Source organism: Streptomyces sp. NPDC003393, from assembly GCF_053589015.1.
Map to the genome: position 1 here is coordinate 1 of NZ_JBSFRB010000003.1, position 223,919 is coordinate 223,919.

The 223,919-nt window shown below is 72.8% G+C and carries 199 protein-coding genes and 5 pseudogenes (1 of these 204 running past the window's edge); 109 read left to right on the forward strand and 95 right to left on the reverse strand.

Going from position 1 to position 223,919, the window contains the following annotated elements; all coding sequences use genetic code 11:
• The 4 genes from ACWDUZ_RS03950 to ACWDUZ_RS03965 all read left to right on the forward strand — a co-directional run.
• Positions 1-239: alpha-glucosidase C-terminal domain-containing protein (locus ACWDUZ_RS03950; RefSeq protein WP_451630187.1), on the forward strand; the 239-nt coding region annotated here is incomplete at its 5' end.
• Between the two features lie 31 nt (positions 240-270).
• Positions 271-1,659, forward strand: coding sequence for a maltokinase N-terminal cap-like domain-containing protein (locus tag ACWDUZ_RS03955; protein WP_451630188.1), 1,389 nt, complete (start codon positions 271-273; stop codon positions 1,657-1,659).
• A gap of 4 nt (positions 1,660-1,663) precedes the next feature.
• The gene (gene glgB, locus ACWDUZ_RS03960; protein ID WP_451630189.1) at positions 1,664-3,928 is read left to right on the forward strand and encodes a 1,4-alpha-glucan branching enzyme; all 2,265 of its coding nucleotides are present in this window, start codon (positions 1,664-1,666) and stop codon (positions 3,926-3,928) included.
• Positions 3,929-4,064: 136 nt separating this feature from the next.
• Positions 4,065-5,153, forward strand: coding sequence for a glutamate--cysteine ligase 2 (locus ACWDUZ_RS03965; protein ID WP_451630190.1), 1,089 nt, complete (start codon positions 4,065-4,067; stop codon positions 5,151-5,153).
• Position 5,154: 1 nt separating this feature from the next.
• Here ACWDUZ_RS03965 and ACWDUZ_RS03970 read toward each other — a convergent pair whose 3' ends face one another.
• Positions 5,155-5,391: a DUF6480 family protein gene (locus tag ACWDUZ_RS03970; protein ID WP_451630191.1), complete on the reverse strand. Its 237-nt coding sequence runs from the start codon at positions 5,389-5,391 to the stop codon at positions 5,155-5,157.
• A gap of 149 nt (positions 5,392-5,540) precedes the next feature.
• Between ACWDUZ_RS03970 and ACWDUZ_RS03975 the strand changes: the two genes are divergently transcribed.
• The 6 genes from ACWDUZ_RS03975 to ACWDUZ_RS04000 all read left to right on the forward strand — a co-directional run bounded on the left by ACWDUZ_RS03975 (position 5,541) and on the right by ACWDUZ_RS04000 (position 12,874).
• A complete protein-coding gene (locus tag ACWDUZ_RS03975; protein ID WP_451630192.1) occupies positions 5,541-7,448 on the forward strand; it encodes an AMP-dependent synthetase/ligase in 1,908 nt (635 codons plus the stop codon).
• Between the two features lie 140 nt (positions 7,449-7,588).
• Positions 7,589-8,023, forward strand: a complete 435-nt coding sequence (locus tag ACWDUZ_RS03980) for an ATP-binding protein (protein ID WP_451630193.1) — start codon at positions 7,589-7,591, stop codon at positions 8,021-8,023.
• Positions 8,024-8,139: 116 nt separating this feature from the next.
• Positions 8,140-8,559: an STAS domain-containing protein gene (locus tag ACWDUZ_RS03985; protein WP_451630194.1), complete on the forward strand. Its 420-nt coding sequence runs from the start codon at positions 8,140-8,142 to the stop codon at positions 8,557-8,559.
• 79 nt (positions 8,560-8,638) lie between these two features.
• Positions 8,639-10,012, forward strand: a complete 1,374-nt coding sequence (locus tag ACWDUZ_RS03990; protein ID WP_451630195.1) for an NAD(P)/FAD-dependent oxidoreductase — start codon at positions 8,639-8,641, stop codon at positions 10,010-10,012.
• A gap of 146 nt (positions 10,013-10,158) precedes the next feature.
• Positions 10,159-12,384 carry an FUSC family protein gene (locus ACWDUZ_RS03995; protein WP_451630469.1) on the forward strand — a complete coding sequence of 742 codons (2,226 nt, stop codon included), beginning with the start codon at positions 10,159-10,161 and terminating at the stop codon, positions 12,382-12,384.
• A 49-nt stretch (positions 12,385-12,433) separates the two neighbouring features.
• Positions 12,434-12,874 (forward strand): hypothetical protein, encoded by a 441-nt coding sequence (locus ACWDUZ_RS04000; RefSeq protein ID WP_451630196.1) that lies wholly within the window; start codon positions 12,434-12,436, stop codon positions 12,872-12,874.
• A gap of 4 nt (positions 12,875-12,878) precedes the next feature.
• On the opposite strand, the gene ACWDUZ_RS04005 is transcribed toward ACWDUZ_RS04000, so the two are convergent.
• Positions 12,879-13,742, reverse strand: a complete 864-nt coding sequence (locus ACWDUZ_RS04005; protein WP_451630197.1) for a SigB/SigF/SigG family RNA polymerase sigma factor — start codon at positions 13,740-13,742, stop codon at positions 12,879-12,881.
• Positions 13,743-14,028: 286 nt separating this feature from the next.
• A complete protein-coding gene (locus tag ACWDUZ_RS04010) occupies positions 14,029-14,475 on the reverse strand; it encodes an ATP-binding protein (RefSeq protein ID WP_451630198.1) in 447 nt (148 codons plus the stop codon).
• A 215-nt stretch (positions 14,476-14,690) separates the two neighbouring features.
• Here ACWDUZ_RS04010 and ACWDUZ_RS04015 point away from each other — a divergent pair, with 215 nt between their 5' ends.
• Positions 14,691-14,909, forward strand: a complete 219-nt coding sequence (locus ACWDUZ_RS04015) for a 3-deoxy-D-manno-octulosonic acid transferase (RefSeq protein WP_451630199.1) — start codon at positions 14,691-14,693, stop codon at positions 14,907-14,909.
• A 410-nt stretch (positions 14,910-15,319) separates the two neighbouring features.
• Positions 15,320-15,772 carry a cyclic nucleotide-binding domain-containing protein gene (locus ACWDUZ_RS04020; RefSeq protein ID WP_451630200.1) on the forward strand — a complete coding sequence of 151 codons (453 nt, stop codon included), beginning with the start codon at positions 15,320-15,322 and terminating at the stop codon, positions 15,770-15,772.
• Positions 15,773-15,919: 147 nt separating this feature from the next.
• Here ACWDUZ_RS04020 and ACWDUZ_RS04025 read toward each other — a convergent pair whose 3' ends face one another.
• Positions 15,920-17,347 carry an MFS transporter gene (locus tag ACWDUZ_RS04025; RefSeq protein ID WP_451630201.1) on the reverse strand — a complete coding sequence of 476 codons (1,428 nt, stop codon included), beginning with the start codon at positions 17,345-17,347 and terminating at the stop codon, positions 15,920-15,922.
• Between the two features lie 148 nt (positions 17,348-17,495).
• Between ACWDUZ_RS04025 and ACWDUZ_RS04030 the strand changes: the two genes are divergently transcribed.
• Positions 17,496-17,750 carry a WhiB family transcriptional regulator gene (locus ACWDUZ_RS04030; protein ID WP_451630202.1) on the forward strand — a complete coding sequence of 85 codons (255 nt, stop codon included), beginning with the start codon at positions 17,496-17,498 and terminating at the stop codon, positions 17,748-17,750.
• 18 nt (positions 17,751-17,768) lie between these two features.
• Here the strand turns inward: ACWDUZ_RS04030 and ACWDUZ_RS04035 are convergent, their stop codons facing one another.
• The 5 genes from ACWDUZ_RS04035 to ACWDUZ_RS04055 all read right to left on the reverse strand — a co-directional run bounded on the left by ACWDUZ_RS04035 (position 17,769) and on the right by ACWDUZ_RS04055 (position 23,382).
• On the reverse strand, positions 17,769-18,218 hold the full coding sequence (locus ACWDUZ_RS04035) for a DUF6098 family protein (protein ID WP_451630203.1): 450 nt from the start codon (positions 18,216-18,218) through the stop codon (positions 17,769-17,771).
• A gap of 78 nt (positions 18,219-18,296) precedes the next feature.
• Positions 18,297-20,147 (reverse strand): sensor histidine kinase, encoded by a 1,851-nt coding sequence (locus ACWDUZ_RS04040; RefSeq protein WP_451630204.1) that lies wholly within the window; start codon positions 20,145-20,147, stop codon positions 18,297-18,299.
• A 31-nt stretch (positions 20,148-20,178) separates the two neighbouring features.
• Positions 20,179-20,874 carry a response regulator gene (locus ACWDUZ_RS04045; RefSeq protein ID WP_451630205.1) on the reverse strand — a complete coding sequence of 232 codons (696 nt, stop codon included), beginning with the start codon at positions 20,872-20,874 and terminating at the stop codon, positions 20,179-20,181.
• Positions 20,875-20,890: 16 nt separating this feature from the next.
• On the reverse strand, positions 20,891-21,637 hold the full coding sequence (locus ACWDUZ_RS04050) for a L,D-transpeptidase family protein (RefSeq protein ID WP_451630206.1): 747 nt from the start codon (positions 21,635-21,637) through the stop codon (positions 20,891-20,893).
• A 71-nt stretch (positions 21,638-21,708) separates the two neighbouring features.
• Positions 21,709-23,382 carry an FAD-binding dehydrogenase gene (locus ACWDUZ_RS04055; protein ID WP_451630207.1) on the reverse strand — a complete coding sequence of 558 codons (1,674 nt, stop codon included), beginning with the start codon at positions 23,380-23,382 and terminating at the stop codon, positions 21,709-21,711.
• A 151-nt stretch (positions 23,383-23,533) separates the two neighbouring features.
• Here ACWDUZ_RS04055 and ACWDUZ_RS04060 point away from each other — a divergent pair, with 151 nt between their 5' ends.
• From ACWDUZ_RS04060 to ACWDUZ_RS04070, 3 genes are all read left to right on the forward strand, one after another.
• The gene (locus ACWDUZ_RS04060) at positions 23,534-24,163 is read left to right on the forward strand and encodes an alpha-ketoglutarate-dependent dioxygenase AlkB (protein WP_451630208.1); all 630 of its coding nucleotides are present in this window, start codon (positions 23,534-23,536) and stop codon (positions 24,161-24,163) included.
• 193 nt (positions 24,164-24,356) lie between these two features.
• Positions 24,357-25,103: an MBL fold metallo-hydrolase gene (locus tag ACWDUZ_RS04065; RefSeq protein WP_451630209.1), complete on the forward strand. Its 747-nt coding sequence runs from the start codon at positions 24,357-24,359 to the stop codon at positions 25,101-25,103.
• A 10-nt stretch (positions 25,104-25,113) separates the two neighbouring features.
• Positions 25,114-26,349 carry a DUF4032 domain-containing protein gene (locus ACWDUZ_RS04070; RefSeq protein WP_451630210.1) on the forward strand — a complete coding sequence of 412 codons (1,236 nt, stop codon included), beginning with the start codon at positions 25,114-25,116 and terminating at the stop codon, positions 26,347-26,349.
• Between the two features lie 4 nt (positions 26,350-26,353).
• Here ACWDUZ_RS04070 and ACWDUZ_RS04075 read toward each other — a convergent pair whose 3' ends face one another.
• Entirely contained in the window at positions 26,354-27,226 is an 873-nt protein-coding gene (locus ACWDUZ_RS04075; RefSeq protein WP_451630211.1) for a universal stress protein, read from the reverse strand.
• Between the two features lie 216 nt (positions 27,227-27,442).
• Between ACWDUZ_RS04075 and ACWDUZ_RS04080 the strand changes: the two genes are divergently transcribed.
• The 7 genes from ACWDUZ_RS04080 to ACWDUZ_RS04110 all read left to right on the forward strand — a co-directional run bounded on the left by ACWDUZ_RS04080 (position 27,443) and on the right by ACWDUZ_RS04110 (position 35,476).
• Positions 27,443-29,119, forward strand: coding sequence for an FAD-dependent oxidoreductase (locus ACWDUZ_RS04080; protein ID WP_451630212.1), 1,677 nt, complete (start codon positions 27,443-27,445; stop codon positions 29,117-29,119).
• Complete coding sequence (locus ACWDUZ_RS04085; RefSeq protein WP_451630213.1) at positions 29,116-30,588, forward strand: ATP-binding protein; 1,473 nt, start codon at positions 29,116-29,118, stop codon at positions 30,586-30,588. Before ACWDUZ_RS04080 ends, ACWDUZ_RS04085 begins: the two co-directional genes overlap by 4 nt.
• Entirely contained in the window at positions 30,585-30,935 is a 351-nt protein-coding gene (locus ACWDUZ_RS04090) for a UBP-type zinc finger domain-containing protein (protein ID WP_451630214.1), read from the forward strand. Before ACWDUZ_RS04085 ends, ACWDUZ_RS04090 begins: the two co-directional genes overlap by 4 nt.
• A gap of 45 nt (positions 30,936-30,980) precedes the next feature.
• Entirely contained in the window at positions 30,981-31,658 is a 678-nt protein-coding gene (locus tag ACWDUZ_RS04095; RefSeq protein ID WP_451630215.1) for an AIM24 family protein, read from the forward strand.
• An 89-nt stretch (positions 31,659-31,747) separates the two neighbouring features.
• Entirely contained in the window at positions 31,748-32,707 is a 960-nt protein-coding gene (locus ACWDUZ_RS04100; RefSeq protein ID WP_451630216.1) for a threonine/serine dehydratase, read from the forward strand.
• Between the two features lie 126 nt (positions 32,708-32,833).
• A complete protein-coding gene (locus ACWDUZ_RS04105) occupies positions 32,834-34,417 on the forward strand; it encodes a protein kinase domain-containing protein (RefSeq protein WP_451630217.1) in 1,584 nt (527 codons plus the stop codon).
• An 87-nt stretch (positions 34,418-34,504) separates the two neighbouring features.
• Positions 34,505-35,476 carry an LLM class F420-dependent oxidoreductase gene (locus ACWDUZ_RS04110; protein WP_451630218.1) on the forward strand — a complete coding sequence of 324 codons (972 nt, stop codon included), beginning with the start codon at positions 34,505-34,507 and terminating at the stop codon, positions 35,474-35,476.
• A gap of 18 nt (positions 35,477-35,494) precedes the next feature.
• On the opposite strand, the gene ACWDUZ_RS04115 is transcribed toward ACWDUZ_RS04110, so the two are convergent.
• The 5 genes from ACWDUZ_RS04115 to ACWDUZ_RS04135 form a co-directional block, all read right to left on the reverse strand.
• Positions 35,495-35,992, reverse strand: coding sequence for a DUF6328 family protein (locus tag ACWDUZ_RS04115; protein ID WP_451630219.1), 498 nt, complete (start codon positions 35,990-35,992; stop codon positions 35,495-35,497).
• A 105-nt stretch (positions 35,993-36,097) separates the two neighbouring features.
• Positions 36,098-37,081, reverse strand: coding sequence for an aldo/keto reductase (locus ACWDUZ_RS04120; RefSeq protein ID WP_451630220.1), 984 nt, complete (start codon positions 37,079-37,081; stop codon positions 36,098-36,100).
• A 99-nt stretch (positions 37,082-37,180) separates the two neighbouring features.
• The gene (locus tag ACWDUZ_RS04125) at positions 37,181-37,921 is read right to left on the reverse strand and encodes a ribonuclease H family protein (protein ID WP_451630221.1); all 741 of its coding nucleotides are present in this window, start codon (positions 37,919-37,921) and stop codon (positions 37,181-37,183) included.
• 102 nt (positions 37,922-38,023) lie between these two features.
• Positions 38,024-38,821, reverse strand: a complete 798-nt coding sequence (locus ACWDUZ_RS04130) for a VOC family protein (RefSeq protein ID WP_451630222.1) — start codon at positions 38,819-38,821, stop codon at positions 38,024-38,026.
• 234 nt (positions 38,822-39,055) lie between these two features.
• Positions 39,056-39,538 (reverse strand): VOC family protein, encoded by a 483-nt coding sequence (locus ACWDUZ_RS04135; RefSeq protein WP_451630223.1) that lies wholly within the window; start codon positions 39,536-39,538, stop codon positions 39,056-39,058.
• A gap of 270 nt (positions 39,539-39,808) precedes the next feature.
• On the opposite strand from ACWDUZ_RS04135, the gene ACWDUZ_RS04140 reads away from it, so the two are divergent.
• The 3 genes from ACWDUZ_RS04140 to ACWDUZ_RS04150 all read left to right on the forward strand — a co-directional run bounded on the left by ACWDUZ_RS04140 (position 39,809) and on the right by ACWDUZ_RS04150 (position 42,432).
• Positions 39,809-40,453 carry a ClpP family protease gene (locus ACWDUZ_RS04140; protein WP_451630224.1) on the forward strand — a complete coding sequence of 215 codons (645 nt, stop codon included), beginning with the start codon at positions 39,809-39,811 and terminating at the stop codon, positions 40,451-40,453.
• 1 nt (position 40,454) lies between these two features.
• Positions 40,455-41,060 carry a ClpP family protease gene (locus tag ACWDUZ_RS04145; RefSeq protein WP_451630225.1) on the forward strand — a complete coding sequence of 202 codons (606 nt, stop codon included), beginning with the start codon at positions 40,455-40,457 and terminating at the stop codon, positions 41,058-41,060.
• Between the two features lie 172 nt (positions 41,061-41,232).
• Positions 41,233-42,432: a serine/threonine-protein kinase gene (locus ACWDUZ_RS04150; RefSeq protein WP_451630226.1), complete on the forward strand. Its 1,200-nt coding sequence runs from the start codon at positions 41,233-41,235 to the stop codon at positions 42,430-42,432.
• Between the two features lie 110 nt (positions 42,433-42,542).
• On the opposite strand, the gene ACWDUZ_RS04155 is transcribed toward ACWDUZ_RS04150, so the two are convergent.
• On the reverse strand, positions 42,543-42,938 hold the full coding sequence (locus tag ACWDUZ_RS04155; RefSeq protein ID WP_451630227.1) for a helix-turn-helix domain-containing protein: 396 nt from the start codon (positions 42,936-42,938) through the stop codon (positions 42,543-42,545).
• 168 nt (positions 42,939-43,106) lie between these two features.
• On the opposite strand from ACWDUZ_RS04155, the gene ACWDUZ_RS04160 reads away from it, so the two are divergent.
• Complete coding sequence (locus tag ACWDUZ_RS04160) at positions 43,107-43,985, forward strand: RNA polymerase sigma factor SigF (protein ID WP_451630228.1); 879 nt, start codon at positions 43,107-43,109, stop codon at positions 43,983-43,985.
• Positions 43,986-44,058: 73 nt separating this feature from the next.
• On the opposite strand, the gene ACWDUZ_RS04165 is transcribed toward ACWDUZ_RS04160, so the two are convergent.
• On the reverse strand, positions 44,059-44,514 hold the full coding sequence (locus ACWDUZ_RS04165) for an ATP-binding protein (protein WP_451630229.1): 456 nt from the start codon (positions 44,512-44,514) through the stop codon (positions 44,059-44,061).
• A 164-nt stretch (positions 44,515-44,678) separates the two neighbouring features.
• Between ACWDUZ_RS04165 and ACWDUZ_RS04170 the strand changes: the two genes are divergently transcribed.
• Positions 44,679-46,064: a streptophobe family protein gene (locus ACWDUZ_RS04170; protein ID WP_451630230.1), complete on the forward strand. Its 1,386-nt coding sequence runs from the start codon at positions 44,679-44,681 to the stop codon at positions 46,062-46,064.
• On the opposite strand, the gene ACWDUZ_RS04175 is transcribed toward ACWDUZ_RS04170, so the two are convergent.
• Complete coding sequence (locus ACWDUZ_RS04175; RefSeq protein ID WP_451630231.1) at positions 46,065-46,475, reverse strand: hypothetical protein; 411 nt, start codon at positions 46,473-46,475, stop codon at positions 46,065-46,067. It lies immediately after the preceding gene.
• 375 nt (positions 46,476-46,850) lie between these two features.
• On the opposite strand from ACWDUZ_RS04175, the gene ACWDUZ_RS04180 reads away from it, so the two are divergent.
• Positions 46,851-47,237, forward strand: coding sequence for a nuclear transport factor 2 family protein (locus ACWDUZ_RS04180; RefSeq protein WP_451630232.1), 387 nt, complete (start codon positions 46,851-46,853; stop codon positions 47,235-47,237).
• Between the two features lie 103 nt (positions 47,238-47,340).
• Here the strand turns inward: ACWDUZ_RS04180 and mgrA are convergent, their stop codons facing one another.
• The gene (gene mgrA / locus ACWDUZ_RS04185) at positions 47,341-48,333 is read right to left on the reverse strand and encodes an L-glyceraldehyde 3-phosphate reductase (RefSeq protein ID WP_451630233.1); all 993 of its coding nucleotides are present in this window, start codon (positions 48,331-48,333) and stop codon (positions 47,341-47,343) included.
• Positions 48,334-48,488: 155 nt separating this feature from the next.
• Here mgrA and ACWDUZ_RS04190 point away from each other — a divergent pair, with 155 nt between their 5' ends.
• Both ACWDUZ_RS04190 and ACWDUZ_RS04195 read left to right on the forward strand, forming a co-directional pair.
• Entirely contained in the window at positions 48,489-49,433 is a 945-nt protein-coding gene (locus ACWDUZ_RS04190; protein WP_451630234.1) for a LysR family transcriptional regulator, read from the forward strand.
• An 80-nt stretch (positions 49,434-49,513) separates the two neighbouring features.
• Positions 49,514-50,029 carry a mycothiol transferase gene (locus ACWDUZ_RS04195; RefSeq protein WP_451630235.1) on the forward strand — a complete coding sequence of 172 codons (516 nt, stop codon included), beginning with the start codon at positions 49,514-49,516 and terminating at the stop codon, positions 50,027-50,029.
• Here ACWDUZ_RS04195 and ACWDUZ_RS04200 read toward each other — a convergent pair.
• Both ACWDUZ_RS04200 and ACWDUZ_RS04205 read right to left on the reverse strand, forming a co-directional pair.
• A complete protein-coding gene (locus ACWDUZ_RS04200; RefSeq protein ID WP_451630236.1) occupies positions 50,011-51,081 on the reverse strand; it encodes an adenosine deaminase in 1,071 nt (356 codons plus the stop codon). The two genes, ACWDUZ_RS04195 and ACWDUZ_RS04200, sit on opposite strands and share 19 nt — an antisense overlap.
• 46 nt (positions 51,082-51,127) lie before the next feature.
• Positions 51,128-51,520 carry a VOC family protein gene (locus ACWDUZ_RS04205; protein ID WP_451630237.1) on the reverse strand — a complete coding sequence of 131 codons (393 nt, stop codon included), beginning with the start codon at positions 51,518-51,520 and terminating at the stop codon, positions 51,128-51,130.
• A gap of 390 nt (positions 51,521-51,910) precedes the next feature.
• Between ACWDUZ_RS04205 and ACWDUZ_RS04210 the strand changes: the two genes are divergently transcribed.
• Positions 51,911-52,618, forward strand: coding sequence for a dienelactone hydrolase family protein (locus ACWDUZ_RS04210; protein ID WP_451630238.1), 708 nt, complete (start codon positions 51,911-51,913; stop codon positions 52,616-52,618).
• A 120-nt stretch (positions 52,619-52,738) separates the two neighbouring features.
• On the opposite strand, the gene ACWDUZ_RS04215 is transcribed toward ACWDUZ_RS04210, so the two are convergent.
• The 3 genes from ACWDUZ_RS04215 to ACWDUZ_RS04225 form a co-directional block, all read right to left on the reverse strand.
• On the reverse strand, positions 52,739-53,098 hold the full coding sequence (locus ACWDUZ_RS04215) for a YciI family protein (RefSeq protein ID WP_451630239.1): 360 nt from the start codon (positions 53,096-53,098) through the stop codon (positions 52,739-52,741).
• A 101-nt stretch (positions 53,099-53,199) separates the two neighbouring features.
• On the reverse strand, positions 53,200-53,754 hold the full coding sequence (gene ssuE, locus ACWDUZ_RS04220; protein WP_451630240.1) for an NADPH-dependent FMN reductase: 555 nt from the start codon (positions 53,752-53,754) through the stop codon (positions 53,200-53,202).
• Positions 53,755-53,815: 61 nt separating this feature from the next.
• Complete coding sequence (locus ACWDUZ_RS04225; protein ID WP_356947393.1) at positions 53,816-53,899, reverse strand: putative leader peptide; 84 nt, start codon at positions 53,897-53,899, stop codon at positions 53,816-53,818.
• 228 nt (positions 53,900-54,127) lie between these two features.
• Here ACWDUZ_RS04225 and ACWDUZ_RS04230 point away from each other — a divergent pair, with 228 nt between their 5' ends.
• Complete coding sequence (locus ACWDUZ_RS04230; RefSeq protein ID WP_451630241.1) at positions 54,128-54,394, forward strand: GlsB/YeaQ/YmgE family stress response membrane protein; 267 nt, start codon at positions 54,128-54,130, stop codon at positions 54,392-54,394.
• A 75-nt stretch (positions 54,395-54,469) separates the two neighbouring features.
• Here ACWDUZ_RS04230 and ACWDUZ_RS04235 read toward each other — a convergent pair.
• Positions 54,470-55,351: pseudogene (locus tag ACWDUZ_RS04235) on the reverse strand (GNAT family N-acetyltransferase).
• 161 nt (positions 55,352-55,512) lie between these two features.
• Here ACWDUZ_RS04235 and ACWDUZ_RS04240 point away from each other — a divergent pair.
• Positions 55,513-56,031, forward strand: coding sequence for a GNAT family N-acetyltransferase (locus tag ACWDUZ_RS04240; protein WP_451630242.1), 519 nt, complete (start codon positions 55,513-55,515; stop codon positions 56,029-56,031).
• A gap of 99 nt (positions 56,032-56,130) precedes the next feature.
• On the opposite strand, the gene ACWDUZ_RS04245 is transcribed toward ACWDUZ_RS04240, so the two are convergent.
• On the reverse strand, positions 56,131-56,787 hold the full coding sequence (locus ACWDUZ_RS04245; RefSeq protein WP_451630243.1) for a chaplin: 657 nt from the start codon (positions 56,785-56,787) through the stop codon (positions 56,131-56,133).
• A 281-nt stretch (positions 56,788-57,068) separates the two neighbouring features.
• Between ACWDUZ_RS04245 and ACWDUZ_RS04250 the strand changes: the two genes are divergently transcribed.
• Positions 57,069-58,727 carry an alpha/beta hydrolase gene (locus ACWDUZ_RS04250; protein ID WP_451630244.1) on the forward strand — a complete coding sequence of 553 codons (1,659 nt, stop codon included), beginning with the start codon at positions 57,069-57,071 and terminating at the stop codon, positions 58,725-58,727.
• 44 nt (positions 58,728-58,771) lie between these two features.
• On the opposite strand, the gene asnB is transcribed toward ACWDUZ_RS04250, so the two are convergent.
• Positions 58,772-60,613 carry an asparagine synthase (glutamine-hydrolyzing) gene (asnB, locus tag ACWDUZ_RS04255; RefSeq protein ID WP_451630245.1) on the reverse strand — a complete coding sequence of 614 codons (1,842 nt, stop codon included), beginning with the start codon at positions 60,611-60,613 and terminating at the stop codon, positions 58,772-58,774.
• A 357-nt stretch (positions 60,614-60,970) separates the two neighbouring features.
• Here asnB and ACWDUZ_RS04260 point away from each other — a divergent pair, with 357 nt between their 5' ends.
• Together ACWDUZ_RS04260 and ACWDUZ_RS04265 are read left to right on the forward strand one after the other, a co-directional pair.
• On the forward strand, positions 60,971-62,071 hold the full coding sequence (locus ACWDUZ_RS04260; RefSeq protein ID WP_451630246.1) for a baeRF3 domain-containing protein: 1,101 nt from the start codon (positions 60,971-60,973) through the stop codon (positions 62,069-62,071).
• Between the two features lie 114 nt (positions 62,072-62,185).
• Entirely contained in the window at positions 62,186-63,211 is a 1,026-nt protein-coding gene (locus ACWDUZ_RS04265) for a Gfo/Idh/MocA family protein (protein WP_451630247.1), read from the forward strand.
• Between the two features lie 71 nt (positions 63,212-63,282).
• Here ACWDUZ_RS04265 and ACWDUZ_RS04270 read toward each other — a convergent pair whose 3' ends face one another.
• A complete protein-coding gene (locus ACWDUZ_RS04270) occupies positions 63,283-63,696 on the reverse strand; it encodes an SsgA family sporulation/cell division regulator (RefSeq protein ID WP_451630248.1) in 414 nt (137 codons plus the stop codon).
• Positions 63,697-64,136: 440 nt separating this feature from the next.
• On the opposite strand from ACWDUZ_RS04270, the gene ACWDUZ_RS04275 reads away from it, so the two are divergent.
• Positions 64,137-65,564 carry a PP2C family protein-serine/threonine phosphatase gene (locus ACWDUZ_RS04275; protein WP_451630249.1) on the forward strand — a complete coding sequence of 476 codons (1,428 nt, stop codon included), beginning with the start codon at positions 64,137-64,139 and terminating at the stop codon, positions 65,562-65,564.
• A gap of 89 nt (positions 65,565-65,653) precedes the next feature.
• Here ACWDUZ_RS04275 and ACWDUZ_RS04280 read toward each other — a convergent pair whose 3' ends face one another.
• Complete coding sequence (locus ACWDUZ_RS04280) at positions 65,654-67,147, reverse strand: DNA-binding protein NsdB (RefSeq protein ID WP_451630250.1); 1,494 nt, start codon at positions 67,145-67,147, stop codon at positions 65,654-65,656.
• A 243-nt stretch (positions 67,148-67,390) separates the two neighbouring features.
• Between ACWDUZ_RS04280 and ACWDUZ_RS04285 the strand changes: the two genes are divergently transcribed.
• On the forward strand, positions 67,391-68,530 hold the full coding sequence (locus ACWDUZ_RS04285; protein WP_451630251.1) for an aminoglycoside phosphotransferase family protein: 1,140 nt from the start codon (positions 67,391-67,393) through the stop codon (positions 68,528-68,530).
• Between the two features lie 354 nt (positions 68,531-68,884).
• Complete coding sequence (locus ACWDUZ_RS04290; protein ID WP_451630252.1) at positions 68,885-70,885, forward strand: N-acetylmuramoyl-L-alanine amidase; 2,001 nt, start codon at positions 68,885-68,887, stop codon at positions 70,883-70,885.
• Positions 70,886-70,972: 87 nt separating this feature from the next.
• Here the strand turns inward: ACWDUZ_RS04290 and ACWDUZ_RS04295 are convergent, their stop codons facing one another.
• The 3 genes from ACWDUZ_RS04295 to ACWDUZ_RS04305 all read right to left on the reverse strand — a co-directional run bounded on the left by ACWDUZ_RS04295 (position 70,973) and on the right by ACWDUZ_RS04305 (position 72,985).
• Complete coding sequence (locus tag ACWDUZ_RS04295; protein WP_358866612.1) at positions 70,973-71,470, reverse strand: hypothetical protein; 498 nt, start codon at positions 71,468-71,470, stop codon at positions 70,973-70,975.
• A gap of 211 nt (positions 71,471-71,681) precedes the next feature.
• On the reverse strand, positions 71,682-72,593 hold the full coding sequence (locus ACWDUZ_RS04300; RefSeq protein ID WP_451630253.1) for a universal stress protein: 912 nt from the start codon (positions 72,591-72,593) through the stop codon (positions 71,682-71,684).
• A 149-nt stretch (positions 72,594-72,742) separates the two neighbouring features.
• Positions 72,743-72,985: a DUF397 domain-containing protein gene (locus ACWDUZ_RS04305; RefSeq protein ID WP_451630254.1), complete on the reverse strand. Its 243-nt coding sequence runs from the start codon at positions 72,983-72,985 to the stop codon at positions 72,743-72,745.
• Between the two features lie 341 nt (positions 72,986-73,326).
• Between ACWDUZ_RS04305 and paaK the strand changes: the two genes are divergently transcribed.
• Positions 73,327-74,619, forward strand: coding sequence for a phenylacetate--CoA ligase PaaK (gene paaK / locus ACWDUZ_RS04310; protein ID WP_451630255.1), 1,293 nt, complete (start codon positions 73,327-73,329; stop codon positions 74,617-74,619).
• On the opposite strand, the gene ACWDUZ_RS04315 is transcribed toward paaK, so the two are convergent.
• Complete coding sequence (locus ACWDUZ_RS04315) at positions 74,591-76,105, reverse strand: acyl-CoA synthetase (protein ID WP_451630256.1); 1,515 nt, start codon at positions 76,103-76,105, stop codon at positions 74,591-74,593. The two genes, paaK and ACWDUZ_RS04315, sit on opposite strands and share 29 nt — an antisense overlap.
• Before the next feature lie 208 nt (positions 76,106-76,313).
• Here ACWDUZ_RS04315 and ACWDUZ_RS04320 point away from each other — a divergent pair, with 208 nt between their 5' ends.
• On the forward strand, positions 76,314-78,110 hold the full coding sequence (locus ACWDUZ_RS04320; RefSeq protein ID WP_451630257.1) for a serine hydrolase: 1,797 nt from the start codon (positions 76,314-76,316) through the stop codon (positions 78,108-78,110).
• A gap of 91 nt (positions 78,111-78,201) precedes the next feature.
• Here the strand turns inward: ACWDUZ_RS04320 and ACWDUZ_RS04325 are convergent, their stop codons facing one another.
• The 5 genes from ACWDUZ_RS04325 to ACWDUZ_RS04345 all read right to left on the reverse strand — a co-directional run bounded on the left by ACWDUZ_RS04325 (position 78,202) and on the right by ACWDUZ_RS04345 (position 84,658).
• Positions 78,202-78,393, reverse strand: coding sequence for a DUF2795 domain-containing protein (locus ACWDUZ_RS04325; protein ID WP_389836023.1), 192 nt, complete (start codon positions 78,391-78,393; stop codon positions 78,202-78,204).
• Between the two features lie 99 nt (positions 78,394-78,492).
• Positions 78,493-80,070, reverse strand: a complete 1,578-nt coding sequence (locus tag ACWDUZ_RS04330; protein WP_451630258.1) for a phytoene desaturase family protein — start codon at positions 80,068-80,070, stop codon at positions 78,493-78,495.
• A gap of 99 nt (positions 80,071-80,169) precedes the next feature.
• Positions 80,170-82,491 (reverse strand): tetratricopeptide repeat protein, encoded by a 2,322-nt coding sequence (locus ACWDUZ_RS04335; RefSeq protein ID WP_451630259.1) that lies wholly within the window; start codon positions 82,489-82,491, stop codon positions 80,170-80,172.
• A gap of 142 nt (positions 82,492-82,633) precedes the next feature.
• A complete protein-coding gene (locus ACWDUZ_RS04340; RefSeq protein WP_451630470.1) occupies positions 82,634-83,431 on the reverse strand; it encodes an oxygenase MpaB family protein in 798 nt (265 codons plus the stop codon).
• A gap of 228 nt (positions 83,432-83,659) precedes the next feature.
• Positions 83,660-84,658, reverse strand: coding sequence for an aldo/keto reductase family protein (locus ACWDUZ_RS04345; RefSeq protein WP_451630260.1), 999 nt, complete (start codon positions 84,656-84,658; stop codon positions 83,660-83,662).
• Between the two features lie 236 nt (positions 84,659-84,894).
• On the opposite strand from ACWDUZ_RS04345, the gene ACWDUZ_RS04350 reads away from it, so the two are divergent.
• Together ACWDUZ_RS04350 and ACWDUZ_RS04355 are read left to right on the forward strand one after the other, a co-directional pair.
• The gene (locus tag ACWDUZ_RS04350) at positions 84,895-86,562 is read left to right on the forward strand and encodes an alpha/beta hydrolase (protein ID WP_451630261.1); all 1,668 of its coding nucleotides are present in this window, start codon (positions 84,895-84,897) and stop codon (positions 86,560-86,562) included.
• A gap of 51 nt (positions 86,563-86,613) precedes the next feature.
• Positions 86,614-86,784 carry a hypothetical protein gene (locus tag ACWDUZ_RS04355; RefSeq protein WP_451630262.1) on the forward strand — a complete coding sequence of 57 codons (171 nt, stop codon included), beginning with the start codon at positions 86,614-86,616 and terminating at the stop codon, positions 86,782-86,784.
• Positions 86,785-86,927: 143 nt separating this feature from the next.
• Here ACWDUZ_RS04355 and ACWDUZ_RS04360 read toward each other — a convergent pair whose 3' ends face one another.
• Complete coding sequence (locus ACWDUZ_RS04360) at positions 86,928-87,320, reverse strand: ferredoxin (protein WP_451630263.1); 393 nt, start codon at positions 87,318-87,320, stop codon at positions 86,928-86,930.
• A 123-nt stretch (positions 87,321-87,443) separates the two neighbouring features.
• Between ACWDUZ_RS04360 and ACWDUZ_RS04365 the strand changes: the two genes are divergently transcribed.
• Both ACWDUZ_RS04365 and ACWDUZ_RS04370 read left to right on the forward strand, forming a co-directional pair.
• Positions 87,444-87,845, forward strand: a complete 402-nt coding sequence (locus tag ACWDUZ_RS04365) for a ChaB family protein (RefSeq protein WP_451630264.1) — start codon at positions 87,444-87,446, stop codon at positions 87,843-87,845.
• 135 nt (positions 87,846-87,980) lie between these two features.
• Complete coding sequence (locus ACWDUZ_RS04370; RefSeq protein WP_451630265.1) at positions 87,981-88,334, forward strand: hypothetical protein; 354 nt, start codon at positions 87,981-87,983, stop codon at positions 88,332-88,334.
• A 67-nt stretch (positions 88,335-88,401) separates the two neighbouring features.
• Here ACWDUZ_RS04370 and ctaF read toward each other — a convergent pair whose 3' ends face one another.
• Positions 88,402-88,797: an aa3-type cytochrome oxidase subunit IV gene (gene ctaF / locus ACWDUZ_RS04375; protein ID WP_451630266.1), complete on the reverse strand. Its 396-nt coding sequence runs from the start codon at positions 88,795-88,797 to the stop codon at positions 88,402-88,404.
• A gap of 22 nt (positions 88,798-88,819) precedes the next feature.
• On the reverse strand, positions 88,820-90,670 hold the full coding sequence (ctaD, locus tag ACWDUZ_RS04380) for an aa3-type cytochrome oxidase subunit I (RefSeq protein ID WP_451630267.1): 1,851 nt from the start codon (positions 90,668-90,670) through the stop codon (positions 88,820-88,822).
• A 153-nt stretch (positions 90,671-90,823) separates the two neighbouring features.
• On the opposite strand from ctaD, the gene ACWDUZ_RS04385 reads away from it, so the two are divergent.
• The 3 genes from ACWDUZ_RS04385 (at position 90,824) to ACWDUZ_RS04395 (ending at position 92,611) form a co-directional block, all read left to right on the forward strand.
• Positions 90,824-91,741, forward strand: coding sequence for a ribonuclease BN (locus tag ACWDUZ_RS04385; RefSeq protein WP_451630268.1), 918 nt, complete (start codon positions 90,824-90,826; stop codon positions 91,739-91,741).
• A 103-nt stretch (positions 91,742-91,844) separates the two neighbouring features.
• On the forward strand, positions 91,845-92,351 hold the full coding sequence (locus ACWDUZ_RS04390) for an AAA family ATPase (protein ID WP_451630269.1): 507 nt from the start codon (positions 91,845-91,847) through the stop codon (positions 92,349-92,351).
• A gap of 26 nt (positions 92,352-92,377) precedes the next feature.
• A complete protein-coding gene (locus tag ACWDUZ_RS04395) occupies positions 92,378-92,611 on the forward strand; it encodes a hypothetical protein (protein ID WP_451630270.1) in 234 nt (77 codons plus the stop codon).
• A 35-nt stretch (positions 92,612-92,646) separates the two neighbouring features.
• Here the strand turns inward: ACWDUZ_RS04395 and ACWDUZ_RS04400 are convergent, their stop codons facing one another.
• Positions 92,647-93,252 (reverse strand): TetR/AcrR family transcriptional regulator, encoded by a 606-nt coding sequence (locus ACWDUZ_RS04400; protein ID WP_451630271.1) that lies wholly within the window; start codon positions 93,250-93,252, stop codon positions 92,647-92,649.
• Between the two features lie 55 nt (positions 93,253-93,307).
• On the opposite strand from ACWDUZ_RS04400, the gene ACWDUZ_RS04405 reads away from it, so the two are divergent.
• Together ACWDUZ_RS04405 and ACWDUZ_RS04410 are read left to right on the forward strand one after the other, a co-directional pair.
• Positions 93,308-93,928 (forward strand): GNAT family N-acetyltransferase, encoded by a 621-nt coding sequence (locus tag ACWDUZ_RS04405; RefSeq protein ID WP_451630272.1) that lies wholly within the window; start codon positions 93,308-93,310, stop codon positions 93,926-93,928.
• A gap of 30 nt (positions 93,929-93,958) precedes the next feature.
• Positions 93,959-94,447: an inorganic diphosphatase gene (locus ACWDUZ_RS04410; protein WP_451630273.1), complete on the forward strand. Its 489-nt coding sequence runs from the start codon at positions 93,959-93,961 to the stop codon at positions 94,445-94,447.
• A gap of 14 nt (positions 94,448-94,461) precedes the next feature.
• Here ACWDUZ_RS04410 and polX read toward each other — a convergent pair whose 3' ends face one another.
• Positions 94,462-96,231, reverse strand: a complete 1,770-nt coding sequence (gene polX, locus ACWDUZ_RS04415) for a DNA polymerase/3'-5' exonuclease PolX (RefSeq protein WP_451630274.1) — start codon at positions 96,229-96,231, stop codon at positions 94,462-94,464.
• Positions 96,232-96,424: 193 nt separating this feature from the next.
• On the opposite strand from polX, the gene ACWDUZ_RS04420 reads away from it, so the two are divergent.
• The 5 genes from ACWDUZ_RS04420 (at position 96,425) to ACWDUZ_RS04440 (ending at position 101,523) form a co-directional block, all read left to right on the forward strand.
• Entirely contained in the window at positions 96,425-97,204 is a 780-nt protein-coding gene (locus ACWDUZ_RS04420; RefSeq protein WP_451630275.1) for a polysaccharide deacetylase family protein, read from the forward strand.
• A gap of 401 nt (positions 97,205-97,605) precedes the next feature.
• Positions 97,606-98,598: a dihydroxyacetone kinase subunit DhaK gene (gene dhaK / locus ACWDUZ_RS04425; RefSeq protein WP_451630276.1), complete on the forward strand. Its 993-nt coding sequence runs from the start codon at positions 97,606-97,608 to the stop codon at positions 98,596-98,598.
• Between the two features lie 53 nt (positions 98,599-98,651).
• Positions 98,652-99,254 carry a dihydroxyacetone kinase subunit DhaL gene (dhaL, locus tag ACWDUZ_RS04430; protein WP_451630277.1) on the forward strand — a complete coding sequence of 201 codons (603 nt, stop codon included), beginning with the start codon at positions 98,652-98,654 and terminating at the stop codon, positions 99,252-99,254.
• Between the two features lies 1 nt (position 99,255).
• On the forward strand, positions 99,256-99,666 hold the full coding sequence (locus tag ACWDUZ_RS04435) for a PTS-dependent dihydroxyacetone kinase phosphotransferase subunit DhaM (protein ID WP_451630278.1): 411 nt from the start codon (positions 99,256-99,258) through the stop codon (positions 99,664-99,666).
• Between the two features lie 1,311 nt (positions 99,667-100,977).
• Entirely contained in the window at positions 100,978-101,523 is a 546-nt protein-coding gene (locus ACWDUZ_RS04440; RefSeq protein WP_451630279.1) for a hypothetical protein, read from the forward strand.
• A 124-nt stretch (positions 101,524-101,647) separates the two neighbouring features.
• On the opposite strand, the gene ACWDUZ_RS04445 is transcribed toward ACWDUZ_RS04440, so the two are convergent.
• The 3 genes from ACWDUZ_RS04445 to ACWDUZ_RS04455 all read right to left on the reverse strand — a co-directional run bounded on the left by ACWDUZ_RS04445 (position 101,648) and on the right by ACWDUZ_RS04455 (position 104,826).
• A complete protein-coding gene (locus ACWDUZ_RS04445; protein ID WP_451630280.1) occupies positions 101,648-102,199 on the reverse strand; it encodes a PadR family transcriptional regulator in 552 nt (183 codons plus the stop codon).
• Between the two features lie 42 nt (positions 102,200-102,241).
• Positions 102,242-104,257, reverse strand: coding sequence for an FAD-dependent oxidoreductase (locus tag ACWDUZ_RS04450; RefSeq protein ID WP_451630281.1), 2,016 nt, complete (start codon positions 104,255-104,257; stop codon positions 102,242-102,244).
• Positions 104,258-104,457: 200 nt separating this feature from the next.
• On the reverse strand, positions 104,458-104,826 hold the full coding sequence (locus tag ACWDUZ_RS04455) for a hypothetical protein (protein ID WP_451630282.1): 369 nt from the start codon (positions 104,824-104,826) through the stop codon (positions 104,458-104,460).
• A gap of 372 nt (positions 104,827-105,198) precedes the next feature.
• Here ACWDUZ_RS04455 and ACWDUZ_RS04460 point away from each other — a divergent pair, with 372 nt between their 5' ends.
• Positions 105,199-107,298, forward strand: a complete 2,100-nt coding sequence (locus tag ACWDUZ_RS04460) for a SpoIIE family protein phosphatase (RefSeq protein ID WP_451630283.1) — start codon at positions 105,199-105,201, stop codon at positions 107,296-107,298.
• Here the strand turns inward: ACWDUZ_RS04460 and ACWDUZ_RS04465 are convergent.
• Positions 107,270-108,199, reverse strand: coding sequence for a putative protein N(5)-glutamine methyltransferase (locus tag ACWDUZ_RS04465; protein ID WP_451630284.1), 930 nt, complete (start codon positions 108,197-108,199; stop codon positions 107,270-107,272). The genes ACWDUZ_RS04460 and ACWDUZ_RS04465 overlap by 29 nt on opposite strands.
• Before the next feature lie 333 nt (positions 108,200-108,532).
• Here ACWDUZ_RS04465 and ACWDUZ_RS04470 point away from each other — a divergent pair, with 333 nt between their 5' ends.
• The 5 genes from ACWDUZ_RS04470 (at position 108,533) to ACWDUZ_RS04490 (ending at position 112,514) form a co-directional block, all read left to right on the forward strand.
• On the forward strand, positions 108,533-108,997 hold the full coding sequence (locus ACWDUZ_RS04470) for a MarR family winged helix-turn-helix transcriptional regulator (protein WP_451630471.1): 465 nt from the start codon (positions 108,533-108,535) through the stop codon (positions 108,995-108,997).
• On the forward strand, positions 108,994-109,599 hold the full coding sequence (locus ACWDUZ_RS04475) for a sulfite oxidase-like oxidoreductase (protein ID WP_451630285.1): 606 nt from the start codon (positions 108,994-108,996) through the stop codon (positions 109,597-109,599). Before ACWDUZ_RS04470 ends, ACWDUZ_RS04475 begins: the two co-directional genes overlap by 4 nt.
• Positions 109,592-110,347 carry a ferredoxin reductase gene (locus ACWDUZ_RS04480; protein WP_451630286.1) on the forward strand — a complete coding sequence of 252 codons (756 nt, stop codon included), beginning with the start codon at positions 109,592-109,594 and terminating at the stop codon, positions 110,345-110,347. The genes ACWDUZ_RS04475 and ACWDUZ_RS04480 overlap by 8 nt, the downstream gene beginning before the upstream one ends.
• A gap of 269 nt (positions 110,348-110,616) precedes the next feature.
• Entirely contained in the window at positions 110,617-111,585 is a 969-nt protein-coding gene (locus ACWDUZ_RS04485; protein WP_451630287.1) for an acetylxylan esterase, read from the forward strand.
• Between the two features lie 173 nt (positions 111,586-111,758).
• Entirely contained in the window at positions 111,759-112,514 is a 756-nt protein-coding gene (locus ACWDUZ_RS04490; protein WP_451630288.1) for a GntR family transcriptional regulator, read from the forward strand.
• 30 nt (positions 112,515-112,544) lie between these two features.
• On the opposite strand, the gene ACWDUZ_RS04495 is transcribed toward ACWDUZ_RS04490, so the two are convergent.
• Positions 112,545-113,282 carry a class I SAM-dependent methyltransferase gene (locus ACWDUZ_RS04495; RefSeq protein WP_451630289.1) on the reverse strand — a complete coding sequence of 246 codons (738 nt, stop codon included), beginning with the start codon at positions 113,280-113,282 and terminating at the stop codon, positions 112,545-112,547.
• Positions 113,283-113,741: 459 nt separating this feature from the next.
• On the opposite strand from ACWDUZ_RS04495, the pseudogene rho reads away from it, so the two are divergent.
• Positions 113,742-114,916: pseudogene (gene rho / locus ACWDUZ_RS04500) on the forward strand (transcription termination factor Rho).
• 84 nt (positions 114,917-115,000) lie between these two features.
• Positions 115,001-116,188: a D-alanyl-D-alanine carboxypeptidase family protein gene (locus ACWDUZ_RS04505; RefSeq protein WP_451630290.1), complete on the forward strand. Its 1,188-nt coding sequence runs from the start codon at positions 115,001-115,003 to the stop codon at positions 116,186-116,188.
• A gap of 6 nt (positions 116,189-116,194) precedes the next feature.
• On the opposite strand, the gene ACWDUZ_RS04510 is transcribed toward ACWDUZ_RS04505, so the two are convergent.
• The 3 genes from ACWDUZ_RS04510 to ACWDUZ_RS04520 form a co-directional block, all read right to left on the reverse strand.
• The gene (locus tag ACWDUZ_RS04510; RefSeq protein ID WP_451630291.1) at positions 116,195-117,133 is read right to left on the reverse strand and encodes a glutaminase; all 939 of its coding nucleotides are present in this window, start codon (positions 117,131-117,133) and stop codon (positions 116,195-116,197) included.
• A 161-nt stretch (positions 117,134-117,294) separates the two neighbouring features.
• Positions 117,295-118,311 (reverse strand): asparaginase, encoded by a 1,017-nt coding sequence (locus ACWDUZ_RS04515; protein WP_451630292.1) that lies wholly within the window; start codon positions 118,309-118,311, stop codon positions 117,295-117,297.
• A gap of 87 nt (positions 118,312-118,398) precedes the next feature.
• Positions 118,399-119,130, reverse strand: coding sequence for a FadR/GntR family transcriptional regulator (locus ACWDUZ_RS04520; RefSeq protein WP_451630293.1), 732 nt, complete (start codon positions 119,128-119,130; stop codon positions 118,399-118,401).
• Positions 119,131-119,282: 152 nt separating this feature from the next.
• Between ACWDUZ_RS04520 and ACWDUZ_RS04525 the strand changes: the two genes are divergently transcribed.
• Together ACWDUZ_RS04525 and ACWDUZ_RS04530 are read left to right on the forward strand one after the other, a co-directional pair.
• On the forward strand, positions 119,283-119,504 hold the full coding sequence (locus ACWDUZ_RS04525) for a hypothetical protein (RefSeq protein ID WP_451630294.1): 222 nt from the start codon (positions 119,283-119,285) through the stop codon (positions 119,502-119,504).
• Positions 119,501-121,450 carry an aKG-HExxH-type peptide beta-hydroxylase gene (locus ACWDUZ_RS04530; RefSeq protein ID WP_451630295.1) on the forward strand — a complete coding sequence of 650 codons (1,950 nt, stop codon included), beginning with the start codon at positions 119,501-119,503 and terminating at the stop codon, positions 121,448-121,450. The genes ACWDUZ_RS04525 and ACWDUZ_RS04530 overlap by 4 nt, the downstream gene beginning before the upstream one ends.
• Here ACWDUZ_RS04530 and fxsT read toward each other — a convergent pair.
• The 9 genes from fxsT to ACWDUZ_RS04575 all read right to left on the reverse strand — a co-directional run bounded on the left by fxsT (position 121,355) and on the right by ACWDUZ_RS04575 (position 132,218).
• Positions 121,355-125,743: an FxSxx-COOH system tetratricopeptide repeat protein gene (gene fxsT / locus ACWDUZ_RS04535; protein ID WP_451630296.1), complete on the reverse strand. Its 4,389-nt coding sequence runs from the start codon at positions 125,741-125,743 to the stop codon at positions 121,355-121,357. The genes ACWDUZ_RS04530 and fxsT overlap by 96 nt on opposite strands.
• On the reverse strand, positions 125,740-126,873 hold the full coding sequence (locus ACWDUZ_RS04540) for an AAA family ATPase (RefSeq protein WP_451630297.1): 1,134 nt from the start codon (positions 126,871-126,873) through the stop codon (positions 125,740-125,742). Before ACWDUZ_RS04540 ends, fxsT begins: the two co-directional genes overlap by 4 nt.
• Positions 126,870-128,366, reverse strand: coding sequence for a VMAP-C domain-containing protein (locus tag ACWDUZ_RS04545; protein ID WP_451630298.1), 1,497 nt, complete (start codon positions 128,364-128,366; stop codon positions 126,870-126,872). The genes ACWDUZ_RS04540 and ACWDUZ_RS04545 overlap by 4 nt, the downstream gene beginning before the upstream one ends.
• On the reverse strand, positions 128,359-129,384 hold the full coding sequence (locus tag ACWDUZ_RS04550; RefSeq protein ID WP_451630299.1) for a trypsin-like peptidase domain-containing protein: 1,026 nt from the start codon (positions 129,382-129,384) through the stop codon (positions 128,359-128,361). Before ACWDUZ_RS04550 ends, ACWDUZ_RS04545 begins: the two co-directional genes overlap by 8 nt.
• A 122-nt stretch (positions 129,385-129,506) precedes the next feature.
• Positions 129,507-130,343 (reverse strand): undecaprenyl-diphosphate phosphatase, encoded by an 837-nt coding sequence (locus tag ACWDUZ_RS04555; protein ID WP_451630300.1) that lies wholly within the window; start codon positions 130,341-130,343, stop codon positions 129,507-129,509.
• 100 nt (positions 130,344-130,443) lie between these two features.
• Positions 130,444-130,818: a fluoride efflux transporter CrcB gene (gene crcB, locus ACWDUZ_RS04560; RefSeq protein ID WP_451630301.1), complete on the reverse strand. Its 375-nt coding sequence runs from the start codon at positions 130,816-130,818 to the stop codon at positions 130,444-130,446.
• The gene (locus ACWDUZ_RS04565) at positions 130,815-131,237 is read right to left on the reverse strand and encodes a DUF190 domain-containing protein (protein ID WP_451630302.1); all 423 of its coding nucleotides are present in this window, start codon (positions 131,235-131,237) and stop codon (positions 130,815-130,817) included. The genes crcB and ACWDUZ_RS04565 overlap by 4 nt, the downstream gene beginning before the upstream one ends.
• On the reverse strand, positions 131,234-131,698 hold the full coding sequence (locus tag ACWDUZ_RS04570; RefSeq protein WP_451630303.1) for a FluC/FEX family fluoride channel: 465 nt from the start codon (positions 131,696-131,698) through the stop codon (positions 131,234-131,236). The genes ACWDUZ_RS04565 and ACWDUZ_RS04570 overlap by 4 nt, the downstream gene beginning before the upstream one ends.
• A 214-nt stretch (positions 131,699-131,912) precedes the next feature.
• Positions 131,913-132,218 carry an ArsR family transcriptional regulator gene (locus ACWDUZ_RS04575; RefSeq protein WP_451630304.1) on the reverse strand — a complete coding sequence of 102 codons (306 nt, stop codon included), beginning with the start codon at positions 132,216-132,218 and terminating at the stop codon, positions 131,913-131,915.
• A gap of 236 nt (positions 132,219-132,454) precedes the next feature.
• On the opposite strand from ACWDUZ_RS04575, the gene ACWDUZ_RS04580 reads away from it, so the two are divergent.
• Positions 132,455-132,904 (forward strand): MarR family winged helix-turn-helix transcriptional regulator, encoded by a 450-nt coding sequence (locus ACWDUZ_RS04580; RefSeq protein WP_451630305.1) that lies wholly within the window; start codon positions 132,455-132,457, stop codon positions 132,902-132,904.
• Between the two features lie 87 nt (positions 132,905-132,991).
• Here ACWDUZ_RS04580 and ACWDUZ_RS04585 read toward each other — a convergent pair whose 3' ends face one another.
• From ACWDUZ_RS04585 to ACWDUZ_RS04595, 3 genes are all read right to left on the reverse strand, one after another.
• Positions 132,992-133,399, reverse strand: coding sequence for an SseB family protein (locus ACWDUZ_RS04585; protein ID WP_451630306.1), 408 nt, complete (start codon positions 133,397-133,399; stop codon positions 132,992-132,994).
• Between the two features lie 326 nt (positions 133,400-133,725).
• Positions 133,726-135,243, reverse strand: a complete 1,518-nt coding sequence (glpK, locus tag ACWDUZ_RS04590; RefSeq protein ID WP_451630307.1) for a glycerol kinase GlpK — start codon at positions 135,241-135,243, stop codon at positions 133,726-133,728.
• A 76-nt stretch (positions 135,244-135,319) separates the two neighbouring features.
• The gene (locus ACWDUZ_RS04595; RefSeq protein ID WP_451630308.1) at positions 135,320-136,087 is read right to left on the reverse strand and encodes an IclR family transcriptional regulator; all 768 of its coding nucleotides are present in this window, start codon (positions 136,085-136,087) and stop codon (positions 135,320-135,322) included.
• 150 nt (positions 136,088-136,237) lie between these two features.
• Between ACWDUZ_RS04595 and ACWDUZ_RS04600 the strand changes: the two genes are divergently transcribed.
• On the forward strand, positions 136,238-136,663 hold the full coding sequence (locus tag ACWDUZ_RS04600) for an ATP-binding protein (RefSeq protein ID WP_451630309.1): 426 nt from the start codon (positions 136,238-136,240) through the stop codon (positions 136,661-136,663).
• A 154-nt stretch (positions 136,664-136,817) separates the two neighbouring features.
• Here the strand turns inward: ACWDUZ_RS04600 and ACWDUZ_RS04605 are convergent, their stop codons facing one another.
• Positions 136,818-137,825, reverse strand: coding sequence for a LacI family DNA-binding transcriptional regulator (locus ACWDUZ_RS04605; RefSeq protein ID WP_451630310.1), 1,008 nt, complete (start codon positions 137,823-137,825; stop codon positions 136,818-136,820).
• A gap of 171 nt (positions 137,826-137,996) precedes the next feature.
• Between ACWDUZ_RS04605 and ACWDUZ_RS04610 the strand changes: the two genes are divergently transcribed.
• The 3 genes from ACWDUZ_RS04610 (at position 137,997) to ACWDUZ_RS04620 (ending at position 141,451) form a co-directional block, all read left to right on the forward strand.
• Entirely contained in the window at positions 137,997-139,151 is a 1,155-nt protein-coding gene (locus tag ACWDUZ_RS04610; RefSeq protein ID WP_451630311.1) for a Gfo/Idh/MocA family protein, read from the forward strand.
• Positions 139,152-139,290: 139 nt separating this feature from the next.
• Entirely contained in the window at positions 139,291-140,256 is a 966-nt protein-coding gene (locus ACWDUZ_RS04615; RefSeq protein ID WP_451630312.1) for a DUF1731 domain-containing protein, read from the forward strand.
• A gap of 169 nt (positions 140,257-140,425) precedes the next feature.
• On the forward strand, positions 140,426-141,451 hold the full coding sequence (locus tag ACWDUZ_RS04620; RefSeq protein ID WP_451630313.1) for an alcohol dehydrogenase: 1,026 nt from the start codon (positions 140,426-140,428) through the stop codon (positions 141,449-141,451).
• 255 nt (positions 141,452-141,706) lie between these two features.
• Here ACWDUZ_RS04620 and ACWDUZ_RS04625 read toward each other — a convergent pair whose 3' ends face one another.
• Positions 141,707-142,651 (reverse strand): MIP/aquaporin family protein, encoded by a 945-nt coding sequence (locus tag ACWDUZ_RS04625; RefSeq protein ID WP_451630314.1) that lies wholly within the window; start codon positions 142,649-142,651, stop codon positions 141,707-141,709.
• A 504-nt stretch (positions 142,652-143,155) separates the two neighbouring features.
• Between ACWDUZ_RS04625 and ACWDUZ_RS04630 the strand changes: the two genes are divergently transcribed.
• The 9 genes from ACWDUZ_RS04630 (at position 143,156) to ACWDUZ_RS04670 (ending at position 156,276) form a co-directional block, all read left to right on the forward strand.
• Positions 143,156-145,732, forward strand: a complete 2,577-nt coding sequence (locus tag ACWDUZ_RS04630) for a Pls/PosA family non-ribosomal peptide synthetase (RefSeq protein ID WP_451630315.1) — start codon at positions 143,156-143,158, stop codon at positions 145,730-145,732.
• 14 nt (positions 145,733-145,746) lie between these two features.
• Positions 145,747-149,121 carry a non-ribosomal peptide synthetase gene (locus tag ACWDUZ_RS04635; RefSeq protein ID WP_451630316.1) on the forward strand — a complete coding sequence of 1,125 codons (3,375 nt, stop codon included), beginning with the start codon at positions 145,747-145,749 and terminating at the stop codon, positions 149,119-149,121.
• A gap of 28 nt (positions 149,122-149,149) precedes the next feature.
• Positions 149,150-150,154: a TauD/TfdA family dioxygenase gene (locus tag ACWDUZ_RS04640; RefSeq protein ID WP_451630317.1), complete on the forward strand. Its 1,005-nt coding sequence runs from the start codon at positions 149,150-149,152 to the stop codon at positions 150,152-150,154.
• The gene (sbnB, locus tag ACWDUZ_RS04645) at positions 150,151-151,254 is read left to right on the forward strand and encodes a 2,3-diaminopropionate biosynthesis protein SbnB (protein WP_451630318.1); all 1,104 of its coding nucleotides are present in this window, start codon (positions 150,151-150,153) and stop codon (positions 151,252-151,254) included. Before ACWDUZ_RS04640 ends, sbnB begins: the two co-directional genes overlap by 4 nt.
• Before the next feature lie 52 nt (positions 151,255-151,306).
• A complete protein-coding gene (gene sbnA, locus ACWDUZ_RS04650) occupies positions 151,307-152,341 on the forward strand; it encodes a 2,3-diaminopropionate biosynthesis protein SbnA (RefSeq protein WP_451630319.1) in 1,035 nt (344 codons plus the stop codon).
• 289 nt (positions 152,342-152,630) lie between these two features.
• On the forward strand, positions 152,631-153,668 hold the full coding sequence (locus ACWDUZ_RS04655) for a phosphotransferase family protein (protein ID WP_451630320.1): 1,038 nt from the start codon (positions 152,631-152,633) through the stop codon (positions 153,666-153,668).
• Between the two features lie 5 nt (positions 153,669-153,673).
• On the forward strand, positions 153,674-154,888 hold the full coding sequence (locus ACWDUZ_RS04660) for an acyl-CoA dehydrogenase family protein (RefSeq protein ID WP_451630321.1): 1,215 nt from the start codon (positions 153,674-153,676) through the stop codon (positions 154,886-154,888).
• An 87-nt stretch (positions 154,889-154,975) separates the two neighbouring features.
• Positions 154,976-155,428, forward strand: a complete 453-nt coding sequence (locus ACWDUZ_RS04665; protein ID WP_451630322.1) for a YbhB/YbcL family Raf kinase inhibitor-like protein — start codon at positions 154,976-154,978, stop codon at positions 155,426-155,428.
• A gap of 179 nt (positions 155,429-155,607) precedes the next feature.
• Positions 155,608-156,276 carry a dienelactone hydrolase family protein gene (locus ACWDUZ_RS04670; protein WP_451630323.1) on the forward strand — a complete coding sequence of 223 codons (669 nt, stop codon included), beginning with the start codon at positions 155,608-155,610 and terminating at the stop codon, positions 156,274-156,276.
• Between the two features lie 80 nt (positions 156,277-156,356).
• On the opposite strand, the gene ACWDUZ_RS04675 is transcribed toward ACWDUZ_RS04670, so the two are convergent.
• Positions 156,357-156,740, reverse strand: a complete 384-nt coding sequence (locus tag ACWDUZ_RS04675) for a DUF6343 family protein (RefSeq protein WP_451630324.1) — start codon at positions 156,738-156,740, stop codon at positions 156,357-156,359.
• Positions 156,741-156,914: 174 nt separating this feature from the next.
• Here ACWDUZ_RS04675 and ACWDUZ_RS04680 point away from each other — a divergent pair, with 174 nt between their 5' ends.
• Both ACWDUZ_RS04680 and ACWDUZ_RS04685 read left to right on the forward strand, forming a co-directional pair.
• Positions 156,915-158,894 (forward strand): aconitate hydratase, encoded by a 1,980-nt coding sequence (locus tag ACWDUZ_RS04680; RefSeq protein ID WP_451630325.1) that lies wholly within the window; start codon positions 156,915-156,917, stop codon positions 158,892-158,894.
• Between the two features lie 34 nt (positions 158,895-158,928).
• The gene (locus ACWDUZ_RS04685; RefSeq protein ID WP_451630326.1) at positions 158,929-159,801 is read left to right on the forward strand and encodes a universal stress protein; all 873 of its coding nucleotides are present in this window, start codon (positions 158,929-158,931) and stop codon (positions 159,799-159,801) included.
• Positions 159,802-159,912: 111 nt separating this feature from the next.
• Here the strand turns inward: ACWDUZ_RS04685 and ACWDUZ_RS04690 are convergent, their stop codons facing one another.
• From ACWDUZ_RS04690 to ACWDUZ_RS04720, 7 genes and pseudogenes are all read right to left on the reverse strand, one after another.
• The gene (locus tag ACWDUZ_RS04690) at positions 159,913-161,517 is read right to left on the reverse strand and encodes a glycoside hydrolase family 13 protein (RefSeq protein WP_451630327.1); all 1,605 of its coding nucleotides are present in this window, start codon (positions 161,515-161,517) and stop codon (positions 159,913-159,915) included.
• A 115-nt stretch (positions 161,518-161,632) separates the two neighbouring features.
• Positions 161,633-162,508: a carbohydrate ABC transporter permease gene (locus ACWDUZ_RS04695; RefSeq protein WP_451630328.1), complete on the reverse strand. Its 876-nt coding sequence runs from the start codon at positions 162,506-162,508 to the stop codon at positions 161,633-161,635.
• Positions 162,509-162,523: 15 nt separating this feature from the next.
• Positions 162,524-163,483, reverse strand: coding sequence for a carbohydrate ABC transporter permease (locus tag ACWDUZ_RS04700; protein ID WP_451630329.1), 960 nt, complete (start codon positions 163,481-163,483; stop codon positions 162,524-162,526).
• 141 nt (positions 163,484-163,624) lie between these two features.
• The gene (locus tag ACWDUZ_RS04705; protein ID WP_451630330.1) at positions 163,625-165,040 is read right to left on the reverse strand and encodes an extracellular solute-binding protein; all 1,416 of its coding nucleotides are present in this window, start codon (positions 165,038-165,040) and stop codon (positions 163,625-163,627) included.
• Between the two features lie 354 nt (positions 165,041-165,394).
• Positions 165,395-165,853: pseudogene (locus tag ACWDUZ_RS04710) on the reverse strand (discoidin domain-containing protein); the annotation flags it as partial.
• A gap of 133 nt (positions 165,854-165,986) precedes the next feature.
• Positions 165,987-166,415: pseudogene (locus ACWDUZ_RS04715) on the reverse strand (discoidin domain-containing protein); the annotation flags it as partial.
• 213 nt (positions 166,416-166,628) lie between these two features.
• Positions 166,629-167,639: a LacI family DNA-binding transcriptional regulator gene (locus ACWDUZ_RS04720; protein WP_451630331.1), complete on the reverse strand. Its 1,011-nt coding sequence runs from the start codon at positions 167,637-167,639 to the stop codon at positions 166,629-166,631.
• Positions 167,640-168,214: 575 nt separating this feature from the next.
• Between ACWDUZ_RS04720 and ACWDUZ_RS04725 the strand changes: the two genes are divergently transcribed.
• Genes ACWDUZ_RS04725 through ppk2 form a run of 3 tightly spaced genes read left to right on the forward strand, consistent with a single transcriptional unit; the run spans position 168,215 to position 170,229 of the window.
• On the forward strand, positions 168,215-168,670 hold the full coding sequence (locus tag ACWDUZ_RS04725; protein WP_451630332.1) for a cyclic nucleotide-binding domain-containing protein: 456 nt from the start codon (positions 168,215-168,217) through the stop codon (positions 168,668-168,670).
• A 56-nt stretch (positions 168,671-168,726) separates the two neighbouring features.
• Entirely contained in the window at positions 168,727-169,392 is a 666-nt protein-coding gene (locus ACWDUZ_RS04730; protein WP_451630333.1) for a CBS domain-containing protein, read from the forward strand.
• A gap of 33 nt (positions 169,393-169,425) precedes the next feature.
• A complete protein-coding gene (gene ppk2 / locus ACWDUZ_RS04735; protein WP_451630334.1) occupies positions 169,426-170,229 on the forward strand; it encodes a polyphosphate kinase 2 in 804 nt (267 codons plus the stop codon).
• A gap of 264 nt (positions 170,230-170,493) precedes the next feature.
• On the opposite strand, the gene ACWDUZ_RS04740 is transcribed toward ppk2, so the two are convergent.
• Both ACWDUZ_RS04740 and ACWDUZ_RS04745 read right to left on the reverse strand, forming a co-directional pair.
• Positions 170,494-172,236, reverse strand: a complete 1,743-nt coding sequence (locus ACWDUZ_RS04740) for a sensor histidine kinase (RefSeq protein WP_451630335.1) — start codon at positions 172,234-172,236, stop codon at positions 170,494-170,496.
• 157 nt (positions 172,237-172,393) lie between these two features.
• Entirely contained in the window at positions 172,394-174,778 is a 2,385-nt protein-coding gene (locus ACWDUZ_RS04745) for a phosphoketolase family protein (RefSeq protein WP_451630336.1), read from the reverse strand.
• Positions 174,779-175,521: 743 nt separating this feature from the next.
• On the opposite strand from ACWDUZ_RS04745, the gene ACWDUZ_RS04750 reads away from it, so the two are divergent.
• The 4 genes from ACWDUZ_RS04750 (at position 175,522) to ACWDUZ_RS04765 (ending at position 180,708) form a co-directional block, all read left to right on the forward strand.
• Entirely contained in the window at positions 175,522-175,749 is a 228-nt protein-coding gene (locus ACWDUZ_RS04750) for a ferredoxin (RefSeq protein ID WP_451630472.1), read from the forward strand.
• Positions 175,739-177,130: an NAD(P)/FAD-dependent oxidoreductase gene (locus ACWDUZ_RS04755; RefSeq protein WP_451630337.1), complete on the forward strand. Its 1,392-nt coding sequence runs from the start codon at positions 175,739-175,741 to the stop codon at positions 177,128-177,130. Before ACWDUZ_RS04750 ends, ACWDUZ_RS04755 begins: the two co-directional genes overlap by 11 nt.
• Positions 177,131-177,147: 17 nt before the next feature.
• The gene (locus ACWDUZ_RS04760) at positions 177,148-178,389 is read left to right on the forward strand and encodes a cytochrome P450 (protein WP_451630338.1); all 1,242 of its coding nucleotides are present in this window, start codon (positions 177,148-177,150) and stop codon (positions 178,387-178,389) included.
• Positions 178,390-178,539: 150 nt separating this feature from the next.
• Positions 178,540-180,708, forward strand: a complete 2,169-nt coding sequence (locus ACWDUZ_RS04765) for a SpoIIE family protein phosphatase (RefSeq protein WP_451630339.1) — start codon at positions 178,540-178,542, stop codon at positions 180,706-180,708.
• Positions 180,709-180,835: 127 nt separating this feature from the next.
• Here the strand turns inward: ACWDUZ_RS04765 and ACWDUZ_RS04770 are convergent, their stop codons facing one another.
• Entirely contained in the window at positions 180,836-182,020 is a 1,185-nt protein-coding gene (locus ACWDUZ_RS04770) for a type III polyketide synthase (RefSeq protein ID WP_451630340.1), read from the reverse strand.
• A 310-nt stretch (positions 182,021-182,330) separates the two neighbouring features.
• Positions 182,331-182,705: a hypothetical protein gene (locus ACWDUZ_RS04775; protein WP_451630341.1), complete on the reverse strand. Its 375-nt coding sequence runs from the start codon at positions 182,703-182,705 to the stop codon at positions 182,331-182,333.
• A gap of 101 nt (positions 182,706-182,806) precedes the next feature.
• On the opposite strand from ACWDUZ_RS04775, the gene sigJ reads away from it, so the two are divergent.
• The gene (sigJ, locus tag ACWDUZ_RS04780) at positions 182,807-183,724 is read left to right on the forward strand and encodes an RNA polymerase sigma factor SigJ (protein ID WP_451630342.1); all 918 of its coding nucleotides are present in this window, start codon (positions 182,807-182,809) and stop codon (positions 183,722-183,724) included.
• A 201-nt stretch (positions 183,725-183,925) separates the two neighbouring features.
• Here sigJ and ACWDUZ_RS04785 read toward each other — a convergent pair whose 3' ends face one another.
• Positions 183,926-184,738 carry a maleylpyruvate isomerase family mycothiol-dependent enzyme gene (locus tag ACWDUZ_RS04785; RefSeq protein WP_451630343.1) on the reverse strand — a complete coding sequence of 271 codons (813 nt, stop codon included), beginning with the start codon at positions 184,736-184,738 and terminating at the stop codon, positions 183,926-183,928.
• A 1,180-nt stretch (positions 184,739-185,918) separates the two neighbouring features.
• Here ACWDUZ_RS04785 and ACWDUZ_RS04790 point away from each other — a divergent pair.
• On the forward strand, positions 185,919-186,443 hold the full coding sequence (locus tag ACWDUZ_RS04790) for an ATP-binding protein (protein WP_451630344.1): 525 nt from the start codon (positions 185,919-185,921) through the stop codon (positions 186,441-186,443).
• Between the two features lie 137 nt (positions 186,444-186,580).
• Here ACWDUZ_RS04790 and ACWDUZ_RS04795 read toward each other — a convergent pair whose 3' ends face one another.
• Both ACWDUZ_RS04795 and ACWDUZ_RS04800 read right to left on the reverse strand, forming a co-directional pair.
• Positions 186,581-187,591 (reverse strand): GlxA family transcriptional regulator, encoded by a 1,011-nt coding sequence (locus ACWDUZ_RS04795; RefSeq protein WP_451630345.1) that lies wholly within the window; start codon positions 187,589-187,591, stop codon positions 186,581-186,583.
• A gap of 41 nt (positions 187,592-187,632) precedes the next feature.
• The gene (locus ACWDUZ_RS04800; RefSeq protein WP_451630346.1) at positions 187,633-188,751 is read right to left on the reverse strand and encodes a GlxA family transcriptional regulator; all 1,119 of its coding nucleotides are present in this window, start codon (positions 188,749-188,751) and stop codon (positions 187,633-187,635) included.
• Between the two features lie 192 nt (positions 188,752-188,943).
• Here ACWDUZ_RS04800 and ACWDUZ_RS04805 point away from each other — a divergent pair, with 192 nt between their 5' ends.
• The 3 genes from ACWDUZ_RS04805 (at position 188,944) to ACWDUZ_RS04815 (ending at position 190,948) form a co-directional block, all read left to right on the forward strand.
• The gene (locus ACWDUZ_RS04805; protein ID WP_451630347.1) at positions 188,944-189,561 is read left to right on the forward strand and encodes a class I SAM-dependent methyltransferase; all 618 of its coding nucleotides are present in this window, start codon (positions 188,944-188,946) and stop codon (positions 189,559-189,561) included.
• A 113-nt stretch (positions 189,562-189,674) separates the two neighbouring features.
• Positions 189,675-190,364, forward strand: coding sequence for a DUF2218 domain-containing protein (locus ACWDUZ_RS04810; RefSeq protein ID WP_451630348.1), 690 nt, complete (start codon positions 189,675-189,677; stop codon positions 190,362-190,364).
• Between the two features lie 173 nt (positions 190,365-190,537).
• Complete coding sequence (locus tag ACWDUZ_RS04815) at positions 190,538-190,948, forward strand: cupin domain-containing protein (RefSeq protein WP_451630349.1); 411 nt, start codon at positions 190,538-190,540, stop codon at positions 190,946-190,948.
• Positions 190,949-191,096: 148 nt separating this feature from the next.
• On the opposite strand, the gene ACWDUZ_RS04820 is transcribed toward ACWDUZ_RS04815, so the two are convergent.
• The 4 genes from ACWDUZ_RS04820 to lnt form a co-directional block, all read right to left on the reverse strand.
• Positions 191,097-191,795 carry a TetR/AcrR family transcriptional regulator gene (locus ACWDUZ_RS04820; protein WP_451630350.1) on the reverse strand — a complete coding sequence of 233 codons (699 nt, stop codon included), beginning with the start codon at positions 191,793-191,795 and terminating at the stop codon, positions 191,097-191,099.
• Positions 191,796-191,968: 173 nt separating this feature from the next.
• Positions 191,969-193,975 (reverse strand): helix-turn-helix domain-containing protein, encoded by a 2,007-nt coding sequence (locus tag ACWDUZ_RS04825; protein WP_451630351.1) that lies wholly within the window; start codon positions 193,973-193,975, stop codon positions 191,969-191,971.
• A 242-nt stretch (positions 193,976-194,217) separates the two neighbouring features.
• Positions 194,218-194,697 (reverse strand): NUDIX hydrolase, encoded by a 480-nt coding sequence (locus ACWDUZ_RS04830; protein ID WP_451630352.1) that lies wholly within the window; start codon positions 194,695-194,697, stop codon positions 194,218-194,220.
• A gap of 71 nt (positions 194,698-194,768) precedes the next feature.
• Entirely contained in the window at positions 194,769-196,397 is a 1,629-nt protein-coding gene (gene lnt / locus ACWDUZ_RS04835; protein WP_451630353.1) for an apolipoprotein N-acyltransferase, read from the reverse strand.
• Positions 196,398-196,697: 300 nt separating this feature from the next.
• Here lnt and ACWDUZ_RS04840 point away from each other — a divergent pair, with 300 nt between their 5' ends.
• On the forward strand, positions 196,698-197,834 hold the full coding sequence (locus ACWDUZ_RS04840) for an O-antigen ligase family protein (protein ID WP_451630354.1): 1,137 nt from the start codon (positions 196,698-196,700) through the stop codon (positions 197,832-197,834).
• A 69-nt stretch (positions 197,835-197,903) separates the two neighbouring features.
• On the opposite strand, the gene ACWDUZ_RS04845 is transcribed toward ACWDUZ_RS04840, so the two are convergent.
• The gene (locus ACWDUZ_RS04845) at positions 197,904-198,446 is read right to left on the reverse strand and encodes a hypothetical protein (RefSeq protein WP_451630355.1); all 543 of its coding nucleotides are present in this window, start codon (positions 198,444-198,446) and stop codon (positions 197,904-197,906) included.
• Positions 198,447-198,541: 95 nt separating this feature from the next.
• Positions 198,542-199,336, reverse strand: coding sequence for a glutamate racemase (locus ACWDUZ_RS04850; RefSeq protein ID WP_451630356.1), 795 nt, complete (start codon positions 199,334-199,336; stop codon positions 198,542-198,544).
• A 57-nt stretch (positions 199,337-199,393) separates the two neighbouring features.
• On the opposite strand from ACWDUZ_RS04850, the gene ACWDUZ_RS04855 reads away from it, so the two are divergent.
• Positions 199,394-200,575, forward strand: coding sequence for a glycosyltransferase (locus tag ACWDUZ_RS04855; RefSeq protein WP_451630357.1), 1,182 nt, complete (start codon positions 199,394-199,396; stop codon positions 200,573-200,575).
• Between the two features lie 25 nt (positions 200,576-200,600).
• On the opposite strand, the gene ACWDUZ_RS04860 is transcribed toward ACWDUZ_RS04855, so the two are convergent.
• Complete coding sequence (locus ACWDUZ_RS04860) at positions 200,601-201,977, reverse strand: TerD family protein (protein WP_451630358.1); 1,377 nt, start codon at positions 201,975-201,977, stop codon at positions 200,601-200,603.
• 288 nt (positions 201,978-202,265) lie between these two features.
• On the opposite strand from ACWDUZ_RS04860, the gene ACWDUZ_RS04865 reads away from it, so the two are divergent.
• The 4 genes from ACWDUZ_RS04865 (at position 202,266) to ACWDUZ_RS04880 (ending at position 207,070) form a co-directional block, all read left to right on the forward strand.
• Positions 202,266-202,721, forward strand: a complete 456-nt coding sequence (locus ACWDUZ_RS04865) for a DUF6643 family protein (protein WP_451630359.1) — start codon at positions 202,266-202,268, stop codon at positions 202,719-202,721.
• Positions 202,722-202,763: 42 nt separating this feature from the next.
• Positions 202,764-203,579, forward strand: coding sequence for an MOSC domain-containing protein (locus tag ACWDUZ_RS04870; RefSeq protein ID WP_451630360.1), 816 nt, complete (start codon positions 202,764-202,766; stop codon positions 203,577-203,579).
• A gap of 289 nt (positions 203,580-203,868) precedes the next feature.
• Positions 203,869-204,474, forward strand: coding sequence for an Rv1733c family protein (locus ACWDUZ_RS04875; RefSeq protein WP_451630473.1), 606 nt, complete (start codon positions 203,869-203,871; stop codon positions 204,472-204,474).
• Between the two features lie 154 nt (positions 204,475-204,628).
• Positions 204,629-207,070 (forward strand): right-handed parallel beta-helix repeat-containing protein, encoded by a 2,442-nt coding sequence (locus ACWDUZ_RS04880; protein WP_451630361.1) that lies wholly within the window; start codon positions 204,629-204,631, stop codon positions 207,068-207,070.
• Here ACWDUZ_RS04880 and ACWDUZ_RS04885 read toward each other — a convergent pair.
• The gene (locus ACWDUZ_RS04885) at positions 207,040-209,529 is read right to left on the reverse strand and encodes a hypothetical protein (protein ID WP_451630362.1); all 2,490 of its coding nucleotides are present in this window, start codon (positions 209,527-209,529) and stop codon (positions 207,040-207,042) included. The two genes, ACWDUZ_RS04880 and ACWDUZ_RS04885, sit on opposite strands and share 31 nt — an antisense overlap.
• A gap of 320 nt (positions 209,530-209,849) precedes the next feature.
• Between ACWDUZ_RS04885 and ACWDUZ_RS04890 the strand changes: the two genes are divergently transcribed.
• Both ACWDUZ_RS04890 and ACWDUZ_RS04895 read left to right on the forward strand, forming a co-directional pair.
• The gene (locus ACWDUZ_RS04890) at positions 209,850-210,677 is read left to right on the forward strand and encodes a DeoR/GlpR family DNA-binding transcription regulator (RefSeq protein WP_451630363.1); all 828 of its coding nucleotides are present in this window, start codon (positions 209,850-209,852) and stop codon (positions 210,675-210,677) included.
• A gap of 97 nt (positions 210,678-210,774) precedes the next feature.
• Entirely contained in the window at positions 210,775-211,248 is a 474-nt protein-coding gene (locus ACWDUZ_RS04895) for an SRPBCC family protein (protein ID WP_451630364.1), read from the forward strand.
• 29 nt (positions 211,249-211,277) lie between these two features.
• On the opposite strand, the gene ACWDUZ_RS04900 is transcribed toward ACWDUZ_RS04895, so the two are convergent.
• The gene (locus tag ACWDUZ_RS04900; protein ID WP_451630365.1) at positions 211,278-212,402 is read right to left on the reverse strand and encodes a PLP-dependent cysteine synthase family protein; all 1,125 of its coding nucleotides are present in this window, start codon (positions 212,400-212,402) and stop codon (positions 211,278-211,280) included.
• Positions 212,403-212,772: 370 nt separating this feature from the next.
• On the opposite strand from ACWDUZ_RS04900, the gene ACWDUZ_RS04905 reads away from it, so the two are divergent.
• Both ACWDUZ_RS04905 and ACWDUZ_RS04910 read left to right on the forward strand, forming a co-directional pair.
• Positions 212,773-213,096, forward strand: a complete 324-nt coding sequence (locus ACWDUZ_RS04905; RefSeq protein WP_451630366.1) for a hypothetical protein — start codon at positions 212,773-212,775, stop codon at positions 213,094-213,096.
• A 198-nt stretch (positions 213,097-213,294) separates the two neighbouring features.
• Entirely contained in the window at positions 213,295-213,840 is a 546-nt protein-coding gene (locus tag ACWDUZ_RS04910) for an ATP-binding protein (protein ID WP_451630367.1), read from the forward strand.
• A gap of 412 nt (positions 213,841-214,252) precedes the next feature.
• Here ACWDUZ_RS04910 and ACWDUZ_RS04915 read toward each other — a convergent pair whose 3' ends face one another.
• From ACWDUZ_RS04915 to ACWDUZ_RS04925, 3 genes are read right to left on the reverse strand one after another with little or no spacing between them, the layout of a single operon-like run.
• The gene (locus ACWDUZ_RS04915) at positions 214,253-216,814 is read right to left on the reverse strand and encodes an ABC transporter permease (protein ID WP_451630368.1); all 2,562 of its coding nucleotides are present in this window, start codon (positions 216,812-216,814) and stop codon (positions 214,253-214,255) included.
• Positions 216,811-217,536 carry an ABC transporter ATP-binding protein gene (locus ACWDUZ_RS04920; RefSeq protein ID WP_451630474.1) on the reverse strand — a complete coding sequence of 242 codons (726 nt, stop codon included), beginning with the start codon at positions 217,534-217,536 and terminating at the stop codon, positions 216,811-216,813. Before ACWDUZ_RS04920 ends, ACWDUZ_RS04915 begins: the two co-directional genes overlap by 4 nt.
• Positions 217,537-217,589: 53 nt before the next feature.
• Complete coding sequence (locus ACWDUZ_RS04925; protein WP_451630369.1) at positions 217,590-217,901, reverse strand: SHOCT domain-containing protein; 312 nt, start codon at positions 217,899-217,901, stop codon at positions 217,590-217,592.
• Between the two features lie 185 nt (positions 217,902-218,086).
• On the opposite strand from ACWDUZ_RS04925, the gene ACWDUZ_RS04930 reads away from it, so the two are divergent.
• The 4 genes and pseudogenes from ACWDUZ_RS04930 to ACWDUZ_RS04945 all read left to right on the forward strand — a co-directional run bounded on the left by ACWDUZ_RS04930 (position 218,087) and on the right by ACWDUZ_RS04945 (position 220,528).
• Positions 218,087-218,686 (forward strand): TetR/AcrR family transcriptional regulator, encoded by a 600-nt coding sequence (locus ACWDUZ_RS04930; RefSeq protein WP_451630370.1) that lies wholly within the window; start codon positions 218,087-218,089, stop codon positions 218,684-218,686.
• Positions 218,687-218,702: 16 nt separating this feature from the next.
• The gene (locus ACWDUZ_RS04935; protein WP_451630371.1) at positions 218,703-219,302 is read left to right on the forward strand and encodes a DUF4865 family protein; all 600 of its coding nucleotides are present in this window, start codon (positions 218,703-218,705) and stop codon (positions 219,300-219,302) included.
• Positions 219,296-220,206: pseudogene (locus ACWDUZ_RS04940) on the forward strand (phosphotriesterase family protein). The gene ACWDUZ_RS04935 and the pseudogene ACWDUZ_RS04940 overlap by 7 nt, the downstream one beginning before the upstream one ends.
• 148 nt (positions 220,207-220,354) lie before the next feature.
• On the forward strand, positions 220,355-220,528 hold the full coding sequence (locus ACWDUZ_RS04945; protein ID WP_451630372.1) for a DUF1272 domain-containing protein: 174 nt from the start codon (positions 220,355-220,357) through the stop codon (positions 220,526-220,528).
• Between the two features lie 46 nt (positions 220,529-220,574).
• Here ACWDUZ_RS04945 and ACWDUZ_RS04950 read toward each other — a convergent pair whose 3' ends face one another.
• Together ACWDUZ_RS04950 and ACWDUZ_RS04955 are read right to left on the reverse strand one after the other, a co-directional pair.
• Positions 220,575-221,813, reverse strand: a complete 1,239-nt coding sequence (locus ACWDUZ_RS04950; protein WP_451630373.1) for an ROK family protein — start codon at positions 221,811-221,813, stop codon at positions 220,575-220,577.
• Positions 221,814-221,849: 36 nt separating this feature from the next.
• The gene (locus tag ACWDUZ_RS04955) at positions 221,850-222,518 is read right to left on the reverse strand and encodes an alpha-ketoglutarate-dependent dioxygenase AlkB family protein (protein WP_451630374.1); all 669 of its coding nucleotides are present in this window, start codon (positions 222,516-222,518) and stop codon (positions 221,850-221,852) included.
• A 79-nt stretch (positions 222,519-222,597) separates the two neighbouring features.
• Here ACWDUZ_RS04955 and ACWDUZ_RS04960 point away from each other — a divergent pair, with 79 nt between their 5' ends.
• On the forward strand, positions 222,598-223,731 hold the full coding sequence (locus ACWDUZ_RS04960) for a methyltransferase (RefSeq protein ID WP_451630475.1): 1,134 nt from the start codon (positions 222,598-222,600) through the stop codon (positions 223,729-223,731).
• Between the two features lie 62 nt (positions 223,732-223,793).
• Here ACWDUZ_RS04960 and ACWDUZ_RS04965 read toward each other — a convergent pair whose 3' ends face one another.
• A protein-coding gene (locus tag ACWDUZ_RS04965) for a class II fructose-bisphosphate aldolase (RefSeq protein WP_451630375.1) crosses the window boundary here: on the reverse strand, positions 223,794-223,919 show its end. The gene runs 747 nt beyond the window's last position; 126 of the gene's 873 nt are visible here — the last part of the coding sequence; its start codon lies beyond the right edge, outside the window — the gene reads right to left on this strand; the stop codon is at positions 223,794-223,796.

Genomic DNA, 223,919 nt, shown 5'->3' on the forward strand with positions numbered 1-223,919 from the left:
TCGCGTTCCTGCGCGAGCACGAGGACGACCTGGTCCTGTGCGTGCACAACTTCTCCCGCTTCGCCCAGCCCACCGAACTGGACCTGAGCGCCTTCGACGGACGGCACCCGGTGGAGCTCATCGGCGGGGTCCGCTTCCCGGCCATCGGTGAACTCCCCTATCTGCTGACCCTGGCGGGACACGGCTTCTACTGGTTCCGGCTCACCAAGGTGGCATCCCGGATCGGCCGACGAGTTTGAGCCTGCGGCCGAGAGAGGAGGAGGTGTGACCATGCCGAAGACCGCAACCCCGCGACCGAGCACCGCGGGCTTGGCCGGGCCCATGGCCTCGCTCGGGTCGCTGCTGCGCGAATGGCTGCCCTGCCAGCGCTGGTTCGCCGGCAAGGACCGGCCGGTCACCGATCTGCGGCTGCTGTCGATGACCGAGCTGTTCCCCGGCTGTCTGCACCTGCTGGTCCAGGCCGAACACGGCGGCGTCGGCACCGGCCACGGCGGTGTCCCGGCCCCGGCCTGCACGACGGCGCCGCCGCCCGCCGACTGCTACCAGTTGCTGCTCGGCGTGCGGGAACAGCTGGCCCCGCGCCTGCACCGGGCCTTCATCGGCCGTCCGGAGGAAGGGCCGATGGCCGGGCTGGCGGTCTACGACGCGCTGTGCGACCCGCGCTCCGCGCAGCTGCTGCTGGAACGGCTGCGCCACCCCGGCACCTCGGGCCCGCTGCGCTTCGAGGTCGATCCGTCCGTGCTGATCCCCGGGGGCCTGGTGCCGAGGCTGCTGGACGCCGAGCAGTCCAACTCCTCGATCGTGTACGGCGACGAGTTCATCCTGAAGGTCTTCCGCCGCATCCAGCCGGGCGTCAACCCGGACCTGGAGGTGCCGTGGGCGCTGGCCCGGCAGGGGTGCAGCCGGGTTCCCGCCCCGGTGGCCTGGATGCGTACCGGCCAGCCGGAGGAGGCCACCCTGGGCGTGCTCCAACCGTTCCTGCCGGACGCGGCGGACGGCTGGACGCTGGCGCTGCGGGCGCTGGCTACCGGCGACGACTTCACCACCCAGGCGCACCAGTTGGGTCAGGCCACGGCGGAGGTGCACCTGGCACTGGCCGAGGCCTTCCCCACCAGCGGGCACCGGGAGGTCGCCCGGACGGCGACCGCGATGGCCGAGCGGCTGGAGGCGGCGGCGCACAGCGTGGCCGCGCTGCGACCGTACGCGGCGCGGCTGCGGACCGCGTTCGCCGCGCTGGTCAGCTGCGACGCCGGGCCGCCCGCCCAGCGCGTCCACGGCGACCTGCATCTGGGGCAGGTGCTGCGGGCCGGCCGCGAGTGGTTCGTCATCGACTTCGAGGGCGAGCCGTCCCGTCCGCTCGCCGAGCGCCGCCTCCCCGAGTCCCCGGTGCGGGACGTCGCCGGGATGCTGCGCTCCTTCGACTACGCAGCCCGCCAGCGCCGCCCGTGGCGGCCGGAGTGGGCGCGCCGCTGCCGGGAGGCGTACTGCGCCGGCTACGCCTCCCGCGCCGGCTGGGATCCCCGCAAGAAACACGCCCTGCTGCGAGCCTACGAGACGGACCGTGCCGTGTACGAAGTGCTGTACGAGGCCCGGCACCGCCCGGACTGGCTCGCCGTACCGATGGCGGCGATCGAACGTCTCGCCGTGAGAGGAGGCTGAACCGGTGGCACTGCGCGACACGTCACTTCCCGAGCCGTCCGGCCCCGTCCCGCCCGCTGCGGCACGGACCCGGACCCGGACCAAGGCGGCCCGGACGAAGGCGGCCCGGACCAGGACGGCCCCGCCCCTGGACCCCGCCGACCGTGAGCGCCTGCTGTCCGGCGCCCATCACGATCCGCACGCGCTGCTCGGCGCGCATCCGGTGCCGGGCGGGATCGCCGTCCGGGCGCTGCGTCCGTTCGCCGACGCGGTGAGCGCGGTGGTCGACGGCGAGCGCGTCCCGCTCGTCTCCGAGGGCGACGGCCTGTTCTCGGTCGTGCTGCCGTCGGCCGAGATCCCCGCGTACACGCTGGTGGTCACCTACGGGCAGGACGAGTACGAGGTCCACGACCCCTACCGCTTCCTGCCCGCGCTCGGCGAGTTCGACCTGCATCTGATCCGGGAGGGCCGGCACGAGCAGCTGTGGAAGGCGCTGGGCGCGGAGCCGATGGTCCACCAGGGCGTGAGCGGCACGCGGTTCACGGTGTGGGCGCCGAACGCCCGGGGCGTCCGGGTGGCCGCGGACTTCACCTACTGGGACGGGACCACGTTCCCGATGCGCTCCCTGGGCGCGGCGGGCGTGTGGGAGCTGTTCCTGCCGGGTGTCGGCGAGGGCACCCGGTACAAGTTCGAGATCACCTCGCAGTACGGCGGCCGGTTCCTCAAGGCCGACCCGATGGCCCGGCGCACGGAGGTGCCGCCGGACACGGCCTCGATCGTGACCGCCTCGCAGCACGAGTGGGGCGACGCGGAGTGGATGGCCCACCGCGGCGACACGCCGGTGCACGAGGCGCCGTTCTCGGTGTACGAGGTGCATCTGCCGTCCTGGCGGAAGGGGCTGGGCTACCGGGAACTGGCCGAGCAGCTCCCGGCGTACGTGAAGGACCTGGGCTTCACCCACGTGGAGCTGATGCCGGTCGCCGAGCACCCCTTCGGCGGCTCCTGGGGCTACCAGGTGACGTCCTACTACGCCCCGACCTCCCGGCTGGGATCCCCGGACGACTTCCGGTACTTCGTGGACGCCTGCCACCGGGCCGGCATCGGCGTGATCATGGACTGGGTGCCGGCGCACTTCCCCAAGGACGACTGGGCGCTGGCCCGCTTCGACGGGGACCCGCTGTACGAGCCGGGGAACGCCCAGCGCGCCGAGCACCCCGACTGGGGGACGTACGAGTTCGACTACGCCCGTACCGAGGTGCGCAACTTCCTGGTCGCCAACGCCGTGTACTGGTGTGAGGAGTTCCACATCGACGGGCTGCGCGTGGACGCGGTGGCCTCCATGCTCTACCTGGACTACTCGCGCGACTCCGGCCAGTGGACGCCCAACGCCTACGGCGGCCGCGAGGACCTGGACGCGATGGCCTTCCTCCAGGAGATGAACGCCACCGTCTACCGGCGGGCGCCGGGAGTGGTGACCATCGCCGAGGAGTCCACGGCCTGGGGCGGGGTGACCGCGCCGACCGACTGCGGAGGGCTGGGCTTCGGGCTGAAGTGGAACATGGGCTGGATGCACGACTCGCTGCAGTACATGAGCAAGGAGCCGGTGCACCGCAAGTACCACCACCACGAGATGACCTTCGCGATGGTGTACGCCTACAGCGAGAACTACGTGCTGCCGATCTCGCACGACGAGGTGGTGCACGGCAAGCAGGCGCTGGTGTCGAAGATGCCCGGCGACTGGTGGCAGCGCCGTGCCGACCATCGCGCGTACCTCGGCTTCATGTGGGCCCACCCGGGCAAGCAACTGCTGTTCATGGGGCAGGAGTTCGCGCAGGGCGGCGAGTTCTCCGAGGAGCACGGGCCGGAGTGGTGGCTGCTCGACGACGGGTACTGCGCGGCCGGCGACCACCGCGGGGTACGGGACCTGGTGCGTGACCTGAACACGCTCTACCGGGTCACGCCGGCCCTGTGGCAGCTCGACACCCGGCCCGAGGGCTTCCGCTGGGTGGCGGTGGACGCCGCCGACGACAACGTCTACGCCTTCCTGCGCCACGACGCCCAGGGCGCCCCGCTGCTGGCGGTGTCGAACTTCTCGCCGGTCGTACGCCACGACTACCGCCTTCACGTGCCGGGCGACGTCACCGCCTGGTGCGAGGCGCTCAACACCGACGCCGCGCGCTACGGCGGCAGCGACGTCACCAACCCCGACCCGGTCAAACCGGAGGACGGGCACATCCGGCTCACGCTGCCGCCGCTGGCCACGATCTGGCTGACGCCGTATCCCGCCTGAGCGCGCCCGCGCCCCGGGCCGGAACGAACGCGTGTGGCGCGGCCCCATGTGTCCGGTGGCCGTCCCGGGGCAGCCGGGTCCTACGACCCGGCTGCCCGGCCGGTGGTCGGGGCGCGGACGGAAGGGGCGGCGAGAGGTGCGGACCGTCGGAGTGGAGGAGGAGCTCCTCCTGGTCGCCCCGGACAGTGGTGAGCCCAGAGCCCTGTCTGCGGCGGTGCTCGCGCACGCGGAGGCGGCCGACGCGAGCCAGGACGTGTTCGAGAAGGAGCTGTACGGCCAGATGCTGGAGTTCGCCACGCATCCGCAGACGGACATGGCGGAACTCGGCGCGGAGATCGTGCGCTGCCGCAAGGAGGCCGCCCGGCACGCCGGGGAGATCGGCTGCGCGGTCGCCGCACTGGCCACCTCCCCGCTGCCGGTCAGCCCCACCATCAGCGTCAACCGCCGCTACCAGTGGCTGGCCGAGCAGTACGCCATCGCCACCAGGGAACAGCTCGTCTGCGGAATGCACGTGCATGTGGCCGTGGAGTCGGACGAGGAGGGCGTCGCGGTCGTGGACCGGATCCGGCCGTGGCTGCCGGTGCTGCTGGCGATCAGTGCCAACTCCCCGTTCTGGCAGGGCGAGGACACCCGCTACGACAGCTACCGCAGCCGGGTGTGGGACCGCTGGCCGTCGGCCGGGCCGACCGAGCTGTTCGGGTCGGCCGAGCGCTACCACCGGCGGGTGGCGGACATGGTGGCCACCGGGGTCATCCTCGACGAGAAGATGGCCTACTTCGACGCCCGGCTGTCCGAGCGCTATCCGACGGTGGAGATCCGGGTCGCGGACGTGTGTCTGCACGCCGACACCGCCCAGCTCGTGGCGACCCTCGCCCGCGCCCTGGTGGAGACCGCCGCCGGCGAATGGCGGGCGGGCCGCGAGCCGGTGGACCACAGTGTGAGCCTGCTGCGGCTGGCCGCCTGGCAGTCGGCGCGCGCCGGGCTGGCGCGGGAACTGCTGCATCCGCTGACGATGCGGCGGCTGCCCGCGGAGGCGGTGGTGCGGGCGCTGCTGGACCACGTCGGCGACGCGCTCGCCGGCAGCGGGGATCTGGACCGGGCCCGCGAGGCCACCCGGCGGCTGCTGCGGCGCGGCAACGGCGCCCGGGTGCAGCGCGAGGTGCTCGAGCGGACCGGGAGCCTGCGGGACGTCGTCGCCGCGTGCGTGCGCCTGACCCAGGCCTGACTCAGAAGAAGATCAGGCCCAGGGCGTAGGCCAGGAAGCCGAAGGCGAGCACCAGCACGAGGAGGAGGATGACGGCGAGCGGGGCCTTGGCCCACCCTCTGGAGGTGCTGTCCGGCTGGCGGGGCCCCGCCTCGGGCATGCTGCTCTCCGCGGGCGGGGTCTCGCCCGGCGGGACCCCACCCCCCGGTTCCAGGCCGGGAGTCCGTTCGGGATCGGGATCTGGGTTGACGTAACTCATGCCGGACGGGTTTCCCCGAACGGGCCCGGATCACAAAACAGCCACATCGCCGTTCCGGGCCCCCGGCCGCGCTTAGCTGGGCTAGATTCGACGCGCCGACAACGGCACTCACCTGCGGAGTCACTCTCCGTACACACCAGGAGCAGCGCATGCGCGACTTCGCCCTCGCTCCGCCCGCCGTCTCCCTGCTGACCGGCGGGCTCGCCGACAGCGTCTTCGAGACCGCCGAGATGCGTCCCCTCCATCCGGTGCTCGCCCGCCGGGCCTCCCCCGGATCCGCCGAGTGGCAGGAGGTGACCGCCGTGGAGCTGCGGGACCAGGTGTCGGACCTGGCCCGCGGACTGGTCGCGTCCGGGATCGCGCCGGGCCACCGGGTGGCGGTCATGGCGCGCACCCGGTACGAGTGGACGGTCCTCTCCTACGCGCTGTGGGCGGTCGGGGCGGAGGTCGTCCCGATCCATCCGACCTCCTCGCGGGACCAGGTCGAGTGGATCCTGCGGGACGCCGGATGCGTGGCGGTGGCCGTCGAGGACGAGCAGGGTGTGATGACGGTCGGCTCCGTGTGCGCGTCGCTGCCCCTGCTGCGGCATGTGTGGCAGCTGGACGCGGGCGCCCTGGAGGAGCTGGTCGCGCGGGGCGTGCCGGTGCCGCCGACCACGGTCGACTCGATGCGCCGGATCGTGCTGCCGGACGCCACCGCGGTGATCGCCTACACCTCCGGCTCCTCCGGCCGACCCCTGGGCTGCGCGCTGAGCCACCGGGCGCTGGCCAGCCCCTGTGACACGCTGCTGGCGGGCTGGGGGCACACCACTGCCCCTCCGGGCGAGCAGGCCTCCGTCCTCGCGTTCCTGCCGTTCTCCCATGTGTACGGACTGATGATCCAGGGCATCTGCGTCCGCGGCGGCCTCCTGATGGGTCACGAACCCGATCTGGGCGAGGCGGCGCTGGCGTCGGCCCTGCGGTCCTTCCGGCCGACGTACTTCTACGCCGTCCCGTCCGTCTTCGAGAAGCTGTACAAGAACTTCCTGCGCACCTCGCAGCAGGCGGGCCGGGGCGCGCTGTTCGAACGGGCGGCCCAGACGGCGCGGGACTTCGCGGCGGCGCTGGAGCGGCAGCGGCTCGGCCGGGGCCCGGGCCCCGGGTTCGACCTGCGCTTGCAGCACGCCCTGTACGAGCGGACCGTGTACCGCCGGCTGCGCGCCGCGCTCGGCGGCAGGGTCGGCCGCGCGACCTCCGGAGGCTCCCCGCTGAGCCGGGAACTCTCCCTGTTCTACGAGGGCATCGGGATCTACGTGCACGACGGGTACGGGCTCACGGAGACCGCGGGCGGCATCACCATGCAGCCGTTCGGCCGGGAGAAGTCGGGCACCGTCGGCCGGGCCCTGCCGGGCACCGAGATCCAGGTGGCCGGCGACGGGGAGATCCTGGTGCGGGGCCCTTCGCTGTTCCAGGGGTACGTGGGCGACGAGGCCGCCACCCGGGCCGCGGTGCGCGACGGCTGGCTGGCGACCGGTGACATCGGCCACCTGGACTCCGAGGGGTATCTGACGATCACCGGGCGCAAGAAGGACGTCATCATCACCAGCAGCGGCAAGAGCGTGGCTCCGGCCCCGCTGGAGCAGCGCCTGAGGATGCACCCGCTGGTGCACCAGGCGGTCGTCGTGGGTGACAACCGGCCGTGCGTGGGTGCGCTGATCACCCTGGACCCGGAGTTCCTGGCGCACTGGCGCGCCTCGCTCACGGTCCAGGGCGACGCCCCGAACCGTGAGGCACGCGAGGAGAACGCGCTGCGCGAGGAAGTCGGCCGGGCGGTCGCGGCCGCCAACAGTGCGGTGTCCCGTTCGGAGTCCATCCGGGTCTTCCGGGTGCTGCCCGAGCCCTTCGACGTGGCCGGCGGCCTGCTCACGCCGTCGATGAAGCTGCGCCGCGACGCCATCGTGGAGCGCTACGCCTTCGAGATCGACGCCATGTACCAGGCCCGCTCCCCTCGTCGGCGCCACCCGCCGGCCGAGGATCCGACAGCGGACTGGGACGACTCCGACGACGTCTTCCGCTGAGACGAGCCCGGGACGAGGCCGGACGAGCCCCGCGGCAGGCCGACGCGTAGCCTCCCCACCCACGGGAACTAGACAGGTGGACGGACGGGAGGGAAGCGAAGGACGACGAAGCCCCGCTCGCGCGGGGCCGGGAAGGCGAGATGGCAACCGAGCCGCCTGGGGACGACACACTGGCTACCGAGGGGATTCCGAGCCGCACCGCTCACTTCACCGGTGAGCTGCACCATGTGACCGGCGCGCGGCTCGCCGCGGAGGAGTTCCTCGACGACCTCGCGCGCACCTCGCTGCCGGCGGCCCCCGAACACTGGGACGACATCCTGCTGGTCGTGACCGAACTGGCCGCGAACGCCGTGCAGTACGCGCCCGGACCGTTCGTGCTGCGCATGCGCCGGACCTTCGACGGGGTCCATGTCACGCTGACCGATACGAGTAGCACCCCGCCGGCCCCGCGCCCGTTCCGTCCCAGCACCGGCGGCGGAGGGATCGGCTGGCATCTGATCCACACGCTGAGCGACCAGGTGAGCGTCGTGGTCAACGACAACGGGAAGGACGTGCACGTGTTCCTGCCGTGGTGAACACGGCCCTCCCGGGCTTTCCGGCGTCGACTCCCCGGGGGCGGTGAACGTGTGCGCATGACAGGGCGGTCGGGGGGTACACGCGGGTGCGCAGCCAGCACTCGTTGGAGGTATTCGTGCCCATTGCCCAGAACCCGCTGTCCGTTGAGGTCACCGTGCCCCGGGAGGACGTCGCCCTGCTCACGGCCCAGGGCTATCTGGACGTCGACACCGCTACCGAGCTCCAGGCCCACCTGGCCAACCAGCTCCATCACGGCCGCCGGCACTTCCTGCTCGACCTGTCCGGCGTCCCGTTCATGGACTCCTCGGGCATGAACATCATTCTGCGGGTGTACCAGGAGGTGCGCGACCGCCCGGGCAGCGTGCACATCATCGCGCCGACCCCGCCCGTGCGGCGCGTCCTCGACCTGACCGGGGTCAGCATCACGGTGCCCGTCTCGGAGACCGTCGACGAGGCGCTCGCCCTGGTCGACGGGGAGCGGGAAGGACTCACCCCGGCCGGCGGGGACCAGGAGGCAGGAGACGAGGCCGGGTAAGTCGGGTCATGCATCCGGACACGGCCGCTTCTGGTGCGGTTGCGGCCTTCGACGGGCATCGTGGTGCTCGACAGGAAGGATGAACACCGTGACACGACCCAGGATCCTGGTGGTGGGCGCGGGCTTCGCCGGCGTGGGATGCGTGCGCCGCCTGGAGCGCAGGCTCGCCCCCCGGGAGGCCGACGTCACCCTGGTGACGCCGTCCGCCTACCAGCTCTATCTGCCGCTGCTCCCCCAGGTCGCCTCCGGCGTGCTGACGCCCCAGTCGATCGCCGTCTCGCTGCGCCGCAGCGAGAAGTACCGCACCCGGATCATCCCGGGCGGGGCCATCGGCGTGGACCTGAAGGCGAAGGTGTGCGTCGTCCGCACCATCACCGGCCGCATCGTCGACGAGCCGTACGACTACATCGTGCTGGCCCCCGGAAGCATCACCCGCACATTCGACATCCCCGGTCTGACGGACAACGCCTTCGGCATGAAGACGCTCGCCGAGGCCGCCTACATCCGGGACCACGTCATCACACAGCTCGACCTGGCCGACGCCAGCGACGACCCGGCCGAGCGCGCCTCGCGACTGCAGTTCGTGGTCGTCGGCGGCGGGTACGCCGGCACCGAGACCGCCGCCTGCCTCCAGCGCCTGACGCACGCCGCCGTCAAGCGCTACCCGCGCCTGGATCCGGCGCTGATCAAGTGGCATCTGATCGACATCGCGCCCCGGCTGATGCCGGAGCTGGGCGAGAAGCTGGGCCGCAGTGCCCAGGAGGACCTGCGCCGGCGGGGCGTCGAGATCTCCTTGGGTGTGTCCATCGCCAAGGCCGGCCCGGAGGAGGTCACCTTCACCGACGGCCGGGTCGTGCCCACCCACACCCTGATCTGGACCGCGGGGGTGGCGGCGAGCCCGCTCATCGCCACCCTCGGTGCGGAGACGGTCAAGGGACGGCTCGCGGTGACCGCCGAGATGTGTCTGCCCGGCCACGACGGGGTGTTCGCACTCGGCGACTCCGCGGCCGTGCCGGACCTGGCCAAGGGCGACGGTGCGGTGTGCCCGCCCACCGCGCAGCACGCCATGCGGCAGGGCAAGCGCGTCGCCGAGAACCTCATCGCGACGTTGCGGGGCCTGCCGATGCGGCCGTACGAGCACAAGGACCTGGGCCTGGTGGTGGATCTGGGCGGGGCGGACGCGGTCGCCAAGCCGCTGGGTGTCGAGCTGCACGGGGTGCCGGCCCAACTGGTGACCCGCGGCTACCACCTGGGGGCGCTGCGCACCAACGTCGCCAAGGCCCGCGTCGCCACGAACTGGATGCTCAACGCGATCGCCGGCGACGACTTCGTCCGCACCGGCTTCCAGGCCCGCCGGCCCGCCAACCTCAAGGACTTCGAGTACACAGACGCGTACATGTCCAACGAGCAGGTACGCGAGTACGTCGAACGCACCCGTCCCAGGACCGCCTGACCCCGCACGGCCCCGGCGCCCGCGCCCACCCGCACCCGGGCCCACCTGCGGGCATGCGATGCTGTGGCGAGGGGGCATCCGGATCGGCACCGGCAACGGGAGAGTACGGCGGCGTGAGTGCGGTGAAGGGGTCGGTCTGGGTACGGCTGCGCGATCGCGTCACGGCCTCCGACCCGGGGCTGCTGAGGCTGGCCGCGGGCTCGCGGACAGCGGGCTCGATCGCGCTCACGCTCGCCGCGCTCACCGCGCTGCGCGTACCGGTCGCCCATCTGGTGGCGGGCGCGATCGCGTCCATGGCGGCCTCCTTCGCCATCCGCGAGAAGCAGCGCGCCCGCCAGGCGGTCACGCTCGCCGTGGGCCTGCCCGTGGCGCTGGTGTCCGTGTCGCTGGCGGCGCTGCTCAACCGGCAGGTGGTGGCCGGGGACATCTTCTTCGTCGTCCTGATCTTCTGCGCCGTCTACAGCCGGCGGTTCGGTGACCGGGGCAACGCGCTCGGCCTGATCGGCTTCCAGATCTACTTCATGTCCCTGTTCGTCGGCGCCACCGCGGCCACGCTGCCGCGTCTGTACAGCGTCGTCACGATCGCCTTCGCCGCCAGCGCCCTGGTGCGTTTCGTGATCGTCTACGAGACTCCGGCAGGCATCCTGCTACGGCTGCGCGAGGCCTTCCGGGTGCGCCTGGCCCAGTTGCTGTGGGCGCAGCTGGAGCTGCTGGACGCCGGGCCCGACGAGGCGGACAAGGCCCTGGAGGCCGTGCGCGAGGGCACCGCCCGGTTGCACGAGACGGCCCTGATGATCCAGGGCCGGCTGGAGGAGGGCACCTCCGACGCGTCCGTGGCCCGGCTGGTCCAGCGGCGGATCGCGGACGCCGAGATCGCCGCCGAACGGCTGGGTCTGCTCCTGCTGACCGCCCGCAGCCGTCAACGCGCCGACACGCTCACGCTCCACCTGCCGGGCGCCCCCGTCCCGCCGGGCGGGCGGCTGCCGGCGCGGGACGAGGCGACCGGCACGCTGCGTCGCGACCTGGGCGCGCTGGCGATGCTCACGCTGCGGCCCGTCGGGGAGGGCGGCGGGACCGCGATGGTCCATGTGCGCAACCGGCTCCTCGGCTACCGCGAGGAGGAGAACCTGCCGTCCGCCCCGCCCGCCGTGCAGGACGTCTTCCGCGGCATCGGCGAGGCCGCCCGGGCGGTGCTGGGACTGCGGATGGCGCTGGCCGTGGCGCCGGACGACGAGTCCGACGACGCCCCCGCCACCATCCGCTCGCGCGAGGAACTGGAGGCCGAACACGCCTCCATCACCGGCTCCGAGGAAGGCGAGCGGGAACAGGAAGAGCCCATGACCGGGCTGCGCCGGCCCACCACACGGGCGGCCGTGCAGGTCGCGGTGGGCTCGGCACTGGCCATCGCCGGCGGCGAGTTCCTGTCCTTCCAGCGCTGGTACTGGGCGGTGCTGACCTGCTGGATCGTGTTCATCAACACCTCGTCCACGGGCGAGATCGTGGTCAAGGGCTACCGCCGGCTGCTGGGGACGGTGCTCGGGGTGGTGGCCGGTATCGTCCTGGCCGGGCTGGTCGGGCCGCACACCTGGCCGGCGCTGGCGCTGGTGCTGCTCTTCGTGTTCGCGATGTTCTACACGGCCCCGCTGTCGTTCACGCTGTCGTCCTTCTTCGTCACCGCGGCACTGGGCCTGCTGTACACGCTGCTGCACACCTACAGCACCGCGGTGCTGGTGCTGCGCATCGAGGAGACCGCGCTGGGCGCGGCCTGCGGGATCATCGCCGCGGCGGTGGTGCTGCCGGTGGGCACCGACCGCCGTACGGACGAGCTGCTCGTCACCGTGCTGGAGCGGCTCTCGGACATCGCCAGGGCCGCGGTGGACCAGCTCAGCGGCGGACCGGGGGCGGATCTGCTGGACCAGGCGCGCGAGCTGGACAAGGCCCTGGGGGACCTGCGGTCGGCCGTGCAGCCGCTGACGCACCCGATCAGCCCGCTGCGGTCGCGGCGCAACACGGCCCAGTACCTGCTCGCACTCCTGGAGACCTGCGCCTACCACGCCCGCACGCTGGCCGCGACGGCCGAGCTGCTGCCCACCCACCCCTCGATCGCGGCGGATCCGCGGCTGCGCCAGGTGTGCCGCCGCATCAGCGGCAACATCGACACGCTCATCGCCCATCTGTCCGACGAGCGCGCCGCCGCCCCGGTCGAGACCGGTCCGAGCATCGCCTCCCTGCTGGGAGCGGACGGGACGCCCGGCACACCTCGCTACGGCCGTGTCACCGACCGGGTGCTGCGCCATCTGCAACGCCTGGACGAGTCGGTGGTCGGTCTGGCCCGCCCCCTGCGCGTCCCGGTACGGAGCCTGCGGAGCTGAACGGGTCGGTGCCACGTCTGACCGGCGCGGGGCGGGGAACACGGAGCAGATGAACGAAGACGAGCTTCCGCCCGATGACCGGGCCGTGCAGGTGTACCTCGACCTGTTGCGGATCCGGATGCCCGAAGAGGACTACGAACGCCTGCTCGCCGTCGTCGCCCCGGTCCTGCGGGCCATTCACGAACAGGGCGAGCAGGGGGTGCCCACCGCGGACTTCCCGCTGGACGGCCCCCAGACCCAGGGCCTGCCTCAGGAGATCAGGGACGAGGCCGCCCTGGTCATCGCCACCGCCGTCACCGGCCGGCTCGACAACGAGCTGGTCGTCCTGGACATCGAGGAGACCGGCCCGGTCCGGGTCGTCACCGACGCGGCGACCGCCTCGGACCCGGCCCGCCTGACCGAGATAGCCGACTACCTGCGCGATCGTCACCGGGAGACCGAGGAGCTGCGCGGCATCGCCGAGGCGAGCGGCCTGTCCACGGACTTCTGACCACTCACGCGACCGTCGGCCGGGACCCGTTGCCGCGCCGGTTCGCCCGTTCCGCCAGCACCTCGTCACGCACCCGTGCGCAGCTGCGGCTGATGAGCCGGGAGACGTGCATCTGGGAGATGCCCAGCCGGTCGGCGATGCGGCTCTGCGTCATGTCCTCGAAGAAGCGCATGTAGAGGATGGCGCGTTCGCGTTCGGGGAGCCGGCGCAACCCTGCCTTCGCGGACTCCCGGTCGACGACGACGTCGTAGGAGGTGTCCGCGGAGCCGAGCGTGTCGGCGAGGCTGTAGCCGTCGGCACCGGTGGACAGCTCGGCGTCCAGGGAGAGCGTGCTGAAGCTCTCCAGCGCCTCCATCCCGGTGCCGACCTCCTCCTCCGTCAGTCCGGTGTGGGCGGCGATGGCGGCGACCGAGGGTTCGGGGCTGCCGGGGTTCTGGGTGAGTTCGCGGCGGGCCACCCGCACCTTGTTGCGCAGTTCCTGCACGCGGCGGGGCACCCTCAGGGCCCACATCCGGTCCCGGAAGTGCCGCTTGACCTCACCGGTGATGGTGGGCACGGCGTAGCTCTCGAACGCCCCGCGGTCCGGGTCGAACCGGTCGATGGCCTTGACCAGCCCCAGCGCCGCGACCTGCCGCAGGTCCTCGATCGACTCCCCGCGGTCGCGGAAACGGCCCGCGATGCGGTGGGCCATGGGCAGCCACGCGGTCACGAGTGCGTCGCGCACCGCATCGCGTTCGGGACCCTCCTGCAGCTCGGCGAGGCGGTGGAAGAGGGCCGCGGTGTCGGGTGCGTCGTCGTGGAGCCGCCGGGCGGGAGCGGCATGGTCTTCAGGGACGCCATGACGGTTTGTCGACCTATCAATGAGCATGCGGAATCGCTCCTGAACGATTTCAGGGAATGACCGCGGAAGGGGGGACGCTGTCCGGGTGACCTGGAGGCCGTCGGGCGGCAGCCCTACCGCTCCCGCTGGCGCCTCCGGTCCGAAGCACGAGGTTTCGTCTGCCCTGGAGTATCAGGAACAAACGCCGCATTCGGTGCCGCTTCGCAGCGGGTCTGCCGCGGCGCCGTGCCGGACCGGATCGGATCGACTTCTTCGTACGGGTTGGGGGGAGCCACCGGTTCGGACGGGTTCGCGGGAACCGCGTCGGACCGGATCAGACCAGCGGCACCACCACGCTGATGCATTTGCCGCCGGAGGGCAGGTCGGACACCTGCACATCGCGCGAGAGCCGGCACACGATCGGCCAGCCGTGGCCGCCCACCCGGCGCCGGCCGTGGCCGTCCACGGGCGGCCGGACCACCGGTAGCCGGTCACTGCGGTCGCTGACGCAGACGCGCACGTCCCGTCCGACCACGTCCACGTGGAAGTCCGTCACGCCGCCGCCGTGCAGGATCGCGTTGGTCGTGAGTTCGGAGGCGACGAGCTGGGCGTCGGAGACGGCGTGCGCGTCGCACGGCCCGCCCGTCCGGCAGCACTCACTGATCGCGCGTTCCACCGCGCGGCGGACGTCGGCCGGCCTGCACGGCCCGGGCTGCCGTCCGGTCCGGTCCACGGCGGACCGCGCTGCGGCGCCGGGGGTGATCCAGTGCTTGTCGCACATCTCCTCGCTCCCTGGATGGTGAACTCACCGGACGATGAAGAACACGGCCGGACCGGTGGCCGACCCGTCGGCGGGCCGGGGGCCTCGTGCCCTGCGACTGCGCGGGGGCCTCTCCGTTCGGCTAGCCTCTCCGGGCTGCGCCAAACATCCCGGCTCCCGGTGGCGAGCGGCGGGGGCGAGCGATCGCGGCGCTGCTGCGCGGGTATGTGAACGGCATGACTGAAGTCGTGGACTCAGACGAGCTGCTGCGGCGCATGCAGCGCGCCAGGCGCTGTGCGGAGCAGGAGGAGCACCGGTGGCGCGTCCGCCGCGACAGGCTCGGGCCGACCGATCCGGACGGGGCGCGGGAGGCCGCCGTGCGCGTGCTCTCGTACGAGACCGTGCTGAGGGTGCTGGACGAGATCCTCACTCCCGGCAGGCACGAGCAGGCCTGACGGGCGGGCGCGGGCCCGCCTCGCGGAGGGTCCACGGTGTGCCGGCTGTCGCGCCGCACACCGCGGCCCCCCGGGCAGCCGTGTCACGGCCGCGGATACATGTGTCACGACTGCCGGGCGAGTGAATCCGGTCACGTGAGCCGGTTCCGAGTACGTCAACCCCTCCGAGATGGTTTACGGTTCATACATACGCGGTGACGGGGTCGACCCGAAGTGTCCTCCGTACACCGCCGCATACGGCCCTGGCTGGCTTCCCCCGTCCAGCCAGGGCTTTTTCATGCCCGCGCGGCGCCGCACCCGGCGTCCCGCCGGACGAGGCCGTGCCCGCCGAGGTGCCCGGGGCGCCCGTAACGGATGAAATGGGCGTAGGCACATGCGCGGATCCCGACGCCGGCAAGGAGCCTCCGGTCATGACCAAAGCGATAAAACTGCTCACCGCCCTCCCCCACAGGCAGCGCGAACGCCTGATGGAGCTGGCGAAGGAGGTGTCCTTCCCCGAGGACACCAGGATCTTCGAGGCAGGCGGCACGGCAGACCGGTTCTGGGTCATCCGCTCCGGCGCCGTCCACCTCGACCAGCAGGTCACGCCGCTCCGGCGGGTGACCGTGGCGAGTCTGGGCGCGGGCGACCTGCTCGGCTGGTCCTGGCTGTTCCCGCCGTACGAGTGGGACTTCGGGGCCGAGGCCTTCAGTCCCGTGCGGGCCTACGAGTTCGACGGGCCGGCCGTGATGGCGCTGTGTGTGGAGGACCCGCTGCTCGGGCTGTCCCTGGTGCGCACCGTCGCCGAGATCCTCGCCCACCGGCTGGAGACGACCCGGGTGAGGCTCATGGAGCAGTACACGATCCCCCGGCGCGGCCTCTGAGGGCCGATCGCGAGCGTCGTCGACGCCCGTGATCAGCACACCTGGGCCGGCTCCTGTCGTCGAATCCTTTCACCGACAAGGCTCACCTACAGCACCCGTTCGCCTCTCGTCCGGATCATCGCGGGCCCGGCGCGGGGGCCCTCGGGCTCAGACGCGGTAGCGGCGCAGCGCCGGTACGGCGGCCGCCAGGACCAGCATCAGGGCGACGACCAGCAGCCCGCCGCCCGCGACGGCGGCACGCGGGCCGAAGGCCGAACCGGCCGTGCCGTGCAGCACGTCGGCCAGCCGCGGGCCGCCCGCCACCACGACCGTGAAGACGCCCTGCATCCGGCCGCGCATCTCGTCGGTGGCGGCGGAGAGCAGGATCGCGCCCCGGAACACCATGGAGACCATGTCGGCGACACCGGCGGCGGCCAGGAACGCCACCGCGATCCAGAGGTTGCGGCTCAGGCCGGATCCGGTGACGGCCAGGCCCCAGGCCGTCACCGCTCCGACGACCATCCAGCCGTGCCTGCGGGCCCGGGAGAAGGTCCCGGAGAACAGGCCGCCGACCACCGCGCCGATGGGGACGGCCGCGAACAGCAGACCCAGCGCCAGGCCCTCGCCGTAGGGGGCGTAGGTCTCGGCGGCGAGTTGCGGGAAGAGGGCGCGGGGCATGCCGAAGACCATGGCGATGATGTCGGCCACGAAGGACAGCAGCAGCACCTTGTGGCCGGATATGTAGCGGAACCCGGCGGCGATCTCGCGCACCCCGGCGCGGCGGGCCGCGGCACCGGACAGCGGCGGCAGCGACGGCAGCCGGACCACCGCCCACACGGTGACGCACAGGGCCACGGCGTCGACGAGGTAGAGCTCGGGCAGGCCGATGACGGGGATCAGCGCGCCGGCCAGCAACGGCCCGGCCACCAGGCCGGTCTGCATGACCGTCGACCCCAGGGCGTTGGCCGCCGGGAGTTCCTCCTCGGGAACCAGCCGGGCGATGGAGGCGTTGCGAGCCGGGGAGTTCAGCCCGAAGAAGGCCTGCTGCACGGCGAGCAGCACCATCAGCACCACGACCGACCCCATCCGGGTCGCCGCCTGCAACCAGAACAGCAGCGAGGTGACGGCGATGCCGCTGTTGGTGACCAGCAGCAGCTTGCGGCGGTCCACGGTGTCGGCGACCGCGCCGCCCCACAGGGCGAACACGACCATGGGCACCAGCCCGGCGAGGCTGGCGTAACCGACCCAGGCGGAGGAGCCCGTGATGTCGTAGATCTGTTTGGGCACGGCGACGGCGGTGAGCTGGCTGCCGACCGCCGTGACGATGGTCGACGACCACAGCCGGCGGTAGGCGGGCCGCCGCAGCGGGCGGGTGTCCATGGCCCAGCGGCGCCAGCCGCGCCGGACGGTTCCGGCGGCGGGCTCCGGGCCGTCGCCGCCCGCCGACGCCCGGGTCGTGCGGTCGCTCTCGGTCCCCGCCTCGCCCGGCCGTGGGGCCGCCGTGCCGCCGTCGGAGCGGCCCGAGGAGTGGTCTGAGGTGTCGGCGGTGTCAGTGGTGTCGCTGGTGTCCACGGGGTCCCTGGTTGGTCGATACATCTTCCTGTCCGGGTTCACTATCGCAGGACCGGCTGTGCCGGTGCGTTTCACCCACGCGGCGGCAGGTGACCCGAAGCCGGACAGGTATATGTACCTGCACATGTTCAGGCATGGACCACAGACGACTTCCGATCGCAGGTGACTCTTCATGGACCAGTGGCGAGACCACGCCGCCTGCCGCGGGCAGGACCCCGACCTCTTCTTCCCGATCGGCACGACCGGCCCGGCGCTGGCACAGCTGGAGCAGGCCAGGGCGGTGTGCCGGCGCTGCCCCGTCCAGGAGCGGTGTCTGGAGTGGGCGCTCGACACGGACCAGACCATCGGCGTGTGGGGCGGCACCACCGAGAGCGAACGCCGTGCGCTGAAGCGGCGGCGCGCCGTGGCCCGTCGCCGCTTCAGGTGACCTTCGTGTGCGGACCGGTCAGCCGCCGGAGCGGCGCATGGTCCCCCACTCCGACTCCTGCCGCCGCACCGCGGCCCGCGCCTCGTCGATGACGCCGAGGGCGATCCAGCACACGGGGTCCACGTCGACCACCAGCGGCTCGTTGTCGGGCCCCCGGCCCGCCTCCCGGCCCTTGAGGACCCAGGGACGGACCCCGGGACCCTTGTCGTGCGGCAGATGCGCGTAGTCGTACAGCCGGCGCGCCACCCACAGCTCCACGGACCGGTTCCGCCACCACTCCTCCACGTCCAGCGGATTGGCCGACAGGCCCGGCATGGGTACGCCGGTGAGGGCGTCGGTGCTCGACGTGGCGCCCAAGTCGGTTCCGGGGCCGCGTGACCAGCGGACGTACAGCCCCCGGTCCCGCTCGACGACGTCGGCCAGTTCGGCCAGCGAGTGCACGACCCGCAGCTCGTCCGATGCGCTCATGCCGTGATCTCCCTCTCCCTCAGGCGCTCGGGGTACCCGCACCCCGGCCGGGGGAATCAGCGCGGCACGGCTCCACGATCACTCGCTCCGGCCGCTGGGGGTCACCCCCCGGCTCTCCGGTGGTGGCGGGGCGGCGGGCAGCCGCAGGGTGAAGACGCTTCCGGCGCCGGGTTCACTGACCGCCGTGGCGGTGCCTCGGTGGGCGGCGGCCAGGTGGCGGACGATGGCGAGGCCGAGGCCGCTGCCGCCGGTGCGGCGGCTGCGGGACTTCTCCGCGCGCCAGAACCGGTCGAAGACGTGCGGCAGGTCCGCCGGGCCGATGCCGCACCCGGTGTCGGTCACGTCGAGGACGACCTCGTCGCCGTCGAGGCGCGCGGCCACGGTGACCGTGCCCTCGGCGGGTGTGTGGCGCAGGGCGTTGGAGACCAGGTTGCCGAGCGCCTGCCGCATGCGTACCGGGTCCGCGTCCAGCCAGGGTTCGCCGTCCGCCCGGGCGCGCAGGGCGACACCCTCGGCGTCGGCGGCCACGCGGTGGGCGGCGACGACCTGGTCGAGCAGGTCGCGGACGCGCAGCGGTTCACGGTGCAGGCGCAGGGTGCCCGCGTCGGCGGCGGCCAGGTCCTGGAGGTCGTCGATGATCCGCTGGAGCACCAGCGCCTCGTCGTGCAGGGACGCCAGCAGGGCGGGGTCGGGGTCGACGAGGCCGTCCCCGGCGACCTCCAGCCAGCCGCGGATGTTGGTGAGCGGGCTGCGCAGTTCGTGGGCGATGTCGCTGACCATCGCCTTGCGTTGGGCCTCCAGCCGCTCGCGGCGCTCGGTCAGCGCGTTGAACGCCACGGCGAGCAGACCGGTCTCGTCCCGGGTGGTCACCGGGACCCGCACGTGGAGTTCGGGTGGCTGCCGGGCCGCCTCGGTCAGGGCGCGCAGGGGCCGTACGAGCCGGGTGGCGACCACGGCCGTCACGGCGACGGTGACGGCGAGCACCAGGCCGGCCGCGCCGATGATCTTGGCCTTGTTGGCGGGCGACATGACGAAGCGGGACTCGGTGCCGGCCCCGCCGCCGAGGTAGAGCTGGGCGACCGGGGCCACGTAGGGATCGAGTTGTGCGCGGCGGGCGCTGTCGGCGCACTCCTGCGCCTTCTTCGCCTCCGCCGGGTCTCCCGACTTCGCGATCTTGGCCACGACGAGGCGGGTGCCCGCGGTCATGTCGGCGGGGTCGAAGAGGGAGAACAGCGGGGTCTGCGGGTCCAGTCCCTGATGGCTCAGGCAGGTGCGGGCCCGCCGCGCGAGCACGTCGAGCGCCTTCTGCTCGGTGGCGGTGGGGGCGTTGAGGCGACCGTCCGCGCACTCGGTCGCTGTGGAGCCGGGACCGTCCGTCGCGGTGACGACCGGGCGACCGCTCGGTAGGCGCCGGACGGTGGTCTCGACGCCGTGGCGCTGGAAGCAGTTCCTGCGCTTGTCGGCCAGGACGTCCAGCCGGGTCCGTTCCGTGGCAGGCAGCCGGAAGGGGCCGACGGCGCGTGGGTCGATGCCGCTGCGCTGAGCGCCGCGCTGGGTGTAGGTGTCGGTGTGCAGGGGGTCGATGGTCGCGGCGGCGTTCGGGGGCAGCGGGCCGCCGTGCGACGCGGAGTCGGCGATGGGGGTGCGGTCGGTGGTGGTCAGGGCGATCCGGCGGCCGGTCCGCGAGGCGAGGGCCCGTACGGTCGGCTCGACGCCCTTCCAGTCGGGGTGCGTGGCGGCGTAGCCGCTCAGCCGGGCGAGGATGTCCATGTCGTCGGCGAGGTCCTGGCCCTGCTCCTCGCGCAGGGCGCGGGTGGTGGTCTCCACCGCCAGCCAGGCCGTCGCCGCGACCGAGCACAGGGCGATGAGCACGGAGGCGATCAGCAGCCGGACCAGCAGGCGCTTGCGCAGCGGTATGCCGCCGCTCATGCGCCGCCCCCGCGCGGCGCGTGGCGCCCGCTCATGACCTGCCCCCGCTCAGTTTGTAGCCGACGCCGAAGACGGTGAGCAGGCGGGCCGGGCGGCGCGGGTCGGCCTCGAGCTTCTTGCGCAGGTTCATGATGTGCACGTCGACGGCCCGTTCGGTGGAGGCCCGGTCCAGGCCTCTGGTGCACTGGAGCAGCTGACGCCGGGTGAAGACCCGTTCGGGTTCGCCGGCCATGGCCAGCAGGATCTCGAACTCGGCCGGGGTGCACCCCACCGGCCGCCCCTCGCACCGTACCTCGTGCCGCACCGGATCGACGGCTATGTCCCCGGCCCGTACGGCGGGGTCCGCGCGCCGGTCGTCGGCCCGCCCGCTGCGGCGCAGGACGGTGCGGATCCGGGCCATCAGCTCGCGGGGACTGTACGGCTTGGTCATGTAGTCGTCCGCACCGAGTTCGAGGCCGAGCAGCACGTCGTCCTCGGCCGAGCGGGCGGTGAGCATCAGCACCGGGACGTCGTCGTCCCGGCGCAGCACCCGGCACACCCCGAAGCCGTCGATCACCGGCAGCATCAGGTCCAGGACCACCAGGTCGGGGCGGTCGAGCCGGGCCGCGTCCAGGGCGGCCCGGCCGTCGTGGACCACGGTCGCGGTGTGGCCCTCCGCCAGCAGCGACCGGCGTATGAGTTCGGCCTGCATCTCGTCGTCCTCGGCGACCAGCACATGTGCGCACACTCGGTGAATCCTATTTTCAGCGGCGCAGGGACGCCGCGTCGCCCATGACGACGACGGGGTGCCGGGCCGGGTCGAGGGTCAGCAGCAGTTCCTTCATGTGCCGTTCGGCGAGGCTGACGCAGCCGTGGGTGGGGCCGCCGTGGTCGACGTGCAGCCAGATGCCGCCGCCACGGCTCGCGCCCAGCGGGCGGGTCCAGTCGAGCGGCGAGGTGCCCGGCCGGCGGTTGTAGTCGATGGCGACGACGTAGTCGAACGACCCGGCCAGCGACTCCCCTTCGAAACCGGTGCCGGGCGAGGTGAACCCGGCGGAGTGGTGGTACGGCAGCCGGGTCCCGGGGTCGCGCTTCAGGCCGCCCGCGTCGCTGAGGGTGTAGACACCGACGGGCGAGCGCAGGTCGCCGGCGAGGTGGTGGTCGGTCCAGCCCTTGAGGGCGTTGTGCGCGGGCCGGCTCTCCCCGGCCCGCCAGCCGGTGCCGTCGCGCTGGTACAGCACGACCGTGGAGTCCGGGGAGTCGTGGCCGCGTCCGGTGACCACGACGACCTGCCGGGAGCGGGAGGGTATCGCCGCCAGGGTCCGGGGGCCCAGGCCGGGTATGTGCTGCGGGGCCGCGTCGACCGAGATCTCGGGGCGGGGTGCGGGAGCGCCGGTCGGTGCGGTGACGGGGGCGGACGGAGTGCCGGACACCGCCACCGCACCGCCGCCGCATCCGGTGAGCAGCAGGCACACGGCGACCAGGGTGACACGGGGACTGCGAGTGATCATGTGTCGACCATGGCCGACACGTGTGAGGAACTCGTCAGGTTCCCGGTGCCATCGCCCCGTGGGCGCGCCGTTCAGGCCGTCTGGTCGGCCGCCGCGCGTCCCGCCGCGCGCCCGGAGAACAGGCAACCGCCGAGGAACGTGCCCTCCAGGGCGTTGTAGCCGTGGACGCCGCCGCCGCCGAAGCCGGCGACCTCGCCGGCCGCGTACAGGCCCTCGACGGGCGTGCCGTCCGCGCCGAGGGCGCGGGAGTCGAGGTCGGTCTGGATGCCGCCGAGGGTCTTGCGGGTCAGGATGTGCAGCTTGACGCCGATGAGGGGGCCGGCCGCGGGGTCCAGGACGCGGTGCGGGGCAGCGACCCGGCCGAGGCGGTCGCCGAGGTAGCGGCGGGCGTTGCGGATGCCCTGGACCTGGGCGTCCTTGCTGTACGGGTTGGCCATCTGCAGGTCGCGGGCCTCCACCTGGCGGCGCACCTCGGCGGCGTCCAGGAGCGGCTGGTCGGTGAGCTTGTTCATCTTCTCGACGAGTTGGTCGAGGGTGTCGGCGACCACGAAGTCCGCGCCGTGCCGCAGGAAGTCCTGCACGGGCCCGGGCGCGCCCTTGCCGAGCAGCCGGTCGCGCAGCACGGCCCGGCGGTCCTTGGCGGTGATGTCGGGGTTCTGTTCGGAGCCCGACAGGGCGAACTCCTTCTCGACGATCTTCCGGGTGAGCACGAACCAGGAGTGGTCGTGACCGGCGATGTCCTCCGTGGTGCGCAGGTGCCGGAGGGTGCTCAGGGTGTCGTAGCCGGGCAGGCACGGGTCGGGCAGGCGGCGGCCGAGGGCGTCGAGCCAGATGGAGGACGGTCCGGGCAGGATGCGGATGCCGTGGCCGGGCCAGATCGGGTTCCAGTTCCGCACGCCCTCGGTGTAGTGCCACATGCGGTCGCGGTTGACCAGCCGGGCGCCGGCCGCCGCGCTGATGTCGAGCATCCGGCCGTCGACGTACGCCGGGACGCCCGTGACCATGTCGGCCGGGGGCGTGCCGAGCCGCTCGGGCCAGTAGCGGCGGACGATGTCGTGGTCGGCACCGATGCCGCCGGAGGTGACGATCACGGCCTGCGCGGTGAGTTCGAACGCGCCCACCGCGTCCCGGTTGGAGGCCACGCCCCGCGGCGCGTCGTCCTCGGCGAGCACCGTGCCGCGCACTCCGCGCGCCGCGCCGCCCTCGACGACGAGTTCGTCCACCCGGTGCCGGTGGTGGAAGGTGAGCAGGCCGTCCCGCGCGGCCTGCCGGGAATGGTCGGCGAACGGCTCGACGACGCCCGTGCCGGTGCCCCAGGCGATGTGGAAACGGGGTACGGAGTTGCCGTGGCCGTCGGCCCTGAGGTCACCGCGCTCGGCCCACCCCACGGTGGGCAGCAGGCTGATGCCGTGTCCGGCGAGCCAGGACCGCTTCTCCCCCGCCGCGAACTCGACGTAGGCGCGCGCCCAGCGCACCGCCCAGGAGTCCTCGTCGTCGAGCCGGTCGAACTGCGCGCTGCCCTGCCAGTCGTTCCAGGCCAGTTCGAAGGAGTCCTTGATGCCGAGGCGCCGCTGCTCGGGCGAGTCGACGAGGAACAACCCTCCGAAGGACCAGTACGCCTGCCCACCGAGGTTGGCGGCGTTCTCCTGGTCGACGAGGGCGACCCTGCGGCCCCGGCTGGTCAGTTCATGCGCGGCGACCAGCCCCGCGAGGCCGGCTCCGACGACGATGACGTCCGCGTCCATGGCGTCCGATCCCTTTCTCCGGTCCACGTGTCCGACCCGTTTTCGATACGCGAATGTATCCGATACACCGTTGTATCGGACAGGGGTCGGGCACTCGTCTTCGGAACCAGTTGATAGGAACACATTTTCGATTCGGTTGTACGCTGGAGCCATGACCGCGCACCACCTCCAGGGCTCCCTCTTCGACCAGGCCGACGAGCTCCGGCTCGGCCCGCTGGACGGACTGCGCCGCACGGTGCTCGGCCGCGGCGCCTGGATCGACCTGCTGCCCGGGTGGCTCGAGGGCGCCGACGACCTCTTCGAACGGCTGGCCGCCGAGGTGCCCTGGCGCGCGGAGCGCCGCACGATGTACGACAACGTCGTGGCCGTACCCCGTCTGCTCGCCTTCTACGGGGCGGACGACCCGCTCCCCCATCCGGTGCTCACCGAGGCTCGTGACGCCCTGACCGCGCACTACGGCCGTGAGCTGGGCGAGCCGTTCACCACGGCCGGGCTGTGCTACTACCGCGACGGCCGGGACAGCGTCGCCTGGCACGGCGACCGGATCGGGCGCGGCGCACGCGAGGACACGATGGTCGCGATCCTCTCCGTGGGGGCGCCCCGGGACCTGCTGCTGCGTCCGGCGGGAGGCGGCCCCACCATCCGCCGGCCGCTGGGACACGGCGACCTGATCGTCATGGGCGGATCCTGCCAGCGCACCTGGGAACACTGCGTGCCCAAGAGCACCCGGGCCACGGAACCGCGCATCAGCATCCAGTTCCGCCCGTCCGGGGTGCGCTGAGCGGCCGGTCCGACCGCCGGCGCCCGCACCACCACCGTCCTCGTCGTCGCCGGCTCCCGCACGCGGAGCCGGCCGGCACCGGGGTTCCCGTCACCACCGACCGCCGCCGGGCACCCCCCTCCGTGCCACGTCCGGGCCCCGTCTGATTTGCTGTCCCCGTCGGGCAGCGGGCCCGAGGATGTCGAGGAGATCGATGCGGGCGGACGTGCAACAGGTCGCCGACGGCACCTATCTGGTGCACGGCAGCAACACCAACTGGGTGATCCTGACCGAGGGCGACGCGGTCACACTGATCGACACCGGCTACCCCGGCGACCGGCGGCACCTGCTCGACTCGCTGGCCGCCGTGGGCAGCTCGCCGCAGGCCGTGGCCGCCGTGCTGATCACCCACGCCCACAACGACCACCTGGGCTCCGCCGAGTACCTGCGCGCCACCTACGACACCCCCGTGCAACTGCACGAGGCGGAAGTACCGCATGCCCGGCGGGACTTCCTGCACCAGGTGACCGTCGGCACGGTGCTGCGCAACGGCTGGCGGCCGGGCGTGCTGCCGTGGGCGGTGCACTCGCTGCGCGTCGGCGGCACCGCGCATCTGCCGGTGGCCGCACCGGAGCCGTTCCCGGCGGTGGGTCCGCTGGATCTGCCGGGGCGTCCCGTGCCCGTGCACACACCGGGCCACACCCGCGGCCACGTCGCCTTCCACCTGCCGGACGCGGGCGTGCTGATCTCCGGCGACGCCCTGGTCAGCGCCCACCCCACCTCGCGGATCCGGGGCCCCCAGCTGCTGCCCGACATGTTCCACCATGAACGCGCCCGGGCCCTGACCTCGCTGGACATCCTCGAAGGCCTGCCCGCGGACGTGCTGCTGCCCGGCCACGGGCCCGTGCACCGGGGCCCGGTCGGGCAGGCCGTGCGGCGGGCACGGGAACACGCGCTCTAAGCTCTGCGCCATGGCCTTGCAGATCAGCGCCACCAACCCGGAGCATCCCGCACTCCTGCTCGAACTGCCGTGGGACACACCGCTCGAGGAGTGGCCCGAGGAGTACCTCGTGCCGCTGCCGCGCGGCATCTCCCGGCACGTGGTGCGCTACGCCCGGGCCGGTGACGAGGTGATCGCCGTCAAGGAGCTGGCCGAACGGCCCGCGCTGCGCGAGTACGAGCTGCTGCGCGACCTGGACCGGCTCGCCATCCCAGCGGTGGACCCGCTCGCCGTGGTCACCGGCCGCACCGACCGCTCGGGCGCCCCGCTGGAGCCGGTGCTGGTCACCCGGCACCTGGGCGGCTCGATGCCGTACCGGTCGATGTTCGAGACGACGCTGCGCCCGGCCACCATGCACCGGCTGATGGACGCCCTGGCCGTGCTGCTGGTGCGGCTGCACCTGACCGGTTTCGCCTGGGGCGACTGCTCGCTGTCCAACACGCTCTTCCGGCGCGACGCGGGCGCCTACGCCGCCTACCTCGTCGACGCCGAGACCGGCGAACTGCACCCGCGGCTGAGCACGGGGCAGCGGGACTACGACCTGGATCTGGCCCGGGTGAACATCAGCGGCGAACTGCTCGACCTGGAGGCCTCCGGTGCGCTGCACCCGGCGGTGGACCCGGTGGAGTTCGGCACCGAGATCTGCGACCGCTACCGCGGACTGTGGGAGGAGCTGACCCGCACCTCGGTCTACCCGGCGGGCAAGTACCACTACATCGAGCGCCGGATACGACGGCTCAACGACCTCGGTTTCGACGTCGCCGAGATGCAGATCGAGCACGCCTCGAACGGCTCCACGGTCACCTTCGTGCCCAAGGTCGTCGACGCCGGCCACCACCAGCGGCAGCTGCTGCGCCTGACCGGCCTGGACACCGAGGAGAACCAGGCACGGCGGCTGCTGACCGACCTGGAGAGCTGGATGGCCACCCAGGACGACTACGCCCCGGGCGACCCCCTGGCGGCCCGCCCGGAGGTGCTCGCGCACCGCTGGGTGCGGGAGGTGTTCCGGCCCACCGTGCGGGCCGTTCCCCGCGAGCTGCGCGCCGCCATGGACCCGGCCGAGCTCTACCACCAGCTCCTCGAGCACCGCTGGTACCTGTCCGAGCGCGCCCAGCACGACATCGGCCTGGACACGGCCGTCGCCGACTACGTCAAGAACATCCTGCCCAAGGCGCGCGCGGCGCTGGATCCGGCGTCGTCCGAGTGAGGGCTCAGGCCGGCGGGACGACCGCGACCGGGCAGCCGGCGTGGTGCAGCACCCCGTACGCGACGGAACCGATCCGGGCGCCGATCGCGGTCCGGCGGGCGCGGCGGCCCACGACCACCAGCTGGGCGCGTCCGGCCGCGGACAGCAGCACCTGCCCCGCACTGCCCATCTCGACCTGCTCGACGACGGGGACGTCCGGGAAGCGCTCCCGCCACGGCCGCAGCGCGGCGGCCAGCTCGTCGGCCTCGTACGGCTCCAGGCCTCCGGCCTCGTCGAGCAGCTTCAGCGAGCCGGGGCTGTAGGCGAACACCGGCGGCAGGGTCCAGGCGCGCACGGCGCGGACGGTGGCGCCCCGCGCGGCGGCCGTCTCGAAGGCGAACCGCAGGACCTCGGCGCTGTCCTCGGGGGTACCCTGCTGGCCGACCACGACCTCCCGTCCGGCGGCCTCGGCCGCGGGTTCGTCCCCGGCCCGCACCAGGACGACGGGCCGTACGGCCTCGGCGATCACCTGCCGGCTCACGGAGCCGAGGAGGAAGCCGACCAGGGCGCCGCGCCCGCGCGAGCCGAGCACCAGCATCCCGGCGTCCGCCGCGGCGGCGGCCAGCTCACGGGCGGCGCCGCCCTCCACGACGTCCGTGGTCACGTCCAGGTCCGGGTGGCGCCCGGCGATGGCGCGGAGCGTCTCGGCCATGGCGTCACGCACCGACTGCTGCTGCGCCTCCCGGTCCCCCAGGTGGAAGACGTCGTGCACCTCGAAACTCCAGACGCTCACCACCCGCAGCGACAGCCGGCGGCGCTCGGCCTCCCGGCCCGCCCAGGCCAGCGCGGCGAGGCTCTCCTCCGAACCGTCCACCCCTGCCGTGATCGGCCGCGTCATGCCGTCCGCCTCCCTGTGTCGGGGTCTGTTCCGTGCGCCCAGTCTTCCCCACCGCGACCGCCCCGCCGCGGAAGGGGTCCGCGCGGTCCGGCGCCCGCCTTCCCGGTACCCGAGCGAAGCGGGGCGATCGAACATACGATGGGCGAAAGTCGGCGCGGTGACGCGTCCGGAGCCGCACACCGTGCCGCCGATCCGACCGCTCGGGGTGGGAGACACATGACTCAGGCCGCGGAGGCCGCGCGGACCGTCATCATGACCGTGGACGACGATCCGGGAGTGTCCCGTGCCGTCGCCCGTGACCTGAGGCGGCGCTACGGCGAGTCGTACCGGATCGTGCGCGCGGAGTCCGGCGAGTCCGCGCTGGACGCGCTGCGCGAGCTCAAGCTGCGCGGCGACCTCGTCGCGGTGATCCTGGCCGACTTCCGCATGCCGCGGATGAACGGCATCGAATTCCTGGAACAGGCCCTGGACGTGTACCCGGGAGCGCGCCGGGTGCTGCTGACCGCGTACGCCGACACCAACGCGGCGATCGACGCGATCAACGTGGTGGATCTGGATCACTACCTGCTCAAGCCGTGGGACCCGCCCGAGGAGAAGCTGTACCCGGTCCTGGACGACCTCCTCCGGGCGTGGCGCACGAGCGACCACCGGCCGGTGCCCAGCACCAAGGTGGTCGGGCACCGCTGGTCGGCGCGGTCGTCGGAGGTCAGGGAGTTCCTGGCGCGCAACCAGGTGCCCTACCGCTGGTACTCCTCCGACGAGCCCGAGGGGCAGCGGCTGCTGAAGGCGGCCGGCCAGGACGGGCGGCGGCTGCCGCTGGTGGTCACGCCGGACGGCACGCCGCTGGTGGAGCCGGAGGCACCCGAGCTCGCGGCCCACGTGGGGCTGGCCACGACACCGGCGGCCGACTTCTACGACCTCGTCGTGATCGGTGGCGGCCCCGCCGGGCTCGGCGCGGCGGTGTACGGCGCCTCGGAGGGGCTGCGCACGGTGCTGGTGGAACGGTCGGCGACGGGCGGGCAGGCCGGGCAGAGCTCCCGGATCGAGAACTACCTGGGTTTCCCCGACGGCGTGTCCGGCGCCCAGCTCACCGACCGGGCGCGGCGGCAGGCCGCCCGCTTCGGCGCCGAGATCCTGACCGCGCGGGAGGTGACGGGCCTCGAGGCCAACGGTGCCGCCCGGATCGTCCGCTTCGCCGACGGGTCGGCGATCGCCGCGCACAGCGTGATCCTGGCGACCGGGGTGCAGTACCGGCAGCTGGACGCCGAGGGCTGCACCGATCTCACCGGCTGCGGGGTGTTCTACGGCTCGGCGCTGACGGAGGCGGCCGCCTGCCAGGGGCAGGACGTGTACATCGTCGGTGGCGCCAACTCGGCGGGCCAGGCCGCGATGTACCTGTCCCGGAGCGCGAAGTCGGTGACGCTGCTGGTGCGCGGTACCGACCTGACGGCGTCGATGTCGTACTACCTCGTCCAGCAGATCGACGAGGCGCCGAACATCTCCGTGCGCAGCCACACCGTCGTGGACGCGGCCCATGGCTCCGAGCACCTGGAGCGGCTGACGCTGCGGCACACGGTGACCGGGGAGACCCAGCAGGTCGACGCCCAGTGGATGTTCGTGTTCATCGGCGCCGCCCCGCTGACCGACTGGCTCGGCGACACCGTGCTGCGCGACGAGCGCGGGTTCATCCTGGCCGGGCCGGACCTGACCCCCGACGGGCGGCCGCCGGCGGGCTGGGCGTTGGACCGGCCGCCGTACCACCTGGAGACCAACGTGCCCGGTGTGTTCGTGGCGGGCGACGCGCGCGCGGAGTCCGCCAAGCGTGTCGCGTCCGCCGTCGGAGAGGGAGCCATGGCCGTGATGCTGGTCCACCGCTACCTGGAGCAGTCATGACCGGGCAGTCGATGCCGTGCAGCCCCAGGGAGATCGGTTCGCTGTTCCTGTTCGAGAAGCTCTCGCCGGAGCAGCTGGGCCGGCTGTGCGCCGCGGGGCGGGTGGAGCGGTTCGAGCCCGGCCCGGTGTACACCGAGGGCGAGCCGGCCACCTGCTTCTTCGTGATGATCGAGGGCACGGTGGTGCTCTCCCGCCGGATCGGCGGCGACGACGTGGAGGTCACCCGGACCTCGCAGCCGGGGGTGTACGCGGGCGCCACGCAGGCGTACGTCGGCGACCGGTTGCGCCAGGTGTACAACAACTCGATGCGCGTCACGGAGCCGACGCGGTTCTTCATGGTGCCCGCGGACACGTTCGCCGGCGTCATGCGGGAGTGGTTCCCGATGGCGGTTCACCTGCTGGAGGGGCTGTTCTTCGGGGCCAAGAGCAGCCAGGCGGTGACCCAGCAGCACGAGCGGCTGCTGGCGCTCGGCTCCCTGTCCGCCGGTCTCACGCACGAACTCAACAACCCCGCGGCGGCGGCCGTGCGAGCCACGGAGACGCTGCGGGAACGGGTGGCCAAGATGCGGCACAAGCTCGCCGTGATCACGGAAGGCCACTTCTCCCGCGAGCAGTTGGCCGATCTCATCGACATCCAGGATCGCACCGCCGAACGGGTCGCCAAGGCGCCGTCGCTCAGTCCGCTGGAGGCCTCCGACCGGGAGGACGCCCTCACCGACTGGCTGGAGGACCACGGCATCGAGCAGGCCTGGCAGCTCGCGCCCACCTTCGTGCAGGCCGGGCTCGACGTCGACTGGCTCGAGGAGGTCGCGGTGGCGGTCGGCGAGGAGATCCTGCCGGGGGCCGTGGGGTGGCTCAACTACACGGTGGAGACCGAGCTGCTGATGGACGAGATCGCGGACTCCACCACCCGCATCTCACACCTGGTGGACGCCGCCAAGCAGTACTCCCAGCTGGACCGCGCCCCCTACCAGGTCGCCGACGTGCACGAACTCCTCGACAGCACCCTGCTGATGCTGTCCGCGAAGATCGGCCCGCACATCAAGGTGGTCAAGGACTACGACCGTACGCTGCCGAGGATCCCCGCCTATCCGGCCGAGCTCAACCAGGTGTGGACCAACCTGATCGACAACGCCGTCTCCGCCGTCAACAGCGCCGGCGGCGAAGGCATTCTGACGGTGCGGACGGCGCGCACCGGCGACCGCCTCCTGGTCGAGTTCCGGGACACCGGGCCAGGCGTCCCACCGGAGATCCGCGGGCGCATCTTCGATCCGTTCTTCACCACGAAGCCGGTCGGCGAGGGCACCGGGCTGGGGCTGGACATCTCCTGGCGGATCGTGGTCAACAAGCACCACGGCACCCTCCGGGTGGAGTCGGTGCCGGGCGACACGCGCTTCCAGGTGCTGCTGCCGCTGACCGCCGCCGACGACGACACATCACCGAGCCCGACCCTCGAGGAGCCGGCATGAGCAGTGACAACGGAATCGACCCGGATGCCCTGCCGAGCGGCAGCGGCTGTGCGGAGTGCGACGCGGCCGGCGGCTGGTGGTTCCACCTGCGGCGCTGCGCCGCCTGCGGCCACATCGGCTGCTGCGACGACTCGCCGGCCCAGCACGCCACCGCCCACTACCGGGCCACCGGGCATCCGGTGATCCGGAGCTACGAGCCGGGCGAGGGCTGGTTCTGGAACTACGCCACGCAGGAGCTGTACGACTCCGGGCCCGAACTCGCTCCCCCGCAGGCCCATCCGGCCGACCAGCCGGTGCCGGGCCCGGCGGGACGCGTCCCGGCGAACTGGGCGGACACCTTGCGCTGAGTGGTGATCTTGGCGGAACCTTCCCCTCCGGGGCAGGATGCCCGGATGAAGGGTGATCTCTTTTCCAGTGAGCACATGGTGGGCCCCGCGGCCGCGCCGGGCATGTCAGTCGAGAACTCCAAGTGCATCCGGTACACGGTGAACGGCGAGATGCTCGCCCGGCAGGGCTCGATGGTGGCCTATCGGGGCAGTCTCCAGTTCGAACGCAAGGGGCAGGGCGTGGGCGGCATGCTCAAGCGCGCGGTCACCGGAGAGGGGCTGCCGCTGATGGCGGTGCGCGGGCAGGGCGAGGCCTGGTTCGCGCACGAGGCCCAGAACTGCTTCATCGTCGAGGTCGACCCGGGTGACGAGTTCACCGTCAACGGCCGCAACGTGCTCTGCTTCGACGCCTCGCTGTCGTACCGGATCCAGACGGTGAAGGGGTCCGGCATCGCGGGCGGCGGGCTGTTCAACAGCGTGTTCAGCGGGCAGGGCAGGCTGGGCCTGGTGTGCGAGGGCAGTCCGCTCGTCATACCCGTCACGCCCGAGCAGCCGGTGTACGTCGACACGGACGCCGTCGTCGGCTGGACCGCCCACCTCCAGACGTCCCTGCACCGCTCGCAGTCCATCGGCTCGATGCTGCGCGGCGGCTCCGGCGAGGCCGTCCAGCTGATGCTCCAGGGCCAGGGGTACGTCGTCGTCCGCCCGAGCGAGGCCACGCCGCAGAAACCGCAGCAGCACTGAGCCGCCGCAACGTGTTGACCTGCGGCACCCGACCGGGCGAGGGTCGAGACGGTGCGGACCGTCACCCCGCGCCGGAAGGGTGAACTGCCTTGATCGGCATCTCGCAGATCGACACCGCGGCCGAGCGGATCGCCGGACACGTCGTGCGTACCCCCACCGTGCCGAGCCCCGGCCTTTCCGGGCTGCTCGGTGTCCCGGTGACCGCGAAGCTGGAGCTGCTGCAACGCACCGGCTCGTTCAAGGCGCGTGGTGCGACGGCGAAGCTGCTGGCGCTCGGCGAGGCGGAACGGGCCGCGGGCGTGGTCGCGGTCAGCGGCGGCAACCACGGCATCGCGCTGGCGGTGATGGCCGCCGCCCTCGATGTGAAGGCCACCGTGGTCATGCCCAGGACGGCTCCGGCCCGGTCGGTCGAGATCGCGGAGGCGGCCGGGGCGTCGGTGCGGCTGACCGACGGCATGGCCGAGGCGTTCGCGACGGCCACGCGGATGCGCGACGAGGGACTCACCCTCGTCCACCCCTTCGACGACCCGGTGGTGGTCGCCGGGCAGGGCACCGTGGGTCTGGAGCTGGCCCAGGACGCCGACGACCTCACCGATGTGCTCGTCAGTGTCGGAGGCGGCGGGCTGATCGCGGGCGTCGCCGTCGCGCTGCGCGCGCTGCGCCCCGGGGTGCGGGTCTGGGGCGTGGAGACCGAGGGGGCCGAGGCCATGTCGGCGGCGCTGCGGGCCGGCGGTCCCGTGCCGGTGCCGGTGTCCTCGATCAGCACCACGCTGAGCGCCCCGGCGGTGTCGCAGCTGACGTACGAGCATGTCTCCGCCCTGGTGGAGGAGGTGCTCGTGGTCCCGGACCGGGACGCCGTCCAGGGATGTCTGGACCTGGCCGAGCACGCCAAGGTGTGGACCGAGCCCGCCGCGGGCTGTCTGCTGCCGGCGGCCCGGCTGGTGCGGGAGCGGGTCGGCGACGGCGCCCGGTTCGGCCTGGTGGTCTGCGGGGGCAACGCGGCCACGGCCGACATGGTGTCCTGGGCGAGCCGGTTCGAGCTGCTGTGAACTCCCGCCGGGCCGGGAGAATCTGACCGAAAGACAGGAATCGTGTGGGGTCGTGGTCCTTTTGAACGGACCGGGTGCCGGCCCCCGTACCACTGGGAAAGGTGAGAGCCGGGGGTTCGACGAGGGATGACCATGGCCGATGCGCAACCGTCCGCACACGAGTTGGTCGCCGGACGGTACCGGCTCCTTCAGGTCGTCCACCGCGGAACCAATCACGTCTGCTGGTACGGCGAGGACGTCACCGCGGAGCGCCCCCGGCTGCTGACGCGGACCGGGCTGCCGGAGGGCACCGACGCGGAGACCGCCCGCCGTGTCACGGCGCGCGTGATGCGCGTCTCCGAGCGGATGGCGCTGCTGCGGCCGGGCCGGGTCCCCGCAGTCGTCGACGCGGTCGCGCGGTCGGGCGCGCTGTGGACGGTGACCGAGTGGATCGACGGTACGGTCCTGGGTGAACTGCTCGCGGAGCAGGGCCCGTTCACCTACGTGCGGGCGGCCCGCATCGGCCTGGAGGTACTCGACGTACTGGAGGTCGCCCACGCGGAAGGCTTCACCCACGGGGAACTCGGCCCGGGGCAGGTGTTCGTGCGGGACCGGGGCGGGGTCGTGGTGACCGGTTTCGGTCTCGCGGGCGCCACCCTGGCCCCGCGGATCACCGCACCGTCGTACGCGTCCCCGGAGCAGGCGCGTGACGAGCGTGTCGGTCCGGCCGCGGACCTGTGGGCGCTCGGCGCGCTGCTGTACAGCATGGTCGAGGGGCGCCCGCCGTACCGGGACCGGGGCCGGCCCGAGGCCACGCTGAGGGGCGTGGACCGGCTGCCGCTGCGTACCCCACTGCGGGCCGGGCCGCTCACCCGGGCGGTGCAGGGGCTGCTGCGCAAGGACTCCCGGGAACGGCTGACCCCTCCCGTGGTCCGCGAGGCGCTCACCCGGGTCCTGAACGAGGACCCCGACACGATCGCAGCGCAGGTCCCACGGCCACGGCTGCGCGGCGCGTGCACGGTGGCCCGGCAGGCGGGACGGGCCTGGGGCAGCCGGGCCCTGGTCACCGGCACCGGCCTCGCCGTCGTCACCGTCGCCGTCGCCGTGCTGGCCGTCACGCACCTCCTCCCCGGCACCGGAGGCTCAGGCCCGACCGCCGCGTCCGGGGCCTCCGGTCCACCGCCCGCCACCGCGTCCGGCGGCCCGGCCGAGCAGACCACTCCGTCGCCCGCCACCACGTCCCCGTCGGCCACGGCGGCCGGCCCGCCGTCCGGCTTCCACGTCTACCGCGCCGCCGAGGGCTTCTCGGTCGCCCTGCCCACCGGATGGCGGCGACTGAAGACCTCCCGCGCATCCGGCCGTGCGTACCGCGTGGTCTTCGGAGCGGCCGACGACACGCGGACCCTCGCGGTCACCCACAGTGAGGACGTCGGTTCCGACCCGGTCGCGGTGTGGCGGGACGACGTCGAGCCCGGCCTGGAGCGACAGGAGGGCTACCGGCGGATCGGCGGCATCCGGCCGACCACCTACCAGGGGCGCAGGGCCGCCGACATGGAATGGGAGTCCGGGGCTGCCGACCGACGCACGCACACCTTCGGCCGCGGTGTCCTCCTGGGTGGCCGGCGCGGCTTCTCGCTGCGCTTCACGGCCCCCGCCGACGCCTACGGCACGGCGGCGAACCGGCGGGCACTGGAGGTGTTCCTCAGCAGCTTCCGGCCCACCACCCACTGACGCCTCCGGGCCGGCGCCGGCCGACGATTTCCCGCCCCTGGGGCTGATCCCCCGTTTTCAAGCGGATGCGCCGGGGACTCGGCCGTCATGCTGCACATCGGATACACGATGATGACCGAGCAGGCCGGTCCGCGGGAGCTGGTCGGCCATGTGGTGCGTGCGGAGGAGGTGGGCTTCGACTTCTCCGTCACCTCGGACCACTACTTCCCGTGGCTGCGCGCGCAGGGTCACGCACCGTACGCGTGGAGCGTCCTCGGGGCCGCCGCGCAGGCCACCTCGCGCATCCCGCTGATGACGTACGTGACGTGTCCGACCTTCCGCTACCACCCGGCGATCGTGGCGCAGAAGGCGGCGACGGTGCAGTTGCTGTCGCAGGGCAGGTTCCGGCTGGGCCTCGGTTCGGGCGAGAACCTCAACGAGCATGTGGTGGGCGGCGGCTGGCCGTCCGTCGACGTCCGTCACGAACGGCTGGAGGAGGCCGTCGGGATCATCCGCGCGCTGTTCGCGGGCGGCCATGTCACCCGGCACGGCGCGCACTTCGACGTGGAGTCGGCCCGGCTGTGGGACGTGCCGGACACCCCGCCGCCCATCGGCATCGCCGTCTCCGGCGAGCAGTCCTGCCGGGTCGCCGGCCACCTCGCCGACCTGGTCATCGCGGCCGAGCCGAAGGCCGGTCTGCTCCAGGCCTTCGACCGGCACGGCGGCGAGGGCAAGCCCCGGGTGGGCCAGCTCCCGGTGTGCTACGACACCGACCGGGACGCGGCGGTCAAGCGCGCGCACGCGCAGTTCCGGTGGTTCGGCAGCGGCTGGAAAGTCAACTCCGAGCTGCCGCATCCGGACTCGTTCGAATCGGCCACCCAGTTCGTCACCCCGGACGACGTCGCCGGGTCGATCCCGTGCGGCGAGAACCCGGAGGCGTTCGTCGCGGCCGTACGCCCGTACGTCGACGCCGGATTCACGGAGGTGGCGCTGGTGCAGATCGGCGGCGAGGAGCAGGAGCCGTTCCTGGACTGGTCGGCGAAGACCCTGCTGCCCGCGCTGCGCGACGCCTTCGGCTGAGCGCACCGCGAGCGCCCCTCACCGGGAGGTGTACCGGCGCCGGGCCCACAAGGGAAGCACGAACCAGCACAGCAGGTACCAGGCGACCACGAGAACGACCAGCCAGGACACCAGCCCGCCGTGCGTCGCGACTCTGAGGATCAGCAGCAGCGCGGCCGTCATCGTGACGAGCAGCAGGACCAGTCCGACGAACGTCATCCGGGACGCCCACCGCACCGCCTGGGGTTTCACCCGGCGTCCGGAGACGAGGCGGTGCAGGGAGACCGGCCCGATGAGCGCGCCGGTCGCGGAGGCGCCGAGGAAGACCGTGACGATGTAGATGACCTGGTTGGTGTGGGTCAGCGAGTCGTACTTGGGCTGGAACACCACGGTGAGCAGGAAGCCGAAGAGGATCTGCACACCGGTCTGGGCCACCCGCACCTCCTGGATGAGCTCCACCCACATGCGGTCGGCCCGCTCGTCCTCGGTCTCGTCGCGCCCCCGGCGTTTCGCCGCACCGCCACCTGTCGCCGTCACGTCGCCTCCCGCCTCCCGCGGCCCCGCTTCCCGGACGATCCCGGAATTCCTGTCCTCACGGGTGCCCCGGGAAGCGGGAATCCAGCCCCTACGCGCGGGCGGGGCTCACCAGCGAGCCTCCACCTGGTCCTTGATCCGGCGCTCGTAGAGGTCCCGGACCGCCGCCAGGGTCTCGTCGGTCAGTGGGGGCAGCTTGCCCGCCGCCGCGTTGGCGTGGGCCTGCTCCGGGGAACGGGCACCGGGGATGACGGTGGTGACGCCGGGCTGCTGGGCGATCCAGCGCAGCGCCAGCTGGGCGGGGGTGTAACCCTCGGGGGCGAGGGCGGTGAACTCGGCGGCGGCCTGAACGCCCGTCGCGTAGTCGACGCCGGAGAAGGTCTCGCCCTGGTCGAAGGCCTCGCCGTGCCGGTTGTAGGTGCGGTGGTCGTTGGCGGGGAACACCGTGTCCTTGGTGTACTTGCCCGACAGCAGCCCGGAGGCGAGCGGCACGCGGGCGATGATGCCGACACCCGCCTCGCGTGCGGCCGGCAGCACCTCGCGCAGGGGCTTCATGCGGAACGGGTTGAGGATGATCTGCACACTCGCCACGTTCGGCCGGGCGATCGCGGTCAGCGCCTCCGCGCAGGTCTCGACGCTGACGCCGTACGCGGCGATCCGTTCCTCCTCGACGAGGGTGTCCAGCGCGTCGAACACCGCGTCGGTGGAGTACACGGGGGTCGGCGGGCAGTGCAGCTGCACCAGGTCGATGCGGTCGACGCCCAGGTTGCGGCGGGAACGGTCGTTCCATGCGCGGAAGTTGTCCAGGACGTAGTTCTCCGGGATCTGCTCGACGCGCCGGCCCATCTTGGTGGCGACCAGCACGTGCAGGTCCGGCCGGGAGCCGAGGAAGGCGGCGATGGTCGATTCACTGCGCCCGTCGCCGTAGACGTCGGCCGTGTCGAAGAAGGTCACACCCGACTCGGCCGCGGCCTCCAGCACGGCGAGCGCTTCCTTGTCGTCGACGTCGCCCCAGTCGGCGCCCAGTTGCCAGGTGCCGAGTCCGATGACCGACGCGTGCTGCTGCGACCTGCCGAATTCACGTTCTTCCATGCGATCAGTCTGGCACCCGTCGCGGGCGCCCGCGGCACCGGCCACCCTGCCGTCCCGGTCGTCTCACCCGGGCAGGGGGCAGGGTCGTTCGTGGCGGTGTCAGGCGCCCTGCCCGGCTGCCGCCGTGCGGCACTCCGGATGGCCCCAGCCCTGGTCGTTCCTGGCGATGGACTCGCCGGCCGCGTAGGACCTGCCGCATACGCACCGGCCGGGGAACTTCGCCTTGATCGTGCGGGAGGAGGAACTGCCGGCGGCGCCGCCGCGCGCTCGCGCCGGCCTGGTTCCGTTCTTGGTGCCGTTCGTGCGCCGACGCGGCCCGGCGGATGCCGGGGCGGTGGGCGTGGCCGGCGGCTCGGGGGAACCGAGCGCGCTGCCGGCGGGCTGCTGCGCGGTCGCGGCCTGGCTGGCGGCACGGTCGGCGAAGTCGTTCAGCGGGTCGCCGTCGACCTGGTGGGCGGGTACGTAGCGGAAGTCGACGGCACGGCCGTCGAGCAGCTCGTCGATCCGCACGACCAGCTCCTGGTTGGCGACCGGTTTTCCGGCGGCGGTCTTCCAGCCGTTGCGCTTCCAGCCAGGCAGCCAGGTGGTGACGGCCTTCATGGCGTACTGCGAGTCCATCCGGACCTCGAGCGGCACGGCCGGGTCGGTCGCCGTGAGCAGCCGCTCCAGCGCGGTCAGCTCGGCGACGTTGTTGGTCGCGGTGCCGAGGGGGCCCGCCTCCCAGCGGGCCGCGGTCTCGGCGTCCTCGGAGATCACCCACGCCCAGCCCGCGGGTCCCGGATTCCCCTTCGAGGCCCCGTCGCACGCGGCCACCACTCGTTCACGCATGCCCCAGATCATGCCACGCCGGCCCGCGGCCCCAGGCGACGCCCGGGACCCGCCCGGCACGGCACCCAAGCTCCGTCCCCTGTGGCAGGAGCGGTCCACGGACGGGGCGCTCGCCTACGCGATCTCCTCGGACCCGGGCTTCTCTCCCCGGGTCGTGGTGGCGTCGATCACGCTGAGGTGCGCGCCCTGGGGGTCGGTGAGGGACGCGACCCGGCCGAAGGGGCTGTCCATCGGGCCGAAGCGGAGGACGGCGCCGTGCTCGGTGGCGGCGGCGACCGCGGTGTCGCAGTCGGCGACCATGAAGTACACATTGACGTACGAGGGCGCCTCGGGCGGGAAGTCGTCCGTCATCCTCATGCGGCCGAGCATCGCTTCGCCGCCGACGTGGAACACACGGAAGTCGATCGCGTCGTCCTCGAGCTGCTTCGCCGTGTACCCGAAGACCGAGGTGAGGAAGGGGTCCGTCCGCTCGGGCTCGCGGGTGACGAGTTCGGCCCAGCAGTAGGCGCCCGGCACCCCGGTCGCCTCGAAGCCCTCGTGGGCGCCGGCCTGCCACACGCCGAACACGGCGCCGCCGGGCTCGCGGGCCAGGCACATGGTGCCCAGGTCGCCGACCCGCATCGGCTCCATCAGCACGTCGCCGCCCTGCTCGACGATCCTGCGGGCGGTGGCGGCCGCGTCGGGCGAGGCCAGGTACAGGCACCACTGGGACTGGCCCTCCTGCCCCGGCATCGGCGGCACCACGGCTGCCACGGCCCTGCCGTCCGCGTAGGCCTGGGTGTAGTGGCCGTACGCCGAGGACGACTCGCCGAAGGTCCAGCCGAGAACCTCGCCGTAGAAGCTCTTGGCCGCCTCGACGTCGCTGAACATCGCGTCGGCCCAGCAGGGGGCTCCCTCAGGTCGTACCGCCATGGCCGGGATCCTCTCCCGTTCGCTGACTCGGTGATGGCCCGCTTCACACGCTAGCCACCCGCCGGCCGGGTCGCTCGCCGGACGTCGCGGGCCGGACAGGAGGCGCCGCACGCGTGGCGGTCGTCGCGGGCGTCCGCGGCGGGCGTCCGCCACCGGGCGTCCGCCATCGGGCGCCGCGGCCGGGTGGCCGGCCCACTCCCCCGGTCGGGTGGGCCGGCCGCGCGGCCGGCCCGCCTACTCGCCCGCGTGGGCCTTCCGCAGGGCGGCGATGTCGAGCTTGCCCATCGAGAGCATCGCCCGGGTGGCGCGGGCCGCCTTCTCCGGGTCGGGGTCCGAGACCAGCTCGACGAACCCGTCCGGGATGATCTGCCAGGACACGCCGTACTTGTCCTTGAGCCAGCCGCAGGAGCCGGGCTCTCCGCCGTTCTCGGTGAGCCGGGCCCAGTAGTGGTCGACCTCCTCCTGGTCCGCGCAGAAGACCTGGAAGGAGACGGCCTCGCTGAACCGGAACTGCGGGCCGCCGTTCAGCGCCACGAACTTCTGGCCGTTGGCCGTGAACTCGACGACGACCACGGCGCCGGCCGGCCCGGGCCCCGCCTCGGTGTAGCGGGCGATCCGGCCGATGCTGGAGTTCTTGAAGACCGAGACGTAGTACTCGGCCGCCTCCTCGGCCTGGCCGTCGAACCAGAGACAGGTGGTGAATCCTTCGGTGGCCACGGGTTCCTCCTTGGGGTGGGACACGGTCACCTGTATCGACCGGTCCGGGCGGCAGAACTCATCGCTCGCCCGGAAATCGACGCGAAAGAAGAGCGAAGGAGGCCGGACGGCCCTGGTCCGGCGCGAACCCGTGTACCGGCCGGGGCCGCCCGGGGGGTCTCGGAGCGCTCTGCCGGTGGCGAATCTGCCGCGGGCAGAGAAACGGCATCGGACGCCTCTTCGCGGCCGACAGTGGAGTCGACGGCATTCACGCCACGACGAGGAGACCCGATGACTCCACTGACCACCACCGCGTCCCAGCCACGCGCGGAGGAGGGCGACACACCGCCCAGCCGCTTCGACGACCATCTGGCGGCCCAGCTGCTCGCCCAGCGGATCGTGTTCCTGGGCACTCAGGTCGACGAGGTGTCGGCCAACCGGGTGTGCGCGCAGTTGCTGCTGCTGTCGGCCGAGGACCCGCGCACCGACATCAGCCTGTACATCAACAGCCCCGGCGGTTCCGTCACCGCGGGACTGGCCATCTACGACACGATGCGGCTCATCCCGAACGACGTCTCGACGCTGGCGATGGGATTCGCGGCGAGCATGGGCCAGTTCCTGCTGACGGTGGGCGCCCGGGGCAAGCGCTTCGCGCTGCCGCACGCGCGGATCATGATGCACCAGCCGTCGGCCGGGATCGGCGGCACCACCGCCGACATCGAGATCCAGGCGGAGAACCTGGAGCACACCAAACGGACCATCGAGCGGCTCACCGCAGAGCACACCGGTCAGAGCGAGGAGACGATCGCACGGGACGGCGACCGGGACCGCTGGTTCACCGCCGAGCAGGCCAGGGAGTACGGGATGGTGGACCGGGTGGTGGAGTCGCTGGTCGACGTCCGCCCGGCCACGTCGCGCCGACGGATGGGGTTGTGACATGGGGTCGTACACGGTTCCGTACGTGATCGAGCGGACCGCGCAGGGCGAGCGGTCCTACGACGTGTTCAGCCGGCTGCTGAACGAACGGATCATCTTTCTCGGCACGGAGATCGACGACGGCGTCGCCAACGTCGTCATCGCGCAACTCCTCCATCTGGAGTCCGCGAACCCGGAGCACGAGATCTCGCTCTATCTCAACTCGCCGGGCGGCTCGTTCACTTCGCTCATGGCCATCTACGACGCGATGACGTTCGTGCAGTCGCCGATCTCCACGTTCTGCGTGGGGCAGGCGGCCTCCACGGCGGCGGTGCTGCTGGCCGGCGGGGACCCCGGACGGCGGTTCGTGCTGGAGCACGCGCGGGTGCTGCTGGGCCAGCCGGCCAGCGGTGGCCGGCAGGGCACCGTCTCCGATCTCACGCTCCAGGCGAAGGAGATGGTCCGGATCCGCTCCCAGGTCGAGGAGGTGCTGTCCCGGCACACCGGACACGCCCCCGAGGACCTGCGCGCCGACATGGACCGCGACAAGGTCTTCACCGCCCAGGAGGCGGTGGCCTACGGCTTGGCCGACGAGGTGCTGAGCCGGCGCCTGGCCCCGGTGTTCTGAAAGACGGCCGGCCGGCCACCGGATGTGCCCGGCCCCGCCCTCGCCGTGTGATCATCAGCGACGCCGTCGTCCTGCGCCGGCCGTACACGGCGTCCGGGGCCTTGGCGCCGCCGACGGCGGTGATCGGGGACGGGCGGTGCGACCGGCGCGACGGCACCGTCATACTTGGCGCATGGATCACATCGGGGGGTACGCCGTCGAGCGCAGGCTCGGCGAGGGCGGGATGGGAACGGTCTTCCTGGCGCGCACGCGCGGCGGTCGCGCGGTCGCGCTGAAGGTCGCCAAACCGGAACTGGCCGGGGACCCCGTCTTCCGTGAGCGCTTCCGCGCGGAGGTGGCGGCGGCACGCACGGTGGGCGGGTTCCACACCGCGCCCGTGGTCGACGCCGACGTCGAGGGCGACCCGCCGTGGCTGGCGACGGCGTACATCCCGGGCCCGACCCTCGCCGAGCGGCTGGCCGCGAACGGACCCATGAACGAGCCGGAGCTGCGTGCGCTCGCCGCGGCACTCGCAGAGGCCCTGGCGTCGATCCACGCCTGCGGGCTCGTCCACCGCGATCTCAAGCCGGGCAACATCATCATGGCCGCCGACGGCCCTCGCGTGCTCGACTTCGGCATCGCCCGAGCGCTGGAGTCGTCCCGATTGACCGCGACCGGCACGGCCTTCGGCACGCCGGGCTACCTCTCCCCCGAGCAAGCCCTGGGCCAGGACGTGACCGGCGCGAGCGACGTGTTCGCGCTCGGCGCCGTGCTGGTGGCCGCCGCCGGGGGCAGCGCCTGGGGGGAGGGCACCTCCATGGCCTTGATGTACCGGTCGGTCCACGAACCTCCGAACCTGGCCGCCGTGCCCGCCGGTCTGCGCACGGTGGTGGCGGCCTGCCTGCACAAGGATCCGGCCGCCCGGCCGGCACCCGGCGCCCTGCTGGACCTGGTGACAGGACCCGCGCACAGCACACCCGCCGGTTACACACCGACGCTCGCGGTCCCGCCACCCGCGTTCCCCCCGCCGGCCTCGGCACCGACGCAGCCGGCGACCCCGCCACCGTTCCCGCCCCCGGCCGTCTTCCCGCCCCCGGCCGGGTTCGCGCCCCCGGCACACCCGCAGCCCCTCGTCATCGGGGACCGGTCGGCGAGCATCACCGTGGACACCACCGGGGTCACCCTTCAAGTGGACACGGTCGAGGCGGACTTCGACTGGCCGGAGATCGCCGCGGTCATCTGCACGCCGACTCGCCGAGGGCGCTTCACGGTCACCGTCCGGCTGCACGACGGCATGTCGTATCCCTGCGAGCTCGACGCCCGACGCGCGGACCGGCGGGACGCGTGGATCAGCCAACTGAATGCCCTGGTGGGTCGGCACCTCGGACGCTGACCTGCCCGGGACCGCACCACGGAGACGCGCGTGCCCGTCGACGGCCGAACCCTTCCGGCCGACGGTGCGTCAGCCGGCCGGGGGTCCACGGACTTCCGGTGATCAGGGCGTCAGGCGGCCAGGCACAGGCCGTCGACGCGGGAGGCGGACGTGCGGCGGCTGTGCGTCGCGGTGCGGCTGGTGAGGCGGACCAGTTCGCCCTGCGCCAGGGACAGCAGGTCGGCCAGGCCGAGCCCGAGTGCCTGGGCCGCGGCCGCGAGCACCTCCGAGGACGCCTCCTTGCGGCCGCGCTCGATCTCCGAGAGGTACGGCATGGAGATGCGCGCCGCGTCGGCGACGTCCTTGAGCGTGCGCTCCTGGGTGAGCCGCTCACGGCGGAGCACGTCGCCGACGAGGTCGCGCCACAGCGGTTCGCGAGGAATTGTGGCCTGACGGGTGTTCGCCGGGCGCACGGCCGGCGGGCGCAGCGGGACGACGCGGGCGGGGTTCGGCGCTTGGTTGCTCATCGCTTCAGACTATGAGTCAGGTACGCCCGGGGAAGAGGACGGCATTTCGCCCTGGGTGAAGCACCGGCACGGAAGGTACGGAAGCGGACGAAAAGGCGGCGTGCGCATGGGTCGCGCCGACCTGGGTACCCGGCCTTCACCGAACCGTGACTTTTCGTGGGAGGGGCAATGGACACCGCCGTGATCCGGTCCGAGGCAGCGGTCGAGGCGACCCGGGAGAACCGGACGGGCGGCACACCGCTCCCGGCGGTCGACGATCCCCGGTCCGTGGCACCCCGCGACGCACGCGAGCTGTCCCGCCTCTTCTTCCGCCGCCTGACCGAGCTCGAAGAGGGCACGCCGGAACACCAGTACGCGCGGAACGCCCTCATCGAGATGAACATGTCGCTGGTGCGCTTCGCGGCCGGCCGGTTCCGGGGCCGCGGCGACGAGATGGAGGACGTGGTCCAGACCGGGATGATCGGTCTGATCAAGGCGATCGACCGGTTCGAGCTGTCGCGCGAGGTGGAGTTCACGTCGTTCGCGCTGCCCTACATCGTCGGCGAGATCAAACGGTTCTTCCGGGACACGACCTGGTCGGTGCATGTGCCGCGGCGGCTGCAGGAGCTGCGTGTGGAGCTGGCCAAGGCGCGCGAGGAGCTGTGCAGCCGCCTGGACCGCGAGCCCACCGTCGCCGAGCTCGCGACGCTGATGAACATCACCGAGAAGGAGGTGGTCGAGGGCCAGATCGCGTCCAACGGCTATCACTCCGCCTCACTGGACGCCGCGCTCACCGGTGACGGTTCCGAAGAGGGTGAAGCGGTGCTCGCCGACTTCCTCGGCGTGGAGGAGGACGGGATCAGGCTCGTCGAGGACTTCCACTCGCTGGCCCCGCTGGTGGCCGAACTCGGCGAGCGGGACCGGCAGATCATCCACCTGCGGTTCGTGGAGGAGGCCACCCAGGCGGAGATCGGCGAACGGCTCGGCTGCTCGCAGATGCACGTCTCCCGGCTGATCAAGCGGATCCTCACCCAACTGCGGGAGGGCATGCTGGGCGAGTCCGGGTGAAACCCGGGAGGGCGTCCGCTCCGGGGCTTCCGGCAGGCCGGGAAGGCTGGGACTGCGAAGACCGGCCGCCGTCTCAGTCGGGCCCGAGGCGGACCAGGGCGCGTACCCGCTTGCCCACCGGGACGCGTTCCGCGGTCACCTCGGCGGCCAGGGCGTTCACGATCTCCAGGCCGTGCCGGCCGATACGCTCCGGGTCCCGGGGGAAGCGGAGCGGCAGCGCGGCGCTGCTGTCGTAGACGCTCACCCGGACCGCGGCGTCCGTCCCCTCCAGTTCCAGGATGTAGGGCCCGTCGCTGTGCCGGTCCGCGTTGGTGACCAGCTCGCTCACCACCAGGAGCAGGGCCTCGCCGGAGCGGCGGCCGATCACGGCGTACCAGTCGGTCCTGAGTTGGTCGAGGAAGTGCGCGGCGAACGAACGCGCGTCGGCGATGCATCCGGGTTCACCGGTGTAGTGCGTGGCCCGCCGAAGCGGTTCCACGGGTACGTCGAATCCAGTGGGTATCACTGCCCCGTCCGACTGCTCGATCATGCGTTTCTCTCTCGGAGGCCGGTACGACCGGACGCTGCTGCTCTGTCCTGATACCCACGGCGCCGCCGGGCAGTCCCCGGCGGGCGGCACCCGCGCGCGGGCAGCGCGGTCGCGGACGGACCTTCCGACGGGCGTACCGCCCCGGTGCTGCTTAGCGTGACAGCGTGAGCCCACCGAGCCCCCACGCTCCACCGGCCGCCCGCCACGGACGGTCCCGCCACGGCTGGCCGCAGGCCATCGCCACAGTACTGGCCGCGATGCTCGCCATGTGCGCGGTCGCCGCGCTGGGCCTGTGGGCGGCCGGGGCCGCGGACCTGCCCGACAACGCCTTTCCCCGGGTCGTCGCGGCGACCGTGGTGACGGCGGTCGGGGGCAGCATGGAACTCTCGGGCAACGCCGGCACGCTGGCCACGACGCACGCCGGGGTGACGGTGATGCCGCTGTCGGTCACCCTCGTCGGCGCGCTCGTCGTCGGCACCGGCTTCCTCCGCCCGCTGCGGCGGCCGGGGAGAACGACGGGGACACGGGACACGCCGGAGGAGCCGGACGGGACCGACGCGCCAGGCCCGGTGCGGGCACCGGAGGTGGGCTGGTGGGCCGCCCGGATCGGCGTTCTGTGGCTGTCGGCGCTGGTCGCCCTGGCGTTCGCCGCCCGCCAGACCTTCGCCGTCGACCTCGGCAACGGAGTGCTCGCCGCCATCGGCGAACTCTTCGGCGCGCAGCCCGAGGTGGGTTTCACCACCCACGTGCCGCCGACGGTCGGCTTCGGACTGCTGTGGCTGCTGGGCGTGCTGGCGCTCGCGCTGCTCGTCGCCGGCGAGGTCCCGCTGCCGGCGCGGGCGGCACGGCTTCGCGCGTCGGCCCGTCCGGTGGCGTACGCCATGGTCGCCCTGCTGCTCGCATGGGTGGCCGTCGGACTGGTCGACGCGCTGGTGTCGGCGGGGACGCGCGGGCGCCCTGCGCAGACCTTCGCGCTGGTCCTGCTCGGGCTGCCGAACCTGACCTGGCTCGCCTTCACCATCGGACTGGGTGCCGCCTGGGACGGCCGGGTGGACGGCCCCTTCGGGCTGCCGGTGCCGCATCTGCTCGACAAGGCGCTGCGCACCCCGGAAGTGTCCACGCTCGACCTGGGTTCGCTGGCCGAGCACGACGGCCGGGTGTGGTGGCTGGTGGTCGTCGACGCGGTGCTGGTGCTCGGCGCCGCCTACCTCGCGGCCGTCCGTACCCCGACCCCGGTGCTGCCATGGCGGCACGCGCTGCGGATGGCGGCCGGCCTGGTGCTGACGGTTCTGACGGTCTGCCTCGCGGGCCGCGTCTCCGCCCACTACGGGCTGTCGCTGCTCGGCATCGGGGACGTGGGCGGCGGTCTGTCCGGGGAGCTGCTGCTGCGGCCCCGGCTGTGGGGTGCCCTCGGTCTGGCCGTGTTGTGGGGGCTGGTCACCGGCTTCCTGGGTGCTCTGCCGACCCGCCCCGTGCCCCGTCCCGTCGAGGGACGGCCCGCCCCACCGCGCCCCGGCCCCGCCGACCACAGCGGCGCGCCGCACGTGTAGTCAGACCACGGGCAGCACCAGTGCCGGGACGGTCCGCTGCATGCGAAGGGCGTCCACGGACTCCGCGAGGAGTTCATACTCGGTGGTGTCGTCGCCCGCGGCGACCCGCACCAGCCGTCCGCCGGCCAGCTCGTCGGCCACCCGTTCCTGGCGGAACGGGTCGGCGCACCAGGCCCGCAGGACGCCGGGCACGTCGGGCACCTCCTCCGGCACCGTGACGAGCGCGCCCGAGGGCACGTACTCGGTCTCCGGGCCGGGGTCGAGGCGCTCGGCGATCCAGACGGCGCGGTCGCGCAGCCACCACAGGGCCAGGGCCAGGGTGGGCGCCCGGTAGGTGCCGAGCGGTACTCCGATGCGCCGGCCGTCGCACACGCCGTACGCGGTGACATGGCACAGGAATTCGTCGTGCACAGCTCCTCCCCCGTGGCGGCGTCCGCCTGCTGGTGGTGCGTCGTTCCCCGATGCGGCTCCTGTGCGGTGTTGGGTCCCTGGCCTTCGAGTATGTTGACTCCTGAAACACTGTCACCACGACTTTCCGGCCAGTCTCCTGGCATATTCCGCGCGCGCTGCGGCCGAGACGGCACGGACCGTCACGTCGGCGGTCAGCGGATCGTGACGTGGAGGCACGCGGGTCGTCACCCCGGCCGGTACGCGGGCCATTACCCCGGCGGTAATCGCGCCCTCCCCCGGGCCCCGGGCATGGTTGTCGCATCGGGTCGCCGACCTCGGAGATCCCGGTTCCGACCAGCACCCCGTACCGACACCCTCGATGGAGGCTGATTCCCCATGTCCGCACGGACCGACCGTTACGAGAACGCCGCCGCCCGCTACCTGGAGGCCTGGAACGCCAAGGGCGCCGAGGCCCTCGCCAAGGCGGTGGCGGCCGCCTGGGCCCCCGACGGCACCTACACCGACCCCCTCGCCGACGTCAGCGGCCACGAGCAGATCACGGGTCTGATCACCGCGGCGCAGCAGCAGTTCCCCGGGTTCGTCTTCCGGCTCACCGGCACCGTGGACGGTCACCACGACACCGCCCGCTTCGCCTGGGAACTGGTGAGCGAGTCCGAGGCGGGCTCCGTCCCGGTCGCCGGTTTCGACGTCATCACCCTGGACGCCGAGGACCGTATCCGTACCGTGCTCGGCTTCCTGGACCGGGTGCCGGCCGGCGCCTGAGGACGTGCCGCCCGCACGAGGGGACGGGCGAGACGGCGAGGCGGCCGCCCACCGGTCGAACGGTGGGCGGCCGCCTCACGAGTGCGCCTACGACCTCACGCGGTCAGGGCCTGACGACCGCGTCGATACGGGCCAGTTCCTCCGCGTCGAAGTCCAGGTTCCGGATCGCGGCGACGCTGTCCTCCAGCTGCTGCGGACTGCTCGCGCCGACGAGGGCGGAGGTCACCCGTCCGCCGCGCAGCACCCAGGCCAGGGCCAGCTGGGCCAGCGACCGGCCCCGGGACTTGGCGATCTCGTCCAGGGCGCGCAGCCTGCCGACCAGTTCCCCGGTCACCGCCTCGGAGGTGAGGAAGGGGCTGTCGCTCGCCGCCCGGGAGCCCTCGGGGATGCCGTCGAGGTAGCGGGCGGTGAGCAGGCCCTGCTCCAGCGGGGAGTAGGCGATGGAGCCGACCTGGAGTTCGTCGAGCGCGTCGAGGAGGCCCTCCTCCTCGGGGCGGCGGTCGAGCATCGAGTAGCGCGGCTGGTGGATCAGCAGCGGGGTACCGAGCTCGCCCAGGATCCGCGCGGCCTCACGGGTCTGCTCCGCGGAGTAGTTGGAGACGCCGACGTACAGGGCCTTGCCCTGCTGGACCGCCGAGTGCAACGCGCCCATCGTCTCCTCCAGCGGAGTCTCCGGGTCGGGGCGGTGCGAGTAGAAGATGTCGACGTACTCCAGGCCCATCCGCTTCAGGCTCTGGTCCAGCGACGAGAGCAGGTACTTGCGCGATCCCCATTCGCCGTACGGACCGGGCCACATGAGGTAGCCGGCCTTGGTGGAGATCACCAGCTCGTCGCGGTACGGCGCGAAGTCCTCGCGCAGCGCCTCACCGAGGGCGGACTCGGCGGCACCGGGCGGCGGGCCGTAGTTGTTGGCCAGGTCGAAGTGGGTGACGCCGAGGTCGAAGGCGCGGCGCAGGATGGCCCGCTGGGTCTCCACCGGTCGGTCCGGGCCGAAGTTGTGCCACAGGCCGAGTGACAGCGCGGGCAGCTTCAGACCGCTGCGTCCGGTGCGCCGGTAGGGCATGTCGGCGTAGCGGTCGGGGTGGGCGGTGTACAACGCGACTCCATGAGGGGTTGGTACGGCGAGCGGTGTCCTGCTCGGGTGTCTTCTGTTTCCTGCTCGGATGTCTTCGGTGTCCTACTCTCGCCCCGCCTGCGGGCAGCGGTCCAACAGGAGAATCCGATGGGATTGAGCGGCTAGGCTTCTCAATCATGGAACTGCGCCATCTGAAGCACTTCGTGGCCGTCGCCGAGGACCAGCACTTCACCCGGGCGGCGGAGCGGCTGATGGTGTCCCAGTCGGGCCTGTCGGCCTCCATCCGGGCGCTGGAGCGGGAGCTGCGGGCACCGCTGTTCGTGCGCAGCACGCGCCGGGTCACGCTCACCGAGGCCGGGCGTGCGCTGTACGGCGAGGCGGAGCGGATCCTGGCGCAGGTCAGGGCGGCGCACGAGGCGGTGGCCGCGGTGCAGGGCGTGCTGCGCGGCACGCTGACGCTGGGCACCGAGCAGTGCATCGCCGGCGTGGACGCGGCGGGACTGCTCGCCGCCTTCCGTCGGCGCCATCCGGACGTGGAGATCCGGCTGCGGCAGACGGGCTCGGGAGCGCTCGCGGAGGGGGTCGCCGCGGGCCGCCTCGATCTGGCGTTCGCCTACCGGACTCAGGAGGACACCGACCAGCTGCGGTCGGTGACCCTGGCCGACGAGCCGATGACGGTGCTGTGCCATCCCGGCCACCGGTTCGCGGCGACGGGCGCGCCGCTCACCCCCGAGGAGGTGAGCGGTGAGGTCTTCGTCGACTTCCACCCGGACTGGGGTCCGCGCCGGGTCACCGACGCGGCCTTCTCGGCCGCGGGCGTGGACCGTACGGTGGCCCTGGAGGTCAACGACGTGCACGGGCTGCTCGATCTGGTCGACGAGAACCTCGGCATCGCGGTGGTTCCCCGGCATTTCCGGCACAAGCGTCCGTCGCTCACCGCACTGCCGTTCAAGGGCACCGGTGAGCGGCCCTACGAGACCGTCGTCCTGCTGCCGCCAGAGCAGGGCACGAGCCCGGCGGCCCGCGCCCTGGTCACCCTCCTGGAGTCGTGGGCCGGCAAGGCCGCTGAGGCCGACGGAGGCGAAACCGGCGCAGCCGGGGCCGACAGCGCCGGGTCCTGACGGACCGACAGGTCCGGCACCCCGCGGCGACCCGCCGGATTCCGGGCGCGCCAGGGCAGGCGATGCGCGATGGTGGACGCATGCATGCGAAGGACATCCTCATAGACGGCTACGGCCGCATCCGGGAAGAAGTCCATGCCGTTGTCGACGGCCTCGGGCCGGAGGAACTGCACGCCCGTCCGGCTTCTGAAGCCAACTCCCCCGCCTGGCTCGTCTGGCATCTCACCCGGGTCCAGGACGACCATGTCGCCGACGCCTTCGGCCTCGACCAGGTGTGGCTGTCCCAGGGCTGGGAGAAGCGCTTCGGGCTGGACCTGCCGCGCCACGACACCGGGTACGGGCACACGGCGGCGCAGGTCGCGAAGGTGCGCGTCGAGTCCGCGGATCTGCTCACCGGGTACTACGACGCCGTCCACGAGCAGACCCTCCAGGCCCTGCGCGGCCTGACCGCCAAGGACCTGGGACGGGTCGTGGACGAGGGCTGGGATCCCCCGGTCACCCTGGGCGTGCGCCTGGTCAGCGTCCTGTCCGACGATCTCCAGCACGTCGGACAGGCCGCCTATGTGCGCGGGCTGCTTCAGAGCACGGCCGGGTAACCGGGCAGCACGACGTCCTCGATGAGGGCCTTGCGCTCGTCGAACGGGAGGAACGCGCTCTTGGCCGCGTTCAGCGTGACGGTGCGCAGGTCCTCGACGGTCCAGCCCGCCTCCTGGACCAGCAGCGACATCTCGCGGGTCATGGTGGTGCCCGAGACCAGACGGTTGTCGGTGTTGAGCGTGACGCGGAAGCCGAGGTCCTTCAGGGCCGTGATCGGGTGCTCCGCGATCGAGGTGGCGCACCCGGTCTGGAGATTGGACGTCGGGCACATCTCCAGGGCGATACGGCGGTCGCGCACCCAGCCCGCGAGGCGGCCGAGCTTGCCGTCCACGATGTCCTCGGTGAGGCGCACACCGTGACCGATGCGCTGGGCGCCGCACACCTGGAGGGCCTGGTGGATGCTGGGCAGGCCGTGCGCCTCGCCGGCGTGGATGGTGAACGGCACGCTCGCGCGGCGCAGGTGCTCGAAGGCGGCCAGATGGTCGGCGGGCGGGAAGCCGTCCTCGGCGCCGGCGATGTCGAAGCCGACGACGCCGGCGTCCCGGTAGGCGACGGCCAGGTCGGCGGCCTCCCGGACGCGGTCGAACATCCGCATGCCGCAGAGCAGGGTGCCGACGCGCACCGGGGTGCCGGCGGCGGCCGCCTTGGCCATACCGGTGGCCAGACCCTCCTGCACGGTCTCCACGACCTCCCGCATGGTCAGGCCGCCCCTGGTGTTCAGTTCGGGGGCGTAGCGCACCTCGGCGTGGACGACGCCGTCGGCGGCGAGGTCGAGGACGTACTCCTCGGCGGTGCGCAGCAGGCCCTCGCGGGACTGCATGACGGCCAGGGTGTGCTCGAAGGTCGCTATGTAGCGGACCAGGTCACCGGAGTTCGCGGCTTCGTAGTACCAGGCGGCGAGCTCGTCGGGGTCGGTGGTGGGGAGGGGGTGGCCGACCGCGGCGGCGAGTTCGACGACGGTGGCGGGGCGCAGCCCGCCGTCGAGGTGGTCGTGCAGCACGACCTTGGGAAGGCGGCGGATCACATCGGTGTCTACGCGCGTAGCAGTCATGGTCGGATCTTTTCTGGGGCAGGCGGTCGAAGCAGTGGCGGATGAGTCAGCCGGCGGGCTGGAGCAGGTCCCAGCGGTTGCCGTAGAGGTCCTGGAAGACGGCGACGGTGCCGTACGGTTCGTGCCGCGGCTCCTCCAGGAAGGTCACGCCCGCGGCGGTCATCCGCGCGTGGTCGCGGGCGAAGTCGTCGGTGTGCAGGAAGAACCCGACGCGTCCGCCGGTCTGGTCGCCGACGCGGGCCCGCTGGGCCTCGCCCTTGGCGCGGGCCAGGAGCAGACCGGTGCCGGCGCCCTCGCTCCCGGGCGCCACGACGACCCAGCGCGAGCCGTCCGGCCGCGGGGTGTCCTCCACGAGGCGGAAGCCGAGGGCCTCGGTGTAGAAGCGGACCGCCTCGTCGTAGTCGTCGACGACGAGGGTGACCAGGGCGATGCGTCTCATCGGGGCCTTTCGGGAACGTGCGATCGACGGGTGAGGTTATACGTAAAACCTCACGCGCGCCAGTCCGCTCCGGGCGACGAAGCGGGCGAGACGGTCTCGCGCTCGGTGTCGCGGTCCAGTCCGGAGCGCATGCGGCGGAACGGACGGTCCGTGCGCGTCCTGGACGGGGCAGCACACCCGTCTTCGCCGCGTGGTCCGGTGGGCGTCCGACCACTGCGGCCGGCGCAGCGGTCGGCGCGGTGCCGGTCATCTGCTCGCGGCGGCCCCTCGCGCACGGTATGCGGGGACTCGGTGACACGGTAGAGATCCGGAAGGAGGGCCTCCAGCCTTCCCCGTGACGCCGCGCCGCCCCGGCCCGGCACCCGAAGCGTGAGCCAGGAGTTGAGCACCGTGCCCGAGCAGACCGAGCCCGCCGAGGTCCCCGCCCGCCAGAACGTCAGTTTCCCCAGTGCGGGCGCCACCGCCCACGGCTATCTCGCACTTCCCCCGTCCGGTCGGGGGCCGGGAATCATCGTCATCCAGGAGTGGTGGGGGCTGACCGACCACATCGCCGAACTCACCGACCGGTTCGCCGCCGAGGGTTTCGTCGCCCTCGCCCCCGACCTGTACGGCGGAAGCGTGGCCCACGACCCCGAGGAGGCGCAGCGGCTGATGAAGGCCCTGCCGGTCTCCCGGGGTGTCGAACTGCTCTCCGGCGCGGTCGACCATCTGCTGTCGCTGCCCGAGGTCACCTCGGACACGGTCGGCGCGGTCGGCTTCTGCATGGGCGGCGGCTTCGTGCTGTACCTCGCGGCGGTCGAACCGCGGGTGAGCGCGGCGGTGCCGTTCTACGGCGTGATCCGTGGCGAGTCGCCCGACTTCTCCGGACTGCGGGCCCGCGTCCTGGGGCACTACGGGGAACGGGACCGGAGCATCCCGCCGGAGCGGGTCGACGAGCTGCGCGAGACGCTGCGGCGGCAGTCGGGCATCACTCCGGACCTGCGTCTGTACCCGGCGGGCCACGCCTTCCTCAACGACCGCCGTCCCAGTCACGACCCCGACTCGGCCGACCGCGCCTGGCGGAGCACGGTCGCGTTCCTGCACGAGCAGTTGGGCTGAGGCCCGGCGCCGACGCGGGGGCCCGGCGCGCGCGTCCAGGACGCGGACGGCCGCGGCGGCGACCCGGTCACGGTCGCCGCCGCGGGGTTCGTCCGACGGGACGTCACCTGCCCGTGCCGGTCATCGCTCGTCGGCCGGGTGCAGGAAGGGACGCACCTCGATCGGCAGGGTGGTGGCGCGGCTCGCCTTCCGGCCCCAGTCCAGCGCGGCGTCCAGATCCGGTGCCTTGATCACACACACGCCGCCCAGGTGCTCCTGGCCCTCGGTGAAGGGTCCGTCGGTGGCCAGCACCTCCTCGCCCTTGGGGCGCAGCACGGTGGCGGACTCCGGGCCGTGCAGCCCGCCCGCGAACACCCAGGCGCCGGCCTCGCGCAACTCCTGGTGGAAGAGTTCCAGGCTGCCCACGATGTCCGCCAGAGCCTCGGCCGAGGGCGGCGCACCCTCGCTCGGCTGGATCACGCTGAGCAGGTAGTACTTCATGACGTCCTCCTTGGCGTCGTGCCGTTGTCCCCCTCCTACACGAACGGCACACACCCGGATCGGCACCTCGCCCGAGGACGCCCGAAGAACCTCTTCCCGGCTCAACTCGCCGCGGCCGGCACGGGCGTGCCGCCGTGGACCGCCGAGAACCGGTCGACGACCCGGGCCAGCGCCTCGGTGGCGGCCGGCGCGACCGACAGCGAGCCGTCCTCGCGCACGGTGATGTCCTTGTCGAGGGTGAACCAGCCCTGCACGATGTGCGCCGCGCCCATGGAGTTGAGCACGGGACGCAGGGCGTAGTCGATGGCGAGGACGTGCGCGGTGGAGCCGCCGGTGGCGAGCGGCAGCACCGTCTTGCCGGTGAGCGCGTACTGCGGCAGCAGGTCGAGCAGTGCCTTGAGGACACCGGAGTAGGACGCCTTGTGGACGGGGGTGCCGACGACGATCCCGTCGGCGCGGGCGAACGCTTCGCCTGCCTCGACGATCGCCGGGTGCCGGGGGTCCGCGCCGAGCAGGGCCTCGGCGGGGAGCGTGCGGACGTCGAACGGTGTCACCTCGTGGCCCTGCGTGAGAAGACGCTGATCGAGGTGGCGCAGCAGGCGGTTGGTGCGTGAGGAGACGGACGGACTGCCGAAGACGGACAGGACCATGGCCATGCGGGACTCCTGTTGCGGAATGCGTGCGGGCAGACGAAAGGCGGCGGATCGGGAGGACGGATCAGGCCGCGGGGCAACAGGAGGCGCTGGAGACACGGGCGAGGTCGACATGGCGTCGCCGCGTGAGGTCCAGTCGCATCGTCATGCCGTTGATCGTGTCAGCCGCCGCGGACGGCCGTCAAGGAACGTCCGGCCGTTCTCGTATCGCGAGAACGGCGCAGCGCACCGGGCCTGCCCGGCCCTGCTCCATGACCGGACGGTGGACGGAAGGTCCGGGCGACAACCGTATGGAGTGCATCCGGTTACCGGGGGCATTCGATGGACGCGGGGAGCACGACGGGGGACGACAGAGGAACGACGAAGAGGGGCGAAGATGGAGATCAGCGGCATCATCAGTGCCATCGTCATCGGCATCGTCATCGGCGTCCTGGGACGGCTCGTCGTCCCCGGCCGTCAGCGCATCGGGATCATCTGGACGATCCTCATCGGCATCGTGGCCGCACTGATCGGCGCCGCGATCGCGGGCGCGATCGGGGTGGCGGACACCAAGGGGGTCGACTGGATCGAGTGGCTCATCCAGATCGCGCTCGCCGCGGTGGGTGTCGTCGCACTGGACCGGGCGAAGACGACGCACCGCTGAGGCGGGCCGGCCCACCGGCGCGGTGTCGGTCGTGCCGGCCGGCAAACCCTGGGCCGTTGCCCGGTGGGCCGTCGATCAGCCCAGTTCCAGGGTGGTGACCCCGTAGACCCGCGCGCGTGCGTACGGCCGTACCGGACCCGTGTACATGCGGGCGGTCTCGAAGGACGGGGCCAGACCGGACTCCTCGGCCAGGGCGATGCCCGCGGCGTTGGCCTCGGGCACGTCCAGGGCCACTCCGTTGCCCTCGGCGTCGGCGGTCAGCGCCGCGAACAGGGCCCGTGCGTCCTCGGGAGTGTCAGCGAACAGCGGTCCGACACGCAGGCCGTCGTGGCCGGGCTCAGCACGCCGTAGCCGGTGACCCGGTCACCGGCGCGGCGCACCAGAGCACGGTGTCCCGGCGTGGTCAGCCAGTGGGCGACGAACCGCGGGCGCCCCGCCGGATGGCAGGCGGCGTCGTAGGCGGTGACCTCCGCCAGATCGGCCGGGCCGACCGGCCGGAGGCCGGGCGGCAGGCGGAGGCCGGGCGGCAGGCGGCGGGCGGCGGGCGGCGGGCGGCGGGCCGGTGAACCTGATGGTGCGGTGAGCGGCCTCGAAGCCCGACTGCCGGTAGTTGTCCGGCTGGGCGACGACGCCGTCCAGGCCGATCGTTCGGTTCCCCGCGTGAGCGAGGGCGGTCTTCCAGGTGGTCAGGCCGTGGCCGCGGCCGCGCAGGTCCGGGTGGACCAGGTGGCAGCCGAGGAACGCGTAGTCGGGGCCGTGGTCGACCACCGAGATCGGGGAGACGGGCTCACCGTCGATCCGGCCCAGGAAGAAGCCGTCCGGGTCCCGGGCGAAGAAGGCCGGCCCGTCGGACAGTCCCGGGTTCCAGCCCTCGTCCGCCGCCCATCCTCTGATCACCGGCCAGTCCTCCGGGGTGGCCCGGGTGACGACGAGGCCTTCGTGGACGGCGAAGGGCATGGATGTGCTCCGTGTGTTCGGGGGAGTTCGCGTGTCTGCGTGAGGCGTGCGCGCAGCATCCTTCCGGCTCGCGGGTGGGCGCGCCACAGCGGGATCAAGCCGTACGCCGATGGCCGACCGGTCGCTTCCCCGCGCCGCTCTCGCCCTTTATGGTGCCGGTCATGAACCCGGCCGACATAAGCCTCCGCCCGGTGGAAGAGGCGGACCTGCCCGTCATGGAGCGCTTCTTCCACGATCCCGAGGCCGCCTCGCCCTTTCAGTGGTGGGGCTGGCGCGACCGGGGCCACTGGCGCCGGCTGTGGGCGGAGAACGGTCTGCTCGCCGAGGACAAGGGGCACCTGATGGTGGTGCGCGGACCGCAGCGGCTGGGGATGGTCGCCTGGCGCAGGATCGTCTCGGGGCCGGCCTCGTACTACTGGAACATGGGCATCATGCTGCTGCCGGAGGCCCGCGGGAAGGGCGCCGGGACCGAGGCACAGCGGCAGCTGGTGCGGTACCTCTTCGCGCACACCACCGTGATGCGGATCGAGGCGGACACCGAGGCCGACAACCTCGCGGAGCAGCGCGCCCTGGAGAAGGCGGGCTTCACCAGGGAGGGCGTCCTGCGCAGCGTCTCCTTCCGGGACGGCCGCTGGCGGGACGGACTGCGGTACAGCATCCTGCGCGGCGACGTGGACTGAGGGCTCCGCACGGCGACCGGGCCGAGGCCCCGCCGCTCCGGTGGGCAAGGACCCCACCGGCGCGTGGCGCGCGGTGGGGCCTTCCGGGGGGCGGATGCCTCAGCGGAGCGTCCGGGGGCGGTTGCGCCGGTAGAGGACGGCTCCGCCGAGCAGCAGTGCCGCGCTCGCGGCGACGGCGGGCAGGGTCTGGTCGGCGCCGGTGTGGGCGAGCGACGCCTGCGTCGACGGGGTGGTCACGGGAAGCGGCTTCGGCGCCGGGTGCGTGGCGGGCGCGGGCGGTGTGACCGGCCTCGGTGCGGGCTCGTCGGGGCGTTCGCCGTTCGTGGACGTGTTGCCGACCGACGGGTTGCCGACGCCGGCCACGTTCACGGAGTTGCCGCTGACGTTCACCGGGACGTGCACGGGAAGCTGAATGTTGTTGCCGGAGACCACGCCCGGCGAATCCTTTCCGCCGACCCGTGCCGTCGCTCCGTCGCCGGAGGGCGTCCGATCCCTCCCGGCGGACGCGTTGGCGCAGCGGTTGCCCGCCGCGGGGTTGAGGAGCCCCACCACGCTCACGGTGTTGCCGCACACGTTCACCGGAATGTGCACCGGGAGCTGAATGGTGTTGCCTGAGATCAACCCGGGCGAGCCGACCGCGGCGCCGTCCGCCGTGGCTCCGCCGTCGGCGGCGAACGCGGCGGACACCGGCACTGTCATCGCCATGGCGCCGGACGCGGCGACGGCGATCACACCGTTTCGGGTAACCCGTTTCATAGGTCCTGTGCCTTCCAGACATAGTCTGCGAGCTCTTGCTCGCACGGGGTAAAACGCCGGTGAACGATCCGAGTTATGGCTTATCGGCCTTTCACCCCTTCGAGCGGCCCGCTTTTCGAACGGCACCCGGAGACTCGCACGGGCTCCCACGGTCTCCCGAGCGGCCGCGGCGGGTGCCGGATCACGCCCGTCACGGCGCCGGGAGGCGAGGCCCAGGGGGGCCGCTTATGGTGTTCGAGGGCGTTGTCCCGGTCCGCGGCGGAGCGCCCCTGGAGGCATCGATGCTGGCCAAGCTGTCGACGCGGTCCGCGGCCCGGCGCTCCGCGGGCGTCGGGGCCGTGGCGCTGGCCCTGCTCGGCGCGGGGCTGCCGGCGGCGGTGGCGGACGACGGGTCGTCCGGCCTGAGCCGGTTCTACCACCAGAAGGTGAAGTGGGTGGCCTGCGAGGCGGGCTCCCCCAGTGACATGCAGTGCGGCAAGGTCACCGTCCCCCTGGACTACGCCCGTCCGGGCGGGGGGACCCTCGACCTGGCACTGGCTCGCTACCGGGCCACCGGCACGTCGCGGGGCTCGGTGGTGCTGAACTTCGGCGGCCCCGGCGGCGCGGGCGTCCCGACGCTCGCCGCGGACGGCGGCAAGGAGTTCATGGACCTGACCAACGGCTACGACGTGGTCACCTTCGACCCTCGGGGCGTGGGCCGGTCCTCCCCGGTCAGCTGCGGGATCGGCACCGACGCGGACTCCTCGGACGCGGGCGGCGGCTCGGCCGACGCGAACCCGGACCTCGGCAACGCGGCGGCGGCACGCAAGGTACTGGAGGACTGGAAGAAGGTAGCGGCCCAGTGCGGAGCGCACTCCGGCCCGGTCCTGCCGCACATAGGCACCGTCGACGCGGCCCGGGACCTCGACGTGATCCGTCAGGCCCTCGGTGACCGCAAACTCAACTACCTGGGCTTCTCCTACGGCACCCGGCTCGGCGCGGTGTACGCGGCCGAGTTCCCGCACAAGGTGGGGCGGATGGCCCTCGACGGGGTGGACACGCTGACCGAGCCCCTGTCGGAACAGGGCCGGGTGGCCGCCGAGGGGCAGCAGACGGCTCTGGAGGACTTCCTCGACTGGTGCGTGCAGGACATCGCCTGCCCGTTCGGACAGGACCGGCGCGCGGCCGGCGACCAGGTGCTCCAGCTCATCGGCTCGCTGGACGAGAGTCCGGTTCCGAACGGTTTCGGCGGCAAACTCTCCGGTCAGGATGTGGTGGGTGCGATCGGGCAGGCGCTGTACAGCCGGGCGATGTGGCCCTCCCTGGAGCGTGCGATCGCCTCTCTGGTCCAGGACGGTGACTCCCGCGGTGTCGAGGCGTTCGCGACCGGTGGCATGACCGCGCCGCCGGGCCACGGGCAGGCCCGTCGGGACACACCGGAGCGGGCCGGCGCGGCGAAGCCACCGGGCAGCGGCGGCGGACTGGTGGGCACGGCGGACGTGCCGCCGGACAACGCGCCGGCCGCGATGATGGCGATCAACTGCGCGGACGATCCGGACCGGCCCGGCGCCGGGCAGCTCACCAAGGACCTGGGCCGGCTCAGCGCCGACTACGAGGCGGCCTCACCGGTCTTCGGCCGGTACCGGCTCAGCGAGCTGCTGATGTGCTACGGCCGCCCCAAGGGCAGCGACTACATCCGGGAGAAGGTCGAGAACGTCGACACACCCAAGATGCTGCTGGTCGGCACCCGCGGCGACCCGGCGACCCCGTACCGCTGGACCGTGGAGACCGCGCGCCGGCTGGGCAAGTCGGCCGTGGTGCTCGACAACCGGGGTGAGGGCCACACGGGATACGCGTCCTCCCGGTGCGTGCACCGGAAGGTCAACGACTTCCTCCTCTACGGTTCCCTGCCGCCGAGCGGCAGCTCCTGCCCGCCGGACGAGCCGAACTCCGGCGGGTGAGGGGCCGGGGGTGGGAGACGGACGACCGCGCGGTCCGGTCCGGCTCAGCCGAGGACGATCTCCGGCTGGTAGAGATCCAGCCACAGGGCCAGGTCCAGGGTCTTCTCCAGCCCGCGCCGGGACGCCTGGGTGATCACGGGCGTTTCGCGGTCCGCGGCCTCGCGCACCCGCTCGCGGTCGACGAGATCGAACACCGGATGGCCGGGCCGGGCGAGCAGGTCCTTGGCGTGGTCCTGGAGAGCGAGCGCGTACTTGGGGTCCTGGGTGGACGGGTAGGGGCTCTTGACCCTGTCGTACACGGACCTGGGCAGCAGGTCCGCGGTGGCCTCCCTGAGCAGGCTCTTCTCCCGTCCGTCGAAGGACTTCAGGGACCAGGGCGTGTTGTAGACGTACTCCACGAGCCGGTGGTCGCAGAAGGGGACCCGGACCTCCAGTCCGACGGCCATGCTCATCCGGTCCTTGCGGTCGAGCAGGACGCGTACGAAACGGGTCAGGTGCAGATGGCAGATCTGCCGCATCCGGTACTCGACGTCGCTCTCGCCGTCGAGGCGGTGGATGCCGGAGACGGCGGTGCGGTAGCTCTCGGCGACGTAGGACGGCAGGTCCAGTGTCCGGGCGAGGTCGGACCGCATGACGTCGCCGTCGTCGCCGAAGTCGCGGGCGAAGCGCACCAGCCAGGGGAAGGTGTCGGCGCGGCGGGCCTCCTCGTCGAAGAACTGCTGGTAGCCGCCGAAGACCTCGTCGGCGGACTCGCCGGACAGGGCGACGGTGGAGTGGTCGCGGATGCTGCGGAACAGCAGGTACAGCGAGGCGTCCAGGTCGCCGAAGCCCATGGGCAGGTCGCGGGCCCTGAGCACCCGCGCCCGCACGTCGGGGTCGGCGAGGGTGTGGGCGTCGAGCACGATGTCCTGGTGGTCGGTGTCGGCGGCGCGGGCCAGGTCGTGCACGAACGGCGTGTCGGGGGTGGCGCGCAGGTCGTCGGCGACGAAGTTGTCGGCCTGGCCGACGAAGTCGACGGCGAAGCTGCGTACCCTCTCGCCGCGTTCGGCGAGCTGACGGGCGGCCAGCGCGGTCATGGCGGAGGAGTCCAGGCCGCCGGAGAGCAGGGTGCAGCGGGGCACGTCGGCGACGAGCTGGCGGCGCACGATGTCGTCCAGGAGGGTGCGGACGGTGGTGATGGTGGTGTCGCGGTCGTCCGGGTGGGGCCGGGTGTCCAGGCGCCAGTAGACGCGGGTGTGCGGGCCGGCGCGGTCGACGGTGACGACCGTGCCGGGTTCGACCTCGCGCATGCCGTCCCACACGGCGTGTCCCGGGGTCTTGACGATCGTGAACAGCTCGCGCAGCCCGTCGAGGGTGACCCGGCGGCGGACGAGGGGGTTGGCGAGGATCGCCTTGGGCTCGGAGCCGAAGAGGACGCCGTCGGGGGTGGGGTGGTAGTAGAACGGCTTGATGCCCATGCGGTCGCGGATCATGACCAGCTTGTCCTGGCGGCCGTCCCACACGGCGAAGGCGTACATGCCGTTGAGCCGCTCCGCGACGGTGTCGCCCCACTCGAGATAGCCGCGCAGGACGACCTCGGTGTCGGAGTCGGTGGTGAAGCGGTGCCCGCGCGCGAGGAGGTCGGCGCGCAGTTCGGTGAAGTTGTACGTCTCGCCCGAGTAGACGAGAGCGACAGGGCCGTTCGGGGTGTCGGCGGTCATGGGCTGGCGTCCGCCGGGCAGGTCGATGATGGCGAGCCGGCGGTGGCCGAGGGCGGCGGGGCCGTCGGTCCACGTGCCGCGGGCGTCGGGGCCGCGGCAGGCCATCGTCTCCGTCATCGCGTCCAGGGTCGCGGCCTCGGCGCGCAGGTCGCGGTCGTAGGAGACCCAGCCGGTGATGCCGCACATGTCGTACCTCCTGGCGCACCAGTTGTATCGAGCACCTATATGACGAGCCTCTGCCTCCCGCCCCGGCGGGTCAACGCGGCCGTGACCCGAACGACCGTCCCACCCTCATACTTCCGGCCGCACTTTGCACCAGCGACACCTACGAGCGAGCTGCCCACCAGGCACGACCTGCCGAGAATCGGCCACGCGTAAAAAGTTCGCAAATAAGGGCAAATACCTCCCGTTCCACCCTCAGGCCCGGCCCGAAAGAGGGCCCGTCCAGCGGTGACGGCCGCCGGAGACGCGGGAGCGCCGCCGCAACCCAGGGCCCTGATTACTCCAAATGCCCGGTATGGGAAATCGCCCTATGGTGCTGTCATGGAGCACGATCTGAGTCCCGCGACCCTTGCCGAGCTGCGGCGCCCCCGCAGCTACCCCGCGGTGTCCGTGCTGACGCCGACGCACCGCCGTGAACCCGACAACTTCCAGGATCCGGTCCGGCTGCGCAATGCCGTGGCCGAGGCCAAGAAGCAGCTGGAGACCGACCCGGCCGTCACCCGTGACCGGCGCGCCGACGTCGTGCGGCAGCTCGACGAGGCCCTCGCCGAGGTGGACCTGACCCACGCCGAGGACGGGCTGCTGATCCTCGCGGCCCCCGGCGAGCACCAGGTCTGGTCGCTCGGCCGCAGGGTTCCGGAGCGCGTGGTCCTCTCGGACACGTTCCTCACCCGCAACCTGGTCTCCGCGCACGCCGCCGAGCGCCCCTTCTGGGTCCTGTCGCTCTCCGCGGACCGCGTGACCCTGTGGAACGGCGGGGGCGGGCGGGTCACCGAGGAACGCACCGGCGGTTTCCCCCTGACCCGCGACCTCGGCGAGAACTTCGACGCCGAGCGCCAGGAGCAGATCGGCGACGCGCCGAGCACGTTCCGCGACGAGCGCACCCGCCACTTCCTGCGGGAGGCCGACACCGCGATGAGCGCGATCCTGCGCGATCACCCGCGTCCGCTGTACGTCACCGGCGTGCCGGCCGCGCTGTCCACGCTCGACGAGTTCGGCTCGGTCGCCAAGTGCGCCGTCCAGGTGCCGCACGGCGGGCTGGCGCACGGCACGGCCGAGGCCGTCTGGCGCGCGATACGGCCGGTGCAGGAGGCCCAGGCGCGCGAGAAGACCGAGGCCGTCGTCCGCGAGCTCAACGCGGCCCGCGGGCGCAAGGAGTTCGCGGCGGGCGTGGACGAGCTGTGGCGCACCGCCCGAGAGGGCCGGGTCCGGCTGCTGGCCGTCGAGGAGAACTACCGGGTGACGGTGCGCGACGCCTTCGGCGATCATCTGATGCCCGCCGAGGGCGGCGACCTCGACGCCCGCGAGGACATCGTGGACGAGATCGTCGAGCAGTGCCTGGAGACCGGGGCCGAGGTCCGCTTCGTCCCGGACGGCACCCTGGGCGAGGAACAGGGCATAGCCGGGGTGCTGCGCTACTGAGCGTCGGAACGCTCCGGCCGCACGGGCGCCGAAAGCGCTTCCGGGCCCCTCACGCTCCCTCCTCACCGGCGTCTACGCTACGGCGGGACGTGTCGGCGAGGAGGGAGCGCGTACGTGGGTGAGCTGCTGGGCGTGGCGGTGCTGGGTGCCGGACACATGGGGGCCGATCACATACGACGGCTCCACCAGGTGGTGAGCGGAGCCCGGGTGGCCGCGGTGGCCGATCCGGACACGGCACGGGCGAAGGAGGCCGTGGGCGGGATCGCGGACGTCTCGGTGCACGAGGACGCGGTGGCCGCGCTCGACGCGCCCGGGGTCGAGGCGGTCCTGATCGCCTCGCCCGGGCCCGCGCACGAGGAGGCGCTGCTCGCGGCCTTCGCGCGGGGGCTGCCGGTGCTGTGCGAGAAGCCGATGGTCCCGGACTCGGACGGGGCGCTGCGGGTGGTGGAGGCGGAGGCACGGCTCGGGCGGCGGCTGGCGCAGATCGGCTTCATGCGGCGCTACGACGCCGAGTACCGGCGGCTGAAGTCGCTGCTCGACGGCGGTGCCCTGGGACGGCCGCTGATGCTGCACTGCACCCACCGCAACGTCTCCTCCCCGCCGCACTTCACCAGCGCGATGCTGATCAACAGCTCGGTGTCGCACGAGATCGACGCGGCCCGCTGGCTGCTCGGCCAGGAGCTGACCGCGGTGACCGTGCTGCGTCCGTCGCCGTCCTCGGGGGCGCCGCAGGGACTGCTGGATCCGCAGTTCGTGCTCTTCGAGACGGAACGGGGGGCGCTGGTGGACGTGGAGGTGTTCGTCAACTGCGGGTTCGGTTACCAGGTGCGCTGCGAGGCCGTGGGCGAGACGGGCAGCGCCCGCATCGGCGAGGAACACGGGACGGCCGTCACCTCGGCCGGCGGCGTCCGCCAGGAGGTGCCCCAGGACTACCTCGTACGTTTCGCCGACGCCTACGACCGTGAGGTCCAGGCCTGGGTGGACGCCACCCGGCGCGGACGCGTCACCGGCCCCGGCGCATGGGACGGCTACGCCGCCTCCGCCGTCGCCGAGGCCGGGGTCCGCTCGCTCGAGGAGGGCGGGCGCGTACAGATCACCCTCGCCCCGCGCCCGGACCTGTACGCGCGAACCGGCCGCTGAGCCGCACGCGCGTGACCGGGGGCCGACCCGCGGCGGTGTCCCTGGAGCGGCGCGCCTGGTGTCCGGTGCGCTCAGACCGTGCCGAACAGGGCGTTCAGGCCCCGGTCGACGGCCTCCGACACATCCTCCTGACCGGCCGCGACGACGGCGTAGGTCCGCAGCAGGAAACGGCGCAGCGCCGGGGTGTCGAGCTGGAGGAGCGCCATGCCGGACCGCGAGTGCAGTTCGAGCGCCGTCCGGGTCTCGCCGCAGGGCCACAGGTGCACGTCCCCCGCCCCGGCGGGCTGTCCGAGGCCCTCCTCCAGCAGGGAACGGGAGAAGGTCCAGGAGACCTCCTTGCCGTCGAGGGAGGCCTCGGGCGGGAAGTCCATGTGCACGGCCAGCGGGTCGCCGGAGGCGTAGCGGAGGGTGGCGGGCACGGCGAGTTCCTGCTCGTCCCCGGTGATCAGGCGGGCTCGGACGGGCTGCTCGAGGGTGATGTCCATGGATCGGTCTCTCCTGCGGGTCGGAGGTCGGCCGGTTCTGCCGTGTCGGTCTGCCGTGTGTTGTTAGGAGCCCGCAGGGGCCGTCTGCATTACGCCCGACCGACCCCCAATTCATGTGACCTACGTCACTACCATAGCGGCGGCGGCGCCCGAGGCGCGGAGGAATGGAACGGACACTCGGAGAACGTCCTTCCGAACGACGACCCGGATCGGTGACGGTCCACCAAGTCACGTAGTGTGCCTACGACTTGCCTGCCCTGACGCGTACGCCACGGCGGCAGCCGAGCCGCTGGGGGAAGACTGTGGCATATGCCAGGTGCACCACCCTGTCGTGTGCCGCCGAATCCCTTACGGGCGGTCGCCCGCTGTGCAACAGTCGTAGCGGTCCCCCACACCGCCTTGGCCGTACCGCTCGTCGTCCCCCCCTTCCGGAGTGCGCCATGCCGCCCCCTCTCTCCGCGAACCGCCCGGCCGCCCAGCCGCCGGGACGCGGCGCCGTCGACGCGCTGATATCGCAGGCGCGCAGGCTTCGGGGCGAGGTGGACGCCGTGCGGCAGGAGACGCGGTGCGACACCGCGGACCCGCGGGGCCGGTGGGAGCGCGCGCTGTGCGACCTGGCCCTGCACCAACTCCGTGATCTGGGTGAGCACCTGGCCCAGCTCCGGGACGGCCCGCCCCCCGTCCCGGCCGTGCCCGGCACGGCGACCAACGTCACCGAACGGGCCGACGCGCACCGGGGCCCGCTGCTCAGCCGGGTCGGCAGCGCGGAGTGGAACCTGCTGACGGACGAGGCCGGCTGGTCCGCCGAGTTCTACCGGATCCTCGGCCGCGACCCCGCCACCCCCGCGCTCACCCTCGACGAACTGCCCTGCCTGGCGCTCGACGAGGACCGGTGCCGGCTCACCGCGATGATCACCGACTGTCTGGTCGATGCCCGGCTGATCGACGGGGAGTTCCGCGTCGTGCGGCCGGACGGAACGGTCCGTACCGTCCACATGATGGGCGAACCCGTCGTCGGCACCGACGGCGCCACCGCCTCGATGTGGGCCGTGCTGCGCGACGTCAGCGAGCTGCGCCGCAGCCAGTCGACGGTGCGCGAGACCCGTGACGTCCTCCAGCACCACCGAGACCTGGCGCGGACCGAGCACCGGCTCGCGGCCGAACTGAAGGAGGCCGTACTGCCGTCGTGGCAGGGCGGCCTCCTGCTGCCGCGCGGGGGCCGCCCTGCCCTCGACCTGGCCGCCTCCCACCTGCCCGCCTCCGCCGGCGCGCCCGTGGGAGGCGACTGGTACGACGCACAGGAGCTGTCCGACGGCGAGTTGCTCCTCGGCGTCGGCCGCCTCGCCGGCCATGGGCCCGGCGCGGCCTCCGGCACGGCGATGCTGCTGGGCGCCCTGCGCGGCCTGGCTATGGCGGGCACCGCGCCCGGCCCGCTGTTGACGGCACTGAACCGGTTACCGCGGGCCACCGCCGAGCCCGCCCTGGGCGGCGCCGTGTGCTGTCGCTACCGGCCCGCGACCCGCACCCTGGTGTGGGCGCGGGCGGGCCATCCCGCCCCGCTGCTGTTCCGCGACGGAACGGGGCGGACCCTGGACGCACCGGAGGGCGTCCCGCTCGGCGCCACCCCGGGCGCCGCCTACGGGCAGGCCAAAACGACCCTCTGTGCGGGCGATCTGCTGGTGCTGCACACCGACGCACTGGTGCCCGGGCACGGCGGAACGGCCGCCGTCGACCGCCTGCTCGCCCTCGCCCCGAGGCTCGGCGCGGCGCGCAGCGCGCGGGACTGCGTGCGGACGCTCGTGGCGGAGTTCACCGCGAACGGGCGCACGGACGACGCCTGTGTGCTCGTCGCCAGAGTGACGACGTGACCGATGCGACGACGACGCCGCGGTGACGGCAGAGCCGTGCCGACGACCCAGCCGTGGTGACGACGAAGCCGCAGGGAGCCGATCGGCCCCTACGCCAGTGCGCTGCCGGGGCTCTTGCCCTTCCCCTTCGGCATGGCCAGCCGGATCTCCTCACGCAGCTCGTGGATCTTCGGATAGCTCGCGAACTGGGCGGTGAGCCGGTACATCTGGCGCAGCCGGTCCCAGGTACGGCGGGAGGAGTTCGACCCCATCGCCATCAGAGCCAGCCGGGCGTAACGCGCCGCCTGTTCGGGATCGTCCGCGATGAAGCAGGCCGAGGCCATGGAGAGATGGTCGAAGATCTTCGACCGCTCGCGCCCGTCGACGCGCAGGGCCAGGGCCTTCTCCGCGTAGTGCTGGGCGTGCACGGCCGCGCCCGGGTCGAACTCGGCCAGCGTCCGGTACGCCAGCGCGTGCATGCCGTACAGGTCCTCGTCCTTGAAGGTCTGCATCCAGTCCAGCGGCTCCGGGTCGCCCTTCTCGGAGACGAAGAGATCCTCCGCGTGCCCGAGGGTGCGGCGCATCGCCTGGCCCTTGCCCATCGACGCCTGCGCCCAGGCCTCGATGGTGTGGAACATGGCCTTGGTGCGCGGCTGGAGGCGCTCGCCCGAGCCGGACTGGGCGAGTTTCATCAGGTCCAGCGCCTCGTCGGGCCGGCCCAGATGCACCATCTGGCGTGCCGCGCGCGAGAGCGCCTCGCCCGCGCGGGGGCGGTCGCCGCCCTCGCGTGCCGCGTGCGCGGCGATGACGAAGTACTTCTGCGCGGTCGGCTCCAGGCCGACGTCGTGCGACATCCAGCCCGCCAGGACGGCGAGGTTGGCGGCGACGCCCCACAGGCGCCGCTGGAGGTGGGGTGGGTGGCGGTAGGCGAGCATGCCGCCCACCTCGTTGAGCTGGCCGACCACCGCCTTGCGCTGAAGCCCGCCGCCGCGGGCCGCGTCCCAGGCGCGGAACACCTCCACGGAGCGTTCCAGTTCCTCGATCTCCTGCGACCCGACGGGAGCGGCGTCGTAGCGGTCGTACCCGGCGGGGTCGGCGTGCAGGGGCTGGTCGAGTCGGGGGGCATCGGCGTTGAGCGTGGGGTCGGTGTGCAGCCAGTCGTGCATGGCGCCGCTGAGTGCGGATCCCGCGGTGAGCGCGGCACCCGCGCCCACCAAGCCGCGTCGGTTGAGCATGAGGTCCATTCCCGTGAATTCGGTGAGGACCGCGGCGGTCTGCTCGGGCGCCCACGGCACTTCGTCGGGAAGGTCGACGCTCCCGTCGCCCTGCCGTTTCCCCGTGCGCCCGTGCCGTACCAGACCGAGGTCCTCGATGGTCACGACACGGCCGAGACGCTCGGTGAACAGGGCCGCCAGCACCCGCGGTACGGGATCGCGCGGGATCTCTCCCATGTCGATCCACCGCCGCACCCGGGAGGTGTCGGTCGCCAACTGGGGGTGGCCCATGGCCGCCGCCTGCCGGTTGACCAGCCTCGCGAGTTCCCCTTTGGACCAGCCGGCCAGGCCGAACAGGTCCGCGAGACGGGTGTTGGGTTGTCCTGTCACGTCAAGCCCCCAGGTACTCGGCTGAGTTGACAGTAGACCCGCCGAGACTTGCCGGGCGACTATTCGCCAGGGTTCGCCAGGGTGCGCCAGATGGTGTGCCAGGGGACGACGGGTGTCAGGTAGGAACGCGCCACCCCGACCCGGTCGCCCGTCGATATGACAGGCGCATTCCCCAGGGTGCGTCAGGGCGACCGGGGCGGGCAGCGCGTCAGCAGAAGGCACACGAAGGGATCTGTCTCGGTCATGTACGCAGCATCGTCCTCCGTGTCCGCCCCGCCCCGGTCGCTGCGCCCCCGTCCGGGCGCCGGCGGCCCCTACCTCGACCCCGCGCGTCCGGCGACCCCCGTGCTCGGTGCGGGCCGACCGCGGCGCGCCGCGGGGATCGGCACACAACCGCTCAGCGGGAGACTCGACTTGTCCGGCCCCCAGGGCGCGCAGCTGCGCACGGCGCTGGCCTCGGTGCACCGGATCTGCCCGGAGTTCGCCCCGGTTCAGGTGCTGCGGCGCAGCGGCCGGTCCGTGCTGCTGGTCGGCACGACCGGGCGCAGCACGGCCGTGGCCAAGTGCTTATTGGACCACTCGCCCGCGTGGGCCGAACGGTACCGGCACGAGATAGCGGCATACCGCTCGTTCGTCCGGCACCGGCCGCCGGTCCGTGTGCCCCGGCTGATCGCGGCGGATCCGGACAACTGCACACTGGTGATCGAGCGCATGCCGGGCCGGGTGGCCGCTCTCCAGCGGCACCCGGTGGAGACCCCGCCGCGGGCGGACATCAGGACCGCCCTCGGAGCGATCTGCCGGCTGAACTCCTGGCGCCCGCCGGCGGGCACGTTCGACGCCCCGCTGGACTACGCCGCCCGTATCTCCCGCTACCACGAGCTGGGACTGCTCACCGACCGCGACATGGGCGACCTGCAGAAGCTGCTGCACGGCATCGCCCACGCCGCGGGCCGGCAGGGCATGGGCCAGTTCTGCCACGGCGACGCGCTGCTCGCGAACATCCTGCTCTCACCGGCCGGTCCAGTGCTGGTGGACTGGGAGCACGCGGGCTGGTACCTGCCGGGCTACGACCTGGCGACGCTGTGGTCGGTGCTCGGGGACGCTCCGGTCGCGCGGCGGCAGATCAGCCAGCTCGCCCAGGCGGCGGGCCCGGCGGCGCGGGACGCCTTCCTGGTGAACCTGATGCTCGTGCTGACCCGGGAGATCCGTACGTACGAGACGGCCGTGCAGCGCTCGATGCACGACCCGGTCCCGCCCGCACCGGGCTCGGCCCATCCGGGTGCCGCACCGGCCGGGGAGGAACAGCGACTGCTGCTGCGGCGGCTGCACGACGACTGCCAACTGGCCCGCCGGGCCGTGCGCGCGGCGGTCGGTACCCGCTGACGGGGACGAGGTCCCGTGGCGCGTCAGCCGCACGGCGGCACCGCACCACGGGACCGAGTCGTGTGCCGCTTCGCGTCCGATCCCCCTCCCGCCGCGTGCCCCCTTCCGCAGCAGCCGGGCAGAGGCCATTGGTGTACGCCACTGACGCCCCGCAGGCCCCGGTCCCGCCGTCTCGAAACTCGCCAGGCCCTCGCTTGACATGGGAACTCGCTTGCCCGTGCGCCTGATTGACGGATCGTCGGACAGCCGGTACCACTGATCACGCCTGAGCCCGCGGGGGGCTGTCGCAGCCCCGGGATCTCAGTGGTACCAGCCCCGCACGCCCCGCCACGCCGAGCGCCCCAGGAGGCTGCATTGCGAGGATCCGCCACCCACCCCAGACCCGCACCGGCCGGTGGGCGCACGCCGAGAGCGGGGGGAGGCGCGCGGGCGGCGGCCGGCGCCGTCGCCGCCGCCGCGCTGCTGCTGCCGCTGCTGGGCGCCGCCCCGTCCGCGGGCGCCGCCGCGGACGACACCGGCCGGCTGCAACGCGCGTTCACCTCCGCCTCCGCCGAGTACCACGTGCCGCTCAGCGTCCTGCTGGGTGTGTCGTACCTGCAGTCCCGCTGGGACGGGCACGGCGGCGCGCCGAGTGTGACGGGCGGATACGGCCCGATGCACCTCACCGACGCGCGCAGCGCGCTGACCCACGCCCCGCACCACAGCGAAGGCACCGAGGACGCCCGCGGCGACAGCGCCCGCCCTGCCCTGCACCCTCGGACGGCGGTGCCGACGGACTCCGAACTCCCCGCCCGGCTGAAGACCCTGACCAAGGCTGCCGAGCTGACCGGCATCCCCGCCGAGCGGCTGCGCGGCGACCCGGCGGCGAACGTCGAGGGCGGTGCGGCGCTGCTGGCCGCCGCCCAGAAGAAGCTCGGCGAGCCGCTGGGCGCGGACCCGGCCGACTGGTACGGGGCGGTGGCCGAGTTCTCCGGCGCGGACGACAGCGCGACGGCGGCTGCGTACGCCAACGACGTGTACGACGTGATCCGCTCCGGCGAGCAGCGCACCACGGACGCCGGACAGCAGGTCGTGCTGGCCGCCCGGCCGCGGCTCGCCCCGGACCGGACGCAGCTGGAACTGACCGGGCTGCGGAACGTCTCGGCGGCCGGCACCGAGTGCCCGGCCTCGGTCTCCTGCGAGTGGATCCCGGCGCCGTACGAGCAGTTCGGCACCGACGACTACGGCAACCACGACGTGGCCGACCGGCCGGCGTCGCAGCGCATCCGCTACATCGTCATCCACGACACGGAGGGCCGCTGGGACGGGGTCCTCGATCTGATCAAGGACCCGACCTATGTGTCGTGGAACTACACCCTGCGCTCCACCGACGGGCACATCGCCCAGCACGTGAAGGCCAAGGACGTGGCCTGGCACGCGGGGAACTGGTACGTCAACGCGGGCTCGATCGGCCTGGAGCACGAGGGATTCCTGACGGACCCGGACGCCTGGTACACGGAGGCGATGTACCGCTCCTCGGCGCGGCTGGTGAGGTACCTCGCCGGCAGGTACGGCATCCCGCTGGACCGCCAGCACATCCTCGGCCACGACACGGTGCCGGGTCCCACCACCGGGAACATCCCCGGCATGCACACCGACCCGGGGCCGTACTGGGACTGGCGGCACTACTTCCAGCTGCTGGCCCACCCGTTCACGCCCACCGCGGGCAAGAACGGCGGGCTGGTGACCATCCGCCCCGACTACGCGGCCAACCAGCCGGAGTACACGGGCTGTGAGACGGCCGGACAGCTGTGCGCGGCCCACGGCTCCAGCGAGGTGCGGCTGTACTCGCAGCCGGACACCTCCTCGCCCCTGATCAAGGACATCGGGCTGAGGCCGGACGGCGGCGACTCGACGATCGACGTCAACGACGTGGCCTCGCGGGTGGAGACCGGCCAGCAGTACGCGGTCGCCGAACGGCGCGGTGACTGGACGGCGATCTGGTACCTGGGGCAGAAGGCCTGGTTCCACAATCCGGCGCAGCGGCCCACCGCGGTGCACGCGGCCGGGCTGGTGGTGACGCCGAAGGCCGGGCTGGACAGCGTGCCGGTGTACGGGCGGGCGTACCCGGAGAAGGAGGCCTATCCGGCGGGCGTGCCCGTGCAGTCGGTGTCGCCGCTGCCGTACAAGCTGCTCGCGGGCCAGAAGTACGTCGTCGGCGACCTGGTGCCGGGCGAGTACCTGTACGCGGTCACCTTCACCACGGACTCGCACCGGGTGGTGAGGGGCAAGGACCTGTACTACGAGATCCAGTTCGGCCACCGGGTGGAGTTCGTACGGGCGGCGGACGTGCGACTCATGTCGTCGGCCCGCTAGGACCTGCGGTTCGGAAGAACAGGGCAAAAGGGCCGGCCCCTCGCTTCACGAGGGGCCGGCCCTTCGCTCGTCGCCTGACGCGGGCCGTCAGCCCTGCTGGAACAGCTCGGCGGGCAGCGGCTTGAGGAGGGCGTACAGGTCGTCGGTGATCGGCCGGTCCCAGGCGGCGATGGTGACCAGCACGCCGTCGCTGCGGTCGAACTGCACGCAGGAGATCCGGCTCTCGGAGAGCTTCAGCCGACGCACGATCAGGAGGTTGTCGCCCTGGAGCACCGGCATGTCCTCGGTGCCGACGACGGTGACCTCTTCGTCGTTCTCCAGTGCGAGGAGGAGTTGGGCCACCTCGAAGGGCACCTCGCCCTCGGCCACGTCCCGGGCCGGAGAGCCCTCGGGGAGGTTGCCGATGATCATCGCGGTGCCGCGGCCGCCGAACAGGTCGTAGCGCAGGAACACGCCCTGGCAGGTGCCGTCGGGCGCGGGCAGCAGGCCGGCGCCGAGGTTGCCGGGCCAGTCGCCCGGGTCCATGGCCAGCACGTCGAAGTCGGGTCCGGCGGGGGTGGCGCTGCGGCGACGGAGGAACGACATGCGGCCATGGTACGTGCCCCGCCCCCCTCCGCGTCCTCCGGGCAGCCTCCGCCCCGGCCCGAAATCACCCCGACCCGTTCGGCGCACCGCCGGGCGCCGACGGTGCCTTGTCCCCTGGCCGGGAGCGGGACAACCCGGCAGCGGCAGATGTCGCCCCTGCCCCCTTGGGTCGCGGAGGGGCCGAGCGGGCACTGTGCCGGGTGCGGGGTGTTCACTCCGCGGGGGGTGACGGGGGCACCACCGCGACCGGGCTCGCCGCGTGCAGCAGGACCGCGTGGGTGACGGAGCCGATCATGCGGGCCGGGGCGAGCAGGCGCCGGCGGTGGCGGCCCACCACGACCAGTTCGGCGCCGCCGGAGGCGGCGACCAGGTGGCCGGCGGCGTCGCCGGGCGCCACGTGCAGGTCGGCGGGTACGTCGGTGTGCCGGGCGCGGTGCGGGCCGAGGAGACCCTCGGCCAGCGTCCGGACCTCGTTCTCCACCTCGCCCTGGTCGATCAGCGGCGAGATGTACTCGTCGGGAGCGAGCCAGGTCCGGCCCGGCCAGACGTAGGCGGCCACCACCCGGACCCGCGCTCCACGCCGGGCGGCCTCCGCGAAGGCGAACTCCGTCACCGCCTCGTCGGGGCTGTCGACGTTCAGGCCGACGACCACCCGGGGCCCCGCCGCGGACGGTGCCTCGGCCGCCTCGTCGGGGACCTTCCGGCCGGGCCGGGGCACCACGACGACCGGGCACTCGGCGTCGCGGGCCACGGCCATGCTGATGGAGCCCAGCAACAGGCCGGCGAAGCCGCCCCGGCCCCGGGAGCCGAGTACCAACAGTTGCGCTTCGGCACCCAGTTCGGGCAGCAACGCGCCCGGCAGTCCGTCCAGGGCCACGTACTCGACCGGCGTACCCTCGTCGGCGCGCCCGGCCAGGTGGACGCGGGCATGGTCCAGCACCGGGTCGTCCTCGCCGTTCGGCGGGCCGGCGACCAGGACGTCGGGGAACCAGATGGCGTACTGCCGCACATGCACCACCCGCAGGGGCGCACCTCGCCGCCGGGCCGCGTCCAGGGCCCACTCCAGGGCGCGCAGGCTGTCGTCCGAGCCGTCGACGGCGGCGACGACCGGGGGGCTGCTCATGGTTCCTCACCTCCGGGAGACGGCCCTGCCTGCTGCCGGGCTCGAGCCGGGTCCGGCCCGAAGGCGGTGCCGGCCCGGCGGGCCCTCACAGCTCGCGTGTCCCCGAAAGCGTCCGGGCACACCCCGGCACGCCCCCGGATCCGCGCCCGTCAGGTGAGGTCGAACTCTCCCTCCCGCGCACCCGACACGAACGCGCCCCATTCCGCCGGGGTGAAGATCAGGGAGGGACTCTCCGGACGTCCGCTGTTGCGCATCGCGATGAATCCCTCGACAAAGGCGATCTGGACATCTCCCAGGCCACGGCTGCTGGACTGCCACTCGGCGTTGCTGAGGTCCAGGTCCGGCTTGTCCCATCCCGCGAGCGGGTGCTCCTGGACAGTGCTCTCGGCCACGTCCGTGCTCCTCCCGATTCGTCGTCCGCGGGCCAGCCTAGCGATCGCACCCGGGTGCCGACAGGCCACGTGGAAAGGACCTTTGAGGAGTCGGTCGCTCCGCTCCCGCGAGCCGCGCGGTGGGGACGGACGGCCCGTGGCGCCCTTCGCCGCCGGGCGCCGGAACGGACCCGGACCGGCGACCGGCATACCGACGTTCCCGGCCGCCGGGAACGTCGCGGCCAGGGGAATTTCCCTTGGGGGCTTGCCTGGGGCCGGGACGGCCTGGATTACTGATCCCCAGCACATCGACCGAATGATCGGTCGACCGTATTGTCGTGGTAGGTGAGGGAGAGTTCCGGATGGCGCAGGCGACGGAGCTGCTGGATGCGGGGGAACGGCTGGACGTGGCGGAGCTGCGGGCGTTGCAGCTGGAGCGGCTGCGGGCCTCACTGCGGCACGCGTACGAGAACGTGCCGTTCTACCGGGAGTCCTTCGACAAGGCAGGTATACGCCCGGAGGACTGCCGTTCACTCGCCGACCTGGCCCGTTTCCCCTTCACTTCCAAGGCGGACCTGCGCGAGAACTACCCGTACGGGATGTTCGCGGTGCCCCGCGAGCGCATCCGCCGCATCCATGCCTCCAGCGGCACCACCGGGCGCCCCACGGTGGTCGGCTACACCGACGACGACCTGTCGATGTGGGCGGACATGGTGGCCCGGTCGCTGCGCGCGGCGGGCGCCCGGCCCGGTGACACCGTGCACGTGGCGTACGGCTACGGACTGTTCACCGGCGGCCTCGGCGCCCACTACGGCGCCGAGCGGCTCGGTTGCACGGTCGTCCCGGCCTCCGGCGGCATGACCGCCCGGCAGGTGCAGCTGATCCAGGACCTGAAGCCGCGGATCATCATGGTGACCCCGTCGTACATGCTGACCCTGCTCGACGAGTTCGAACGCCAGGGCGTCGATCCGCGCTCCACCTCGCTGCGGGTCGGGGTCTTCGGGGCCGAGCCGTGGACCGAGGAGATGCGCGGGGAGATCGAGGAGCGGTTCGGGATCGACGCGGTCGACATCTACGGGCTGTCGGAGGTGATCGGGCCGGGCGTCGCGCAGGAGTGCGTGGAGACCAAGGACGGCCTGCACATCTGGGAGGACCACTTCTACCCCGAGATCGTCGACCCGATCACCGGCGAGGTGCTGCCGGAGGGCCAGGAGGGGGAGCTGGTGTTCACCTCGCTCACCAAGCAGGCGATGCCGGTCGTGCGCTACCGGACCCGGGACCTGACGCGGCTGCTGCCGGGCACGGCGCGCGTCTTCCGGCGTATGGAGAAGGTCACCGGCCGCAGCGACGACATGGTGATCCTGCGTGGGGTGAACCTCTTCCCCACCCAGATCGAGGAGATCGTCCTGCGCACCCCGGGCGTCGCCCCGCACTTCCAGCTCCGCCTGACCCGCGAGGGCCGGCTCGACGCGCTCACGATCCGCGCGGAGGCACGCCCCGGCGCCGGCCCGGACACCCGGGAGGCCGCGGCCCGCTCCATCACGGCCGCGGTCAAGGACGGCATCGGGGTGTCGGTCGCGGTGGAGATCGTGGAGCCGGAGTCCCTGGAGCGTTCGGTGGGCAAGATCAGGAGGATCGTGGACCTGCGTCCGTGACCCGCGAGCGCAGTCGCCGCTTGAGGATCTTGCCGCTGGCGTTGCGCGGCAGGTCGGGCACGAAGACCACCTGCTTCGGGGCCTTGAAGTGGGCGAGCCGTTCCCGGGCGTGGGCGATCAGCTCGGCCTCGGTGACCTCGCCGCGCGGCACGACGAACGCCGTGACGGCCTCGATCCACCGGTCGTCGGGGAGGCCGACCACGGCCACCTCGGCGACCCGCGGGTGCGTGTACAGGGCGTCCTCGACCTGGCGGGAGGCCACCAGCACACCACCGGAGTTGATGACGTCCTTCACCCGGTCCACCACCGTGTAGTAGCCGTGCGCGTCGCGCACCACGAGGTCACCGGAGTGGAACCAGCCGTCCCGGAACGCCTCGGCGGTCTCCTCGGGCTTGTCCCAGTAGCCCTCGCACAACTGCGGCGAACGGTAGACGACTTCGCCCGGGGTGCCGTCGGGCACGTCCTTGCCGTCCTCGTCGACCACCCGGGCGTCGACGAACAGCACCGGCCGCCCGCAGGAGTCCATCCTGCCCTGGTGCTCGTCGGGGCCCAGCACCATGGCCAGGGGCCCGATCTCGCTCTGGCCGAAGCAGTTGTAGAAGGCCAGCTCGGGAAGGCGCTCCCGCAGCCGCTCCAGGACGGGCACCGGCATGATCGAGGCGCCGTAGTACGCCTTGCGCAGTCCGCCGAGGTCACGGTCGGCGAAGTCGGGGCGGCCCGCCAGCCCGATCCACACGGTGGGCGGCGCGAACAGGCTGTCCGCGCGTCCGGCCTCCACCAGGTCGAGGATCCGGTCGCCGTCGGGTGCGTCGAGGACGATGTTCGTCGCGCCGACGGCCAGATACGGCAGCAGGAACACGTGCATCTGCGCCGAGTGGTAGAGCGGCAGGGCGTGCACCGGCCGGTCGCCCGCGCCGAGGTCGAGGGCGGTGATCGCGCTCAGGTACTCGTGGACCAGCGCCCGGTGGGTCATCATCGCGCCCTTGGGCAGGGCGGTGGTGCCCGAGGTGTAGAGCAGCTGCACCAGGTCCTCGCCGCGCGGCTCGGGGCCGTCGTAGGGCGGTGCCGACGGCAGCGCGGCCAGCAGCGAGTCGTCGGCGTCGCGCAGCGGCAACGACCGTACGGACGCCGGGAGCCGCCCGGCGAGATCGGGGTCGGCGAGGACGAGCCCGCTGCCGGACTGGCGGACGATGTAGGCGAGTTCGTCGCCCGTGAGGTTCTGGTTGACCGGCACGTGCACCAGGCCCGCGCGGGCGCAGGCGAGGAAGCCGATGAGATAGGCGTCGGAGTTGTGGCCGTAGGCGCCGACCCGGTCGCCGGGGGCGAGCCCCTGGCCGAGCAGGACACTGGCCGCCCGGGAGACGGCGTCGTCGAGTGCGCCGTACGTCCAGGTGCGCTCGCCGTACTCGACGGCGACCCGCTCCGGGGCGCGCCGGGCGCTGCGCCGCAGGATTCCGTCGACCGTGCTCCCGTGTCCAGGCGTCATGACAGATGATCCTCGGCCCGTCACGGAGTGAGGTCAAGCGCCGGGACGACGCGGGTGAGCGACCGCGATGGGCAGCCGGTCGCGCTCCGATCCGTCCCTGCCGGTCTCCGCATGCCCCGTTGACAAGTGCACGCTCTGACAGGAAAGTTTCACCCCGCACGGCAAGACCCGAAAGATTCTTTCAGTCAGTACGACGGGAGGCCTCACGATGACCGACGGCGCGGTGGGCAGGGACGGACGCGGATTGACCCGGCGTCAACTGGGCCGAGTCTCCCTGCTTCTGGGCGGTGCGCTGGGCCTGGCCGCCCTGCCCGCGGGTCCGGCCGCAGCGGTCGGTGGGCCCGCCTCCCCGGCCGGCCGGCCCACCTTGCGCCACGGCTCCCCCGAGCGGGCCGGACTGCTCGCCGCACCCTTGCGCCAACTCGTCACGGACGCCGAAGCGTTCCTCGGCCCCTCCCCGCAACACCCCTGGTACGCGGGTGCCGTGCTGCTCGCGGGCCGCGGCGGCACCGTGGCGCTGCACGAGCCGATCGGCATGGCGGTGCGCTACGCCTCGTACGACGAGAAGACCGACACCGGCGTGGAGTTCCCGCCCGAGCAGCAGCGCCCGGCGACCCGGGACACCGTCTACGACCTGGCGTCCGTCTCCAAGCTGTTCACCTCGATCCTGGCCGTGCAGCAGATCGAGCGGGGCACGCTGGAGCTGGAGGGCAAGGTCGCCTCCTACCTCCCGGACTTCGGGCGCGCGGACAAGCAGGAGGTGACGATCCGCCAGCTCCTGACGCACACCTCGGGGTTCCGCGCCTGGATCCCGCTGTACAGCGCGCCGACGTACGAGCAGAAGCTGGAGCTGATCTGGAACGAGGCGCCGCTGAACCCGCCCGGCACCGCGTACCTGTACTCCGACCTGAACATGATCTCCCTGCAACTGGTCCTGGAGAAGATCACGGGTCGCACCCTGGACGTGCTGCTGGCCGAGGAGATCACCGGCCCGCTCGGCCTGCACCGCACCCGGTACAACCCGCCCGCGTCCTGGAAGCCCGACATCGCGGCCACCGAGGACGCCCGCCTGCCGTGGTCCGGTCTCGACCGCGGACTGGTGTGGGGCGAGGTGCACGACGAGAACGCGTTCAGCCTGGGCGGCGTGGCCGGGCACGCGGGGGTGTTCTCCCGTGCCTGGGACCTGGCGGTGCTCGGCCGTACGCTGCTCAACGGCGGCGCCTACGGGCACGCGCGCATCCTGGAGCCGGAGTCGGTCCAGCTGCTGTTCACCGACTTCAACACCGCCTTCCCCGGTGACAACCACGGCCTCGGCTTCGAGCTGTACCAGCACTGGTACATGGGCGCGATGGCCACCCCGCGCACGGCCGGACACACCGGCTTCACCGGCACCTGCCTGGTCCTGGACCCGACGACCGACTCCTTCCTGGTGGTCCTCGGCAACTCCGTGCACCCGGTGCGCACCTGGCGCTCCGGCTCGGCTCCCCGGGTCGCGGCCGGCAACAATCTGGCGCGGGCCGTGGCCGTCCGCCCGGACCGGGGCCGCCGGGCCTGGTTCTCCGGCATGGCGAGCGCGACCACGGCGACCCTCGCGCTGCCCGCGCTGGACACCTCCGCCGGCGGTGGCAGGCTGCGCTGCTCCCTGTGGTGGGACACCGAGCCGGAGTCGGACGTGCTCGTCCTGGAGTCCACGGCCGACGGCGGCGCCACCTGGCAGCCGGTCCCGTTCACGACGACGCGCCCGGGCGAACAGCCGCGGCAGCACCCGGCGGGCTCGGCCACCGGCTTCTCCGGCCGGGTCTGGCACCGGCTCGGCGCCGACCTCCCGGCCGCCCGGCAGCTCACGCTGCGCTGGCGGTACGCGACGGACCGTCTGTACGTGGGGCGCGGCGCGTACGTCGACGCCCAGCGGGTCGAGACGGGCGATCGCGTCCTGTTCGACGAGGCCCGCCCGGCGGACGCGGCGCGGGTGACGGCCACGGGCTGGACGGCTTCGCGGGACTGAGCACGGCAGCCGGCGAACGCGCAGGCGGGGGTGGGGCCGTCCCCCTGGGGGGACGGCCCCACTCACCTGGCCCGGACTGCCGAGGACGGCCTCATTCGTTGAAGACCGCCTTCTGCACCTCGTTGGGTCCGTCGAAGTGGTCCTGCTTGAGACCGCCGAGCCGGCTGACGATCTTCTCGTTCGCCTTGTTCTGCTTGGCCCGCTCGACGAGGTGTTGCTTGTCCGTCGGGTAGTCCATGCCGCTGAGGGCCTTCTGGAGGTCGATGGGGCTGAGGTCGGCCATGGGAGCCTCCCGTGGGGGGTGGTACGGCCGCCGCCGGGGCGGCCCGGCCGTGCTGTGGGAACTTCGCTCTCTCGGAGTGCCCCGGCACGGCGCGGGCATTCAGCCGTCCTGTCCCGGCCGCCCCTCCAGTACCGCCATGGCCGCGTTGTGCCCCGGCACCCCGCTCACCCCGCCGCCGCGCACCGCGCCCGCGCCGCACAGCAGCACGTTGGCGTGGCGCGTCTCCACGCCCCAGCGGCCGGTCCCCTCCTGCGCGTACGGCCAGCTCAGCGCCCGGTGGAAGATGTTGCCGCCGGGCAGGCGCAGATCCCGCTCCAGGTCCAGCGGGGTCTTCGCCTCGATGCAGGGCCGGCCCTCGGCGTCCGTGGCCAGGCAGTCGGCGAGCGGTTCGGCGAGGTGGGCGTCGAGCTGGGCCAGGGTCGACTTCAGCAGTTCGTCGCGTACGGCGTCGTGGTCGTGGGCGAAGAGCCGCGCGGGCGTGTGCAGGCCGAACAGGGTGAGTGTCTGGTAACCCCGTGCGACGAGGTCGGGGCCGAGGATGGTGGGGTCGGTCAGCGAGTGGCAGTAGATCTCCGAGGGCGGCGCCGCGGGCAGTTCGCCTGCGGCGGCCTGGGCGTGCGCGGTGGCCAGCTGGCGGTAGCCCTCGGCGATGTGGAAGGTGCCGGCGAACGCCTCGCGCGGGTCGACGGAGGTGTCGCGCAGCCGCGGCAGCCGCTTGAGCAGCATGTTCACCTTCAGCTGGGCGCCTTCGGCGGGCTGCGGCGGCTCGTCGCCGGTGAGCACGGCCAGGGCCTGCGGGGAGGCGTTCACCAGCACGTGCCGGGCCCCGACCGTGCCCTCCCCGTCCGCGGTCCGGTAGGTGACCTCGGCGTCGCGGCCGTCGGAAGCCACCCGGATCACCTCGTGGCCGGTGGCGATGCGGGCGCCCGCCGCCCGGGCGGTGTCCGCGAGGGCGTCGGTCAGCGCGCCCATGCCGCCGACCGGCACGTCCCAGGCGCCGGTGCCGCCGCCGATCACGTGGTACAGGAAACAGCGGTTCTGCGCCAGGGACGGGTCGTGGGCGTCGGCGAAGGTGCCGATGAGAGCGTCGGTGAGGACCACGCCGCGGACCAGGTCGTCGGCGAAGCGGTCCTCCACGGCGGCGCCGATCGGCTCCTCGAACAGCATCCGCCAGGCGTCCTCGTCGTCGACGCGACGGCGCAGTTCCTCACGGCTGGGCAGGGGCTCGGTGAGCGTGGGGAAGACCCGTCGGGCGACGCGGCCGGTCACGCCGTAGAAGGACTGCCAGGACTCGTACTCCCGGTCGGAGCCGGTGAGCCGGGCGAAGGCCGCCCGGGTGCGCTCCGCGCCGCCGCCGACGAGCAGCCCGGTGGGCCGCCCGTTCCGCTCGGCAGGTGTGTACGAGGAGACGGTGCGGGGGCGCAGCCGCACGTCGAGGCCCAGGTCGTCGAGGATCTTCCTGGGCAGCAGGCTGACCAGGTAGGAGTAGCGGGACAGCCGCGCGTCGACCCCGGCGAACGGCCGGGTGGAGACGGCCGCCCCGCCGGTGTGGTCCAGCCGTTCCAGCACCAGCACCGACCGGCCGGCCCGGGCCAGATAGGCGGCGGCGACCAGCCCGTTGTGCCCGCCGCCGACGATCACGGCGTCGTAGATGCCCTGTGCCTCGTGTGCGCTCATGGTTCTTGGTAACACGGGTGATCCACTTCGGCCAGGGGTGGGCGCTCCGGCCGGCCGGACGGTCTCCGCTCGGTTCCCCCGGTCCGGCGGCCTCGCCGGTCACCGGCCGTCCGCCGCCCGCTGCTGGCGCAGCACGGCCACCCTCCGGTACAGCTCGCCCGCCTCGGCGACGCGGCCCAGCTGTTCCAGGCAGTGCGCCTCGTCGTTGCGGCTGGCGAGGGTGTCGGGATGGTCGGCGCCCAGCACCTGCTCGCGGGCGGCGGCCACTCGGCGGTACTCGGTGAGCGCGTCGGCCCAGCGGCCCAGCCAGCCCAGCCCGACGGCGACCTCGCGGCGGCTGACGAGGGTGTCCGGGTGGCCGGCACCGAGGATCCGCTCGCGCAGGGCGCACACGTCGCGGGACTCGGCGAGGGCCTCCTCCCAGCGGCCGAGCCGTCCGAGATTGACCCCGAGTCCGTGGCGGGCGCGCAGCGTCTCGGGGTGGTGGGGGCCGTGCACGCGGCTGCGGTCCTCGATCAGGGCGCGGTAGAGCCGGAGTGCCTCGGCGCTGCGGCCGAGGCGGCCCAGGCTGATGCCGATCTCGTAGCGGGCCGCGAGGGTGTCGGGGTGGTCGGCGCCCAGCACCCGGGCGCGGGCCTCGGCCACCTCCCGGTAGGTCTCCAGTGCCTCCGCCCAGCGGCCCAGCTGCCCGAGCGCGTAGGCCACCTCGTACCGCGTGACCAGGGTGTCGGGGTGGTCCGGGCCGAGCACCCGGGTCCGGGCGGCGGCCACCTGGCAGGCCATGCGGTAGGAGTCCTCCAGGCGGCCCAGCCGGCTGAGGTTGAAGGCGAGGTTGTGCCGGCAGCGCAGGCTGTCGGGATGGTCGGCACCCATGGTGCGCTCGCGTGCCGCGAGCACGGCCGTGTACACCTGGTGGGCGTCGAAGTGGCGGCCCAGCCGCCCGAGGACGTACGCCATCTCCTGCCGGGCGGCGAGCGTGTCCGGGTGGTCGGGGCCGAGCGCGCGGATGCGGGCCTCGGCCACGTGCGTGTACTCGCGCAGCGCGTCGGCGGGGTGTCCGGTACGGCTGAGCGTGAAGGCGACCTCGTAGCGGCTGGCGAGGGTGTCGGGGTGGTCGGCGCCGAGGAGCCGGGCGCGGGCGGCGGCGACCTCCCGGTGTATGTCGCCCGCCTCCGTCCAGCGGCCGAGCCGCCCCAGGGCGAGGGCCTCGTGGTGCCGGCCGACGAGGGCCTCGACAGCCGCCGGGGGCGGGGTGCGCCGCTGGTCGGGCCCGTCGGCGGACGTCGCGCCGGGCCCGCGCACGGACAGGGCGTCCGGTTCGGAGACCGGCAGGGCACCCGTGGCGGGGCGCTCGGGACGGCGCCCGCCCTGTGCGGCGGGGCTCCCGGTCCACGCGTCGGTCAGGCCCGCCGCCGCGTCCGGGGGTGTGCTGTGCGGTCCCGGGCCGGCCGCCTTGTGGCCGGTGGACATGTCGCGCGTCCAGGACGGCAGCCGGCCGGCCCCGCGGCCCGCCGGCTCGGGCGGGCCCGGCCGCGGGTGCGCGGTGACCGCCGTGGGCCTGTACGGCGGCGCCGCCCGTCCGGCGAGGAGACGGCGCGTCAGCTCCTCGGCGTCCTGGGGTCGTTGCTCGGGCTGCTTGGCGAGCAGGTCGAGGATGATCCGCTCCAGGTACTCCGGGAGGTCGGCGCGGTGGCGGCGGGGCGGCGCGGGCGGGGTGTCGCGGTGGCCCACGAGCACCGCCCAGGCGTCCTCGAGGTCGAACGGCGGGGCGCCGGTGGCGATCTCGTACAGCACGCAGCCCAGCGAGTACAGGTCGCTGCGCCGGTCGACCTCGCTGCCGCCGATCTGCTCCGGTGACATGTAGTGCGGGGTGCCCATGGCGGTGCCGGTGCCGGTCAGCCGGGCGGTGAAGCCGACGTCGTGGCCGAGGCGGGCGATGCCGAAGTCGCAGATCTTCACGGTGCCGTCGGCGAGGCGCACGATGTTCGCCGGTTTCAGGTCCCGGTGCACGATGCCCCGCTGGTGGGTGTAGGCGAGGGCGGCGGCCACCTGTTCGGCGATCTCGACCACGTCGGTGACGGCCAGCGGCCGGTGCTCGTTGTCCTGGAGGAGCCGGCTGAGGTCGCGCCCGTCCAGCAACTCCATCACCAGGTAGAGCACGCCGTCCGACTCCCCGAAGTCGTGCACCACGGTCACCCCGCGGTGCTGGAGCGCGGCGGCCACTCTCGCCTCGCGCCGGAACCGCTCGCGCAGCACGCGGGTGAAGGACTGGTCGTGGTGCGGGCCGAGCGGTCTGAGGCACTTGACGGCGACCTGCCGGCCCAGCGACTCGTCCCGCGCCCGCCACACCTCGCCCATGCCGCCCCGCCCGATCGGGACGAGCAGCCGGTACCGGCCCTGGATCAGCCTGGTGTCCGCCATCTCGCGCCGCCGCCCCCGTCGCCGTGTGCCACCGCGTGTCCTGCCGACCTCCCGGCCGGGCCCGCCACGTGGATCGCGCGCCGGGGGCCGGATCCCGGCGTCGGTCCGGTCCACGTGCAGGACCCTCGCCCAGTATGGCGCGCTACCGTCCGGCTTTGTACGGTGCCGGACGGGCCTCGGGACCGAGTCTGGCCATGGCGCGCAGGATGTGTCTGGGCGGGAGCTGCCAGCGCAGACGTGCCGGAACGCGGCGCAGCAGGGTGCCGGTGACCCGCAGCCGGCGGGTCACGACGTGGGGCGCGGGGGCCGCTCTGCCGTACAGTTCGTGGGCGTACGGTGGCAGGGCGGCGTACGCCAGATGCGCCACGCGCCGCCACAGCACCTCCCGCGCCGGAACGAGCAGTGGATGAGTGGGCGGGCGGAGCAGGAAGTCGTCCACGGCTCGGGCGTCGGCTCCCGCCACGAGCTCGGGACGCACCCTCTCGAAATACTCCGTCAGATCCGCCCGGCTCGCGGGCACTCCGTCCGGGTCGAGCCCGACCAGGCGGCCGCTGACACGGTGTTCGGCGATGTAGCGGTCGGCCTGGGCGTCGGTGAGCGGGAACCCCGAGCGGCGCAGCACGTTCAGATAGGAGTCGATCTCCGCGCAGTGCACCCACAGCAGCAGGTCGGGAGCGTCGAGGCGGTACCGCTCCCCCGTCGCGGGATCCGTCGCCGACAGCATGCGGTGGATCCGGCGCACCCGCGCGCCCGCCCGTTCGGCGGCCTCGGCCGTGCCGTACGTCGTCGTTCCGACGAAGTTCGCGGTGCGCCTCAGCCGCCCCCACGCGTCCCGCCGGAAGTCGGAGTTCTCCATCACCCCGCGCACGGCACGGGGGTGCAGGGCCTGCAGGTACAGGGCCCTGATTCCGGCGACCCACATCATCGGATCACCGTGCATCTGCCACGTCACCGACCGCGGCCCGAACAACCCGGGATCACCCACGCTCTCCCGCGCGCCCGCGCCCGTGCGTATGGTCTCCACCTCGGCAGGCTATCCCTCTTGGGCCCGTGGGCCCCTGCTGCGTCCGCCCGTGGGCTCCTGCTGCGCGACGATCGGGCCGGACGCCGCGGCCCTCGGCGTCGGGCGGCGGACGCCGAAGCCGGGATCCGCGTCCGCTCGCCGCGGTCAGCGGTGCCGAACGCCCGGTCGGGCGCCGGGGGCCAGGGTCGGTTCGGTGACCGGGGCGTCGCCGAGGGCCTGGGTCACGGCGCTCAGCAGGTCGTCCGGCAGTTCCACGCCGGAGGCGGCGGCATTGGCGTGAACCTGTTCGGGACGGGAGGCACCGGTGATCGCGGAGGCGACCTCGCCGCGGCGCAGGACCCAGGCGAGTGCGAGGGCGGGCAGGCTGATCCCGGCCTCCTCGGCGATCGGGACGAGGCGCTGGACCGCCTGGAGGGTGGCGTCGTTGTAGACGAGGTCCTTGGACACCGCCATGTCCGCGGAGGCGAACCGACTGCCCTCCGGCGCCGGGCGGCCCGGCTGGTACTTGCCGGTCAGGACGCCCTGGGCGAGCGGGGACCAGACGATCTGGGAGATGCCGTTCGCGGCGCACAGACCGAACACCTCGGCCTCGGGGGCCTGCCACAGCATGGAGTACTGCGGCTGGGAGGAGACGAACAGGTCGGGTCCGGCGATGTCGATCGCGGCCCGGATCTGCTCGGGGGTCCATTCGCTGAAGCCGAGGTAGCGGGCCTTGCCCTGCTCAACCACCTTCTGGAACGCCTCGACGGTCTCCTCGATCGGCACCGTGGGATCGAAGCGGTGCGCCTGGTAGAGGTCGACGTGGTCGGTCTTCAGACGGGTGAGGGAGGCGTCGATCTGCTGGGCGATCTGTGCCGCGGACAGTCCCTGGTCGGCCGGGTCGTCCGACATCGGGAAGTAGACCTTGGTGGCCAGGATGTAGGAGTCGCGGGGGCGGGAGGAGAGGATCTCGCCCCATGCCGTCTCGGCGGCGCCTCGGCCGTAGACGTTGGCGGTGTCGAAGAAGTTGACGCCCGCCTCGAAGGCCGCCTCGGTGCAGGCACGGGTCGCGTCCGCCTCGATGCCGCCGGAGTAGGTGAGCCAGGACCCGAGCGAGATCTCCGAGACCTCCAGGTCCGAGCTGCCGAGCTTGCGGTACCGCATGGGTGCTCCTTCGGGTCGGTGAGGCGTGTGCGCCTGGTGATGGATGTCCGAACAGCTTCGGCGTGCCGCCGACGGCCGGCCCGGACGGGGCGTACCGGGGACGTGTACCCCGGGCGGGGCGGGGCGGCACGGCTTGATCGATGGCAGTCGATCATCGAGGATCAGAGGGTCGGTGCCGGCGGAGTTCGAGCGAGCGGCACGTGGTTCGTGGTGTCAGGGGCAGGGGGGACTCTCGGATGCGTACCCGTAGCTGGAACTCACGGCGGTCGGCCTCGGCACTTCGTCAGGGGGCGGACCGGTTCGGTGGTCGCTCGCGGCGTGCCGGGGTGTCCGCCGCGGTGCGCCGCCAGGCCGCCCCGGCCCTGCTGATCCTCGCCGTCGCGGTGGCCGCGGGGGCCGGGTGCTCCGCCATCGGGGGCTCGGGTCCGGGAACCTCCCCGTCGGGCGAGGGCGGTGGGGCGACCCGCCGGGCCGAGGCCAGGGCGACGAATCCGCCGGCCGGACTGCCCGCCGTGTTCACCACCGGCCAGCGGCTCCGCTGGGCGGCCTGCCCGGCACCGTCCGCGGCGCAGGGCGGCGGCGACGCTCCGGGCGCCGGATGGGAGTGCGCCACGATGAAGGCGCCGCTGGACTACCGGCATCCCGGCCGCGACACCATCGACGTCGCCCTGATCCGGAAACGGGCCACCGGACCGGAACGCGAGCGGATCGGCTCCCTCCTGTTCAACTTCGGAGGCCCTGGCGAGTCCGGCGTCACGGGGCTCCCCGAGTTCGCGGACTACTACACCTCGCTGAGCGAACGCTACGACCTGGTCAGCTTCGATCCGCGAGGTGTCGGCGGGACCGCCCCTGTCGACTGCGGGGAGAAGGAGTTCGAGGGCGGCGACGCCTGCGAGAAGCACTCCGGCCGGCTCCTGCCGTACGTCGGCACCTCCCACACGGCGCGCGACCTGGACCTGATGCGCTACCTCCTCGGTGACGAGAAGTTGAACTACTTCGGCGTCTCCTACGGCACCGGACTGGGTGGCGTCTACGCCCACCTGTTCCCGAAGAACGTGGGCAGACTGGTGCTCGAAGCCCCCGCCGACCCGACCCTGGACCTGTCGCAGGACAACATCAGCCAGGTCAAGGCCGTCCAGCTCGCCTTCGACCGCTTCGCCCGGCACTGTGCGAAGACCTACGACGACTGCCCCACCGGCCACGACCCCGAGCAGGCCGACCGGCGCGTCATCGCACTGCTGGACCGGCTCGAGAAGAAGCCCGCGCCCGCCGCCGGCGGCGGCGAGAAACTCGACGCGGATCTCGCCGCGCACGCCATCGCGAACTTCCTGGACCTCGGCGAGGCGGGCCGGCCGAGACTGGTCGAGGCGCTCCGCGAGGTGATGGAGCGGGGCACCGGCGGCAAGCTGCTGGCGAAGGCGTACGACCACGCCCCGGGTGCCCGGGCGCGTACCGGCGGCAGCGCCGCCCGTGCGGCCTCCGGTGACAACAGCGTGTCCGCCTACGTCGCGATAACCTGCGCCGACTCCGACCGGCGCCCCGGATTCACCGAGGCGGAGGAGATTGTCGCGCGGACCGAGGCGGCCTCGCCGGTCTTCGGGAAGGCCTGGTCCTCCTTCGTCTACCTCTGCTACGACTGGCCGTTCAAGGGCGAGCGCGCCCACCCCGACGTGAGCGCGGACGGCGCTCCCCCGATCCTCGTCGTCGCCAACACCGGCGATGCGACGACGCCGTACGAGGGCGCCCAGCACATGGTGCGCGAGCTGGGCGAAGGGGTCGGCGTCCTGCTGACGGTGCGCGCCGAGGGCCACGGGTCCTACCCCTACAGCCGCTGCGCGGCCAGGGCCGTCGACGCCTACCTCCTCGACGGCACGCTGCCTGACCGCGGCACGACGTGCTCGTGACACCGTCCAGCGCCGGCGCCCTGCGGCGGAGTCGCGCTGCTCGTCGCGGCAGTGCCGGGACGGGACGAGAGGGCCGGCGTGCTGCTGCGGGCGCTCGCCGCCGGTGATCCCGGGGTCGAGGCCGCAGTGGCGCCGGCGCTGGGCGATGCCTCCGCCGTGGACACACTGGTCTCGGCCGGCTGGGAGCGAGCCGAGCTGAACTCGTTGCCGCGGGGAGAGTGAGCGCCCACCCGGGTCGGCAAGGCCGCCCGGTGAGAGGACCGGGCGCACGGCGTCCCGTTCCGGTACCGCACGGCGACAGGGGCGGACACCCCCTCTCCCTCGGCGCACCGACGCTCCGTCGATGACCTTCGGCCGGCTCCGGTTCAGTTCAGGATCTTGATGAACTCCACGCAGGCCTTGGCGCAGCTCCGGCAGGCGCCCGCGGCGTGCTCGGCGCCCGGGTGCCGGTCGAAGACGTGAGCGGTCTCCAGACAGACGCTGACACACCACTCCAGCTGGATACGGAGGGCGGTCTCGTCCTGGCTGTTCTGCTCGGACAGCACCCGGCAGGTGGTGTCGCAGACCTCCGCGCACATGATCCCCATGCGTCGCAGGAGTTCCTGCTCCTCGCTCCCGCCCGGGTCCACCAGGCTCGCCCGCAGGGCGCTGGCCCGCGCACACTCCGTGCACGCCTGCGCACAGGCGAACCGGTCCTCGAGGAACCGTACGAGTTCCTGTTGCGAAGCCGTCGAAGGTGTCGTAGATGGCGTAGTCACACTCGTCGGGTAGCCGGTGCCCTACCCGCCAAACCCTGTGTTCGCAAGGCCTCCGCCCGTTTTCCCTACCCCGCCCGGGGCACCCGACCGGCCCGGAGAGCAACGAGGACGAAGGAGGAACCCGTGCCCGGACGACAGGAACTGCCGTCGACGCTGGAGCGCTCCCCCGAGGACGCCCAGCACACCTGGATCAAGGCCCACGACTCGGCGGTGGAGGAGTACGGCGAGGGCGAGCGGGCGCACCGCGTCGCGTACGGGGCGCTCAAGCACAAGTACGAGAAGGTCGGCGACCACTGGGAGCGCAAGGAGGGCGGTCGCAAGGGTCCCTCCGACCCCCAGTCGGCCCGGCCCCGCGGCCAGGGCGGACGCAGTGGCGAGGGCGTCGACGAGAGCGCGTCCAAGGAGCACCTGTACGACATCGCGAAGGAGCTGCGGATCGAGGGACGCTCGCACATGTCCAAGGGCGAGCTGCTGAAGGCGATCCGCAAGGAGAACCGTTCCCGCACCCGTCAGGCCCGCTCGTGAGCCGGTTCGTGGTGGCGGGCACGGGTACCCGCGCGGCATGAGTTCGACGCCGTACCGGCTGGGCCCCGGTGACCGCCGACCCCGCCGACCGTCTCGTCTCCATGGGAGGCCGTCGCACAGAGGGAAGTGAGACCCATGGCCGACGACGCCGGCCGCAGTACCCTGCCCCTGCCCGACTACGACCATCTTCCGCTCGGCGCCCTGGAGAGCCGTGTGCGCTCGCTGTCCGCCGAGGAGGTCGAGGAGCTGCTCGCCCACGAGCGCACTCACGCCGACCGCGTGCCGGTGACCGAGGTGCTGACCGCCCGGCTCGAGCAGCTGCGCTCGGGCGCCCAGCCCACCCCGGGCGACCCCACGGCACTGCGCCCCGAGCGGACCGAGGGGCAGGAGGGTTCCCAGGTGACCCCCGCGACCTCCCCGGAGCCGTTCAGTCCGCCGCCGCACGGCACCCCGGACCAGCGCGGCAAACCCAAGGGCGACCGTACATGAGGGCCGGGTCACAGCTGGTCCCCGGCGGCGGCGCACCGGCATCCGTGCGCCGCCGCCGTTGCGGAGGTCAAGGGCCCGCGTCCGCGTCCCGGTACTGGAACACCATGCCCAGCACCCCGCATCCGAGCACGCCGAAGCCGAGCAGCGCGAGCCACAGGCCGTAGACGACGCCCAGGGCGAGGACGGCCGAGCCGAGCGCGACGACGAACGGCCAGGGGCTGTGCGGGGAGAAGAAGCCCACCGGTCCGGCACCGTCGACCACCTCGGCGTCGGGCCGGTCCTCGGCACGCGGGCCGTCCCCGCGGTGCCGCACCCGCAGGAAGAACGCGACCAGAGCGGCCATCACGGCGGCGACGGCCAGGGCGGCGCTGCCCGCCGGCTCGGCGGACCACCAGCCGTAGCCCGCGGCGGTCACGGTGAAGAAGAGCGCCACACCGGCGAAGAGCCGGGCCTCGGTCCTCACGACACATTCCTCCTCCGGTCCGTCAGTTCGTGTCCCGCCCCTCGCCGTTCGCCCGGGTGCCCGCCTCGCCGTTCGCCCGGAGGTCCGCCTCGCTCGTCGTCGCTCGGGAAACCTCCTCGTTCGTCGTCGCTCGGGAGTCCGCCTTGCTCGTCGCTCCGCTGCTCGCCACGCTGTTCGCCGCTTGCCGCTCCCGCCGGACGATGTCCGGGTGGTGCAGGTCGAACGCCGGGGACTCCGACCGGATGCGGGGCAGTGCGGTGAAGTTGTGGCGCGGCGGCGGGCAGGAGGTGGCCCACTCCAGGGAGCGGCCGTAGCCCCAGGGGTCGTCGGTCCCGGCCGTGCGGCCGTGCCGGGCGGACGTCCAGACGTTGTAGAGGAACGGCAGCGTGGACAGGCCCAGCAGAAAGGCGCCGATCGTGCTGACCGTGTTGAGCAGCGTGAACCCGTCCGCGGCCAGATAGTCGGCGTAGCGGCGCGGCATGCCCAGCTCACCGAGCCAGTGCTGGACGAGGAACGTGGTCTGGAAGCCGGTGAACAGCGTCCAGAAGTGGATTTTGCCGAGCCGTTCGTCGAGGAACCGGCCGGTGAACTTCGGCCACCAGAAGTAGAAGCCCGCGAACATCGCGAAGACCACGGTGCCGAAGAGCACGTAGTGCAGGTGCGCCACGATGAAGTAGCTGTCGGTGAGGTGGAGGTCCAGCGGCGGGGAGGCGATCAGCACCCCGCTCATCCCGCCCAGCAGGAACGTCACCAGGAAGCCCAGCGCCCACAGCATGGGCGTCTCGAACGACAGCGAGCCGCGGTGCATGGTGCCGATCCAGTTGAAGAACTTCACCCCTGTGGGCACCGCGATCAGGAACGACATCAGAGAGAAGAACGGCAGCAGCACCGCCCCGGTGGCGAACATGTGGTGGGCCCACACCACCGCCGACAGCATGGTGATCGCGATGGTGGCGCCCACCAGGGTGACGTAGCCGAAGACCGGCTTGCGGCTGAACACCGGGATGATCTCGGACACGATGCCGAAGAACGGCAGGGCGACGATGTACACCTCGGGGTGCCCGAAGAACCAGAACAGGTGCTGCCACAGCAGGGCGCCGCCGTCACCGGCCGCGAAGATCCGCGCGCCGAACCTGCGGTCCGCCTCCAGCGCCAGCAGGGCCGCCGTGAGGACGGGAAAGGCGGGCAGCACCAGGATCGAGGTGAACAGCGCGTTCCAGGTGAAGACGGGCATCCGGAACATGGTCATGCCGGGGGCGCGCAGACACAGGATGGTGGTGATGAAGTTGACCGCGCCCAGCGTCGTTGACACTCCGGTCACCACCAGCCCCATCACCCACAGGTCGCCTCCCGTGCCGGGGCTGCGGACCGCGCTGTTGAGCGGCGCGTAGGCGAACCAGCCGAAGCCGGCCGCCCCGCCGGGCACCAGGAACCCGGAGACCACCATCAGCCCGCCGAACAGATACATCCAGTACGACAGCGCGTTGAGCCGGGGGAAGGCGACATCGGGCGCGCCGATCTGCAACGGCATGACGGCGTTGGTGAACCCGGCGAACATCGGGGTCGCGAACAGCAGCATCATCACCGTGCCGTGGATGGTGAACAGCTGGTTGTACTGCTCGTTCCCGAACAACTGAAGTCCGGGGCGGGCGAGTTCGGCCCGCATCAGCAGGGCGAGCACCCCGCCGAGGAGGAAGAAGGAGAACGCCGTCGTCATGTACAGGTTGCCGATCACCTTGTGATCGGTGGTGGTGATCCACCGCAGCAGGGCCTGTCCCGGTCGTGGACGACCCGGACGGCCAGGTGAGCCCGGGCGCGTCCGACGCGCCGACGCCGCGCGCCGCGGCCGTGCGCTCCTCCCGTCCACTGTCATGGGCCGCGGGTACCCTGCGAGGTCTCGCTCAAGCCCCCGCACCTGACGGCCCGTCGGGCGACGTCCGGCCGGTCGGGTCGCGATGATGGAGGCGGGCCGGTCTCACGCGCCCGCGCTCGGTCACCCGCGGCACCGGAAGGAGGCGCCGTCACCATGTCACGCCGAAGGACGCGCCCGTCCTGGGCCGCTGAACTCTACCGGCGGGGCAAGCGGCTGGAACTCATGCACCGGGCCCTGGGGTTCGCCACTCTCGCCCTGATCACCCTGGCTCCGCTGCTGATCGTGGTCGCGGCGGCGGACCCGCTGCGCCACAGCGGGTTCGCGCTCTGGCTGGTGGACGGCATGGATCTGTCCGGCCGGTCGGCCGAGGTGCTCTCGGACGTCTTCGGCCCGCCGCGCGAGGTGACCGGCACCACCAGCGTGTGGGGCGCGGTCCTGCTGGCCGTGTTCGGTCTGTCCTTCGCCGCCGGCGTGCAGAACGCCTACGAGCGGGTGTGGCGGCTGCCCGCCGGTCCGTGGCACCGGATCTGGCGGCAGGCCGTCTGGCTGGGCGCCCTGATGGTCTACCTGTACGTCCAGGTGCAGACCCGATCCGTGCTCGCCGGCAACTACCGCATGCTGCTGAGCGTGGCGATCGGCGTGCTGTTCTTCTGGTGGGGGCCGCACTTCCTCCTCGGTCACCAGGTGCGATGGCGGCTGCTGCTGCCCGGTGCCGTCGCCACCATGGCCGGCCTGGTGGGCCTGCGGGCCTTCTCCTACCTGGTGTTCACCCCGCTCATCGTCACCAACGCGGTCAGCTACGGCCCCATCGGGACCATCCTGGTGGTGGAGTCCTGGCTCATCGGTGCCGGGTTCGTGGTCTACGGCGGCGCGCTGGTCGGCCATGTGTTCTGCGACCGGACGGGACATCTGCTGAAGCACGAGGAGCCTCCCGAGCAGCCCGGAGAACCCGAAGACTCCGGAGAACCCGGTGCGGTCGGGGAGCCCCACCGACCCGCCGGGCCCGAGGAACTCGAGGAGCCGGAGGAACCCGAGGACCCGGAGGCACCCCCGCAGCGGACGCGTGGATGAAGGGTGTGCGGGCACTCGAGCCAGGACACGTGAGACGGATTCCGCCCCGCCGGGCGTCACCGGCCCCGGCCGCACGCCACCGCGGAGGAGCGCTGAGCAGGGCGTGGCGGCCGGGGCCGAGCGGGGCGCGGGCGCGGGGGAGCTGAGCACGGTGACCGAGCTGGCGGTGCTGGTGGGGCTGCAGGCGTCGGGCAAGTCCACGTTCTACCGCTCCCGGCTCGCGGACCGGTTCGAGCTGGTGAGCAAGGACCTGTTCCCCCGGGGCGCGCGCCGCAAGCAGGCCCGGCAGATGCGACTGGTCGAAGAGGCCCTGGCGGCCGGCCGCTCGGTGGCCGTCGACAACAACAACCCCTCGCCGGGCGAGTGGCGCCCCCTCGTGGACGCCGGGCGCGCGCACGGCGCCTCGGTCATCGCCTACTGGTTCCCGCCGGACCTGGCGGGTTCGCTGCGCCGCAACGCGCTGCGCACAGGCCGCGAGCGGGTCCCGGACGTGGGCATCCGTGCGACGCACGGACGACTGCGCCGGCCCGGGCCCGACGACGGCTTCGACGCGGTGTACGATGTCCGGTTCGACGGAAGCGGAGGGTTCCGGGTCCGGCGGACCGCCTGACGACGCCCGTCGGTCAGCAGTGGCGGATGATCCCCGGCACCACGGCCGACGGCACTGCCACCGGGACGTACCGGCTGGTCAACCGCTACAGCGGCCTCGTGATCGGGCTGTCCGCCGACCCCCGGCGGCTCGCCGGGACCACACCTGCCCGCTACTGGAGCGACACCGGCGGGAGCCGGGTCGGGGGTTCGCGCACCGCGGCCGAGCAGACGCTGCCCCTCACGCCCACCGGCCGGGCATCCGCCTCACCCCGCGACTGACGCCTGCGTGTTCCCCCGCCCCTCGCCCTGCCGCGTCAGCGGCGCAGCAGGGCGAGCTGGTGCCGTACGGCGGCACTGACCCGGGGTTCGTCGTCGGAGGCGAGAAGGTCGAGCAGGGCGCCGCGCAGCACCGCCAGGGCCAGCGTGCGGCGGACGGCACCGGTCTCGGAGTCCCGCTCCGGCAGCGGCTGGCAGGCGGCCAGGACCGCGAGCCAGTCGTCGACGGTGGCACGGGCGAACCCGGCCCACGCCCCGTCGGGCTCGACGAGTGACCGGGCGTACGCCTCGGCCCACAGCCGGAGCAGCGGGCGGTGCTCCTCGGCGGAGAGCCACTCCCACACCCGCGCGGCCGCCGGAACCAGCCCGATGGCCTGCCCGGTCCCGCCGGGTTGCCCGGCCTGCCCGGGCTGCCGGAGGCGGTCCAGGATCGTCAGCTCGTCGGTGCGGGCACGCGCCAGCAGCGCCCGCACCAGACCGTCCTTGTTGCCGAAGAGGAACATCAGGACCCGGGGGCTGGACCCGATCGCGGAGGCCAGCGGGCGCAGCGACAGATCCGCCAGGCCGTGGTCGAGCACGTACGTGTAGGCGGCCTCGAGCAGCTCGGTCTGCCGGGCCGAAGGGGCTGTCGTTCGCTCGGGCATGGAGCTAGCGTAGCGTTACTGAAACAGTCGTGTCAGTGGGCGGAGGGAAGCGACCATGCCGCAGCAGGACAACCGGCCGCACATCGCCGTGCGCCGCGCCGACCGTCCCGGCGACCTGGGCTGGGTGGTGATGGCGCACGGCGAGGTCTACGACGAGCAGTTCGGCTGGAACACCGACTTCGAGGCCCTGGTGGCCCGGATCGTCGCCGACTACGCCGCCGGGCACGACCCGGCCGCGGAGTCCGGCTGGATCGCCGAGGTCGACGGCGAACGCGCGGGCTGCGTCTTCCTGGTCGCCGGTGACGAGCCGGGCGTGGCCAAGCTGCGCATTCTGCTCGTCACCCCGGCCGCCAGGGGCCTGGGCGTGGGCAGCCGCCTCGTCGGGGAGTGCCTGGCCTTCGCCCGCGAGGCCGGCTACCGGCAGGTGACGCTGTGGACCAACGACGTGCTGGTGTCCGCCCGCAGGATCTACCAGGGCCACGGCTTCACCCTCGTCGACGAGGAGCCCCATCACAGCTTCGGTCACGACCTCGTCGGCCAGAACTGGACCCTCGACCTGCACGCCGGTCCGGCGGGCGACGCGGCCGGCCCGCTCGGTGACGGCGCTCGCGGGAGCACACTGGAGGTGAGCGCCGGGCACGCCGGCGACGGGTCTCACCGCGACGTCAGCCGGTGACGCGGCTCGGCGCGGCGTCAGGAGGACACCGTGGAGTTCGACGTGATCGTGGAGATCCCCCAGGGGTCCCGCAACAAGTACGAGATGGACCACGAACTGCACCGCATCCGGCTGGACCGGCTGCTGTTCACCTCCACCAAGTACCCGGCCGACTACGGCTACATCGACCACACCCTGGGCCGGGACGGCGATCCTCTCGACGCCCTGGTGATCGTGGGCGAGCCGACCTTCCCGGGGTGCACCATCGAGTGCAGGGCCGTGGGCATGTTCTGCATGAGGGACGAGCAGGGCCCGGACGAGAAGATCCTCTGTGTGCCCGCGCACGACCCACGGTTCGCGCGCCTGCAGGACATCGGTGACGTCCCCGACTTCGACCGGCTGGAGATCACCCACTTCTTCGAGGTGTACAAGGACCTGGAACCCGGCAAGAGCGTCGAGGGCTCCCACTGGGAGGGCCGGGAACGGGCGTACGCCGAGATCGAGGCCTCCCGCGCCCGGGCCGGCGGAGTCGACGCGTGATCAGCTGACCGCACTCAGGTCCCGTGCCGCGGGCCGGTGCGGCCCTTGTCCAGGAACCGTCGCAGCCGCGCCTGGGTCCAGGTGTTGATGACGTCGTCCGCGGTGAGCCAGCCGCGCTGGGCCGTGCCCACGCCGTAACGCATGTTCGCCAGGTGCAGGGTGGAGTGGGCGTCACTGTCGACGGCGAACTTCACCCCGTGCCGCCTGGCCCGCAGGATGTCCTCGTCGCGCAGGTCGAGGCGGTCCGGGTGGGCGTTGATCTCCAGTGCCGTGCCGGTGCGCGCGCACGCCGCGAAGACCTCGTCCAGGTCGACGTCGAGGCCCGGCCGCTTGCCGATGATCCGGGTGGTGGGGTGGCCGATGATGTTGACGTACGGGTTCTCGCAGGCCCGCACCAGCCGTCCGGTCAGCTGCTCGCGGCCCTGGTTGAAGTGCGAATGCACCGAGGCGACGCACAGATCGAAGCCGGCCAGGAACTCCTGCGGCCAGTCCACACCCCCCTCGGGGTCGATATTCAGCTCCGCCCCGTGCAGCAGCCGCATGCCGCCGCCCCGGCCGCGCCGGCCCCGCCTGCCGTAGACGCCGTCGAGCTCGCGGACCTGCTCGCGCTGGGCGAGCATCCGTTCGTCGGTCATGCGCTGCATGTACAGGGTGGGCCCGTGGTCGGTCACCGCGTAGTAGGCGTAGCCGCGTTCGGCGGCCGACGCGACCATCTCCTCCAGCGGGGCCAGGCCGTCGGTGAGGTCGGTGTGGGTGTGCAGGTCGCCCCGGATGTCGGACTCCTCGATCAGCTCGGGCAGCTCACCGTGGAGTCCCGCCTCGATCTCCCCGCGGTCCTCGCGCAGCGCCGGATGGATCCACGGCAGGCCGAGCCGCGCGTAGACCTCCTCCTCCGTCTCGGAGACGATCTTCTCGTCGCTCTCGGCGTCGAACAGCCCGTACTCGGACAGCTTCAGCTTCTGGTGCACGGCCAGTTCGCGGGTGCGGATGTTGTGCGCCTTGGAGCCGGTGAAGTACTGCAGCGCCGCGCCCCAGGAGTCCGGTGGTACGACGCGCAGGTCGACGGAGAGGCCCTTGGTGGTGCGGATCGAGGTCTTCTTCTCGCCGTGGGCGATGACCTCCGAGACGTACGGCAGTTCGGTGAGCGCCCGCATCAGCGGCTGGGGGCGGGTCGCGGCGGCGAGCACGTCGATGTCGCCGATCGTCTCGCGGAAGCGGCGCAGTGAGCCGGCGTAGGCGCACCGCAGGCAGCCGGTCACCCGGGACAGCTCGGCGACCACGTCGTCGGCGAGGTCCAGGGCGACGTCGAGCAGCACGCGGTCCCCGGCGGACTGCAACAGCTCGATGCCGTGGAGGATGTTCTCCTCCGTCCTGGGCCCGAAGCCCTTCAGGTCGCGCAGCCGCTCGGCGCGGATGGCGTCGGCCAGCTCGTCGACCGAGGAGATGCCCAGCTCCTCGTACAGGACACAGGCCTTCTTCGGGCCGAGGGTCGGGATCGCCGTCAGCCGCCGCACACCGGCGGGGATCTTGGCCCGCAGTTCCTCCACGGCGGACACCTTGCCGTCGCGGAAGTACTCGGTGATCTTCTCCGCGATCGACCTGCCCACGTTGGGGATCTCCTGCAGGCCCTTGACGTCCAGCGTGGACACGTCGGCGTGGTAGCCGCCCACCGAACGGGCGGCCTTCTCGTAGACACGCGCCTTGTACGGGTCTCCTCCGGTGATCGAGATCAGGTCCGCGTACTCGGCGAACAGCGCGGCGACCTCGTCGTTGGACCGAGCCACACCTCCAGGGTAGGCGGCCGCCGCACCGAGCGCCGGCGCGGCGCTCCGGGCACCGCGACCGTCCCGCGCGGCGGCGCTCGGCATCCCGCATCCGATGTCCGACACGGATCACATGCCGGCGGAGCAACCCAGGGCCCGCAATACCCGTCACTAACGGACGTCGACGATCATCCGGCCCAGGAAGGGTCCCCCCATGCCACTGCGCACCCGAATAAAACGTCCGCGCCTGCTCATCGCCCTCGTGACGGCCGTCGTCCTCACGGCGGCCGTCGCTCTGACCGTGGCCCTGACGGTCACGACGTACGACCACACCTCGCCGCGTGCCGCCCGCGGCAAGGCGTCCGGCTCGGTGGCGGGCGCCGTCGACTGCCGCAAGGCGAAGTGCGTGGCCCTCACCTTCGACGGCGGCCCCAGCCTCACCACCCCCGAGCTGCTGGACATCCTGAAGCAGCAGCATCTGCACGCGACGTTCTTCGTGCAGGGCCGGGGCCACATCGCGAAGTACCCCGAGATCCTGCGCCGTATCGCCGACGAGGGACACGAGATCGGCAACCACACCTGGACGCACCCGGTTCTGACGCAGATCGACGCGGACAACGCCCGGGACGAACTGACCCACACGCAGAACGCCATCGAGAAGGTCACCGGCACCAAGCCCGTCCTGATGCGCCCGCCGCAGGGCCGCACGGACCGGAAGCTGGCGAAGATCTGCAAGGATCTGGGTCTGGCGCAGGTGCTGTGGAGCGTGACGGCCAAGGACTACGAGACGACCGACACGGCCCTGATCACCAAGCGGGTGCTCGAGCAGACCCACCGTGACGGCATCATCCTGCTGCACGACCTGCACAAGGGGACCGTGCCCGCGGTCCCGGGGATCATCAAGGCGCTCGAGGACCGCGGCTACACCATCGTCACGGTGTCCCAGCTGCTGGCCCCGGCCCAGTCCGAGCCGGGGATGGTGTACCGGCCCTGATCCCCCACGACCCGGTTGCCGTCCTCTTCGATCTCCGCAGCGGAACGCGCGGCCGGCCACGGAAACGCCCTGTCCGCGGGACTCATGGCCACGCCGGGGAGGACCGCTCGCTCCCGGTGGCCGAAGGCCGGGCCGCGGCGTCCTGACGCTCCGATCTCGCGCGATCTTGACGGCGTCCCGGCCGGAAGGTCGATACTTGCCGACATCAGCGCAGGAGCCGAGCGAACGTCCACGACGCAGACGCCTGACGTCTCGTCACCGCAGTCCGAGCCGAGTCCGTCCGAGTGCCGCGGGACCCGGCCGGAGCCGCCGCGAACCGCCGAGATCGACAACTGGCCACGGCCCGCCTGGCCTGGGAACATCAGGTCACGGGCCGACCTGCCAGTCCACAGGAGGTACCCATGAGGATGCTCATCAACGTCGCCGAGACCGTCGTCGCGGACGCGCTGCGCGGGATGGCGGCCGCTCATCCCGGGCTGACGGTCGACGTCGAGAACCGGGTGATCGTACGGCGCGACGCCCCCGTCGCGGGGAAGGTCGCCCTGGTGTCCGGTGGCGGGTCGGGGCACGAACCGCTGCACGGCGGGTTCGTGGGTCCCGGGATGCTGTCGGCGGCCTGTCCCGGGGAGGTCTTCACCTCGCCGGTGCCCGACCAGATGCTGCGGGCCGCGGCGGCCGTGGACAGCGGCGCGGGCGTGCTGTTCGTGGTCAAGAACTACACCGGTGACGTGCTCAACTTCGACATGGCGGCCGAACTGGCCGAGGACGAGGGCATCCAGGTCGCCAAGGTGCTGGTCAACGACGACGTCGCGGTGACCGACAGTCTGTACACCGCCGGGCGGCGCGGCACCGGCGCGACCCTGTTCGTGGAGAAGATCGCGGGCGCGGCGGCCGAGGAGGGGCAGCCGCTGGAACGGGTGGAATCGATCGCACGGCGGGTCAACGAGAACTCGCGCAGCTTCGGCGTGGCGCTCAGCGCCTGCACCACCCCGGCCAAGGGCAGCCCCACCTTCGATCTGCCGACCGGTGAGCTGGAGCTGGGCATCGGCATCCACGGTGAGCCGGGCCGGGAGCGGCGGCCGATGATGACCTCGGGCGAGATCGCCGACTTCGCGGTCAACGCGGTCCTGGAGGACCTCGACCCGAGCAATCCGGTGCTGCTGCTGGTCAACGGCATGGGTGCCACGCCGCTGCTGGAGCTGTACGGCTTCAACGCGGAGGTGCACCGGGTCCTCGCCGAGCGCGGGGTGGCGGTCGCCCGCACGCTGGTGGGCAACTACGTGACCTCTCTCGACATGGCCGGTGCCTCCGTCACCCTGTGCCAGATCGACGAGGAGCTGCTGCGGCTGTGGGACGCGCCGGTGAACACGCCGGGTCTGCGCTGGGGCGTGTGACCCGGCCGCGCTCCCCCGACCCCGCCCATCAACAGCCACTCAAGGGAGTTCCAGTGCTCGACGCCGATTTCTTCCGCCGCTGGATGGCGGTGACCGCCGCGTCCGTCGACCGAGAGGCGGAGCGGCTCACCGCTCTCGACTCGCCCATCGGGGACGCCGACCACGGCAGCAACCTGCTGCGCGGGTTCACGGCCGTGCGGGCCACGCTGGAGAAGGACGCGGCGGCCGACACGCCCGGCGCGATCCTGGTCCTGGCCGGGCGGCAGCTGATCTCGACGGTCGGCGGGGCCTCCGGCCCGCTGTACGGGACGCTGCTGCGCCGGACCGGCAAGGCGCTCGGGGACGCCCCGGAGGTCAGCGAGGAGCAGCTCGCCGAGGCGCTGCGGGCGGGTGTGCAGGGAGTCATGACGCTGGGCGGTGCGGCGCCGGGCGACAAGACCATGGTCGACGCGCTGGTGCCGGCGGTGGACGCGCTCGCCGACGGCTTCGCGGCGGCGCGCACGGCCGCCGAGCGGGGGGCCGAGGCGACCACGCCGATGCAGGCCCGCAAGGGCAGGGCGAGCTATCTGGGCGAGCGCAGCATCGGCCACCAGGACCCCGGGGCCACGTCGTCCGCGCTGCTGATCGCGGCGCTGGCCGAGGCGGCGGAGGGCTGACATGGGCGACGACAAGCTGGTCGGGATCGTGCTGGTGTCGCACAGCGCGGAGGTCGCGGCGTCGGTGGCCGCGCTGGCGAAGGAGCTGGCGGGCGGGGCCGAGGCGGTGCCGGTGGCCCCGGCGGGCGGCCGGCAGGGCGGCGGGGTCGGTACGAGCGCCGAGCTGGTCTCCGCCGCGGCCGCCTCCGTGGACCGGGGGGCCGGTGTCGCGGTGCTCACCGATCTCGGCAGTGCGGTGCTCACCGTGAAGGCGCTGCTCGCCGAGGGCGACGAGCTGCCGGACCGCACCCGCCTCGTCGACGCACCGTTCGTCGAGGGTGCCGTCGCCGCGGTCGTCACGGCGGCCACGGGAGCGGATCTGGACGCGGTGGCGGCGGCGGCCGCGGACGCGTACGCCTACCGGAAGGTGTGACGGGCGGCGCAGCGTGGAGAGCGGCCGGGCCAGGCGCGTGCCCGGTCGGACGATGCAGGTGACGCACGAGCGGTGCCACCATCGGCACGCGGGCCGGCCGGGATGCGCAGGCACCGGGCGGCGGCGGAGGAGGCCTCGCCGCTGATGCCGAGGGCCGCTGTCGCCGACGAACGAGTACGGCACCGGCCCGGGGGGCGACGGCCGTGTCCGAACCGCCGCCCAGGCCCCGCCGGCTCCTCGCGAGGGGCCGCGCACGGCGGCCGTGACGGGTGCCGCCGGCCCCTCGGCGGGCGGTCCGGCACGGTGGTCGTCGGAGCCGGCAGGGCGGCGCTCGCCGCGACGAACGTCAGCGACCGCACGCGCGCGATGCCAAACCCCTCCCTCGGGGACTTGGACCGGCATTCAGCCCGGAACGGGTGCATTGATCGTGCGCCCACGGGAGGCGACCGGACAGGGCGTCGCCCGCACCGTCCGCCGGACGGCCGGAGGCCGAAGCCGTGCCGGCCCGGCCCCCGGTCGTCCGCACCGGCGCGGCATCAGCGACGACAGCGGTCCGCGCCCACGGCTTGAACTCCCGCTCTGCTCCGGGCGGTTCGGCCGAGGTGAGGTTTCAGCATACGTAACTCCCCGGGAAGGACGGCACCGGCGTCCCCCTTGCCGCCTTCCGACCGGCACGGCACATTGTCCGGGCCGTTGCACCCGAGTGGTTCCCGGCGTCCGCACCGCGATGGACGGGCGGCAGACCGCGCGCGACGCGTCCCCCGACCCCGTTGCCCGCCGTCGCCGTGTCCCCGGGCGTGCCGTGGCCGTGGGCGGTGCCCTGCTGCTCGCGGCCGGCGGCCGGAGCGACGGGGAGGGCGGAGCACACCGAAGTCGGCCACGGGTGCGCATCCGCACCAGACTCCCCGACGGCACCAAGTGCTGTGGCCGGAAAGGTTTGCCGGAGAGCTCGCGGCGTCCGGTGCGGTACATCGCAAGGCGGAGCATCATCCGTGTACTGGATGTACTCGGGTGATGCGACAACGCGGCGAGGTGCCGTGCCGGGCGTCGCGAGCCGGTGAACCTTTCCGGTCACAGCATTAGGGGCGGCTTCTCGCCCACCCACGCGGTCACCACCGGCCAGGGACCGTCCTGGACACACCTGGCCGGACCCACCGACTCGCTCGGCCGTTCGGCCGTCGGCCGCACGGGTGGGGTATGCGTGCCGCGCGCCGTCACGGGGGATGGGCTGCCTCGGAGGCGACACGGGCCACTCTCCGTCCGCGGCGGTACTCGGGACGATCCGCCGACCGTGCCGCCGAAGGAGCGTCCATGCGCGATCGATCCCTCCTGCGCGACGGCCCGGGGCCGGTCGCCGCGGCCGCCGCCCTCGCGGTCCAGATCGCCGCCGGACCGGCCGTCGCCGGGCCGGGGATCTCCGCGAGCACCAGCGGTTCCACGGTGACGGTGACCACCAGCTCGTGCACCCCGGTCAACGGAGCCTGGGGCACGGCCTCGCTGCTCGGCCCCGGCCGGACCAGCTTCCTCCAGGGGCGCCGGGCGGCACTCACGGGGACGACCGCCGGCCAGTCGGCGGTCTGGCGGAACGTGCGCCCGGGCACGTACACGGTGATCGTGGTGTGCGCCGACGACCTGACGGCGGGCACCCAGTCCGTCGTCGTCACCGGCCCCTCGAAGCCGGCGGCCTCCTCCGCCCTCGCCGACTCCGCACCGCCGCGCGGTCTCCTGGAGCGCCTGGGCAGCCGCGTCAAGGCCGACGGCACCGTCGTGCTCGCGACGGGCGGGGCGCTGGTCGGGGCCGCGATGATCGCCACCGGCCGGCTGCTGCGCCGCCGTTCGAAGCCGTACCCGCTGTGAGCGGCGGGCCGCCAGGGCAGGGCGGGGATGCGGCCGGCGCAGGCCGGGACGGGCGGGCGCAGCCCCGGCCGGGACCGGGCGGGCCGGGTCGGAGTGGGCCAGGTGCGGCGACGCGGGGGCGGACTCAGGCCGAATCCGTGTGCGGCAGCTCGGCGAACTCCTCCAACGCGTGCCTGAGCCACCCGGTCCAGAAGGTCTCCAGGTCGATCCCGGCCCGCAGCACCAGGTGTTGCAACCGGTCCTGGGGGCTGTCCTTCCCGGGCGGGAAGTCTCGCTTCTCGATCTCCCGGTACTCCGTCAACTGCCGCTCGTGCAGCTCCAGGTGGCGCCGGAGATCGTCCTCGACCCCCGCCGTGCCGACCACGGCCGCGGCACGCAGCCGCAGCAGCAGCGCGTCGCGCAGCGGCTTTGGTTCCTGGGACGTCGCCGTCCAGCGGGCCAGTTCGGCCCGGCCCGCCGGCAGTACCTCGTAGCTCTTGCGCTGCCCCCGGGCCGGCTGCTCGGCCGGCAGGGCGCGGATCAGGCCGTCCGCCTCCAGCTTCCCCAGCTCCCGGTAGATCTGCTGATGCGTCGCCGACCAGAAGTAACCGATCGACTTGTCGAAGCGGCGCGTCAGCTCGAGCCCGGACGACGGCTTCTCGAGCAGGGCGGTGAGGATCGCGTGCGGGAGTGACATGGAGTCATCCTAAGGACGGCCCGGACCTGCCCCGGCGCGCCCCTACAGCGTCGCCGCCAGCTCCGTGCCCTGCTTGATCGCGCGCTTGGCGTCCAGTTCGGCGGCCACGTCCGCGCCACCGATGAGGTGGGCGCGGCGCCCCGCGGCGACCAGTTCGTCGTACAGGTCGCGGCGCGGCTCCTGTCCGGTGCACAGCACCACGGTGTCCACCTCCAGGACGCTGCTCGCGCCGTCCACGGTGATGTGCAGCCCGCTGTCGTCGATGCGGTCGTAGCGCACGCCCGGGATCATGGTGACGCCGCGGTGCTTGAGCTCGGTCCGGTGGATCCAGCCGGTCGTCTTGCCGAGGCCCGCACCGACCTTGCTGGTCTTGCGCTGGAGCAGGTGGACGGTGCGCGGCGGGGCGGGCCGCTCGGGCGTGGCGAGGCCGCCGGGGGCGCGGTAGCCGGTGTCGACGCCCCAGGCGCGGAAGTACGCGGCGGGGTCCTCGCTGGTCTTGCCGCCGCCGTCGGTCAGGTATGCGGCGACGTCGAATCCGATGCCGCCCGCACCCAGGATCGCCACCCGGTCGCCGACGGGGGCGCCGTCGCGCAGCACGTCGAGGTAGCCGAGGACGCGCGGATGGTCCACGCCGGGGATCTCGGGGGTGCGCGGGGTGACCCCGGTGGCGACGACCACCTCGTCGTGGTCGGCGAGGTCGTCGGCGCTCACCCGGGTGTCGAGGCGCACGTCCACGCCGTGCGCGTCGAGCTGGTGGCGGAAGTAGCGCAGGGTCTCGTCGAACTCCTGCTTGCCGGGCACCTTGCGGGCGACGTTCAGCTGGCCGCCGATCTCGTTCGCGGCGTCGAAGAGCGTGACCGCGTGGCCGCGTTCGGCGGCGCTCACCGCGCAGGCCAGTCCGGCGGGACCGGCGCCGACGACGGCGACGCGCTTGCGCCCCCGGGTCGGCGCGAGCACCAGCTCCGTCTCGTGGCAGGCGCGCGGGTTGACCAGGCAGGAAGTGATCTTTCCGCTGAAGGTGTGGTCGAGGCACGCCTGGTTGCAGCCGATGCAGGTGTTGATGGCCTCGGGCCGGCCGGCGGCGGCCTTGGCCACGAAGTCGGGGTCGGCGAGCATCGGGCGGGCCATGGAGACCATGTCGGCGCAGCCGTCGGCGAGCAGCCGCTCGGCCAGTTCCGGGGTGTTGATGCGGTTGGTGGTGACGAGCGGGACCGAGACCGTGCCCATGAGCTTCTTCGTCACCCAGGTGTAGGCGCCGCGCGGCACCGAGGTGGCGATGGTGGGGATGCGGGCCTCGTGCCAGCCGATGCCGGTGTTGATGATGGTCGCGCCGGCGGCCTCGACGGCCTTGGCGAGCGTGATCACCTCCTCCAGGGCGGAGCCGCCGGGCACCAGGTCCAGCATGGACAGCCGGTAGACGATGACGAAGTCCTCGCCGACCGCCTCGCGGACCCGGCGGACGATCTCGACCGGGAAGCGCATGCGGTTGTCGTAGGAGCCGCCCCAGCGGTCGGTGCGGTGGTTGGTGCGGGCCGCGATGAACTCGTTGATCAGGTAGCCCTCGGAGCCCATGATCTCGACGCCGTCGTATCCGGCCCGCCGGGCGAGGCGGGCGGTGCGGGCGTAGTCGTCGATGGTCCGCTCGATGTCGGCGTCGGTGAGCTCGCGGGGGACGAAGGGGCTGATGGGCGCCTGGAGCGGGCTCGGTGCGACCAGGTCGCGGTGGTAGGCGTAGCGGCCGAAGTGCAGGATCTGCAGGGCTATGCGGCCGCCCTCGCGGTGCACGGCGTCGGTGACGGCCCGGTGCTGCCCGGCCTCCTCCTCGGTGGTGAGCTTGGCGCCGCCCTCGTAGGGCCGTCCCTCGTCGTTGGGGGCGATGCCGCCCGTGACGATGAGGCCCACCCCCCCGCGCGCCCGGGCCGCGTAGAACTCCGCCATCCGCTCGAAGCCGCGCTCGGCCTCCTCCAGGCCGATGTGCATGGAGCCCATCAGGACGCGGTTGGGCAGGGTGGTGAAGCCCAGGTCGAGCGGGCTCAGCAGGTGCGGGTAACGGCTCATCGGGCCCTCCGTGCGCGGTGTCGTCACCGCATTTGTAGAGGACGCCGAGGCGCTTATGCAACTAGTTGCACAACGGGAGTGCGCACCCGGCCACCGCCGGGCCGTCACTCCGATGGCCGTACGGCCGCCGCCGTCCCGGACACGGAGGAGCCGCCGGCCGCGGACGAACCGTACCGGTTCCGTGCGGCCGGCGGCTCACCTCAGCGGCTCTCCAGGCGTACGTGCAGCTCGCGCTCCTGGTCGCCGGAGGCCGTGCACAGGTCCTGGACGGTGAACAGGGAGTCCAGGGTCGTGCGGAACCGGTCGATCGCCCAGTAACCGCCCTGCGCGTCGGCCGTGACGGACGCCCCGAGGTGCGCGGGACCGCACGTCCCGCGGGGCTCGGCGACGTCGAAGGTGCCGAGCCACACCGTCGGGCGTACCTCGTGGTAGTCGCGGGGCACGTCGTCCGCGCGCCGGTCCGACGAGAAGCAGGCGCACAGGGCGTCGAACACGATCCGGGCGTCTTCCTTGCTGCATCCGCTCAGTTCCACCGAGACGGATTCCGGGTGCTCGGGCTCACTGACCATCGTGATCGCTCCTCTCGTGGCCGCACTGCGACTGCCGCACAAGCTTCCTGCGACCGCCGCACAGGGTTCCCCCGAAACCGCGCCCCACCCCACCCCTCAGCAAAACACCACCTCCCGGCGGAGCACCACCGGCGGAGCACCGATGGCGGCGCTCCCCCTCACTCGCCTCGCCCGGCCGGGGCATACCGGACATCGTGCAGCGTACGGCCCCGGCGGCCCTGACGGCCGACTCGGCCTGACGACCACCCCGGTGGTGAGAGATGGTGGAAAGAGGCGACAGACCCTCGGAGAGGTGAGTGTGGGCGCGGTACAACAGGGGGTGTCGGCGCCGGGGACGGCGGGCCGCGTGGACGGGCGAAGGCGGTGCGTGCGATGACAGCAGCCGGGGCTGCCTCGGCCGAGGGCCAGGAGCCGTTCGGCGGTCCGGTGGGGCCGAGCGGGCTGCTCGACGTGCTGGGCGTGGCCTCGGTGGTCCTGGACGCCCAGGGGCGCATCGTGCTGTGGAGCCCGCAGGCCGAGGAGCTCTTCGGCTACTCGGCGCAGGAGGCGCTGGGGCAGCTCGCCGGCCGGCTGATGGTGCACGAGGAGCACCTGGACCTGGTGATCAAGCTGTTCGCCGACGTCCTGCGGACCGGCCAGGGCTGGGCCGGCGCCTTCCCCGTGCGGCACAAGGACGGCAGCACCCGCCTGGTGGAGTTCCGGAACATGCGGCTGCTGGACGACCGCGGCGCCGTCTACGCGCTCGGGCTGGCCGCCGACCAGACGACCGTGCGCCGCCTGGAGCGGGACGTGGCGCTGTCGGCGCGGATCGTCTCCCAGTCCCCGATCGGGCTCGCGGTCCTGGACACCCAGCTGCGGTACGTCTCGGTCAACCCGGCCCTGGCGCGCATGGTGCACGTCCCGGCCGAGGCACACATCGGACGGACCATCCCCGAGATGCTCCCGCGGGTGGACACCGACGCGCTGCTGGAGGCCGCACAACGGGTGCTGGAGAGCGGCCACCCCCTCGTCGACGTCGTCGCGGTCGGCCGGACCTCGGCCGATCCGGAGGAGGACCACGCCTGGTCGGTCTCGCTGTACCGGCTGGAGGACGCCTTCGGCACGGTCCTGGGCGTGGCCCTGTCGAGCGTGGACATCACCGAGCAGTACCGGGCCGGCATCGAGGCGGAGGCGGCGCGCCGGCGGCTGGCCCTGATCGCCGACGCCTCGGCCCGGATCGGCACCACCCTCGACCTGGAGCGCACCGCCCGGGAGCTGGCCGACGTGGCCGTTCCCGAGCTGGCGGACGTGGTGGCCGTGGACCTGCTGGAGACGGTCGTCGGAGGCCGGCGCTGCAACCTGGGCCCCACCGAGTCGGCGGTGATCCGGGCCCTGGCCGTCCGGGCGGACCATGCCGTCGACGCCCTGGAGGCGGCCGACCCGCCGGGCCAGGTCGCCCGCTACGGCCCCGAGCGGCTGGTCACCCAGTGTGTGCGCACCGGACGCCCGGTGCTGGTCCGGCATGTGAAGGACGAGGACCTGGCGCGCATCGCCCGGTCCCCGGAGGCGGCCGTCCTGCTGGGCCGTGCGGGTGTGCACTCGTACCTCGCCGTGCCACTGACCGCGCGCGGAGAGGTGCTGGGCGCGCTGGACCTCAAACGCACCCGGACCCCCGAGCCGTTCAGCGAGGACGACGTCCTGCTCGCCCGGGAGCTGGCGGCCCGCGCGGCCGTGCAGATCGACAACGCCCGTTGGTACCAGAACGCCCGCGACACCGCCCTCACCCTCCAGCGCAGCCTGTTGCCCCGCCACCCCTCCGTGACGGGCGGGCTGGAGGTGGCCTCCCGCTACCAGCCCGCGGGCGCCACGACCGAGGTGGGCGGTGACTGGTTCGACGTGATCCCGCTGGAGGGAGACAAGACGGCGCTGGTCGTCGGGGACGTCATGGGCAGCGGCATCAGCGCCGCGGCCACGATGGGCCGGCTGCGCACCGCCACCAAGGCCCTGGCCTCGCTGGACCTGGATCCGGCGCGGCTGCTGGAGCACCTGGACCGGATCACCGACGGCCTCGACCAGTCCATCGCCACCTGCCTGTACGCCGTCCACGACCCGCATCTGCGGCAGTGCCGGATCGCCAACGCCGGGCACCTGCCCCCGGCCCGGGTCCGTCCGGGCCGTCCCCCGGAACTGCTCGACCTGCCCACGGGGGTGCCGCTGGGCGTGGGCGGGGTGGCGTTCTCCACCACCACCGTCGGCCTGGAGCCGGGCGACCAGTTGGTGCTGTACACCGACGGCCTTGTGGAGACCCGGCGGCAGGCGCTGGACGAGCGCCTGGAGTCGCTGCTGACGCTGCTCGGCGAACCGGGACGCCCCCTGGAGGACCTCTGCGACATGCTGCTGCGCACGCTGCACCAGCCGGACAACCACGACGACGTGGCCCTGTTGGTGGCCCGCGCGCAGGCGCTCAAGCCGCCGAACGCCCCGACCGCCTGACGTCGGAACCGGGCGTTCGGGACGGCCCCGGGCGGGCCTTGGTGCCGATGACCACGTTCGCGTACAGCTCCCGCGAGACGGCCAGGCGCGGGGTCAGGCCGGCCCTGGTGAAGGCCTCCACGACGGACGGGGCCTGCCGTTCGCTCGTCTCGACGAGGAGGCAACCGCCGGGGGCGAGCCAGGCGGGGGCTTCGGCGGTGACGCGGCGCAGCACGTCGAGGCCGTCGGCGCCGCCGTCCAGCGCGACCGGCGGTTCATGGTCGCGGGCCTCGGGCGGCAGGAGCCCCACCTCGGCGGTGGGGACGTAGGGCACGTTGGCGGCAAGGACGTCCACCCGGCCGCGCAGCCCGGCCGGCAGCGCCTCGAACAGGTCGCCGAGGTGGACCCGGCCCCCGAGCGGGACGAGGTTGCGCCGGGCGCAGCGCACCGCCGCGGGGTCGATGTCGGCGGCGTGCAGTTCGGCCGGGCCGAGCGTCGCGGCCAGCGCCGCTCCGACCGCGCCGGACCCGCAGCACAGGTCCACGACGACGCGGGCGTCCGGGGCCTCGGAGACGGCCTGCTCGACCAGGAACTCGGTACGGCGCCGGGGTACGAAGACACCGGGTTCCACGAGCACGCGCAGTCCGTGGAACTCGGCCCAGCCCAGAACCTGTTCGAGCGGCAGCCCGGACGCGCGCCGGTCCACCAGGGCGGTGAGTTCGCCGGGTGTACGGGCGGCCGCGAGGATCAGCTCCGCCTCCTCCTCGGCGAACACACAGCCGGCCGTGCGCAGCGCGGTGACGACCTCGACACGCGACCTCGGCGGGAAGGAGCCGTCGGTGGAAGGCGAGGACGGTGCTCCGGGTGCGGGAGAAACCGCGGGGAAAAAAGAAGAGCGACGTGGTGTGGGACGTTCGGGCATGAGGAGCCGGGACCTTTCGGGAGCCGAAGGGCGCTCCTGCGGTCACCTATCGGCGGTGACCCGCACGGTCGTGCGGAGAGAGCACCCGAGCTGACACAGCGACGATGGGTCTCACCTCCTCGCCTCCCACGGTCCGGACCGTCCGGGACCGCTGGTCACCCTACCCCAACGCACGGACCCCGACGGTCCCTTCGGTCGGCGTCGGCGACGGCCGGCTGCCGTCGGCCACATGGCCAGTTGTACTATGCAACCAGAGCGAGCGGGAGGTGTTCGGTGACAGCGGCCGAGGGCGGGAGCGAGGGCCGGCGGGCCGTGGAGACGATCCAGCGCGAGATGACGATCTTCGCGCGCCGGGCCCGGGCCTCGGCGGGGCGCATGCACCCCGAGTTGTCGCTGGTGTCCTACACGCTGCTCGGGCACCTGGAGGAGCGGGACGGCTGCCGCGCCACCGACCTGGCGGCGCACTACGCGCTGGACAAGTCCACGGTCAGCCGGCAGGTGAACGCTCTGGAACGCAGTGGCCTCATCGAGCGGCGCCTGGACCCCGAGGACCACCGGGTGCAGGTGCTGCATCTGACGGCACGCGGCCGGGAGATCCTCGCCCAGGTCACGGAGAGCCGCCGGGCGGCCTTCCGGGAGCGGCTCGCGGACTGGCCGGAAGAGGACCTTCAGCGGTTCGCGGCGTATCTGGCCCGCTACAACGCGTGGCAGCCGGCGCCGGCCGCACCGGTCCAGGAGCGCCCTGGTCAGGGCCGGTCCGGGACCGCTCCGGCGGACCCGTACGGTGGAGCACCATGAACGTCACCCGAGGATTCACCGGGCGTCCCCGCGTCGCGAACCCCGGACTGCCGCCCGGGCAGTACGACGCCGGCGACGACTGGCCCGTGCTGTCCGCCGAGGTCACGCCCGCCATCGCGCCGGCGGACTGGACGTTCCGCGTCGACGGCCTGGTCGCCGAGCCCCGCGCCTGGGACTGGGAGCAGGCACGGCGGCTGCCGGTGTCCGCGTACGAGGGCGACATCCACTGTGTGACCGGCTGGTCGAAGTTCGGGGTGCGGTTCGAGGGCGTGTCGCTGGACGTCTTCCTCGACGCGGTGCGGCCCGCCGCCGGCGCCACGCACGCCGTGGCCTACTCGCACACCGGATACACCACCGACCTCCCGCTCGCGGACCTGCGGGGCGGACGCGCCTGGATCGCCTTCGACCACGACGGCGCACCGCTGCCCGCCGAGCACGGCGGCCCGGCCCGGCTGCTGGTGCCGCACCTGTACTTCTGGAAGAGCGCCAAGTGGATCGCGGGTCTGCGCCTCCTCGACCACGACGAGCCGGGTTTCTGGGAGCAGCACGGCTACCACACCCGCGGCAACCCCTGGGAGGAGCAGCGGTACTCCGGTGACTGAGACCTTCGCGCCCCCGACCCGGTTCGCCGTGCCCGCCCGGATCGCCGTGAGCGACCCGGCGGCCGCCCGCTGGCGGACCGCCACCCTCACCGCGATCCGGCGGGAGACCCCGCGCACCGCGACCTTCCGCCTGGCCGTCCCGGCGTGGCCTGGGCACCTGCCCGGGCAGCATCTGATGCTGCGGCTGACCGCACCCGACGGCTACGTGGCCCAGCGCCACTACTCGATCGCCTCGGCACCCGACGACTCCGGGCACATCGAACTGACCCTGGACCATGTGGAGGGCGGCGAGGTCTCCGGCTGGTTCCACACCGTGGCCCGCCCCGGCGACCGGGTGGCGGTGCGCGGCCCGCTGAGCGGCTTCTTCGCCTGGCCCGGCGACCGGCCGGCGCTGCTGCTCGGCGCGGGCTCCGGGGTCGTACCGCTGATGTCGATGGTGCGGTACCACCGGGCGCGGCGGCTGACCGTGCCGCTGCGGCTGCTGGTGTCCGCGCGCACTCCCGAAGAGCTCGTGTACGCCCGGGAGTTCGGCCCGGAGACCACGCCGGTGTTCACGCGCCGCGCGCCCGAGGGCGGGCCGGTGGGCCGGCTCTCGGCCGCGCATCTGGCGCCACTGGTGGCCCAGCCGCCCGCGGACGGCTGGGAGGCGTACGTGTGCGGGTCCAACGGCTTCGCGGAGCACGCCTCACGCCTGCTCGTCGCCGCGGGCGTGCCCGTGGACCGGATCCGGATCGAGCGCTTCGGCTGACGCGGCCGGGCGCCACGGCTCGCGCACCCGGCCCCGGCGCGACGGTCGTGCGCAGGTCGTCCGGCCGCCCGCCCGGGCACCGAGCGCGCCGGGCGTCCGGCCCGGCGCACGACACCGGTCCGCGGGATCGTTCCGACCAGCGACGATCGCCTCGCATACGGCGTCGACCGCGGCTGGTCACCGCGCCGGCGGGGGCTGGCGAGCCGCCCGGCCACCGCCGTACCGTGTGATCACCTATCGGTATCTTCTGCGCGCGAAGGCGGTTGTTGATGGCCCTGTTCGACCTTCCTCTCGACGAACTCCGTGAGTACCGCAGCAAGTCCGTCGAGCCGAAGGACTTCGACGCCTTCTGGTCCAAGACCCTCCAGGAGGCCCGCGAGCACGATCTGGACACGCGCTTCGACCTGGTCGACACCGGACTGACCACGGTCAAGGTGTACGACGTCACCTTCGCCGGCTTCGGCGGCCACCCGGTCAAGGGCTGGCTGACGCTGCCCGCCCAGGTCGACGGGCCGCTGCCGCTCGTCGTGGAGTTCGTCGGTTACGGCGGCGGGCGCGGGCTCCCGCACCAGCACCTGCTGTGGGCGTCGTCGGGCCGGGCGCACTTCGTGATGGACACGCGGGGGCAGGGCAGCACCTGGGGCGGCGGGGGCGACACCGCCGATCCGGTGGGCGGCGCACCGGCGTACCCCGGCTTCATGACGCGCGGCATCGACGCGCCGGAGAACTACTACTACCGCCGGGTGTTCACCGACGCGGTGCGCGCGATCGAGGCGGCGCGCTCGCACCCGCTGACCGACGCGGCCCGGACCGTGGCGATCGGCGGGAGCCAGGGGGGCGGCATCACGATCGCGGTGGGCGGTCTGGTGCCGGATCTGACCGCGATCGCTCCGGACGTGCCGTTCCTGTGCGACTATCCGCGCGCGGCGACGCTGACCGACCGGCACCCGTACCGGGAGATCGGCCTGTACCTCAAGACCCACCGCGGGCGCACCGAGGAGGCGCTGCGCACCCTGTCGTACTTCGACGGCGTCCACTTCGCCGCCCGGGGCCGGGCGCCCGCGCTCTTCTCGGCGGCGCTGGAGGACCAGACCTGCCCGCCGTCGACGGTTTTCGCCGCGTTCAACGCCTGGGCGCACGAGGACAAGGGCATCGAGGTGTACGACTTCAACGACCACGAGGGCGGCGGCCCCTACCAGGAGGCGGCCAAGCTGCGCTGGCTGCGCTCCTACGCCTGAGCCGGGCGCCGGGCCCGGTCGGTGCGGGTCACCGCGGCCCGGTCCGGGGTGGATCACGGACGGATTTCGGCCGAACCGCCCGGCCGTACTTCCGAGCTGGTTTAGACCAGTGGTAGATGTGGTGGCGCAATGAGCCCGAACGGCTACGGTACGTCATCAACAGGAGGCGGGGCATGGCCCGCACCACCCCTCGGAACCATCCGGCGACGGAAGGAGCGACCGAGGAACGGCCGCTGTACTGGAAAGTCGCCGGCGAGCTGCTCGCAGAGCTGCGTGACGGCACCGTCCCGCCCGGTGAACGACTGCCGGGCGAGCGGCAGTTGGCCGCGCATTTCAAGGTCAGCCGGGAGACCGTGCGGCAGGCGCTGGAGGTGCTGCGCCGCGACGGTCTGATCGCCACGGACCGCCGGGGCAGCCATGCCACACTGACCGGACTGCCGGTCGAGGCGCCCTCCTCACTGGCCTTCCCGGTCGGGGTCCGCGCCGCCGACCCCGACGCCTTCGACCGGGCCACCGTCACCTGGGAGGCGCCTCCCACGGAGCACGCCGCGGCGCTCGGTCTCGCCCCGCGGCGGCCGACCCTGGTGCACCGTTACCGGTCCGCGGCGGCCGACGGCACCGGGCTGCGCACGGCCGTGACCTCCTTCTCCGCCGTGGCCCTCGCCGAGGTCGAGGAGCTCGCCCGCTACCGCGACCGCGCCGACGGCGCGTGCGCCGCACAACTGCGGCGGACCTACGACTGGATGCGCCGGGCGGGCCTGACCCTGCATCACCGCGACTCGATCAGCCGGCTCGGGGACGGCCTCTCCGTGCGGGTGACCCGGCGCGTGCACGACCAGTACGACCGCCCGCTGGAGATCACCGACCTGATCGTGGACGCCCGGCAGGACGCCCTCGTCTACGAGTTCACCCTGCCGGCCGCGGTCTGACGCACCGTCCCCCGCCCGGCCGCCCGCCCGTCAGGAGTCCGCCGGGGCCGGCCTGCGGGCCGCGATCAGCCGGGCCCGCGGACTGCCGTCCGCGCGGTGGCCGAACCCGGGCAGCGCGTACAGCTCGACCTGGAAGCCCGTACGCTCCAGCTCCCGCCACACCCGCCCGAACCGCAGAGCGCGGTAGTACATGACGAACCGCGGCCGCCACACGGCGTTGCGCACCCGCATCAGCGCGTCGAAGCCGAGCAGCATCCAGAAGCCGGCCGAGCGCGGCCGGGGCGGGGCCAGGACGGGGAACGCGAACAGGCCGCCGGGCCGCAGTGCGGCGTGGACCCCGCCGAAGAGTCCGGGCAGTTCGGCGGGGAGGAAATGGCCGAACGCGCCGAAGCTCACGACGAGGTCGAAGCCGGAGGCGAAGGGCAGGGCACGGGCGTCCGCGCGGACCAGGCGGGCCCGGGGACCGGCGTCCGGGAGCCGTTGCCGGGCGACGGCGAGCATCCCGGCGCTGAAGTCCGCGCCGGTGACCGACCTCCGGCACACGCGGGCCAGTACGCCGAGACCGGCGCCCGTGCCGCAGCACAGATCGAGTCCGTCGTCGTAGGGCCCGGTCCGGTCCAGTACCGCGCCCACGGCGTCCAGCACCTCGTCCGGGGTCCGGAACGGCGTGCGGTCGAACTTCGGCGCGAGCAGGTCATAGCCCCGCTCGACGGAGGACAGCGCCTGCACGGCGAGCTCACGGAGCGTGGGGCCTTCGGGGCTGAACATCCGCGTCAGCTTAGACCGTCCCGGCCGCCGCACGCTCGGTACGGTGCGCGGACGGAGCCGTGGAGCCACGGAACCTGGCCGTGGTACAGTGCAATGAGCACGCGTGCACGCCCCACTTGAGGGCGCCGGTGCGAGTCTCCTCTCCTCGAGCCCTTCGGCTCTTTCGAACCCTTCGGCCGAACCGAACACCGCTCGAGATCGCCTGTCCAGCGTGTCGGCCTGCTGTCGCCACCCGCGCGGTCGTGAGGGTCCCGGGTTCGCGGGTCCCGCGTACCCGAAGTGGTGTTCTCGCGCCGCCGCGGCCCCTGCCCGGGCAGTCTCCGCCCCGCGGCTTCTCCCCTCCCGGCGCGCCTGATTCCCCCGTTCGTTTTCCCTCGCCTGTTCTCCAGCGCTCGTTCTCCCGCGCTTGTTCTCCCGGACGCCTGACGTGTCGTCCGCCGTGAAAGGACCACACCACCCATGACCCTCACCCTCGAACACTCTCCCGTGGAGCGTCGGCCGTCGCCGGCCGGCCCGTCACCGGTGTCCTGGACATCGACGCGGGCGGGAAGGGCAGGCTGCGCGGGCCGGACTGCCTGTCCTCCCCGGCCGACCCCCAGGTCCCCGCCGCCCTCGTCCGCCGCCACGGACTGCGCAGGGGCGACCTGGTCGACGCCCTGCTCGGTGACCGGCACGCCGTCACCGGCATCGTGTGTGTGGGTGGACGCGCCCCCGACGCAACGGCCGGCCGGCGCCGCTTCGCCGACCTGACTCCGCTGCACCCACGCGAGCGGCTGCGCCTGGAACACCCGGCCTCCGGTCTCACCGGGCGCGTGACGGACCTGGTCGCACCCGTGGGCAAGGGCCAGCGCGGACTCGTCGTGGCGCCGCCCAGGACCGGGAAGACCGTGCTGATCCAGCAGATCGCGGCCGCCGTCGCCGGGAACCATCCCGAGTGCCGGCTCATGGTGGTGCTGCTGGACGAGCGCCCCGAGGAGGTCACCGACATGCGGCGCTCCGTGCGCGGCGAGGTCTACGCCTCCACGTTCGACCGCACGGCCGGGGAGCACATCGCGCTGGCCGAACTCGTCGTGGAGCGGGCGAAACGGCTGGTGGAGGCCGGCGAGGACGTCGTCGTGCTCCTCGACTCCCTGACCCGGCTGTGCCGGGCCCACAACAACGCGGCCGCCGCGGGGGGCCGCACCCTCAGCGGCGGTGTCGACGCCGCCGCGCTGCACGGCCCCAAGCGGCTGTTCGGGGCGGCACGCCTGGCCGAGGAGGGCGGTTCGCTCACCATGCTCGCCACGGCGCTGGTGGAGACCGGCTCCCGCGCCGACGACCTCTTCTTCGAGGAGCTGAAGAGCACCGGCAACATGGAGCTCAGGCTCAGCCGTGAGCTCGCCTCCCGCCGCCTCTTCCCGGCCGTCGACATCCAGTCCTCCGGCTCCCGCCGCGAGGAACTCCTCCTCTCCCCCGCCGAGTTGACGACGACCCGAGGACTGCGCCGGGTGCTGCGCGACCGCGACGGGCGGACCGGTCTGGAGACCCTGCTGGAGCGGCTGCGCGAGACGCCCGACAACGCCGCGTTCCTGCGCCGCGTCCAGCCCACGCTGCCGAGCGACCAGCAGCGCCCGGGGCGACCCGAACGGCCGTGAGTGCTGGGACATCCGGGTGCCGGTGGTCCCCGTTCGGCCCTCGGCAAGGTCTCGTCCTCGCCGGTTCGTTCCTAGCTTTGCGATATGACGATCGGTCTTTCTTCTCGAGCGACCCTGTCGGCCTGCGCACTGTGCGCCACGGGCATGCTGCTGCTGGCCCCCTCGGTGACGGCGGTGGGCGGGTCCGGGGCGGACCCGGGCGCCCAGGGGCAGCCGAAGGTGACGATGCCCCAGCCGGCCCTGCTGGCTCGCCAAGGCACACATGTCCGGCCCCGCGCCGGAGCGCCCGAGACGCCGGACGTCTCCGCGATGTCCTGGCTGGTCGCCGACGCCGGCACCGGTGAGGTGCTCGCCGCGCACAACGCACACGTGAAACTGCCGCCCGCCAGCACCCTCAAGACCCTGTTCGCGCTGACCGTGCTGCCCGCCGTTCCCGGCGACGTCCGGCACACCGTCAGCCACAAGGAACTGATGGGGATCGGCGAGGGCAGCAGCCTGGTAGGCGTCGTCGAGGGCAACAGCTACAAGGTGGCCGACCTGTGGCGCGGGGTGTTCCTCAACTCCGGCAACGACGCCGTGCATGTGCTCGCCGCGCTGAACGGCGGCTGGGAGCACACGGCCCGGCAGATGCAGGCCAACGCCCGCACGCTGGGCGCCCTGGACACCCGGGTCGTCTCCCCCGACGGCTACGACGCCGACGGGCAGGTGTCCTCGGCGTACGACCTGGCGGTGTTCGGGCGGGCCGGGCTGCGCAACCCGGACTTCGCGCGCTACTGCTCCACGGCGGCGGCCGCCTTCCCCGGCACCGACGGCACGACGTACCGGATCGCCAACACCAACCGGCTGCTGACCGGCGCCAGCGGTGTGAAGCCCTACCCCGGTCTGATCGGCATCAAGAACGGCTACACCAGCAACGCCGGAAACACCCTCGTCGCCGCGGCCCACCGCAACGGGCGCACCGTCCTCGTGACCGTGATGCACCCGCAGAAGGGGGGCGGGCTCCAGGTGTACGAGGAGGCGCGCGCGCTGCTCGACTGGGGATTCGACGCCTCCGGGCACGTCGATCCGGTGGGTTCGCTGGACGCGCTGCGCCCGGTGGCCCACACGGCACAGGGGGCACCCCCGGACGGCACGCGGCGCGTGACCGCGTCGGAGCCCGCCGCGACCTTGGACTGGCCCATGACGGGCGTGGTCGCGGGCGGGGCCGGCCTGGCCGCGGCCACGCTGGTGGTCGCCCTGCGGCGCAGAGCCAAGCCGACCGCCCGTGACTGAGCCGGCTCAGAACACCGACAGTCCGGTGAGCGTGGTGAAGCGGTCCAGGGCCGCGACGCCCGCCACCGAGTTGCCCCGCTCGTCGAGACCGGGACTCCACACGCACAGCGCGCACCGGCCCGGTACGACGGCGATGATGCCGCCGCCCACTCCGCTCTTGCCGGGCAGCCCGACCCGGTAGGCGAACTCGCCCGCCGCGTCGTACGTCCCGCAGGTCAGCATGATCGCGTTGACCTGTTTGGCCTGGCTGCTGCTGAGCAGCCGGGTGCCGTCGGCCCGGACGCCGTGCCGGGCCAGGAAGGTGGCCGCCAGGGCCAGGTCGGCGCAGGACGCCGCGATCGAGCACTGCCGGAAGTACTGGTCGAGCAGGACCGGCACGGGATTGTCGATGTTGCCGTAGGACACCATCAAATGGGCGAGGGCGGCGTTGCGGTCGCCGTGCGCGGACTCGGAGGCGGCGACCTCCTCGTCGAAGTCGAGGTCCGGGTTGCCGCTCTCGGCACGCAGCAGAGCGAGCAGTTCGCCGGCCGCGTCCCCGGTGCGGGTCTGGAGGCGGTCGGTGACGACCAGGGCACCCGCGTTGATGAACGGGTTGCGCGGGATGCCGTTCTCGTACTCCAGTTGCACCAGCGAGTTGAACGGGGTGCCCGACGGCTCGCGCCCCACGTGTTCCCACAGCTCGTCACCCTCGCGGGTCAGGTCGAGGGCGAGGGTGAACACCTTCGTGATGGACTGCACGGAGAACGGCTCCCGCCAGTCCCCGACCCCGTACACCGTGCCGTCCAGCTCGGCGACCGCCATGCCGAAGGCGCGCGGGTCGCGAGCCGCGAGCGCCGGGATGTAGTCGGCGGGGCGCCCGCGGCCGGGCGTGCGCCCGACCTCCTCGGCGATGCGCTCCAGGACCGCCAGGAAGGCAGGGGCAGGGAACGACGGAGGAACGGCCATGATCGCTATTGTGCCCGCGGCCCGCTTCCGGCGCGCGGTCACGGGCTCGGAGCAGGGGTGCGCCGCGTCCCGCCAGACCCTCCGGCCGCGTCGGGTCCGCCGGCCGGGCGGCCGGCGACAGGCCGCCCTCCCGGACCGGTTCCGCGGGAGTGCGGGTGTGGTCAGGCGCAGGCCGGCTCCGTCAGCGGCTCCAGGGCGCGGACCGGGCGGACCCGGCCGACCGGGACGCCGCCGCCCAGCAGCGGCTCGCCCGCGAACTCGGTGAGCAGCTCCGCGTCGACGCCGGCCCGGACGAGAGCCGCCGCGGCGACCGGGATCCGGGCCCGGTTCGCCCCGTCGGCGATCTTCACGGCGACGGCCCTGCCGTCCGGCAGCGCGGCGACCTGGACGCCCTCGAAACCGTCCTTGGCGAGCAGTCCGGGCACGGCCCGCATCAGCGCGGCCACGTCCCGGCCCGAGCCGGAGGCCATCTCGGCGTGCTCCCGCATCGCGTCGGCCACGCGGGCCTCGGGAGTGCCGGGGGCCGCGGTGGTGACCCGGGCGAGGGCGCGGGCCAGGCCGTGCAGGGAGACGGCGAACAGGGGCGCGCCGCAGCCGTCGACCGTGACCTGTGCGATCCGCTGGCCGGTGAGGTCCTCCACGGTCGCGGCGACAGCCTGCTGGAGGGGGTGGGCCGGGTCCAGGTAGTCGTGCAGGGACCAGCCGTTGAGCGTGCAGGTGTAGAGCATGGCGGCGTGTTTGCCGGAGCAGTTCTGGGCGAGCCGGGAGGGCTTTCGCCCCTGGCGCACCCACGTGTCCCGTACGGCCGGGTCGAAGGGCAGGTCGGGGACGTTGCGCAGGTCGTCCTCGGACAGCCCGGCCAGTTCGAGGATCCGCCGGGTGCCGGCCAGATGGCGTTCCTCGCCGGAGTGGCTGGCGGCGGCGAGCGAGAGCAGGGCACCCTCCAGCGGGAGGCCGGCCCGCACCATGGCCACGGCCTGGACGGGCTTGATCGCCGAGCGTGGGTAGAAGGCCGCCTCGATGTCGCCGAGCCGGAAGTCGGCCCGGCCGTCGGCACCGAGGACGACGACGGAGCCGTAGTGGACGCCTTCGGTCACGCCGCCGCGGACGAGGTGGGCGACGGGGGCGTGGAGGGGGTCGCGGACGAGGGGTGCCGCCGCGGGCGAAATGCTGTACATCACTGCCTGCATCACTGGTGGGTGGGTGTCGTGGGCCTGCACGGGGTCACGTGCCGGGCCCTGCCGGGGTGGGGTCGGCGGGTCTGCTCACGCCTGGTTCCCGCCGTCGGCGCTCCGGTCTCGGCGCGCGGTGCGCACGATGTCGGTGAGGGTGGTCTCGACGCGGTCGAGGTGGTGGGACATCGCGGCCACCGCGTCCTGTTCGCTGCCGCCGGCGAGGGCCTCGACGATGGCGCGGTGCTCCCGGTTGGACTGCTCGCGCCGGCCGCCGAGCTCGTTCAGGAAGGCCGACTGGCGGGCCAGCGCGTCCCGGATCTCCTCGATGACCCGGCGGAACACCGGGTTCCGGGCGGCCTGCGCGACGGACAGGTGAAAGAGGGTGTCCAGCGCCACCCACGCGGTGGTGTCGGTCTCCTGCTCCATCCGCTCCAGCAGGTGGACCAGGTGGTCGAGGTCCTCGGGAGTGCGGCGCCGCGCCGCGTAGCCGGCGACCGGGATCTCGATGTGCCGGCGCACCTCCAGCAGGTCGCTGGCCGCGTAGTCACCGAAGGTGGGGTCCTCCACCGCGCCGGCGACGACGAAGGTGCCCTTGCCGGTCCTGGAGACGGTCAGACCCATGGTCTGCAGCGCCCGCAGCGCCTCGCGCAGGACCGGCCGGGAGACCGTCAGGGTGCGGCACAGCTCCGCCTCGGAGGGGAGCTTGTCCCCGACGGCGTACTCACCGCGCTCGATGGCGCCCCGCAGATGGGTGAGCACCGCTTCCATGGCGCTGACGCGTCGCGGCACCGGCCCACCTGTCTGGCTGTCTGACAGGTTCACGCGCCGATCGTGCGGGTGCCGGGCGCTTCCTGTCAAGCGAAGCGAAAAGCCCGCGTTCACTCCGCTCTCGTGCCTGAAAGCGAGCATCCGGCCGCTGATTCTGTCTTTTGGCGCTCTTCCCGGCCGCACGCGCTTCCGTCACCATGGACGGCATGGCGGAGACGATGACACCGGCTGAGACCCTGCGGTCGGACCTGATCGACCTGACGGACGTACCCCTGGCCGAATTAGGAAAGGTGCCCTTGCAGCCGGCCGCGCTGGCCGGCCTGCTGGGCGGGCTGGGGGCCTCCCCCGCTCCCCTGTGCGAGGGCAGGATGGCCGCCCTGTGCGGGATCACTCCCTGGCCGTCCACCGGTGCGCCGCATGACAGTTGAGCGCGCCTGAAAGGTTTCGGCTGCCGCTGTCGACCCTCACCGCGGTCGCCACGGGGCGGGTCGGTGACGCCGACCTCGCCCTGCTGCGATCGTCCCAGCGCAGCCGGCTCCTGCTCGCCCTGGCCGCGATCCTCGCCCACCGCGAGGAACCCGCGAAGGCACCGCGGCGCGACGCCGAGGGTCCGACGCGGCCGGCCGCGGCCTGGGACGTGCTCGTCCACGTCCAGCGCCACGACCCCTCGGCCGTCGAGGCCGTCCTGGAGGATCCCTGTGTCGGCTCATGGGCGTTTCCGCTGCTGCGCAGGCTCCGCCACGGCGCGGCGGCGGCCGGCACCCGGGTGCCGCCCTGGGCGGAGGCGTCGCTGTTCGCCGCGCTGGCGGGTGCGGCCGCCGTCCGGGCCGGGGTGCGTGCCACCGTCCGGATCCCGGCCCATCACGGACGGGTGTGGCTTCCGTCGCTGGGTGTGACCGACTCGGTGGGCCGTGGGCCGTGGGCGGTGGCGACGCTCGAACACGGTCCCCATGGCACGGTCGTCTTCGGCGGTCAGGGGTCCGTGCGGCTGCCGGACGATTGGGCACGCCCCGCCGACGGCTGGCATCCGCTGCCCCGCCCCGGCGGCTCCGGTGGACCGTACGGCGAAGGATCCGTCACGCTCGACCATCTCAGTCCGTTCCGCGACTTCCGCTCGCTGACCGACCCGGTCGCGCTGTCGCCGCGGACGCTGGAGCGCTGGCACGAGCTGCTCGCCGGCGGTGAGGCGCTGCTGCGCCGGGACCAGCCCGAGGCGCATCGCCTGGTGGCCGGCGCCCTGCGCACCATCGTGCCCGTGGACGGCCCGAGCACGCTCCAGCCGGTCAGTGCGACGGTCCCCGACGCGCACGGCGCGGTCACGATGTCCCTGCCGCTGGACGCGGCGGCCATGGCGGCGATCCTCGTCCACGAGGCCCGCCACCAGCTCCTGAGCGCCCTCGCCGACCTCACCCCGCTGTTCGCCCCCGTCCACGAGGGCCCCGAACCCACCTACTTCGCTCCCTGGCGGGCCGATGCCCGGCCGCTGCGCGGACTGCTGTTCGGCGCCCACGCCTTCACCGGTGTGATGTCGTTCTGGCTGACACAGCGCACCGCCGACCAGGACCGCGCGGAGTTCGAGTCGGCTCTGCACCACCGGCAGGTGCGGACGGCCCTCGCCCAGTTGCGGAACGCCGCCGGGCAGCTGACGCGCGCGGGCGGGCTCGTCGTCGAGGGGATCGCCGCGTCCTTCCACCGGCACGGCCCGCTGGAGCCCGTCACGACGCCGCCACGCCGGCTGGCCGAACTCGCCTACGACGACGAGCAGGCGGCATGGCGGGTGGCGCACCTCGCGGTGGACCCCGAGGAGGCCACAGCCCTGGCCCGCCGGCTGCTGGCGGGCCGACAGCCGCCCGCGCACCTGCCCCCGGCCCGGATGCGCCCGGCGGCGAGCCATGCCGCGCACCCCTCCGGCGGTCAGGCGCCCCGCACCTGGCTGGCTCGCCTGCGATGCACCGACGGTCGGGCATTCGCCGCCGCGCGGCGGGAACTGGGGCAGCCGCACGCTTCCCCGGCCGCCGTCAAGGACGCAACCCTCGGGGATGCCCTGCTGGTGGCCGACGACACGGACGCGGCCCTGGACTGGTTCCGTCGCCGGCCCGCCTCGGTCCAGGCATGGATCGGGGTGGGTCTGGCCCACCAGGAGGCCTCCTCCCGGCTGCTGCGGCAGCGCCCCGAACTGGTGCTGGCCCTGCACCACGCACTCCGGGACCTGGGCGCGAACCCGCCGGCCGCCGAGGAGCTGGCCGCCTGGCTGGACTCGCGCCCCACGCCCGCGGGCTCAGACGCTCAGGGCGTCGATGTCGCAGTTGGCCCGGATGCCGTTGGCCGCGTCCCGGGTGGCCTGGTGATCGACACCCAGCACGCGGCGGAATGAGGCGAGGGCCTTCTCGTACTGCTCCTTGGCCTCCACGGTCTGGCCCAGACCCTTGAGGTCGTAGGACAGATTGAGCCGGACGGCCAGCGTCGACGGGTGGTCCTCGCCGCGGGACTCGACGCTCTGCCGCAGCAGTTCCACGTCGATGTCGTGGGCCCGGCGCACCTCGCCCAGCGCGAAGTAGTCGCTGGCCAGGTTCGTCCGGGCGAGGATCGTGCGCGGATGCCCTTCGCTCAGCACCCGGCTGAGCCCGCTCACCGCCTCCTCGTCCAGCGCGCATGACTCCTCGATCTGCCCGAGCAGCCGCAGGGTGACCGCCAGGTTCGTGGCGGTGGCGTAGGTGTGCGGGTGTTCCGCGCCCAGCTGTTCGCGGGTGTGCGTCATGGTCTGCCGCCCGAGCGCCGCCGCTCCGGCCAGATCACCGGTCTGTCGCAGGTCGGTGGCATGGTTGAGCGCCGCACGGGCCGTGTCGAGCGACCTCTCGCCCCGGGTGCGCCGCAGCACCTCCAGGACCTTGGACGACAGTTCCAGGGCACCATGGTGGTCCCCGGCCTTGCGACGGGTGACGGACAGCTCACGGGTCACCCACACCGTCAGCGAGTACTCGTCGCCGAACATCTGCACGGCCCGCTCCCGCAGCGCCTCCTGACCCTCCAGAGCCGCCTGGAACCGGCCCAGCTCCTGCATGTCGATGTAGAGCTGGTGGAGGGTGTTGAGGGTCAGCAGATGGTCGTCGCCGAGGACCTCCACCCGCCGCTGGTAGGTGTCCTCGTCCAGGCGCAGCGCCTGTTGCAGGTCCCCTGCCAGGCGCAGGCTCACGCCGTAGTTGTGCGCGACCTCCAGCGTTCCCGGATCGTCGGGGCCGAGTTCCCGCAGTGTCGTCTCGTAGGCCTGCTGGTCCAGTTCGCGAGCCCGGTAGAAGTCCCCGCGGGTGCGCAGCACGAGCGCGAGGAAACTGAGGGCACGCTGGGTGGCCTCATGGCTCTCGCCCAGCACGCGACGGCAGCGTTCGACCAGTTCCGACTGGACCTCGTAGGCCTCCCGGTAGCGGCCGAGCCAGCGCAGGGCCTCGGCACGCACCTGGTCGACGGAGATCACGTGCTCGTGATCGTCGCCCAGCAGGCTCCGCCAGCGCCCGGCCGCTTCCTCCGCGGCTTCCAGCGCCGGCTCGTAGTCGCTGCGGGCGAGCAGGAAGCGGGCCTCGTTGAGCACGAGTTCGCGGACCCAGCCCTCCTGGCACTCGACCATGCCGGAGGCCCGGACGTGCGGCAGCAGGGCGGAGTAGCGGGGCCAGGTGCTGGATCGCTGCGGGTTGCGGGGGTCGGAGTGGGCGAGGATCTCGTGTGCGCAGTGGCGCATCTCGGCCCGCTCGTGGCTGTTCATCTGCTCGATGAGGACGCGCTGCACCAGACGGTGGACCTGGATGGTCGACTTGCGGTGGTCGATGCGGGCCAGAGCGTAGCGCCCGATCTCCCGTACCGCCCTGGCCAGCTTGATCGGGTCGTCCAGGGCGGAGCGCAGCGCCTCGGGGGCCGCGACGCCGCGTACGGCGGAGAAGAAGTCCCAGTCGATCGGCTCGGGTGCGAAGAACGCGCAGACCTGGAGCAGCTGAAGAGCGGCCGGGTGGTCCTCGCGCAGCCGGTCCAGGGAGACGTTCCAGGCGGCGGCGACCGGAAGGTCGTAGTCGGCGGGCGGGTCCACCTGGAGGAGTTCCGCGTACTTGGTCTCGAAGAGATCGAGATACTGGTGGACCGGCATTCCTGTCTCCGCCAGCCACACCGCGGCCTGCTCCACGGCCAGGGGCAGGTCGCCGAGCGAGTCGGCGAGTCTGTCGGCAGCGTCATCAGGAATCTCCGGACTGCGTCGTTTGATGAGCGCGACGCTTTCCTCACGTGCAAACACATCGACCTCTAGGGAATTGGCCAAGCTCGACCACTGGGCATTACGGGACGTCACCAGCACTCGTCCGGGCCCGTCGTTGGGGAAGAACTGCCTGACCTCGTGCGGGTTCTCCGCGTTGTCGAAGACCAGGAGCCAGTTGGAGTAGGGTTCTCCGACCCGCAGGGCCTCCAAGACAGCCGGTACGGCGCTTCGGTCGGCGCCGGCCCGCAGGTCCATCTGTTCCCCGAGTTCGATGAGGGACTGCACGATCAGGTTGGTCTGTTCGGCTGGAATCCACCAGATGAGCCGATAATCGCGACTACGGCGGTACACGTGTTCGATGGCGATCTGGGACTTCCCGACGCCCCCCATACCGTGCAGGGCCTCGGGAAGAACGGCCGTCGTCCCCTCGCTCAGACGCCTGTTCAATTGCTCCAGAAGTTCTTCGCGTCCGGTGAAATTGCGGTTCCGTTGCGGAACACTCCCCCACAATCGCGGCGGCGCATCCGTACGAGCGACGGTCGGGACGGGCTGCGACGCGGTGGACACGGAACCTCCTGGTGCTTCGTGCGACGGGACGGACTCCTGCTCGGGTGAGACAGGAGGCGGCGAGTGCTCGCCAACCGTAGTAGATACCTCACCCTGTGTCACACCGGCTGGTGCGGAGGGGTTCTCGGGTTCGCTCAGCAGACGCCTCAGACGTCCGGCGCGGGCCAGATACGGCCCGGCCAGGGCGGACAGCGCCGAGTGCAGGGGGCGCACGAAAGGGCGGGTGCGCGCGGTGACCGGCGGGTCCGCGGCATTCGGGCGCCATTCGACGAGCCGTTCCCCGCCCGCGATCGTGGTGGCGAGACGCGGCCCGAGATGCGAGGCCACCTGGCGCAGCACGCCCATCGTCTCGGCCCGGGAGCCGAGGCCCAGCAGCTCCTCACGGACGCCTTCGTCGAAGTCGTAGGAGACCTGCCGGTCGTCCTCGGCGTCGACGTGCTGATCGGTTCGGTGCAGCAGGCCGAACAACACGATCTCGGCGAGGTTCCACGCCTCGGCACCCGGCAGAGACCTCTGGATCAGGCGCATGACCGGCAGGTTGAGGGGGGCAGCGGCCAGCCGGCGCGCCAGGGCCACCGCGGTCGGCGATGCCTTGGCCATGAAGTTCCGGACCGTGTCCCGTGCGCGCGTCGCCGGGACCTCCGACCAGGGCAGTGCCTCCTGCCGGAGCACTCCCAGGTCTCCTCGCGGACTGGTGAGGAGCACAGCGGCCTCGTGCCGGCGGCCGGACGCCGCCACCATCCGCGCCCAGCGCCCGAGCGACCCCGGCGACAGCTCCAGCACGGGGACCGGCACGGCCTGCTCGGCGTGGGCCGCCGCTCGCGTGCCGAGGCCCAGGCCCGGGCCAGTGGTGCCCAGGACGCGCAGCAGCCGGTTCGGGGCGGCGACCGCGACCGTGTCCAGTTCCGCCCTCATCGCGGTCGGCAGGGTGAACTCCCAGACCTCCTGCGGCATCAGGCTGAGCACGGCGGTCGGGGACGTGCGGGCGGCCGAGCTCAGGAACGCCGCCGCGTTGCCGTTGCGCCAGGCCTGCGCGAAGCCGTCCGTCACCACCAGCACGACGTCGTCGGGCCCGCTGTCGACAGCGGGCGCCCGGCGCGGATGGCGGCGCACCACGGAGCCGGCGGCAGCCACGTCCACCGAGGTCACGGTGATGTGCCGGAACGCCGCCGTCTGTTCCAGCACTCCGCGCAACTGGCGGATGGTGCTGGTCCACAGCTCCATCGAGGGCGAGCCGTCGATCAGCAGGACGAGGCCCAGCCGGCGCTCCTCGGGCTGCCGGCAGACCGGCAGCCACAGTCCGTCCGCGGCGATCCGGTCCGCGGTTGCCTCCTCGTCCAGCTCCCACGCGTCCGGTTCCGGGCGACGCAGCCGCAGGGGCCGTAACGCACGGGCCAGGGCCAGTCCGCCACGCGGCAGGGGCACGGCAGGGGCGGGCACCGGCTCGAGCGGCCCGTGGTCGCCCGGCTCGGCCTGTCTCGGCGGCGGCCCGTCCCCACCGCCCTCGGTCTCGCCCGTCGGATCGCCGCCACGCAGTCGGAGCGCCCGCTCGACCACCTCGGTGCCCGTACCATTCAGCGCGGCGCCGTCATGTCCGGTTCCGGAGCCCCCCGGGTCCGTCCCGTTCCGCTCGGCGTCCGTCGGCATCGGGTCCGGCCGTTCCGGTTCGGGGGCGGGTGCTGCGGTTCCGGTCCCGTTGACACGCTGCGTCCGGCGACCACCTGGGGAGCGGCGGCCGGTCCGCGGGGGTGACCAGCCACGGTAGGGTGCGGCCGCGTCCTGGCAGGCCGCCAGGTACACCGCGTCCCGGACGTCCAGCCAGGAGACGCCGCTCACCGGTGGTTCGTCGGCCGAGTGGGTCATTCCGGCCTCACCGGCGGTGCCGTCCCGTCGAGCCGGTGCCAGATCGCCTCGGTGAGGCCCAGCAGTCCTTCGTCGTCCCCGGACGGGCGTGAGGCGGCCAGGTAGAAGGAGTTCAGCAGCTGGTCGATGGACAGTCCCCCGCGCTCCCGGCTGCGCCTGAGGAAGTCGGCGATCAGGGTGCCCGCCCGCTCTTCGGCCAGTTCGTCGCCGAAGTGGGCGGCGGCCATGGCCGCGAGGTCCTCGTCGCCCGGCTCGGGCATCTGAAGCAGCAGGCACCGGCGCAGGAACGCGGGAGGGAACTCCCGTTCGCTGTTCGAGGTCATCACGACGATCGGAAAGGCGCGGCACGTGACCACGCCCGAGGCGATGTCCGCCTCCCCGTCCGGATCGTCCGTCTGCACCCGGACGACGGGGCTGCGCCGCCGGGCGCGGCGCAGCTCGGGAATGGTGAACGTGCCGTCCTCGAACACGCTCAACAGGTCGTTCGCCAGATCGAGGTCGCTCTTGTCCAGTTCGTCGATCAACAGGACGCGCGGCTCCGCGTGGGGCAGCAGAGCCGTGCCGAGCGGACCGAGCTGGACGTAGTCGCCGATGTCCGGCGGGGACGTCCGCGCCTCCTCGCCCCCGGACGTGTCACCGGCTGCGGCGCGCAACGCGGCGGTGTCCTGGATCCTGCCGATCGCGTCGTACTCGTACAGCCCGCGCTGGAGGGTGGTCCTGCTGGTGATGTGCCACCGCAGCACCCTCCCCAGCCGTAACTCCCGGCTGATCCGGTAGGCGAGGCTCGACTTGCCGGTGCCCGGCCGCCCGCTGACCAGCAGCGGACGCCGCAACAGCAGGGCGGCGTTGACCAGGTCGGCCTCCGTGCGCGCGGCGCGCGGCGCGTATCCGGCGGGCTGGTGGCCACCCAGTCGGCGGACGTTCTCCTCCTCGTCGTCCGGCGGCGGGCCCACCACGGGACCTCCGTCGAACGCCCGCCAGGGCGGGGGCGGCGGGAGCAGTTCGCCCAGCGTCGTGTCGTGCAGCGGCTCACCGCTGCCGCGGTAGATCCACCAGCGCGGCCGCCCCGAGGCGCCGGCCTGCGGCCGGAACCCCTGATGCGGCAGGGAGGTGTCGTCAGGTGGCGTCACCGGCCCTCCTCCACGACCGTGGGCGCGGCCTCCTGGCTGCTGCGCGCGGGCACGACCGGCAGACGGTCGGGGTCGTCCCACAGCAGAGCCACATGACGGCCGACAACAGCGTTCTCCTCAGGATCGCGGTCCGCGGCGGTAATCCGCAACGCCTTGACCACGCCCGGCAATCCTCGCAGATCATGGCGCGCGAGCAGATCGCGCAACTGAGTGCGAAAGGCGGTGTCCGCGGGCCCCCTGCGATCCCAGAGCACCACGGGTACCCCTGCCCGCAACGCCTCTCCGAGCTCATCCGTGCGTCCATGCGCCCCGGCGGCCCTCCGTGCGCTCCCGGGAGCCGAGCTCAGGACCACCACGGCCGGGGGCGGATCGGACAGCAGGTGGGCTCTGCCGTCCTCCGGGAACCAGTGGACACGTCCGGCGTTGCCCTCGCTGAAGACCCGCCATCTGCTCCCCCAGCGGCCGTGCAGGTCGCGCCGATCGTGACGGTCCAGACTGCGCAGAACGACGTGATGTTCCTCCCCCAACACCCCACCCACTCCTTGGAAAGCCGTCTTGCGCCATCGTTCCACGCGCAGGTCCAGCAAAGCACGCGGAAGGACGAACTCGACCGCGATGTCCGTCTTCAGATATCCCCAGTCGCTCTCTGCGCGATGGATCAGTTCGCGCACGGCGCTCTCGGCATGTCCCAGGGCGATGCGGCGGTCCGTGCCCCGCTGCTGGTGCCCGGGCTGCACCCGCCACCAGTAGGAGAGCAGGACGTCCGTCGGCCGTTCGGCGTCCAGCAGCGGCCGTAATCGGATGACCAGGTAGCTCGTGGGGCTCCACACATCCGTCCGGCGTGACTCGGAAGTCTTCCTGGCCGGCTCGTCACGTATCTCGGGTTCCGGCGGGCCGAAGTCGTGCGCGTCCGCCCAGTCGGCGAGCGCGAGGTGCTGCCCGCCGTCCGCGGCCAGGGCCAGCTGCCGCAGCACCTGGAAGCAGGGAAGGCTCTCCCCCGGGCGGGCGTTGAGCGTCGCGGCGTGCAGAAAGACGGACCAGGGTTCGGTGCAGTGCGCCGGCGGGAGCGAACGCCCCCTGCCGTGCAGGAAGTCCGCGTACCAGCGCCGCAGGTCGGGCACGCGCACGCCGTCGAGCAACAGGAGGACCTCGTTCCACTCCTCGGCGGTGAACAGCTCGACCTCCCAGGCCGCGTACGCCGCCTTCAACCGCTGGATCACCGTCGTGTTGCCCTCGCGCACCTCGAGATGACGCACCAGCGGAGCCAGTCTCTCCGGCCCCTCGCACATCTCCTCCATCAGCTGCACGAGCACCGCTCGGCGGCCGCTCGGCACGGTGCTGTCCACGGCGGCCCGACTGCGCGGGCCGAACCGGCGGATGACCTGGCCCAAGGCCGTGGGGTCCAGCATCGAGCAGGCGTCCTCGACCACGTCCACCAGGTATCTGGGCAGCTCGCGCGGCTCGTCCCCGACCAGCTCCTGCGTTTCAGTCATCCGGGCCCCCCGCGGCCGGCCGTGACGCACAGCAGATCCGGTCCAGCACGGCCGCGGCCTGCTCGGCGGACCGGGAGTCCGCGCCCAGGGCCAGTACGGCGGCCCGCAGTGCGGCACAACCGCCGCGGTGGTCCACACAGCTCTGGACGAGTCCTTGCAGGTTCTGGCGGGGCCAGGGATGGTCCGGGGCCGCGCGCCGGACGGGAGCCGGCAGCTGTGCCCGCAGCAGTCGGCCGCCGTCGTGCCCGATCTGCGGCACGTCCAGCAGGGCGTCGGCAAGTTCGTACTGCTCCTCGACGGAGGGCGGATCGCAGGCCCGGGCGGGGGCGGCGGGGACGGCGGCCGCCAGCGGCGGCCACAGCCTGGTGACCGCCTCCACGGGCAGCATCCAGGCGACCTTCGCCGTGCGGTCGGTGAGGGCCGCGGTGACGATTCCGACCAGACGCCGGTCGGCCGGGTCCCAGACCCCCGCCCCGCTGAAGCCCCTCTCGACCGGTGCGCCGGTCATGTGCAGGCCGTCGAGCTGCACCCAGTCCGGGCAGGCCCCGCCCCGGCCGGCCGGGCGCGCCGTCGCGACGAGTCCGGCCGGCGCGCCCCGGGGATAACCCACGATCGCGACCCGTCGGCCGTCCGCGGGGCTGTGCGCGGCCACCGGCAGCGGGGCCGCGCCCCGCGGAAGCCGGTGCCCGCCCTCGTGGAGCGCGAGAACGGCCAGATCACCCCGGTCGGTCAGTAACGCCCCCGGAGCAGGGCTGTCGAGCGGCGGGGGTGGTGACCAGGCCTCCGTAAGGACGTCCGCACGTGCCGACCATCCGCGACCGGGAAGGTCGACGACCAGGTGCCCGGCGTCCTGCCGCGCTTCCGGACGTGCCCCGTCGTCCAGCCCGAGGGCCGCCGTCACCACATGCGCGCAGGTCAGTACGCACAGCCCGGCACCGGCCGGTGCGACCAGCGCCCCGGCGCCCCAGACGGCGCCGTCCTCGGACAGTATCCGGACTTGCCCTCCCTCTGGCCCCACAGTGATCGTCTCCCCCATACGTCACGCATGTGCCCGAACCCGTTCCCTCAGTGTAAGAGGGCGTTCCTCTTCGGTTTTCGGTTGTGCGCCGGAGGATTCCGGGCCGCCCCGCCCCGCGCCGGTCAGGATTCGAGCATGCCCGTGCCCAGCAGGCCGAACAGCAGGACGCCGACGACGATCCGGTAGAGCACGAAGGCGTTGAAGGAGTGCTTGGCTACGAACTTCAGCAGCCAGGCGATGGAGGCGTAGGCGACGACGAAGGAGACGATCGTGCCGACGGCCAGCGGCGCGGCGCCCACGCCCGCGCCCAGGGCGTCCTTCAGCTCGTACAGGCCGGCGCCCGTGAGGGCCGGGATGCCGAGGAAGAAGGACAGCCGGGTGGCGGCGACACGGTCCAGGTCCAGGATGAGCGCGGTGGACATGGTGGCGCCGGAGCGGGAGAAGCCGGGGAAGAGCAGGGCGAGGATCTGGGAGGAGCCGACCAGCATCGCGTCCTTGAAGGACGTGTCGTCCTCGCCGCGCTTGTGCCGGCCCATCTGGTCCGCGCACCACATCACACCGCTGCCGGCGATCAGCGAACCGGCGACCACCCACAGGGAGGCCAGCGGGCCCTCGATCAGGGGCTTGGCCGCGAGGCCCACCGCGACGATCGGGACGGTCGCGCAGATCACCCACCAGGCGAACTTGTAGTCGTGGTGGTAGCGCTCCTCGCGGTTGGTCAGGCCGCGCAGCCAGGCGGACACGATCCGCACGATGTCCTTGAAGAAGTACACGAACACGGCGGCGATCGCCCCGACCTGGATGACGGCGGAGAATCCGACCACCGAGTCGTCGTCGACCGGGATGTCCATGAGCCCCTCGGCGATCTTGAGGTGGCCGGTGGAGGAGACGGGGAGGAACTCGGTCACCCCCTCGACGACTCCGAGGACGACGGCCTGACCGACGGAGATGGCACTCATGGGATCCAGTTCTGGGAAGAGTGGGTCGACAGTGTTGGAGACGGTCCGTGCGTTGCAGAGACTCTTACCAGGCCGAAGTGAAGTCCCGGTGACCTACGACCTACGCCCACACGGCCTGTGCCATCCAGACTCCGGCGAATGCGGCACCCAGGCCGACAACGACACTCGCGGCGGCGTTGGCGGCGGCGTAGAGCCCGGCGCCGGTCTCGGTCAGCCTCAGGGTCTCGTAGGAGAACGTCGAGTACGTCGACAGGGCCCCGCACAGGCCCGTGCCCAGCAGCAGCTGCACGTGCGGACCGGCGGCGCCGGCCGAGACAGCACCGGTCAGCAGCCCGAGGACCAGGCAGCCGGTGATGTTGACCACGAACGTGCCCCAGGGGAAGACCGAGTCGTGGCGGGACTGCACCGCGCGGTCGGTGAGATAGCGCAGGGGGGCGCCGACCATGGCTCCCACGGCCACCAGCAGCCAGTTCACGACGACCTCTTGCCCTTCCCGCCGGCGTCGCCCGGATCGGCGAGGCCGGATCCCGCCCCGCCGCCGTGGCGCGCGCCGCCGTGTCCGCGGCCGACGTACCGGATGACCTCGCAGTCGTCCAGCATGACGAGCCCCTCGGTGACCAGCTCGTCCAGCTGCGGCAGGAAGGTCCGCACGCGCTCCTCGGTGTCGACGATCACGACCGCCACGGGCAGGTCCTCGCTCATCGACAGCAGCCGTGAGGTGTGGATGAGGGAGGAGGCGCCGAAGCCCTCCACGCCCCGGAAGACGCTCGCGCCGGCCAGGCCGGCGGCGTGCGCCCGGTGCACGATCTCCGAGTAGAGCGGCTTGTGGTGCCAGGTGTCGTTCTCGCCGATGAGGACGGTCACGCGCAGCGCGCTGCCGGTGAGCCTCGTCATGGCTGCCTCCACTTCAGTACCCGGCGGGCCGCCGTCACGGCGAGCCACACCGCCGCGAGTGCCGCGCACAGGGTCGCGGCGAGGTAGGCCAGGCCGGTGCCGGCGTGGCCGGAGTCGGTCAGCTTCTGGATGTCGACGGCGTAGGTGGAGAAGGTGGTGAAACCGCCGAGCACGCCGGTGCCGAAGAAGGGCCGGACCAGGCGATGGGCGGCCCATACGTCGGTGATGACCACCATGAAGACGCCTATCACCGCGCAGCCGACGACATTGGTCCACAAGGTCGCCCAGGGAAAGCCGCCGGGCGGCGTCGGCCACCACAGCGAGGCCGCGTAGCGGCCGAAGGCGCCGAGCACCCCGCCGAGCGCCACCACCGCGACCACCGGCGCCTGGGCGCGCCAGGCGTGCCGCCGCGCCGGGCGCCCGGTGCGCAGGCTCGGGCTCTCGGTCTCGGGGGCTGTCATCGTCGTACGTCTCCTACTCGCCCGGGCCTCGCGGACATGCGGGGCCGCTGCCTTCGCAAGTAGGGACCGTTGGCGGCGACGGCGCCGCGGTTCGGGTACGGCGGGCCCCACCGCCGCGCCGCGTCGGTGACCGCGGCCGGGCAACAGGTTAGCGCCGGGCGGCGGGGCGGGTCACGCCGAGGCGCCCCGTCGAGGTCACCAGCCCTCGTCGAGGTCACCAGCCCTTCTCGAACAGGCGGGCCACCTCGGCGATGCGGAGCTCGTCACGCCGGTAGTAGGTGCGGCGGCGGATCCGGCGGGTGCGCAGCAGGCCGAGGTCGGCGAGCAGGGCGAGATGCGTCTCGGCGACGCGCCGAGGTATGCCGAGGGCGGCGGCGACGGCCGCGGCGGTCGCGCCGTGCTCGGCCGGACGGCTGCGGCGGTCGCGCTGCCGTGACCGCTGCGGGGGGACGTACGTGGCGGGGTCCTTGAGCCACTCCAGGATGACCAGACGTGTCCGGCCGGCGGGAGTCCTCAGCATCTCCGCCTCCTGTCGTCGAGGCCGCCCCGTCCTGAGGTTTTCCCACTGTGGTGCGGACCGACCCGTCGTGTCCGGGACTCGACGGCGCTTGTCCGGTACCTGGCGGAGGCGGCCGCGCCCGGATCGGCGGCCCGGTGCGGACCGGCCGCCCGGCGCGGAACCGGCGGCGGCAGTCCTCGCCCGGACGGCGGTCGCCGGTCCATGCACGCGCATGCACCGGCACTACCATGCGACCTATGGGAGCGAACGCGGCCGGGGCCCGGCTGGAGGAGCAGTGGCGGGGCATCCTGTCGGTGCACGCGCGGACGATGTGCGAGATCGACCGCGTGCTGCATCCGTACGGTCTCGGCGCGAGCGACTTCGAAGTGCTCGACATCCTGGCGTCCGGGTCGGACGGCGCCGCCGGAGCCGCCGGGCCGGAGGGACCCTCCGAAGCGGCCGGGGCGGGCGAGGAACACCGGCATCACCGGGTGCACACCCTCGCCGACCGGGTCCACCTCAGCCAGAGCGCGCTGTCCCGGCTGCTGGGCAGGCTGGAGAAGGACGGGCTGGTGCAGCGGGCGGTGTGCGCCAGGGACCGGCGCGGGGTGTGGGTCTCGCTCACCCGCAAGGGTCGTGACCTGCACGCCGAGGTGCTGCCGCTGCAACGCGCGGTGCTGGCGCGCACGCTGGGCGGCGACCGGTGACGAGGGACGGCGCGCCGAGTTCCGCCCGTCCCGTGTCCGCTCCGCCCTGCGTGTCCGGTCGACCTCGTCGGTCCTGCCGGGTCCGCCTCAGCCCTGCGGCCGGGCGAGCAGGGTGCGGACGCCCTCCGAGGTGAGCGTCAGTCCGTGCGGGGAACTGGCGTCGATGGTCAGCGACAGGTCCTCGGCGGGCCACTGGGAGGCCAGGGCCCCGAGGGGCACCATCCGGTAGCGGGAGACGAACGGCAGCAGTTCCGACATCTCGAGTTCCGAGGTGAACACGGGCACCACCGGCACCCCGCCCGGTTGCTCCAGTACTGGCAGCGCCACCGCAGACGGGTTGGTCGCCTCCTCGTCGCTCACGTCGTCGGGTACGGGGATCAGCACGTCGCTCCCGGCGAGCGCGTCCAGCGCCGCCGTGTCCTCGGCGTTCTCGGCGAGCACGTCCAGCGCCCGCTGGGCGAGCGTGGGGGTGTTGTCGTGCGCGGGTGTGTCCATGGCAGATTCCCTGGTAGCGGTGGTCGTGCGGCCCGCCCGGAGGTGGTCGTGGCGCCGGCCCCCGGTACGGCCCTGGTCGCGTACCCGACCACGCCCGGCGCAATCGTCCCGGCCCCGCGGAATCCTCGGAGCCTCGCGCCGCGCGGACCCGTGGGAGCGGCCCGGCCGGCCCGGCACCGCGCGGGGTTCGGCGGCGGCCCGGCGTGCCGGGCCCGAATCGGCCGGCGGGCAGGTGGTTACTCATACCGCGGGGTTCGGAGATGAGCCCCGGGGCTCTCCGCGCCGGACGTCGCGGAGAGCCCGCCCGTCGCGGGCGCGCCGCGGCGTCAGTGCGGGGGGCCGGGCTCGCGGACCCAGCCCAGGGACCGTTCGACGGCCCGCTGCCAGCTCTCGTACTCCCATGCGCGCCGTTCGGGGTCCATGTCGGGCAGCCACTGGGCGGCCCGGTGCCAGTTGCGGCGCAGGACCTCCAGGTCGGACCAGTATCCGGCGGCGAGCCCGGCGGCGTAGGCGGCGCCGAGGGAGACCGTCTCGGACACCAGCGGCCGCACGACGGGTACGTCGAGGACGTCGGCGAGCAACTGCATGAGCAGGTTGTCCGAGGTCATGCCACCGTCCACCTTGAGCTCCCGCAGCGCGAGCCCGGAGTCGGCGTTGATGGCGTCGACGACCTCCCGGGTCTGCCAGGCGGTGGCCTCCAGCACGGCACGCGCGAGATGGCCCTTGGTGATGTAGGAGGTGAGGCCGACGATGACCCCGCGCGCGTCGCTGCGCCAGTGCGGGGCGAACAGGCCGGAGAAGGCGGGGACGATGTAGCAGCCGCCGTTGTCCTCCACCGTGCGTGCCAGGGTCTCGATCTCGGGCGCGGTGCTGATCATGCCCAGCCGGTCGCGGAACCATTGGACCAGTGAGCCGGTGACCGCCATCGGGCCCTCCAGCGCGTACACCGTGGGCTGGCCGGCGATCTTGTAGGCCACGGTGGTGATCAGGCCGTGCCGGGAGCGCACCAGGTCGGTGCCGGTGTTCATCACCAGGAAGCTGCCGGTGCCGTAGGTGCACTTGGCCTCGCCGGGCGAGAAGCAGGTCTGGCCGAACAGGGCGGCCTGCTGGTCGCCGAGGGCGGCGGTGATGCGGACGCCGGGGAGCAGCGCGCGGGCCTCGCCGTAGCTCTCCGCGGAGGACCTGATCTCGGGCAGCAGGGTGGGCGGCACGCCGAAGAACTCCATGAGTTCCGGGTCCCAGGTCAGGGTCCGGATGTTGACGAGCATGGTGCGGCTGGCGTTGGTGGGGTCGGTGATGTGCAGACCGCCGTCGGTGCCGCCGGTCAGGTTCCAGATCAGCCAGCTCTCGATGGTGCCGAACAGCACATCGCCGTCCCGGGCGCGCTGTTCCAAGCCCTCCACGTGGTCGAACAGCCAGCGGATCCGGGGGGCGGAGAAGTAGGTGGAGGGCGGCAGGCCGCACCGGTCGAGGAAGAACTCGTCGCCGGGCCGGTCCCGGAGCGTGTCGACCAGCGGCGCGGTGCGGGTGTCCTGCCAGACGACGGCCCGGCTCAGCGGGGTGCCGGTGCGCCGGTCCCACAGCACCGTCGTCTCGCGCTGGTTGGCGATCCCGACGGCCGCGATCCGTTGGGCGTCCACACCCGCGCTCGCGAGCGCCTCGGGCACGATGCGCCGGACGTTGCGCCAGATCTCGAGGGCGTCGTGCTCGACCCAGCCGGGCCGGGGGAAGTGCTGCTGGTGCTCCCGCTGGGCGACGGACACCAGGCGCCCGCGATGGTCGAACAGGATGCATCGTGTGGACGTGGTGCCCTGGTCGATGGACATCACATACCGCTCAACCATGTTCGGACCGTCCTTCCGATGCGTCGCGCACGTGGGAGGCCTCGACGGTGAGACCGCCCGGCGGAGGGCTGCGGGACTACCAGCGAACCGCCCCCAGATCCCGGGAGATCGCCCGGGACGCCTCCCGGAGCAGTGCGATCAGCGCGGGCAACGGCCGGCCCCTGGGGTCGCAGATCCGCTCGACGGCACCGGACAGGCCGATGGCGCCCACGACGAGACCGCCGTGGCCGCGGATCGGTGCGGCGATGCCGGCGTCTCCCATGCTCATCTCCTGCACCTCGGCTCCCCAGCCGTTTTCGCGCACCTCGGCCAGCGCCCGGTCCAGGTCCTCCCGTACGACGAGGGTGTGGCGGGTGTAGGCCTCCAGGCCGTCCGGGGGCATCGGGCCGAGGGTGGCGGTGCCGAAGGCCAGCAGGACCTTGCCGAGCGAGGAGGCGTGCAGCGGCAGCAGCGCGCCCACGTCCAGGGTCTGGAGGGTGTCGTCGGGCCGGAAGACGTGGTGGACGATGAGGACCTTGCCCTCCAGGGGCGTGCCCAGGCGGACGGCCTCGCCGCTGCGGGCGGCCAGCGCGTCGGCCCAGTTGATGGAGCGCGAGCGCAGTTCGTTGACGTCGAGGTAGCTGGTGCCCAGGTGCAGTAGCGCGGCCCCCAGTTGGTACTTCCCGGTGGCCTCGTCCTGCTCGACGAAGTCGACGTGCTGGAGGGTGCGCAGAATGCCGTGGGCGGTGCCCTTGGCCAGCCCGAGGGACGACGCCACCTCGCCGAGCCCGAGCCTGCGGGGCCCACCGGCGAGCAGGCGCAGGATCGCCGCCGCTCGTTCGATGGACTGGACGGGTCCGGCCATACGGCGATTTTAGTCCTGTTCGCCCCGGTGGGAGCTGGCGTTCGGCAATGCCGACCGCCGCGCGTTGACCGGGCACGCATCCGTTTCCTAGCGTGCTTTGTCGCGCCCGGCTCCCGGTCGGCAGCGCCGCCCGGAGAAAGAGGGGACACCATGTCCGTAGCGCAGCTCGACGCCGCGCCTCTCAGGGAGGTGGACCACGCCTTCCCGCTGCCGCACACGCCCGGTACCGTGTCGGCCGTCCGCCATCGCGTCAGCGCGCTCCTGGGCGTGTGGGACCTGCCCACCGAAGCCGCCGACGACGTGCTCCTCGTCGTCTCGGAACTCGTCACCAACGCGCTCGTGCACGCCGTGCCGCCCGCCACGCTGCGCCTGTGGCGGCTGCCCGTGGACGGCCGATGGGCCGTCCACGTCGAGGTGACCGACCTGGGGCCCGCGGCGCCGCCCGGGCCGGCGGCCGCGCCGGATCCGGACGAGCACGGCCGGGGCCTGGACATCGTCACCGCGCTGTCGGCCCGGTGCGGGATACGCACGGACCGCGGCCGGACCAGCCGCTGGGCGGAGGTGCTCGCCGACTGAGCCCTCGGCCGGGCCGCCACCGAACCCGAAGACGGAGGATTCGCCGGAGGTGATCCGGCGCCGACCCGGATTCGGCCATGTCGCCGCGCTTGCGCCGCGCGCCGGCCGGACACGCCGTACCGCACCCCGTACCGGGCGCGCGCCGAGCGGCGGCTCAGTCACGGCCGGACGGCGCCGCCGTGGTGCCGCGCACCTCCAGGACGGGCACGGTCAGGTCCACGGTACGCGAGCGGCCCGGGTCCTCGATGCGATCCAGCAACCGCTGCGCCGCGCGCCGGCCCAGGTCGTGGCCGGCGTTGTCCACCGTGGTCAGCCACAGATGCCGCAGCCGGGACAGGTAGGTGTTGTCGTATCCGGCCAGGGAGAGGTCGCGGGGCACTTCAAGACCGCTCTCCTCGGCCGCCGACAGCGCGCCGACGCAGGTCATGTCGTTGACGGCGAAGACGGCGGTGGGCCGTTGCGGGCGGCCGAGCAGGCGCACGGTGGCCCGGTAGCCGCCTTCCTCGGTGAAGTCGCCCTGCTCCACCACCGCCGTGTCGCCCAGACCGCTCTCGCGCATGGCGGTCTCGAAGCCCCGCCGGCGCAGGTCGCCGACCGCGCCCCGCCCCGCGATGTGCGCGATGCGCCGGTGACCGAGGCCGATGAGGTGTTCGGTGGCCAGCCGGGCGCCGTGCTCGTCGTCGCCCGCGACCACGTCCACCCCGGGCAGTTCGGGTTCCCGGGCGCCGGCGACGACGGTGGGCACCCGTTCGGCCGCCGTGCGCAGCGCCGAAGGGTCCTGGAGGGTGCCGACGGCGACCACACCGTCCACGCGCAGGTCGGTGAACGTACGGGTGAGGTCCTGTCCCAGACGCCGGTTGAGCCGTCCGTCCGCGAGCAGCACGTGCAGGCCGCTGTCGTGGAGGCGGGTGTTCAGGCCGTCGAGGAGTTCGACGAACCAGGGGTTGCGCAGGTCGTTCAGCAGGACACCGACGGTCCGGGTGCGCCGTTCGCTGAGGCTGCGGGCGGCGGCGTTGGGCCGGTAGCCGAGTTCCTCGATCGCGGCGAGGACGGCCCGCCGCTTGTCGGGACGCACGCTCTCGGAGCCGCGCAGCACCAGCGAGACCAAGGACTTCGACACACCGGCCCGCGCGGCCACGTCACGGATGGTCGGAGGTCGCACGCGATGGACCGTTCCATAGGCGGGCGGTGCTTGTAAAGGGTGACTGAGACGCCGGGACGGACACCTCACGGCGCCTTGACACCCGACGGGAGCGGCGGTCATGGTGAGCCAGGTTCTTGGATCGGTCCAAACGGGCTCGGTCCACCGAGGGTGCCGCGAAGAAGGGCTGCCATGGTGAACTCGCTGGGCGTCGCCGTCGTCGGATTCGGCTGGATGGGGCGGGTGCACACCCAGGCCTACGTCCGCGTGGCCCACCACTTCCCGGAGCTGACCGTCCGTCCGCACCTGGTCGCGGTCGCCGACGAGGTGCCCGGACGGGCGGACGAGGCGGCCGGGCGGTACGGCTTCGACTCCGCGACCCGCGACTGGCGGGAGATCGCCGCCGACCCCCGGGTGCGGGCGGTCAGCATCACCGCGCCGAACTTCCTGCACCGCGAGATCGGTGTGGCCATGGCCGGGGCCGGCAAGCACATCTGGATCGAGAAGCCCGTCGGCCTCACCGCCGACGACGCCCGCGCGGTCGCCGACGCGGCCGCACTAGCCGGTGTGCACGGCACCGTCGGCTTCAACTACCGCAACGCGCCGGCCGTCGCCACCGCCCGCGAGATGATCGCCGCCGGTGAGATCGGCGCGGTCACCCATGTCCGCATCCGGCTGTTCAGTGACTACGCCGCCCACCCCGAGGGTGCGCTGACCTGGCGGTACGAGCGCCGGCGCGGCGGCAGCGGAGTCCTGGGCGACCTGGCATCCCACGGCGTGGACCTCGCCCGCCACCTCATCGGCGAGATCGACTCGCTGGCCGCCGACACGGCCGTGTTCCTGCCCGAGCGCGCCCGCCCCGCCGGCGCCACCGCCGGTCACGCCCGCGCGAGCGGCGGCGAGCTCGGCCCCGTAGAGAACGACGACTACGTGGGCTGCCTGCTGCGCTTCGCCTCCGGAGCCCGCGGGGTGCTGGAGGCCTGCCGGGTCTCGGTCGGCGAGCAGAACGCCTACGGGTTCGAGATCCACGGCACCACGGGCGCGCTGTTCTGGGACTTCCGCCGCTTGGGCGAGCTCGGCGTCAGCCGCGGCAGCGCGTACCAGGACCAGCCCGTCAGCACCGTCTACGTCGGCCCCGGGCACGGCGCGTACGCCGCTTTCCAGCCCGGGGCGGCCAACGCCATGGGCTACGACGACCTGAAGGTCATCGAGGCCCACCACTTCCTGCGCTCCGTCGCGGAGGGCACCGCCCACGGCGCGACCCTCGCCGACGCCGTCGCCGCCGCGACGGCCCTGGACGCCATGACCGTCTCCGCACGGGAGCGGCGGTGGGTGACGATGGTCTGAGCCGCCGGACGGGGCTGTCACCCCGCGGAGGACACAGCGGGCTTGTCACCCCCTGTCGTGCGGGGCGCGCCGACCACTTTTGAACACGTTCAACTCTCTGGGCTACAGTCGCTCCCACCGACAGAGGGGGTCGACGTCGATGAAGATCGTGCTGCCCGGCGGGACCGGACAGGTGGGGACGGTGCTGGAGCGCGCGCTGGGCGCCGCCGGGCACGAGGTCGTGGTGCTGAGCCGACGCCCCACGCGCCCGGGACAGGTCCTGTGGGACGGGCGGACGCTGGGGCCGTGGGCCAAGGTGATCGACGGCTGCGACCTGGTGGTGAACCTGGCCGGGCGCAGTGTCAGCTGCCGTTACACGCCCGCCAATCTCCAGGCGATGATGGACTCCCGGGTCGACTCGGCACGGGTCGTGGGCGAGGCGATCGCCGCCGCCGCACGGCCGCCGCGCGTGTGGCTGCAGATGAGCACGGCCACCGTGTACGCCCATCGCTTCGACGCGCCCCACGACGAGCGCAGCGGGGTGATCGGCGGGGCAGAACCCGGCGTTCCGGGTTATTGGGCCTACAGCGTCGAGATCGCCAAGGCCTGGGAGCGGGAGCAGGAGCGGGCCGGCACCCCGCACACCCGCAAGGTCGCCCTCCGTTCCGCCATGGTGATGAGCCCCGACCGGGGCGGTGTCTTCGACGTGCTGCTGCGGCTGGCCCGTCTGGGTCTGGGCGGCCCGGTGGCGGGCGGCGGCCAGTACGTGTCCTGGATCCACGAGCAGGACTTCGTCCGCGCGGTGGAGTTCCTGGCCGCCCGCGAGGACATCGCCGGGCCGGTGAATCTGGCGGCGCCGAACCCCCTGCCGCAGCACGCCCTCATGCGCGAGCTGCGCGCCGCGTGGGGTGTCCCGGTGGGGCTGCCCGCGACGGCGTGGATGGCGGAGATCGGCGCCTTCGTGCTGCGCTCGGACACCGAGCTGCTGCTGAAGAGCCGACGTGTCGTGCCCGGCCGTCTGCTCGAGGCGGGGTTCGCCTTCGACCACCCCAGGTGGCCGCAGGCCGCCGCGGACCTCGTCCGACGCGTCCGGGCCCGGCCCGGCGCCCGGCGCCGCGGCCGGTAGCGGACGCGCGCCCGTGGCCCGCCGGCCGCACGTCGGCCGGCACCGGCCGGAGCCCCGCGCCCGCCCGGCGGTCCGAGCGGCGGGATTCGGCGCGCGCGATCCGTTCGGGACTGGTGTGCTGGAGATGGGGGTGCGGGTCGGAAGCCGTATCGGACCGGGAGAGTCGGACATGAGTACCTACAGAGTCGCCCAGGCGACCGCTGCCGGTGGATCGTTGGAGCTCGCCGAGCGCGAGGTGGCGGAGCCGGGTCCCCGGCACGTGCGGATCGCCGTGGAGGCCTGCGGCGTCTGCCACAGCGACGCGTTCTTCGTGGACGCGGCGGTGCCCGGCATCCAATTCCCGGTGGTCCCCGGACACGAGATCGCCGGCCGGATCGACGCGCTCGGCGAGGGCGCGACGGAGTACGGCTGGCAGGAGGGCGACCGGGTGACGGTCGGCTGGTTCGGCGGCAGCTGCCTGCACTGCAAGCCGTGCCGGCAGGGCGACTTCATCGTGTGCGAGAAGCTCAAGGTGCCTGGCTGGACGTACGACGGCGGCTTCGCCGAGCGGGTGATCGCGCCGGTCGACGCCCTGGCCCGGATCCCCGAAGGGGTGGCCGCGAGCGACGCGGGGCCCATGGCGTGCGCCGGCGTGACCGTGTTCAACGGGCTGCGGCGCAGCGCCGCACGGCCGGGCGACCTGGTCGCGGTGCTCGGCATCGGCGGTCTGGGGCACCTGGGAGTGCAGTACGCGGCGGCCATGGGCATGGAGACGGTGGCGATCGCCCGGGGCGCCGACAAGGCCGAGATCGCCAAACAGCTGGGTGCCCACCACTACATCGACAGCACGGCGGGCACTCCCGTCGCCGAGGCGCTGCACTCCCTGGGCGGCGCGAAGGTCGTCCTGGCCACGGCCGGCAGTTCCGAGGCCATCGCGGCGACCGTGGACGGGCTCTCGCACCGCGGCGAACTGGTCGTCATCGGCGCGGTACCCGAGCCGCTGGGGATCAGCCCGTTGCAGCTCATCATGGCCGGCAAGGTGGTCCGCGGTCATCCGTCCGGTACCGCGCAGGACGTGCAGGACACCATGGCTTTCAGCGCGCTGCACGGGATCCGCCCGATCACCGAGACGGTGCCGCTGGAGCAGGCCGACGAGGCGTACCGGAAGATGCTCTCCGGCGCCGCCCGGTTCCGTATGGTGCTCACCACGGCGTGACGCGCCCGGGCCCGCGGGGTCGGGGCCCGCGACGCGGGCCGGCAGGCACGCGTGCCCGGCCGCGGGCTCCCGCGGCACTCGTGATGGCCACGAGCCCGGCCCCGCCCGGCAGTTCGGCGACCCGTTCACCAACTCCCGCGACGGCCGGGGACGGCGACCACTTCACGGACCACGGCTGATCCCGGCGGCCGGTCGCGGCCCCGGGGTTCCAACCCCGCAGCCGGGCCCGCACCCTGGCGTGTTGGCCGCCGGACGCTACTCCTCGTCCTGGGTGCTGCCGCGGGTGCGTCCGGGCTCGGGCGGCACGCCTTCCTTGGCGCGGGCGGTGAGGACATCGCCGACGAACAGGTCGTAGGCGAGCACCCCGACCACACCGCCGACCAGCGGACCGACGATGGGGATCCACCAGTAGTGGCTGAACGAACCGGCCATGGACCCCGGTAGCGCGAGATCGCCCCACCCCGCGGCGAACGTGAACAGCCGGGGGCCGAAGTCACGGGCCGGGTTGATGGCGTATCCCGCGTTCGCGCCGAAGGAGATGCCGATCGCGGCGACGACGAACCCGATCACCAGCGGCCCGAGGTTGGCCTTCACCGCGGTGTTGCGCAGGTCGATGACCGCCGCGATCAGCATCAGCAGCAACGCGGTGCCGACGATCTGGTCCACGAGCGGGCCCCAGACTCCGCCGTGGAAGTAGGGCGCCGGGAAGGTCGCGAAGATGGAGAACGAGGCGACGGTGTGCCCGTTGGTCTTCGGCCCCTTCATCGCCGCGTCGAAGGTGTTGATCGCGTCGTGGTACACGGCGTACACCAGGGCCGCTCCGGCGAAGGCGCCGACCAGCTGCGCGCCCCAGTACGGGAGCACCTTCGCCCACGGGAACCTGCGCCGCACCGCGAACGCCAGCGTGACCGCGGGGTTGATGTGAGCGCCGCTGACGCCGCCGGCCACGTACACGCCGAAGACCACGGCGAACGCCCAGCCCCAGGCGATCAGCAGCCAGTCCCCGGCTCCCAGGAAGAAGGTGGTGGGCCCCTCCGTCCGGCCGGATCCCGGCAGCGCCGCGACGGCCATGGCGACCGAGCCGCAGCCGAGGGCGATGAGGACGAAGGTCCCCAGGAACTCGGCCAGGCATTCACCCCACAGACCCCCACGGCGCCTGAGACGCGACGGCTTGATCAGGGGCGGTATCTCTACAGCCATATAGGCCCCCTCGACGAACGGTCCGGCCCGCGGGCCGGCACAGCCCTGCTTCGGGCGGCCCCGCGATGATGCGCAGTCGCGGCCCCGCGTCACTGCTCAGTGTGCGCGTCCGTACGGGCTGTGGCCACTCGGCTGACAAGGGTTTCCGGCCGGGACGTGCTCCGCGATCACCGCGCGGGCCCGCGACGCGCGTGAAGGGCCGGACGAGTGAACTCCATACGGGTGATCCCGCCGCCCGTCCCGGCAGGCGCGGGGGCCGGGAATCCAGCGGCGTGACGGGCCGTCCCGACCCGGCGGTGATCCGCGGCAGGCCGGCGACACGGATGGCAACGATGCTCCGACGGCACGAGACTGATTCATGCTTTGGTGATCAGCCTTCGTGATCAGGCCACAACGGATCGAGTGACAACGGATTCAGCCACAAGGGACTCGGACGACGACGAACGGCCTCGGGGACCGGTCACGCCAGGCCGGTGGTTTTCGACCTTTCCTCAGGGAGCACGCATGGTGGAGAAGTCTGCCGACATCCTGATGCCCGAGCCGGACGGACCCCCCATCGCCCCAGGCGGAAGCACCGCGCCGACGACGGCGGACACCGAGCGGGAACTCGCCGGCATCCTGGCAGACCTCGTGGACGCCGACGATGTGCCGCCGGACAGCCACTTCTTCACCGATCTCGGCGCGAACTCCCTGGTGATGGCCCAGTTCTGCGCACGGGTGCGGAAGCGGGCGGACCTGCCGTCCGTGTCCATGAAGGACATCTACCGGTGCCCCACGGTCCGCGACCTGGCGGCCGCGCTCTCCCGCCCCGCGTCCGCGCCCGCCGCATCCACCGCCGCACCGGCCCCCACCCCGGAGTCCGCGTCACCCCCCGGACCCCCGGTGCGGCCGGCGCCTTCCGCGTCCTCACCGGCACCGCCGCCCGCCCGGGACGCACCGGCCGGCACGGTGCGCTACCTGCTGTGCGGGACCCTGCAACTGCTGGCCTTCGTCGGCTACTCGTTCGTGGTCGGGATGGCGACCGCCGAGGCCTACGAATGGGTCGCCTCGGCACCGGGTCTCCTGGACATCTACCTGCGGTCGCTCGTGTGCGGTGGCTCCGGCTTCCTCGCCGTGTGTGCCTTCCCGGTGGCGGCCAAGTGGATTCTCGTCGGACGCTGGAAGGCCGGCGAGTTCCCGCTCTGGGGACCGGCCTATCTGCGGTTCTGGATCGTCAAGGCGCTGCTGCACGCCAATCCCATGATCCTGTTCGTCGGCAATCCGCTCTACGTGATGTACCTGCGGGCGCTCGGCGCACGGATCGGCAAGGACGTCACGATCCTCTCCCGCTCCGTTCCGGTCTGCACCGACCTGCTCACCATCGGCGCCGGCACGGTGATCCGCAAGGACGCGTACTTCCTCTGCTACCGCGCGCATGCCGGACGCATCCAGACCGGCCGGATCACCCTCGGGCAGGACACGTTCGTCGGCGAGAAGACGGTGCTCGACATCGACACCGCCATGGGCGACGGGGCCCAGCTCGGACACGCCTCCGCCCTCTACCGGGGCCAGGAGATCCCTTCCGGCGAGCGCCGCCACGGCTCCCCGGCCCAGCCCACGCAGGTCGACCACGTGCGGGTGCCCCCGGCCCGGTGCGGCACCCTGCGGCGGGCCTGCTTCGCGGTGTCCTCCCTGCTCCAACTGCTCCTGATCTATCTGCCGCTCGCCGTCGGCGGCGTGTACATGGTGTTCGCCGAGGTCCCGGCGCTCGGCGAACGGCTGGACGACCGGACGCGGGCCGCCTCGACCGGGGAGTTCGTCACCGACACGCTGATCGTGGCCACGGTGCTGTTCCTCGGGGGCGTCGTCCTGGGCCTGGCCGCCCTGATCACCGTGTCCCTGCTGGTGCGCCTGGTGGTCAGGCCCGACCGGACCTATCCCCTCTACGGCTTCCGCTACGCCGCCCACCGGCTGACGACCGCCCTGACGAACATCCGGTTCTTCACCTGGCTCCTCGGCGACAGCTCCTACGTCGTCCCCTATCTGCGCGGCATCGGATACGACCTGTCGAAGGTCGAGCAGACCGGCTCCAACTTCGGCACCGAGGTGCAGCACGAGACCCCGTTCCTGGTGTCCGTCGGCAGCGGCACGATGGTCGCCGACGGCCTGTCCGTCCTCAACGCGGACTACTCCCGTACGTCCTTCCGGGTGTCCCGGACCTCGATCGGCGCCCACAACTTCCTCGGCAACAACATCGCCTATCCGGCCGGCGGCCGGACGGGCGACAACTGCCTGCTGGCCACCAAGGTGATGGTTCCCCTGGACGGCGAGATCCGCGAGGGGGTCGGCCTGCTCGGCTCGCCCTGCTTCGAGATCCCGCGCACGGTCGAGCGCGACACCCGCTTCGACCACCTGCGCACCGGCGACGAACTGCGCCGCAACCTCGCCGCGAAGAATCGTTACAACGCCCGTTCGATGGCGCTCCATCTGTTCCTGCGCTGGCTGCACACGGTCGCGCTCGCGGCCGTCGCGCTGACCTCGGTCGACCTGTACGGCGCCCTGGGACACCTGGTGATCGCCTTCTCCCTCACGCTCACCGTCGCCTTCAGTGCGGGCTACTACGTGCTGGTGGAGCGGATGCTCACCTCCTTCCGTCCGCTGCGCCCCCGGCTGTGCTCCATCTACGACCCGTATTTCTGGTGGCACGAGCGGCTGTGGAAGGTGCCGGACCGCTATCTCGCGCTGTTCAACGGGACGCCGTTCAAGAGCCTGATGTGGCGGTTGATGGGGGTGCGCATCGGCCGCCGGGTCTTCGACGACGGCTGCCTCATCACGGAGCGGACGCTCACCGCCATCGGGGACGACTGCACGCTGAACGTCGGCAGCAAGATCCAGTGCCATTCGCAGGAGGACGGCACCTTCAAGTCCGACCGCACCACGCTCGGCGCCGGCGTCACCCTCGGGGTCGCCTCGCATGTCCACTACGGCGTGACGGTCGGCGACCTCGCCGTGCTGGCCCCCGACTCCTTCCTGATGAAGGGAGAGGAAGTCTCCGCGCACGCGCACTGGGAAGGCAACCCCGCCGCGCCGACGGCGAACTGAGGAAGGGTCAAGCGATGGGAACGCTCGTGGCAGCGGACCGGGACTTCTGGGCCGACGTGCTGACCGCCGGTGGATTCACCGCCGTTCCACGGTGGGCCGGCGGGCAGCCCGTGCCAGGTGTGGCCCGGCACGAGGTACCGGTGCCTGCCGACGTGGTGAAGGCTGTGCGCGCGCTGGCGGCGGAACTGGGAGTCCCGGTCAGCGCGGTGCTGCTGGCCGCGCACGCCAAGGTGCTCGCCGCACTGTCCGGTGAGCGGGACGTGGTGACGGGATACGCCACGGGTGCCGGGGGCGGGCCGCTGCCCTGCCGGCTCAGCCTCGCGCCACCCACATGGCGCGGGCTGGTGCGCAGTGCCCGCCGGGTCGAGGCGGACCTGCTCGGGCACCGGGACTTCCCCGTCGGCGAACTGCGGCGCGAGCTGGGGCTGACGCAGCCGCCCTACGAGGTGCTGTTCGACCCCGGGGAGACCATGGGCGACGGCGACGGCAACCAGGGCGCCCGGACGGCGGAGGAGGAGACCGAGGTTTCGGGCGCCGCCGGGCTCGCCCCGAGTGCCGGGGCCGCCGAGGGCGCCTTGCCCGGGTACGTGGTGCTGGGCGTGCGCTGGAGCGACGGGGACGGTGACGGGCGGGCGGCGCTGCGGCTGCGGTACCGCACCGACGCGCTCGACGCCGATGCGGCGGCCCGCGTCGGCGGCTATCACCTGGCCGCGCTGCGGCTGATGGCGGCCGACGCCGACGCCGAGCACGTGGGGCAGAGCCTGCTGTCGGCCGAAGAGGTGCGCGAGCAACTCGACGGACTGGCGGGACCGCGCCGCGAGCTGCCCGACGCGCGGGCGCACGAGCTGTTCGAGCGGCAGGTGCGGGAGCGTCCCGACGCGGTGGCCGCCGTGCACGGCGAGCTCTCGTGGACGTACGCGGAGCTCAACGCCCGCGCGAACCGGCTGGCGCGCGCGTTGCTGGCGCGCGGGCTGAGCCGCGAGGACGTGGTGGCGGTGGTCACCGAACGCAACCTGGACTGGCTGGCGGCGGTCCTCGCCGTGTTCAAGGCGGGCGGTGTCTATCTGCCGATCGAGCCGCACTTCCCGCCCGGCCGGATCGCGGCGACGCTGGGGCGGGCCGGGTGCCGGCTGGCCCTGACCGAGCGCGGCAGCACCGACTCCCTGGACCAGGCCCTGGCCACGCAGGCGCCGGACGTCGAGAAGCTGCTGGTGAGCACCGCCTACGCGGAGGATCACGCCGAGGACGACCTCGGCGTGGAGGTGGCACCCGGCCGGCTGGCGTACATCTACTTCACCTCGGGCTCCACGGGTGAGCCGAAGGGTGCGATGTGCGAGCACGCCGGCATGCTCAACCACCTCTTCGCCAAGATCGACGACCTGGGGATCGGTCCCGGCCGGGTGGTGGCGCAGACGGCCCCGCAGTGCTTCGACATCTCGCTGTGGCAGTTGCTGGCCGCCCTGCTGGTGGGCGGGCGGACGCTACTGGTGGAGCAGGACGCGGTCGTGGACGTGGAACGGTTCGTGGACACGCTGGTCCACGGCCGGGTGGGGGTGGCGCAGGTGGTGCCCTCCTACCTGGAGGTGGTGGCCTCGTACCTGGAGCGGCACCCGCGCGAACTGCCCGACCTGACCTGTGTGTCGGTGACCGGGGAGGCGCTGAAACGGGAACTGGTCCAGCGCTGGTTCGCCGTCGCCCCCCGCATCCGGCTGGTCAACGCCTACGGGCTCACCGAGACGTCCGACGACACCAACCACGAGGTCATGGACGCGGTGCCGGAACGAGTGCTGCTGGGCCGGCCGGTCAACAACGTCCGCGTCCTCGTCGTCGACGAGCACCTGTCGCTGGTGCCGCTGGGCACGCCCGGACTGATCGCCTTCTCCGGGGTCTGCGTCGGGCGCGGCTACGTCAACGACCCCGAACGCACCCGTGAGGCCTACCGGGAGGACCCGTACCGGCCGGGTGAGCGGCTGTATCTGGGCGGCGACTGGGGACGCTGGCATCCCGGGGGCAAGCTGGAGTTCCTGGGCCGCCGGGACAGCCAGGTGAAGATCCGCGGGTTCCGCATCGAGATCGGTGAGATCGAGAACACCCTGCTGCGGGTGCCGGGGGTGCGGGACGGCGCCGTGGTCGTCGCCGAACTCGCGGGTGGCAGCACGCATCTGATCGCCTACTACTCGGGCCGGCGCCTCAAGACCGAGGAGCTGCGGCGGGCGCTGGGCGACGCGCTGCCGGCGTACATGGTGCCGACGGCCTTCCACTGGCAGGACGCCCTGCCGCTGACCGCCAACGGCAAGATCGACCGCAAGGCCCTCAGGGCGCTGGCCGAACGGTCCGCACGGGCCGAGCCCGCGGCGCACGCCGACGGGGAGCACGGTGACGCCCCGCGCACGGCGACCGAGCGCAGGCTGGCCGAGACGTGGGCCGACCTGCTGGGGCTGCCCCGGGAGGTGATCGGCCGCGGCGACCACTTCTTCGACCGCGGCGGGACCTCGCTGTCGGCGGTGAAGCTCACCATCGCCCTGAACCGGGCCGTGTCCTTGAAGGACATCACCCGTCATCCGGTCCTGTCCGACCTGGCCGCGCTGCTGGACGGCACGGCCCGGCGGCGCTCCGGGCTGCTTCAGCCGCTCGCGGGAGCGGACGGCCGGCGGGAGTGCGCCCTGGTGTGCTTCCCGTACGCGGGGGGCAACGCGGTCAACTTCCAGCCGATGGCGAGCGCCCTGGCGGGCAGCGCTCTGGCGGTGTACGCCGTCGAGCTGCCCGGCCACGACCTGGCCGCCGCCGGCGAGGCGTTCGCACCGCTGGAGCAGGTGGTCGAGGAGACCGTCACCGAGATCACGGCGCGGGGGATCGGGCGCGTCATGTTGTGGGGCCACTCCTCCGGCGCGGCCCTCGCCGTGGAAGCGGCGCGCCGGCTGCCCGGGCGCGGGGTGGAGGTGGTACGGGTGTTCCTCGGCGCGCAGTTGCCCGGGACGGCCTCCGAGCGGCGCGCCGCCGCAGCCGAGTTGGCGCGGTGCGGCAACGCCGAGATCGCGGCGCGGCTGGCAGCGGACAGCGGCTACACCGAGCTGGGCGAGCTGAACGCGCGGCACGCCGAGCACATCGGTGCCGCCTACCGGCACGACTGCGTGTCGGCGCACCACTACTTCGCCGACGTCCTGGACTCCCCGCCGGCGGTGAGGCTGACCGCACCGGTCACCGTGGTCGTCGCCGCCGACGACCCGCACACCGCCACATTCCGTGAGCACCACCGTGACTGGCGGCTTCTGGCCGACCACGTGGATCTGTGTGAACTCGCCGACGGCGGCCACTACTTCCCGCGCACCCGGCCGGCCGAGGCGGCACGGGCCGTACTCGGCGCCGCCGAGTTGCTCGCCTCCTCCTGAGGCCCCCGTCCAACGAAAGGAAATCGAGATGTCGTTCTCGTCCCCGGCGTCACTGCTGGAGGTGGAGCTGCGACCGGACCGGCCGCCGGTCCTGCACGTCGAGCCCCCGGCCGACGCGACCGGCTGGGCGGCCGAGTACCGCTCGGCGCTGCGCGCGCGGGTCACCGAGCACGGCGCGGTGCTGGCGCGCGGCCTGCGGCTGCGGGAGCCGGAGCAGGTCCGGTCGGTCTTCGCCGGGCTGGGCGGCGAACTCATGGCCGAGCGCGAGGCGTTCGCCCCCCGGACGTCGTACGGCGCGGGGCTGTACTCCTCCACGGCCTGGCCGGACAACCAGCCGATGTGCATGCACCACGAGCTGAGTTACGCGCTGCGCGTGCCGGGCCTGATGCTCTTCGCGTGTCTCACCGCGCCCACGGAGGGCGGGGCGACCGCGGTGGCCGACGGCGAGGAGGTGCTGCGGGCGCTGCCGGCCGAGCTGACCGAGCGTTTCGAACGCGAGGGCTGGATGCTCACCCGCAGCTACAACGACGAGATCGGGGCGTCCCTGGCCGAGTCGTTCGGCTCGGAGGACCGGGAGACCGTGGAGAACTACTGCCGCGCCCACGCCATCGACTTCGCCTGGCAGCCGGACGGGGCACTGCGCACCCGGCAGCGCCGCGCGGCCGTCCTGCGGCATCCGGTCACCGGCCGCCGCTGCTGGTTCAACCAGATCGCCTTCCTCAACCAGTGGACGCTGGCGCCGGAGGTGCGCGAGTACCTGGTGGACGAGTACGGCGAGGACGGGCTGCCGTTCAACACTCGCTACGGGGACGGCACGCCGATCGGCGAGGACGTGGTGCAGCTGCTCAACGCCACCTACGAGGAGCACACCCGGCGCGAGCCCTGGCAGCCCGGCGACCTGCTGCTGGTCGACAACATCCGCACCGCGCACAGCAGGGAGCCCTTCACCGGCGAACGCGAGGTGCTGGTCGGCATGGCCGAGCCCCAGCTGCTCGCCGAGGGCCGCCCGACCCCGGAAGGAGCCCGTCGATGACCCCTGCGACCCCCGGAACGCCTGTGACGTCCTCCGCCCGCGGGACGGGCGCCGCCGGCCCGGCCCGCGTACCGTCCTTCGCGGTGATCTCCGGCGGGCAGGTGCGGCAGGCGCTGCACGGCCGCGAGCGGGAGATCGTGGACCTGGTCGAGGCCACCTACCGGCTGCACGGCGCCGGACGGACGGTGAACCCGCCGTCGTACTTCCTGCGCTTCCCCGACCGGCCCACGTCCCGGATCATCGCGCTGCCGGCCTCCGTCGGCGCGCCGGTGTCCGTGGACGGCCTGAAGTGGATCTCCAGTTTCCCGGAGAACGTCGCGGCCGGAGTGCCGCGGGCCTCGGCGGTGCTGATCCTCAACGACCCCGCCACCGGCTACCCGTTCGCCTGCCTGGAGAGCTCCATCATCAGCGCCACCCGGACGGCGGCCTCCGCCGCGCTGGCCGCGGACCGGCTCAGCCGCAACCGGACCCGGCCCACCCGGGTCGGTTTCTTCGGCACCGGCCTGATCGCCCGCTACATCCACGCCTTCCTCGCCGGCACCGGCTGGAGCTTCGACACCGTCGGCCTGTACGACCTGTCCGCCGACAGCGCCGGCGGTTTCTGCGGCTATCTGAAGCAGGCCGGTACCGGACCGGCCGGCTCCTCGGGGGCGGTCACCGTCCACGACAGCCCCGAGGAGCTGATCCGCTCCAGCGACCTGGTCGTCTTCGCGACCGTCGCGGGCGAACCGCATGTCCATGAACCGTCCTGGTTCGCCCACCACCCGCTGGTCCTGCACGTGTCGCTGCGCGACCTCGACCCGCGGATCCTGCTCGACTCGGCCAACTTCGTCGACGACGTCGAGCACTGTCTGAAGGCCGACACCTCCCCGCACCTGGCCGAACAGCTCACCGGAGGACGGGACTTCCTGGACGGCACCCTCGACGACGTCCTCACCGGCCGGGTGGAGCCGCCGGCCGACCGCACGGTGATCTTCTCCCCCTTCGGCCTCGGCGTCCTCGACCTCGCCGTCGGCAAGTTCGTCCACGACGAGGTGGCCCGCTCCGGGCGGCTCCGCGTCGTCGACGACTTCTTCCACGAGCTGTGCCGGTACGGGTGATAGCCCTCTCCGCTGATCATCCCTCCCCTCGGCCAGGCATCAGGAGGCCAGCGTGCCCGTCATCACCGCCCCCCACGCCTTCAACGAAGGCCAGCTCTACGTCGACCTCCAGCCGATCTTCGGGCGCTCGCTCTACCTGAAGTGCGAGGGCTTCAACTTCGCCGGCTCCATCAAGCTGAAGGCCGCGATCGAGATGGTGGAGTCGGCGGAGCAGGAGGGACTGCTGTCGGAGGACTCGATCCTGATCGAGTCCTCCTCCGGCAACCTGGGGGTCGCGCTCAGCATGATCGCGGCCAGCAAGGGCTACCGGTTCCTGTGCGTGACGGACTCCCGCTGCAACCTGTCGACCCGGCTGCTGATGGAAGCGCTGGGCAGCGAGGTCCAGGTCATCTCGGATCTGGACGCCAACGGCGGCTTCCTGGGCGCCCGCATCGACTACGTCCGCTCGCTGTGCGCCTCCGACGAGCGGTACGTGTGGCTGAGCCAGTACACCAACCCGGGCAACTGGCAGGCGCACCACCGCCGTACGGCGCCGGAGATCGCCCGTCAGTTCCCGCAGTTGGACGTGCTGTTCGTGGGGGTGGGGACCACGGGGACGCTGATGGGGTGTGCGCGCTTCTTCCGCGAGTGGCACCGGCCGGTGCGGATCGTGGCGGTGGACACCGTCGGCTCGGTCGCCTTCGGCGGCGAGCCCGGTCGGCGGATGATCCCCGGCCTCGGCATGAGCATGCGTCCACCGCTGCTGGACGAGTCCTACGTGGACGAGGTCATCCGGGTGGAGGAGGCGGACACCATCCGCGCCTGCCACCGGCTGGCCCGCCGCGGGTTCCTGTTCGGCGGCTCCACCGGGACGGTGGTCAGCGGTGCGATGGACTGGCTGGCCCGGAACGAGGCGCGCGGCCTCACCGCCGTGGCCATCGCCCCGGACCTCGGCGAGCGCTACCTGGACACGATCTACCAGCGGGCCTGGCTGGAGGACCTGTACGGCGACCAGGTCCTCGACGACGATCCGGGTCCCGCCTCGGAGGAGGTGGCCGCCGGCGGCGAGGCGGTCGCCCCGGCGTGCGACCACGGCCGCGAGGCGTAGGACCTGTGCACCGGGTCCCGTTCCGGTGCCCGGAGGGTCTTCCGCCGTGCGGTGCCTGTCACGCGGTGGACCGGGAGGCAGGAGTGCCTCCCGGTCCGGGCTCCGCCCGCTGATGCGGCGCCGGATGGAGCGCGCCCACGCGGGACCGCGGCCTGTGGCGGCGGTCTGCCGTCGAAACGGGCGGTTGCGAGATGCCGCACATGGCACACCCCGGACTGGACGGCATACCGACTAGTCAGGATGATGGTCGGGTCCTGATGTTGCCGTCTCTCGTTCCCAGGAGCGTTCGATGAGCCCTGACCACCCGCCCGGACTCGATCTCGACCGGCTGCGCGGGCTGCTCGACCGCAAGCGGCCCGGCCTGGTGCACGGCCCCCTGACCGGCCGGCTGATCGAGGGTGGTCGGTCGAATCTGACGTACGCGCTCTCGGACGGCGTCTCGAGGTGGGTCGTGCGGCGGCCGCCGCTCGGCCACGTGCTGGCCACCGCGCACGACATGAGGCGCGAGCACCGGGTGATCAGCGCGCTGCACCCGACGAGCGTGCCGGTGCCCCGCGCCGTGCTGCTCTGTGAGGACGAGGAGGTGCTGGGGGCGCCCTTCTACGTCATGGAGTTCGTCGAGGGCACTCCCTACCGCACCGCCGACCAGCTCGCCCCGCTGGGCGAGGAGCGCACCCGGAACGCGGTGCACTCGCTCGTCGACACCCTGGTGGAGCTGCACGCGGTGGACCCGGCCGGCGTGGGCCTCGGCGACTTCGGCCGGCCCGAGGGGTTCCTGGACCGGCAGCTGCGGCGCTGGGGCAAGCAGCTGGACGCCTCCCGCAACCGCGAGCTGCCGGGCATCGACGAACTGCACGCCGCCCTCGGCCGCCGCATGCCGGTCTCCCCCGCGCCCACCGTGGTGCACGGCGACTACCGTCTCGACAACGTCCTGATCGGGACCGTGGACGGCGCCGACAGGATCAAGGCGATCCTCGACTGGGAGATGTCCACGCTCGGCGACCCGCTCACCGACCTGGGCCTGCTGGTGATGTACTCCACCCCGCTGGGCATGCCCGAGTCGCCCGTGTCCACCACCGCCCAGGCCCCCGGGCACCCCTCCCCCGCCGAGCTGATCGAACGGTACGCCGCGCGCTCGGGGCGCGACGTGGGCGCCGTCGACTGGTACACGGCGTTCGCCTGGTTCAAGCTCGCGGTGATCCTGGAGGGCATCCACTACCGGTACACGCTCGGCCAGACGGTCGGCCGCGGCTTCGACCGCATCGGCGACCTCGTTCCCGTCTTCATCCGGCACGGCCTCACCACGCTGGGCCTTCAGGAGGGCTGACCATCATGGACTTCGCGTTCGACGCGCGCACCGAGGAGCTGCGCGCCCGGCTCCTCGCCTTCATGGACGAGTACGTGTATCCCGCCGAGCAGGTCGCGCACGAACAGCGGGCGCGGCTCGCCTCGCCGTGGCAGGACCCGCCGGTGGTGGCGGAGCTGAAGGCCGAGGCACGCCGGCAGGGCCTGTGGAACCTGTTCCTGCCGGACGCCGAGTACGGCGCGGGCCTGACCAACCTCCAGTACGCGCCGCTCGCCGAGATCACCGGACGCTCCCCGCAACTGGCACCCACCGCCACCAACTGCGCGGCCCCGGACACCGGCAACATGGAGGTGCTGGCGCAGTTCGGCGACGAGCGGCAGAAGAAGCAGTGGCTCCAGCCGCTGCTGGCGGGCGACATCCGCTCGGCGTTCGCGATGACCGAACCGGAGGTGGCCTCCTCGGACGCCACCAACATCACCACGCACATCGAGCGGGACGGCGACGAGTACGTCATCACCGGCCGCAAGTGGTACATCTCCGGCGCCATGCACCCCGACTGCCAGATCTTCATCGTGATGGGCAAGACCGACCCGGACGGGCCGGACATCCGCCGCCAGCAGTCGATGGTGCTGGTGCCGCGGGACACCCCCGGTGTCACCGTGGAGCGGGCCATGAAGGTCTTCGGATACGAGGACCACTACCACGGCGGCCACGCCGAGGTGGTCTTCGACCACGCGCGCGTGCCGGTGTCGAACCTGATCGACGAGGAGGGCGGCGGCTTCGCCATCGCCCAGGCCCGCCTCGGTCCGGGCCGTATCCACCACTGCATGCGGCTGATCGGCATGGCCGAACGGGCGATCGAGCTGATGTGCCGGCGCGCGGTGTCGCGTACGGCGTTCGGCAAGGCGCTGGCCCAGCAGGGCGTCGTGGGGAACTGGATCGCGGACGCCCGGGTCCAGGTCGAGCAGTTGCGGCTGCTGGTCCTGAAGACGGCCTGGCTCATGGACACCGTGGGCAACAAGGGCGCCCACACCGAGATCCAGGCCATCAAGATCGCCACGCCTCGCGCGGTGGTCGGCATCCTGGACCGGGCGATCCAGTTGCACGGCGCGGGCGGCGTCAGCCAGGACTTCCCCCTGGCCGAGCTGTACGCGGGCGCGCGCACCCTGATGCTGGCCGACGGCCCGGACGAGGTCCACCAGCGGTCTCTGGCCCGCCGTGAACTGAAGAAGTACCGGTGAGTCCCGGCGGTGAGGGGCCCGTCCGGCCCCTCGCCGCCCGGTGGTGTCCTCGGGTAGGGACAGCCGCCGCGGGGTACCCCGGCAGGCATGGCCGGCATCGAACTCTCCAGCAGCGCTTTCGACGATCACGCCTTCATCGCACGCCGGTACGCGTTCGAGGCGGAGTGCGTCTCGCCACCGCTGAGGTGGAGCGGCGCGCCGCACGACGCGGCCGAGCTCGTGCTGCTGTGCGAGGATCCCGACGCTCCCTCGGGCACGTTCGTGCACTGGGCCGTGGTCGGCATCGATCCCCACAGCGAGGGTGTCGGCACCGGCGAGCGCCCGCCCGGCGGCACCGAACTGGTCAACGGCTACGGCGAACGTGGCTGGGGCGGACCGCATCCCCCGCCGGGGGACGATCCGCACCACTATTTCTTCCGCCTGTACGCGCTGAAGGAGCCCTGCGTCCTCCCGGACGCGCCCAGCGCCGCCCAGGTGCACGAGGAGGTCGAGAAGCGGCAGGTCGCCAGCGGCACCCTGGTCGGACTGTACCGGCGGTGAGGGGCGCCGGCCGGTCCCCTGCCGGATTCACGGGCGGGTGGTCCCCCCGATGCCCCCGGCCGGTCCCCCTTGCCGGATTCCGTCCCGAACCAGGGCAATCCGGTGCGTACTGGGCGGGTACCCGGGCCAGGTGTGGATGTGTCCGCCTACGAAGCCAAGTGGCCGGGGAGTGATGACCCATGATGTCCGAGACGGTGTCGGTGCCCGCCGATCGCGTCAACCTGGAGGGCGACCTGTCCGTCCCGCCGGCGGCCGGGCTGATCGCGGTACTCCCGCACGGTGTCGACAGTTCCCGGCAGAACGCGCACAGCCGGTCGATCGCCGCCCGCCTGAACTCCGCCGGGATCGCGACCCTGCTGGTGGACCTGCTCAGCAAGCGGGAGGAGGAGCGCAGGGCTACGGAGAGCGGTAAGCACCTCTTCGACGTGGCACTGCTGTCCCGCCGCCTGGTGGCCACGGTCGACTGGGTCAAGATCCAGCCCGACACGCGGGCCATGCCGGTCATCCTGTTCGGCGTCGGCACCCAGGCGGGCTCGGTGCTCGAAGCCGCGGCGGACCTGCCGGACCAGGTGCTGACCGTGGTGCTCTGGGGCGGTCTGCCCGATCCGGGGACCGACACGATCAGGCGGGTCCGCGTCCCGGTGCTGTTCGTCGCCGGGGGGCGGGAGCCCGGAGTGCTGAGGCTCACCGAGAGGGCCGCCCACCGGCTGCACGTGCCGCACGACGTGCGCGTGGTGCCCGGGGCCACCCACCTGTTCCAGGAACCGGACGCGCTCGACCAACTCGTCGACATCACCAAGGAGTGGTGCGCGGAGCGCCGGCGGTACGCGGAGACGACCCGTTCGTGACCTGAGAGGACAGGACAACCGCGTAGACCTGGGACGACGGGACGACCCGCCCGTGACGGCCGGTCACGGACGGGTGACGGTCACCTCCCGCGCTCGCGCCGCATCCGGCGCAGCACCACCGTCAGATCGACGGCCGCCGCCACGGCGAGCACCGCGCACACGGCGGCGAGCACGGCGAGGGGGCCGCGGCCGGGGCTGTCGCCCGGGCTCCAGTCGGCCGCCCACAGGGCGAAGAACGCCGCCGCCGCGCAGAACGGCGGCACGAAGACGGTGCTCAGCAGCAGGCGCAGCCCGAGCGGGCTCTGCGCGGTGGCCGGCTCGGTGCCGGTCCGGGGGAAGCGGCGGCCGATCATGCCCGAGCGGGCCCTCGGCACCGGATCCCGCGTCCGGTGCGCGTCGTCCTCCCGTGCCGCCCATCGAGAGGTCCGGCCGTCTCCGGTCCGCCGGGACTTGTCGTCGGTCATGGCGTGCGTCCTCCAGGCGCTCGCACGTGCTGCCACATGACGGGCGCCGGGTACCCGGCCGGATCACGGCCAACCGCGGTACGAGGCGCGGGGACGGGTACGCGGGATACGTCCGGGAATCCCGCGCGCTCCGTCGGGCGAGGCGTGGACCCACATCGGGAAGGGGCTGACGCGATGGTCACCGAGCGGCGTCCGGGCGGGACGGTGGCGCACCGGCTCATCGAGGAGCACCTGGTCGAGGGCCGCATGGTGGCCGGGGAGGAGATCGGCCTGCGGATCGACCAGACCCTCACCCAGGACGCCACCGGGACGCTGGTGATGCAGGAGCTCGACGCGCTGGGCCCTGAGCGGGTACGGACGGAACTGAGCGTGCAGTACGTCGACCACAACCTGCTCCAGGCCGACGAGCGCAACGCCGAGGACCACGCGTTCCTGCGCTCGGCCGCCCGCCGCTACGGCATCTGGTACTCCAAGCCGGGCAACGGCGTCTCGCATCCGACCCACATGCAGCGCTTCGGCGTCCCCGGCAAAAGCCTGGCCGGCTCCGACTCCCACACCTGTGCCGCGGGCTCGCTGGGCATGCTGGCCATCGGCGTCGGCGGCCTGGAGGTGGCGCTGGCCATGACCGGACAGCCCCTGTACGTGCGCATGCCGCGGATCTGGGGCGTACGGCTCACCGGCGCCCTGCCCGAGTGGGCCAGCGCCAAGGACGTGATCCTGGAGATGCTGCGCCGGCACGGCGTCAAGGGCGGCGTGGGCCGCATAGTGGAGTACCACGGTCCCGGGCTGGCCCACCTGACCGCGATGGACCGGCACGTGATCGCCAACATGGGCGCCGAACTGGGCGCCACCACCTCGGTGTTCCCCGCCGACGACGCCGTGCGCGCCTTTCTGCGCTCCGAGGGCCGGGAGCCCGACTTCCGCGAGATCGCCGCCGAACCGGGTGCCCGCTACGACCTGGAGGAGGACATCGACCTGTCCGGCCTGGAGCCGCTGATCGCCCGGCCCACCTCGCCGGGCAACGTGGTCCCGGTGCGCGAGGTGGCGGGCGAACCGATCGGGCAGGCCGTGATCGGGTCCTCCGCCAACCCGGGGCTGCGCGACTTCGCCGTGGCCGCCGCCATGGTGCGCGGCCGGCAGACCTCTCCGGCGGTGAGTTTCGACGTCAACCCGACCTCGCGGGAGATCCTCCAGGACCTCACCCGCGCGGGCGCCACCTTCGACCTGCTGGCGGCCGGCGCACGGCTGCACCAGGCGGGCTGCCTGGGCTGCATCGGCATGGGCCAGGCCCCCGCCGTCGGCCACAACTCGCTGCGCACCTTCCCCCGCAACTTCCCCGGCCGCTCGGGCACCGAAGAGGACGCGGTCTGGCTCTGCTCGCCGGAGACAGCCACGGCCTCCGCGCTGACCGGCACCATCACCGACCCACGCGACTGGGCGGCCGAACACCACGTGCCGTACCCGGAATTGGAACTGCCGGAGCAGGCCACGGTGAACACCGCGATGCTGGAGCCCCCGCCGCCACCCGACGAGGCCGCCCGCGTCCAGCTGCAACGCGGCCCCAACATCTCCGCCCTGCCCGAGCTGGATCCGCTGCCCGACACCATCGACGTCCCAGTCCTGCTGACGGCCGGCGACGACGTCTCGACGGACGAGATCTCACCCGCCGGCGCCAGGGCGCTCCCCTATCGCTCCAACATCCCCAGACTCTCCGAGTTCACCCTCGTCCGGCTCGACACCGACTATCCGCGGCGCGCGGCCGAACTGCGGGACGACGGCGGGCATGTGATCGTCGCGGGCGAGAACTGGGGGCAGGGCTCCTCCCGCGAACACGCCGCGATCACCCTGCGGTACCTGGGGCTGCGTGCGGTGATCGCGAAGTCCTACGCCCGGATCCACTGGCAGAACCTCGCCAACTTCGGTGTCCTGCCCCTGGAGTTCGACGACCCCGCCGACCATGCGCGCATCCGGCCCGGGGACCGGCTGCGCCTCGACGGACTCCACGAGGCGCTGGCGCCCCAGGGTCCCTCGGCGCTCACCGCCCGCAACACCACCCGGGACGAGCTCTACGCCCTCCACCACCGGCTCTCCGACCGGCAGCGCCGGGCCGTCCTGGCCGGCGGCGTCATCCCCGCCCTCGCGCACTCCGCGTGACGCAACGACCCCTACGACCGAGGGACGACATCCGATGACCGACGAACGCCATGGCAGAGTCGTCGTGGGAGTCGACGACTCACCGCACTCCCGGATCGCCCTGACCTGGGCGGCCGACGAAGCCGACGCGAGCAACCGGGCGTTGCGGCTCGTGCACTCCGTCGGCCCCGGCCCCGAGGTCGGCTACGACGAGACCGGGGCGGGCCTCACCGAAGAGGTCTTCGAGGCGGCCACCGGCATGCTGGACGACTGCCGGGCGCTCGTAGCCGCCGGGCATCCGCGGCTCCCGGTGGACACCGCCCTCGTCCACGGCGACCCGGCGGAGGCCGTCCTCGACGCGGCCGAGGACGCGGACGCGGACATGATCGTGCTCGGCACCCGCGGACGGGGCGGCTTCGCCGAACTGCTGCTCGGCTCGGTGAGCCTCAAGGCGGCCGCGCACGCCGACCGTCCGGTGGTCGTGACCCGTGGCGCCCCGGACCCCGCCACGGGCGGCGACATCGTGGCCGGGGTACGCGACGACCGGGACGAGCCGGCCGTACGGTTCGCCCTCGCCGAGGCGGACCGCCGCCGGGCCACCGTCCGCCTGGTCCATGCCTGGACGCCCCTGAGCCATGCCGGCCTCGTGGTGCCGCAGGTGGACGACGTGGACCAGGAGCGGCACGAGCACGCCGAGCTGCTGAGCCGTGCCGCCCGGCCCGGAAAGGAGTTCCCCGGGGCGCACGTGGTCACCGAGCTGGTCGCGGGCTCGCCCGCCTCCGCGCTGATGGAGGCGTCGAAGGAGGCCGGCCTCCTGGTGCTTCCACGTCACCCGGCGGAGGGCCGGCTGGGCCTGCCGCTGGGCTCGGTGACACACGCGGTGCTGCACCACGCGAGCTGCCCTGTCGCCATCGTTCCCGTGCGATAGCCGCGCCTTTCCGCTCTTACGGTCTTCCGGTCTTCACGGCAGGCCGGCCGCCTTCCGGTTCGGCAACGTCCGCACGCCGCGGTCCGGGACCGCTGCGGATCGGCGCGGCGGTCAGGTGCGCAACCACACCGCCGTGTCGGGCGGCAGCAGGCCGCCGGCGTCCAGCGGTCCGCTGGCCAGCAGCAGCGACCGGTGCGGCGGGAGTCCGGTGGGGCGGCCGGAGAGGTTGACCACGCAGACCAGGCCGTGGGTCCGGGCGAAGGCCAGGACACCGTTGCCGGCCGGCAGCCAGGTCAAGGGGCCGTCGCCGAAGCCGGCGGCGGTCCGGCGCAGCCGCAGGGCCTCCTGGTAGAGCCTGAGCATCGACTCCGGCTCGGTGCGCTGCCGGTCCACGGCGTACCGGGCCCAGTCGGCCGGCTGGGGCAGCCAGGGCTCGGCCCCCGTCCCGAAGCCGCACCAGGGCGCGTCCTGGTTCCAGGGCAGCGGGATGCGGCACCCGTCGCGGCCGGGATCGGCGCCTCCGGAGCGGAAGTGCATGGGGTCCTGGATGCGGTCCAGCGGCACCTCGCCCTCGGGCAGCCCCAGCTCCTCGCCCTGGTACAGGTAGACCGAGCCCGGCAGGGCGAGTGTCAGCAGGGCCGCGGCGCGCGCACGCCGGGTGCCCAGCCGCAGGTCGGTGGGGGTGCCGAAGGCCTTCGTCGCGAAGTCGAAGGAGGTGTCGCTGCGGCCGTAGCGGGTCACGGTCCGGGTGACGTCGTGATTGCACAGCACCCAGGTCGCCGGGGCCCCCACGGGTGCGTGCTCGGCGAGGGTGTCGTCGATGGCGCGGCGCAGCCGGCCCGGCTCCCAGGGGCAGGTGAGGAAGTTGAAATTGAAGGCGGTGTGGAGTTCGTCGGGGCGGAGATAGCGCGCGAAGCGCTCGGCGTCCGGCAGCCAGACCTCGCCGACGAACACCGCGCCGTACGCGTCGCCGATCGCCCGCCAGGAACGGTAGATGTCGTGCAGTTCGTCCTGGTCGATGTAGGGGTGCGGATCCACTCCCTCCTCGAAGTCGGCGAGCTCGGGGTCCTTGACGAGCAGCGCGGCGGAGTCGATGCGTACGCCGGCCACTCCGCGCTGGAACCAGAAGCGCAGGATCTCCTCGTGCTCCTGTCGGACGGCCGGGTGTGCCCAGTTGAGGTCGGGCTGTTCGGGGGTGAACAGGTGGAGGTACCACTCGCCGTCGGGGACCCGCGTCCAGGTCGGACCGGAGAACTGCGACGGCCAGCCGTTGGGCGGCAGCTCGCCGCTCTCGCCGCGGCCTGGCCGGAAGTGGAAGAGCTCCCGCTCCGGGCTGCCGGGTCCGGCCGCCAGCGCGGCGCGGAACCACGGGTGCCGGTCGGAGACGTGGTTGGGGACGATGTCGACGATGATCCGGATGCCGAGTTCGGCGGCCTCCTCGATGAGCTTCTCGGCCTCGGCGAGGGTGCCGAAGGCGGGGTCGATCGTGCGGTAGTCCCGGACGTCGTAGCCGCCGTCCACCATCGGGGAGGCGTACCAGGGGGTGAACCAGACGGCGTCCACGCCGAGTTCCGCGAGGTAGGGCAGTCTCGCCCGGACTCCCGCGAGGTCCCCGGTGCCGTCGCCGTCGCCGTCGGCGAAGCTGCGCGGATACACCTGGTAGATGACGGCGTCGCGCCACCAGTCGTCGGTGCGGGGCCAGTGAGGGACTGCCACGTGAGGTCCTTTCGGGCAGGGTGGATCTTCGCCGCCGGCCCGAGCTGCGGGGCGTCGGACGGGCCGGCGGCGAAGGCTGGTGACAGGGGCGGCGGGGGCGGCGCGGGGGGCGCGCTCAGCCCTTGAGTCCGCCGGCGGTGAGGCCGCTCATGATGTTCCGCTGGAACACCAGGAAGACGATCAGCGTCGGCAGCGAGGCGATCGTGAGCGCGGCGATGAGGACGTTGACGGGAACGCCGTTGGAGAGCGAGTAGATGCCCACGTTGAGGGTCTGCTTCGACGAGTCGGGCAGGGTGAGCATCGGCCAGAGGAAGTCCTTCCAGACGCCGACGACCGCGAAGATCGACACCACGCCGAGGATCGGCCGGGAGATGGGCAGCACGATCGACCACAGGACGCGCGTCGGGGAGGCGCCGTCCATCGAGGCGGCGTCCAAAAGTTCCCCCGGCACGGAGTCGAAGAACCGCTTCAGCAGGAAGATGTTGAAGGCGTTGGTGACGGACGGCAGCCAGATCGCCCAGGGCGAGTTCAGCAGGTTGCGGTGCACGATCGGCACGTCCAGGACGGTCAGGTACTGGGGGACGACCAGCACGGTGGCCGGGATCATCAGCGTGGCCAGCATCATGCCGAGGATCGCCTTGCCGAGCACCGGACGCAGTTTGGACAGCGAGTACGCGGCGGCGACGTCCAGGACGAGTTGGAAGGCCAGCGCGCCGAACGCGTAGAAGAGCGTGTTGAACAGCAGGGTGGACAGGTCCATGACGTCCCAGGCGCGGCCGTAGTTGCCCGGGGTGAACGACTCCGGCACCAGCGTCGGCGGCGTCCGGACCACCTCCTGCGCGTCCTTCACACCGCTGGAGGCCATCCAGTACAGGGGGCCGAGGAACACCAGGGTGAAGGCGGCGACGACCACCGCGAAGACGGTCCAGTACAGGACCTTGGCCCGGGGCCGGGCGAGTTGGGCCGGTGAGATGAGTGTGCGTGTGGACATATGGGCCTCCCCCGGCTACTGGTCGTCGGTGCGGCTGAGCTTCACGTACACCGCCGAGAACCCGGCGAGGACGACGAGCAGCAGCAGACCGAGTGCCGCCGCGGCACCGTAGTTGTTGAAGTTGAAGGCGTACTGGTAGATGAGGTAGACGACCGTGGTGGTCGAGCCCTCGGGTCCGGCGCCGCCGGTGAGCAGGAACGGCTCGACGAAGACCTGCATGGTCGCGATGATCTGCATCAGCATCATCAGCGACAGGATCAGCCGGGTCTGCGGGACGGTGACGTGCCAGACCTTGCGGAACAGGCCGGCGCCGTCCAGTTCGGCCGCCTCGTACAGCTCACCGGGGATGCCCTGGAGCGCTGCGAGGTAGATGAGGGTGGCGCCGCCCATGTTCATCCAGGTCGAGGCGATGACCACGGACAGCATCGACAGCGAGGGGTCCTGGAGCCACTGCTGCTCGGGCAGGTGCAGGACCCGGAACACGTCGTTGAGCAGGCCGTACCCGGGGTCGTAGAGGTATTTGAAGAGCAGCACCGAGGCGACCGGCGGCAGCATCACCGGCAGGTAGACGAGCAGCCGGAGGTAGCCCTGGCCGTGGCGGAACTCGTTGATGACGACCGCGGTGACGAAGGGCACCGCGAAGCCGAGCAGCAGCGCGAGCACGGTGAACAGCAGCGTGTTGCGCCAGGCCTGCCAGAAGGCCGGGTCGTGGTAGACGGTGGTGAGGTTGTGCAGGCCGGCCCAGGTGACGTTGCCGTCCTCGGCCTTCTGGAAGGCGAGGAGGAACTCCCTGATCATCGGGTACCAGGAGAACAGCGCGAAGCAGATGACCGCTCCGATGAGGAAGCCGTGGGCGCTGAGGTTGCGTCGCACGCTCATGGCGAGGCGTCCGCCGGGTGGTGCGGAAGCCGTTCCGCGCGGGCGTGAGGGGCGGGTGTGGTCCGCCGTGCTCGGGGTCAGGCTGGGGACCGCCATCGTCTCTCCTCGGTGCTGGGCCTCGGTACCGGGCCGCCGGCCGCCGCCGGGGTCGCGGGTGATCGGTCCCGTACGCCGGGACCGGGTTCGCGGTCTGCCGGGTGGGAGCGGGTCCTCGGGCCCGCCCCCACCGGTGACCGGTCACTGGTTGGCCAGCACCTGGTTGACCTGTGCCTCGGCGGTGGAGAGCAGTTTGTCGATGTCGGAGTTCTTGTCGGTGAGGACGCCGGACATCGCGTTGTCGAGGACCTTGTAGATCTCCTGGGCCTTCGGCGGTTCGGCCTTGCCGGGCACCGGGTTGTCCATGAACGTCTTGAAGTTCTCGACCGGCATGGTGGCGTTGGCGCTGCGTGCGGCGTCGTCCTTCTTCTTGGACTCGCCGAGCCAGAAGTTGGGCTGCGGGACGCCGACCGGGAGCTTGTCGGCCTTGGTGCGGGCCCAGTCGAACTGGCCCTTGCCGACGGTGAGGTTCTTGAAGTTCAGCCAGGCGATCGCGGCCTTGATCTTGTCGGCCGACATCCCGCTCTTGATCATGTAGTTGTTGCCACCGGCCAGGGTGCTCTTCCCGCCCGGGATCGGGCCCATGCCGAAGTTCTCGTACCGGGCCCCGAGTTGCTGCACCATGTACGCGATGTCGTCGGGGGCGGCGAGGAACATGCCGAGCTTGTCGGTGGCGATCTGCTTCTGCAGGTCGCCCCATTTCAGCAGCTGGGTCTTGCCCATGCTGTCGTCCTCCCAGCGCATGGCGTGGAGGTCCTGGAGCACCTGGCGGCCGATGTCGTCGTTGAACGCGGCCTTCTTGCCGGTCGGGTCCACCATCTCGCCGCCGCGGCTGTACACCTGCGCGGTGAAGTGCCAGCCGCCGGTGTTGGCGGCGCTGTACTCGCCGTAGCCGGCGATGCCGTGGCCGAGACCGGCGATCTTCCTGGCGGCGGCGCGGACCTCGTCCCAGGTGCGCGGCGGGTTGTCGGGGTCGAGGCCGGCCTGCTGGAACAGCTTGCGGTTGATGAGCAGGCCCATCGTGTAGTTGCTGGTGGGCAGGCCGTAGAGCTTGCCGTCGTGCTTCAGCGAGCCCAGGACGTTCGGGTCGATGTCCTTGAGCAGCGGGACCGTCGTGTCGTTGACGTAGGCGGTGATGTCCGTGGCGCCGTTGTTGTCGAGCACCTGGGGCAGGTCGGTGAAGTACGTGTAGAAGACGTCGGGCTGGGAGTGCGCCTTCAGCATCGCGGTGAACCGCGGGGGCTCCAGGCACTGGCCCGGAGTGGACCGGCCCTCGATCCGGACGTTCGGGTACTTCTTGTTGAACTCGGCGACGTCCTCCTTCCACTCCTTGAGCTCGGCCGACTTCGCCGCGGGGGGCATGCAGTCGATCGTGAGGGTCACCTTGGTCTTCGGGTCCAGCGGGGCGGCCGGGTCCGAGGAGCCACCCCCTTCGGAACCACCGGAACCGTTGTCGCTCGCGCTGGTGCCGCAGGCGGCGAGCGCGGTCAACGTGAGCGCGGAGACGAGGGCGACCGCACCGGCGCGGCGGGTACGGCGGAACCGGGCACTTCTCATGGGTGGTCCCCTTCGGGCATGAACGGTGAGGTGCCCCACCGTCGGTGCGACTCGGTGCGTTGTGGGGCGCGACACACTCAACCACCGCCAGCAGAAGCACGCAAGATGTCGCGTCGATTCCGCAATTGTTTGACAGCCCAGGTTGATTGCGTGAGCACGGGGCACGGAGCCCACCGAGCGCCCGCCGTGTCGCAGCGGCTCGGGCCAGGCCGGTACCGGGGCCTGCGCCACCTGACCACCAACCGCACGCAAGGCCGGTGCAAAGCTCCGCAAGGAGCTTGCACCGGCCTGCGGGCGTCGGCCTCTCGGCACGACGTCGCGGTCCGCCGGTCGCCCGGCCGTCGCGACGTGCCGCTACGGATTGATGTTGATCTTGAAGGTGGACGTGGTGTTACGGATGTCGACGGCGTTGTCGTTCAGCCTGAGCCCGTTGAACGTCACCTCACCGACGGCCGGGCCCTGGCCCGCCTCCGGCATCTCGTTGGCCCACAGGCCGAAGCCCGACTTGGCGTCGTAGGCGTCCCCGCTCCTGTGGGCGCCGGAGACGGAGACGTCGGTGAAGACCGTGCCCGTGATGGGGTACTGCGGCCCGCCCGAGTAGTTCGTCTGGAACATCACCCCGCTGTAGGTGGGATCGACGATGTCGACATGGCTGACCCGGATGCCCTGGAACACCTTCGACGCGGAGAACAGCCAGATGCCGGGGAAGGTCTGCGCTCCCCAGAAGTGGCCCCCGGCCCGCTCGATGGTCACGTTCTCGAACGTCGTCGGCCCGGTTCCGAAGCCGTTCATCGGATAGCCGAAGTCCAGGGAGGGGGGCGGCGGGCGACACGGTCAGCCCGGTGACCTCCAGGTCGGGGTTGGGCGCCGGAACGCCGATCACCTGGAACTCGGCGACCTGTCCCGCCGTGGCGCCGGAGTTGGCCGTGAACCTCAACCGCACGTCGGCCACCCGGGCGGACACCGGAATGGCGACGCTGTTGCCGTCGGCCGGATCGAAGGTGCAGCTCCTGGCGCCCACCAGGGACTCGAAGCCGTCGGCGCTCTGCTCGCGGCCCAGGACCTCGATGGTCTGCGTGCGCTCGGACCAGACCGGGTCGGGGTTCAGCCGCAGCACGAGACGGTTCAGATCCGCGTTGGCGCCGAGCTCGACGGTGAGCGTGTTCGGGTAACTTCCGGCCGCGCCTTCCCAGTAGGTGGTCACGCTGTTGTCATCGGCGTTCGCCGCCCCGTGGGGATCCACCACGGAGGAGGCGGTGATCGGCTTGCCGACGGCGAGGTCGGAGCCGCCGCCTCCGCTGCCGTTGCGGGTCACGCTGTTGCTGGGGACGGACTTGTTGCCGGCCGCGTCCCGGGCCCGCACGTAGTAGGTCACCGTTCTCGTCGCGGGCCGGGTGTCGGTGTACGTGGTGACGTCACCGGCGACGGCGATGTCGCCAACTTGCGTAGGACGCTCAGAGAGTTCCAGAAGTTTGTCAACTCGTCTACGGCTCAGGAACCGTGAAGTGTGGGTGGCGGACGGCGAAACGGAAGCCGGCCTCGGCCGGCTGCGGGAGATGGGGCGGGTGCGGAGCGGGCGGTGCGGGTCTCAGCCCGCCGGCGGCGGCGCGGTCGAGCCGCGCAGCACCAGTTCCGGTTCGAAGAGCAGCTCACCGGGGTGCGACCGGGTCCCCTGGAGCTGGGCGCACAGCAGCTCGACCGCCGCGCGGCCCATCGCCTCGATGGGCTGCCGGACGGTGGACAGCGGCGGCTCGGTGCAGTTCATGAAGGCGGAGTCGTCGAATCCCACGACCGAGACGTCCGCGGGTACGGAGAGCCCGCGCCTGCGCACCGCCCTGATGGCGCCGAGGGCGAGCGGGTCGCTCGCGCACACGATGCCGGTGACGCCCGCGTCCAGGAGACGGGCGGTTGCGGCCTGTCCCCCTTCGAGCGAGAACATCGAGCGCACGACGGAGTCGTCGGGCAGCTCCGCACCTGTGGCCCGCGCCATCGCCCGCGCGGCCTCCAGCTTGCGGCGCGAGGGAACGTGGTCGCCGGGGCCGAGGACCAGGCCGATCCGCTCGTGCCCCAGCGAGGCCAGGTGCCGCCACGCCTGCTCGACCGCGACGGCGTCGTCGCACGCGACACAGGGGAAGTCGAGGCCCTCGATCGAGGCGTTGATGAGCACCACGGGGATGTCCCGCTCGGCGAGCCGCCGGTAGTGGTCGTGCGGGGCGTCGGCCTGCGCGAACAGGCCACCGGCGAAGACCACGCCGGACACCTGTTGCTGGAGCAGCAGGTCGACGTAGTCGGCCTCGGACACCCCGCCCTTGGTCTGCGTGCACAGCACCGGGGTCAGCCCCTGCTGGGCCAGCGCCCCTCCGATGACCTCCGCGAAGGCCGGGAAGATCGGGTTCTGGAGCTCCGGCAGCACCAGCCCGACGAGCCGGGCACGCTCTCCGCGCAGCTGCGTGGGCCGCTCGTACCCCAGCACGTCGAGGGCCGTGAGGACGGCCTGGCGGGTCGACTCGGAGACCCCGGGCTTGCCATTGAGGACACGACTGACCGTCGCCTCGCTGACCCCCACCTTCTTAGCCACCTGAGCAAGTCGTCGCGTCATGCACGCAAGACTAGCGCAATTCGCGCAAGCGGATTGCGGCCAGGCTGTTGGGATCGACGGATGCCGGGTACAGGGCGGAGGAAGGGTGAGCCGGACAGCGCCAGGGGTTCGGACAGGAAGGGCTGCGCAAAATCCGTGCAGGACTTGCACAGCCGCCGGCACGCGAGAAGCCGCCGGCCGGACGGCGCGCCGCGGGACTGACCCGGTGACGCTGCTGCCGACGCGCAACGGGTGTGACGGGACGCGACGGCGCACCTGAACGGTATTGGCGGCGGGGTGGTCCGTGTGGTGTCCTGAAAGCGGCGGGAAGGATCGCTGGACAGACGCGGGGAAGCGGCTCCAGCCGCGCACCGCGCAATCGGGATCCGCGAGAAGCGGATGGTCCTTCCCGTCGTCAGGGTCGCCCTTACGCCGCGTCCGCCCGCCTCGCCCTTGCGCATCGCGGCTCCCCGTCTCCTGGGCCGAAGGTCCCCGATACGAGTCCGGTCGGCCCTGGCGCCGCGGCCCGCCGGGGGCGGAGCCTGAGACCAGCAGGCTCACGGCCTCGTCCGACGGGAACGAAAGGAGCCGGAGCGATGACCTCCACCCTCACTCTTTCCACGGCACTGCCCGCCCAGCACCGCGAACAGCTCATGGCCACGGGCCACGAGGTGTTCTTCGACGCCGGCAGCCGTCTGTTCGAGGAGGGCCGGCACGCCGACCGGTTCTGGATCATCAAGACCGGGACGGTCGCCCTCGACCTGCACGTCCCCGGGCGCCGCCCCGCCGTCATCGAGTCCGTGGGACACGGGGAGCTGCTCGGCTGGTCCTGGCACTTCCCGCCGTACGTGTGGCATCTGGGCGCCGAGGCCACGAGCCCGGTCCGGGCCTACGAGTTCGACGCCGACACCGTCCGGATGCTGTGCGCCGCGGACGCCGAGTTCGGCCGCGCGGTCGCCGTCTGGGTCGGGAAAGTGGTCGCCCACCGGCTGCACTCGGCCCGGATCCGGCTACTCGACCTGTACGCCCCGTACGGCAGCGGGACCAGGTGACGAGCACGGCCTGAAGGACCGCGCGGCCACCGTACCGGCACTCCGAGGAGGAGATCATGGACGGCAGCCCGCACATCGTGAGTGACGTCATGACACACACCGTCGTGGCGGTGGGGCGCGACGCCCCGTTCAAGGAGATCGTCGGCCTCATGGGGCAGTGGAAGGTCAGCGCGCTGCCCGTGCTGGAGGGCGAGGGCCGGGTGATCGGCGTCGTCTCGGAGGCCGATCTGCTGCCCAAGGAGGAGTTCCGCGACAGCGATCCCGACCGGTTCACACAGCTCGGCCGCCTGCCCGACCTGGCCAAGGCGGGCGCGCTGACCGCCGGGGAGGTGATGAGCAGCCCCGCCGTCACCGTCCACGCGGACGCCACGCTCGCCGAGGCGGCCCGGATCATGGCCCTGCGCAGGGTCAAGCGGCTGCCCGTGGTCGACGACGCGGGCATGCTGGAGGGCGTGGTCAGCCGGGGGGACCTGCTGAAGGTCTTCCTGCGGGCGGACGACGACATCGCGGAGGAAGTCCGGCAGGAAGTCGTCGTACCCCTCTTCCCGTCCTGCGCCGAACGGATCCATGTGCAGGTCCGCGACGGCCGCGTCACCCTCACGGGCCACATACGCGACACCTCGGTCGTGCCGGTGGCCGCCCGGCTGGTGCACGCCGTGGAAGGCGTCGTCGACGTCGAGTGCCGGCTCAGCAGCGACGCGTCGCTCGCCGTGCCCGAGTGACACGGCGATGCGGACCTGATGCGAACCTGAGGCATGAGACACGCAGAGGCGGCGAGGCTGCCGCGCAAGACGTACGAGAAGGAACTGTTGCGTCTTCAGACGGAGTTGGTGCAGCTCCAGGAGTGGGTACGGGCGACCGGTGCCCGGCTGGTGGTGGTGTTCGAGGGGCGGGACGCGGCCGGGAAGGGCGGCACGATCAAGCGGGTGACCGAGCACCTCAATCCGCGCGTCGCCCGGATCGCGGCGCTGCCCAGGCCGACCGAGCGCGAGCGCACCCAGTGGTACTTCCAGCGGTACACCGAGCAGCTGCCGGCCGCCGGGGAGATCGTGCTCTTCGACCGGTCCTGGTACAACCGGGCCGGGGTCGAGCACGTGATGGGCTTCTGTACCGAGGAGGAGTACCAGCGGTTCCTGCGCCAGTGCCCGGTCTTCGAGCGGATGCTCGTGGAGGACGGGATCCTGCTGCGCAAGTACTGGTTCTCGGTGAGCGACGCGGAGCAGGAGGAGCGTTTCCGCCGCCGTCTCACGGACCCGCTGCGACGGTGGAAGCTGTCGCCGATGGACCTGGAGTCGATCACCCGTTGGGAGGCGTACTCACGGGCCAAGGACGAGATGATGGCGCACACCGACATCCCCGAGTCGCCCTGGTACGTCGTGGAGAGCGACGACAAGCGCCGCGCCCGGCTGAACATGATCGCCCACCTGCTGAGCACCCTGCCGCACCACGACGTCTCACCGCCCCTGCCGGCGCTGCCGCGGCGGCCGGAACCGACCGGGTACGAGCGTCCGCCACGCGATCGGCAGACCTACGTCCCCGATCACGCGGCGGACCTGTGAGCGCAGGCGTGACGCCGGCGGCCGGTCCTCCGGCGGGTCCGGTACCGGGCGCCGGCCCGCGGGAGTCGCTCCGCGGCCCGGGTCGGCGGGCAGCCGTACGGACCGCGACGGGTGCGCAGCGCCGGCACCAGGCGGACCGTGGTCGCGGCGACGGCGAGCGAGGCGGGCAGATGTGCCCAGGAGGTGCCCTCGACCGGCGCTCGGGCGGTGAGCAGCACCACCGCGGTCGCGGCCCGGCGGGACGTCGGTCAGTGGCTGAGACCGTCAGGGGCCGAGCGGGGTGCCGACGTCGCTCACCCGCGCCTGCCAGACCAGTCTGGTTCCCCCGCCGTCGGGGGTGGTCAGCTCCAGGTCGCCGCCCAGGGCACGGGCCCTCTCGGCCATGTTGGCCAGGCCGCTGCGGCGGCCCCCGGCGGGAATGCCCACCCCGTTGTCCGTGACGGCGAGCCGCACCGTCCTGCCGTCCGTCTCCAACGCCACCTCGACCCGGTCCGCGTGCGCGTGCCGCGCCACGTTCGTCAACGACTCCGACAGCACCGCCACCACATCGTCCGCCGTCCTGCCGGGCACATGGGTGTCCAGCAGACCCTCCATGCGCACACTCGGCGCGAACCCCATCACCCGCGCGGCCTCCGCGATCACCCGCACCGCACGCGCCCGCAACCCCGGAGCCGCCTCGTCCTCACGCGTCCGCAGGCCGAAGATCGTCGACCTGATGATCTTGATCGTCTCGTCCAGATCGTCCACGGCCCGCAGCACCCGCTCCTTGGCGCCGGCGTGGTCGATGAACCGGCCCGCGCTCTGCAAGGTCATGCCGGTGGCGAACAACCGCTGTATGGCCAGATCGTGCAGGTCCCGCGCGATCCGGTCACGGTCCTCCAGCAGCGTGATCTGCTCCGCGTCCTGACGCCGCTCGGCCAGTTCCATGGCGAGGGCGGCCTGCGCCGCGAACGTCTTGAGCAGTTCCAGTTCGGTGTCGGAGAAGTTGCCGGCCCCCGTCTCGCGGACGAGCAGCACCACTCCGCGCGCCTGCCCGCCGACGCCGACGGGGACGGCGACGGCCGGGCCGAGGCCGGCGAAGCGCGGCGGTCCGACGGTGACGCGCTCGTCGTGCGCAATGTCCGGGCTGCTCACGGGTGCGCCGCCGGCGAACGCCTCTCCCGTGAGGGTGCCGCGCACCGGCAGCACCAGCCCGCGGTGCGCCTCCGCCTGCCGGCCGATGGCCAGTTCCACGGTGAGCGTGTCGGTGTCCTTCACGGGGGTGGACATCGCGGCGAGGGCCGAGCCGGTGATCTCGCGGGCGCGTTCGGCGATCAGTGCGAGCACCGCCGCCTGGGCGGCTCCGGACATCAGACTGTGGGTGATCTCCGCGTTCGCCTCCAGCAAGCGCTCGCGCAGCCGGGACTCCTCGTACAACCGGGCGTTGTCGATCGCCACACCCGCCGCCACCGCCAGCGTGGACAGAACCGACTCGTCCTCCTCGTCGAACTCCGCCCCGCTCCGCTTCTCGGTCAGGTACAGATTGCCGAACACCTGATCCCGCACCCGGATCGGAACACCCAGGAACGTACTCATCGGCGGATGATGCGCCGGAAAACCGTACGACGACGGATGCTCGGACAGCTTCGCCAGCCGCAGCGGCTCGGGATGCCTGATCAGCTCACCCAGGATCCCGTGCCCCTCCGGGAACGGACCGATCCGGGCGATGACGTCCTCGCTCACCCCGACGGTGTGGAAGGCGGACAGCCGCATGCCGTCCGGGCCGATCACGCCCAGCGCGGCGTACTCGGCGTCGACCAGCACCGCCGCGGCCTCGACGATCCGGCGCAGGACCTGTTCCAGGTCCAGCTCCCGGCCGACGGACAGCACCGCCTCCAGCAGGCTGTGCACCCGGTCCCGGGTGCCGCGAGCCGCGTCCAGGCGCGCCTGCAGCTCCTCCAGCAGCTCGTCGAGCCGCAGTTGCGGCAGCCGCACCCGGGCGTCGTCGGCCTCCTCGGAGCCTCCCACCGCAGTCCTCCAAGCCCCTGTGACGTGCCGAAAGCCCTTCCGCTCAGCCGTCACAGTAGTCGCTGCGAGGCGGAGACGGCACGGATACCGCCGCGGTGGCGCGGTGGCGGCGCAACAGGGAACGGGCCGGCCCGAGCGGCCGGCCCGTACGGCCGTCTCAGCCGTCCCAGGTCCAGTCGGCTACCTCGGGCAGGTCCACGCCGTGCTCGCGGGTCCAGGTCCGGTGCCGCAGCCGGGTGTCCTCCATGCGCTGGCGTACCCCGGCGGCTCGGACGGCGAGGCCGGGGACGCGGTCGATGACGTCCATGACCAGGCGGTAGCGGTCGAGGTCGTTGCTCACCACCATGTCGAACGGGGTGGTGGTGGTGCCGATCTCCTTGTAGCCGCGCACGTGCAGGTGGCCGTGGCCGGCGCGACGGTAGGCCAGGCGGTGGATGAGCCACGGATAGCCGTGGTAGGCGAAGATCACCGGCTTGTCGGTGGTGAACAGCCCGTCGTACTCGAAGTCGGTCATGCCGTGCGGGTGCTCCTCGGCCGGCATCAGCCGGGCGATGTCGACGACGTTGACCACGCGCACGGCCAGCGCGGGCAGGTGCCGGCGCAGCAGCTGGGCGGCGGCCAGTACCTCCTGCGTGGGCACGTCGCCCGCGCAGGCCAGCACCACGTCGGGTTCGCGGGTGCCGTCCTCCGTGCCGGCCCATTCCCACACGCCGGCGCCGCGCGCGCAGTGCACCGTCGCCTGGTCCATGGACAGCCAGTCGAAGCAGGGCTGCTTCCCGGCGACGATCACGTTGACGTAGTCCCGGCTGCGCAGCGCGTGGTCGGCCACCGAGAGCAGGGTGTTGGCGTCCGGCGGGAAGTAGACCCGCACGGCCTCGGGGCTCTTGTTGAGGATGTGGTCGACGAAGCCGGGGTCCTGGTGGGAGAAGCCGTTGTGGTCCTGGCGCCACACGTGCGAGGTCAGCAGGTAGTTGAGGGAGGCGATGGGGGCGCGCCAGGTCAGCCGGCGGGTGGTGCGCAGCCACTTGGCGTGCTGGTTGACCATGGAGTCGACGATGTGCACGAAGGCCTCGTAGCAGGAGAACAGCCCGTGCCGGCCGGTGAGGAGGTACCCCTCCAGCCAGCCCTGGCAGGTGTGTTCGGACAGGATCTCCATCACCCGGCCGTGCCGGTCGAGGTTCTCGTCGACGGGCAGGGTCTGGGCCTGCCAGGCCTTGCCGCTGGCGCCGTAGACGGCCTGGAGGCGGTTGGAGGCGGTCTCGTCGGGGCCGACGAGACGGAAGTCGCGCCGGCCGGCGGTGGCCGCCATCACGTCCTGAAGCAGGTCGCCGAGGACGCGCGTGGGTTCGTGCAGGGTGGCACCGGGCTTGTCGACCGCGACGGCGTGCTTCTCCAGCGGCGGCAGCGGCAGCTTTTGCAGCAGCAGTCCGCCGTTGGCGTGCGGGGTGGCGCCGAGCCGGCGGGTGCCCGCGGGGACGCAGGCGAGGACGTCGGGGCGGGGGGCGCCGTGCTCGTCGAACAGTTCCTCGGGCCGGTAGGACCGCAGCCAGGCCTCCAGTTGCCGCAGATGTTCGGGGTTGTCGTGGACGGCGGCGAGCGGGACCTGGTGGGAGCGCCAGGTGCCCTCCACGGGCAGGCCGTCGACCTCGGCGGGGCCGGTCCAGCCCTTCGGGGTGCGCAGCACGATCACCGGCCAGCGGGGCCGGTCGGTGACGCCGTGCTCGCGGGCGGCGTGCTGGATCCCGGCGATGCGGTCGGCGGCGGTGTCGAGGGCGGCGGCCAGAGCGCGGTGGACGGTGGCCGGGTCGTCGCCGGTGACGTGGAGGGGGTCATGGCCGTAGCCCCTCAGCAGATCGTCGAGTTCCGTTTCGGGCAGCCGGGCCAGGATCGTCGGATTGGCGATCTTGTAGCCGTTCAGGTGCAGGATCGGCAGGACCGCTCCGTCGTGGACCGGGTCGAGAAACTTGTCGGAGTGCCAGGACGCGGCAAGCGGGCCGGTCTCCGCCTCGCCGTCGCCGATCACGCACGCGACCAGCAACTCGGGGTTGTCGAACGCGGCGCCGTAGGCGTGGGAGAGCGCGTAGCCGAGCTCGCCGCCCTCGTGGATCGAGCCCGGCGTCTCGGGTGCGACGTGGCTGGGCACCCCACCGGGGAACGAGAACTGCCTGAACAGCCGGGCCATGCCGGCCGCGTCCCGGGTGACGTCCGGGTACGTCTCGGTGTACGAGCCCTCCAGCCAGGAGTTGGCCAGCACCGCGGGGCCGCCGTGGCCGGGGCCCCAGATGCACAGCGTGTCCAGGTCGCGGGTCCTGATGAGCCGGTTGAGGTGGGTGTGGACCAGGTTGAGGCCCGGCGAGGTGCCCCAGTGGCCCAGCAGCCGCGGCTTGACGTGCTCCGGGCGCAGCGGCTCGGTCAGCAGGGGGTTGGCCATGAGGTAGATCTGGCCGACGGAGAGGTAGTTCGCGGCGCGCCAGTGGGCGTCCAGCGTCGCGAGTTCCTCGTCCGTGAGTTCGGCGGGGGCCTGCCGCGTCTCGACGGACATCAGGGATCCTTCCTGGTCGACATGGTCGGGCACAGCGGTGGGGCTGCCGTATCCGTGTGCCGGCGGCACACCGTCTCCACCCTCCGGCCGACGCCCGGGTACCCGACAGGGCCGTTCGGGTCACACCGCGGGGCCGGGCGGCGCCGCGCAGGCTCCCGCCGGTCCAGCCACGTCACCGCGTGCGCCGTGGTCGCGTCGGCGGGGTGGTCCTGTGGTGTGGAGACCACGACCGTACAGTGCCTGCCCCTGTCCAGGGGACGGTCCTGCCGCAGCCCTCGAACTTCCCTGGCGCCGTGGTGTCGTCCGCCAGTCGCTCGAGGTGTACGGCCGGCGGACCCGCGGACCCGTGTACGGAGTCCGCTCCGGCACAAGTGGGGAGGGAGTGCACGCTGCCGTCCTTGCGCACCACCGAGAGCGAGGGCAGCGGAACGCCACCGGCCGGGCCGGAGGCCTTGATGGGTACATGGACCCTCGGTAACCAGGTAGCCGGCTCCCGATGCGGCGCTCTTGTCCGTGGCGGCCGGCACGTTCATTCCCGAGCCTGCCGCGACTCCGGGCTGGAGCACCGCCCGGTGGCGATGACGTGCGGGGTCCGAGCCCGCGTCCCTGTCGCCCGTCGCCCGTTCGGAGCGCGACCGGTCGCCGGTACCCGGGGGGCGGCAGAGGCTGGAGGGACCTGTCCGCCGCCGTTCGCCCCGGCATCACCGTGCCGGCGGCGGCCCCGTCGGGAAGCAGTGATGCTGATGAGGCTTGTCGTCGATCTGAACCGGTGCCAGGGGTTCGCACAGTGCGTTTTCCTCGCCCCCGATGTCTTCACCCTGCACGGCGGTGAGGCGCTGCTGTTCGATCCACAGGTCGATGCGTCGCAGCGGGAGAACGTGCGGCGGGCCGCGGCGGCGTGTCCGGTACAGGCGATCCTGGTCGACTGGTCCGACGAACCGACCGAGGGGGTGGCGTCCCGTGTCGGCTGAGACGGACGCCCAGAGCTTCCGGCAGGACGGCCGCATCGTCGTCGTCGGCGCCTCCCTGGCCGGGCTGCGGGCCGCCGAGGCACTCCGGGAGGGGGGCTTCACGGGGTCGCTGACCATGGTCGGGGACGAACCCTACGAGCCGTACGACCGGCCGCCGCTGTCGAAACAGGTGCTGCTGGGCCGGGTGCCGCCGGAGGGGGCCCTGCCGCGGAGGCGGCAGATCGACGCGGAGTGGCGGCTGGGGGTGGCCGCGACGGGTCTGGACCGGGGCGCGCAGAACGTACACCTCGCGGACGGCACGGAGCTTCCCTACGACCGGCTGCTGATCACCACCGGGGTCCGTGCGCGGCCCTGGATCCACCCGGAGGAGGCGGACCTCAGCGGCGTCTTCGTGCTGCGCACCCGCGACGACTCGGTCCGGCTGATGCGGAAGCTGGCCGCGGGGCCGCGCCGGATCCTTGTCATCGGTGCCGGGTTCACCGGCTCCGAGATCGCCTCCGCGTGCCGGGAACGGGGACTGGAGGTCACGGTCGCCGAACGCGGCCCGGCACCGCTGGTGGGCGCGCTGGGCGGAGTCGTCGGTGCGGTGGCCGCCGATCTTCAGCGGGAACACGGGGTCGATCTGCGCTGCGGGATCACGGTCACCGCGCTGGAGGGCGACGCGGCGGGCCGGCTGCGGTGCGCCCATCTGTCCGACGGCACGGTGATCGAGGTCGATGTGGCCATGGTGTCCCTGGGGGCGATCCGCAACACCGACTGGCTCGCCGGCTCCGGGCTGGCGGCCGGTCCGCGGGGGATCGCCTGCGACGCCGGCTGCCGGGCCTTCGACGTCAACGGCATCGTCACCGACGACATCTACGCGGCCGGCGACGTGGCTCGTTGCCCGCATCCGCTCTTCGGCTACCAGTTCCTGTCGCTGGAGCACTGGGGCAATGCGGTGGAACAGGCCGAGATCGCCGCGCACAACATGATCTGCGCACGCACCGAGCGCCGGCCCCATCTGTGGCTGCCGATGTTCTGGTCCTCCCAGTTCGGCGTCAACATCAAGTCCGTGGGCGTACCCGCACTGGGCGACGAACTGATCGTCGCGCAGGGAGATCTGGCCGAACGGAAGTTCGTCGCGGTCTACGGGCACCAGGGCCGGGTCATCGCCGCGGTCTCCTTCGACGGCGGGAAGTGGCTGGAGTTCTACCGTCACCGGATCGAGGCCGCAGCGCCCTTCCCGCCCGCACACGTCACCGTCGACCAGCGCGCGGCGGCGCTCAAGCCCATCGACCCCGAGTTCCCCGACCCCCGCCTGCCCAGCCACGGCCCGACCGTGACCCTGACCGGCCACTCGCCGAGCGAACGCCGCGTGGGCTTCGTTCCGGCACGTGCCTGACCCCCCGGGAGCGCCCGATGTCCGCCGTCACCACCACCACGACGTCGCAGTTCACCGACTACGCTCACCGGGCCGACCCGTATCCGCTGTACGCCGCGCTCCGCGAAGCGGGGCCGGTCCTGCGCCAGGACGACGGCAGCTACCTCGTCACCACCTACTACGACATCCGCGCCCTCGCCGACGACCCACGCCTCAGCGCCGACCCCCGCAGCCTCACCCCCGGCACGGGAGGAGCGCTGGCGCAGGAGGAGGAGTCGAACCTGCGGCGCAGTTTCATCCGGCTGGACCCGCCGGAGCACGATCGGCTGCGCGACGTGGCCATGGAGCCGTTCGGGCCTCCGCACAGCCCGCGGTTCATCCACGACCTGCGCGGCGACCTGACCCGGATCGTCACCGGGCTGCTCGACGCGTTCCAGGGCAAGGACCAGGTCGACGTCGTCGACGAGTTCGCCTACCGGCTCCCCGTCACCGCCATCTGCAAGATTCTCGGCGTGCCGCGCGAGGACGAGGGCCGCTTCCATGTCTGGGTGGACAAGGTGGTCGACAGCCTGGACGCGGGACCGGACGAGGACGGCGCACAACGCGCCCGCGAAGGTGACCGTGCCCGGCAGGAACTGGCCGTGTACCTGGCCGAACTCATCGAGGACAAGAAGCGCCATCCCGGCGAGGGCATGCTCGGCACGCTGGCTCCCCGAACCGGTCCCGGCGGACGCATGTCACCCTCGGAACTGGTGAGCACCGCCGCTCTGCTGCTGCTGGCGGGCCACGAGACCACCGTCAACCTGATCAGCAACGCAACGCTCACCCTGCTGCGTCATCCGGACATCCTGCAACGGTTTCGCGCCGAGCCCGGCCTGGTCGTGCCCCTGGTCGAGGAAGTACTGCGCTACGAGCCACCGGTTCACTTCCTGCCGTTCTTCGCCGCCCTGGACGACATCGACGTCGCGGACACCGTCATCCCCAAGGGCGCGCCGGTCTGGCTCCTGCTCGCCGCGGGCAACCGCGACCCGCGGCGCTTCGAGGACCCCGACCGCTTCGTCCCCGACCGCACCGACAACCAGCACCTGGGCTTCTACACCGGCATCCACTACTGCTTCGGTGCGGCCCTGGCCCGGTTGGAGGCCCATATCGCGCTCACCGAACTCTTCCGCCGCGTCGACGACCCCCAGCTCGTGGCGGACCCCCCGCCCTACCGCCACAGCCCCGTACTGCGCGGCCCCCGCCACCTTCCCCTGGCCATCCGGGGCATCACGCCCTGAGCGGCTTTCCGGTGCGCCGGTGACCCGAACGTGGAGGGCAAGGCGTCCCCCGGTGTTATTGAATGAGGTGTGCGGCCAGGGATCTCGGGGCCTGCCGCACGGGTTCGAGTACGGCCCCGGCGTCGCGCCGGGGATTGCTGAGAGAGCCGCATGGACTCCACACCCTCACCCTCGTCCTCTTCGGCGTTCGACCTGGTCAGCAGCGCTCTGGGACGCTACATCCCGCGCGGCGGAGCGAGTGCGGCCTCCGGTCCCGCCGACCCGCGGGCGCAGGGCGGGCGCTCCGCCCGCCCACGCCCGCCCGAGGACCCGGAAGCCGGCCGCCAGGATCAGATTCTCGGCGCGGTCAACCTGGACAGGGAGCTGAGGATCACCCGCTGCAACCTGGACGCCCCCGTGTTCGAGGGTCTGGACGCCATGCCCGGCGATCACTTCGTCGATCTCCTGCCCCCGGGGGACGTACCGACGGTCACACGGCGGCTGCGGCAGGTGTTGGAGACCGGTGAGGCGCACGTCGCCCGGATCCAGCGCCTGCGGCGCGGCGACGGGTCGGAGCTGGTGGTCTCGATGAGCATCCTGCCCGCCGCGGTGCCGCAGGAGAGCCTGACGGTTTCCGTGATCGCCATGGCCAAGAGGCTGCACCTGTACGCCGCCGAGACCGCGATCGGCACCTCGCTGGACATCGGCGAGACCGCGCAGTCGCTGGCCCGGCACTTGCTGGCCTGGGGAGAGGTCGCCGCCGTCGATCTCGACTTCGCCGTGTGGACCGGCGAGGGGGTCACCGACCAGCCGCACGGGCGCATCCGGCTGCGCCGGGCGGCGCTGGTGCCGGACCGGGCATGGCCGGAGGGCTACGTGACCCCGGGCGACGATCTTCCCGGCGAGGCGAGTCGCCTGCTGGCGCAGGCGGTGCGGCGGGACGACGCCCCGCAGGCCATCGTCATACCCGACCGGGAGGCGGTCGAGCGGGTGCTGGCCGGCCCGCGAGTGATGCGCGCCCTGGTGCCCGGTGACCGTTCGGCGGGCGTGGCGTGCATACCGCTGGTGCTGGACGGCCCGCCGCCCGTGGTGCTGGGCGTGGCGGAGATCTGGCGGCGGGCGGACCGCCCCTTCCGCGACAGCGAGCTGCTCGACCTCCAGGAACTGGTCGCAAGGACCGCCCATCACGTCGACCTGGCCCGTCAGCATCAGCGCGAGCACACACAGGTGCTGGCGTTGCAACGCCGGCTGCTGCCCCGCTCCGGCGGCGACACCCTCGAGATCGCCAGCATCTACCAGCCCGCCACACCCGACAGCGCGGGCGTCGGCGGCGACTGGGTGAACAGCTTTCCGCTGCCGGACGGCCGTACCGCACTGGTGGTCGGTGACGTCGTCGGGCACGGCCTGGGAGCCGCGGCGACCATGGGCCAGCTCAGCATGGAGGCCCGCGCGCTGCTGTCCGCGGGGCTCGCTCCCAGCGAGGTGCTGGAGCATCTGGACGCGACCGTGTCGCTGCTGGACGACGCGGAGTCCGGGCTGACGGCCGGCTACAGCGCCCTCGGCTCGACGTGCTGCATCGCCCTCTACGACCCGGTCGGCCACCACGTGGCGCTGTCCAGCGCCGGACACCTTCCCCCGGTCCTGGTGTCCCCGGACGGGCGCGTCAGCCCGCTCGCGGTCCGCCCTCACCCGGGTCTGGGCGCCGAGTTCGCGTTGCGCGAACCGTTCGACGTGCAGACGTTCGACGCACCCCCGGGGTCGCTGCTGGCCCTCTACACGGACGGCCTGGTGGAGGATCCGGCCGTGTCGATCGACGACGGCATCGCCAGGCTGGCGGACGCCGTGTCCACCGTGCACCCGTGGGACGCCCTCCAGCAGGCCGCACGGCACGTCGTCTCCGCGCTGGCACCCGTTCCTCAGCGCGACGACGTGACCCTGCTGCTCGCGCGCATGATCGGCTACCGCAAGGAGGACACCTCCACCTGGCGGCTACCCGCCCGCGACGACGCCCCGGCCCGTGCCCGTGCGCAGGTGTCCGCGCTGCTGCGGCAGTGGCGCACCAGGGACGACACCCGGGACACCGCGCTGCTGCTGGTCAGCGAGCTGGTGACGAACGCGGTGCGGTTCGCCACCGGTCCCATCACGGTACGGCTGATCAGGGCCGGTCACGGGCTGCTGTGCGAGGTGGGCGACACCGGCAACGGCAGGCCGCGGGTGAGCCGGGGCGACCTCCTCGCCGACGGCGGTCGTGGCCTGAACGTCGTGCACGGTCTCACCACCCGCTGGGGCGTGCGGTGGACGGACACCGGCAAGGTGGTCTGGGCGGAAGTCGCGCGGTGACGCCTGCCGGGGGGCGGGGGCACGTCCGGCGCACCCGCCGGCCGCATCCGTCACCGGCGGTGCGGACGGCGTCCTGAATGTCACGTCGGGTGACGCGACCGGCGGACGGTCCGTTCCCGAGACACTCCTACAACCACTCGCCTTCCAGGGCGGTCGCGGTGAGGCCCGGCGCCGCCGCGTACAGGACGGCGCGACTGCCCGGCTTCTGCCCGGCGTCGTGCGCCCGCCGCATGATGTCGAACACGGCGGCGCCTCCACGGTTCCCGGTGGTGTAGCTGTCCCGGCTGTGCTCCAGCAGCCCCGACGGCCACGCGTCGGGCATCGTCTGCTCCATGTACTCCAGCACCCGGGTCCCACCGGGGTGGGCGAGCAGCACGTCGGGGTGCCAGGCTTCGGGGTGGTCCTGGTAGCGCAGGCGCAGCCACTCCCACATCGCGGTGACCGTCTGCTGCACGGCGCGCGGCCCGCGCCGGTCCATCACGAAGTGGGTGCCGTCCGCTCGCGTGTCCAGGCGGTGCAGATCCTGTGTGCCGGGCAGGGTGTGGTGCCAGGCGGCGTCCAGCCGCAGCACCGACTCCGGGCGCGGGCGGCCCGTGACCACCGCGGCGACCGCGGTGTCCGCGAACAGCAGCCGGACGATCAGGGACTCGAGGGTGTCGTCCGCGGGCTGGTAGGTCGTGCTCAGCGCCTCCGCGATCACGACCAGGACCACCCGGTCGGGGTCCGCCGCCACCAGATCCGCGGCCAGCGCCAGGGAGCGGGTCCCCGCGATGCAGGCCCACTGCGTGGCGGGCAGCAGCATCACGTCGTCGCGGAGCGGGAGCCTGTTGGCCAGGGCGACGTCCAGGCCCGGCAGCGCCGGGGTGGTGGAGTTGCTCGTGATCAGGCAGTCGATGTCCGCGGCGTCCAGTCCGGCGATCTGCAGGGCGCCCCGCGCCGCATGCTCCCCGTAGGCCTGCACGGCCGCCCAGGCGGGAGCGGTGCGCTCCTGGACGGTCTGCGGCGTGGGTATCGCCTCGAGCGCGGCGATCACACGGTCCACGTCCTGCCGGGTGAAACCGTCGCGTGCCAACGCCTCTTCGGCCGCACCGGGGCCGGCAGCCCGCAGGGCGCCGCCACTGCCGGGCGCTACGGCGGCCTCCAGCGGCAGCATCCACCCGCGGGTCTCGATGCCCGTACTGGCCGCGATGCCGTCGATCCGCGACGCCCACACCGCGTGCGGATGCCGATCTCGCACCTCCGCCACGATCTGGCTGGTCTCCACGGCGTGCTCGCCGTGTATCACGGCAGGAGGACAGAGGTAAGCGGCCATAGTGCGGCACCTTTCCGGGGGAACAGGCGGGAATGTCACGGGTGCTGTGTCTTGGGTCACTCCGGAATGGGGCGCCCAAGACATCGCCGATGGACTCCACTTCAGGAGTCGCCGTCGGTTTCGAGCATGGCCACCAAAAGGACATTTACGCTGTGATGCACACAACTTAGGCGGCACTCGACATGCGTGACACGGCACACACGTCACCGAACAGAACCACTCAGCGCACTCCGTCCGCCCTGCCTGACACCCCGTCAGCCGGGCGGCAGCGGCTCGGCCTGTGCGGTCACCGCCGCACGGCCGCCGGCCCTCAGCGCCGGACCAGCGCCAGCACGCTCAGGCCGAACATCAATACCCCCAGGGGGAGATGGACCGACGGGACGTGCGCGATGCCGAGCACCACCTGGACCGAGGCGAGTACGAGGAAGCCCGAGGCGTGCCGGACGGGTCGGGACGAGCCGCCGCCCGGCTTCCATGCCAGCACCGCCGCGAGCACGTACAGCATCGACGCCGCGTACATCACCCGGGCTCCGACACTGTGCAGCGTCTCGCCGTAGGACGAGGTCAGCAGCAGTCCGGCGGAGACCGCCTGGAGGAAGATGGTCAGGGTCTGCAGAGCGATCGCGCTCCGCAGGAACGAGGAGCCGCGCTGTGCGTCGGACGTCTCCGTCACGTGAGTGGCCATGGCCCAGTCCTCTTTTCCGCCCTCGGGCAGTGGATCGATAAGGTTTCACCGATCCGACGACGCGGGCCTGCGAAAGGTAAGGCGAGGGGGCGGCCGGAAGCATGGGAACTGTCGTGACCGGCACGAACGAGACGGCCGACGAGCGGCGCCAACTGATCAATGTCGCCTACCGGTTGCTCGGTTCGGTGACCGAGGCCGAGGACGCCGTACAGGACGCCTACGCTCGCTGGTACGGGCTGCCGCCGAGCCGGCGGGAGAAGATCGTCTCTCCTGGCGCCTGGCTGACGACGGTGACCAGCCGTATCTGCCTGGACCTGCTCGGTTCGGCGCGGGCCCGCCGCGAGCGCTATGTCGGCGCGTGGCTGCCTGAACCGCTGCCCGACCGCACCGAGTGGGACCACACGGGCGGCGCCGACGCCGGCGGCCCCGCTGACCCCGCCGACCAGATCGTCCTGGACGAGTCGGTGACCATGGCCTTCCTCGTCGTCCTGGAGTCGATGACGGCCGCCGAGCGGGTGGCGTTCGTCCTGCACGACGTCTTCCGGTACCCGTTCGCCGAGATCGCCGGCGTGCTCGGCAGAACGCCCGCGGCCTGCAAACAACTCGCGGCCTCCGCCCGGCGGCGAGTCAGTGCCGCGCGCACTCCGGTGGCCGCGACCGGCCGGGCCGACATGGTGCGGCGCGTCAAAGAGGCATGGGAGACCAAGGACATAGCGGCCCTCGTCGGTCTCCTCGACCCGGCCGCCGTGATGACCGCCGACGGTGGCGGCGTGGTCGGCGCCGTGCTGCGCCCGCTGGAGGGCGGCGCGCGCATCGCCCAGTACATGGTCGCCGTCGCCGACAAGGCACCGGGACTCCAACTGCTCGAGCGCACGGTCAACGGCGTGCCCGGCCTGGTCGCCCGGCGTGCCGGCGTCGTCATGACCGTGGCCTCGTTCGACATCTCGGACGGGCTGGTCACCCGGATCTGGGCGGTACGCAACCCGGAGAAGCTGCGGCCGTGGGCGCGGGAGGGCTGAAGGGCCCGGTTTGCCGAGGGGCCCGCCTCCGCGGGCCTCCCGGTGTCAGAAGGGTCATTCGTGCAGTCCGCATCCGCCGGCGGGACCACGCCCCGGCGACGGGCCGACGCGTTCGGGTGGGTCCGTCGCCGAGCCCGGCAGCGAGTGCGCGTGTCGCGGTCGTGGACGTGTGCTTCCCGGGCGGGACCGGGCGGGCGTCCGTCATGGTGCGCTGAACAATGCGGGGAAACCAGGCGCGAGCCAGGGTTTGCGTCCCCAGGCGAGGACTTTGCCCCGGACGATGGCGCCGATGGCACTGCGTCTGCCCAGTGCGAGGAGGAAGAAGGTGATCGGTTCGATCATGACGACGCAGTCGGGGCGGCGCGAGGGTTCGGTGTGCACAGCCACCGTGCCGTTGGTGAACGTCACCGTGAGCCGAGAAAGGCCACGCACCCTCAGCTCGTAACAGGCACGGTGACCGGCCGCCGCGCGCGCATCGACGACACGGGGCATCGCAGTGATCAGAAACGGCATCGCCAGATCGACTCTGTCACGGTCGATCATGTGTGGCCGGCCCAGTGCCGCCGCGATGTCGTAGCCGTGCCCAAGCATGTGAGTCAGCAGGTAGGAGCCGAGAGTCTGCAAGTCCATGGGCCCCAGCGGTGTCTCCGTCGGCGTATCCGCCGACCGCAGGCGGGCCGCCTCGGTGAAGTCCCGCGCGTACCGGACGATGCCGCCCGCCAGGACGGCTGGGTCACGTTCGGGGAAGGAGCTCAGCGAGGCGGCGTTGGCCGCCGCGAGTCCCCCCGGTGTGCCATCGCCGTATTCCTGCTCATTCCCCGCGGCGAGTGCAGCCATCAACTCGTTGGCCAGGACCAGATGTGCCGCGGACTCTCCGACCGTCCACTCAGCCCCAGGAATGGGCACCGTGGCATCCGTGCACGAGCGGAGCAACCCCGCTGTCTCCTCGGCTACGGCACGGATGGCTTCAGGCAGCCGCGGTCGCGCGGCCGACTCACGACGAGAGGCGGTCATGCATGGGAAGGGTGGACCAGCCCTCTGCATCTGTCCAGGGCCCGCCCTTCGAATCGGCGACGCAGTCGATCTGCAATCCGGGCTTCACCGCGCGTGCACGTGGGTGCCCCGGTCCATCAGTCCTGTGGGGGGACGTCTCGATGATCTCTTCGCTGCGTGTGTGGCACGCTCTCGCCCTTCTGGTCGGCTTTCACCTGAGGGGCGTTCTGCTGCCGGCTGCTACGGGCCCTCTTGGCGGGAAGCGGCCCGACAACTCCTTGAGCCCGCCTCTGCTCTGACGATTCGTCACATCGGACGGCAACTTGTGCGGCGGTCGAGGTCCTCGCTCCACCCGGACGGGCTGGAACTACTCGACCGCTCGCCCTGCGTCAGCAGGCCGAGTGCTCGCCGGGTGGCCGCGTCCGCGAACGCGGGTGCACCCGTCCGGAGCTGACCACCTGCCGCCTGCGTCAGCGGGCGGCCATGCTCCAAGTCGACGTGCCCGCCGGTGGTGTCGAGCCCGTATCCGCACCCGACACGTTCGAGACAGGTGCCGACCACTCGGCGCAGTCGGCTGACGGGGGAGGCAATCGCCTGTGTGGCGGTCGCAGGGGCGCGGTCGGGCCGGAGCGTGTCGATGACGGTGTCCCGGCACACGACACGGCTGCGGCGGACAGCCGGCAGGGCGAACAGCAGTACCGCGCGTCCCCTGGGGATGCCGGGCGGGCTCACGGGTCGGGATCCGATGAGTTGCAACGGGCGATGATCCGCAGGCGGACGGGCTCGCGGAGGATGAGTGCGGTCGTGCAGGACGGCATGCGGGTGGTGCTCTCTCGGTGCGCGGGGCAGGCGACCGGTCCGGTTTCGCTGGGCCACCCACCCGCCCGGCAGGAGCCGGGAGGACGGCGAACCCTCGGTTCGGGGCCTGACCGCGACAACGGTCCTCGTCCTTCCGAGGGGGTCGAGCGTTGTTCCACCCACGTCAGGCCTGGCCGCGCGGCGCGCGAAACACCGTGGTGCGCAGTGTGCGGGCGCCGTCCTGCGCCGCCCCGCCCGTGGGGCACCTCTTGCGGCACGGGTCGGCCCATGGCCCGATGCGTGGGAGATGTGGCCTCGGACGGCGCCATGACCGCGTTCCACTGCTGGTTGTCACGAGAGCGCCGACGGATCCACCGCCAGGCAGGCACCTTCGGAGGTCGCCATGCCCTACGCCGCGAGTCATCGAAACCGTGCCGCCAAGCAGGGTGTACCGGTCGCCGGCAACGCGGGCCGGACGCGGCCTGCGTCCACGCGTTCGGCCCGGGTGGCCGTGATGGCACTGGCGGCCGAAGCGGCCTGCGTGGGCATCACCCGTCGGTGGAGCACCGGCCTGCTCACGCTGTGGGGCCTGGGCGCTGACGACTGCGGCACGGCCGCGCTGGTCCTCAGCGAGCTGGCGACCAACGCCGTCCGCTACGGCCGCTCGGAGATGACCATCCGCCTGCTCCAGGAGACGGACCGGCTGTACCTGTGTGTCGCGGACTCCGGGGATCCTTCGGTGACGGACCGGCTTGTCCTCCCGCAGGAGGCGGCGGAGCACGGCCGCGGGCTGGCGATCGTCGAGGCGGTGGCCGATGCCGTGGAGGTGAGCTGCCGCCCGGAGGGATGGTGCGTGGGCGCGGTGCTGCGGGTGGCGACGCCCGCGCCGACGGCGCGCGGTCCCGGAGCCGCTGGGTGTGACGGGTGAGAAACTCCCATCTCATCGCCCGGTGAGCGACGCTGCCACAGGCAGCAAAGTTCGTCGGACTTCCCCGGTCAGCGCGCCGCGCCATGGTCTGTGTTCGGAGAGCGCGGCCGATGCACGGGGTGGGTCCAGGGTGGTCGTCAGCGGGCTGCCGCCCGGGAGGCCCGGTCGACGAGGGTGCTCCTGAACCGGGCCCGGTAGGTGCCGGGTGTGATGCCGCGTGCCCGCTGAAAGGCTCGGCGCAGGGTTTCCTCGGAGCCGAAGCCCGAGCGGCGGGCGACGACGTCCAGCGGGTCGGTACCGGACTCCAGGAGTCCCTGCGCGGCCTCGATGCGGACCTGTTCCACGAACTGGGTCACGGTCATCCCCACCTCGGCCCGGAACAGCCGGGTGAGCTGGCGCACGCTCATGCCGATCCGCCCCGCCAGTGCCTCCAGACTGTGGTCGGCGGCCGGGTCGGAGGTGACCTCGTCCATCACCTGGCGCACCAGCTGGTGGCGGGGCTGGCGGGCGGCCTGACGGACGCTGAACTGCGACTGCCCGCCTGGCCGGGCCATGAACACCACCAGGTACTTGGCCGCGGCACGCGCCACGGTCGGGCCGTAGTCCTCCTCGACCAGCGACAGCGACAGATCGATGCCGGAGGTGATGCCCGCGGAGCTGATGATCCTGCCGTCGCGCACGAAGATGGAGTCGGCATCGACCTGGACGTGGGGGAATCTCTCGGCCAGCTCACCGGCCAGACACCAGTGGGTGGCCGCCCGGCGCCCGTCCAGCAGCCCGGTGGCCGCCAGCGGGAACGCGCCCGCGCACACCGACGCCACCCGGCCGGACAGTCCTGCCAGGCGGCGGATCCCGGCAATGAGCGGGGCATCGGCGACCGCCGCCCGCCAGTCGGGACGGCCGGGCACGATCAGGGTGCCTATCGGTCCGGTGACCTCGTCCAGTGCCGCGTCCGCCGCCAGCCGGGCGCCCGCAGTCGTCAGGGCCTCCCGCCCGTCGGGCGAGGCGGTCAGCAGCCGGTAACGGGCTCCCTGGTCGTTGGCGGCGGCGAACACCTCCAGCGGCCCGGTCACATCGAGCAACTGCACGCAGTCGAACAGCACCATCACCACCAGGTGCGGCCGACGCCGCCCGCTCGGCCTGTCCATGCACAAATCTTCCGCCCGTCTCCTCGACGGCCGCAAGGCGGTCACGCCCCGGTGGCCTGCCCCCCGCCGCCCGCCACGGCCGCCGCCTGGGCGCCGGCCGGGGAGCCGCCGGCCGGCCCGCACCCCACGCTGCCGAGTCCGGCCGGCGGAGCGGCGCGGCCCTGCTGCGTGCTCCGGAACCGTGCGCGGTAGGTGCCGGGCGAGATCCCGAACTCGCGCTGAAAGGCACGGCGCAGCGTTTCGGCGGATCCGAATCCGCTTCTGCGGGCGACCGTGTCCAGCGGATCAGTGCCCGCTTCCAGCAGGCCCTGCGCCGCCTCGAGACGGATCTGCTCGACGAACCGGGCGGCCGTGATGCCGGTCTCCTGGCGGATCAGCCGGGTCAGGTGGCGCACACTGACGCCCGCACGGGCCGCGAGCGCACCCAGCCGGTGGTCCGCCTGGGGATGGGCCGTCACGGCGTCCAGCACCTCCCGCACCGTGGCGCTGCGGCAGTAGCGGGCGCGCAGCCGGACACTGAACTGCGACTGCCCGCCGGGCCGGGCCATGAACACCACCAGGTACTTGGCCGCGGCACGCGCCACCTCGGGGCCCAGGTCCTCCTCCACCAGGGACAGGGTCAGGTCGATGCCGGCCGTGACACCTGCCGAGGTGATGACCCGGCCTTGCCGGATGAAGATCGCGTCATGGTCCACCTGGACCGCGGGATAGTGGGCGGCCAAGTCCTCGGCCAGCCGCCAGTGGGTGGCGGCGCGGCGCCCGTCCAGCAGGCCCGTGGCCGCCAGCGGGAACGCCCCCGCGCACACCGAGGCCACCCGGCAGGCTGCGCGGCCCAGCCGCCCCAACTGGCCGATGAACGCGGCGTCCTCGGTGGCGACGTGCCAGTCGGGACGGCCCGGGATGAAGAGGGTGCCGATCCGTCCCGCGCAGTCCTCCAGCGCCGCGTCGGCGGCCAGCCGCAGCCCGGAGGTGGTGCTTATGTCCTTTCCCTGCGGAGAGGCCGTGACGACCCGGTAGCGGCCGCCGTGCTCGTTCGCGGCCGCCAGGACGTCCAGCGGTCCGGTCACGTCCAGCGCCTGCACCCCGTCGTACAGGACCATCACGACCGGGTGGGTCAGCGGGCGCCTGTCCGTGCCGCCCTGGCCATTCGAGCTGATCATGCTTCCCAGCCTCCGGCCGGGCTCGCGGCGGTGCAAGGACCGGTAACCCTCGCATCCGGCCATCCGGCCATCCGGGACACCCTCCAGTGATCAATACATCGCGGCTTGACGTAGACACTGTGTATCGATAAAGCTGGGCGCGGCAGGTCCGGACGGTGATCCGGACGCTCACCGGCGATGGAGGACACCCGCATGTCCAGCCCCCAGCCCCACCTCGGCACCGAGAATCCGTGGCACAGGCCCGACGACCTGTACGCCGACCGTCCGGCCTGGGACACCGGCCGGCCCCAGCCGGCCTTCCTCGCACTCGCCGACGCGGGCGCGGTGCGGGGAAGGGTGCTCGACGTCGGCTGCGGGACCGGCGAGCACGTACTCATGTGTGCCGCGCGGGGCATGGACGCGACCGGCCTCGACCTCGCCGCCAAGGCGCTGGACATCGCGCGACGGAAGGCGGACGACCGCGGCCTCGCGGCACGGTTCGTCCACCACGACGCCCGGAAGCTGACCGGCCTCGGGGAGACTTTCGACACCGTCCTGGACTGCGGACTGTTCCATGTCATCGGCGACGACGACCGCGCCGCCTTCGTCGCCGGCCTGCGAGCCGTACTGCGGCCCGGCGGCCGCTACCTCATGCTCTGCTTCAGCGAGCACCAACCAGGCGACCGAGGCCCGAGGCGGGTGACGCGGGGCGAGATCGAAGCGTCGTTCGCCGACGGCTGGCGGGTCGACTCCATCGAAGCGGCCACCATCGACATCACCACCGACCCGGCCGGCATCCCGGCCCGGCTGGCCGCCCTCACCAGGATCTGACCTCCCCGGTCAGGACGCGGGAAGCCGGTGTGCGCACGCGTCGACGCCCACTGGGCCGCAGGCCCGTGCACGACGGCGTCCTCCCTGCGGGATCGGCCCCAGAAAGGAACTCCATGCCGACCGCCGAAGCCCGGATCGCGACAGACCGCGCGAGCCGGTACCTTGCCCAACTCTGCCGCCACACCGACATGATGGGCCGGATGCGCCATCGGCCTGCCACCGTTCATGCCCGCCTGATGCCCGAGGTCCGGGACGCCGAGTGGTCCGAGACCCAGGGAACCGTGCGCTTCGCCGGGGGCCGATGGACCCTTGACGCCACTCCGGACGCACTGACGCTGCGCGTCGAAGCCGACGACGAAGAAACCCTGCAACGGCTCCGGAACAGCATCACCGCACGTCTGGAAAAGATCGGCCGGCGCGACGGTCTGGCCGTGACCTGGCAGCGATCCCCGGCTCCCCCTGCCCCGCCCGGCGGCGAGGCGCCCGGCGCACCGCAGGCGGCCGAGGGCGGCAAGAGCAACCTGCGCGGAGCCGCCGGAGCGACGGGGCTGCTGTCGGTCGGCGCACTGGTCGTCGCTCTGCACATGGGCGTGGCCGGCGCGGCACTGGCCACTTCGGCATGGATCGGGTGGGCCGCCGCCGGCGTCCTGGTCGTGGTCGCGCTGACGGTCGTTCTCCTGGCCGGCCACGTCGTTCTGGGCCGCGCGGGCATCCGCCGAGGTCGCGCGCTGCGCGATCGTCGCGTCCTCCGGTTCCGGTCAAAGGACGTCGAGGAGACTGACCCGGTTCCCCGCACACCCTGAGCCGGACGTGGCCGGGCGGCACTCGGCACCACGGTGGTGAACCCTTGTGGCGGATCGATGCGTCGAGCGCCATCCGGCCGGATGAACCGGTCTTCGGTTCGTCCGCCGGGGCGTGTCACAAAAAGCAGGGCTGTCCTGTCCCTACTTCGGACAACCCCTGTTTGGAGACGTACATGAGCACTGAGCACGCACATCTGCCCCCGGGCGTCGAGGTGATCAAGACCCTGCCGGAGGCGGCGGCCGGGATCCCCGACGGCGCCGAGGCCAGGACCGTCCGGGTCACCCTGCCGCCCGGTGACCCCGGGGCGCCGCCGCACCGGCACCCCGGCCCGCTCTTCGGCTATGTGACCCAGGGCGAGATCCTCTTCGAGCTGGAGGGGGAGGCGCCTCGCGTCCTCAAGGCCGGTGACGCCGTGTTCGAGCCCGGCGGCGACGTGATCCACTACCAGGGCGCGAACAACCTTCCGGACGCGCAGTCGGAGCTGGTGGTGACCATGTTCGCGCCACCGGGGACCCCGGTTCTGACCGTGGTCAGCGCGGAGGAACTGGCTGAACGACGGCACCTGCGGGTCACCCGGCCCTGAGGACCACCAGGAGTCCTGACGCCTGTTCCCGCCCTGGTCGAGCAGCGGTCACCTGACCGCCGCTCGACCGGCGTCGGCCCGCCCGGATGACAGAGGATGGTGCGGGTCCAGCCGTGGGGCATGGCCCGCATGCGCCACGGCAGGACGGTCAGCGACGTCGCGACGCCTGCTCAGAGTTCACCGGCACCACACCCGAATCCGACGGCACGCGCGCTGCTTCGGCTCCGTCTGAGCACCCGGACCCGCCGCTCCCGCCCGTCACGCGTGCTGGCCAGCCCTGGGGCCGCAACCCTGACAGGGTGACGGCGACGAGCCTTTTGACCGCGGCCTTGGACGTCAGCCCGCTTGCGCCGGCAAGGGCGTGCAGGCAGTACCCGGTCAGCTCGTCCGGTGCGACGTCGTCGCGCACCTCGCCCGCCTCCACGCCCTCGACGAGCAGGCCCCGGACGAACTGCCGCAGATGCTGCTCGGCGTGCGCCACGTGCTCACCCCGGTGCAGGAGCGCGGAGAGCTCTCCCCCGTGGCCGTGCCGCTGCTGCTGGATGAACGCGTAGGCCTCCAGCACCGCGGCCAGTCGTTCCCCCGGCGTCCCGGGCCGATCACGGAGCTCGGCCAACTGGTCGAGGTGACCGGCGATCCGGCGCGCATGCCAGGCTGCCATGATCGATTCGACGTCCGGGAAGTACTTGTAGAGCGTGGCCCGGCCGATACCGCTCTCCTCCGCGATCCGCGACATCGTCACGGCCCGCAGCCCCTGCTCGGCCACCAGCTTCGCCGTGGTCTCCAGCACCGCGTCACGCACGGCTCGACGGTGCTCCTCGATGGTCTCGTTCCACAGCTTCGGCACCCGCTCAGTGTACGAGACGACGATTCCGATACGTCATGACCAGAGGGCGTCACCATGTCTCGAAGCAGGCTCATCTCACGTCAACGCCCGCTTCCTCACGGCCCGCAGAGGACTCTCCCGGCGGGGTCCCGCTGAGACGTCCGCTCCTCATGCCCGACATGACCCCGCGACGGTCAGGGCTGGGGCGGCGGCACCGAGAGGCGGTGCAGGCGCAGCGCGAGCTGGATCTCCAGGGCGCGGGCCGGCGTCTGCCAGTCGTCGCCGAGCAGACGGCCGACGCGTTCCAGCCGCTGGGCGACGGTGTTGACGTGCACGTGCAGTTCGTCCTTGGTGCGGGCCGGGCTCATGCCGCAGCTGAAGTACGCCTCCAGGGTGCGTATGAGGTCCGTGCCGCGCCGCTCGTCGTAGGCCGTGACCCGGCCGATGGTGCGGTCGACGAAGCCGGCGATGTCCCGGTCGCCTGCCAGCAGCAGGCCGAGGAAGCCGAAGTCCTCGGCGGCGGAACCGTCGCCGGTACGGCCGAGGAGCCGCAGGGCCTCCAGGCAGCGCCGCGCCTCCGCGTAGGCGGCGGCCGCGGTGTCGGGACGGGCGGCGAGGTCGTCCACGGGGGCGGAGGCGCCGACGGTGACCGCCTCGTGCACGGCGGTGCCGAGGTGGTGGGCGGTGCGGCGGGCCAGGTCCGTCGCGGTGGTGCCGGGCTGGAGGGGCAGCAGCAGGACCGTGCCGCCGTCGCGGGCCGCGGCCAGACCGTGGCGGGTGGCGGCCAGGTGGGAGGCGGCGGACCACAGCCGTCGGCGGGCGGCGGCCTCCTGGTCGGCGTCGGCGGCCGGGGCGTCGAGCCGGGCGGCGAGCACCACGTGCGTGGCGTCCAGGTCGGCGCGCAGCCGGGTGGCTCGGTCGCGCAGCAGGCGCGGGTCGCGGTCCCGGGCGTCGAGGAGGTCGTCGAGGAGTTCGCCGCGGACGCGCTGTTCGGCTTCGGCGGCCGAGCGTCTGGCGAGGAGCAGCAGAGAAGTGACCATGGCGGCGCGCTCCAGGGTGCGCTGGTCGACGGGGTCGAGGGCGGGGTGGCCACGGACCACCAGTGCGCCCAGCAGTTCCCCGCCCGCGGTGACAGCGGCGATCCAGTCGTCACCGTGCCGGACCGCGTGCCCCTCGGCCCGGGAGGCCTCCAGAGGGCCGGCCGGCGTTGCGGCGGCCTCGGTGAAGTCGACGGTGCCGGCGAGAACCTGGGAGACCGCGGCGGCCACGTCATGGACTCCGCCGCCGCGCAGTACGAGCTCGGCGAGCCGGTCGTGAACGTCCGAGGCGCGTTCGATCGCGCCGCTGCGGTCGCGGATGATCTCGTTGGCGCGCTCCAGGCCGGCGAGGGCCGAGCGGGTCTCGGTGAGCAGGTTGGCACTGTCGATGGCGGCCGCGGCGAGGGCGGCGAAGGAGCCGAGCAGGGCGATCTGCTCGCGTTCGAAGACCCGGGCCCGCCGGTCGGCCGCGAACAGTACGCCGATGACCTGCGGGCCGAGCATGAGCGGCACGCCGAGAATGGCGACCAGGCCCTCGTCCTGCACGCCGGCGTCGATGGTGCCGGTGTGCTGGAAACGGGCGTCCTTCATGTAGTCGTCGGTGACGTAGGGCCGTGCGGTCTGGGCGACCAGTCCGCCGAGCCCCTCCCCCATGCCCAGGCGCAGCTGCTGGAAGCGGGCGGCCACGGAGCCCTCGGTGACGCGCATGTAGGTGTCGCCACGGGCCGGGTCGTTGAGGGTGAGGTAGGCGACATCGGTGCCGAGCAGGGAGCGGGCGCGCTGGACGATGGCCGGCAGCACCGAGTCCAGGTCTCGCAGGCCCGCGAGGTCGTGGGCGGTCTCGAAGAGGGCGGACAGCTCCGCCTCCCGGCGCCGGCGTCCTTCCAGTTCGGCGCGGACGCGCAGGGCGAGCAGCTTGGCGTGTTCGAGTGCGGCGACGCAGTCGGCCGGCCGGCCCTCGGTGCGGGCGCGCAGCACGGGCTGCTCGTAGGCGTCCGCGGGCGCGCCGCGGGCCAGCAGCTCGAGGAACGGGGCACCGGCGTGGCCCCAGGCGCCGTCGCCGCACGGGGTCCGGTCGCTGCCGTGCGGCAGGGCGCCGGTGCCGGGCGGGGTCGCCGCGTCGGCGGTGGGGCGGTCGGCGGACCGCACGTGATCGCTGGACATGGCACCAGGATTCACCATTCGCCCGTCGCCCGTTGAGCCCTGTGGAAAACTCGTCGGCGGGCGGGCTCCCGGCTGGTCAGCGGGCGGTCCGGCCGCCGTCGAGAAGGAACCAGGTGCCGGTGACGAGCGGGGTGCGACGGCGGGATCGAGCGAAGGGCATGAGAACCGGGGAGGGCGCCGGACGAGGCCGTGCCCCGGCCGTGGACGGCGCCCACCGGCTCCCCGCGGCGCAAGCCCACGATTCACTCGACGCGCATGGGCTCGAACCATGTGGGTCCGTCGGAGAGTGCCTGCTTGATCCGCACCAGCCCGAACTCGTCGAGCTCGGGCAGGGCGTCCACCGCGAACCAGCCGACGTCCAGGGACTCGTCGTCGTTGACCCGTGCCTCGCCGCCGACGGCGCGGCAGCGGAAGGTGATGTCCATGAACTGGCAGGTGTCGCCGTTGGCGTAGGTGACGGGTTCCAGCGCCTGGACGAGGACCACCCGTTCGGCGACGCAGCGCACCGCGGTCTCCTCGTGGACCTCCCGCACGGCGCACGCGGCCGGCTGCTCGCCGGGGTCGGGGATGCCGCCGATCACCGCCCATCTGCCGGTGTCCGAGCGGCGGCCCAGCAGCACGTTGCCCTCGTCGTCGAAGACGATCGCGGTGACCCCGGGGAGCCACAGCAGCTGGCGGCCGGCGGAGGCCCGGATCGTGCGGATGAAGTCAGGAGTGGCCATGGAGCGACCCTAACGGGCCCGGCCGGGTTCCCGGTTCGTGGCGTTGTCCAGGGGCGTACGCCGGACCGCGGTCACGCGGTCGCGGCCGGTTGCGCGGCCTCGGTGCGGCGCCCGCGGACACCGGCCCCGATCGCCCAGCCCAGGCCGCCCGCCGCAAGGAGGACGAGTGCGATCTCCGGCGCGATGCCCAGCTCGGTCGCGGGCGTCTCGCTGGACCGCAGCGGCACCTTCTGCACCAGGTAGGCGGGGGTGAACATGCCGGTCCTCTGCGTGATCCGCCCGTCGGGCATGATCACCGCGCTGACACCGCTGGTCACCGGGACGGTGACGGTCCGGCTGTGCTCGACGGCGCGGATCCTGGACATCGCGAGCTGCTGATAGGTCATCTCGCTGCGGTCGAAGGTCGCGTTGTTGCTCGGTACGGAGATCATCTGCGCCCCGTGGGTGACGGTGTCGCGCACCGCCCAGTCGAAGGCCGCCTCGTAGCAGGTGGCCAGGCCGACCTTGGCACCGCCGACGGTGAACACACCCGGCTCGGTACCGCGGCTGAAGTCCTGGCGGACCATCGAGGTCCAGTCCTTGTTGATCGCGCCGAGCAGCGAGCGCAGCGGCAGGTACTCGCCGAACGGCTGGATCTGCCGTTTGTCGTAGGTCTGGACGGGGCCCTTGTCCGGGTCCCACAGGATCTGCTCGTTCAGCAGCTTGCCGTCCCGCTCGACGACGCTGCCCACCGAGATCGGCACGCCCATCGCCCTGGCCGCCTGGTCGATGACCATCCGCGCGTCAGGGTAGACGAAGGGGTCGATGTCGGAGGAGTTCTCCGGCCAGAGCACGAAGTCGGGCCGGGCGGCCTTGCCCGCCTTCACGTCGGCCGCCAGGCGCAGCGTCTCGCGCGCGTGGTAGTCGAGGACGGCGCGGCGCTGGGCGTTGAACTCCAGACCGGCGCGCGGCACGTTGCCCTGGATGAGGGCGACCGTCACGGTGCCGTTCTCGGCCTTGTCGCTGACCAGGCCGCGGGCGGCCACCGCGCCCACCACCGGCACGGCCACGCTGAGCAGGGCCGCGGCGGCGGCCGAGCGCCGCACGGCCCGGGTGCGCCGTCCCTCCACCGCCACCCTCACGGCCTCGCACAGGCCGAAGCCGCACAGGACCACCGCGAAGCCGAGTACCGGTGTGCCGCCGACCGCGGCCAGCGGCAGGAACACGCCGTCCGCCTGCCCGAAGGCGATCTTGCCCCAGGGAAAGCCGTGGAACGGCACGCGCGCGCGTACGGCCTCACCGGCGATCCACACGGCCGCCGCCCACACCGGCCAGGCGGGCAGCTTCGACACCGCGGCGATGCCCACCCCGACCAGGGCGACGAAGACCGCCTCGACCGCGACGAGCGCCAGCCACGGACCGGGTCCGACCTCCACGCCGGTCCACACCAGCAGCGGCAGCAGGAACCCGAGGCCGAAGAGGTAGCCGAGACCCAGCGCGGACTTCCAGCTCCGGCCGCGCAGCACCCCGCCCAGGACGGCGAAGGCCGGCAACGCCAGCCACCACAGAGTGCGCGGCGGGAAGCTGACGTAGAGCAGCAGCCCGGACAGCGCCGCGGCAGCGGCGGGCACGAGCCGGACGAGCCTCGCACGCCAGAGCGTGGGGGCGGACTGCGGGCTCAGCCGCTCCGACTCGCCGACGGAAGTTGCGGTGACGGTCATTCCGGGAGTGTACGGCGGTTGACCTGGGCCTCGACAGCTCGGTACGTGGGGCTTCCGCCACGGCCCGGGGCGCGGCGCCTGCCGGAGCGCTCCTCGTTACCGCACGGAACGTCCACAATCCGGTCAGCAGCCGTTACGGTGTGCCGGGGCCCGGTCCGCGGCCGGTCGTGGCCGGGGTGGACCGGCGGGACAGGGAACGGGTCGGGGGCGACCGGGGTTGCGGGGGCGAGGGTGCGGTCCACCGGGATGACGTCCGCGGGCGGGGCGGACGGGAACAGACGCGCGGACGACGGAAGACGCGTGGACGACGGAAGACAGGGGCACGACGGCAGACACGGGCACGACGGTCGGCGAAAGGTTCCGGACGCAGCCGGTGTCGTGGTGCTGGGAGCCTGCGCCACCTGGTCGCTGGTCACCGGCGCGCTGCACGAGGGGCGGCCCGAAGGCGTGCTGCTCGCCGTGCTGGCCGTGGCCGCCGGATACGCGGCCGGCCGTATATGCGGTGCCCTGCTGCCGGTCGCCGCGCCCTGCGCCGCGGCGCTGGCGGGCCTGACACTGGTGGTGGCGGTCCCCGGGCTGGCGCCGGGGCCGCCGTTCGCCGGACCCCTGGGGCACGCGGGCGCCACCGCCGCCGTGCTGGTCCTGTCGGAGGGCGCCGCCTGCTGCGCCGCCTGGGCGGCGTCCGCCCCGGCCGTCCGGCTGGCGCTGCGCGCGCCGGCCGTCGCTATCGCGTCGACGGCGGCCGTGCTCGGCTCGGGCAGCGGTTTCCTCTGCTGCACCGCGGTGCTGCTCTGCTCGTTGGCCGCGGGCCGGATGCGCCGTCGCGGCCCCGGCATCGTGGGCCTCGCCCTCGTCGCGGCCGTGGTGACCGGGACGAGCTGGGCGCTCGCCGCCGGGCGCCTGCCCGACGGGCCGGCCGAGACCCTGGAGGGATGGCTGACACAGCACCGTGTCCTGCTGTGGCGGGACGCGCTGCGCCTCGCCCACCAGCACCCGGGCCTGGGCGCGGGGCCCGGCCGCTTCGGCGACTTCAGTCCGACGGCCGCGCAGGCGCTGCAACCCGACGGCAAGCCGCACTCGGCGCTGTTCCAGCAGGCGGCAGAGGAGGGGGTGATGGGCGTGGCGCTGCTGGCGGTCGCGTACGGCTGGACGCTCTACGCGCTGTGGCGGACCGCACGGCCGACGCCGCTCGCCCTCACGGCGGGCGCGGCACTCACGGCGCTCGCGGTGATCGCCACGGTCGGCGATGCGCTGAGCTTCACCGCCGTGTCGGTCTTCGCGGGTCTGCTGGCGGGCACGGCGACGGCCCGCCCGCTGGCCGACGAGTCGGGCCCGACGCGATCCCGACCCGGCCCGCAGGGGACGGGACGGCGCCGTGACGAGGCCGGCCCGACGGACCTGCGACAGCAGCCCGGACAGAACCAGCCGGCACCCTGACGGGGCCGGCTCGACGAGCGTCCGGCACCGGACCCGGCGCGGGCGGTCGGCGGCGGCCGCCGAGGCCGCTCAGGCCCGGCCGGGTTTCGGCGGGTGCAGGCGGTCCTTGATCACGCGGACCGCGGATTCGGCGTTGTCCACGGTGATCGTGAACGTGTGGCCGTCCCACAGGCGCAGCACGACGCCCTCACCGCGCCGTACGACGACGGCGGTGCCCTTCTCGGGCCGCCAGCGGTAGCCCCAGCCGCCCCAGTGGCGCGGGGTGACGTGGGGGACGAACTCGGCGCCCGCCACATGGGCGAGCGGGATGCGTCGGCGCGGCAGGCCGATGTGGCCGCAGCGCACCTCCAGTGTCTCCTTGTCGACTTTCAGCGCGACATGGACGAAGGCGAGGGTGCCGAAGAGGACCAGCAGCCCTGCGGCGATGCAGCCCACGACGGACATCACCAGCGGGGCGATGCCGGAGCTCCAGGCCGAGTCCACCGCCAGCTCGATGCCGAGCGCCAGACAGGCGGCGCCCACCAGCGCCAGCAACCACTGGAAGCGGTTGGTGGCGCGGCCCGTCCAGACCTCGGGGTGCGGCCCGTGCTCGCTGCGGGAGTGGTCCCTCATGTCAACGAGGTTACTCAGGTTTCGCCCCGCGGGTAGCGCGTCGCACACGGGGAGTGTTCCGCACCGGCACCTACGCGCCGGGTGCGCACGGGACGCTACCGTGCGTCAGCGGGCAGGGTGACGGCGTCGAGGAGGCGGCCCTCCGCGTACGTGAGGGCCGGCGCGGGCAGTGCGCCCTGCCGGCCGTTGAGCAGCACCGTGATGGTGCCCGTGGTCGCGGCGTCGGGCTCGGGCCGGGCGCCGATCCGGCGCAGGGCCTGCGCGGCGACGGCCCCGGCCGAGCCGTGCAGCGCCAGCGGGAGGCGGTCCGGGCGCTGCACGGCGGCCCGGATGCGATCGGCGACCAGTTCGTAGTGCGTGCAGCCCAGGACGACGGTCGTCACGTCGTCGGGGGTCAGGGCGGCGGCGGCGGTCACGGCCTCGTCGATCGCCGCCTGGTCGGCGTGCTCCACGGCTTCCGCCAGCCCCCGGCAGGGCACCTCGGCGACCGGCACGCCGTCGGCGAAATCGCGGATGAGCCCCTGCTGGTAGGGGCTGCCGGTGGTGGCGGGTGTGGCCCAGATGGCGACGGGCCCTCCGCCGGCCGCGGCCGGCTTGATCGCGGGCACCGTGCCGATGACCGGCAGGTCCGGTTCGAGGCGGTTGCGCAGGGTGGTCAGCGCGTGCACGGTGGCGGTGTTGCAGCCGACGATCAGGGCGTCGGGACCGTGGGCGGCGGCCGCCTCGGCGACGGCCACCGCGCGCGCGGTGAGGTCCTCCGGAGTGCGTGGCCCCCACGGCATGCCCGCGGGGTCGAGGGAGAGCACCAGATCCGCGTCGGGGCGCAGGCGCCGCACCGCGGCGGTGGCCGCCAGCAGCCCGATTCCGGAGTCCATGAGCGCGATCTTCACCCGGCCACGATAGACGATCCCGTCGTACCGGCGGCCCGGGTGGGGCAGACTGCGGGGGTGAGCGTGATCGTGTGGACCGCCGTCGCATCACTGGCCGCCTGGCTGTGGCTGCTGCTCTGCCAGGGCTTCTTCTGGCGCACGGACGTCAGACTGCCCCCCGCGGTGGAACCGGTCCCGGAGGACTGGCCGGCGGTCTGTGTCGTGGTGCCCGCGCGGGACGAGGCGGCGGTGCTCGGCGAGAGCCTCCCGACGCTGCTCGCCCAGGACTACCCGGGGCGGGCGGAGGTCTTCCTCGTCGACGACGGCAGCGGTGACGGCACCGGTGAGCTGGCCCGTGAACTGGCGCGGCGCGCCGGCGGGCTGCCGCTGACCGTGAGCTCGCCCGGGGAGCCTCCCGCGGGGTGGACCGGCAAGCTGTGGGCCGTACGGCACGGCATCGGCCTGGCCCGCGCGCGTGGTCCCGAGTACCTGCTGCTGACCGATGCCGACATCGCCCACGCCCCGGACAGCCTGCGCCGTCTGGTGGCAGCGGCCCGGACCGGGGGCTTCGACGTCGTCTCGCAGATGGCCCGGCTGCGCGTTCGATCGTTGTGGGAGCGGCTGGTCGTACCGGCGTTCGTCTACTTCTTCGCGCAGCTGTATCCGTTCCGCCGGATCGGTCGCCGGGGCGGTCGGACGGCGGCGGCCGCCGGCGGTTGCGTGCTGCTGCGCACCGAGGTCGCCGACCGGGCGCGGATCCCGGACGCGATCCGGCACGCGGTGATCGACGACGTGGCCCTCGCCCGGGCGGTCAAGGGCAGCGGCGGGCACATCTGGCTGGGCCTGGCCGATCGGGTGGACAGCGTGCGTCCGTATCCGCGCCTGCACGACCTGTGGCGGATGGTCTCGCGCAGCGCCTACGCACAATTGCGCCACAACCCGCTGCTGCTGCTCGGCACGGTCGCCGGGCTCGTGTTGGTGTACCTGGTGCCTCCGGTGGCGCTGGTCGCGGGCCTGGTGGCGGGCGGCGCGGCGGCGGCAGGGGCCGGTGGTGCGGCGTGGCTGGTGATGACGGCGACGTACGTGCCGATGCTGCGGTACTACCGTCAGCCGCTGTGGCTCGCTCCGCTGCTGCCGTTCACGGCGTTCCTCTATCTGTTGATGACGGTGGACTCGGCGGTGCAGCACTACCGGGGCCGGGGTGCGGCCTGGAAGGGCCGCACCTACGCACGCCCGGACGCCGTGCCCGAGGAGGGCTGAGCGCTCACCGGCGGCGGCCGGCGGCTCACTTGCGGCCGGGTGTCCAGTTCATGCCCCAGCCGTAGGCCTGGTCGACGGTGCGCTGGGGGCTCACCCCGCGCGCGGGTACGAGGTAGCGGGCCTCGCGCTGGACGACCAGGCCGCCCCCGGTGTGGGTGATCAGGGCGAGCGCGCACACCGTGGAGGGCACGGTGCACTCGTCGAGGGAGAAGTCGACGGGGGCGCCGTGCTGGGGCTGGAGTGTGACGGTGGCGTGCAGGTCGGCGAAGGACCGGGCGCCTTCGTAGATCGTCACGAAGACGAGGATGCGCCGGAAGTCGTTCGTGTGGTCGAGGTTGATCGTCAGGTTCTCGCCGTCGGCCACGGCACCGGTGCGGTCGTCTCCGTCGAGGTGGATGTACGGGGGGCGGTGCAGCGAGCCGAAGGCGTTGCCGAGGGCCTGTACGACGCCCTTGCGGCCGTCCGACAATTCGTACAGGGCGCACAGGTCGAGGTCCAGGTCCCGGTGGGTCGCGACCGCCCGGCCACGCTTGCTGCCCCAGCCGGCGAACTGCTTGCGCACCTGCCAGTTCAGGTTCACGCGCATCGTTCCCGAGGTGCCGCCCTGCTTGGCCAACGACACCGACGGAGCGGCCTTGGTCAGCGTCACCTTGGTGAGGCGGACGGGAGACGCGGCGGAGTCGTGCGGCGGGGGCATGGGGGGTGTCGTGGTGGGCGGCGGCACGGTGACCGGCAGGGCGACAGGCGGGGGCAGGGGCACGGGCGGGCCGGCCGGGGGCGGGGCCACGGCCGGGGCGGGCCCGGGGGCCGTGGTCGGTCCCGGGCGCGTCGCCGGTGCCGGGCTCGGCGCCTGGGGCGCGGGGCGGGCCGGGTGCTGCGGCTCGTCGACCGTGATGCCGAAGTCCGTGGCCAGGCCCTCCAGCCCGCTGCTGTAGCCCTGTCCCACGGCCCGGAACTTCCACGCGCCCTGACGGCGGTAGAACTCGCCCAGCACGAATGCGGTCTCGACGCTCGCGCCGGTGCTGTCGAAGCGGGCGACGGCTGCGCCGGCGGCGGCGTCCCGTACCTCGATGTACAGGTCCGGCACCCGGCCGAAGGTGCCGCCGTCCGCCGAGGCGGCGAGCACGACCCGGTCGATCGACGACTCCACGCGCGCGAGGTCGACCAGGAGCGTGTCGGTGACCCGGCCGCCGAGGTCGCGCTTGCCCTCGTGCCGCACCGCGCCCGAGGAATGCGCGGGCTGGTTGTAGAAGACGAAGTCCTCGTCCGAGCGGACCTTCCCGTTCACCAGCAGCAGCGCCGAGGCATCCACGTCGGGAATGCCCGGACCGGACCGCCGGCCCACGTCGACGCGCAGAGCAGTGGCCGGCACCGGCGTGTTCGACCCCTTCAACATGGACATGCTCGCCCCCATCACGTGTGTCGGCACGACCGTGCCCGGCGGTCCGTCATCCCGCTCCTGCCAACCTATGCCCGGGCGGTGCGTACGCCCACGGGCGTGCGCCGGAACAAGCGTGCGCAACCTCCGGTAACCCCCCGGGAACTCGCCCTTTACACGATCCGAGCCCTGAGCGACGTCCCTTTTTCACCAAGTTCGCTCGCATTGGGTATTCCGCGTCACCGCAGACACAGAAAACAACCCTCTTATCGGTCTCCCCAACCAGCACATCGTGGGCTTAACTTATGTGCCATGACCTCCCCCCGCTCCACTTATGGCGGCGGCTACTACTCCGCCTCCTTCCCGGACACCCCGATCTACGACTCGCTCGTCGCCGAGCGGGGCACACCGCAGATCGCCCCGATCCGGGTCCCCGCGCCGTACGACACGGGAAGCCACCTGCCCGCCACGGGAAGCCACCTGCCGGCGCTCCCCTCGGCGCTGCCCGCCCTCCCCGCGGGTCCGTCCCAGCCCTCCTACGGTTACCCGCAGACGCCGCAGCCCACCCCGCTGCAGCAGGCGCCCACGGCGTACATTCCCCAGCAGGCCACCGCCCCGCGCGGATACCCGGGCCCGCAGCAGGCGATGCCGCCGCGCCCGACGGCGGGCGGCACGGGCTACGAGGCGATGCGCCCCGCGGCTCCACGGCCCGCCCCGGCGCCCTACCAGGACCCCTACAACAACCAGCAGCAGTACCGCGGGTACTGATCCCTTCCTCTCCTGTCCGGTGCCGCCTGGCAGGATGAGGTCATGGAACTGCGCTCGATCCACATCCACCCGGTCAAGGCGTTCCAAGCCCTGGGGCTCCGGGAGGCCGTTGTGGAGCCCTGGGGGCTGGCCGGGGACCGTCGCTGGGTGTTGATCGACGACGGGGGAAAGGTCGTCACGCAACGCCAGCAGCCACACCTCGCGTCGGCCGTCGCCGAACTCGTGCCCGGCGGCGGCCTTCGCTTGTCCGCGCCGGGCCGGGAGCCGATCGTCGTGCCCGCCCCTCAGCCGGGTGCCACGGTGACCGTGGACATCTTCGGCGACAAGGTGGAGGCCGTCCCGGCCGACGCCGGCGCGCACGCCTGGTGCAGCGGCCTCGTCGGAGCCGGGGCCCGCCTCGTCCACATGGACGACCCGGCCACACGCCGGTCCCTCGACCCGGCCCACGCGCTGCCGGGCGAGACGGTGAGCTTCGCCGACGGCTATCCGCTGCTGCTCACCTCGCTCGCCTCCCTGGACTCCCTCAACTCGCTGATCGCCGAGGGCGACCACGCCGAGGAGGGCCCGCTGCCCATGAACCGCTTCCGGCCGAGCGTCGTGGTGGGCGGCGCCCCCGCCTGGGCCGAGGACGACTGGCGGCGCATCGCGATCGGCGACATCACCTTCCGCGTCGTCAAGCCCTGCGGCCGGTGCGTGGTGACCACCACGGACCAGGCCACCGCCGCGCGCGGCAAGGAGCCGCTGCACACCCTCGGCCGCCACCGCCGCTTCGGCCGCGCACTGCTCTTCGGGCAGAACCTGGTGCCGGAGTCGACCGGCACCGTCCGCGTCGGCGATCCGGTCACGATCCTCGAATGAGCGCTCCTCGCACGAGCGCGCCGCTGACGAGCCCACCTCGAACGGGCACACCTCCGGCAAGCATGCCTCCTCGGACGAGCACGCGTTGAACGAGCACGCCGTGAACGGGCGGTCCCCGAAAGGGCGGAGACGCCTTCGTCGGGGAACCCGGGCCGGGGGCCGGTCGTTGGATGTCGTGAGAACTTCATGAGAGCTCCGGGCCGGAGGTGATTTCGCTCTCTTCGGCCGGGTTCGCGGGTGAGCGGCTCCGGCGGGGGTTATGAACGGAGCGGGAAGGGGGGTGCCGAAGATGCGAGCGATCGGCGGCCTGTGGCGCTGGCGGCGCAATCCGTTGCGGCGCACGACCGATCTGGCCGAGGCCTGGATGGCGTTGGCGGCCCTGCTGCTGATCCTGGTCGCCGCTCCCGTGCTCGGCGTGCTCGTCGGTTCGACCGCCCAGACCTCCCTCCAGCAGTCGGTGCGGGACCAGCGTCACACCCGGCACATGGTGACGGCCACCGTGGTGAGGAAGGTGCGTGAGGTGGCACCGGTGCCCGACCCGGAGATCTCCTCCGGGCGGGACGTGCGCAGCCGCGTCGACGCCGACTGGACCGCCCCGGACGGCACTCGGCGGCACGGCCGGGTCGCCACGCATCTCAAGTCCCCTCGGCGCGGAGACCACTTCACGCTGTGGACCGACCGGAGCGGACGGGTCGTGACCCGGCCCCTGGATCCCACCACGGCCACCACCCACGCCGTGCTGGCCGGACTCGGCGCGGCCCTGCTGGCCGCCGGACTGGTGGAGTGCATACGCAGACTGATCGTCTGGCGACTGCTCCGCCACCGCTACGCCGGCTGGGACCGGGCGTGGGAGCGCGTGGGCCCGGACTGGGGCCGTACCGGCACCGGCAGCTGACCGCCTGCCGCCTCCGGTCAACCGACCGTCCGCGCGCACGCTACGGTGGACCGGCCGACGCATTCGGCAACGACCCGCGCACGAGCGAGCCGTAGGGGCGCGCCCCGGCGGTGAACGCGCCATCAGTTCGACGAGGTGGGGGCACAGCAACGCCATGGCACAGGGCACGGTCCAGGTGACGCACACCGGCACTTCGCGGTGGCGGCGCCGCACGGGTGAGTACGCGTCGCTCGCCGCCGCCCTGGAGGCCGCGGCGGACGGCGACGTCCTCACCGTGGCCCCGGGCACCTACCGGGAGAACCTCGTCGTCCAGCGGGCGGTGACCCTGCGCGGACCCGAGGGCTCCGCGGGGTCGGTGCGGATCGCCCCGGTGGACGGGGTGCCGCTGACCGTGCGCGCCTCGGCGGTGGTGCAGGACCTGCATGTGGAGGGCCAGGACGCCGCCGCCCCCGCCCTGCTGGTGGAGGAGGGCGCGCCGGAGCTGAGGGACGTGCGGATCGTGACCCGGTCCGCGACGGGCATCGAGGTGCGTGCCGGTGCCCGGCCGACCGTCCGGCGCAGCACCGTCGACAACCCGGCGGGTGTCGGTCTCGCCGTGCTCGACGGCGGCGGTGGGGTGTTCGAGGAGTGCGAGATCGTCGCGGCCGGGCAGTCGGGCATCGCGGTCCGCGGCGGCGCCCATCCGCGGCTGGAGCGCTGCCGCGTCCACCACACCGCGGGCGCGGGCATCACCGTCACGGGCGACAACTCCGCCCTGGAAGCGGTGGGTTGCGAGGTGTACGAAGTGCGGGGCAGCGGTGTGCAGATCACCGGGCGGGCCACCGCGCACCTCACCGACTGCGATGTGCACCGCACCACCGCGGACGGGGTCACCCTCGACACCGACGCCGTCCTCACTCTCGCCGACTGCCGCATCCACGACATCCCGGAGAACGCGGTGGACCTGCGCTCGCGTTCGGTGCTGACCCTGACCCGGACCACGGTGCGCCGGTTCGGGCGCAACGGACTGTCCGTATGGGACCCGGGCACGCGGGTGGACGCCAACCAGTGCGAGATCTTCGACAGCACCGGCGACTATCCGGCGGTGTGGGTCAGCGACGGCGCGACGGTGGTGCTCGACTCCTGCCGGGTGCACGACGTGCCCGACGCCCTGTTCGTCCTGGACCGGGGGTCCCGCGCGGACGTCGTCGACAGCGACCTGTCCCAGGTGCGCAACACCGCGGTGTCGGTGAGCGACGGCGCCACCGCGCAGCTCGACGACTGCCGGATCAAGGAGGCGGCCACCGGTGCCTGGTTCCGTGACCACGGCAGCGGAGGCACGCTCAACAACTGCACCGTGGACGGCACGCAGACCGGCGTGATCGTCACCAAGGGCGCCGACCCCACCATCGAACGCTGCACCGTCTCCTCCCCCGCCGAGGCCGGCTTCTACGTCTCCGCCGGGGGCCGGGGCAGCTTCCTCGGCTGCCGGGTGACGGGCAGCGGCGGCTACGGCTTCCATGTGATCGACGGCTGCCGTACGACGCTGCGGAAGTGCCGTACGGAGCGGTGCGCGCGCGGCGGTTACGAGTTCGCCGACGCCGGGCCGGACGCGGCGGCCGGGTCGGGACCGGTGGTCGAGGACTGCACCAGCGACCAGAGCGGCGGGGTGCGCCCGCCCGAGGCACGGGAGACGGCCGTGCAGCAGACGGCGAACGCGTCACCCGGCCTGCTGGGCGCCATCCCCGGGCAGCGCAGCACCGAGCAGGAGCCGCTGCTGACCGCGCCGGAACCGGACCAGCCCGGGCGCACCGCGAAGGACGTGCTGGGCGAACTGGACGCGCTGGTGGGTCTGGACAGCGTGAAGCGGGAGGTCCGGGCCCTGACCGACATGATCGAGGTGGGCCGGCGGCGGCAGCGGGCCGGCCTGAAGGCCGCGTCGGTCAAGCGCCACCTGGTCTTCACCGGCTCCCCCGGCACCGGCAAGACGACGGTCGCGCGTCTGTACGGCGAGATCCTCGCCTCGCTCGGCGTGCTGGAGAAGGGACATCTCGTCGAGGTGTCCCGGGTCGACCTGGTCGGTGAGCACATCGGTTCCACCGCGATCCGCACCCAGGAGGCCTTCGAACGAGCGCGTGGCGGAGTGCTGTTCATCGACGAGGCGTACGCGCTCTCCCCGGAGGACGCCGGGCGTGACTTCGGCAAGGAGGCCATCGACACGCTGGTGAAGCTGATGGAGGACCACCGGGACGCGGTCGTGGTGATCGTCGCCGGCTACACGGCCGAGATGGAGCGCTTCCTGTCCGTCAACCCGGGGGTGGCCTCGCGGTTCTCCCGCACCATCACCTTCGGCGACTACGGCCCCGACGAACTGCTGCGGATCGTGGAGCAGCAGGCCGAGGAGCACGAGTACCGGCTGGCGTCGGGGACGGCGGAGGCGCTGGTGAAGTACTTCACCGAGATCCCGAAGGGCGCCGCGTTCGGCAACGGCCGTACCGCGCGCCAGACGTTCGAGGCGATGGTGGAACGGCACGCGGGCCGGGTGGCTCAGCTCGACGACCCGAGCACCGACGATCTGACGCTGCTCTACGCGGAGGACCTGCCGGCGCTGTCCTGAGCCTCCTGCCCTTCCTCCCGCGGGGCCGGCAGGCCGGGGCGGAGTCGGGCCAGCAGCCTGCGGCGTTCCTCGGCGAAGGCCGGGTCGGCCTGGTAGTCGGAGTGGCCGAGGATCGGGGCGGGCAGGGGATGCCGTGCGGTGCGGCCGTAGCCGAGCGGGTCCTTCAGCGGGGCGTGGTCCACCTCCGGGCCGCTGCCGCCGGGTAGTCCGACGGGGCCGCCGATGGGGTCCGTGAGCCGGTACAGATTGCGCCAGCAGTCGACGTCGCGGTGCAGGCCGGCGAGGGCTTCCGGCCCGAAGTGGGCCGGGAACCAGCGGCCGTAGAGCCGGGTCAGCGGGGAGCCGTAGGTGAGCAGCGCGACCCTCCCCCGCGCGGACGGTGTGAGCTGCCAGGCGGCCGCGGCGGCCAGCACGCTGCCCTGGGAGTGTCCGGAGAGAACCAGCCGGCCGCCCGTCGCCCGGGTCCAGGTCGCCATCCGCCAGGTGAGGTCGGGCACCGCGCGCTCGGCGTAGCAGGGCGGGGCGAAGGGGTGGGCGGCGCGCGGCCAGAAGGTGCCGACGTCCCAGAGGATGCCGATGGTGCGCCGCGCGGAGGCGTCCTTGTAGGCGCGTCGGCCCCAGGTGACCAGCAGTATGAAACCCAGCCCCATCAGCCAGGAGCCGAGCGCCTGCGCGGTCCCGGCCGCGCCCTGGACGACGGAGGGCGCCCCGTCGGCGGCCCCCACCGGTGTCCGGTCGGTACCGAAAGCGCCCGCCAGGGCCGCGGCCCCCAGCACGAGGGTGGCGGCGGAGGTCACGCCGACGACGAGGGGGCCGTCGTCGGTGAGGGTCGCCACGGCGCGGGTACGGGCGATCCGGCGGGTGCGCTCGAGGTCCTTCGGCTCGTCCGGGTACTCCCGTTCCACCGAGGCGCGTTCGGCGCGGGCCAGTCGCCGGGCCTGCCCGGCCAGCCGGCCGCACAGCACCAGCAGGATCAGCAGCAGCGGCGGGATGGCGGACGCCTGCCAGGTGAGCAGGACCGGGGGCCCGGGGATGGAGGTGCCGGTGCCGTCCAGCCAGTCGGAGACGCGCTGGGCGACGCCGCCGGACATCAGTCCGCCGAGCGCGCAGGCCAGCATGGCCACCGCCGGTCCGCCGAGGCCGCGCAGAGCGGCACGGGGGCCGGTGGTCACGCCGTTCGCGCGACCGGCGTTCCGGGCCGGAGGGCGGGTCCGGTCGGTGGCCGGGTCCGCAGGGTGGGTGCGGTCGGTGCTCGGGGCCGGGGGACGGGTGCGGTGCAGTCGGTGTGCGGTGACGGCGAGGGCGACGACCAGGACGCCCTGGCCCAGGGCGATGCCGCCGAAGGTCGCGTCGCCCGCCAGCCGCCCTGTCGAGTGCCACTGCGGCCGCGCCCACCCGGCGTACAGCGCGGCGAGCACCAGCAGCAGAAGTGCTCCGACGGGCAGCCGGCGAACGAGGTGGTGGTCCAGTCGCCGGTCGAGCCGCCGCTCGCTGCGGCCCCGGCGGCAGACCACTCCCAGCACGACGGCCGCCGTGCCGGCCAGGGCCGCCAGCAGGAGCCAGCCCAGGATGTCCAGTGCCGTGGAGCCGCCGGGGCGCCGGTCGGCGTGCGCGGCCGGAGCGGCGACGGCGGCGGCCACGGTCAGCAGGCCGGCGGCGGTGTGGGCGGCGCGCAGCCGGGCCACCAGGCGGCGCCCGTACCAGAATCCGGGGCGGCCCAGGGCGCCGCTGTCCTCGTCCTCCCCGGATTCGGGTCCGCCCTCGCGGGAGAAGGGCTGCTGGGACTCGTAGGCGTTCCAGGTGCGGTGGGAGAGGTACCACAGCAGGCCGGTGAGCGCGGCGGGGACCAGGGCGGCGAGGGCCAGCCGGCGGCCGGGCGTGCTCCACCAGCCGCCGGTGCCGGGCGAGAGGAAGCCGAGCCAGGAGTGGCGCGCGGCGCACGCGCGGGTGCCCGCGCACTGCCAGACGGCCAGGTCGAGCGCGACCTCGCAGGCGGCGGCGACGAACAGCACGGTCAGGGTCAGACCGGTGAGCCGGACGAGCAGGCCGTACAGACGCACGGTGCGGGGGCGGCCGTGCGCGGTGGGGCGCATCCAGTGGGCGAGGTTGACGACCATGAACGGAAGCAGCAGCAGCCACAGGGCCCGGCTGCCGTCGCCGGAGGTGAGGTTGCACCAGACGTACGCCTCGGGCACCGGTCGGCCGCCGTCGTGGGCTCGCTCCGGCCGGGTCTCGGCGTCGACGTCGCCGGCGCGCCGGTACACCGCTGCCGTGTGGTCGCCGGTGATCCGCACGGTGCGCGGGTCGTCCAGCATCCTCTCGGGCGTGGTGCCGCCGACTCCGTGGACCAGGAGTTCCAGGGCGGCTCCGGCCGGTGCGGGTGGCGGAGCCGTGCCGCGGCCGGTGCCGGACGGGTCGTCCGGGTGGGGCGCCGTTGGATCGAGCCGTGCACGTTCCACTGTTCGCACTTCCCCCGGGATGCGTCGTCGTCGCCTGTGTCCGTGCGGATTCCAGGATCGCCGCCGCCGGCGTGACCGCACACCCCTCGTAACGCAATCTCCACGGTTCGGTGACGGCCGCGGTGGGCACCGCACCGGGGCCGCGCGCCGCACAGCAGGTGCCTGCCCGGGGGGTGTGCGTCCCGGCAGGCGATGGCGCGACGGGGGGCGAGCCGTGAAAAGATGGGACGTCCGCGCACCCGCGGCACGGCGAACCTCCTCGTCGGGGCGGGTACGCCGGGCGTGTCGGACGGTGTGAGGCGAAAGGAACCGGAGCACACGTGAGTGAGAATCAGAACCTCCTCGCGGAGCAGCGGCGCGCCCTGATCCTGGACGAGGTCCGCCGCCGCGGCGGTGTCCGGGTCAACGAGCTGACCCGGAAGCTCGGCGTGTCCGACATGACGATCCGCCGCGACCTGGACGCGCTGGCCCGCCAGGGTGTGCTGGAGAAGGTGCACGGCGGCGCGGTCCCGGTGGTGGAGGCCAGCACGCACGAGCCGGGCTTCGAGGCCAAGTCGGGTCTGGAGCTCACCGCCAAGGAGGACATCGCGCGGGCGGCGGCGCGGCAGGTCGCGCCGGGCACGGCGATCGCGCTGTCGGGCGGTACGACGACGTACGCGCTGGCCCATCAACTGGTGGACGTGCCGGACCTGACGGTGGTCACCAACTCGGTGCGGGTGGCGGACGTCTTCCACAGCGCGCAGCGCGCCTCGGGGCAGCGGCAGGGCGCGGCGACGGTGGTGCTGACCGGCGGGGTGCGCACTCCGTCCGACTCGCTGGTGGGGCCGGTGGCCGACCAGGCGATCGCCGCGCTCCACTTCGACATGCTGTTCCTCGGCGTGCACGGGATATCCGCCGAGGCCGGCCTGTCGACGCCGAACCTCGCGGAGGCCGAGACCAACCGGAGGCTGGTGCAGTCCGCACGGCGGGTGGTGGTGGTCGCCGACCACACCAAGTGGGGTGTCGTGGGCCTGAGTTCCTTCGCCACGCTGGACCGCGTCGACACGCTGGTGACGGACGCCGGGTTGCCTGCCGAGGCGCGCGCGGAGATCGAGGAGCACCTGCGGCTGGTGGTGGCGGGCGAGCCGGGGGACGGGGAAGACGTCTGAGGTGCCCCGCGAGGGGCGGCTGAGAGGACGTCAGCTACGGTGGCCGCGTCGGTGCTCGTCCACCGCCTTGTCGCCGCGCGTGAAGAGGTTCCTGTCCATGGCTCACCGTCTGCGTCCCGTGGAGAGCGACTTCGTGGGGACCGCCCCGGTACGACTGGTCTTCGCACGCGATGTCTCCGCCTCACCCGAGCGGGTCTTCGCCGCGCTCGCCGAGGACGTGCCCGGCTGGGCGCGGTGGTTCCCGGCGGTGACCTCCGCGCGGCCGCTCGGGGGCACCGCCAGGCGTGAGATCCGGCTCTGGGGCGGGACGCGGTTCGAGGAGGGGGTCCTCGTCGCCCGGTCCCCCGAGGTGTACGCCTATCGTGTCGACGTCACCAACGCGCCGGGCGCCCGCGCACTGGCCGAGGAGTGGCGGCTGACGCCGGCCGGGACGGGCACGCGCGTGCGGTGGACCGTCGCCGCGGACGGTACGCCGGTCTTCCGGTTCGCCCTCTCCCTGGGCCGGCCGGGATTCGCACGTGCCTTCCGGGGGGCCGTGACCGCCCTGGACCGGCGCCTGTCCGGGCGCTGACCGGCGCGGGGGCGCACCGGCCGTCCGGCTCAGCCCGGCCACTCCCCCGTGGTGAGGAAGGTGTCGATCGCGGCCGTGTACGGTGCGCTGTCCAAGCCCTGTTCGGCCAGCCAGGCGTCCGAGTAGTACTTGTCGAGGTAGCGGTCGCCCGGGTCGCACAGCAGCGTGACCACGCTGCCCCGGCGTCCCTCGGCCAGCATCTCGGCGACGATCTTCAGGGCGCTCCACAGTCCGGTGCCGGTCGAGCCGCCCGCCTTGCGGCCGATGGCCCCTTCCAGCGCCCGTACGGCGGCTACGGCGGCGGCGTCGGGCACCTTCATCATCCGGTCGATGGCGTGGGGCACGAAGCTCGGTTCCATGCGTGGCCGGCCGATGCCCTCGACACGCGAGCCGCAGTCGCAGGTAACGTCCGGATCGCCGGTCGCCCAGCCCTCGAAGAAGCAGGAGTTGTCCGGGTCGGCGACGCAGACGCGGGTGTCGTACTGCATGTAGTGGACGTAGCGCGCGAGGGTCGCGGAGGTGCCCCCGGTGCCCGCGGTGGCGACGATCCAGGCCGGCTCCGGGAAGCGTTCCAACTCGAGCTGGCGGAAGATGGATTCGGCGATGTTGTTGTTGCCGCGCCAGTCCGTGGCCCGCTCGGCGTAGGTGAACTGGTCCATGTAGTGGCCGCCGGTCTCCACCGCGAGCCGGGCGGAGGCCTCGTACATGGTGCGCGGGTCGTCCACGAAGTGGCACCGCCCGCCGTGGAACTCGATCAGGCGGCACTTCTCGGCGCTCGTCGTGCGGGGCATCACCGCGATGAAGGGCACGCCGATCAGCTTCGCGAAGTACGCCTCGGAGACGGCCGTCGAGCCGCTGGAGGCCTCGATCACCGGGCGGCCCGGCCGGATCCAGCCGTTGCACAGGCCGTAGAGGAACAACGAGCGGGCCAGACGGTGCTTGAGGCTGCCGGTCGGGTGGGTCGACTCGTCCTTCAGATAGAGGTCGATGCCCCACTCCTCGGGCAGCGGGAAGCGCAGCAGGTGGGTGTCGGCCGACCGGTTGGCGTCCGCCTGGACCTTGCGGACAGCCTCTTTGAGCCAGTCCCGGTAGCCGCTGTCGCTGCGGTCGAGATCCAGGGTTTCACCGGTCCGGCGCTGCTCGGTGGTGCTCACGGCGGGACTCCTCACTCTGGGCGCCGACGGCGTGTCGCGCGGCCGGACGTCACCGATGATAGACACCTTTCACACCGTCCTCACCTGCATAAACACCACTTTGGGCAGGTCAAAGACGGGCCTGGGGCAGGGCTCGCCAGAGCGCGTCACCGGCGCATCGCGGGCATCGGTGGGGGCGCATTCGCGCGAATGCTCCGGGCGCCGGTCGCGCGGGGGCCGCGTGCACTGGTGCCGGGTGGCGAAGGGGGGCAGACTGCACCGCGCGGGACGAAGAGCCCGACGGGACGCACACGGGTTCCCGGACGGACCACGCCGGCTCGGGGACTGTACGGAGCCTGGAGCCGGCGGTGCGCACGAGAGGGCGGCAGCGATGGCGGAACCGGAGTTCACGGCCACGGGCGTGCGGATCGCGCGACGGCTGCGCTCGCTCACCCGGGCCGGACGGGTCCGGATCAGCGACGGCAGGCTGGAGTTGCTCACCAGCAACGGCAGCGAGATCGACAGCGCGCCGGTACGGGCGGTGCGGGCGTCCAGGCCCTGGCTGGGCTCCGCCGACCGGGCGCTGGCCGACCTCAACGGCAACCGCTACTCGCTCACCCTGGGAGCGTTGGACCCCGCGCCGGGCGAGCCCGGGCCGCCGGCGGCGCGCAGATTCGTCGAGGCCGTCCGCAGGGCGGCGGGACGCGGCGGCTGACGCCGGTCGCGAAGGTGGCGCGAAGTTGCGGTGCCGAACCCCTTGCGTCACGCTGGTCTCACGTCACTCTGGGTTTACCGGCGATAACGCTGCGAACCAGCCCGCCGGCCACGACAGCAGGCGGCAGTGTCACGCAGGCGTCCTGCTGCATCCGAAACGTCGTGTTCTTCCGGACCTCAACGTCGGGGAGTCGCAGCCGTGATCAGTCACCCAAGCAGGCACTGCACGGTGGAGCTCCAAGCCCTGCCGTCGCGGATCGGCCAGGTCCGCAGAATCGTATCGGCGCACTTGCGCTACTGGCATCTTGACGCTCTGATCGACCGAGCGGCGCTCGGTGTGACGGAGTTGCTGACCAACGTCCACCAGCACGCCCGGCCCGACAAGTTGTGCACGGTCGAGCTCGAGCTGCTGCTCGACCGGCTCACGGTCTCCGTGCGCGACCACGATCCGCGTCTTCCCGTCGTGGAGGAGCTGGGCGAGATCGCGCCGCTGGCCACCGAGGGGCGCGGACTGGCGATGGTGGCCGCGATGAGCGAGAGCTGGGGCGCGCGCCCGGACGGCGAGCAGGGCAAGGTGGTCTGGTTCACCCTGCCGACCTCCGGCGGCCCGGTGACCGTGCCCGCGCGCGTTCCACGGCTGGCGACCCCGGACCAGCCCGTGCGCCGTTTCACGGCGCCCGAGCCCGCGCTCGACGGCGCCGGGCCACCCGCCCACGCTCCCGCCCGGTCCGCCGTTCCCGGCTGACCGGGCGGTGACCGACGCGCACCACGGCGACCGGCGGCACCTCGTACTGCCCTGTACGCGGTGCCGCCGGTCGCCGCGGGCGATGTGCCGGTATGTCGACGTGTCGGTATACCGGTGTGTCGATGTAGCGATGTACCGGTGTACCGATGGGCCGGCGGGCGACCGGGCCCGCGGACGTACCGGCGCGGCAAGCCGCCCCGCACGCCCGTGAACGGTCCGAGGACCACCACACCCGCCGCCGACGGCCGTCCGACGGCCGTGCCCGTCGTGCCTCGCGCCGGCCCGTGACACCTCCGCCGTGCCCCGTCGAGTCGTTCCGTCTGCCATGGCGACCGTTCGACCGCGGCCGGGGCGACTCACCCACCGCGGTCGGCCGCACCGGGCGATGCCGTGTCACCGCCCGGTGCGGCGGTCATTCCGTCGCGATGGCCCGCAGGACGTCCAGGCGGGCCGCGCGCCGGGCCGGGCGCAGACCGGCCAGGGCGCCGGCGGTGACGCCCACCAGGGCCACCACCGCGAGCCGGGCGGGCGGCAGGGAGAAGGCGAACGCCGTGTCGCCGGCGCCGGCGGACGCCTTCACCAGTACCCAGCCGAGGAAGGCGCCGAGGGCCAGCCCTCCGGCCGTGCCGAAGGCGGCGACGAGCACCGACTCCCACCGGACCATCGCGCGCACCTGGGAACGGGTCTGGCCGACGGCCCGCAGCAGGCCGAGTTCGCGGGTCCGTTCGTGGATCGCCAGCGTCAGCGTGTTGGCGATGCCGAACAGCGCGATGAGGACCGCGAGGGCGAGCAGGGCGTACACGAGGGTCAGCATCATGTCGATGCCGCCCGCCGAGGACTGCGCGTACTCGTCGCGGGTCTGCACCTGCGGGTTGCCGTACCGGGCCGCGACTTTCTCCACGGCGGCCTTGCCCGCGTCCGCGCTCACCCCCGGCTCGAGGGAGACGGCGACGAGCCTGTCGGAGTCCTGGGTGCGGTGCGGGGCCCAGGCCTCGCGCGTGATGACGTAGTCACCGGCGAGTTCGGACCGGCCGTAGACCGCGCGGACCGTGAACGTCTGCTTCTTGCCGTCGGTGAAGGTGAGCCGTGCCTTGTCGCCGGTCGTCAGGCCCTGCTCGTCGGCCTCGCTCCGGGTCAGGGCGAGTCCGTCGGCGCCCAGGTCCCGCAGGGAGCCCTGGACCGTGCCCAGGTCGAAGGTGCGGGCGAGCGCGGCGGGGTCGGTGACGGTCAGCGCCCGTCCCTCGCCGTCCACCTCGGCGACGCCCCGGCCCAGGCCGACGGCCGTCTCCACCTCGGGCAGCCGCTGGATCGCCCCGGCGAGCCGGGGGCTCAGCCCGCTGCCGCCCGCGCCGAAGGACGGAGTGCTCACGACGAGGTCGCCCGCGAAGGAGCGCGCGACCGTCTGGTCCATGGTGGCCTTGAGCGAGGCGCCGAAGACCGTGAACAGCGACACCACGGCGACGCCGATCATCAGCGCGCTCGCGGTCGCGGCGGTCCGCTTCGGGCTGCGCAGGGCGTTGCGCCGGGCGAGGGCGCCGGTGACGCCGCGCAGCCGGTCGAGCGGCCCGCCGAGCAGCCGTACGACGGTGGTGGAGGCGACCGGGCCGAGGACGACGAAGGCGACGAGGGCGAGCACGGCGCCGAGGCCGGCCGACCACACGGACGGGGAGACCAGGACGCCCGTCAGGGTCGCCGCGATCGCCAGTGCGGCGAGGCTGGTGCCGACGATCGCGCGGGTGCGGGAGGCGCCGGAGGTGTCGACGGCCGTCTCGCGCAGCGCGGCCAGCGGTGCGGTGCGGCCCGCCCGCACCGCGGGCGCGAGCGCGGACGCCAGGCAGACGACCACGCCCACCAGCGGCGGCAACGCCATCGACAGCGGCTTGACGACCAGGTCGGCGTCCGGGAAGGGGAACCCGATCGCCGGGAACAGCGCCTGGAGCCCGGCGGCGATGCCGATGCCGCCCGCCAGTCCGGCGGCGGACGCGGTGAGCGCGACGGCGCTCGCCTCGGCGAGGGCGGAGGCGGTCACCTGGCGGCGGGACGCGCCGAGGGCGCGCAGCAGCGCGTTCTCGCGAGCGCGCTGGGTGACGACGATCGCGAAGGTGTTGTGGATGGAGAAGGTCGCCACCAGCAGGGCGACGCCGGAGAAGACCAGCAGGAAGGTGGTGAAGACGGTCAGGAACTGACTGGAGATCATGTCGGTGTTCTCCTGCGCGGACTCCTGACCGGTGATGGCCTCGACCCCCTTGGGCAGGACGGGAGTCACCCGGCGGACGAGTTCCGCCTGGCTCACGCCGGACGCGGCGCGCACCTGGATGCTCGCCGCCTCACCGGGCCGCGCGGTCAGGTACTTCTCCGCGTCGGCCAGGGTCATGCCGGTGAAGGTGACCTGCGCCATGCCGTCCTCGCCGCCGAAGGTGGCGAGGCCCACGATCGTCACCCGGACGGGGTCGGGGGTGCGCAGGGTGGTGGTGTCGCCGATCCGCAGGCCGCCCTTCTTCGCGGTGCCGCGGTTGACGACGACCTCGCCGGGCTTCGCGGGGGCGCGGCCCTCGGCGAGCCGGTACGGGTTGAGCGTGGGGTCGGTGATCCAGTTCCCGGCGACGGTGGGCGGGCCCTGGCCGCCGATGGGCTTGCCGTTCCTGCCCATGAGCTGGCCCGCGCCCTGGATGTCGGGGGCGGCGGCCGCGACGCCGGGGACCCGCTCGAGGGTCTGCACCAGGGCGGTGGGCACCGGTTGCCGTGTGCCCTGGCTGTCGCCCGGTGTCGTGATGGTGTCGGCGCTGCGCACGACGGCGTCCGTGCCGCCGGTCGCCTTGCCGAACATCGAGTCGAAGCCGGAGCGCAGCGTGTCCCCCATGACGAGCGTCCCGGCCAGGAAGGAGACGCCGAGGAACACGGCGAGGAAGGTGCCGGCGAAGCGCCGCTTGTGGGCCCGCAGCGAGGAGAGGCTGAGCCGGAGGGACGTGGTCATGTCCTCACCTCGAAGGCCTTCATGCGGTCCAGGACCTTGTCGGCGGTCGGGGACTCCATCCGGTCGACCAGGCGTCCGTCGGCGAGGAAGAGGACCTCGTCGGCGTGGGCGGCGGCGACCGGGTCGTGGGTGACCATGACGACGGTGCGGTCCATCTGCCGTACGGCGCGGCCGAGCAGGCCCAGCACCTCCTGGCCGGAGCGGGAGTCGAGGTTGCCGGTGGGCTCGTCGGCGAAGACCACCTCGGGCCGGCCGGCGAACGCCCGGGCCACGGCGACGCGCTGCTGCTGCCCGCCGGAGAGCTCGGCGGGCCGGTGGCGCAGGCGGTCGCGCAGTCCGACGACGTCGACGAGCGCGTCGATCCACTCCGCGTCGCCCCTGCTGCCCGCCAGGTCCAGGGGCAGCGTGATGTTCTCCGCCACGGTCAGCGTCGGCACCAGGTTGAACTGCTGGAAGACGAAGCCGACACGGTCGCGGCGCAGCAGGGTGAGGCGGCGGTCGTCGAGGGCGCTCAGGTCGGTGTCCCCGATGTGGGCGGTGCCCGAGGTGAGCGTGTCGAGCCCGGCCGCGCAGTGCATCAGGGTGGACTTGCCGGAACCGGAGGGCCCCATGATGGCGGTGAAGCGTCCGGCGGGGAAGCCGACGGTCACCCCGTCCAGGGCCCGTACGGCGGTGTCGCCCGATCCGTGGACCTTGACGGCCTCGGTGACCCGGGCGGCCATGCGGGCGGCCGGTCCGGGTGCCGAGGAGCCGGTGGCGGTGGTGGTCGCGGCGGTCACAGGGCACCGCCCTTGCCCGGACGGCCGAACTGCTCCTCCAGCACCGACAGACGCCGCCAGTACTCGTCCTCGTCGATCTCGCCGGAGGCGAAGCGACGGCCGAGGACGGCGAGCGGGGAGTCGCCGGCCGGGCGGCCGTCGGCGCCGCGCCAGGGGCCGGGGGCCATGCCGCGCCACGGTCCGCCGCGACCGCGCCACGCCGTGCGGCGCAGGACGGTGACGGCGCCGACGACGACGGCCGCCCAGATCAACGGGAAGAGGAGGATCCACGGCCCGGGGTGGCCGTTCCATTCCGCCAGGGTCTGCATCTCGGTTCATCTCCTTGGGAGGGTCGTCCGGTGATGTCTCGAGAGTGGCTCCGGGGCGGGGTCCGGGTCGTCGTACGGCCAGCGGCAGTGTGCGTACCCCGCGGGGAGTACGGGGGCGGGCGGAGGCTGCTTCCCGGGGACGGCGGAAGACGGGTGACGGACCGTCGACTTCTGTACCTACTAGTATGTACAGTAGCTGCGTGAGCACCCCGGAGCGACTGATCGAGTCCACCCGCGAGCTGCTGTGGGAGCGCGGATACGTGGGCACCAGCCCCAAGGCGATCCTGGAGCGCGCGGGCGCCGGGCAGGGCAGCATGTATCACCACTTCAAGGGCAAGCCCGACCTGGCGCTGGCCGCGATCCGGCGCACGGCCCAGGAGATGCGCGCCACTGCGGAGGGAGTACTGGGCGGCGCGGGAACGCCGTACGAGCGCATCGAGGCGTATCTGCGGCGCGAACGCGATGTGCTGCGCGGCTGCCCGATCGGCCGGCTGACCATGGACCCGGACGTCGTCGCCAGCGCCGAGCTGCGCGCACCGGTCGACGAGACGCTCGACTGGATCCGCGAGCGGCTCGCCGGGATCGTCGAGGAGGGCAAGGAGCGGGGCCAGTTCGCGCCCGCGCTCGACGGCGAGGAGATCGCGGCGACGATCCTCGCGACCGTACAGGGCGGCTACGTCCTGGCGCGCGCCTCCGGCTCCCCCGACGCCTTCGACACCGGGGTGCGCGGACTGCTCCGCCTGCTCGCCCCGCACTCCTCGACGGCCGACCGGCCCGGGACCTGACGGAAAGGCTCTCACCATGCACGCGATGCAGTACGAAGTGACCCTGCCCGCCGACCATGACATGGAGGTGATCCGGGGCCGAGTGGCCCGGATCGGGCACCTGCTCGACGACTGGGAGGGGCTCGGCCTCAAGGCGTATCTGATGCGCGAGCGCGGCGTCGACGGCTCACCCGTCAACCAGTACGGCCCGTTCTACCTGTGGAACACCGTGGAGGGCATGAACTCCTTCCTGTGGGCAGGCGCCTTCCAGGGGCTGGCGGACGACTTCGGACGGCCCACGGTGCGGCAGTGGACCGGCCTGGTCCACGAGGAGGGCGCCGCCGCGGACGCGCCCGTTGCCGTCGCCGTACGGCATCGTCGCCCCGTCCCCGAGGGCGTGGTGCTCGCGGACTTCATGGCGGACGAGGTGGACGCGATCCGGCGGCTGGCCGGCCGGGACGGTGCGGTGCTCGCGTCGGCGGCGGTGGACACCGGTCGCTGGGAGCTGGTGCGCTTCTCGCTGTGGGCGGACCGGGAGCGTGCGGCCGAGGCGTCCGCCGGCGCGGGCGAGATGTTCCAGGTCCTGCACGTGTCCCAGCCCGGACGGAAGACGCTGCCGCGGGGGCGCCGGTGGTGAGCGCCGTGCGTACGGTCCTCGGCGACATCGCCCCCGGGGAACTGGGGGTGACCGACGCCCACGACCACCTGTTCTTCCCCAGCCCCCGACTGCCCGGCCGGGAGCTGGCCGACGCGTCGGCGGCACGGGCGGAACTGGACGCGTTCCGCGCGGCGGGCGGCCGGAGCGTGGTGCATGGACGCCCTACGGGCTGGGGCGCCGGGCCGCCGACCTGCCGCTCCTCTCCCGGGCAGCGGGGGTCCACGTGGTGTGCGCGACGGGGCTGCACCAGGCGGTCCACTACGACCAGGAGACTCTCGACGCACTGCGGGACCGGCTCGCGGAGGTCTTCGTCTCCGAACTGACCGAGGGGATCGGCCCCTCAGGGGTCCGTGCCGGGCTCGTCAAGGTGGCCGGCGGTTTCCACGGCCTGGACGCGCACGCCCGCTGGACGATGAGAGCGGCGGCCGAGGCCCACCACGCCACGGGCGCGCCCGTGGCGGTCCATCTGGACATGGGCACGGCCGCGCTGGACGTCCTGGACCTGCTGTGCGACGAGGTTGAGATGCCGCCGCACCGGGTGGTCCTCGGGCACCTCAACCGCTTCCCCGACGCCGTGACACAGCGCGAGGCGGCGCGGAGCGGCTGCTATCTCGCCTTCGACGGCCCGTCCCGCACCCACCACGCCACCGACTGGCGCATGCCCGAAGCGCTACGGGCCCTTGCCGAGGCCGGGTTCGGACACCGGCTGCTGCTCGGCGGCGACACGGTGGTCGCGGGCGCGCGGTCGGTCGACGGCGGCCCCGGCATGCCGCACCTGCTCCGCCGGCTCCGTCAGCGGCTCGCCGCCGAACTCGACGCGGACCTCGTCGACCGCGTCTTCACCGACAACCCGGCCGGGGCCTTCGCCACCGACTGGCGCTGAGCGGCATCCCGCCCGCCGCACCGGGTCGGCCGTCCGGCCCGATCCCGCGCAAGCCTGGCCCGGGCCTGTCTTCCCGGGGCCGCGCCCGGCCCGAGGACGGAAGGGCCCAGCCACCAGGAGGAGAAAGGCGACGACCCCGGCCCTGGAGATGCGTGACCGGTGCGAACGCTGCGAGACCGCCCCCCTGCCGCCGGACGCACCGGCCCGGATCTGCTCCTACGAGTGCACCTTCTGCGTGCCCAGCGCCGAAAGCATGGGCCACAGCTGCCCCGACTGCGGCGGCGAGCTGGTCCCCAGGCCCCGCCGCACCACGGCCGCCTGACACGAACCCCTCGCCCATTCCCCTGGTCCGTGTCTTCCCCGGCGGCTCAGGCCAGTGCCCCCAGCGGGTCGTCCAGGACCGGTTGCCAGGCCATCTCGCCGGCGCCGACCAGGCTGTTGTGGTCCAGGGTGCAGGGCAGGATGGGCACGCCGCCGCTGCGGCCCCACAGGCTGCGGTCGGCGACGACCGCGCGCAACCGGTCCGGATCGGCGTCGAGCAGGGTGCGGTGCAGCCCGCCCAGGATGATCCGGTCCGGGTTGAGGATGTTCACCAGGCCCGCGAGGCCCAGGCCGAGGCGGTCGATCAGGGCCTCGGTGGCCGTGCGGACGGCCGGGTCGTCGTAGTGGTGGCGGATCAGGTCGTTGGCCTGCTGCAGCAGGGACACCACCGGTCCCGGTGCGCGTCCGGCCGCGGTGAGGAAGGCCAGCGGGTCGGCCTCCACGTCGAGGCAGCCGCGGCTGCCGCAGTGGCAGGGGCGGCCCTCCGGATTGACGGTGAGGTGGCCGACTTCGAGCGCCAGTCCCGAACTGCCGGTGTGCAGCCGCCCGTCCAGCACCAGCGCACCGCCCACACCCCGGTGCCCGGTGGCCACGCACAGCAGGTCGCGGGCGCCGCGCCCGGCGCCGTGCCGGTGCTCGGCGAGCGCGGCGAGGTTGACGTCGTTGGCCGCGAACGCGGGGCCCGTGATCCCGGCCGCGCGCACGCACTCGGCGAAGATCTCCCGTACGGGCGCGCCCGGGGGCCAGGCGAGGTGGAGCGGGTTCAGCGCCAGGCCCTCCGGTTCGGCGACCGCGGAGGGCACCGCGAGCCCGGCGCCGACGCAGCGTCGTCCGGTGCCGCGCAGCAGCTCGGCGCCGGCCTCGACGACGGAGCCGAGCACCTTGGCCGGGTCGGCGTCCACGGTCTCGCAGCCCGGCGCGGTCGCCACGATCCGGCCGCCCAGGCCCACCAAGGCCGCGCGGAAGCCGTCGGCGTGCACCTGGGCGGCCAGGGCGACGGGCCCGTCCTCGGCGATCGCGAGCCGGTGCGAGGGCCGTCCCTGCGAACCGGCCGCCGCGCCCGGCCGGGCGTCCACCCGGATCAGGCCGAGCGCCTCCAGCTCGGCGGCGACCGCGCCGGCCGTTGCCCGGGTCACCCCCAGCTCGGCGGTGAGCACGGCACGGGTCGGGGCGCGCCCGGTGTGCACGAGCTCCAGCGCGGGCCCGAGCGCACCGCGCCCCCGGTCCAGCCGCGTCCTGGAGGTGGTTCCTTCCCCCGCCGTCCGGGGTTCCGCCTTGCCGCTCATGAGGGGGAGTCTCCCATGATCCGCAGACGCGGCGGTCTACAGACCACTCACGCGGAGCGTGATGTTCAGCCGGCCGGTCAGCCCCAACTCGGGCGGTGCCGTGCCCGGATGGACCCGGGGCACGCCGTGGTACGCGAGCCGGGGCGGGCCGCCGAAGACGAACAGGTCGCCGCTGCGCAGCTCGACGTCCGTGTACGGCCTGGCACGGGTCCCGGTGTTGCCGAAGCGGAACACGCAGGTGTCGCCGAGGCTGAGCGAGACGACGGGCGCGCCGGACTTCTCGTCGCTGTCGCGGTGCATGCCCATGCGGGAGTCGGCGGCGTAGAAGTTGATCAGCGCGATGTCGTACGCCGCCCCGGTGGCCGCCTCCGGTCCGAGCGCGTCCGTCACCGCGCGCCGGGCCAGCTCGCCCAGCCGGGCGGGGAACGGCTTGACCGGAGCGCCGTCCCCGTCGACGGCCGTGCGGGCGTAGGCGTACGGGTACCAGTGCCACCCCAGGCAGACCTGCCGAGCGGTCATGGTGCCGCCACCGGGCGTGGCACCGTGCGCAGGCCGGCCGGCGGGCGCGCCCTCCCCCGGAGGGGGTACCCCCACCCGGCAGGCGGCCAGCAGCTCGCGCTGGCGCGCCCCGTCCAGCCACTCCGGAACGTGCACCGCGCCCGGCGCGACCTCCGCACGGGTCCGCGGGAACAGCTCGGCGTCCATGCGTCCCATCCTGCCGGACCGGGCGCGGCCCGCGGCATTCCGGTCACAGCACTAACCTGGACGGACGATGAACGACCGTATGACGACCCCCTGGGGCGAGCTCGCGCCGTCCCGGTTCCCCGAGGACCCGCGTGACCGGCTGCGTGCCTGGGACGCCTCCGACGAGTATCTGCTGCGACACCTCGCCCAGGAGGCGACCGACCTGTCCGGAACGGTCGTGGTCGTCGGGGACCGCTGGGGCGCGCTGGTGACGGCGCTGGCCGAGCACACTCCGGTGCAGATCACCGACTCGTTCCTCGGGCAGGAGGCGACGCGCCGCAATCTCGCCCGCAACGGTGTCGAGCCCGGTGCCGTTCGGCTGCTCACCACGCAGGACCCGCCGCCGGCACGGATCGACGTGCTGCTGGTGCGCGTCCCCAAGAGCCTCGCCCTGCTGGAGGACCAGCTGCTGCGGCTGGCGCCCTCGCTGCACGAGAGGACGGTCGTCGTCGGGACCGGCAGGGTGAAGGAGATCCACACCTCCACGCTCGCGCTGTTCGAGCGGATCCTCGGCCCGACGCGGACCTCGCTCGCCGAGCGCAAGGCCCGGCTGATCCTGTGCACCCCCGACCCGTCCCTGAAGCGGCCCGCCAACCCGTGGCCGTACGGCTACGACCTGCCCGACGGCGTCGGCGCCGTCTCCGGCCGCAGGGTCGTCAACCATGCGGGCGTCTTCTGCGCCGACCGGCTCGACATCGGCACCCGCTTCTTCCTCCGGCATCTGCCGGACGGCCGCGGGGCCCGCCGGGTGGTGGATCTGGGCTGTGGCAACGGAGTCGTCGGTACGGCGATGGCGCTGGCGAACCCCGAGGCGGAGGTGCTGTTCACGGACGAGTCGTTCCAGGCGGTGGCCTCGGCGGAGGCGACGTACAAGGCGAACGAGGTGCCGGGGCACGCCGAGTTCCGGGTCGGCGACGGCCTGTCCGGGGTGCCTTCCGGCAGCGTGGACCTGGTGCTGAACAACCCGCCCTTCCACTCGCACCAGGCGACGACGGACGCGACGGCCTGGCGGATGTTCACCGGGGCGCGGCGCGCGCTGCGGCCCGGCGGCGAGCTGTGGGTGATCGGCAACCGTCACCTGGGCTACCACGTCAAGCTGCGCCGGCTGTTCGGCAACAGCCGGCTGGTGGCCAGTGACTCGAAGTTCGTGGTGCTCAAGGCCGTCAAGCGGTAGGCGGCGCGGACCATCGCGCGTCAGGCGACGTGGACCGTCGAGCGGTAGGCCGCGCGGGCCCGTCAGGCGGGAGGTGCCGTGGCGGGTGTGCCGACCACGCCGATGATGCGCTCCGCCTCCCGTGCCATCGCCTCCCGGCCCACGCCGAGGTACGTGCGGGAGTCGACCGCATCGGGGTGGGCGGTGAG

Excerpts from the sequence above, each read along its gene's own strand:
- ACWDUZ_RS04730 (WP_451630333.1), top strand. The coding sequence starts at position 168,727 with ATGGACGGCAGCCCGCACATCGTGAGTGACGTCATGACACACACCGTC.
- ACWDUZ_RS04685 (WP_451630326.1), top strand. The coding sequence starts at position 158,929 with ATGACCGACGAACGCCATGGCAGAGTCGTCGTGGGAGTCGACGACTCA.
- lnt (WP_451630353.1), bottom strand. The coding sequence starts at position 196,397 with ATGACCGTCACCGCAACTTCCGTCGGCGAGTCGGAGCGGCTGAGCCCG.
- ACWDUZ_RS04400 (WP_451630271.1), bottom strand. The coding sequence starts at position 93,252 with ATGCCCGAGCGAACGACAGCCCCTTCGGCCCGGCAGACCGAGCTGCTC.
- ACWDUZ_RS04795 (WP_451630345.1), bottom strand. The coding sequence starts at position 187,591 with ATGGACAGGCCGAGCGGGCGGCGTCGGCCGCACCTGGTGGTGATGGTG.
- ACWDUZ_RS04340 (WP_451630470.1), bottom strand. The coding sequence starts at position 83,431 with ATGCACGGTGATCCGATGATGTGGGTCGCCGGAATCAGGGCCCTGTAC.
- ACWDUZ_RS04490 (WP_451630288.1), top strand. The coding sequence starts at position 111,759 with ATGGCCCGCACCACCCCTCGGAACCATCCGGCGACGGAAGGAGCGACC.
- ACWDUZ_RS04275 (WP_451630249.1), top strand. The coding sequence starts at position 64,137 with ATGCCGCCCCCTCTCTCCGCGAACCGCCCGGCCGCCCAGCCGCCGGGA.
- ACWDUZ_RS04920 (WP_451630474.1), bottom strand. The coding sequence starts at position 217,536 with ATGGCCGCCCGGGTCACCGAGGCCGTCAAGGTCCACGGATCGGGCGAC.
- ACWDUZ_RS04860 (WP_451630358.1), bottom strand. The coding sequence starts at position 201,977 with ATGTCCATGTTGAAGGGGTCGAACACGCCGGTGCCGGCCACTGCTCTG.
- ACWDUZ_RS04270 (WP_451630248.1), bottom strand. The coding sequence starts at position 63,696 with ATGGACATCACCCTCGAGCAGCCCGTCCGAGCCCGCCTGATCACCGGG.
- ACWDUZ_RS04240 (WP_451630242.1), top strand. The coding sequence starts at position 55,513 with ATGAACCCGGCCGACATAAGCCTCCGCCCGGTGGAAGAGGCGGACCTG.
- ACWDUZ_RS04470 (WP_451630471.1), top strand. The coding sequence starts at position 108,533 with ATGACGATCTTCGCGCGCCGGGCCCGGGCCTCGGCGGGGCGCATGCAC.
- ACWDUZ_RS04485 (WP_451630287.1), top strand. The coding sequence starts at position 110,617 with ATGGCCCTGTTCGACCTTCCTCTCGACGAACTCCGTGAGTACCGCAGC.
- ACWDUZ_RS04790 (WP_451630344.1), top strand. The coding sequence starts at position 185,919 with ATGCCCTACGCCGCGAGTCATCGAAACCGTGCCGCCAAGCAGGGTGTA.
- ACWDUZ_RS04930 (WP_451630370.1), top strand. The coding sequence starts at position 218,087 with ATGTACAGTAGCTGCGTGAGCACCCCGGAGCGACTGATCGAGTCCACC.
- ACWDUZ_RS04465 (WP_451630284.1), bottom strand. The coding sequence starts at position 108,199 with ATGCCCGAACGTCCCACACCACGTCGCTCTTCTTTTTTCCCCGCGGTT.
- ACWDUZ_RS04215 (WP_451630239.1), bottom strand. The coding sequence starts at position 53,098 with ATGAAGTACTACCTGCTCAGCGTGATCCAGCCGAGCGAGGGTGCGCCG.
- ACWDUZ_RS04320 (WP_451630257.1), top strand. The coding sequence starts at position 76,314 with ATGACCGACGGCGCGGTGGGCAGGGACGGACGCGGATTGACCCGGCGT.
- ACWDUZ_RS04420 (WP_451630275.1), top strand. The coding sequence starts at position 96,425 with ATGCCACTGCGCACCCGAATAAAACGTCCGCGCCTGCTCATCGCCCTC.
- ACWDUZ_RS04925 (WP_451630369.1), bottom strand. The coding sequence starts at position 217,901 with ATGCAGACCCTGGCGGAATGGAACGGCCACCCCGGGCCGTGGATCCTC.
- ACWDUZ_RS04030 (WP_451630202.1), top strand. The coding sequence starts at position 17,496 with ATGGACCAGTGGCGAGACCACGCCGCCTGCCGCGGGCAGGACCCCGAC.
- ACWDUZ_RS04725 (WP_451630332.1), top strand. The coding sequence starts at position 168,215 with ATGACCTCCACCCTCACTCTTTCCACGGCACTGCCCGCCCAGCACCGC.
- ACWDUZ_RS03970 (WP_451630191.1), bottom strand. The coding sequence starts at position 5,391 with ATGAGTTACGTCAACCCAGATCCCGATCCCGAACGGACTCCCGGCCTG.
- ACWDUZ_RS04880 (WP_451630361.1), top strand. The coding sequence starts at position 204,629 with ATGGCACAGGGCACGGTCCAGGTGACGCACACCGGCACTTCGCGGTGG.
- ACWDUZ_RS04250 (WP_451630244.1), top strand. The coding sequence starts at position 57,069 with ATGCTGGCCAAGCTGTCGACGCGGTCCGCGGCCCGGCGCTCCGCGGGC.
- ACWDUZ_RS04085 (WP_451630213.1), top strand. The coding sequence starts at position 29,116 with ATGACCGGGCAGTCGATGCCGTGCAGCCCCAGGGAGATCGGTTCGCTG.
- ACWDUZ_RS04475 (WP_451630285.1), top strand. The coding sequence starts at position 108,994 with ATGAACGTCACCCGAGGATTCACCGGGCGTCCCCGCGTCGCGAACCCC.
- ACWDUZ_RS04805 (WP_451630347.1), top strand. The coding sequence starts at position 188,944 with ATGTCCAGCCCCCAGCCCCACCTCGGCACCGAGAATCCGTGGCACAGG.
- ACWDUZ_RS04495 (WP_451630289.1), bottom strand. The coding sequence starts at position 113,282 with ATGTTCAGCCCCGAAGGCCCCACGCTCCGTGAGCTCGCCGTGCAGGCG.
- ACWDUZ_RS04345 (WP_451630260.1), bottom strand. The coding sequence starts at position 84,658 with ATGCGGTACCGCAAGCTCGGCAGCTCGGACCTGGAGGTCTCGGAGATC.
- ACWDUZ_RS04955 (WP_451630374.1), bottom strand. The coding sequence starts at position 222,518 with ATGGACGCCGAGCTGTTCCCGCGGACCCGTGCGGAGGTCGCGCCGGGC.
- ACWDUZ_RS04625 (WP_451630314.1), bottom strand. The coding sequence starts at position 142,651 with ATGGCTGTAGAGATACCGCCCCTGATCAAGCCGTCGCGTCTCAGGCGC.
- ACWDUZ_RS04870 (WP_451630360.1), top strand. The coding sequence starts at position 202,764 with ATGGAACTGCGCTCGATCCACATCCACCCGGTCAAGGCGTTCCAAGCC.
- ACWDUZ_RS04895 (WP_451630364.1), top strand. The coding sequence starts at position 210,775 with ATGGCTCACCGTCTGCGTCCCGTGGAGAGCGACTTCGTGGGGACCGCC.
- ACWDUZ_RS04845 (WP_451630355.1), bottom strand. The coding sequence starts at position 198,446 with ATGAGGGACCACTCCCGCAGCGAGCACGGGCCGCACCCCGAGGTCTGG.
- ACWDUZ_RS03990 (WP_451630195.1), top strand. The coding sequence starts at position 8,639 with ATGAACACCGTGACACGACCCAGGATCCTGGTGGTGGGCGCGGGCTTC.
- ACWDUZ_RS04035 (WP_451630203.1), bottom strand. The coding sequence starts at position 18,218 with ATGAGCGCATCGGACGAGCTGCGGGTCGTGCACTCGCTGGCCGAACTG.
- ACWDUZ_RS04460 (WP_451630283.1), top strand. The coding sequence starts at position 105,199 with ATGACAGCAGCCGGGGCTGCCTCGGCCGAGGGCCAGGAGCCGTTCGGC.
- ACWDUZ_RS04510 (WP_451630291.1), bottom strand. The coding sequence starts at position 117,133 with ATGGCCGTTCCTCCGTCGTTCCCTGCCCCTGCCTTCCTGGCGGTCCTG.
- ACWDUZ_RS04145 (WP_451630225.1), top strand. The coding sequence starts at position 40,455 with ATGGGGTCGTACACGGTTCCGTACGTGATCGAGCGGACCGCGCAGGGC.
- ACWDUZ_RS04330 (WP_451630258.1), bottom strand. The coding sequence starts at position 80,070 with ATGAGCGCACACGAGGCACAGGGCATCTACGACGCCGTGATCGTCGGC.
- ACWDUZ_RS04565 (WP_451630302.1), bottom strand. The coding sequence starts at position 131,237 with ATGACGAGGCTCACCGGCAGCGCGCTGCGCGTGACCGTCCTCATCGGC.
- ACWDUZ_RS04750 (WP_451630472.1), top strand. The coding sequence starts at position 175,522 with ATGAGGCTTGTCGTCGATCTGAACCGGTGCCAGGGGTTCGCACAGTGC.
- ACWDUZ_RS04815 (WP_451630349.1), top strand. The coding sequence starts at position 190,538 with ATGAGCACTGAGCACGCACATCTGCCCCCGGGCGTCGAGGTGATCAAG.
- ACWDUZ_RS04440 (WP_451630279.1), top strand. The coding sequence starts at position 100,978 with ATGCGCGATCGATCCCTCCTGCGCGACGGCCCGGGGCCGGTCGCCGCG.
- ACWDUZ_RS04300 (WP_451630253.1), bottom strand. The coding sequence starts at position 72,593 with ATGAGCAGCCCCCCGGTCGTCGCCGCCGTCGACGGCTCGGACGACAGC.
- ACWDUZ_RS04385 (WP_451630268.1), top strand. The coding sequence starts at position 90,824 with ATGTCACGCCGAAGGACGCGCCCGTCCTGGGCCGCTGAACTCTACCGG.
- ACWDUZ_RS04935 (WP_451630371.1), top strand. The coding sequence starts at position 218,703 with ATGCACGCGATGCAGTACGAAGTGACCCTGCCCGCCGACCATGACATG.
- ACWDUZ_RS04350 (WP_451630261.1), top strand. The coding sequence starts at position 84,895 with ATGCGTACCCGTAGCTGGAACTCACGGCGGTCGGCCTCGGCACTTCGT.
- ACWDUZ_RS04760 (WP_451630338.1), top strand. The coding sequence starts at position 177,148 with ATGTCCGCCGTCACCACCACCACGACGTCGCAGTTCACCGACTACGCT.
- ACWDUZ_RS04600 (WP_451630309.1), top strand. The coding sequence starts at position 136,238 with ATGTCCGTAGCGCAGCTCGACGCCGCGCCTCTCAGGGAGGTGGACCAC.
- ACWDUZ_RS04205 (WP_451630237.1), bottom strand. The coding sequence starts at position 51,520 with ATGAGACGCATCGCCCTGGTCACCCTCGTCGTCGACGACTACGACGAG.
- ACWDUZ_RS03955 (WP_451630188.1), top strand. The coding sequence starts at position 271 with ATGCCGAAGACCGCAACCCCGCGACCGAGCACCGCGGGCTTGGCCGGG.
- fxsT (WP_451630296.1), bottom strand. The coding sequence starts at position 125,743 with ATGACCCACTCGGCCGACGAACCACCGGTGAGCGGCGTCTCCTGGCTG.
- ACWDUZ_RS04105 (WP_451630217.1), top strand. The coding sequence starts at position 32,834 with ATGACCATGGCCGATGCGCAACCGTCCGCACACGAGTTGGTCGCCGGA.
- ACWDUZ_RS04020 (WP_451630200.1), top strand. The coding sequence starts at position 15,320 with ATGACCAAAGCGATAAAACTGCTCACCGCCCTCCCCCACAGGCAGCGC.
- ACWDUZ_RS04595 (WP_451630308.1), bottom strand. The coding sequence starts at position 136,087 with ATGGCCGGACCCGTCCAGTCCATCGAACGAGCGGCGGCGATCCTGCGC.
- ACWDUZ_RS04245 (WP_451630243.1), bottom strand. The coding sequence starts at position 56,787 with ATGAAACGGGTTACCCGAAACGGTGTGATCGCCGTCGCCGCGTCCGGC.
- ssuE (WP_451630240.1), bottom strand. The coding sequence starts at position 53,754 with ATGGCCATGGTCCTGTCCGTCTTCGGCAGTCCGTCCGTCTCCTCACGC.
- ACWDUZ_RS04580 (WP_451630305.1), top strand. The coding sequence starts at position 132,455 with ATGGGAGCGAACGCGGCCGGGGCCCGGCTGGAGGAGCAGTGGCGGGGC.
- ACWDUZ_RS04525 (WP_451630294.1), top strand. The coding sequence starts at position 119,283 with ATGGCGGAGACGATGACACCGGCTGAGACCCTGCGGTCGGACCTGATC.
- paaK (WP_451630255.1), top strand. The coding sequence starts at position 73,327 with ATGGCGCAGGCGACGGAGCTGCTGGATGCGGGGGAACGGCTGGACGTG.
- ACWDUZ_RS04200 (WP_451630236.1), bottom strand. The coding sequence starts at position 51,081 with ATGACTGCTACGCGCGTAGACACCGATGTGATCCGCCGCCTTCCCAAG.
- ACWDUZ_RS04140 (WP_451630224.1), top strand. The coding sequence starts at position 39,809 with ATGACTCCACTGACCACCACCGCGTCCCAGCCACGCGCGGAGGAGGGC.
- ACWDUZ_RS04095 (WP_451630215.1), top strand. The coding sequence starts at position 30,981 with ATGAAGGGTGATCTCTTTTCCAGTGAGCACATGGTGGGCCCCGCGGCC.
- ACWDUZ_RS04620 (WP_451630313.1), top strand. The coding sequence starts at position 140,426 with ATGAGTACCTACAGAGTCGCCCAGGCGACCGCTGCCGGTGGATCGTTG.
- ACWDUZ_RS04770 (WP_451630340.1), bottom strand. The coding sequence starts at position 182,020 with ATGGCCGCTTACCTCTGTCCTCCTGCCGTGATACACGGCGAGCACGCC.
- ACWDUZ_RS04195 (WP_451630235.1), top strand. The coding sequence starts at position 49,514 with ATGCATGCGAAGGACATCCTCATAGACGGCTACGGCCGCATCCGGGAA.
- ACWDUZ_RS04285 (WP_451630251.1), top strand. The coding sequence starts at position 67,391 with ATGTACGCAGCATCGTCCTCCGTGTCCGCCCCGCCCCGGTCGCTGCGC.
- ACWDUZ_RS04875 (WP_451630473.1), top strand. The coding sequence starts at position 203,869 with ATGCGAGCGATCGGCGGCCTGTGGCGCTGGCGGCGCAATCCGTTGCGG.
- ACWDUZ_RS04585 (WP_451630306.1), bottom strand. The coding sequence starts at position 133,399 with ATGGACACACCCGCGCACGACAACACCCCCACGCTCGCCCAGCGGGCG.
- ACWDUZ_RS04655 (WP_451630320.1), top strand. The coding sequence starts at position 152,631 with ATGAGCCCTGACCACCCGCCCGGACTCGATCTCGACCGGCTGCGCGGG.
- ACWDUZ_RS04080 (WP_451630212.1), top strand. The coding sequence starts at position 27,443 with ATGACTCAGGCCGCGGAGGCCGCGCGGACCGTCATCATGACCGTGGAC.
- ACWDUZ_RS04455 (WP_451630282.1), bottom strand. The coding sequence starts at position 104,826 with ATGGTCAGTGAGCCCGAGCACCCGGAATCCGTCTCGGTGGAACTGAGC.
- ACWDUZ_RS04825 (WP_451630351.1), bottom strand. The coding sequence starts at position 193,975 with ATGTCCAGCGATCACGTGCGGTCCGCCGACCGCCCCACCGCCGACGCG.
- glpK (WP_451630307.1), bottom strand. The coding sequence starts at position 135,243 with ATGGTTGAGCGGTATGTGATGTCCATCGACCAGGGCACCACGTCCACA.
- ACWDUZ_RS04190 (WP_451630234.1), top strand. The coding sequence starts at position 48,489 with ATGGAACTGCGCCATCTGAAGCACTTCGTGGCCGTCGCCGAGGACCAG.
- ACWDUZ_RS04700 (WP_451630329.1), bottom strand. The coding sequence starts at position 163,483 with ATGGCGGTCCCCAGCCTGACCCCGAGCACGGCGGACCACACCCGCCCC.
- ACWDUZ_RS04505 (WP_451630290.1), top strand. The coding sequence starts at position 115,001 with ATGACGATCGGTCTTTCTTCTCGAGCGACCCTGTCGGCCTGCGCACTG.
- ACWDUZ_RS04005 (WP_451630197.1), bottom strand. The coding sequence starts at position 13,742 with ATGCTCATTGATAGGTCGACAAACCGTCATGGCGTCCCTGAAGACCAT.
- ACWDUZ_RS04065 (WP_451630209.1), top strand. The coding sequence starts at position 24,357 with ATGCGGGCGGACGTGCAACAGGTCGCCGACGGCACCTATCTGGTGCAC.
- ACWDUZ_RS03980 (WP_451630193.1), top strand. The coding sequence starts at position 7,589 with ATGGCAACCGAGCCGCCTGGGGACGACACACTGGCTACCGAGGGGATT.
- ACWDUZ_RS04015 (WP_451630199.1), top strand. The coding sequence starts at position 14,691 with ATGACTGAAGTCGTGGACTCAGACGAGCTGCTGCGGCGCATGCAGCGC.
- ACWDUZ_RS04010 (WP_451630198.1), bottom strand. The coding sequence starts at position 14,475 with ATGTGCGACAAGCACTGGATCACCCCCGGCGCCGCAGCGCGGTCCGCC.
- ctaD (WP_451630267.1), bottom strand. The coding sequence starts at position 90,670 with ATGACAGTGGACGGGAGGAGCGCACGGCCGCGGCGCGCGGCGTCGGCG.
- ACWDUZ_RS04060 (WP_451630208.1), top strand. The coding sequence starts at position 23,534 with ATGACCGCGCACCACCTCCAGGGCTCCCTCTTCGACCAGGCCGACGAG.
- ACWDUZ_RS04555 (WP_451630300.1), bottom strand. The coding sequence starts at position 130,343 with ATGAGTGCCATCTCCGTCGGTCAGGCCGTCGTCCTCGGAGTCGTCGAG.
- ACWDUZ_RS04865 (WP_451630359.1), top strand. The coding sequence starts at position 202,266 with ATGACCTCCCCCCGCTCCACTTATGGCGGCGGCTACTACTCCGCCTCC.
- sbnB (WP_451630318.1), top strand. The coding sequence starts at position 150,151 with ATGACCCCTGCGACCCCCGGAACGCCTGTGACGTCCTCCGCCCGCGGG.
- ACWDUZ_RS04025 (WP_451630201.1), bottom strand. The coding sequence starts at position 17,347 with ATGTATCGACCAACCAGGGACCCCGTGGACACCAGCGACACCACTGAC.
- ACWDUZ_RS04570 (WP_451630303.1), bottom strand. The coding sequence starts at position 131,698 with ATGACAGCCCCCGAGACCGAGAGCCCGAGCCTGCGCACCGGGCGCCCG.
- ACWDUZ_RS04800 (WP_451630346.1), bottom strand. The coding sequence starts at position 188,751 with ATGATCAGCTCGAATGGCCAGGGCGGCACGGACAGGCGCCCGCTGACC.
- ACWDUZ_RS04765 (WP_451630339.1), top strand. The coding sequence starts at position 178,540 with ATGGACTCCACACCCTCACCCTCGTCCTCTTCGGCGTTCGACCTGGTC.
- ACWDUZ_RS04075 (WP_451630211.1), bottom strand. The coding sequence starts at position 27,226 with ATGACGCGGCCGATCACGGCAGGGGTGGACGGTTCGGAGGAGAGCCTC.
- ACWDUZ_RS04575 (WP_451630304.1), bottom strand. The coding sequence starts at position 132,218 with ATGCTGAGGACTCCCGCCGGCCGGACACGTCTGGTCATCCTGGAGTGG.
- ACWDUZ_RS04295 (WP_358866612.1), bottom strand. The coding sequence starts at position 71,470 with ATGTCGTTCCTCCGTCGCCGCAGCGCCACCCCCGCCGGACCCGACTTC.
- ACWDUZ_RS04695 (WP_451630328.1), bottom strand. The coding sequence starts at position 162,508 with ATGTCCACACGCACACTCATCTCACCGGCCCAACTCGCCCGGCCCCGG.
- ACWDUZ_RS04450 (WP_451630281.1), bottom strand. The coding sequence starts at position 104,257 with ATGAGCCGTTACCCGCACCTGCTGAGCCCGCTCGACCTGGGCTTCACC.
- ACWDUZ_RS04640 (WP_451630317.1), top strand. The coding sequence starts at position 149,150 with ATGTCGTTCTCGTCCCCGGCGTCACTGCTGGAGGTGGAGCTGCGACCG.
- ACWDUZ_RS04720 (WP_451630331.1), bottom strand. The coding sequence starts at position 167,639 with ATGACGCGACGACTTGCTCAGGTGGCTAAGAAGGTGGGGGTCAGCGAG.
- ACWDUZ_RS04680 (WP_451630325.1), top strand. The coding sequence starts at position 156,915 with ATGGTCACCGAGCGGCGTCCGGGCGGGACGGTGGCGCACCGGCTCATC.
- ACWDUZ_RS04230 (WP_451630241.1), top strand. The coding sequence starts at position 54,128 with ATGGAGATCAGCGGCATCATCAGTGCCATCGTCATCGGCATCGTCATC.
- ACWDUZ_RS04665 (WP_451630322.1), top strand. The coding sequence starts at position 154,976 with ATGGCCGGCATCGAACTCTCCAGCAGCGCTTTCGACGATCACGCCTTC.
- sigJ (WP_451630342.1), top strand. The coding sequence starts at position 182,807 with ATGGGAACTGTCGTGACCGGCACGAACGAGACGGCCGACGAGCGGCGC.
- ACWDUZ_RS04180 (WP_451630232.1), top strand. The coding sequence starts at position 46,851 with ATGTCCGCACGGACCGACCGTTACGAGAACGCCGCCGCCCGCTACCTG.
- ACWDUZ_RS04775 (WP_451630341.1), bottom strand. The coding sequence starts at position 182,705 with ATGGCCACTCACGTGACGGAGACGTCCGACGCACAGCGCGGCTCCTCG.
- ACWDUZ_RS04225 (WP_356947393.1), bottom strand. The coding sequence starts at position 53,899 with ATGACGATGCGACTGGACCTCACGCGGCGACGCCATGTCGACCTCGCC.
- ACWDUZ_RS03975 (WP_451630192.1), top strand. The coding sequence starts at position 5,541 with ATGCGCGACTTCGCCCTCGCTCCGCCCGCCGTCTCCCTGCTGACCGGC.
- ACWDUZ_RS04055 (WP_451630207.1), bottom strand. The coding sequence starts at position 23,382 with ATGGACGCGGACGTCATCGTCGTCGGAGCCGGCCTCGCGGGGCTGGTC.
- ACWDUZ_RS04125 (WP_451630221.1), bottom strand. The coding sequence starts at position 37,921 with ATGATCTGGGGCATGCGTGAACGAGTGGTGGCCGCGTGCGACGGGGCC.
- ACWDUZ_RS04160 (WP_451630228.1), top strand. The coding sequence starts at position 43,107 with ATGGACACCGCCGTGATCCGGTCCGAGGCAGCGGTCGAGGCGACCCGG.
- asnB (WP_451630245.1), bottom strand. The coding sequence starts at position 60,613 with ATGTGCGGCATCACCGGCTGGGTCTCCTACGACCGCGACCTGCGCGCC.
- ACWDUZ_RS04515 (WP_451630292.1), bottom strand. The coding sequence starts at position 118,311 with ATGTACAGCATTTCGCCCGCGGCGGCACCCCTCGTCCGCGACCCCCTC.
- ACWDUZ_RS04705 (WP_451630330.1), bottom strand. The coding sequence starts at position 165,040 with ATGAGAAGTGCCCGGTTCCGCCGTACCCGCCGCGCCGGTGCGGTCGCC.
- ACWDUZ_RS04325 (WP_389836023.1), bottom strand. The coding sequence starts at position 78,393 with ATGGCCGACCTCAGCCCCATCGACCTCCAGAAGGCCCTCAGCGGCATG.
- ACWDUZ_RS04545 (WP_451630298.1), bottom strand. The coding sequence starts at position 128,366 with ATGACTGAAACGCAGGAGCTGGTCGGGGACGAGCCGCGCGAGCTGCCC.
- ACWDUZ_RS04155 (WP_451630227.1), bottom strand. The coding sequence starts at position 42,938 with ATGAGCAACCAAGCGCCGAACCCCGCCCGCGTCGTCCCGCTGCGCCCG.
- ACWDUZ_RS04435 (WP_451630278.1), top strand. The coding sequence starts at position 99,256 with ATGGGCGACGACAAGCTGGTCGGGATCGTGCTGGTGTCGCACAGCGCG.
- ppk2 (WP_451630334.1), top strand. The coding sequence starts at position 169,426 with ATGAGACACGCAGAGGCGGCGAGGCTGCCGCGCAAGACGTACGAGAAG.
- dhaK (WP_451630276.1), top strand. The coding sequence starts at position 97,606 with ATGAGGATGCTCATCAACGTCGCCGAGACCGTCGTCGCGGACGCGCTG.
- ACWDUZ_RS04405 (WP_451630272.1), top strand. The coding sequence starts at position 93,308 with ATGCCGCAGCAGGACAACCGGCCGCACATCGCCGTGCGCCGCGCCGAC.
- ACWDUZ_RS04810 (WP_451630348.1), top strand. The coding sequence starts at position 189,675 with ATGCCGACCGCCGAAGCCCGGATCGCGACAGACCGCGCGAGCCGGTAC.
- ACWDUZ_RS04670 (WP_451630323.1), top strand. The coding sequence starts at position 155,608 with ATGATGTCCGAGACGGTGTCGGTGCCCGCCGATCGCGTCAACCTGGAG.
- ACWDUZ_RS04785 (WP_451630343.1), bottom strand. The coding sequence starts at position 184,738 with ATGACCGCCTCTCGTCGTGAGTCGGCCGCGCGACCGCGGCTGCCTGAA.
- ACWDUZ_RS04070 (WP_451630210.1), top strand. The coding sequence starts at position 25,114 with ATGGCCTTGCAGATCAGCGCCACCAACCCGGAGCATCCCGCACTCCTG.
- ACWDUZ_RS04960 (WP_451630475.1), top strand. The coding sequence starts at position 222,598 with ATGACGACCCCCTGGGGCGAGCTCGCGCCGTCCCGGTTCCCCGAGGAC.
- ACWDUZ_RS04660 (WP_451630321.1), top strand. The coding sequence starts at position 153,674 with ATGGACTTCGCGTTCGACGCGCGCACCGAGGAGCTGCGCGCCCGGCTC.
- ACWDUZ_RS04315 (WP_451630256.1), bottom strand. The coding sequence starts at position 76,105 with ATGACGCCTGGACACGGGAGCACGGTCGACGGAATCCTGCGGCGCAGC.
- ACWDUZ_RS04745 (WP_451630336.1), bottom strand. The coding sequence starts at position 174,778 with ATGTCCGTCGAGACGCGGCAGGCCCCCGCCGAACTCACGGACGAGGAA.
- ACWDUZ_RS04950 (WP_451630373.1), bottom strand. The coding sequence starts at position 221,813 with ATGAGCGGCAAGGCGGAACCCCGGACGGCGGGGGAAGGAACCACCTCC.
- ACWDUZ_RS04615 (WP_451630312.1), top strand. The coding sequence starts at position 139,291 with ATGAAGATCGTGCTGCCCGGCGGGACCGGACAGGTGGGGACGGTGCTG.
- ACWDUZ_RS04165 (WP_451630229.1), bottom strand. The coding sequence starts at position 44,514 with ATGATCGAGCAGTCGGACGGGGCAGTGATACCCACTGGATTCGACGTA.
- ACWDUZ_RS04335 (WP_451630259.1), bottom strand. The coding sequence starts at position 82,491 with ATGGCGGACACCAGGCTGATCCAGGGCCGGTACCGGCTGCTCGTCCCG.
- ACWDUZ_RS04110 (WP_451630218.1), top strand. The coding sequence starts at position 34,505 with ATGCTGCACATCGGATACACGATGATGACCGAGCAGGCCGGTCCGCGG.
- ACWDUZ_RS04090 (WP_451630214.1), top strand. The coding sequence starts at position 30,585 with ATGAGCAGTGACAACGGAATCGACCCGGATGCCCTGCCGAGCGGCAGC.
- ACWDUZ_RS04130 (WP_451630222.1), bottom strand. The coding sequence starts at position 38,821 with ATGGCGGTACGACCTGAGGGAGCCCCCTGCTGGGCCGACGCGATGTTC.
- ACWDUZ_RS04630 (WP_451630315.1), top strand. The coding sequence starts at position 143,156 with ATGGTGGAGAAGTCTGCCGACATCCTGATGCCCGAGCCGGACGGACCC.
- ACWDUZ_RS04000 (WP_451630196.1), top strand. The coding sequence starts at position 12,434 with ATGAACGAAGACGAGCTTCCGCCCGATGACCGGGCCGTGCAGGTGTAC.
- ACWDUZ_RS04635 (WP_451630316.1), top strand. The coding sequence starts at position 145,747 with ATGGGAACGCTCGTGGCAGCGGACCGGGACTTCTGGGCCGACGTGCTG.
- ACWDUZ_RS04945 (WP_451630372.1), top strand. The coding sequence starts at position 220,355 with ATGCGTGACCGGTGCGAACGCTGCGAGACCGCCCCCCTGCCGCCGGAC.
- ACWDUZ_RS04830 (WP_451630352.1), bottom strand. The coding sequence starts at position 194,697 with ATGGCCACTCCTGACTTCATCCGCACGATCCGGGCCTCCGCCGGCCGC.
- ACWDUZ_RS04610 (WP_451630311.1), top strand. The coding sequence starts at position 137,997 with ATGGTGAACTCGCTGGGCGTCGCCGTCGTCGGATTCGGCTGGATGGGG.
- ACWDUZ_RS04370 (WP_451630265.1), top strand. The coding sequence starts at position 87,981 with ATGGCCGACGACGCCGGCCGCAGTACCCTGCCCCTGCCCGACTACGAC.
- ACWDUZ_RS04675 (WP_451630324.1), bottom strand. The coding sequence starts at position 156,740 with ATGACCGACGACAAGTCCCGGCGGACCGGAGACGGCCGGACCTCTCGA.
- ACWDUZ_RS04395 (WP_451630270.1), top strand. The coding sequence starts at position 92,378 with ATGATCCCCGGCACCACGGCCGACGGCACTGCCACCGGGACGTACCGG.
- ACWDUZ_RS04905 (WP_451630366.1), top strand. The coding sequence starts at position 212,773 with ATGGCGGAACCGGAGTTCACGGCCACGGGCGTGCGGATCGCGCGACGG.
- ACWDUZ_RS04050 (WP_451630206.1), bottom strand. The coding sequence starts at position 21,637 with ATGATCACTCGCAGTCCCCGTGTCACCCTGGTCGCCGTGTGCCTGCTG.
- ACWDUZ_RS04915 (WP_451630368.1), bottom strand. The coding sequence starts at position 216,814 with ATGACCACGTCCCTCCGGCTCAGCCTCTCCTCGCTGCGGGCCCACAAG.
- ACWDUZ_RS04040 (WP_451630204.1), bottom strand. The coding sequence starts at position 20,147 with ATGAGCGGCGGCATACCGCTGCGCAAGCGCCTGCTGGTCCGGCTGCTG.
- ACWDUZ_RS04445 (WP_451630280.1), bottom strand. The coding sequence starts at position 102,199 with ATGTCACTCCCGCACGCGATCCTCACCGCCCTGCTCGAGAAGCCGTCG.
- ACWDUZ_RS04120 (WP_451630220.1), bottom strand. The coding sequence starts at position 37,081 with ATGGAAGAACGTGAATTCGGCAGGTCGCAGCAGCACGCGTCGGTCATC.
- ACWDUZ_RS04150 (WP_451630226.1), top strand. The coding sequence starts at position 41,233 with ATGGATCACATCGGGGGGTACGCCGTCGAGCGCAGGCTCGGCGAGGGC.
- ACWDUZ_RS04260 (WP_451630246.1), top strand. The coding sequence starts at position 60,971 with ATGGAGCACGATCTGAGTCCCGCGACCCTTGCCGAGCTGCGGCGCCCC.